The organism is Proteus sp. LHD240705 (assembly GCF_047921555.1).
Taxonomy (GTDB): Bacteria; Pseudomonadota; Gammaproteobacteria; order Enterobacterales; family Enterobacteriaceae; genus Proteus.
In genome coordinates, this window is record NZ_JBLRMI010000001.1 from 1 (window position 1) to 230,686 (window position 230,686).

Sequence of the window (230,686 nt, forward strand, 5' to 3'; positions counted from 1 at the left end):
GCTATACGGGGCATGGCGGGAAATTCGAACCTAAAGGGATTGTACATGGTGGTGAGTTTGTTTTTACCAAAGAAGCGACGGCTAAATTGGGTGTCGGCAATCTCTATCGCTTAATGCATGCGGCGCAAGGTTATGCTTCAGGTGGCTTTGTGGGGGCGGTCGCAGGGCGAATGCTGGTTACACCACAACCGACGTTAGCCCGTGCAGGCGGTGTGCAAATGACGGTCGTTAATCATATTACGGTGACGGGAAATGGTGACGCTGTACTTGCGCAGGCAATGAAAGAAGCCGCACAACAAGGTACAGAAGCTGGTGCACAGAAAGCTCACGCGATGATGTTACAAGACTTTCAAAGTAATGGCGCAGCACGTAGAACATTAGGAGTTTAAATGTCTATTCTTGAATGGCCAAAAGAGGTGATCCCCACACAGGAAAACTGGCAATTATTGAGTAACAGCAAAACCTTTACCTCGCCGTTTAATGGAAGTAGTCAAACGGTGCGCTTTCCGGGAAGTCGTTGGCGTTGTGAGCTGACATTCAATAATTTAAATGAAGAGAAATCGCGCCAGTTAGAAGCGCTGGTGGCTTCATTGGATGGCATGTCGGGGCGAGTCAAGATAACCAGTTGGATAAGAAAAGGGCGTTATGGATATGGTTCGCCTCGTATTGCAATACCAAGCCAATTGGGACATCGGCTAGAAACAAAGGACTGGAAGCGTAATATGCGCGTGTTACAACAAGGGGATCGCTTAACTGTGGGCAATGAACTCAAAATGGTGGTGGCGGATGTGGTCAGTGATAATCAAGGCCGTGCCATTATTCTTATTTCGCCGATGTTAAGAACATCACCTACCGTCAATGAAATGCTCGAGGTTGAGCGTCCTTTTGGAGTATTTCGGCTCGTTGATAATGAACAGGGGAAATTTCAGCATCGTCGCTTGGGGTATACCCATATCACGTTATCTTTTGAGGAGGTGTTGTACTGATGCAATATCATCCATTTTCTGATGCCATGGTCAACGCGATTAATGAGGGGGCTTATATCGTTTTAGCTGCCAGACTCGATTTGAAATCAGGCGTGACCTGTGCGCATACCGGCGTTGGGCAACTGATTATTGCGGGTGAAACTTATTTGGGTGTGGGCAGTTTAGGCGAAATCAGTCAGCTAAAAGAAAATAAAACAACCAGCCCTCCACAACTACAGCTTAAATTAGCCGGTTTTGATAAATCACTGGTGGGGATGGTGATGAATGAGCAAAGTCGAGGGCGAGAAGTGCGGTTGATGATGGTCGCCATCGGCGAAGAGGGGAAACCGTTGCTTGCTGAAGTCTTGTTTGTCGGACAAATCACATCTATCAATGTGGTGTCTGGCGAAGAAAATGCCGTATGTGTTAATGTTTCTAATCGATTCGAGCGATGGTCAATCGGGTTACCCGATAGATTCACCGATGAGTCGTGGTCATCTCGAAGACAAGGTGATCGCATCTTTCGCTATGTTGCTCAAATGGCTGAGCGGGCTATTTATTGGGGCAGTAAGAAAGATGCACCTGCATTTATTTATAAATAATCTTATTGCTTTGTTAAACCCACTTTTGTGGGTTTTTTGCTATTTAAGGTCAGTACATGAAACAACCCAACTGGACACTTAAATTACCTGAAACCATAAGGGCGGCCATGAGTCGCCCTTTTTCATGGGGTGAATTTGATTGTTGTATTTTTGCCTCTGAATGTATTGACGCACAATGCGGTTTCTCGCCAATAAAGCCTTATCTCAATCACTATAAAACCAAAGCCGAAGCCTTCAACCTGCTCAAATCCAAATTTGGCTCCTTAGAGAAAGCCGTATCACGCTATTTCAAATCCATTGAGATTGAGCGCGTTCAGCGTGGCGACCTCGTACTGTTTAAAGGTGAGGATGGTGACAGTCTAGCCGTGGTCTGGGCGGGGCATTATTGGGGCGTAACCCCACAAGGCGTGAAGCCAGTGCAGATTAAGCCAATCAAAGCGTGGAGAGTGGAATAATGGGTGGGAGTGGTGGATTAATTTCAAAAGTCGTGGGTGCGGGCTTAATGATTGCGGGGCTGTTTACCGGAGGTGTCACCTCTGCGATGGGCATGGCACTGATGGCAGCAGGCGTTGCGGTTCAAGTCGCGGGTTCGCTTATCTTTAAGCCTAAACTTCCTTCCATGAATTATCGAGATACCAGTGAACGCAAACAGATGTTACGTTCATCGTCTGCGCCTGAAACCGTAATTGTCGGAAAAACAGTGATATCGGGTTTGCTTTTCTTCGCCGAAGAAGAAGCGGGTGAACAAGATGAAAATGAAAAAATCACACTAGCATTAGCGCTGGCAGGGCACCCCATAGAGAAAATCGGGAAGATTTGGTTAGGGGACGATTTAATTGAGACGTTTGGTGAATATACCGTTCATGAAGTTAAACACCTTTGGTTGAAGAGTTTAAAAATCACGGCACCTGTTGTTGAAGTGGAGTTGCATAATGACAGGGAAGATGTCGATCCCTTTATGCTTAAAAATTGCCCTTCATGGAAAGAGGATATGATTGGTCGAGGTCTGGCGTGGTTACGTGTGACACTAACGTTTGACCAAGAAAAATTCCCTTATGGATTACCCAATGTGAAATGTGAAGTCTGGGGAAAACATCTGTTTGATCCTCGCTCTGGGCAAACTGTGTGGAGTAACAATGGGGCCTTAGTGATTTTGGACTATTACCGCCATTATTTAAAAGTGCCTGATACGGATATTGATTTTGACAGCTTTAAACAGGCAGCCGATTTATGTGATGAAAAAGTGAGTCTACCAGAAGGCGGATTTGAGTCGCGATATACCCTTAATGGTGCTTATGATTTAAATGAGAGTCCATCCAGTGTTTTGGACGCGATGCACAAATGCATCAACGCGGAACCGACATTCACCGCAGGAAAACACGGTATTCAAATTGGCGCTTATTATGGGCCTGCAATAAAAACCATCACTGAATCACAATTGATTGGCACAGTCACATGTACCCCTGAAACAGGATTAAAAGATGCCACAAATGCAGTGTATGGCACGTTTATTGATGCCGAACAGTTATACACAAAAACGGATTTCACGCCTGTGATTGTGGACGAATGGGTGAAAGAGGATGGCTTAGAAATTCGAGAGAATATCGACTATCGTTTTGTCACCAGCCCTTATCAAGCCCAACGATTAGCTCGCCAATATCTCCGTAAAAAGAAAGCAGGAAGACGGGTTCAACTCACTATGAACTTAGACGGCTATGCTTATCGTCCGGGGGAAGTTGTGCTTTTAGAATTACCGGTTTTGGGGATTAGTGGGCTGGAATTTCGTATTGCCGAATGGTCTTTTCATGCTTTAGACGGGGTAGCTTTAACGTTGGAAGAGGATGGTGCCTATTTATATGAAGATGTGATTGGCAAACCGTTTGAGCGTCCGCCATTTGTGAGTTTACCCGCTGGTGGCGTTGCTTCCCCTATTAATCTTACCTTTGTTCCACTTGCAGTCAGTGACATCGTGCAAGGTACGCTTTCTTGGCAGAATGTGGCTACTGATGTGCGCTATAACACCGTCACTATTCTTCAAGAAGGCAACGTTATTCAATCTATTCAGGTACCAGCTGAACGTGTTGATATTAACGGATTAGCGCGAGGGACTTATCGTGTTGAAGTTAGAGCAATAAATGTGGCCGGTGCAATGTCGGCACCCGCTATCAGTGACTTTGCCATTCAAGCACCACCACCTCCTGAGCATATTGATGTTACTTCTGGCTTATTTAATCTGACCATTGCACCGAAACAAGGCGATAGTGCTGTCTTTGGTTATACCTTTGAGTTTTGGTTTAGTGAGGAAAAGCTCGCTAATTTTTCTGAAAATGAAGTGATCACCAAAACAAATAAAGTTGGCCAAGGGAATTTCTGGACGCAAGAGAATTTACAAGCAGGGCATACGTATTATTTTTATGTTCGAACAATCAACAGCTATGGTAAATCACCTTTTGTGGAAGCTTCTGGTGTTTGCTCTTCTCAAACCGATTTAATTCTTGAAGAATTAGCTGGGCAAATTAGTCGAGATCAACTCGCACAAGACCTATTGGGTGAAATTAACAGCAAAGCTAACCAAATCGATATTACAGAATTACATGAGTTAATGAGGATAAATCACGACAAGCTTTTAGAGGAGTCAATGAGGCAAGGCGCGACGATTGAAGAAAGTGAAAAAAAACGGGAGGAATCAGAAAAATTACTGGCTGAGCGGATGAATAAAGTTTCAACGGCAACAGAAGTACAGGCCGCCGCAATTAAACAAGAGCAACAAGCGCGTATTGAGTCTGATCAAACCGAAGCGCAACAACGCCAATCTTTAGCGACACAACTTCGTGGTGATTATACCGGCAATGATTTATCGAAAGTCACCGCAGGACTTATCTCCGCCGAGAAGCAAGCGCGAGTTACAGGCGATCAAGCGGAAGCGAAAGCCCGCCAATCACTGGAAACACGGATGAATGGGAATGTTTCCGCGATTAATAAATCATTAGAAACCCTCACCTCGAAACAGCAAGCACAAGCGCAAGAGATTTCAACGCTCAATTCAAATCTTAAGGGGAAAGCTGATAGTAGTGCAGTAAATGCATTAAATACGCGAGTATCTAATATCGATGGCAAAGTGACATCGGCAACCTCTCAGGTACAAGCGTTATCCAGCAAATTAGAGACGGTAAAAGTCGATTTAACCGAATCTGTGGTGGTGGATTTAGATTTATCGAAACTCAATGAAAACACCTACTATCCGGTTATTTTGCCTTTAGTGACCTCTCGACGTTATGCCTTTAAGGTTTTTAGAACCTTAGGGCAATATTCAGACAATAAACCCAGTTATGCAACCCACAGCACCAAAGGTTTTGCCGTGATTGTGGAATGGCAAGTGAGTGCATCAGGATGGGGAACCCAGTCTGAAAACCGCATCATTGATAATTTTGATTGGCGATGGACAAATCAATCTCCTGTGATGGGACCCGCTCAATTAATAAATGGTTCTGTGGAATATATTTATTTGCGAGGAGGCGCTAAATACCAACTCACTAAGCATAAAAGTGTTAACCATCAAATTATCACCATCACTTATACCAACAACAAGCAATCGTTGGCACCAAAAGGATTTGTGGCGAATGACGTACCTAAATCGAGTGAACAGAAAGCCAATGCAACGGCGAATGCGGTAAACCAACTTGAAACTAAGGTAACTGAGGTTTCAGGCAAAGTTATCTCTACCGCCCAACAAGTGACTCGCTTAGAAAGCCAAGTGGGTACAAGTTCAGCCAAAATCGAACAAACTTCGAAAGTGGTCACAGACATAAATGGCAAAATTTCGGCATCATGGACAATGAAAGTTCAGCAAGATAGCAAAGGGAATAAAGTCATTACTGGCATTGGTTTAGGGTTTAATGCGCAAGGAAATAGCCAGTTTCTGGTCAATGCCCAAAACTTTGCAGTGATATCGTCATTAAACGGTAAAGTGGTGACGCCTTTTGTGATCCAAAATGGACAAGCTTTTTTCAATGATGCGTTATTTAGTAAGGCAACCATTGATAAATTATCGATAGGTAAAAAAATCACATCCACTAATTATTCAGCTGGCAAGAAAGGATTTAATATTGATGCCACAACAGGGAATGTTGAATTAAATGATGCAGTATTTCGTGGACGGTTAGATATTAACTCAGGAGGAACAAAAGGGCGGTTAGTGATCACAAATAATACTATTTATGTTTACGATGAAAATAATCAGTTAGCGGCAAAAATAGGTTATTTAGGGTAGCGTATGAAGTTTATTGTTTTAATTACAGCATTATTATTGTCAGGGTGTACCTCTGGATATAAGAAAGTCGATTGCCAAGGTGTTTACCAAATAAAAACTTTTCACTATCAACAACCTGTATTAGTAAAGTTTGATAAAAAGAGAGAAACCATTAAAGGGCCTCTTTATCATGCTGTACCTCAATTAGGATTTAAATTCTTGGGAGGATGGGTATCTCCTGATGCCGTAGAGGATTTTTCATGCCGTGGGGAATAGAGATATATGAAAAAGGAAAGCCAATAAAAATCACAGGGCGTTCGTTTATTTTTGACCAAATAGCTGTCACTCAAAATGGCAGTAAAACTTATAATAATATTCCTAAAGGGCGGTCATTGGCCGCCTATATTGTAGCGAGAAATCGAGGATCTTATTTCACTGTTAGAGTCGAGAATAATAAAATTTCGTGGAATTCTCTACGTGGTAGTCAATCGATTAATGGAATTATTATGGTACTAATTAAATGAGTAAATATGGTGCATTATTTTTTAATCAAGGTATTACCGAAGAATTAACACCTTATGAATCAGCCGTATTTTTAAAAAAGATAAAAACAAAACCCGGAATAATTAAAGTTATCGAAGGTAATAATAATGCAGTGCCACTTATTTTTATTCGAGTTCTTAATTCCTCTAATCCATCATTAGGTGGATTATCTGAAGTGATTTATGAGAATAATGCGTGGTGTGTGAATTTAATCGATACTATTCAAGGTAATTCAGCAGAATATGAGCTTTATGTATTTGTGAAGTCTTCTTATCATATTTCACTTCATCCCCAAAAATGGGGGATTCAAATCTATCATAAAGGTGTTATTACACACGCTTCAAGCCAAAGACCACTTAATTTATTAGAAGGAAATAACTTTGTACTTACAGGAAATAATTGGAGTGGTGTAGATGTAGGTTTTCCCTGTGCGGTATTAATCACAACAATTGGGCAGATTGGTATGATGGATTCGATGGGAGGAAAAACGATTAGAGTAACTCTTTGTGGACGAGGTAACCGTATTATTCCTCATTCCATGATAGTGGCCGGACAAATGTCAACAACCTCACTAGGAAAGCAGTATTTTTATATTGATGTGAGGGAGTATGGTGGGTGATAAAAGAGTTTAGATAGGTAAAGCTGGATAGTTAATTGGCTTGTGGCGAAATGGTAAAACTATGGGGGTGAATTCAGTAGATTGATGAGAATGCTATAGGTAAGGAATAGTTACACAATGAAATTTATATTTATGACTGAGGTTATTGAATAATTATTCTAATAATAGTTATTATGAATATATGCCATTAATCAAGAGTATTAGAGAAAATATTATTGTGCACTTTAAATGTATTGATTTAGTTTTTATTTTGATTGGCATGTAGACCCATGGTTATATCTTAAGTATTATATAATTTGAATTTATATTGGGTAATGTTAAATGATTGAAAAAATAAGGATTTCTCTTTGGGATATTTTCACTTTTTTTATGACGGGAGTATTTTTTGTTATCGTTATTTTGGGATTTATAACTATAAATAACCAATTACCCCAAAAAGAAGTGATTTTTGATTTTTTGATTAAGTTACCAGCAACTTATATCCTTGTTGTTATGCCTATCATATTAATATTGTTAGGATTGTTAATAGAGCCAATAGCTAATTTTTTTGAACGTTATATTGGTAAATATTTGTTTTTTTGGATTAAAATAAATGAAGATAAGAGAAAAATAGACAAAGAAACGATGGAAAAATATATAAAAGAAAATAGCTTTGGAGATCTAAATAACAAGATTGAAAATCCTTTCATGATTTGTAAAGAATATGTTGAAACTAAACAGTTAAGTACTACTTTTATGGTTTTTTTATCTAGATATGGCTTTTACCGAAATTGTAGTTTTATTATTTTATTGTTTGGTGTTGCTTGTTTTTTAATTAGCAATTTTTCATGTATTTCTTTTTTGGGGTTAATTGTAAGCTATTTTAGTAGTGGATTATTAAAAAAAAGAGCAGATGAATTCTATAGTTATCAGGCGACTACAGTTTATAGCGCATTTTTGATTGATAATTTAAATTGGCCATCAAAGAAGTTATCAGAAAATAAATAATTACTTAAAATCTCATTAATAACTAGTAGGACGATAAAAAATGGAATTAAAAGGTCTCTTGGAGCGTGGCTATTTTCCCAAAGAGTTACCAAAGCCGTTTATGACAAGATCATTTGCATCACTGATGGATAAATTGTCAGATTACAAGGAACCAGATAAAATTCCAGGTGTTTTTGGTAAGGAAATTGTTAAAAGCTCTAATATACCCGTAGCAAAGGAGGTTTTTTACTCTCTGGCTAGAGTTGGGTTGAAGCGCAGACAGTTGAGTATTTGTAATCCAGTTCTATTTTATTTGCTGGCAAGAGAAATAGTAAATAATTGGCAAGAAATTAAACCAGCTGTTTCTGGTTCAAATTTTGCAGCGACTGAGCCTGAATTTAAGAGTGATGGACGAGCAATTAATGGTAAGTATTCCCAAAGTCAGAGAGTTGAGTTAGCTAAAAAAAACCGTATTGGCGCAAGATATATTTTAACTACAGATATTAGTCGCTTTTATCATAGTATATATACACACTCTATACCATGGGCATTGCATGGTAAAAATTTGGCTAAAGCTAATCGCCGATTGGACAGCTTAGGCAATAAACTAGATTATCTCGTACGACAAGGGCAGGATGGACAAACGGTAGGGATTCCTATTGGTCCTGATACTTCACTAGTAATTGCTGAATTATTAATGCACAGTGTAGATAAAGAAGTAGCTAAAAAATTCCCACATATTAAAGGCCATCGCTTTATTGATGATTATGAACTTAGTTTTGCTAATCGAGATGAAGCGGAGCGAGCATATCATATTTTAGATGCAAATCTTGCTGAGTTTGAGTTGGCTCTTAACACAAAAAAAACTTATATATCAAAGTTACCTGTTAGATTAGAATCTAATTGGCTTTCTGAGTTAAGACAGTTTCAAATTCGTTCAGATAAAAATACTCAACTAAGCGATCTTGAGTCATATTTTTCATTAGCGTTTGATTTATATAATAAATATACTGATGAATCAGTTCTCCAGTGGGCTATCTCATGTCTTCGTTCTGTGCCAATTAATGAAGAAAATTGGGATTCATTCCAACGATTGCTTATGCTCTGTGTTGCTCCTGAGCCGTCTTGTTTACCTTTTGTGCTTGAACAAATTCTTTTACACAAAAAAAATTTATCTAATGTCAATGTGTTAAAAGATGAACTCACTTTTCTTCTTAATAATATAATTATTAAACATGCTGAATTACGCCATTCTAGCGAAGTTGCAAATGCTCTTTGGGGATGTTTAGCATTCCGTTTAAATGTTAATTCAAATGCTGTAAATAAAATTTCAACATGTAGGGATTCGTGTGTTGCCCTTCTGGCATTAGATTGTGAACAGGAGAATCTATTGGAATCGTCTTTAGATAAAACTCTCTGGGATAATTATTTAAATGTCGATGCCTTATATGGTGATCAATGGCTGTTATCATATGAAATGAGTTTAAAAGGATGGATGAAGCCTAAAAAAAATCAAGATTATGTTGAAAAAGATCCAAACTTTTCATTTTTAAAAGAGAACAATGTGTATTTTTATTTAGAACGTAATAAATGGGATGATGATGAATTACCAATAACTCCATCGCTTATGCCTTATGATAATTATCATCATGATAGTTATCACCCTTTGTTTCGTGGTGCTGATTATTCTATTAGTAAAGAATAGTCTGTAAAATCAATTATTGTGTATGAAAATGGTTTCCCCAAAACCACCCCAAACCAAACTAAAAATCAACCTGTTACATACAAATCAAGATCACATAAAAAAAGATTATCACCCATAATAATTATAATTTATTTAATAAGTTACTTAATTATTATGGGTATAATGCTACGCCATATGGGTTGGACAGAAGCGGCTGACTTAATCATTAAAGGTATGGAAGGCGCGATTGCCGCTAAGACTGTAACTTATGATTTTGAACGTCAGCTAGAAGGCGCTAAATTGCTGAAATGTAGTGAGTTTGGTGACGCAATTATCAAACATATGTAATTGTTGATTTGATAAATAGTTAACGGAAGCTTATTAGTTCCCGTTTATTTTTTGTACTATAAAATTCTTCCCCAAAATATCCCCAAAACTCTTCAATTAAACAGCAATAATTACCACACTTTGCCTCTATTATCGTGATATTTAGCGGTCATATTTTGTGTTTTATGCCTCAATATTTTTTGTGTATTAATTCCTTGCTCACGATAAAGTCGCCCGGATAAAGATCGTTGTTCATGGAAAGTAGGGGCTGTGCTTTTTCCCCAAGTTAACCCACATTTATCTCTCGCTTTTTTAAACGTTGTGGTTAACGTATTTAGGGTGACTTGTTCGCCTTATTTTACTGTCCAAGCTTCTGAGAAATTGTGTTTTGAAAATAATTCTGCTAACCCACAGATTTGTTTTAAGCGTAATACTTCATCTTGTGACATACCTAGTTCATCACCAATTTGTTTATCGCTCCATCCCAATCTGGATAGATCTCTAACTATATCTGACATAGCTGCGACTTGATGTTGTCCTCTTGCTCGATTATGACGAATAGTGGTTGCTATTTGATCTGATATTGTGTTGTTTTTAACATCAAGGATGGTGACTGGTAAATAATTATTAATTCGTTTTTTTAAGGCGTTTTCTTTACTTAATAAATAACGATGATAGCCATCAACGATTTGCCACTGCAATTGTTTAGTTTTATTTTGTTGTGCAGATAATACTACAACGGGTTGAGTATAACCGTCTTTTATCAATGAGGTTTTGAGTAATCTCTTTTCTGTGGGAGACATAACATTAGGGTTGTAGTCATTTGCTACGACTTGATTTTGTTTTATCCAAAGAACACAATCTATGGGTTCATTTTTGAACGGACTAATTTGATGAAGAAATAATTTGATTTTGTTGATAGCTTCGATTTTTTGCTCATCATTTAGTTTTAGCAGATAATCTTTTAGCGAAGAAAACACTGTTTCAATAGTCATATTCACCTCTTATTAAATCAACTGCCAATTTTTACGTTTTTCCTGTATCCGCTTGCAATATCGGTCATAACAGTGTGATTTGGTAGGACTAAATGCTAATGTTCTACACCAAAAATCATTACGTAAAATAGTTTTACAGATCCGTCGCCAAGACGGAATTTGTTTACTGCTAGTATCACCCTCTTGTTCATCTGGTATTCCATTTGGATAATCTCGCTCAGTATACCAATGGAGATAAACTGCGATTTTATTTCGGTAATGTTCGGCTGTTTGTTCTGGTACGCTCGCTAGCAAAAAGTGGGCGTAAGATTTCCATGTATGATGGGCGGGTTTACTGATTTTACGTTGTCCAAAAAAACCTGATTTATTACGAGGCTGGGTGTATAACATACCCGCATCAGCACCACTCACTCGTTCACAGGCTAGACTCCACGTCTCAGGTTCTAAAACATGGTATAACCATAGCCCTTTGCGTTGTTCTGGGCCAAATGGCTCACAAATGCGCATTTGACTTAAACTAACCCCAGCTTGGTGCATTAGACTATAAATAGAATTATAGGGTAGGTTAAAACGTGAAATGTATGTCCAAATATCTTTTACATGCCAGTCATAAATAGGATAGGCCATATAATAAAAACCTTCGGGTGATGCCGTTGTCCATGGGATATCGTCGGCATAACGTAGTTTTTGGTTGTTATTGATAGCAATAAAGCGATTTAATGATTCATCCGTCCTGATCCCTAATAAAATAACTGAACTACGATGATTTCCTGTGATCCACTGATTAAATGCAGGTGTGAAGTCTTCAAAAATCATATTCGGATGATAAAAAGGGAAAAAGTCTGGATCAGTGATTGCGTATTCTGGAGGTTGCCTTACCCATTTTTTTTCTGGTTCCCAAGCCGTCCAAGTTGGTTCATATTGTGAGATCCCGCTTTCCGTCGTTATAGGTAATGCAATCCAGTAAAATCGCTCCGTACAGTCTTCATACAAAGATTTCATTTTTGCAACATGGCTAATGGTTGCGGAGTATTGCACTTCCCAGTCAAGAAACATGACATTGAATTTTCGATGTCGTTTTCTTGCTTCAGCAGCAACAAGATGAAAAAGAACAGTAGAATCTTTACCTCCAGAAAAGGAGAGAGAGATTTGTTCAAAAGTATCAAATAACCATTCAATTCGCGTTTGAGTAGCATCTAACACATTTATTCCAAGAGGAATTTTGTGTTTGCAAGACATAACTATCACCAGAATAAGTTAGTTAATAGTATTATTACTTAATCATATTTAGATTATAAAGGTAAGTTATGGTTGCTAGTTGTTACTGAGATTTACTTGAAAAAATAGGATAATAAATCATATCTCATTGTTATTATTGATAGTCTCTAGTAATGAAAAAAATTTTTATAATTAAGAGAAATAAAGTAAGTGACTTAGTGAGTAGATAATGTTTTAAAAATATTTCCTGATTTATTATTCGGTATTTTCAACTATTCATACAATAAATAAAAAATAAAATAGTCATTTTATGATAGGGTATTGTATGACATTAAGTACACATGATGGAGTCAAAGTATATACACCAGTGTCATTGAAGCTATATGATTGGTGGGTGCTTAATATTTCTAATAGCTATGCATGGCACTGTGATACGAATAAATATCTAATTCCACATTTTAAAAATCATCTCAGTGAGCGCCATATGGATATTGGTGTTGGAACGGGCTTTTATTTAAAAAAATCATTAAATTATATAAAAGAAATCTCATTGACTGATCTTAATTTGCACAGTCTGGAACATACTAAAAAGTATATACCTGATGATAAATTAATAAATTGCCTTCAGCATGATGTTTTTCAGCCTTTTTCTAATAAATTAAATGCATCTTATAATTCTATCTCATTGTTTTATTTACTACATTGTTTACCAGGAACGATGGATGATAAGAAAAAAGCGATAGAAAATATAAGTTATTTACTGACAGAAAAAGGGGTTTTATATGGCACAACGATTTTAGGGCAGGGAGTCAAACATAATTTTTTTGGTAAAAAATTAATGTCTATTTACAATAAAAAAGGTATTTTTTGCAATTATTCTGATTCGGTGGACTCTTTGGAAGAAATGCTTTCCTCTTTATTTCATGACATCTCTATTCATGTACAAGGTACTGTCGCTTTGTTCACCGCGAAGAATAAAAAATAATAAGAAATATTATTCTGGATTAGAGACCTTTTATCTTTATTTTCTTAAGGAATGGTATGTTAATGCGTAGCCTATTTTTTACCTTTTTATTATTAACACCAGCGGCATTTGCCACAGATACATTAAGTCATAATATTGAATATTATTCTAATGTTACGTTAACGGATTTTAATTCGGGAAAAATTGAAGATGGTCGGTATTTTTGTGTTAAGGCCATGAATCATGGCGGTGAATTTATCGCCTGTGCAGTATCTAACAAGTCAGATTGGGCCTCTTCTTATGATCACTTTTTTCAGCAAGCACATTATTACTACACAACAGGTAAAAGCTTTAGGTTATATGTTCAACCTAATGTTTGGACTCATCCCAAATTTACTCGAGTATATTCAAATAAAGCGATAGCAGGGTTCGCTAGTTGTCATAATAGTCGTTGTATGGGGCCAACAAAAGATAACTAATTGATTAATAGTAAATTTTATAAATTGGATAAATCCCATTAGAGTTTCAGATAGATTTTTTTAAATTAGTGAAGAGTAAAAGAATACTCTATAAACGCTAACTTAATGATATTTAGGAGACTATATGAAATTTTTATTTAAAAGTGTTTTTCTTGCAGTAGGTATTTTGTCTTCTAGTTTTGTTATGGCAGATAATACTGATGAGATAACCAAAATTTCTTATGTGTGCGAAAATAATAAAGTGATGGAAGTTATCTATGTAAATACAGCAAAAGATAGCTATGCGATCATTAATCAAATGGATGAAATGATCCCAATGAAAATCATGAAAATGGCTTCTGGTGCAAACTATGAGGCGATGAATAAAAATTATACTTATAAGCTTTATACTAAAGGTGATAATGCCGATTTAGTCGAAGGAAAAGATAAACCAGTGTTGAGTGGTTGCAAAGCTAGTTAATTACCACTATTTTTATTGAAAATCATTTAGCGCTCTTACTAGAGGTCACTTCGGTGACCTTTTTTGTATATTTAGTTGATAAATTTGAAATTTGATACAAATAACAATTTTTAAGGAGGAAGAAGAAAATTATAATGGATTATAAAATAATCAAATAGCAATTTAAAATTATTATATATGATTAATGAAATATGATAAAAAAACCATTATACAGAAAGAAGAATACAACAACACGAATTTATCCTTGCGATCACCATATGGATATAATTCACTATATGAAAATATAATTATTTTCTTACAACAAATAGGTTAGAGGTGGTATGAAAAAATACTCATATTCTCAGTTATTTAGTTATGTAATTTCAATTTTATTTATTATAGCTGTATTTTTCTATTGGAAAATTGAAATTAAAGAGTATGTTATAGTTTCAAATGTATCGATTAAAATAGCATTAGGGTTCTCTTTTATTGCCTCGTTAGTATGCTTTTTCTTTATATATAAAAAACCAACTTTTAATAAGGAAATAAAAAATTTATTAATTTTTCCTTTAGCATTAATTATGATTATATTTATTATTGTATATTTCATACTTTCTAATATTGTTTATTTTACTAGCGGAGAAATAAGTAGCTATAAGTCTAGTTACTCATACGTAGAAGGAAGAAGATCATGTTCTGGTATAAAAATAAATGATGAAAGTGAAGGTGAAGTAAAGATTTGTGCTAAAATTGTTCACGGTAATATTTATGAAACGGGAAATGCAGAAGTTTTTAAGAAAACAAATGCAATAGGTTTTGAACTGATATCAGCAAAAACATACTAATATGAAACTGAAATAGAAAACCTCATAAGTTATGAGGTTTTTTATGTGTTAATTTTATAAAATGAAAAATAAAATAGTTAAAAACTCATTCTAAATCCTGCTGTTACATATATCGGAGTTTCTATTTTATTACCATTTTGATAGTTTATTTCAGTATAGAAAAGAGCATCATTACCTATATTAGTTGTTAAACCAACGCCGTACTTACCAGTATTCCCAGAATAACGACTATCAAATGATACGTTATTAATTTCTATTTCGTTATTTTTAATGAATTCACGAGATATTGCTGCTTTTATGTAAGGCTTAACATTGTGGTTTGCAATCAGTAAATTACTTTCTAATGTGGTTCCTAATTCACCTTTTAAGCTATCCGCATTGTGGATGTTTGCTTTCATACCATTATCTAATAAATAATGCGACTTACCAATATGAGAATAAAAGATCTGGCTGTATGGTGTCAGTGTTAATGCGTTTGAGAACGCAATAGGATAGCCTATTTCTGTTGACGTTGTAACCGCATTTTGATTGTAATTTCCTTTAACTCTTCTACCTTCATTCATATTAGTATTGATTTCATTATGAAGATGATTCATCTTAAATAAAGAGTCTACATAAAAACCAGAATGATTAATCCAAGTTAAATAAATACCACCACTATAGCTATTAATATCACCATTATTAATATTGTCAGATTTGATCTTACTCTTAGTGTAAGAAGTTATTAAACCAAATAGTAATTGGTTATTATTTATGGCTATCTTCTTATCTATACCAACTTGCATTCCATTTAAGTTTGAATTGAATTGACTATAACCTTTATCATTCAAATGAGAATTATCATTTAAATAGCGAACCCACACTCCGAGATCATTATTATTTTCACGCAAGAAGCCCATTCTTTGGCGTAAAGTACTCGTCTCAATACTCAATATATGCTGTGGTGCTGAGGCCATATTAATAACGGCTTGAGCACTATTGCTTAATATAGGTTGAGTAACATTAGGCTGTTTAGATGTATCAGGTTGTTTGGAGGTATCAGGTTGTTTAGAGGTATCAGGCTGTTTAGAGGTATCAGGCTGTTTAGAAGTATCCGGCTCGCCTGATTTTCCACCTACAAGATACCACTCTGTATGACCATCATTAGTTTTGCTATTTAGTTTATATTTCCAAACACCAACTTCAACATGACCCTCTTTATTTAATAAATTAAAATTAGCATCACCTCTATTTACATAAACTAATTGAGTATTTTTAGGATCAGAAATTTCTTCTCCGCTATCATTTATTTTTAATCCAAAATGCCCAGTAGCATGATCTGAAATATAAATATTATCGCTTAAACCATTGGCTAACCTGCTACTTAAAATAAAAGTACCTTCACCGGTGAGCGTTTTCAATTCAAGCCGATTAAATTGCATGCCAGAAATATAATGTTCCATTTCAAGTTGGCTACCAGATTGCATCTCTAGATTGTTAATATGAGTAATTAATTCTGGGCCTGGTTTTTCTGGTCTAGGAGCATCGCCATCATCACCATAATCTTCGTTCCATGAGGGTAAAATATATGTTTTACCTGCTAGTGTTAAGTTTTCTATAAAGATTTTAGTTGAAGGGACAGGATCATTTTTAGATACATCAGTAGATTCAGCATCAATGTTATCAATATATAATTCAGCATTTTTATCTATAAATAATTTGCCTATAGATGATGAACCTGCGCTCATATCAATATTACTTGTGCCTGTTACTATAGTATCTTTAATAGTAGGAATACCTATTTTTTTTGCATCATGAGTATACATGCTAATAGTAGCATCGTCTTTAACGATAGTACCTATCGCGAGACTATCACCATTCATTCTTAATATTGCCTCGTTTGAAAGAGTAATATTTTGTATTTCGTGGTTTTTATCTATATAAAGATTTGTTGTATCACTGTAAGTAGAATTAGAAGTAATTTCATTATTGGAGAGAATAACACCTTGTACATTATTTTCTTTTGCATAAACAGAACTGGCTAAGAAAGATAATACACTTATAGTAATAATATTCTTACTAAAATGTTTATTCAATAGCATAAAAAATGACCTTTTTATTTTTTATTGTGTGAAAAATAATTAATTTATGCTTAATGATTATGTTATTTGTTTTTTTTATCAATTTAAATAACCGTAAAAAAATTTATTTAGAATATAATCTTTCTTAAGGTGAATTCTATTAAAGAAAAATATAATTATTTGCTATATAGAATAATATATCTTAGATGGGTTATTTAGCTTATGGTGTTTTTTATTTAAAAAAACACCATAAGCTAAATAAGAGAATATCATAATAGCCTAGCTATTATTCTTTGGGGTTTCTGTATACTAAAATAGCAAAAAATAGAGCCCATAAGAAACTGATAACTTTAAACCATTTAGGATATTTTTTTTGTAGAGAAAACCAGCAAAAAATAAAGGGAGCAAAAAAAGTGGCAATTGCTAGGATAGCAAATTTTGTTTTATAAAATCTTTTTGCTTTAAATTCTTTTTTAACTCTTTTCTCAATTTCTTTGCCGTTTCTTTCTACTTTAGCTCTTTCATTATTCCATAATGGGTATTTATTATCTAACCAACGCGTTATCCCAAATAATGAGCTGGTAATTCTATTTTTTGCGTATTGACTTGTATCGCCAGAATATTTGATTTCTTGAATAATTTGAAAGAATGATACAGTAAGCTTAAGAAACTCATTGTCTAATTTCTCATAAGGCAGAGGCTTATCAGAGTTAGGGCTTTTACTTTTTTTCTCCGATCGTTCAAAACAACCAATCATTGTAGATACTTTATCAACGGTTTTATCTGCAAATTTATTAAATTCTCTTTTTTGAATTTCTTGCGGTGACTGTCCATCATCAGAAAGACTAATTTATCATAAATATATTAATGTTTTTTCTAAACTTAAACAACGAACTATATCGTAAATATCCTATCGATAATGTACTGCTAATCATCTTTAAATGATGATTTTGTAAAACAGTGTAAGTCAGACCGTTCTGTTACTGTTTTGTGCCAATATTTTCTCTTTTACAAATGGGGAATTATTATGTCTACAATGAAAACAGAAGTTATTGTTATTCGTTTAACAAAAAAAGAGCGTGCATTATTGGATTCAATAAAAACAGCACCACTACTTGCAGATTGGATGAAAGAATTAGCACTTTCTAAATTACAAGAGCAAGATATTTCATCTAATAAATAGTTACAAATGCCGGCAAAAATGGAATTGAGTCGGCATCCTTATTTTATTACTTATACAATAAAATTGAGTCGTAACAGTAATAATGGATTATAGTTTATGTCCATTAATTTTAAGATATAGGTATGGATATTAATAAAACTAAAAAAATATTTGAGTAAAGTTAAAGAGATGTAAAGCTAATTGTAATGAGAAAATGATATCAACAACCATTGCCAATAAAAAAGCCCAATGTGGCGGCATTGGGCTTAGTGACTCGAATAGATGGGTATAAAAAACTATTAGAGACCGATATAAATGTAGTGAATTTTCATTTTATAAATTAACAATAAATGCTTTTTTTTAAGTAAAAAGTGCTGTTATGCTTTACGTCGTCTAGTTTTAAAGCAAATTGATGTTTTTTCATTCTATTTAATTGTGTGGAGTTTCGTAGATCTACTCATTTTTATACTTTTGGCTATGTGAATAGAGGGAGCGATGTGCTCTTTTATCAATACTTGGTAGATAACGATAAGTTAATTATAATCAAAAACTTATAAACTCTTTTCTCGAGTGTTTTCTGTAAAATTAAAGATGTAATATGAATAAAAACAATGGGTTATTAATTTCAGAACAACAGAACATAATGTGTGAAAGATATGGTGTTTTACCTCAAAAGCCAGAAGACATGGTAGCGATTGCTTTGGATAACCTAAATGGTAATCCTATTTACGGTACACGCATAAAACACTTAGAAGGTGGTACTATAAGTTGGTTTTTCTATTGTGAGGAATATTGTGCAAAGGACGACTTTTATCAACCATTGCATACAGAACATTTGAAAGAACTGCTACCTGAAGTAATAAATTATCTTTATCTACCAGAAGGATATAATTTTATTATTGATAGAGATGGATATGAAGATGTTTGGTTTGAAGAGATAAATTAATAAGTATTTATCATTATTTTATAATTTTTAGATTAAGTAGATTTACATTTTTATATGCTCTTACGTATTGAATTTTATAACTATGCAGAGAGTATATAATATAAAAATATTGAGCTATTTTAAGAATTAAAAATATTAATTGATGTTGGTCTTATTTTTAACATAAAGACAATGACAGATTAATCAGTTTGAGTAAATATTATAAGAGCATTTAATTCACTATTAATAAGGAAGGTAGCTATTTATGTTTCCAGAATATCGTGATTTAATTTCAAAACTTCGTCAGACTGACCCCCATTTTCGTGCTCTTTTTGAACAACATAACGAACTTGACCATAAAATTGTTAGATTAGAACATAAAGATAGAAGAGGATATGGTGAAGAAGTTGTTGAGCTCAAAAAACAAAAACTAAAACTGAAAGAGGAAATTCATCAGATCCTCAAAAAACCACCGGAAGAAGCGTGAGTAATAAAAAATAATTACTCTATAAATACATAAAGATGCAGAAACCATCCAACTAAAAAGGGATGGTTTTTCGTTTTTAGAAAGATAATTTATTTTTAATTAAAAAATTATATAAACCATATAGTTATATATATAAAGAAAAGGCTACTATTGTAGCCTTTTAACTGTCTAGGTTCTAAATATAATAACTTAGTTATGTACTATGCTAAAACTCATCTTTCCAAAGTACATCAAAATGGTTTGAATCTATTTTATAAACAGCTCTAACGTTATCATTAATATACTGTTTATAAATTTCATCGCCAGAAAAATAAATGGATATGGCTAACTCACATTCTGACGATATTTTTCGTGGAGCATCAATAATTTTTGCGGAAAAATTATCTTGTTGGAGTTGTTGCTGAAGTTTTTTTACAGCGTATTGCTCATGAAAAAGGAATAAATAGTTATGCGCCATTTTTACTAATTCCATTATCTTTTGCTTTATTTGCGACATAGGTATAAATAGCAGCAACAATGACAGCAAACAATAAACCAATAATAACAACTAGCTTACCATTATCGGTAACTCCAGCAGGGCTTGAGGCATAAGTGAAGTTATGAGCAAATGCTGCCCCCACTAACATACCCATGACGCTTACAGCTGCATCTGAGTTACCTTGACCTGCATTAGCTAGTTGTCGTAATGGGCAACCTGTAATGAGTACACCACATAAGCCTACAAGCGCCATAGAGAGCAAATTCCATAGACCATCGCTGTGGGCTATTGGTTGATTTTCAAAACCAAGATTAAACTTGCCTAAATAGAGATTACCCAAAAAAACAACGAGTGTTAATGCGATTACACCAAACGCCATATTGTAATTGCGCGATAAAAATACATGTTTGGCCATTCCAATAAAGCAGAATCTTGTGCGTTGAATAATAAAACCAATAATAAGCCCTGCGATGATAGACATCCACACTGGCGCATGACTTGCTCCAGGGCCTTTCACACTGGCATTAAATATATCACTATTCCATAAGAATAGAGCAAATAGGAATATACATATAATAGGTAAAATAAAACCTTCTATAGGAGATTGGTTATAATTTCTTGGTAGAGAAAATCCTTTTTTGACAAATAAACTACCTATGCCAATTCCTATTATTAATCCAACTAATCCTATAACAGCATTTAAATCACCAGCGCCGATACGAAGTACCATTCTTAATGGACAACCTAAAAAAACTAAGCAGCCTACCATCATTAGAAAACCCAGTGTAAAACGAATAATAGGCGCAGAACCTGCCTTTGATTGAAATTCTTTGAAGATAAGTGCGGCAATAAAAGAACCAAGAATAAAACCAAATATTTCTGGGCGAAGATATTGTACCGTTTCGGTGTGATGCAAGCCCATGCTTCCTGCGCTATCACGAATAAAGCACGCTACACAAACCCCCATATTAGGTGGATTTCCGTTAATGCCAAGAAGTAACGCAAGAGTACCAATAATAAATCCAGATAGGATTAAAACCCATTTTATAGACATCAAATGCCTCCGTTGATGGGGGAAGCCCCCCTGACTAATAGAACCTATTAAGTACGGAGCAACTATATATAAGAATAACGTATGATTCTTTTATATAGATCACGTCAAAATTAATAAACTAGATAAGATAATTTTTAGAATCTAAGAATGTTAATTTAATGAGCAATAAGTTAATTATTGTTTAAATAACTTATTTCCAATAATGAAGAGTATAAAATGATGTTTAGAAAAGGATTAATTTAACTATTTACTTCTTTTTCCACTTTGTATATGCATCTGTAATTACAGATGCAATTTTTTCATAATTATCCCATGTATTTTCAACATAATATGAAGAAGATAACCCTTGGGCTAAAACACGCTCGAAATCTTCAAAATAGCTATTATTTTCTGATTCATAATAATATTGTGTAAATGCATATCCTTCATCACTCAAGTCATCACTAATAAACTTCTCGTCACAAACTTGGATAAGAAATGCAAGACCATCCATGTGTTAGCTGATACGGAAAATAATAAACTAAATTCAATTATCATATTTTGATTCCACTTATAATAATAATCATTATTAGATTAGGCTTTATTTTTTAATTAAGATAATACTTATCCCCATTTTATTATTCTTTGAGATAATACTGACTTAAAAGATAATGGAAGTAACTCTCTAACTGTTAACAATACTTAAAGGATATTTATGAAAATTTTTATTTTAGCTTTGGGTTTATTATCAATTTCTTCTATCGCTGTTTCTGCTGATTTATCTAAAACATGTGAAGACTATTTTAAAGAAACTGACTCTTATGTCGAATTAATGGCAAAAAATGATGCAACTAAAGCTCAAGCAGAAGCGATGAAAGCGCAATATACTCAAGCTAAAGAACAATTTGCAGCATTACCTAAAGATGTACAGGAAAGTACTTGTAAGCAAGCTTTAGATTCTTTAGAGCAAATGAAAAAAATGTCAGCAGGTCAATAAATTTTATTTTATTTCGATAAGCCTTATAATAATTAAAGTTATAAGGCTTTTTTTATGACTAAAAGATAAAAATACTTTTTATATCGCAATATCTTATTATTAAATCTAATTTAAAATTAAAAAATAATTTATTTTCATTACTTCTATGTTTGTTTTCAATTTTATTTATTTAATGTTAATATCAAATGCCTTCTCTAAGAATGAGTATTGAAAATGAACATTGTGGTTTATATTGCAACAAGTTTAGATGGTTATATTGCTGATAAGCAAGGTAATATTGATTGGCTTACCAGTATTGAAAACCCTGAAAATTTAGACTTTGGTTTTTCTGACTTTCTTAGTGAAATAGATGTAATTATTATGGGAAGAACAACGTTTGAAACAATAATGGGTTTTGATATTGAGTGGCCCTATGTTCAGCCTGTTTTTGTATTAAGTAATACCATTAAAGAATTACCAAGCTCATTACCTAGTAATGTAAATATCTTATCAGGAAATGTTAATGAAATAATAAAAAGACTTAAAGATGATGGATATAATAGAGTGTATGTTGACGGTGGAAAAACAGTTCAAGGATTTATTAATGAAGATTTTGTTGATGAACTTATAATAACTAGAATACCTATTTTATTGGGTGAGGGCATACCGTTATTTATTCCAAATGATAAAAAAATAGAATTTACTCATCATAAAACAGAAGTGTATTTAGATTCTTTTGTTAAATCACATTATAAAAAACATAATTAAATATCAATTATTAAATTTGGAGGGCACCTTATTGGTGTCCTTTCTTATTTCTATATGATAATAATTTAATATAGTTAGTTACCATACATTTCTGTTGGATATATTTTTGTTTATTCTTATTATTTTAGTTAAGTTATTTGTTTGCTCTGTATTTTTTATCAAGTTATAGCTTAAATAATTTTCTATCGTCGATTTATGAGCAGATTTCTTTATTTTTATATAAATGGGAAAATTTATTTTGTTGGTGAATCGATTTTATGGAATAATTATTTACTCCTATTTCTTATTGATATTCAATTTATGCATTATTTTTTATTGTTATTACTTTCTGTATTTGTAAGTTCTGGATGTACCAATAATAAAGTAACTCAGACTAAATTAATTGAAACACACACCGATAATTCCATTCCTGATAGTCACGCAGTTAATAATAACTTGGTTTTTATGTTAGGAAAGCAATCTCGTTTTGAAATGGAAGTTCAAGAAGAAAAACAAAGACTTGGACAAGTTTTTAAAGTTGGTTTAAATGAGAAAAAACCATCAATCAACGATCAGTATTTAAATAATAATTCAACATTAAAGCCTATTCAAAAAATAAGTTTTACTATGCCAGTTGCTGAGCCTATTTGGAATGAAAAAAAACAAACTGTTGAATTCAAATGGAAACAAAAGCCACATTATACTTTTGATGCCTATTAATATTTTAATATCAATTTAAAATTTAATTTTATATGGATAAATTATGCGCATAGCAATCACCTTATTATTATCTTTTCTATTATTGGGTTGTACTACTGATAACGTTACTTTTAGTACGGGTAATTCAGGAAGCCATAGAATAGGCAGCCCAGTATGTTCTACATTAGTTTGTGGTAAAAATACTCGAACACCAGGAGAGCAAAAATCAATTAATGAGGCTGTTCATGAACAACAGCGGGCTATTATGCGAGGAGAAAAACCTGATTTGCAGATCATGGCTTCTTATTAGAATTTAACACGATTGAAATAGAGCTAGAAAAAGTGCACTAGCATTAAATGCTAATATAAATCTTAAGCCGCTTTATTTCATAGTTGCTCAAAAAAATAGCGTAATAATTTACGCTATTTTTAGCAGAAGAAATTTAATGGATAAAGATTAAGGGATACAAGGCTCTGGTGCATAGTTACTATTTGGAAAAGGATTTGGTAAATAGCTACATTTCTTCATCATTTGTTGTGAGCCTTCTTCTGATTCAAAAAGTGCAACACCAATTACCCCCATATTTCTTTTATCACCTTGAGCACTATAATTTACATATCCTTCATCAGGAGCGCCAAAGCGAAAAGCGGCAACTTGTTGCTGATTTTTTCTAAAACCTTCAACAAATAAAGTATCTCCAGGTCTTAATAAATAACCTCTATTTTGATAAGAGCCTGCTGTTCCACTAATGACATCTAATCCATCAACAGTAATAACAGCTTCATATATTATTTTATGGCTAGTGTTATGTAAGAAAATAATATAGCGCTCATTCTGTTTTCCATACAGTAAATATTGATTATTCTGTGTGTGATATAATGGCATTATCTTTCTGTATTCAGTCAAGATTGATATCTGTACTGGACTTTTACTAATACGCACAATTTTTGAATAAGAATTGGAAGGCGCTCCACTTTGATAAAATATAGATGTTGTTTGTGAAGGTGTTTGTGATAATCGATACGCCTCAACACTTTCAGTAACAGAAGATAAACTTTCTCCCCATTTTGTTGAAAGGGCTCTATTTTCAGTTTGCTCATTGGAAACACTTAAGCTAGTGGGATAGTTTCTCTCAATTGTTGTACAACCAGAGGTTAGTATTAAAATACTACTCAATAACGAAAGTGATGCGATTGTTTTGAATAGATTCATATTCTTGCTTTCCTTAGTATTTATGCGAGATTTGTTTCTAATTTTTATTAATATCAAATTAGCGTTTACTTTCTAATTTGTCTCTCAGCTAATTCTTAGGATAATCGTATTTAAGATAAACAGCTGTAATTTAGGATAATTTGAGACCAAATATTATTCATTTATGGGTTGGTGTAATAAAGTAGATGAAAATAAAAAAATGATCTCATTATTTTGAGTTTTTATTTTCTCCTATTTCTCCTTATTTTTTTATTTAGGCATTTTATGCCTATGGCGGTATTGAATAGCAATTGAAAGAAGAAGAGTTTGATTCTATTATAGAACGTATATGTTTTATTATGATCTGTATATAAGGATTAGCGTGGGTATTGTAAAAATTTCTGATGAATTACATGAGTACTTGCGAAAAGCAAGTAATGTGATGTCACGCTCTGTTAATGCTCAGGCAGAGTTTTGGATAAAAATTGGCATTCAAGCAGAATTAAACCCAGATAAGACATTTCCAATGATTATCAATGAAATGCTGGAAAAAGAAGCCATCAAGCAAGACGTAGAATAAGAGGAAAGAAGAGTGGATAAAATAACGATTAAAACGGCTGATGAAATTGAATTAATGCGTGAGTCAGGGCGTTTATTGGCGAAAGTTTTTACAATGCTTGATGATTTTATTGTACCCGGTGTTTCTACACTAGAGATTAACGATAAAGTTGATGATTTTATTGTCAATGAACTTCAATCAAGACCAGCAAGTAAAGGTCAATATGGTTATGAGTATGTGCTAAATACATCTATCAATGAAGTTGTTTGTCATGGTGTACCAAAAGCAGATGAGCGCCTTAAAAGCAAAGATATTGTTAATGTTGATATCACACTAGAAAAAAATGGATTTATCGCTGACTCTAGTAAAATGTATATTATGCCAGAGGCATCTCCTATTGCGCGTAAATTAGCAAAAACAACGTATCAAGCAATGTGGGAAGGTATTAAGGAAGTAAAACCAGGTGCGACATTAGGCGATATTGGTCATGCTATTCAAAGCTTTGCACAAAGTCATGGATATAGTGTAGTGAGAGAATACTGTGGGCATGGAATAGGAAGAGAAATGCATGAAGCGCCACAGGTACTACATTATGGTATAAAAGGACAGGGCGTTGAATTAAAAGAAGGCATGACTTTTACGATTGAGCCAATGATAAATCAAGGCGGCGCTAAAATAAAAACTAAGAAAGATGGTTGGACTGTTGTAACAAGAGATAAAAAGTTATCTGCTCAATCAGAACATACTATTTTGGTAACAGCAACAGGGTATGAAGTGCTCACTTTACGTCCAGAAGAAGTATTACCATAATTGCTACTCTTTTATATTTATAGCCATTTTAAGAGAAAATATTTTTATAATTTAAAAATAATTTAATTTTTAATTAAAGTGGCTAGTTGCATCTATTTTATTTTTCATTCCTATCAATAAATTAAGTTAAAAACTCAATATCTTTATAAACCAGAGTTGTAAATTACACGTTGTTCACTATATTAATATCAATATTCATTAAGTGTTAATGGATCATTGTCAAATGATTGCAGGATGCGATTATTACTTTATGGAAAATAAGGATGTTAATATGGAAAATATTTCAAAAACTTTAGAAGCGTGGGGATCATGGGTGGCTAATGATCAAAATGCCATTAATTCATTGAATAATAAAGAAATTATCCCAAGGCGTATAAAGTTAAGAAAAAAATGTACTCATCATAATGCTAATATTATTAATGACTTAATGAAAAGATTGATGGCGCACAATAAAGAGGACTATCAGTTGCTTATTAATTATTATGTTTTTGGTAAAACGTTTATTCAGCTTGCAAAATATGATCAATGTTCGGATACATATATTGGAAAAAAACTGAAAAAAGCAGAAGGTATGATTGAAGGTATGCTGATTTTCTCGGGTGCTAATTAAGACTATAAATAAAAAATTAAAATAATGCTTTACGATCGTAAAATAAAGATTAAGCTAAAAACACTTAGAACAATTAAGGTATAAAAATACGATGCTTACTATAATTTTTGTACTTCAAAGTTGTATTTTAAACTTTGTATTCTAAGTGTTGTTTTAAGTATTGCTAATAGGATGTTTAGCAAATTAAATAGATTAATTTAAACCCAAGGAGTGGAAAATATGTCAACTACATATCCAATTATTTTAGTTCATGGTTTATCTGGTTTTGATGATATCGTCGGTTATCCTTATTTTTATGGTATCGCCGATGCCTTAGAAAAAGATGGCCATAAAGTTTTCACCGCATCTCTTTCTGCATTTAACTCTAACGAAGTTCGTGGTGAACAACTTTGGGAATTTGTGCAAAAAATTCTCAAAGAAACGAAAGCCAAAAAAGTAAATTTAATCGGTCATAGCCAAGGCCCATTAGCTTGCCGTTATGTTGCTGCAAAACATGCGAAGAGCATTGCTTCTGTTACTTCTGTTAATGGTGTAAACCACGGTTCAGAAATTGCAGATTTAGTACGACGTATTATGCGCAAGGATAGTGTGCCAGAATATATTGCTGATGCAGTAATGAAAGCTATTGGTACTATTATTTCTGCATTTTCAGGTAATCGTGGCAATCCACAAGATGCTGTCGCTGCATTAGAAGCGTTAACAACTGAAAATGTAACTGAATTTAATAAAAAGTACCCACAAGGGTTGCCAGCTGTTCGTGGTGGTGAAGGTAAAGAAATCGTAAATGGCGTTCATTACTATTCATTTGGTAGCTATATCCAAGGTTTGATTGCTGGTGAAAGAGGCAATTTACTGGATCCTACTCATGCCGCAATGCGTGTATTAAGTGCATTCTTTACTGAGCGTGAAAATGATGGCTTGGTAGGTCGTACAAGTATGCGATTAGGTAAACTGATCAAAGATAATTATGCTGAAGATCATCTGGATATGGTAAATCAGGTTGCTGGGTTAGTAGGGCGTGGTGAAGATATCATCGCTATTTATACAAACCATGCGAATTTCTTAGCAAGTAAAAAGCTTTAATTATCCTGTATGCTTGTTGTGAAATAATCTAGTACGAATGGCTCTAATCAATTTAGAGCCATTTTTATTATTGTTGGTTAATATCTTTATTAACGCTGACAGAAATAGCATAGCCTAATAAATAAAGTGCTTGCTCTAGACTATCTACTTTTGAGGTTTGATTAATTTCAAGTAAACGCTCTATTTGCGCACTCGTTAAATTCATCTTTCTTGCAAGATCGGATTTTTTTGTCTTTGTTTCTAACATCGCATTATGTAATGCAATTTTTAAACAGCTAATAAGAGGTAAGTAGACAATAAAATCACCATCTTGGGCTTTGGATGGAGCAGGAATAGGCTGTTTACTCGCAATAAACTCCTCAAGACCCACATGTAAAATATCAGAGGCTTCTAGTTCAATATCATCTTCTGTATAAGCAACAGCGTGTATATTATCAAAATCACGGTAGGTAATTTCGTAAGTTTCACTTTCTTTATCAAAATGAGCGACTGCTGGATAGTTGAACATAAATAGCCTTTTATAAAGTTGAAAACTAGGTTTAACATGAAATTACACAATATAATGTGTTTTCAAAATCCCTGTGTATAGTACTAAAGTGAAACTCTATTTATCTATTTGATATTAAATAGTATGTTAAAGATTAAAGCATATTTATTAAAATTTATCTTCATTTCTTGCTAATGTGAGAAAAAGTGCAGTAGATAGTACATTGCTTGTTGGTTATTACGTATTTTTACTGGAATTGATAATTAATTCTAGATAGATCTTATATTCAATAAAAGCCATCTTATCGATGTTCATAAGGTGTTTTTAGAAAGGAGTTGTTTATGTATCCCGTTGATTTACATGCTCATACTATTGCTAGTACACATGCTTACAGTACAGTTAGTGAATATTTCCAGCAAGCTAAAAAGCAGGGAATTCAGTTGTTTGCAATTACTGATCATGGCCCAGATATGGATGATGCACCTCATGAATGGCATTTTTCTAACTTACCTGTGATCCCTCGTATTATTGATGGTGTTGGTATTCTTTATGGTATAGAAGCGAATATTAAAAATATTAAAGGTGAAACAGATTGTAGTGAGAAAATGAGCAAGAAATTAGATATTGTACTTGCTGGTTTTCATGATCCAGTAATGAGTTCATTAGGCCTTGTTGATAATACAAAAGCGTTAATTGCAACAATAGCAAGTGGCTGTGTCCAAATGATTACGCATCCAGGGAATCCGAAATATCCAATAGATATTGCTGAAGTTGCAAAAGCAGCTGCTACTTACAACGTTGCTTTAGAAATGAATAACTCATCATTTATTCATTCTAGAGTAGGAAGTGAGAAGAATTGCATAGAAATAGCGAAAGCAGTACGTGATGCAGGAGGATTAATTGCACTAGGCTCTGACTCACACATTGCTTCTTCACTAGGAAATTTTGATCGAGTATTAGAAGTATTAGCTCAAATAGATTTTCCACAAGAGCGTATATTAAATGTAACTCCAAGAAGGGTATTAGATTTTCTAGAGTCACATGGTAAAAAAGAGATCCCTGAATTTAGCCATTTTTAATATTGGGTTAAATCAGTAATAAGAAAGCTATCCTAAGATTAAGATAGCTTTTATGCTGTGAGTAGACTTAACATTTACTGATGAAAAACAGTTAATTCTTGTTTTAGTCTATCTGATTGTGTTTGCAAAGAATCTAATGAACTGACTAATTCTCGTGTCATTGTTGAGTTAGCTTGTGTGGTTTGATCTAATTGATTTATTGCATCTTCAATTTGGGCAATACCATTACTTTGTTCATTTGTAGAAATAGAAATATCGTGGATCATTTCATTAATATTTTCAGTATGTTTAGAAATATCTACCATATTATCGTTTGCGTCAGCGGCTAGCTGAAAACACTGATTTATTTTTTTACTTGAATTAGCGACAAGTACTTTTATCTCTTTTGATGCCAAATTACAGCTAATAGATAATTCTCTTACTTCTTTAGCAACAACAGCAAAACCTTTTCCATGTTCACCGACTCTTGCCGCTTCTACGGCAGCATTTAAAGCCAATAGGTTTGTTTGGAAGGCGATATTATCGATTGTAGAGGTAATGTCGTTTATTTGTTCAGAGAACGTGACAACTTCATGCATATTTTCAACAACGTTAGCGAGCATTTCATTGCTTTGATGGATCATCGTATCTGTTTTTGTTACTAGCTCACATGATGCTTGTGTATTTTCTGCATGTTGTTTTGATGTAACGCTTAATTGTCGTATTCCTGCGGAGGTTTCGAGTACAGCTGCTGACTGTTGTTCAACACGAATAGCAAGATTATTGTTCATAACAGCAATATCACTTAATTCTGAATTAATAAGACCTGAGCTGTGATTGATGTTATTGACGATCCGTTTTATCTGATCTCGCATTTTTTGAATATTGGCAGTGAGAATATTTATTTCATATAGACCTTTTGTGGTGACATCGGTCGCTAATTCTCCATTACTAATATCTTCGATATTTTTCATTATAGCGTTTAAAGGTGAAATAAAGTTTTTTCGTAGTACAACTTGAACTAAGAAAGAAAAAATAACAATTAATATTGAAATAGCGATTAAGCTATAAATAATTTTATCGTACAGTAATTCTCCTTCACCCAATGAAGCCGTGTAATAATTTTCTAGCTGTTGATGATAGTTAGTATAGGCTTGCTCAAAATTGTCTTGATAGGTTTGTGTTGGTTGATTTAAATACTCGTATGTTTTGCCTTGTTCTAGAAAGGCTAAAAATTCAATGAGCGCGGCATTAAGCTCAGTATATTTCTGCTCTAATTGTTGTATATAACTTTGATCTTCAACATTATGAGGAAAATTCTTGAAACTTTCCCATCCATTTTCAACGTGCTGAAGTTTTTCTTTAGTTTGTTGTAATAATGAGGAGATGTCAGTATTTGCGGTAGCCATTTTATTAATGATTAATAAGTGGCGAGAACTAGCCCTATTTAAGGTATTACGTGTTTGTAGTAGATTTTCCCAAGTATTGCTTAGTAGTGATTGTTCATGGTAGATATTATTTAGTGTGTTTAAGTTTCTCTTGTAATCATTAACTGAAGAGAGAAATAAAACACAAGCTAGCCCAAGAAGTAAGATTAAAGAGCCTGTAATAAGCCAAACTAGGGTGGTTGTTTTTAAACTCGACATATTAAAAGAGACGTTTGGCAAATAACGTTGTTTGAAGTTCTTAAACATGTAATGTTATTTCCTTTTTCATAAAAATATAACTGTGTAATTTATTGATTTTTAAGTTTTATTTTTACTTCCTGTAACTGGTATAGACAAAGAATTAAAAAACAAATGAAAATATGTTTTTAGGTCACTCTTTGATTTAATGCCATATATCCTTTTGATTTTTTCAAATACTAAAAAATAGTATCGGCATTTTATAAATATTCTTTATGCTTATTTATTGTTCTGATTAATAAATTTATTAAATGTATTTATTTGTTTTGTAACACTTTGATTTTTAATTAATTTTTCTTAAATATTAAAAGTTAAAGATAAATAATAAAAATGATATAAAAGAGATCACCTTCGTGGAATATAGTTAACCTGTTGATTTATTATTAACTTTATGTGATTGACTAGTTGATTTTTGAACAATTAGATTTAAATAATGCCAGTATTTCTATTTATAAAATAAAAAATTAATAATGATTAAAACAGCAATAAATTAAATTATTTTTTGTTTATTTAATAGAACAAATAAGAGAACTTAACGTTATAAATGAGAGAGAAATAAAAAGATTGCAATAGATAAAAAATAAGAAATCAGACGAAATCGCTATAAGCGGAAGGGCTATAATCCCTCCGCCTATAAATAAAGATCACATCGGGAATGATCCTAATGATGTATGAAAATTTCACATAATATTAAAGATAAAAACAAGTTATTAAAGTGAAATGCCAGAGAATGACATAAAACCAAGTGACATTAATCCTACTGTGATAAATGTGATCCCTAATCCTCTCAATCCTTTCGGAATGTCTGAATATTTCATTTTTTCACGTAAACCTGAGAGAGCTATAATTGCAAGTAACCAACCTATGCCACATCCTGCACCATATATCACTGATTCAGTAAAGGTGTAATCACGTTCAACCATAAAAATGGTGGCACCAAAGATAGCACAATGAATAGTCAATAAAGGCAAAAAGATCCCTAATGAATGATAAAGTGAAGGGATAAATTTATCTAAAAACATTTCTAAAATTTGAACTAGTGCCGCTAAAACGCCAATAAAAGTAATATATCTAAGAAAGCTAAGATCAATACCTTCAACTATCGCGTCTTTCTTTAGGATAAAATGATAGATTAAGTTGTTGATAGGTGTAGCAATAATAAGTAAGACAGTAACAGTAAGACCTAGTTTTAATGAGGTTTTTACTTCTTTAGAAACAGCAAGAAAAGTACACATTCCTAAAAAGAAACTTAATGCCATATTCTCAACAAAAGTTGCCTTAATAAAGATATTAAGGTAATTTTCAAGCATAAACCCTCCTGTTAATATATTTTTTTACTAATTCTAGTAAAAACAGTGTATTAATATAAGTGGTATTGCAAAAATATCTTTAAAATTAGATCTAAATGACATTTTTTGACTAAGAGTGAGGTTTATTTAAGATAAGGAAAATAAAATTATTGGATAAATGTAATAAATATAGGATTCAAATAAATCTTCTATTTAAACCCCATTTTTTATTGTTAGTGAGTAAGATAAAAAGCATTAGAAATGACAAAGCATCAATATCTGTTGATAGCATATCGATGCTTAGATGAGAAAGTTTTTAATTATTTTTATAGAGATGTTTACTGAATAAAATTGTTTATGATTTGAGGTTGTTTAACATGAGTGTTTTATAGTTATCTTTCTCAAGATCTTTTTCTGTAAAACCAAATTTTGCGGCTAAATGTCTTAATTGATCCGTGTAGAGTGATAGTTTGCTTTGGTCGTCCGTCATGATAGCAAACTCGGCAAATGAGCCTAATTTATCTAGTTTATCAATAGTGATATGAAACTCATCTAGAAAATAGATTTCTCTTGATTTTGTATAATTGAGAATACAATGGTAGCCAAGTGTCGTAAACATAGAGACTGTTTTTTCTGCATCTTCGATGCGAACGGCTTCACATTGTGATAAATCAGGGCCTTTAACGATAAGAAGATTTATTCTTGAGGGTAGCATTTTTCTTACGCATAAACTGATGGTTGCAGTTGAAAATTCAGTATTATCATGTTCCATGTACCAATCTGTTTCTTTATTCTCAGATGTAAATAATGTGGCTCCTGATTTTTTTAATTCATTAATAAAATTTTGTGGATTTTGAAGGTGATATTTTAGTTCAGCTTCAAATTTACCTTGAAAGTGTTCAGACATACGTTTTCCCCAATTTAGCGTTAATGAATTATAGCGCATTAACAAGGTGCTCTTCTGAGATAAAAACGAACTTTTAGTGTTATTTCATTATTTTCTATTTTAGTAAATTAGATGAAAATATTTAAATAGAGTAATGGATAAAATTACTATGAAATAAGGATAAGAGGATATAGTGTTATTAAAAAAAAAGATATAAGGGAAAATAAAGGGGCGTTGCCCCTTTATTATTACAGAACACCTTCGAACGGGTTCCAACTTTGATCATTTTTGGTTTCTTTTAAGTAGTATGCATAGTTGGCTGTTATCGCCCATAAAATGTTAACTGCGATACCCACAGCATTGATAACACCATTGTTTACAGGTAAAAAACCAATAATAGTAAAAATGGCAATATTAATAGCAAATAATGTTAATGCCTTGCGCCATAAACCTAAAATAAGAAAGTAAATAAAACCAAAGAAAAATGCCCAGATATTCATTCCAATAAGAATACGTTTACCAAAGGAGAGTTCTTTATAAGCAGCTTTAAATTCTGGCGTTTTAGGTGAGCCATATTTATCAAAAAATGAAAAACGCTCTTGCCATTTTTCAGAAAGTTCTTTATTCATTTTAATTCCTTTTACTCTGTTGATTAAATTTAGCCTTAATAGAAAAGTATCTTTACATAATTTAACATCATGAACAATATAAATTTATTAAGAGATTATTAATATAAGAGTTTATATAAAAAGCATTAAAGTGACTGTATTTCTAGCCATTTTTTAATAATTATCTTATTGCTTCAGAATATATTTTTAATAATTACTCTTAAAAATAAACAGGATAAAATAAAATATCATTTTGAATGGATTTTATGGTGAAAAGAATAAGAAATCTGGCTTATGACGAATACCAGATTTCTTATGGAAGCAGGAAGTGGGTGATTAACGCACGACTAATACAGATGATTCTGCGTAACTAACCACTGAAGATGCGGTAGAACCTAGAAGATAAGTTTTCATACCAGGATTACGAGAACCAATGACAATCAGCTCTGCTTGAATTTTTTTTGCGGTTTCTAAAATTTTATCGCGAGGATTGCCTATAGACACGTAAAATTGAGTTGTACTATTGGGAATATCAATGTGCGATAAATTTTCTTTTAGTGTGGATAATGCAATTTCAATACGTTGTTTGTCACTTGCTAGTCTATCTTGGCCTGCGAATGCAAATCCGACAAAAGACTCATAACTTGGAATGACTGATAAAAAATGAATATTCAATTTGTCAGCGACAGACAATGCTTTTAGATGAGACACAACCTTGTCTAATAAACCAAGCTCTGTAAAATCAACGGGTACTAACACTGTTTTTGTCATAGTGGCTCCTAATTAACCTTTTATTATGATTAGGGCTTTTATATTAACTTTTTGTGCATACAAATATGAGTTACCTACTAATCTTATCAGTCAAAATGAAAAACTGCACAAAAATTGGAATTATTTTTATTTTTTGAGAGTTATGTATTTTTTTACGTGAAAAGAGTGAAAAAAACTGCTGTCTGAAAAATAAATATGTAGCAATATCAAATAGAAATCATAAAAAAATAGGGAATGATAACAAGTAATAGAAGGATATTTTATTTTTCTAATGATGATTATTGTAGATATTACGTTGTATATATTTATTGATATAGGGTAAAGCTTATTTTTGAATATTTTTTAATGATTGGAATATGATTTTTATTTAATGCTAATTTTAATTTCTTGGATTATAAAGAAAAAGTTAATAAATATAAAAGCTAAAATTAAAAGTCAAAAGTTAAATATTATATTTATATATTTCAATGCGTTAGGTTGTTTTATGCAATGATTAAATACATGTTTTGTCTTAATGATAATAAATACTATTTAGCTTTTTAATAGTATTAAAAACATATTACAAATGAGATTGGTTTTTATTTTTATTACGGCTAGTTAATTGAAAAAAATAAATAAAAGCACACTTAAATAGCTATATTTTTATTTTTAACTGTGCATAATATCCATAATGTTAATTTTCATCGCAAGGGACGTAAAATATGTTACATCAAGATATGATCAACAAATTGAATGAACAGCTAAATCTAGAGTTTTATTCGGCAAATCTGTATTTGCAAATGAGTGCTTGGTGCGACGATAAAGGATTTGATGGGGCTGCTAAATTTTTAAAAGCTCACTCTCGTGAAGAAATGGAACATATGCACCGCTTATTTGATTACTTAAGTGATACAGGTGCAATGCCTTTACTTGGGGCGATTGAAGCTCCACCTGCTGAGTTTTCATCATTATCTGAGTTATTCGATAAAACTTACGAACATGAAAAACATATTACATCTGAGATTAATAAATTAGCGCATGTTGCAATGACAACTCAGGATTATTCAACATTTAACTTCTTACAATGGTATGTTGCAGAGCAGCATGAAGAAGAAAAATTATTCAAATCAATCCTTGATAAATTAGCAATGGTTGGTGACAGTGGAAAAGCTTTATTCTTGTTAGATAAAGATCTGAACACATTATCAACATCTGCACATGTCTAATTATTAATAAAGCTTTAAATAGCCTAAATTAATAAATGAATTATTGCGCTCTGCTGTGAATGAATAGCAGGGCGTTTTTTATTCTTCTATATTACCTCCCTTTCTATTGTTGCTATTCTTATCTCTTCTCTTACTTACATTGTCTGTTTTTTACCCTAAAAAATACCTACCCCATGTTATTTATACAGAGTGGTTATTTTACTTTTAGTTGTATTTGGTTATGTATTGAACTGTTTAGACTGTCAATATGGGTATTATATTTTCTCAAATTGTAAAAATGGGTGATATTTGAAACAGAAACTGGTCTAAATAACATATATTTTGAGTGCTAGTTCACAACCTTTTATTTCTAATATCAAGAAGCGAAGATCTTGACGTAAATTTGCTATAAAATATTTTCATAAATAAAAAAATCACCTGTAATTTAAGAGGTTATTATGTCATTAAATACACTTAAGACATCTTGGGGTAAATTATCGGCTATTGCTGTTTTATTCCTTGGTATGTCATACCAACAAGCATTAGCACACGCACACTTAAAATCACAGTTACCTGCTGAAGGTGCTGCTATTGAACAAGCGCAAGCGCCTAAAGTTATCACACTAGACTTTTCTGAAGGTATTGAATTAGCCTTTAGCAAAATTAAAGTCACTAATAGCGACGGTAAAGAAATTACCGTAGGAAAACTGAGTTTAGATCCTGTTAACAACACTAAATTATTATTGCCTTTAGAAAGTGATTTAGCAGAAGGTAATTATTTAGTTAATTGGAACGTTGTTTCTGTTGATGGGCACAAGACAAAAGGTTCTTATCAATTTAGTGTAAAATAATGACACCTGAAGACGTTTATATTTTATGCCGTTTTTTCCATTTCGTGGCAGTCATGTTTCTGTTCGGACTGAGCTTCTCGGCTGCCATTCTTGCAAAAGATAAGTTCATTCCTCTTATTCAAGTCCGTTTGCGCCCTGCATTAGCCATTAGTACTGTCACTGTCTTTATTACGACTTATTTATGGATGGTTGTGCAATCTGGTATTATGGGAAATGGATGGGAAGACGCTTGGTCATTCGAAATATGGAAAGCGGTATTAGGTACTTCATTTGGTCAAGTTTGGCAATGGCAATTGGTATTAGCAACCGTTGCATTAGCCGTTTTATTTATACACCAACGTTATATACGTAACTTCTCTTTATTAATTGTTGCTTCAATTATGTTGATCTTACATGCATCAATTGGTCATGGTGCCATGTTTGCAGGATCAGAAGCGATATTTTACAAAGTTAACCAAAGTATTCATCTTATTAGTGCTGCCTATTGGTTTGGTGGTTTATGGCCATTTGTCGCTTGTTTGCAATTTTTACGGAATAAAGACGAGCTTGCAGATGGAATGATCAAACCTATCATTAGTACAATGAAGCGGTTTTCACTTTTTGGTCATATTGCTGTTTTATTGGTTATTATTACTGGTGTTATCAGTGCCGTTATGTTAATTCCAGAATGGCCAGCAGTACAATTATCATCTGAATATCAAAGTATGTTATGGCTTAAAATTAGCTTAGTGGTGTTAATGCTTGGCCTAGCTGTAATCAATCGTTATGTCTTAGTTCCTCATATCCGTAAGAAAAATAACTTTCAATGGTTGCTAGTAAATAGTTGGTTTGAACTATTACTTGGAACAATGGTTATTTTTACTGTAGCCATCTTTGCGATTAACTCACCCGTATAGATTGTTATATAATCGAAAAAACCTAATTTCTTAAGTGAGACATCCACATGAAACGTTTTTTATTAGCGGGAATGTTAATGCTTTTCTCTTTTCAAGCATTCTCGGCGGCACCTATTTCAACGGTCAGTAAACTTCAATTTGGTGACGATTGGCCATTTACTCGAGAAGAAGTGATGCTCAATTGCCGTGCTGATGGTGCTTGGTTTGTGATTAATCCAGCAACACTGATGCAGTATCCACTTAATGAAATTGCAATGAAACAAATGGAAAGTGGGAAAGTAAAAGCACAGTTAATTGATGTTATTTTACTGCCAGATCCTAATGCACCTGAAAAGAAAAAATCAGTAGAAGTGATACAGAATGCGATTAAGTTGCTCTGTGAGAGTAATTAATCAAGTGATTGATAATATGACTAAGATTTTTTATTTTTATCGTATTGATTTAAATGATAAAAATTAAAAGCAAAGATTTTTTGAATAGAAAATGGTGTGCTACTAGGGTGTTTACTGGATCTTTACATATTGTTAGCTAATATTTAACAGTAGGTTGTGAGATAGAAAAGTCTGAGTTAGTCCTCGATTTTTGTTTATGCAGTAATCAACAATTACTTTTTAGCGCACGGCTCGCAATGAGCCATTTCCCTAAGCCAGATAAATGATTTATCTGGCTTTTTTTATGTTATTTCGCTTTAGCATCTCGTTATGCCACTTTTAAGATCCAGTGGTGATTATCTTTATCATAAGCATGACGATAAAGCAGAATATTTTTATCTTTTAATTGGGCTGGAATACTTGTGTTTTCATCCCATCCATCTAATTGCATGCAAAACTCTTTGTCATAATCACATGGAATATGAATATAAGTTAATTGGTTATCAGAAGAGTGTTTCAAAGTAATATCTTCAATTTCATAGCAAGCAATTTTCAACGTTGTCTTTTTCATAATAAAACTCCGGATTAATCGATGTCGTGTTGTGTTCTGTTGTGTTTTGTTGGTGGCATTTATTTTAAAGAATGCTTTTTGACCGAACAAAATTAAGCATAGTATAAATGGAATCTATTTCCAAAATATTTTTTGGAAATAAAAAAAGCGGATCATTTTTTGTGATCCGCTTTAAATAAATTATCTGAAATAGGGCAGAATTGTCTAATTTTTAAGGTTTAGGTATTGCTGTTCCCCATTCATCCCAATCTTTGGGTTCTTTATCATTTAAAATGAAATTCTGTTCCTGTTTTGCTTTCGCTTGTAATGGTGTGGAAGGGGGGGTTGCAAAAGTGATCCCCCCGCGTATAAATTGCTTGAATGTACCACTACGAATAACGCCGCCAGTTAAACCAAACGAGAAGTTATATCCCGATGAGAGCCAAAACTCAGTATTATTTCGAACTAGGTATTGGTATTTTTTACTAATACGGATGTGAATTAATACTCTGTCAGACATGTTTCCTAGTTCAAGACCTGTTACGGCGCCAACTTCAAGACCACGGTAGTAAATTGGTGTACCAATTTGTACCGAACCCGCTTCAGTGGCATTTAACACAAGGTTTAATCCATCGAGATAGCGTGAGTCTGTAATGTTAGATGTTTGCAATTCAAATTGACGATATACGCCACCATTGCCTGGTTCTGCTTTAATATAAGGTTGTATAAGTGAATCTAAGTTATCTAATCCTGATGCTGTTAATTCGGGAGTAACAACAGCGAAGCGACTGCCTGATCTCGCAAAGGTTTTGACATAATCAGGGTAGAGAACAGCAGATACAGTCACTGCTTTTCTATCTGGTGAAAGGATTAATGATTCGACTTGTCCAATATCAATGCCTAAATAACGAATAGGCATTCCTTCAGAGAGTTTGCTTGCGTCATATGTTTTTAAAGTAATTTGAGCACCGATAGCTCGTGCGCTAGTTTCTGATGGATAGAGTTTGTAACGTGAAACGTTATTATTGATATTTTCGAAATTATCAAAACTGATTGCGCCTTTTAATGCGCGATTTAGTGGTGTTGCTTCAACAGTTAATCCTGAGCCATTAACAGAGACTTTAGCTGCCCCTTCAGTCCAAAATACACTCTTTTCTGTAAGCAGATGGCGGTATTGCTTTGAAATATAAACATCAATATCAAATTCATCCATTAAAGGTCGAACATCAGTAATTTCACCGACTTGGAATTGATGATAAAGAACCACTGAACCTTTTTGTATCCCAGGAAGGCTTGATGCTTTTAAAGTGAGTGTCACGGGTAATTCATTACCATCAACACTGGCTTTAGCAAAAAAGTCGTTACGATAAAGGCGATACTGTTCTTTAGGTGTTCCTTTAGTACCTTGAATAAGATGAATGCCTCCTTCAAGCCATTCTTGAGGTGTCGCACCTTGAACTTCAATGCCATTTAGACCCATATTGACGTTAATTCGGCTATTGGCAACAAATTTACTATTTTCATAAATATAATGTTTATATTCAGGGGCAATAATTGCATCAAAAATAACCCCATCATCACTCATATTACGCTGAATGATTTGTCCAATAGTAATTCCTCTAAAAAGAATAGGTTGTCCTGCATCGACGCCCCAACTTTCTTCACTGGTTAGAGAAATGATTAATCCATCTTCGCCATATATTGCTTTACCCGCATCTACGGAGGTTGCTGATTGTAAAACAAATTGCTGGTTTTCTTGTGCTGGAGGGCTGTTTTCTGGGGAATCAAACGCAATTGCGCCATTGATTAAAGCAGAAACACTTTCCATTTTCACTGATACGCCACTTTTTAAATTGAAATTACCTTGAAAGCCCGAGACGTTCCAAAAATGACTATCTTGGCGAATTAAGTGGGCGTATTGTTTATCAATACTAAGTTCAATAAAAATGCCTTGATTATCAGGGCGAATCGCATAGCTATATACTTTACCAACAGGAACTTGGCGATAATAAACTTGAGAGTCAACATTGAGTGATCCCAGTTTCTCTGTCGTTAGCGTTATTAACTGCTGATTTTTATCAATATTAGCTTGAGGACGAACTTCCTGAGCAATAAATTTAAACTGCTTTTCACCGTCACCCGGTAACATGCTGATATAGTTACCACCAACTAAAGCATCGAGCCCAGATACGCCAGAAAGGCTGGCTTTAGGTGTAACTAACCAAAACTGTGTGTTTTTGCGCAGTGTAGTCGTGAGATCTTTGCGGATATCAGCTGTAACAATAACTCGACGTAAGTCATCGCTTAAAGTGACATCTTTAACAAGACCCACATCAACGCCTTGATAACGAATAGGTGTTCTGCCAGAGACAATTCCTGATGCGGATTGAAAATCAATCGTGATTTGTACGCCTTTATCTTGCCAATGTTGGAAAAGCAACCAACTAGCAATAAAAATGGCGATAACAGGGAGTAGCCAAAATGTCGAAATTTTACGCTTACGGCGTATTTGGGCTTGTGTGTCCTGAACGTCGTTTTCTTCTTGTTGCATAAGTATCCCATAGTAAACGACTATCCAACCATTCAACGGCAAGGATAGTAAGAATAACCGCAGTACCAAAATAAAAAGCCGCTGGTCCCATTGTGAAAGTCATCAATTGATCTCGATTAATCAATGACATCATCAGCCCAATCACAAAGAGATCAAGCATTGACCATCGACCTATCCAAGAGACAAAACGGTATAGTTTCATTCGAAGTAGGGGGTCAATACGAGAATTAAAATGAATGCTTAATAATAAGCCCAGCATAATTATAATTTTGAAAAAAGGCACAAAAACACTGGCAATAAAAACAATAACTGCGATCGGAGTATTGCCTGAATTCACTAAGGAAAGCACACCTGAAAAAATAGTGTCTTCACTACGTCGACCATTTAAATAGAAAATAGAAATAGGTAATAAATTTGCAGGTATGAGTAAAATTATTGCTGAAATTAATGCCGCCCATGTTTTTTGTAAACTCATTGGTTGTCTTGGGGTATAGCAAGATTTACAACGTGGGCAGTGTGTTGATGGTGTTCTTTTAAAATGATAATGACAAGCATGGCAAGTCGCAGGGCTTTTTTCTATTTCTTTTTGTGGATAAAAGCGTTGCCAAAGTTGGTCCATATTAATGTTAATTAGCATTAATAAGCTGAGTATCATTAAAGAAACAAAAGCAATTAAGCCATTGCCAATATAGACGGTTGCATAATCACCTAATTTTATTGTTGCAACACCAAGACCAATCAAATAGACATCTAACATTACCCATTCTTTTAATTTCCCTAACATTAATAAGACTGGGCGAAGATTAAGGCGTAAGCGAGATCCTAAATGAAGATATAAAATAGCGATGGGGAGGCTAAGTGGTGCAGCAATAGCACAAAAAGCTACCATCGTTGCTGTAAGAGGAGAGCCTTGCTCTGACATCATGCGAATACCGTCAAGCACATTCGCCGTTATCATCGTGCCTAATAGATGAATTTTAATTAGTGGCTGAGTAAATGCTATTGATGCCAAAATAAGCATTGTAATAGAGAGAATAAGTAGACGAGTTAATGACCAATATCGATAAGATGCGAGTTTGGCTTGGCAACGTGGGCAATAGGCATCCTCTCCACGCTTCAATGTGAGAGGTAGTGTCACGAGGTGATCACACTCCTGACAGCGTATTGATTTTTTTTCCTTTGTTGCGATATTGTTCACTATGTTGCTCGTTAATTCGCCTAAGTTGGTTTTCTCAAGAGTTATCGTTTGATTAAGCTAAAAAAAAGTACCTATACTCAATGGTTCACAAGTTATCATTTTTATTATATTTATGCCTTTCATTTTACAATACAAAGTGTCTGATTTTTTTTGTGGGTGTTAAGTGAATATTATCGTTTTTTTACCCAATTCTTGAAAATGGAGTATTCAACCTCAAGATAAAATAGGCTAAATTACGAGTATGTTATCTATTTTAGTTACGCAAATAGGGTTTAATGATGCCAAAATCGCTTTTTTATCAGGAACTCACTGATAATTTGTCAGCCTTGTTGTCTGGTGAAAATGATCTTATCGCATCACTTGCTAATACCAGCGCGCTTCTTTACGAGAAGTTAGATACGATAAATTGGGTTGGGTTTTATCTTAATGATGGTGATTCATTAGTCCTTGGCCCATTTCAAGGCAAAATTGCTTGTGTCAGAATAGGTTTTGGGAAAGGAGTTTGCGGAACTGCATACTCTGAAAACAGAATTTTAAGAGTAAGCGACGTTCACCAATTTAGTGGTCATATTGCTTGTGACAGTGCAAGTCAGTCTGAAATTGTTCTCCCGTTAGAAGTAAATGGACAAATTATCGGCGTTCTCGATATTGATAGTCCTATTTTTGATCGTTTTGATAAAAAAGATGAAAATGGGCTTAAAGCGTTGTGTGACGTGCTCTGCGAGCATTTAAAAACTTGTCATACAGCAAAATATTGTGAATTTTGTGTAAGTTAACAGGCGTTTGCCATAGAAATTGTTGGCAACACTATTATAATGTCGCTTGTTCATGCCTGCGCTGGTTGGCAAAACCGTTGTAATCAGGAAATTTCATGGAAAATCAACCTAAGTTGAATAGTAGTAAAGAAATCATCGCTTTTTTAGCTGAACGTTTCCCTAAGTGTTTTATCGCTGAGGGCGAAGCTCGCCCTTTGAAAGTTGGCATTTTTCAAGATCTTGTTGAAGATCTAAAAGATGAAACTCAACTGAGTAAAACACAGTTACGTTCGGCATTACGCTTATATACCTCAAGTTGGCGCTACCTTTATGGAGTTAAAGAAGGAGCAAAACGTGTCGATTTGAATGGTAATGACTGCGGCGAACTGGAAGCTGAGCATATTGAACATGCTCGTACACAATTAGCAGAAGCTAAGGCGCGCGTTCAAGCTCAGAGAGCAGAACAACGTGCTAAGAAGCGCGAAGCTGAAGGTGATAAGGAGACCAGCAAACGTCCGGCAGCGAAAAAGCCAAATAATACGCGTCGTCAGCCACCTAAAGAGGGTGAAAAACGGCAGCCTCGTCCTCAAAAAGCGACTCAAGCACCTCGTAAAGCACCACCACGCCAAAATACTGAAAAGTTAATTCCAGTGAAAGACACATCAGTTCTTACTGTTGGTCAATCGCTGAAAGTTAACGTTGGTAGCAGCGTGATGGACGCGACAGTGCTAGAGATAGCGAAAGAGGGTGTACGTGTACAATTGCCTAACGGTTTGGCAATGAATGTACGCACGGAACATTTAAAGTTCTGATACGGAGGCCAACCAGAGCATGAACAAACTTTTAAATGTGGCTTTTGCAATCGGATTAACGTTAACAGGCACTTCTGTTGTGATGGCTGAAAAACCAGCCACTCCAGCAATGGTAACTATTGATCAGTTACCCGACTTAAAGCAAGAGCCACAGCATTCTACCGTGAGCGAGCGAGTAACCTCTCGTTTTGAACGCTCTCATTACCGTCAGTTCTCGCTAGATGCGAGCTTTTCTGAAAAGATTTTTAATCGCTATCTTAATTTATTAGATTATAGCCACAATGTGTTGCTAGCATCAGATATTGCCCAATTTGATAAAGAAAAAACCAAAGTAGGTGAATATCTGAAAAAAGGTGAGCTTCAGCCCCTTTATGATCTTTTTAATTTAGCGCAAAAAAGACGTTTTGAACGTTTTCAATATGCTTTAAACCGCCTAGATAAACCCATAGATTTAACTGGTCAAGATAAGTTTGAGTTAGATAGAACAAAAGCGCCGTGGCCGCAAACTCAAGCTGAGCTAGATAAACTTTGGGATGAAAAAGTAAAATATGATTGGCTAACGCTGAAACTATCTGAAAAAACAGATAGCGAAGTTAAAGAGACACTCACTAAGCGTTATAAAGCTGCATTACGTCGTCAAACGCAAAGCCAAAGCGAAGATGTTTTCCAAATCATTATGTCGGCATTCGCCCGCGAAATTGATCCTCATACAAGTTATCTATCACCAAGAAATACCGAAGCCTTTGATTCTGAAATGAGTCTATCCTTAGAAGGCATTGGCGCTGTATTACAGATGGATGATGATTATCCTATGATCAACTCTATGGTAACGGGTGGTCCCGCTGCAAAAAGCAAAGAGTTGAAAGTTGGCGATAAAATTATTGCTGTAGGGCAACAAAATAAAACGATGGTTGATGTTGTCGGCTGGCGACTTGATGATATCGTTGCTTTGATTAAAGGGCCGAAAGGTAGCCAAGTAAAATTAGAAGTTATTTCTGATGAGAAAGGCGCTAAACCAAGAACAATCACTTTAGTCAGAGAGCAAATCCGTTTAGAAGACAGAGCTGTTAAGCTAACTGAAAAAGTAATTAACGGTGATAAAGTTGCAATTTTGGATATTCCAAGCTTCTATGTTGGCTTAACCAATGACGTAAAAACACAGTTACAAAAAGTGGCGAAAGATAATGTTTCATCTTTAGTCATTGATTTGCGTGGCAATGGTGGTGGAGCATTAACCGAGGCGATTTCACTTTCAGGATTATTTATTCCAAGTGGTCCTGTTGTGCAAGTCAGAGATAATAATGGTCGTGTACGACAAGATTTCGATAAAGATGATGTCGTGTATTATAAAGGGCCACTGGTTGTTATCGTGAATCGCTTTAGTGCTTCTGCCTCTGAAATTTTTGCTGCTGCAATGCAAGACTACGGACGAGCATTAATTGTCGGTGAGCAAACGTTCGGTAAAGGAACAGTTCAGCAATATCGCCCATTAACCCGTGTTTACGATCAAATGCTAAGCCCTGATTGGCCTGGTTTAGGTTCAGTGCAATACACTATTCAAAAATTCTATCGAATTAATGGTGGTAGTACTCAACTTAAAGGGGTAACACCTGATTTGCTGTTACCAAGCTTTGATAGTGCTGAAATGGGTGAAAGTTTTGAAGATAACGCATTGCCTTGGGATAGTATCTCTCCAGCAAGCTATCAGCTATCTGAGTATTCAGACAAGCTGAAAGCGGCGTTAGCACCATTAACTGAACAGCATACTAAGCGTATTGCAAATGACAGAGAGTTTTCATACATCTTTACTGATATTCAGCGTTATAACGATGCTAAAGCAAAAGGTGAAGATAAATTTGTTATCTTAAACTTCGCTGAAAGAGAGAAAGAAAACAAAGAGCTGGAAGCCATTAAATTAAACCGCATTAATGAGCGTTTTAAATTAGAGGGTAAGCCTGCGTTGAAATCACTCGATGATTTGCCTAAGGATTATGAGGGGCCAGATCCTTATTTAGATGAAACTGCTGCAATCGCGGTTGATCTCTCAAAAGTGCTTAAGCCTAAGAAATTATTAAATTAAGTTATCAGTTATAACAACGGATACTTAAAGTAACCCCCCAATAGTTGGATAACCAATTGCTGGGGGGTTTTGTATTTATATTGATCAAGATATAAGATTATCATTGCCAATCAATGCTCATCAGGCTTTTCATCAAAAATCGTCTTAACAAAACCAATAATATCTTCTTGGATAGGACCCTTCATATTTTTAGTTATTCACTATATTAAGTTACCAGTAATATAAATAATTATTAATAAATGGATATTTAAATTTTACTTTATGTCACTTAATTTTTAATTCGAAATATATCTTGAATAAGTTTTGTAAGCTATAGAGAGAATACTAGGTTAATTTTTAGATAAGAAGTGAGTTTCTTATCTAATAAGTGGAATGAAAAGATAAAGGGATTATTTATTGTGATTAAGATCTCATTTGAAGGCATATCTATTGTAATAAATGTAACATGTTGTGACAATGATCTCTAAAATTGACATAAGATTACTATAGTATACAGATTATGAAATATTTGCGTCATTTTTGGATATTGACGCGTTAGCTAAAATCTTACCTAAATGATGAGTTATCTTTATTCTATAAGTTCAAAAATATATTTTTAGAGCAACATATCATAACTAAAATAATATATTTTCAGAGTAAGGTTCTCTACGTAAGGGATAATGACTAAAGGCAAATAATCTATAATTTGCTTATAGGATTTTATTGCAAAAAAATAAGTGAATATAAATATGGTGAGATATCCATATTGGATTTTTTACGCCAAAAAATGACTCTATTGCTTGAAAATGGTGCAACTATAAATTTAATCAAAGGTTATTTTTTAGCTAAATAAAGAAATGGTGTTTTATTAAACTTGCTGAATATAAGTCAGTATAACTTAATTCAAATATTTATTAACCAGGTTGCATTTAAATGAAAGTAAAAAAAATAGTATTGTTTATGTTGTCACCTTGCTTCTTAGCGGTAAGCGCTGCTAATGCTGCGAATTGGGAAGACTCAATTAAAGAAAGCGCGTTTATTTCAGATTCAGAACTTGAACTTTCTACAATCAATATGTGGAAATACTTGAAAACTGAAAACCGTTTTGATAAAGAAGAGCAACGCTACAGAAAGCAAGTTGCTAATGCTTGGGGGCAAAACTTCCAAGCTGATTTCAGATCAGGTTATTTAGGTGGCATTCTAGGATTTGATGTCTCTTATTATGGTGGTATCAAATTAGGTGCAAGTAAAGACTTCGCCTCTCGTGCAATTTTATATAATGATGATGGCGATGCAAAAGGCTATAACAAAATTGGTCAACGTTTTGCAAAAGTTAAATTCGATTTAGATCCTGTATTAATTAACGGTAAAGCAGGGTGGTTTACACTGAAAAATACCGGTATTTTTACAAACTCACAGCGTTTATCATTAAACAGCTACAATGGTTATGCAACTAATACAGCAATGGGCGACTGGAGCTTAGATTTACTATTCCTTGACGGAAAAGTAATGCGTCGTGATAGCCCAAATATCGACAGAATGTATTTCAGTGATGGTAATGGTGTTAGACATAATATCGATCATGTTCTTACGGGTGGCATTAACTACAACTCCAAACCGTTAAAAGTATTTTATTTCTATGGTCAAGCGGATGATGTATTCCGTCAACATGGTTTAGAAGCAAAATATAAATTAACCTCAGATGTTACTGTTGGTGGTGTTGTTTATTATCATGATTACGGCAGTGATGGTAAACGTACATTAAGTGATGCCAATAAGGGTAAACGTAACTTTGATAATGACGCATGGCACTTTGCAGGTACTATGGAATGGCGTATTCCTGAGTCACCATGGACATTACGTACAGGCGTGACGTATACCGATGCAGAAAAAGCTAATGGTGTTGGTCAATTTGCTCGTAACCCAATTGGTAATACCCGTGGACGCTTTAACTCACCAGCTTACGCAGATATCGACTATGTACGTGATGGTGAGGTTATGGGTGCATTGGAAGCTGAATACAGAGTTAGCAAAGAGCTGTCTATTGGCGCGCGTACCAACTATAGTGAATTCAGCTATTCTGGCGAAAGATTAAAACAAGGACAGTTTGGTTTATTTAGCTACTGGAAACCAACCGCAAATCTTTCTGTTTCTTTAAGCGGTGGTATTGGCTGGCACCACCAGCAAGAAAACGACTATACCACACCAAAACTTTATGATGGTCACTCACAACGAGCTCACTCATTGTCTGGCTCTATGACAACAACATATCGTTTTAAAATGTAATCTATAGCGTTAATTGAGTTTATTGCTCGTATCAGATGCACGACTTGCATACATTGTGAGTCGTGCATAAAAATACAGAGATAGCTGCTCTATCGATTATCGTAAAAGATGGCGTCTATATGCCAACTTGCGCTGTTTTTTTATGGTAAACCCATTGTTATGATATTAAACAATACAAGCCTTTCTTAAATAAATTCCTTCCGTTCGACAAAACAGAAAATTCATATCATCTATTATCAATCACACTTTATATTTAAGTTTTAAATGATGCCTAATATTAGGTGTTCACTGGCTATTTTTTTATCAAAATGTAAAGTTATATCGTTTTTAATATTAAATAAGTTAAAAGGCTTGATAAAATCTGAAAAAGCCTTATTTATAAGACAGCTTTAGCAATGTGATAATTAGATAAAATAGGAACAGTATCAATATGATGAGAATTGCTTTATTCCTGTTAACAAACTTAGCCGTTATGTTTGTTTTTGGGATCATCTTATCTTTAACAGGTATACAAGGTCGTAGTGTTCAAGGCTTGATGATCATGGCGGGCTTATTTGGCTTTGGTGGTGCATTCATTTCACTATTAATGTCAAAATGGATGGCATTACGTTCAGTGGGTGGTCAAGTTATTGAAAACCCAACTTCAGAAGTAGAGCGTTGGTTATTAGATACGGTAAGACGACAATCTGAACAAGTCGGTATTAAAATGCCACAAGTAGCAATTTATGACGCACCTGATATTAATGCGTTCGCGACAGGTGCTCGTCGTGATGCTTCGCTGGTGGCCGTGAGTACTGGTTTGTTAGCTAGTATGAGCCGTGATGAAGCAGAAGCGGTTATTGCCCACGAAATTAGCCATGTTGCTAATGGTGATATGATAACCATGACCTTGCTGCAAGGTGTTGTGAATACCTTCGTTATCTTTATTTCTCGTATCATCGCTCAATTTGTTGCTAACTTTATTTCTAATGATGAAGAGAGTGAAAATAGCAATGGAAACCCATGGGTCTATATGGGAGTTTCAATGGTTCTGGAAATTGTATTCGGTATTCTTGCCAGCATTATTACAATGTGGTTCTCTCGTTATCGTGAATTCCATGCGGATGCTGGTTCTGCAAAGCTTGTTGGCCCTGAGAAAATGATAGCTGCATTACAACGTTTGAAAACGAGTTACGAGCCGCAAGAAGAAAGTAGCATGATGGCTTTCTGTATTAATGGCCGTAATAAGTCATTCAGCGAGTTATTTTTATCTCACCCGCCATTAGATAAGCGTATTGAAGCACTGCGCAATGGTGAGTATCTGAAATAAGATTGAGAGTTTAATCGCCAACTCTCAAAAAATTAAAGCGCTCAATATGAAAATATTGGGCGCTTTCTATTTGTGAAGAATAGGGCTTTAATCTAAATACTCGCCAAAGTATGTCACCATTTTTTCCTCATCAATTTTAAGACTGCCTTTCCAGCCCGCCCACGGCATTTCCATATCAGAGCGACCTTTTGTGTTATTAAGTTGATTTTCTGCAATGGTAATATCGCCGAAATTAGCCCAATGATCCAAAGATAATGGAATATAGGCATTGGGAATAACACCAACTAAGGCAAGTGAGTGCAAAATACCTCGTTTGGTATATTTATCACCAGAAATTAATTTAGCTTCATTTAACCGCTTTTCAAACTTACCCGGAGTTTCATCTTCAGGAGCTTGGCGTAATAAATGGAGTAATTGCTTAAAGATCTCTTTATCTGCGAGTGTTGGACTGACTGGAGCGACGGTCAGTAGATGTTTTAAATTCAAGTAAGCATAGGAAGGATTGCCCGTATAAGAATTACCGTAATAGAGGCAATATTGAAAATAGCTGTCATTAATATGTTTTTGCTGATCCCCATCACTACAAACCCAACAGCAGGCATATTGAGGTTTTTCTTCATAATTATGTAATGGCAGATTTTGTAATTTATGAAAAGCCCCTAGAACAGAACGACCTCTAAGATAACTGCCTCCAACACCCGAAACAAAAGCATCTAAGCAACGCTTTTGGGTGAGTAATGGATCATTCTTTAAGCTATTTAATTTCGAAATAACATCAGTGTGATCAGCAAATTTTTCTATGATATTAGGTTGCCAATTGGCCTCAGATAACAAGGTTTGTTCTTTGTCTGAAAGAACATCAAGGGGATACAGTGAAACTTGGCGTTCTGGATCATATTGGCTATTTTCATATTTATAGAGTTTACGTAAAACTCGCATAATTTTTTGCACGATTTTACCTTGTTATATTTATAGGTTTTTTATTGATATTGGTGAATTGCATAGATAGAAGATAGGTAACTTAATATAGATACAAAAAAAAGCCAGTTCAAATGAACTGGCTTTATCAATAGAGGTAGATAACGTTTATTTTACGGTAAGTTCAGTTTCTTCATCTTGGTTGAAGACTGCTTTGTCCGTTTGTCCCATAATTTGACTGGTGATTGTACCCGCTGTCATTGAGCCACTAACGTTTAATGCTGTACGTCCCATATCAATTAACGGCTCTACTGAGATTAACAGAGCAACTAATGTCACTGGTAAGCCCATTGCAGGTAAAACGATAAGGGCTGCAAATGTTGCACCACCACCCACGCCAGCAACACCAGCAGAACTAACAGTCACGATAGCCACTAAAGTTGCGATCCACATTGGATCTAATGGGTTAATTCCCACGGTAGGCGCAACCATGACAGCTAACATCGCAGGGTAAATACCCGCACAACCATTTTGACCAATGGTTGTACCAAAAGACGATGAGAAGCTTGCGATAGATTCAGGTACACCAACACGTTTAATTTGAGTTTCAATATTTAACGGAATACTTGCAGCACTTGAGCGGCTTGTAAATGCAAATGCTAATAAAGGTCCCGCTTTTTTGAAGAATTTAATAGGGTTTAAACCCGTGAAGCTGACCAGTAATCCATGAACAACAAACATTAAGCCAATAGCAACATAAGAGGCAACAACAAAGCTTCCTAATTGAATGATATCGTGCATATTTGAGCTTGCAACAACCTTAGTCATCAGAGCCATTACACCATAAGGTGTTAGCATCATAACAATGCGAACCAGCTTCATGATCCATGATTGTAGGCAATCAATCGCGGCTAAAACTTTCTCACCACGAGGCTGGTCTTCTTTGAGTAATTTCAATGCAGCCATGCCTAAGAAAGTTGCAAAGATAACAACGCTAATAATCGATGTTGAGCTTGCACCTGTTAAATCAGCAAATGGATTTTTAGGAATAAATGACAAAATAAGCTGTGGCATCGTTAAGTCAGAAACTTTGCCCATGTAATTTTGTTCAAGCGCAATTAAGCGCTGTGATTCTTGTTCACCTTGTACTAAGCCTTCTGCTGTTAAGCCAAATAGGTTAGCAATAACAATACCGATTAAGGCAGAAATAGCGGTGGTAAATAACAGTGTACCAATAGTTAGGCCACTGATTTTTCCTAGTGATGATGCTTGATGCAAACGAGCTACAGCACTAAGAATAGAGGCAAATACTAATGGCATAATGATCATTTGTAACAGCTGTACATAGCCATTGCCCACGATATTAAACCAAAGAATAGATTCTTTAATAATAGGATCGTGTGAGTCATAAAATGCGTGTAGTGCTAGTCCAAAAGCGACACCAAAAACTAAACCAACAAGAACTTTCTTTGAAAGGCTCCACTGACGTTGACTTAATTTAGCCAAGATGAGTAATAGCACAACAAAGACGAGTACGTTAATGATTAACGGAAAATTCATCTTAACTCTCCAACGAGATCTTTATTTATATAATTTCAACGATTGGATGCGATATGAGTTCTTAGGTAATAAGAAAGGATATAACAGCATCAATTCGTTATATGGTAACAGGATTGTTAATAACTTTTTATAATTAATTATTATTTTATATAATCGTTTGGTTATAAAAACAAGGAAAGTAGGCATAAAAAGATGTAAGAATTTATAAATAAATAGAAAAATGTAGGGTTTTGTCAGGGGGTGTTAAAAATTAGTGCGCTTATCGTGGTACATCTGTAACCAGTTGTTGACTTGCGAAGGCAGTGTAACAGTAAGGTGTGGAGGTAAAAAAAGTGCGCCAACAAGGATCAAAACAGAGATAAATCTCTCGCCTTTTTTATTATTCTTTTTACCTAAAATAGGTAATGCAAAACGTATTTTCAAAGGCCACAAGAAAGGAACGCCAGCGGGAGTTAACATATCTGCAATGAGATGACTAAGATAACCCAATAAAAGGGCATGGAAGATATCGGCAGAAATATCCCAACGTGGTGAAACTTGGGTTTCCCACAAAATAGCTAAACCACAAAACGCAAGTAAACTATGCGTAAAACCTCGATGACCACAGAGCTTTGATAGCGGCAGAGAAATAATACGGAATAATCGTCCGAGAATAGAGCCAGGATGATCTAAATCAGGTAGAAGTGAGCCTAATAAGACAGCAGGGATCATGTGAAACCAATCACCATCAGCAAGAGCTGGCGTTATTTCAAGCTTCTGTGCTAACACAAGTGTTGCCACAGAAAAAAGTAGATGTCCTTCTGCTGTCATTCCATATCTGTTCGTTTGCTGTTCATTTATACAGTAATGAAGTATAAAAGGTTTTGACGATAACTAACAGACAAAAAAGATAAAAATTGTCTTAAATATTAAGGAATAACGGGGATATTTTATTTGATTGATTTAAAAATGATCGAATTTAGGATAAGAAACTAAAAAGTGAGATAACAGCGAATGGCAGTAAGCAAAATATATAAAAGGAATACTTAAAAGTAGAAAATGGCTCGCGAGGCGATAAACATTAAAAATAGAACAAAAAGGATATCTGACAAGGCAAGATATCCTTTTTATTTATGGAAATTAGCCTAATAAATGCAGTTGTGTTAGCTCATTGAGTGATGCAATTTTTACATCAGCTAAGCCCCATTGTTTATCATTAAATTGTTCTGTTGCTGGTACAACGATAGAGCGCATTCTTGCGCCTTTACAAGCAATCATACCATTGCGAGAATCTTCTAATGAGACACAGTGGATAGGATCAAGATTAAGTGCTTTAGCTGCGTTTAGATAAACCTCAGGGTGTGGTTTGCTGTGTGGTAATTCATCAGCAGACACGACGGCTGAGAAGTAATGACGAATATTAAACAACTCAAGTACACGCTCAAGCATAAAATCAGGAGATGCTGAAGCAAGTGCAATTTTTAACCCCGATGATTTGCAAAGCTCTAAGGCATATTCAACACCCGGTAATAGTGGCTTTGTTTCTTCAACCAATTTGACAACACGAGAAACCATTTTTTGTTTTGCTTCTTGTTTTGAAACGTCTTGCCAAGGTGATGCTCTATACCATAAATCAATGACTTCATTTATTCTTAACCCAACCATATCGGGCATTGCCGATGCAAGGGATAAATCGACGCCTAATTCAGCAAAGACCTCATGTTCTGCTTGCTGCCAAAATGGTTCAGAGTCGATTAATAAACCATCCATATCAAATATTGCAGCTTCAATAGGGAATTTAAAAGACATGTTACTCTCCATAAATAAGGTCTATGTTGTCGAGTGGCGATTGTAGCAAGAGTTACAAGGAAAATCTTTTTAATCAGTTTCTTATTTATTTTGTAAAATAAATAGAGAGAATAGCTACTATTAATTTATTGTCGTATTAGCCGTTAATTAGACTACGATAAACAAAACAGATAAATATTGACGAATTCTACTAGTGAGGATGTGATGAGTTATCAATATGCAGGATTGTATGCCATTTTAAAGCGTGTACTTGGCTGGCTTATTTTTATTCCTGCCTTTATTTCGACAGCCGTATCATTGACAGGGTTGGCTGCAATACAACGCCCAAGTGGTGATGGTGTAAATGCCGTAATTAATGACTTTTTTCGTGTATTAGCGGAAATGGTGCAATTTAACACACCTTTTTTAGGTTTTTTCTGGAGAAATTCACCTATCCCTAATACTCAAATGGGGTTTAGCCAAGAAAATATCACTTTTTTTGTCATTTTTCTTTTTATGTTTATTGGCTTAGCATTCAGCGCATCAGGATTACGAATTTATCGCCAAGTGAAATATTTGAAAGAAAATATACAAGATCAGCTTATTATCGAACGCGCAATGAAAAGTGGTGTGACGGCTGAGGAGTTGCAACAAAATATCAAATTACCGCGACATACTATCTTTACTCAAATTATGGTGCTTTATCTGTCACCTTTAGTTGTTATTGCAATAGGTTATTTCTTGATGAAATTTTTAGGATGGTAATACTGCTTTAAAGTGAACGAGGACGGTTCATTGATATTAACTGAAGGGAAAAATAAACCTCGCACAACTGAATCTGGCGAGGTTATATTTTTTAGTTTACGTATCTTAATCTCAGAGCTATTTCACTCTTTTCCTATTAAGGTGTTGCTAATAGGTCATCAATTATTTTTCTGACTTCTAAATAATTTTCTTCGCCCCCAAATAAATTACAACGGTTGAGGAAGAAATAGAGTTGGTAAATAGGCTGACGTGATAAAAACTTATCTGATAATGGCCAAACGCTTTGATAACCATCGAAAATATTTGCAGGCACTGCTGTGCAAAGTGGTAACATCGCGATATCACACTCTCGATCACCCCAATAACAAGCAGGATCGAATACTGTACCTTCTGATTGACCAATCGCAGCACAGTTTTTAGGCCATAAGTTGCCGTGAAGCAGAGAGGGTTGTGGATTATGATCAGCAAGGCGATGATTGATGATTTGAATTATCTCGTCGATATCCCCAAAAATCATGCCTTTCTCGGAAGCTAGTTGTAGCTGAAAACCAATACGTTTTTCAGAATAAAAGTGATTCCAGCGTTTTTCCCAGCTATTGAGTTGAGGTGTTGTATCGATTTGGGTGTCGAAATCAAAGCCATAGCTAGGTTGATCTTCCCACTGATGTAGTCTTGCTAGTTGTTGTCCAAAACAGTAGGCGCTATGAGGTGTAAATGGTTGAACAGGTAAAAATTCAAGGAGTAGAAAACTGGCATCTTTACTATTACCGATACCAAGAACCCGAGGTGTTCGAATGGTTTGACTTTTTGCCAACATTTCGAGTTGTTCTGCTTCATTTTTAAAATTAGGCAGAAATTCACGCAAATTAGATTTCACAAAAACTGGCGTTTCACCATAATAAATTTTCCATGTATGATGAATATCGCCACTAGAAAGGTGGATTTTTTCGTTTATCTTTGCTGAAAATCCCAAGTTTGATTCCAGTAAACGACCTATATTCTGCCACATACTTACACCTCGCAAAGTTGTTTACTTAGTAGACCCAAATAAAATAATAACGAGCGATGTTTATACTATGACAATAACACTTTAATTAAACCAATAAAGTATAAAGCTAAAAAACGGGATGATTATCCCGTTTTTGCTAAGATAAAGAATATTATCAGGCGTTAGCGGGTTTTGTTTGTCGCTTTATTTTTGCCAATTTTATCTGATTACAGAGTAACGCAATAATAAAGAATACAGCTTGCGTTAGCACAATACATGGGCCTGTTGCTCCATCAATATGGAAACTAATAAATGTTCCTATAACGCTAGATGCGACAGAAAATACAATTGCTAACATAATCATGCGTGAAAAACTGCGTGTTAATAAATACGCGGTGATCCCCGGTGAAATAAGCATGGCGACCACTAAAATAATCCCAACAGCCTGCATTGAAGCAACAATAGTTAATGCCAAAATAGACAACAATCCATAGTGCAATAATGTGACAGGTAAACCAATAATCCTTGCTTGGTTAGGATCAAAGCAATAAAGCATAAAATCTTTTTGCTTAACAAGCATGATAGTGATGGTGATTACACAGATAATACTAATTTGAGTTAATACATCAGGTGTAATGCCTAAAATATTACCAAATAAAATATGCATTAAATGTTGGTCTGTATCGACACTGGCAAAAATGACCAAACCCACTGCAAACATACCTGAGAACACAATTCCCATCACAGTATCTTCTTTAATGCGACTGTGATCTTTTAAATAACCCGTGGCAAAAGAGCAAAATAGACCTGAAAGAAAGGCGCCTACTGTTAACGGGATTGCGGTGACATAAGCAAGAACAACTCCGGGTAAAACAGCGTGAGAGATTGCATCTCCCATCAAAGACCAGCCTTTTAATACCATATAGCAAGATAAAATAGCACAGGCGATACCTATGATAATGGCTGCAATAATAGCGCGTTGCATAAACGGGTATTGAAAAGGCTCAATGAAAAACGCCAACAACTCATTCATAGTTTCACCTCTTCTGGTTTTGTTGATCCTTTATGCTGATGAGATTGTGTAATCAACTGTTGTGAACTCTGACGAGCACGACGGCGAGCGGCTAACATACCGTGTTTAGGAGCAAATAAGAAAGCCAACAAAAAGAGTGATGTTTGCATTGTGACAATCACACCACCTGTTGCACCATTAAAGAAGTAGCTAAGATAAGCACCTACTGCACTTGTGATTGTGCCGATACAGATAGCAATAATGGCAAGTCGTTTGAATTGGTCTGTGAGTAAATAAGCCGTTGCACCAGGAGTCACTACCATAGCAATGACAAGAATGGCGCCAACAGTTTGAAGAGCCGCAACAGTACATGCGCTCAAAAGAGTAAAAAAGATAATTTTTAATTTTAGTGGCGATAAACCGATTGATTTTGCATGAACTTCATCAAAAAAAACCACCAGCAAGTCTTTCCAAATACAAAATAAAACTAAGAAAGAGACACCTGTAATAATCACAACTTGCCATACATCTTCATCAGCAATACCTAAAATATTTCCGAGGATAATGGTCTGAACGTTGACGGCTGTCGGTTTAAGCGAAACCAGCAACAGACCAAAGGCAAAAAAAGTGGAGAAAATAAAACCAATAACGGCATCTTCACGAAGGCGTGTGATATGACGAATAAATGTCATTGATAATGCGGCAAGCAAACCCGTAAAAAAAGCACCAACTGCATAAGGCAAACCTAATATATAAGCCCCTGCAACACCGGGAACAACTGAGTGGGAAAGGGCATCCCCCATTAACGACCAACCTTTCAAAATAAGATAGGATGAAAGAAAAGCGCAGACAGCACCGACTAAGGCACTCACCCAAATCGCTTTCACCATATAGTTATATTCAAAAGGCTGTAGGAGTAAATCTAGCATGGCTAATCTCCTTGTTTGCGCTGGCTTTGGTGCGCTGGAGTGTGTTCTTCTTGATGACCATAAAAGACAGCAGCACGTTCATCATCGGTAATGACAGTGAGTGAACGAGGATCGTCATCATCATGAAGATCAGAACCCGATAGGCTAATGTGACGTAACACACCACCAAATGCGTGCTCTAAGTTTTTCTGTGTAAATGTCGTTTCAGTTGGACCACTGTCTAACACTGTTCTATTGATTAAAATAACGTGGTCACAAAATTCAGGTACACTTCCCAAGTTATGAGTTGAAACTAAAACTAAGTGGCCTTCTTCGCGCAAATTGCGTAGCAGCTCGATAATGGCATTTTCTGTTTTAACATCGACACCAGTAAAAGGTTCATCGAGTAATAAAACAGTACCTTCTTGAGCCATTGCTCGAGCTAAGAAAACACGTTTTTTTTGACCGCCAGAAAGTTCACCAATTTGGCGATGCCCTAAGCCTGACAAGCCAACGCGTTCTAATGATGCTTCAACAACTTCATGGTCACGTTTTGAAGGAATACGAAAAAATCCCATTTTTCCATAACGCCCCATCATTACAACATCAGAAACGAGGACGGGAAAATTCCAGTCAACTTCTTCTGTTTGTGGAACATAGGCGATCATATTTTGTTTTAACGCCTGCTGGATTGGGCTACCGTTTAACGTCACTTTTCCTTTAGAGGGCTTTACCAGCCCCATAATGGTTTTAAATAGTGTGGATTTACCACTGCCATTGATACCCACTAGGGCACAAATAGTGCCACCAGTGATAGAGAAACTTGCATCGAAAATAGCCGTATGACCGTTGTTGTAAGTCACTGTGGCATTATCAACAGTCAACGTAGGATTAGCTTTTATATTGCTCATTGCCCAAATCCTTTCGCAATTGTATCTACTGTAATAGTAATCAAATCAATATAAGTAGGAACTTCGCCACCTTCAGCGGAAAGTGAGTCAACATAAAGAACACCACCGTATTTTGCGCCAGTTTCTTTACTTACTTGTTTAGCTGGCTTATCTGAAATTGTACTTTCACTAAAGACAACAGGGATCTTGTGTTTTCTAACGGTATCAATCACATATTTAACCTGTTGTGGTGTGCCTTGTTCTTCTGCATTGATGGGCCATAAATAAACTTCTTTAAAGCCATAGTCATTAGTTAAATAGCTGAATGCACCTTCACTGGTCACTAACCAACGCGCTTCTTGTGGAATACGGGATAGTCTTTCTCTTAATGGTGCGTCAAGCTGTTTAATTTTTTCTGCGTAGCGTGCCGCATTTTGATTATAAATAGCCGCATTATCGGGATCGTGTTCAACAAGTGCCTTGCGAATATTTTCAATATAAATTAATGCATTATTCGGTGACATCCACGCATGTGGGTTAGGATTGTTTTTGTAAGCACCTTCACTAATTGCCATTGGTGTGATGCCTTCAGTGACAACAACAGCAGGTACGTTACGTAACTCATTAAAAAAGCGTTCAAACCAACGTTCAAGGTTTAAGCCATTCCATAAGATAAGATCAGCCTTTTGAGCTTTTACAATATCTTTAGGAGTAGGTTGGTAATCGTGAATTTCAGCACCAGGTTTTGTGATTGATTCGACAATAGCTGCATCTCCAGCTACATTTTGAGCGATATCTTGAATGATAGTAAATGTGGTGACGACTTTTAGTTTATCTTTTGCTTGTGTAGGTGCTGTTAAAAATACGGATGCCATAAGGCATAAAGCCGTAAGTGAAAGTTTGTTTACAGAGCGAAATATATCCATATTATTATTGCCTTATAGTTGCAGAGTTATTTTCTCAATTGATAATGATTATCAATATCATCTCAAAAAAGTCAAGTTATCTCTGTGTAAAAAGCTTCATTTGATAACGACCAGAAATAAGATAACAACATGTATTCCAATAAATGTTAAGTAGATTGTCGAGTTTTGTCACAAAAATTAACAATAGTTCGTAACTATTTGTGTAAAAGGTTATTTAAATATTCATCACTGAATATCAATAAGTTACTTTTACACACTCACAAAAGCTCACTATTAGCTCACAATTCAGTATAGCCGGTACCTCTATCATCTAAATATCTATCAGTCATTTGCATGGATTTATGGCCTAATATTTTTTTAGCGAACTCAGCGCTTTTTTCTTCTTCATAAAGTCTTGCAGATAAGCTTCTTATTTCATGAAAAGTAGGTTTGTTTTCTCTCTCTGGTAAAGCTGACGAAAATCGATTACGTAAAGAAGCTTTGCTTACATCACAGATAGTGTTTTAGTGACTAAAAAAGTCCCTGTATATGAAGTTAATGACGCTGCTAATAGTTATCATGTAGATATTAAGAATATGGGGATTGAATATTTGCTTAGACCCACTAGCTCCTCTAGCGGCCCTGGTTTACAAGGAAATGTTATTCAAAATTACTCAAATGAAAATAAAAAATTCTCATATCCAGAAAAAGTAGAATTACCTAATAAGGTAGAAAACAAAAGAATAGAAGCACCATATCCACACCAATTTAATGACGCAATTATTGTGTTTCCTAGAAATTCAAACTTACCGCCTTTATATGCTTATTCGGGCTTCCCTGCAATTGAACTTAAGGATAAAGATCCGCGTCCTCAGAAGGAAAAAGAGTTTAATAATATTAAAAATTGGGTGAAATCTACAATTTCATTTTACGAGAAAGTGATACAGGAATTTGGTAAAAAAGCAGCACAATTATCTAGAGAGTTAGCAGAGCAATCTAAAGGGAAAACAATCAGAAGTGTAGAAGATGCTTTACGTACATATGAAAAATATGGGCAGAATATTAATAATAAAATTAATACCAAAGATCGAGCTGCTATTATAAAAACATTAGAATCTATTGATGCAAAACAGTTAGCTTCAAACTTAGGTAAATTTAGTAAAGGGCTTGGATATACCAATCACGCGATTAATGCCGTGGAATTACTTGTTGAATTTAAAAAAGCGGTTAAAACGGGAAATTGGCGTCCATTTTTTGTTAAAGCCACTGCAATTACTGCTGGTATGGCAGCAGTGGCATTGACAGCCTTTGCCTTTAGTTTAATTATTGGTGGACCTGTTGGAATTTTAGGGTATGCCCTCATAATTGCAACAGTTGGTGCCTTGATTGACGACGCTTTGGTTGAAAAAATCAGCGGTGCGATTGGTATTTAATATGTAGGGTAATAGGATAATCTATTTTAATTTACCCTATTTTTTGTGAAATATAAAGCTAGATATATCATGCTAAATGGAATTGAAAATATAAAACAAAATAAGTGGTATAGAGCTACTCCACCATGCTTAGCTGGTGTATTTATAAATAATCCAGTATTCCAGAATTTTTTTGTTGTATATTTTAATGCGAATTTTTCGATAAGCATTTTGGAGAAAGGAAAAAAAATTGCACTAGGTATGCTTAAAGTTAGCATTAATAAACCTTCAATAGTGTGATCGTTATAATTAAGATAAACCATCACCAACATCATAAAATAGCCCCAGAACATATTATTAATATAATATTTTTTAGTCATATCCAGCTCCTAATGAAAAATTATCTCTACACCATTTTAATGGTAATGCTTCTTATTTTTAATAATTTGGCTGTTTTTATTTTAGTCAATTTACCTTTTTATGCTGAGCGATTTTAATTTTAGTGCTACTTATTGTGAGTGAGATAGAAGAAGCACAGAAAGAGGAAGAAGAACTCAGACAAAAAGGAAAGGAAGAAAATCATGATACCAATAAGACACCAGAAATTGATAACTGATTAAATCTACTTAGCTTAAGGATGAGTTAGTTTTTAATGATGATTATTCCGAACATAACCGAAATAAGATTATTGCCTCATAATTTATACTGTATTTAAATACAGGTGTTATGTGTTTCTAATATAAAAAGGAGTTTATATGAGTGACTATGATGATAATGATATTCGTATTGAAATCACTGATGGTATTAGTAGTTCAAATGATAATTCTGAATATACTGATAATGACCGTGATGATAGAGAAGATAATGAAACTGGAAATCACGAGAAAGAGAGCGGAGGTTATAGCGAATATTATGACGATAATATAAATTTAAGTGAGAGCCCTGAAGCCGCCTCAGTTATTCCCGTAGGTAGTACCGTATTTCTATTCCCACTAAAAAATGGGGTACTTAATTTTACTATTGCTAGTGGTAATTTAAGTGCAACTCAAACAGCTATTACAACGGCGTTTAATTTTGCTAAAAATAATGTCGCACAATTAGTGAGTAAAGCATCATTATTAAATCGTTTTACGCCATGGGGAATTGCAATTGAAGGTTTAATGCCAAATAACAATATAATGACTACTAAGGAGGAAATGGCATTATTAAATAAGCATGGTTTTTTACATATTTATGATGAAAAGAAGACCTATCAGGTATCGACATTACCAGCATCAGTGATTGCTACTGAAATAGGGAGATTTATCAAAGAAAAGCAAGTTGTGGTTGATACCTATATTACTTCTGCTTTTGATGAAATTAAACAAAAACAGAAAACAGTTATTTCTGTTAACGGATCACTCTCAGTACCCATTGTTCAAGCTAAACCAACAGGAATGCAAGGTATTTATACAGCAGAAATTATTCCTAATATGAAGCCTGTAAAAATTAAGCTTGAACAAGAAAAAGAATGGAAGAAGCAACGAACTGTAGTGAATACTCAGCCTCCAGTATCACAGTATCTTCCTTCTATTGAGCTAAAAAATTATCATGCTATTGTTGATTTTGGTAATGATAATGAACCTCTATATGTTTCAATTAGTGAGCAACTTTCTCAAGAAGATGAAAAAAAACTGATAGAGCAAGCGAAAAAAGATTGGATTGCGCTTTATCCTCTTGAAGCGGCAAAACAAGCTTTAAATGAAGCTATTATTGAGTTAGACGTTGCGAAGAAGAAAGAGGATACATTAAAGGTAAATGTTGCCTCATTACAAAAAACATATGAAGCTAAAAAAGCGGAATATGATGAGTGGTTAAAAAAATATTCTTCATTACCTGCCAATGCAATCAAATTAGTTTATAACGCGAAGGTTAAAGAGCCTGAAATAGCGCTAAATGAAGCGAGAAAAGCGCTAGCGATAGCAGTTGAGAGTCGCAAAAAAGCTGAGAGCAAGAAAAAAGCAGCTGAAGATAAGGTCAATGAGGCTAAGGATAAAAAACGCCAAGGTGTCAGAGAAAAAGGTCATGATTATCACCCAGCACCGAAGACTGAAGAAATTAAAGGGTTGGGTGAGCTAAAAGAAGGAAAGTGGAAAACGCCTAAACAAGGCGGAGGTGGTAAACGTGCGCGCTGGTTCGGAGACAAAGGCCGTAAAATCTACGAGTGGGACTCTCAGCATGGTGAACTGGAGGGGTATCGAGCCAGTGACGGACAGCATATCGGCGCCTTTGATCCGAAAACCGGTAATCAGATAAAACCGGCTGATCCAAAACGTAATATCAAAAAATATTTGTAAGGAGAATAAATATCATGGGATTGAAAGTACATTTACAATGGTTTGATAAAAAAACGGAAGACTTTATTGGAAAAGAATATTCAACAGATCTGGGTGATGATGATACGGTTATTGAACAAACCGTTAAGCCGACAGAAAACATCATCAATAACGGCGGTTTTGATGTTATTTCTGCGTGGGTTCCTTATCTGCAGAAGCACCTTAAACATAAAATTGAGCTAAATAAATACGATTACCAGGTAGCATTTGATTACCGTGATAAGTGGTAATGAACAAACGTATATAATATTAACTAGTATCGTTTTGAAAGCCTCTTAACGGAGGCTTTTTGTTCTAAGTGAATACTAAAAAAAGTCAGTTATTTAATTAATCTTAACACATTCGCCTTCAATAAAATCTCCTCCGCTATTTTCATATTTCACAACATGGCATTCCCCCTGCAATCCATAACGACTAATGACATAATGAACATCAGGATGAATTACTTAGTCTCGGTATTTGTTTTGTCGCCTCTCGTAACGGGATATCTTTTCTAATAAGCCATCCTTAACAACACCATCTAGTGTTTTGTAAGTAGATTCGAGAATCTTTTTCTTGTTAAAAGAATCCTATCCTTTAAGCATTAAGCTACATCAGAAACCTCAAAAGGAGGGGAGCCTATTTCACCAGCTACTCATGCAAGATTCTCAGGCTTAAATAATTCCATTATCTTTTTTTCTTTCTGGGTTCGCTTCATGAGGTTCATCTCGGATCTAGTTAGTTTTTGGATAGTATGGAGAGTATAATAGAAGAGCTAATTTGAGATAAAACGCACACACTAGAAGTCGTAATAGATTGATTTATTTCTCATGTTTTGCCATATTTTAGCATGCATTTTTGAATGAAAATAGAATAATATATCTATAAATTATTGATATATAAATATATCTTCGTACAACCCTTTATGCAAAAGGATAAAACGTGAAAGTAAACATCATCTTTTCTTTGGCAATTTTGCTTCTTGCTGGTTGTGCTGATCATGTTCGTCAACCTGTTCAAAAAGAAACATCACGATTCTTAAGCCAAAAACCAGTAGAGAACCGCGTTAATAATGCTTCAATTTCAACGGCACAATGGAAATCAACACCTTTTGATAACCATATACAGCAAGCATCAAGCCGTTACGATGTTGATGAAACATTAATTAAGGCGATTATCCAAGTTGAATCAAACTTTAGACCTGAAGTTATTAGCAAATCAAATGCAGTTGGGTTAATGCAAATTAAAGCATCAACTGCGGGAAGAGATGTTTACCAAAATAGAGGTAAGGCAGGGCAACCAACAACGGCTCAACTAAAAGATCCCGCCATTAATATCGATTTGGGTACAGCTTATATTCAATTATTAAGAGAGCGTCACCTTGTTGGTATTGCCGATCCTGAAACTCTTTATTACGCCACTATCCTTGCTTATGTAAATGGCGCAGGCGCTTTATTAAGAACATTTGATAAAGATAGAGATAATGCCATCGCTAAAATTAATTCAATGAGTGCGGATGATTTTTATCGTTATGTCGAAAAAAATCATCCAGCTTCTCAAGCGCCGCGTTATTTAGCAAAAGTGAGAGCGGCTTACCATGCAGGTGATAATTAATCTGGCAAATTAGCAGCGGCTTGAGCCTGTTTTAATAAAGCAGGCAAATCAGCAATAATTTCAAGAACGCCATTGATCATAAACTGAACGCCCATACAGATTAATAAAAATCCCATTACGCGAGAAATAGCGTCAATACCGCTGTGGCCTAAATACTTCATAATGCTGGTGGAGCCACGAAGTGATACCCAAACAATAACGCTAATTAAAAAGAAGCTTGTCACAGGGGCGATATACAATACCCATTGTGCAATATCAGTACGTGAGGGAATTGAAGCCGCCGTACTGATTATCATTGCAATTGTTCCGGGACCCGCTGTACTTGGCATTGCTAAAGGAACAAAGGCAATATTAGGTTCTTTGGGATTACGATGTGGATTGTTATCGTCTGAAATAGGATCATCGACATTAGGTGTATTTGGAAACAGCATACTAAAGCCAATAAAGGCAACTATCATTCCGCCTGCAATACGAAGACCGGGGATCGAAATACCAAAGGTTGTCATTATGATCCGTCCCGCATAGAACGCGATGGTCATAATAAGGAAAATATACACACATGCCATTAAGGATTGTTGATTACGTTGTTCCTTTGTCATATTGCCTGAAAGGCCAAGCCAAAGAGCAACAGTCGTTAATGGATTAGTTAAAGGCAAAAGCAAAATAAGACCAAGACCGATAGCCTGAAAAAACTGGTAAACAGAGTGCATGGAATATAAAAGCTCCCAATAACAGGTAATTAAGGAGTAATTATGATAACAAATTAAACGAGATAAAAGTTATTTTCCTCGTAATATTCTTAATGTTTATTAGTATTTTTTCATAAGCCATTCTAAATGCATTTTTACCGATCCCCAGTCATAATCAGTAATGCTATAAACGCAAGTATCTCTTTTTTGTCCCGTCGTCGTTAATCTATGATTACGTAAAATACCATCCAGTTTTGCACCAAGTCGTTCAATCGCTCTACGGCTAGTTTGATTTAATATATGAGTACGAAATTCAACAGCAATGCATTGCAAGTCTTCTAAGGCATATTTAAGTAAGAGATATTTAGCTTCAGTGTTTATTCCTGTTCTTTGTACTTCTTTGGTATACCACGTTGAACCAATTTCTAATCTTGGAGTTTGGCTATCAATATTCATAAAGGTTGTTATGCCAACCACACGGCTATTAGCTTTAGAAATAATGGTAAAAGGCAACATTAATCCTTTTTGTTGTAACTGAAGTTTATGCTCAATATCGCGTTGTAATTCTGTTACTGAAGGAACGGTGGTATACCAAAGCTCATCGGGTCTATCTTTTTCAATTAGTTCATAGAGTTCTGAGTAGTGTTCCATACTTAGGGGCACTAAACGCACAAGTTTTCCTTCTAATGTTGTCCACTCTGTTATTTTTTTCATCATAAATATTCTCTGGGGGGAATAAAAACACATTTCTTAAGAATACTTTTTATACATAACAAATTTATGAATTGATATGGTTATTTAAAAGGTTATTAAAAAGTAGATAAATTTCAGAATGATGAAAATAGAGAAAAAAGAGTGTGAGTGACTCTTTCTCAATAGAGAATGATTGTCTCACCACAGGTGAGCCAGCATCATGCGTGTTAATCTATAATTCAGTAATAGTGATATAACCATAAACACAATAGATTGGTAAAAAAATGACAGATTTAATTGAATGGGATGATTTTTTACGAGTAGAAATGAGAGTAGGAACGATTATTAGCGCAGAAATAAATAAAAAAGCGAATAAACCTGCTTATGTTATGGAAGTTGATTTGGGCGAATTAGGTATAAAGCGTTCAAGTGCTCAAATTACGGTAAACTATACACCTGAAGAGCTTGTGGGACGTCGTATTTTATGTGTATGTAATTTTCCAGTTAAACGCATTGCAGGTATAAAATCTGAAGTTTTAATTACAGGGGCACCTGATGAAACAGGAGCAATTGTATTGGCTGAGTTTAACTTACCTTTACCAAATGGCTCGCGTTTAGCGTAAATAAGTATCTTGATAAGACACTCTTAAATAGTGATGTTCGGCTGAGTTTTGATATAGTAATTATTCAATAGCAGGATGGATATAAAGGAGTGTCTTTTGTTATTACCTCAATTGCATTTGCGATGTTATACACAAGAGACGGTATCTCATCAGCATGATAATTTATGGCAGATTATTTTCGGGCTTTCGGGTTCGATGGAAGTTAATTTCAATCGAGAAGATTTTCTGATTTCCAATCAAAACTGTTTGATTATCCCTCCAACTATTCATCATGCCTTTTCAGGCAATATAGATAATAAAAATCTTATTCTAGAACTCCCTGCAACGTCTCAATGGCAATTAAGTGAGAAAGGTGGACAATTTGTGTTATCACCAGCAGCCATTGGTTTATTAGAGTGGCTACATCAATATCCTCAACCTCCAGATCAATATTCAACGATCACACGTTTATTACTCGCTCAAATGAAAATACAAAAAGGTTGGCGCGATAGTTTGGATGCTTGGTTAGTGAATAAATTACATACACCATTAACCACATATGATATTGCTTGCGCTTTTAATACGTCAGTGAGTACGTTACAACGAAAAATGAAAGCAGAGGTGGGAGTATCTGTGATGCAATATGTCACTCAACAGCGACTTAGCAAAGCCGCTGAATTATTAAAATACACATCAGTAAATATTGAAAATATTGCTTTAGTTGTAGGATATGACTCGCATTCTGCATTTAGTCAGGCATTTCGCCAATACTTTAATAAAAGTCCTACTGAGTATCGACAAGATTAAGCCATTACACCACTTTATTTCCTGTTGAATAAACTCGAGGGCATAATTTATCGAAGGCGAGTGTAAATAAATAAGTATAGACAAAGAAGAACACTAATATCGTGATTTCCATACTAATTGCTTTGATAAAATCCACGTTATACCACCACATATAAAGTGGAATGGTAAAGAAGAACAGACCTAATTCAAAACTTATTGCATGAGTAAGCCGTACCATAACGGTACGCTTTTTGATTTTTAGTTTTGATTCAATTAATTCAAAGAAAAAATTAAAAATATAATTCCAAATCAAGGCAATAACAGAAACAGCGATTGCAACGGGTAGTGAATTATGTGATTGGCTTTGGCTTAATATCGCTAGTAAAACAGTGCTTAATAAAATCGCAAGAGTTTCAAAGGTAATAGCATAGACTAATTTACGAGAGCGGGGCTTTAGATAAAACACGTTACATACCTTATATATTAACAATGAAGATTCTGGTCCGCCCTAGAGAATGTTATTTTAAAAGCCACGGTTTCCGCTTGCTCGTTATGGTAGTCAAATTAAAGAAAAAATTCTATCTATCTCCCTGTATTAAAAAAAGAGATGTTAAAATTACCGATGAGATAAATGTATAAATCTTTATAGTCTGTGATAATATCCCCCCTGAGTTACGATAAGGCTCAGTGATGCTATGGATATTTATAAAATAAATATGTGTACATAACTGTGTACAAACCTCGCGAGGTAAAGTGAGAAATTGTCGTAACGTACTGAATATATATGAAATAAAAAGCTTACAAGTGATCTTGCGTATGGGTCACCACTGTAAATAAGGATTTTAAATGCCAATTATTACTCTTCCTGACGGAAGCCAACGTCAATTTGAAAATGCAGTTTCTGTCATGGATGTCGCTGCAGATATCGGCCCTGGACTTGCGAAAGCATGTATTGCAGGCCGTGTTAATGGTGAGCTGGTAGATGCTTGTGAATTAATCGAACATGATGCAAATCTGGCGATTATCACCGCAAAAGATGATGAAGGTCTTGAAATTATTCGTCACTCTTGTGCCCACTTATTGGGACATGCAATTAAACAATTATGGCCACACACCAAAATGGCGATTGGTCCTGTTATTGAAAATGGATTCTACTACGATGTCGATTTAGACCATTCGCTAACACAGGAAGATTTAGACACTCTAGAAAAACGCATGCTAGAGTTGGCGAAAACAGATTATGACGTTATTAAAAAACGCGTAAGCTGGGCTGAAGCTCGTGAAACATTTGTTTCTCGTGGTGAAGACTATAAAGTTGCTATTCTTGACGAAAATATTAGCCAAGATTCTCAACCAGGTCTTTATCATCACCAAGAATATGTTGATATGTGCCGTGGACCACACGTTCCAAACATGCGTTTCTGTCATAACTTCAAATTACAGAAAATCGCAGGTGCATATTGGCGCGGTAACAGCGATAATAAAATGCTACAACGCATTTATGGTACAGCTTGGGCTGATAAGAAACAGTTAAAAGCTTACTTAGATCGCTTAGAAGAAGCGGCCAAACGTGACCACCGCAAAATTGGTAAACAGCTTGATTTATATCATATGCAAGAAGAAGCGCCGGGTATGGCTTTCTGGCATAATGATGGCTGGACTATTTTCCGTGAGTTAGAAACATTTGTACGTTGTAAATTAAAAGAATATGATTACCAAGAAGTAAAAGGTCCATTTATGATGGATCGTGTTCTTTGGGAAAAAACAGGTCACTGGGAAAACTACAAAGAAAACATGTTCACAACATCTTCAGAGAACCGTGAATATTGTATCAAACCAATGAACTGCCCAGGTCACGTACAAATCTTCAAACAAGGTTTACGTTCTTACCGTGATTTGCCATTACGTATGGCTGAATTCGGTAGTTGCCATCGTAATGAACCATCAGGTGCATTGCATGGTTTAATGCGTGTTCGTGGCTTTACACAAGACGATGCGCATATCTTCTGTACTGAAGAACAGATTTTAAGTGAAGTAAATGACTGCATCAAATTGATTTATGATGTATATTCTACTTTTGGATTTGAAAAAATCGTTGTTAAGCTGTCTACTCGCCCAGAAAAACGTATCGGTGAAGATGCATTATGGGATATTGCTGAAGCAGACTTAGCAAAAGCCTTAACTGATAACAATATTGAATTTGAATATCAGCCAGGCGAAGGGGCGTTTTATGGCCCTAAAATAGAATTTACACTTTACGATTGTTTAGATCGTGCATGGCAGTGTGGTACAGTTCAATTAGACTTCTCACTACCAGGTCGTTTAGGCGCATCTTATGTTGCCGAAAACAACGAGCGTAAAGTACCTGTTATGTTACACCGAGCAGTGCTGGGATCCTTAGAACGTTTTATTGGTATTCTGACAGAAGAATACGCAGGATTCTTCCCAACTTGGTTAGCACCACAGCAGGTTGTCGTGATGAATATCACGGATGGACAGGCTGATTATGTACAAAAACTCGTCAAAGAATTGCAAGATGCCGGAATTCGTGCAAAAGCAGACTTGAGAAATGAGAAGATTGGCTTTAAAATTCGTGAACATACTTTACGTCGTGTTCCGTACATGCTTGTCTGTGGAGATAAAGAAGTTGAATCAGGCAAAGTGGCGGTTCGTACTCGTCGAGGAAAAGACCTTGGCAGTATCGACGTTAACGAATTTAAAGAAAAGCTTCTGCAAGAAATTAGAAGCAGAAGTCTTCATCAGTTGGAGGAATAAGGTATTAAAGGCGGAAAAAGAATTCAATCAACGCGTCAGAATCGCATCAATGGTGAGATTCGCGCTCATGAAGTTCGTTTAACAGGTTTAGATGGCGAACAGATTGGAGTTGTTAGTCTGAAAGAGGCTCTTGAGAAAGCCGAGGAAGCAGGTGCTGATTTAGTTGAAATTAGTCCTAATGCCGAGCCGCCGGTTTGTCGTATTATGGACTACGGCAAATTCCTCTATGAGAAAAGTAAGACTCTCAAAGAACAGAAAAAGAAACAAAAAGTTATTCAGGTTAAGGAAGTTAAATTCCGTCCTGGTACAGATGAAGGCGACTATCAGGTCAAACTACGCAACCTGATTCGTTTTCTTGAAGATGGCGATAAAGCCAAAGTCACACTGCGTTTCCGTGGTCGTGAAATGGCACACCAACAAATCGGTATGGAAATGCTTAACCGTATCCGTGAAGATTTGGATGAACTGGCTGCTGTTGAATCTTTCCCTAATAAGATTGAAGGGCGTCAGATGATCATGGTGTTAGCGCCGAAGAAGAAATAGTCGGGCAATTCAAGTAATAGCGTCAGCCTTTAAAGGCTGATTGCTATTCGCCTTATTATTTTATGTTATTAACAATGCGAAGTGGATTATAGAAATGCCAAAGATTAAAACAGTACGCGGCGCAGCTAAGCGCTTTAAAAAAACTGCTGGTGGTGGCTTCAAGCGCAAGCATGCTAACCTCCGTCACATTCTGACTAAAAAGTCAACTAAGCGTAAACGTCATTTACGTCCAAAAGGCATGGTCTCTAAAGGAGATTTAGGTCTGGTCGTAGCTTGCTTACCATACGCATAAGTATCACTTTTTTAACAGAATATAGACATTTAGGAGTTTAATATGGCTCGTGCTAAACGTGGTGTTATCGCCCGTGCTCGTCACAAGAAAATTTTAAAGCAAGCTAAAGGTTATTACGGTGCACGTTCTCGTGTATATCGTGTAGCTTTCCAGGCTGTTATCAAAGCTGGTCAATATGCGTACCGTGACCGTCGTCAGAAAAAACGTCAGTTCCGTCAGCTGTGGATCGCGCGTATCAACGCAGCAGCTCGTCAGAACGGTATGTCTTATAGCCGTTTCATCAATGGTCTGAAAAAAGCATCCATTGAAATCGACCGTAAGATTCTGGCTGACATCGCTGTATTCGACAAAGTAGCATTCGCTGCTTTAGTTGAAAAAGCGAAAGGTGCTCTGGCTTAATTATTTATTAAGCAATGGAAGAGGGAGTTTTCTCCCTCTTTTATTTTGTCTAAATCTGTGGCTTAATGATATAAATTCAATAAGTTAATATTTTAAGAGACATTACCAATGTTAAATATCGCTTTTTTCCGTTTCTTTTTTTACTTTAGCGCCTAATTCAAGGGGGCTTTTGCGCGTAAGAAAAGAAACGAAAAGTAGCGCCTGAGCCTCCAATATGGAGGCTTTTTTGTTTTCAGATCCCAATACTGGGTTAGAAACCAAAAAGGCAATTTTATTCGTCATCATTGATAACAACTAATAGACCTCATCAGGTCAAAGGAAGAGGAAACGATGCCACATCTCGCTGAACTCGTTGCTCAAGCTAAAGCAGCTATCGAAGAGGCACAGGATGTTGCTGCGCTGGATTCGGTTCGTGTTGAATACTTGGGGAAAAAAGGTCATTTAACGCTTCAGATGTCCACGCTGCGCGACTTACCCGCGGAAGATCGTCCAGCTGCAGGGGCTGTCATTAATCAGGCTAAACAAGAGGTTCAGCAAGCGCTGAATACTCGTAAAGATTATCTTGAATCAGCATTATTAAACGAACGTTTATCTGCTGAGAAAATCGATGTATCTTTGCCTGGTCGCCGTATTGAAAACGGTGGTCTACACCCAGTAACTCGTACAATTGAACGTATTGAAACTTTCTTTGGCGAATTAGGGTTTTCTGTAGAATCTGGCCCTGAAATCGAAGATGATTATCATAACTTTGATGCGTTGAATATTCCTGCACATCACCCAGCAAGAGCCGACCACGATACTTTCTGGTTTGATGCGAAGCGTTTACTGCGTACACAAACATCGGGTGTACAAATTCGTACTATGCAAGATAAACAGCCACCTATTCGCATCATTGCACCAGGTCGCGTATATCGCAATGACTACGATCAGACTCACACACCAATGTTCCACCAAATTGAAGGCTTAATTGTTGATAAAGACATTAGCTTTACCAATTTAAAAGGAACACTACATGATTTCCTAAAAAACTTTTTTGAAGAAGATATGGAAATTCGTTTCCGTCCTTCTTATTTCCCATTCACTGAGCCTTCAGCAGAGGTCGATGTAATGGGTAAGAATGGTAAATGGTTAGAAGTGTTGGGTTGCGGTATGGTTCACCCAAATGTATTACGTAATGTAGGTATCGATCCTGAAGTTTATTCAGGTTTTGCGTTCGGTATGGGTATGGAACGTCTGACTATGTTACGTTACGGTGTCACCGATTTGCGTTCATTCTTCGAAAATGATCTTCGTTTCCTCAAACAGTTTAAATAAGGTGGGATTATCTCATGAAATTCAGTGAACTTTGGTTACGTGAGTGGGTAAACCCAGCGATTAGTAGCGAAGCGCTTTCTGAACAACTGACAATGGCTGGCCTTGAAGTTGACGGCGTTGAAGCTGTTGCCGGTGATTTTCACGGTGTGTTTGTAGGTGAAGTTGTTGAATGTGGACAACACCCTAATGCCGATAAATTGCGTGTAACGAAAGTTAACGTAGGCGGTGACAGATTACTCGATATCGTTTGTGGCGCACCTAATTGCCGCCAAGGCCTAAAAGTTGCAGTTGCAACTGTTGGCGCTGTATTACCAGGCGACTTCAAAATTAAAGCAGCAAAACTTCGTGGTGAACCCTCTGAAGGTATGCTGTGCTCATTTTCTGAATTAGCTATTTCAGAAAATCATGAAGGTATTATTGAATTACCTGCTGATGCACCTATTGGCATGGATATTCGTGAATACTTAAAATTAAATGATAATGCGATTGAAATTAGCATTACACCAAATCGTGCGGATTGCTTAGGTATTTTAGGTGTTGCTCGTGACATCGCTGTTATCAACAAAATGGAATGCCAAGTACCTGATATGTCGCCTGTTGCGGCAACTTCTTCAGCAATATTCCCTGTGCGTGTTGAAGCGCCAGAAGCGTGTCCACGTTATTTAGGTCGTGTTTTCACTAATATGAATGTGAAAGCAAAAACACCTTTATGGATGCAAGAAAAGTTACGTCGTGGAGGCATTCGCTCTATTGACCCAATTGTTGATATCACCAACTTAATCCTACTTGAAATGGGGCAACCGCTACATGCGTTCGATCTTGATCGCGTTGAAGGTGCTGTTGTTGTTCGTATGGGTAAAGAAGGTGAAAAACTGACTTTACTTGATGGCAATGAAATTACATTAAAAGAAGATGTATTAGTTATTGCTGACGAAAAACAAGCATTAGGTATGGCTGGTATTTTCGGTGGTGAATCATCAGGTGTTAATGAAGAAACGAAAAATGTTTTCTTAGAGTGTGCATTCTTCTCTCCATTATCCATCACAGGCCGTGCACGTCGTTATGGCTTGCATACTGATGCCTCTCATCGTTTTGAGCGTGGTGTTGATTTTGAGCTGCAATACAACGCAATTGAGCGCGCAACTAAGTTACTGTTAGAAATTTGCGGTGGTGAAGTTGGTGAAGTGATTGATGTAACCAATAAAGCACATTTACCAAATATTGCACCAGTTAAATTAACACGTAAAAAATTAGACCGTTTATTAGGTCACGTAATTGATGATGCACAAGTTCTGGATTCATTAACTCGCTTAGGTTTCAACGTTTCTGTTGAAAATGATGGCTGGTTAGCAACAGTTCCTTCTTGGCGTTTTGATGTTCAAATCGAAGAAGATTTGATTGAAGAAGTTGCTCGTATTTATGGTTACAACAATATTCCAGATGTACCATTACGCGCTGATTTGGTAATGACTAATCATCGCGAAGCGAACTTGTCATTAAAACGCGTTAAAACAATGCTAGTAGACAACGGCTTCCAAGAAGCAATTACTTATAGTTTTGTTGATCCTAAGATCCAATCTTTACTACATCCAAATGAAGAAGCATTAATTCTGCCTAATCCAATTTCAGCGGATATGTCAGCAATGAGACTGTCTTTATTAACCGGATTATTGACTACGACTGTATATAATCAGAACCGTCAACAATCTAGAGTTAGGTTATTTGAAGCAGGTCTGCGTTTTGTTCCTGATAATCAAGCAGAATATGGAATACGTCAGGAACTTATGTTAGCTGGTGTGATCGCGGGCAACCGTAATGAAGAACATTGGGGTTTAGAGAAGCAAACTGTTGATTTCTTTGATTTGAAAGGTAATATTGAATCAATTCTGGAATTGACAGGCCAGCTAGATGAAATTACATTTAAACCAGCTAATCATTCAGCACTTCATCCGGGACAAAGTGCTGGGATTTATCTGAGAAATGAATATATTGGCTGTATTGGCGTTGTTCATCCAGAGCTTGAACGTAAACTTGACTTAAACGGTCGTACGGTAGTATTCGAAATACGTTGGAATGCAATTGCAAATCGCAGTTTACCACAAGCAAAAGCAATTTCTCGTTACCCTTCGAATCGTAGAGATATCGCTGTAGTTGTTCCGAATGATGTTGCTGCAGAGGATATTTTAGCCGAATGTAAGAAAGTTGGCGGAAATCAAATAGTTGGCATAAACTTATTTGACGTGTATTGTGGTAAGGGAGTAGCAGAGGGCTATAAAAGCCTCGCTATTAGCATAATCTTGCAGGATATCGAGCATACACTGGAAGAAGATGAGATTGCTGCAACAGTGAGTAACTGTGTAGCAGCATTGAAACAGCGATTCCAAGCATCCTTGAGGGACTAGACCTATGGCGCTTACAAAAGCTGAAATGGCAGAAAATCTGTTTGAAAAACTTGGTGTTAGCAAACGCGATGCAAAAGACCTTGTAGAATCCTTTTTTGAGGAAGTGCGTCGTTCTCTTGAAAATGGAGAACAGGTGAAGCTGTCTGGATTCGGAAACTTTGACCTGCGTGATAAAAATCAGCGCCCAGGTCGTAATCCGAAAACTGGGGAAGACATTCCTATTACAGCTCGCCGTGTTGTTACTTTCCGCCCAGGACAAAAGTTAAAAAGCCGGGTTGAGAGCGCAACACCAAAAGAATAAGATTTAAAAAACATCCAAAACGGCTTTCTTTGAAAGCCGTTTTTTTATCATTATTGTCTGTATTTAATTTTGATGATAAACGCATTAGGATGTTTATATTTATCGATATAGTCTGAATGGATATTTCTATTTGGATGGAAGGTTTTTATTTTTTCGTTATCTTTCTTTTTATTCTCATTTCTTATTTTGACTCTTTCTTTTCATCTCTTGCCTATATCAACACTGTGATAGTTAATTCCAGTTTTTTCTCCATTATTAGAGACTGGCTTACATGTTCTAAATTTAGTTTTTCATCATTGAATACGAACATGTTATGTTGCTAAAAAATTATTTTATAAATAAAAACAGTAAGAGCCGTTGTTGCATGGATAGGGAATGAAATGAATAAAGAAAAAGAAATAAATCCTCTGATTAAATTTACTAAAAGACAACGCATTGACGACAGAAAAAAGCTGTTTCTAATGACATTAGTATTATGTTTCTTGTTTGTTTTTTCCCTCTCTGTTGGTGAGATTACGTTATTTCCACATCAATGGTTAACAGATGAAGCCCATTTATTTGTTTGGCAGATCCGTTTACCAAGAATACTTGCAGTAGTGACTGTTGGTGCCAGCCTAGCAATTGCAGGCGCTATTATGCAGGCACTATTCCAAAATCCACTCGCAGAGCCAGGATTACTAGGAGTAAGCAGTGGTGCGGGAGTGTGTGTTGTATTAATCATTGTTTTACAAATTGGTTTAAGTCCTTGGTTAATAAGTAGTGCGGCGATACTCGGTGCATTAGGGATCACTCTCTTATTAATGTTTTTTACTCGCATAAGAAAACTGTCTAATGCTCAGTTACTATTAATTGGTGTGGCATTAGGTGTTATGGCAAGCGCGATAATGACTTGGCTGGTTTATTTCAGTTCAGCTTTGGATTTAAGACAATTAATGTATTGGTTGATGGGGAGTTTTAGTGGCATTGATTGGCGTCATCAAATCTTATTTTGGACTCTTATCCCTATTGTCTTAATTCTTATTCTACAAGCTGATGTTCTTAATTATTTATCTTTGGGTTCATTCAGAGCAAAGCAATTAGGTATATCCGTTAATCAATGGCGAAATTGGTTTATTTTAGCCGTTGGGTTATTGATAGGGCTGAGCGTTGCTTTAGCGGGCGCTATAAGCTTTGTAGGGCTTGTTGTACCGCATTTATTAAGACTATGTGGAATAACCCATTATAAAACGTTATTACCCGCGTGCGCGCTTGCTGGTGGCGGATTATTATTGCTTGCTGATCTGCTATCTCGCTTGATTTTAAATGGTGCAGAAGTTCCGATAGGAGTGATTACAGCAACGCTTGGTGCGCCTTTATTTATCTGGTTATTGGCAACAAAAGAGATGGGGCGTTTGTAATATGGCGTTACTTAAACTTGAGAATTTAAGTGTTAATAATCGACTTAACGCATTTACAGAACAAGTAAATTATGGTGAACGTGTTCACTTAATTGGCGCAAATGGCGCGGGAAAGAGCACACTTTTAATGGCAATCGCAGGAGAGCTTCCATTTAATGGTGAAATCATTCTAAACGAAACTTCAATAAGACATTATAAATATGATGATCTTTCTAGAATGCAGAGCATTGTTATACAACAATTGGAAGCTTTGTCATTTATGCCTGTTTTTCATTATCTCTCGCTATATCATAAATTGTCGAAAATGGATGTTCAGCAATTAAATATGCTGTTAAATGATTTTAAAATTGACAAATTATTGTCAAAAAACATTCATCATTTATCAGGAGGCGAATGGCAAAGGGTTAGAATTGTTGGTGCATTTATCCAATTATGGTCAAGTTATGATTTAAAAGGAAAATTAATATTACTTGATGAACCAACGAATAATTTAGATGTCGTACAGTTGGCAATTTTGGATAAATGGGTTGATAAATTTTGCCAACAAGGTGGTGCCGTTATTATGAGTACACATAATTTGAATCATTCTTATCAAAAAGCAGGCAGAGTTTGGCTCATAAAAAATGGATATTTGGTTAATTCTGGCGCATCTGCACTCTTATTGGACGAAAAATTATTATCAACTACATTTAATTCAAATATCAAGTGCATCAATGATGTTGATCATATTGATTGGCGGGTTTTGCAATAATATGACTATTGTTAAGCTTATCCCCAAGTAATTATTAAGGATTTTTTAATGTTTTCTTAATAAGACGGATGTCGGTGAACAATAGTTTGTATATAATTGTTTTTTATTCATTCATTAACTAGGCTACATTTTTATGAGTCACTTCCTTCCTTTCTCTCGCCCTGCGATTGGCGATGAAGAAATCAAAGCCGTTGAGGATGTACTGCGTTCAGGTTGGATTACAACAGGCCCTCAAAATCATCAATTAGAGCAAGATTTTTGTGAAAAATTTGGTAGCAAACATGCTATCGCAATTTGCTCTGCCACTGCGGGTATGCATGTTGTTTTAATGGCGATGGGAATTGGCGCTGGTGATGAAGTTATCACACCATCACAAACTTGGGTTTCGACGATGAACATCATCACATTACTTGGTGCAGAGCCAGTGATGATTGATGTTGACCGTGATACTTTGATGGTGAGTGCAGAAGACGTCAAAAAAGCAATTACACCTAGAACGAAAGCAATTATTCCGGTTCATTATGCGGGTGCACCTTGCGATCTTGATGCATTAAGAAAAGTTGCACAAGATGCAGGCATTCCTCTTATTGAAGATGCAGCGCATGCTATTGGTACTCGCTATAAAAATGAATGGATTGGTGAAAAAGGAACCTCTATTTTCTCTTTTCACGCGATTAAAAATGTAACTTGTGCAGAAGGCGGATTAGTTGTTACTGATAATGACGAATTAGCCAATAGAGTACGTTGCTTAAAATTCCACGGTTTAGGGGTAGATGCCTTTGATAGACAAATTCAAGGTCGTAAACCTCAAGCAGAAGTTGTTGAACCTGGCTATAAATACAACTTATCTGATATTCATGCAGCGATTGCTGTGGTGCAATTAGGGCGTTTAGATGAAATGAATGCTAAACGTGCTGAGTTGGTTGCACTGTATCGTGAAAAACTCAAAGATTCTCCATTAGAAATGTTGAGTGTCCCTGAATATTCACATTTACATGCAAATCACCTGTTTATGGTGAGAGTTGATAAAAATGCCTGTGGTATCGATCGTGATGCTTTTATGGAGAAATTGAAGCAAAAAGATATTGGTACAGGGCTTCATTTCCGCGCAGCGCACACCCAAAAATATTATCGTGAGCGCTATCCTTCTTTATCCCTTCCTCAATCAGAATGGAACTCTGCAACGTTATGCTCGCTGCCGCTGTTTCCTGATATGAGTAATGAAGATGTTATTCGCGTTGTAGATGCGATCAATGAAATTCTTTCGGAGCATATTTAAGTGTCAACATTTGATGAAATCAAGAAAGTATCGGTTGTAATCCCCGTTTATAACGAGGAAGAGAGCCTTCCTCAGCTTTTAGAACGTACAATTAAAAGCTGTAAACAATTAGAACAAGAATATGAACTGATCCTTGTTGATGATGGTAGTAGCGACAATTCAGCTAAGATGTTAGAAGAAGCGGCTGCCATTGAAGAAAATCACGTTATTGCAATTATTTTAAACCGTAATTACGGCCAACACTCCGCAATTATGGCTGGTTTTAATCAGGCTGATGGTGATTTAGTGATCACATTGGATGCTGATTTACAAAATCCACCTGAAGAGATCCCAAGACTTGTCGCGACTGCTGAAGAAGGGTATGACGTTGTCGGAACTCGTCGTCGTAACCGCCAAGATTCATGGTTTCGTAAAACCGCTTCAAAAATGATCAACTCAATGATCACTAAAGCAACGGGTCGCTCTATGGGAGACTACGGTTGTATGTTGCGTGCTTATCGTCGCCATATTGTTGAAGCGATGTTACAGTGTCACGAAAGAAGTACATTTATTCCAATTCTGGCGAACACATTCGCTCGTCGTACTATTGAAATTGATGTTGCACACGCAGAGCGTGAATATGGCGATTCAAAATACAGTTTTTTAAAGCTGATTAATTTAATGTACGACCTATTAACTTGTTTAACCACGGCACCATTACGTTTATTAAGCATTGTCGGCAGTGTGATCGCTGTATCTGGCTTTGTCTTAGCCTTACTGTTGATTATTTTACGTATTATTTTCGGTGCAATGTGGGCTGCTGAAGGTGTATTCACACTTTTTGCAATCTTATTTATGTTTATCGGTGCGCAGTTCGTTGCAATGGGCTTATTAGGTGAGTATATAGGCCGAATTTATAATGATGTAAGAGCGCGTCCTCGGTATTTTATCCAAAAAGTGGTTGGTATTAATAAACCCAACGAAGATCAGGAAAAAGACTAATGAAAGCAATAGTATTTGCCTATCACGATATTGGCTGTGTTGGTTTGAAAGCACTTGAAAAAGCAGGTTATGATATTCAGGCTGTATTTACCCACACTGACGATCCTAATGAAAATCATTTCTTCTCATCTGTTGCTCGTGTGAGTGCAGAAATGGGATTGACAGTATTTGCACCTGAAAATGTCAATCACCCATTGTGGATTGAACGTATTCGTGAAATGAAACCTGATGTCATTTTTTCTTTCTATTATCGTCACATGTTAAGTGATGAGATCCTGAATTTGGCACCAAAAGGCGCGTTTAATTTACACGGTTCTTTATTACCAAAATATCGTGGCCGCGCACCAATTAATTGGGCGATTGTGAACGGTGAAACAGAAACGGGTGTTACTCTGCATAAAATGACAGCGAAAGCTGATGCAGGTGATATCGTTGCTCAAGAAAAAGTCACTATTGCAGATAATGATACTTCTCTGATTTTACATGAAAAAGTAAGAGAAGCCGCTGATAAGTTACTTTCTAGCGCGTTGCCACATATTGCATCAGGTGATTATTCAACAACTGCACAAGATGAAAGCCAAGCAACTTATTTTGGCCGTCGTTGCGCTGATGATGGTTTAATCGACTGGAATGCAGATGCAAAAACAGTCCACAACTTAGTACGTGCTGTTACAGAACCATACCCAGGTGCATTCACTTTCTTAGGTGAACGCAAAATGATTATCTGGCGTTCACGCGCTATTGCTGATAATCAAGGCAAACGTCCTGGTACTGTCATTTCAACAGAACCTTTAGTGATTGCGTGTGCGAAAGGTGCAATCGAAGTTGTTACTGGTCAAAGTGAAAATGGTCTTTATGTTCAAGGAAGTCGTTTAGCGGCAGAAATGGGCATTGTGACTGATGTTCGCGTTGGACCCAAAGCAACGGCACAAGTAAAACGTCGTAAACGTGTTCTGATTTTAGGTGTGAATGGCTTTATTGGTAACCATTTAACAGAGCGTCTATTGAAAGATGATAACTATGATATTTATGGTATGGATATCGGTTCTTCTGCAATTGAGCGCTTTATTGGTAATCCACGTTTCCACTTTATTGAAGGTGATGTGAGCATTCATACAGAATGGATTGAATACCACATTAAAAAATGTGACGTTATTCTGCCATTAGTGGCTATAGCAACACCAATTGAATATACCCGTAATCCATTACGTGTATTTGAATTAGACTTTGAAGAAAACTTAAAAATTGTACGTTATTGTGTTAAATATAATAAGCGTATTATTTTCCCATCCACATCAGAAGTTTATGGTATGTGTGATGATAAAGAGTTTGACGAAGATAATTCACGTCTGATTGTTGGTCCAATTAATAAACAACGTTGGATTTACTCTGTATCTAAACAGTTATTAGACCGAGTTATTTGGGCTTATGGTGCCAAAGAAGGTCTTAAATTTACGTTATTCCGTCCATTTAACTGGATGGGACCTCGTTTAGATAACTTAAATTCAGCACGTATTGGTAGCTCTCGTGCAATCACACAATTAATTCTGAACTTGGTTGAAGGTTCTCCAATTAAATTGGTTGATGGTGGTGAGCAAAAACGTTGTTTCACTGATATTAATGATGGTATTGAAGCTTTATTCCGTATTATTGAAAACCGTGATAACAAATGTGACGGCCAAATTATCAATATCGGTAATCCAACTAACGAAGCAAGTATTCGCGAATTAGCAGAAATGCTGTTAGATTGCTTTGAAAAACATGAGTTACGTGGTCACTTCCCTCCATTTGCAGGCTTCAAGAAAATTGAAAGTAGCAGTTACTATGGTAAAGGCTACCAAGATGTTGAACACCGTAAGCCAAGCATTAAAAACGCAGAGCGTTTATTGGATTGGAAACCAAGTATTGAAACTCGCCAAACAGTAGAAGAAACGTTAGATTTCTTCTTACGTGGTGCAGTTGAAGAATTAGGCACTAAATAGGAATAAATAATGAAGAAAGTTGGTTTGAGAGTTGATGTGGATACTTATCAAGGAACGAAACAAGGTATTCCACAACTGCTGGATGTATTTGCCAGACATAACATTCATGCCAGCTTCTTCTTTAGTGTGGGTCCAGATAATATGGGGCGCCATTTATGGCGCCTTTTAAAGCCTAAATTTTTATGGAAAATGCTGAGATCTAATGCTGCATCACTGTACGGCTTAGATATTTTATTAGCAGGAACAGCATGGCCGGGTAAAAAAATTGCTAAAAATTTAGGTTATTTGATGAAAGAAACCCAAGATGCGGGGCATGAAGTTGGATTGCATTCATGGGATCATCAAGGCTGGCAAGCAAAAGTCGGGCGCTGGTCAACAGAAGAATTAATGCAACAAGTTCGTTTAGGTGTTGAAGCACTGGAAAAAGCACTTGAAAACCCTGTAAAATGTTCGGCAGTTGCTGGATGGCGAGCAGATGAACGCGTATTAACAGTGAAAGAAACTTTTCAATTCGATTACAATAGCGATTGTCGAGGAACGCATCCTTTTAGGCCCATTTTAGAAAATGGTTCTATCGGTACGGTGCAAATTCCAGTAACATTACCAACTTATGATGAAGTTGTTGGTACAAAGGTAAAGGATGAAGATTTTAATCAATTTATTATTGATGAAATCAAAAAAGACAGTGGAATACCTGTTTATACTATCCATACCGAAGTTGAAGGAATGTCAAAAGCCGCTCAATTTGAGCAGTTACTGGCAATGATTGCAAATGAAGGCATCGAATTCTGTCCGTTAAGCGATTTATTACCACTAGATAAAGAAACGCTTCCGATGGGTAAAGTTGTTCGATCTGACTTTCCAGGTCGAGAAGGCTGGTTAGGGTGCCAACAAGAGGTCTAACGAAACTATGTTGAATAACCGGGCGAGTAAAATCGGGGCCATCCTCTTGGCTCTTTTTTTTGTTCTTACCTACTTATTTCCATTGAACAGCCGGTTATTATGGCAACCAGATGAAACCCGTTATGCGGAAATTAGTCGTGAAATGGTGGTGAGCGGGAACTGGATTGTTCCTCATATGCTCGATATTCGCTATTTTGAGAAGCCCGTAGCAGGTTATTGGATCAATAATGTTAGCCAATTAATTTTTGGCCACACCAATTTTGCTGTACGTTTTGGCTCAGTTATTTCTATTCTCTTAAGCACATTACTTGTCTATTTATTGGCAAGAATGATGTGGCGTAACCGCCAAGTTGCCTTTGTTTCTAGTTTAATCTATTTATCCATGTTCTTAGTGTTTAGCGTAGGTACTTACAGTGTATTAGATCCTATGTTGGCACTTTGGGTTACCGCAAGTATGGTTTGCTGTTTTTGGGCGCTTAAAGCTACCACAGTAAAAACACGAATATTGGCGTGGATAACATTAGGGCTTGCATGTGGTATGGCATTTATGACCAAAGGATTTTTAGCGTTAGCTATTCCGGTCATTGTTATGATACCTATCACGCTGTATCAAAAACAATTTACGCAAATGTTGCTCTATGGCTTACTTGCCGTATTTAGTGCAGCATTAATTAGTTTGCCGTGGGCATTGGCTATTGCTAAGGCAGAGCCAGATTATTGGCACTACTTCTTCTGGGTTGAACATATTCAGCGTTTTTCGGGTGAAGATGCTCAACATAGTTCTCCATTTTGGTACTACATTCCTGTTGTATTACTCGGCGTTATACCGTGGCTTGGTCTATTGCCTGGAGCATTAACTAGCGCATGGAAGAAAAGACGTAAGCGTCCTGAATTATTTTTCTTATTATGCTGGTTTGTCGTTCCATTCTTATTTTTTAGTATTGCGAAAGGTAAGCTACCGACGTATATGCTGCCGTTTATGGCGCCGCTAGCAATGCTAATGGCGAAATATGGCGTAGATTGTGCACGCAAATTTAGAATGAAAGCGCTGCGTATAAATGGTTATATCAATATCTTTATTGGTGTTGCTGTTGTTATCGCTATTTTAATTATCCAACTCGCTTCTTCAAAACCTATATATATGCCATATGAATGGTCTAAATGGGTATTAGCTATAGTGGCATTTTCATTATGGGGCATTATTGGTTATCTTTGCTCTACACTTAATGGAAAACACTGGTTATGGGCGGCGTCTTGTTCGCTAGGCGTTAGCTTATGTATCGGTCAGGCAATACCAAATAGCAGCGTAGATGGAAAGTTACCTCAAGAATTTATTCGCCAAAATATAGAGACATTAAACGCAAGCAAATACATTGTGAGCAATAGTGTTGGTATCGGCGCGGGATTAGCGTGGGAATTACAGCGTAGCGATATTTACCTTTATGAAAGAACAGGCGAATTAACTTACGGTGTTGAAGAGTACCCTGATTCTCAGCATAAATTAATTAAGCCTGATAATTTTGCTCAGTGGTTAGAAGAAGCAAGAAAAGAAGGGAATGTTTCAGTTGTTATTACCTTTAAAGATCCTAAGAAACTAGCACAATTACCAAGACCTGAAGAGCTGGTGACAAACCATCGAGTTGCTATTTTAACTTATGAGAAGCGTAATTAATGTCATTTGTTTTATTGCTGATCGTGAGCTTTTTGACCTGCATAGGGCAAGTTTGTCAAAAGCAAGCGGTGGTTAGCTGGCAAAGTGACTCATTAACAAAAGCCAGAAAAACGATTTTCTGGCTTTTTATTGCCATCGCAATGCTTGGTTTGGGGATGTTGTTTTGGTTACGATTATTACAAATTCTGCCTCTTAGTATTGCTTATCCTATGTTAAGTATTAACTTTATTGTGGTGACATTAATTGGCCAGTTTGTTTATAAAGAGCCCGTTAATGTAAAACATTGGATTGGTATCGCGTCAATTATGATTGGTATTATATTGATGAGTATACAAGCATGAAAGGCTATCTATGGGCAATTGGAAGCGCATTATTAGTGACGGCGGCTCAATTGTTGCTAAAGTTTGGTATGTCTGAATTACCAGCTTTACAGCTAGAAAAACAGTGGGTTGATTTTTCATGGTTGTGGGCCAATGTAACGCCACTCGCTATCGTGTTTGCTGGCCTTGTCGGTTATGTTCTTTCTATGGTTTGCTGGCTATTCACTTTACGTACCATTCCTTTAAATAAAGCCTATCCGCTGATCAGCTTGAGTTATGTGTTTGTTTATATTCTTGCAGTGATATTGCCTTGGTTTCAAGAAACACCATCATGGACAAAAACAGCGGGTGTAGCATTTATCATGGTCGGAGTGTGGTTAATAAGCCAAAAAACGAAAGAAGCACAATCACATTAACTTAATGATTGCAGAATTTATTTTCTGATCCCTGTTGTTAATTGTGCGATTTATTCTACCAATCATCACTCATTCATCTTCAATAACTTGTTTTTGCTTAAAAAAGCAGATAGATTTTAAAATCTATGGTAATAACAATGGTGGATGCAATGAGAAAGTCCGTTTTTTATCCTTTCTTACTCTGTATTATTCTGCTGGCTGGGTGTTCATCTAGTCCGTCTAAGCGTATTCCACCAGCGCCTCCCTTAAAAACACAACTTTCCGATCCCATCATGGTGATAGTGCAATTAAAATCGCAACTTGAGCAATGGTATGGTACGCCTTACAGCTATGGTGGAATGACGCCTTCTGGTATTGATTGTTCAGGCTTCGTGTATAAAACTTACAGTGATCGTTTTGATATAAAACTTCCTCGAATGACCATTGATCAAACCAAATATGGTACACAAATCAGTAAAAGTGATTTAATGCCTGGTGATTTGGTTTTCTTCAAAACGGGCGGTGGTGAAAATGGGCTTCATGTCGGTATTTATGATACTGATAATACATTTATTCATGCATCAACTAGCAAAGGGGTAACTCGTTCATCCCTTGATAATGTCTATTGGAAAAAGACATTTTGGCAGGCTCGCCGATTGTAGTTTCGTGCCATTTAACAGCCTAATATATTGAGAGTTATGGTATCTTATACCTTATTTTCTTCATATAGGTATTCCTTATGTCAGGCAAATTGCGTCTGTTAATTTCCGAGTCTTATGATCCTTGGTTTAACCTTGCTGTTGAAGAGTGTATTTTTAGACAAATGCCCGCTGATCAACGAGTACTTTTTCTTTGGCGTAACGATAATACGGTAGTTATTGGTCGAGCACAGAATCCATGGAAAGAGTGTAATACCCGTAAAATGGATGAAGATGGTGTGAAATTAGCTCGCCGTTCAAGTGGTGGTGGGGCTGTTTTCCATGATCTTGGCAATACCTGTTTTACCTTTATGGCAGGAAAGCCAGAATATAATAAAACAATTTCAACTCAAATTATTCTTGATGGATTGTTAAAAGCAGGCATTAATGCTACGGCATCAGGACGTAACGATTTGGTGGTTCCTCAAGATGATGGTGAAAGAAAGGTTTCTGGATCAGCCTATAAAGAGACTAAAGATCGTGGTTTTCATCATGGTACATTATTAATAAATGCTAACTTATCTAGACTAGCTAATTACCTCAATCCAGATCCGAAAAAACTTCAAGCTAAAGGTATCACTTCTGTTCGCTCTCGAGTGGCTAATTTGATCGAGCTTAAACCTAATATTACCCATGAAAAACTTTGTGAAACTATCACTGAAAGCTTTTTTGAATACTATGGTGAACGAGTAGAAGCAGAGATTATTTCACCGCAAAAATTACCTGATTTACCCGGTTTTGAAGAAACTTTCACTAAACAAAGTAGTTGGGAATGGAATTTTGGACAAGCACCTGCATTTTCACATCTTTTAGATAATCGTTTTAAATGGGGGGGCGTTGAGCTGCATTTTGATATTGAGCGTGGCAACGTTATTAGAAGTCAAATATATACAGACAGTTTAGATCCTGCGCCATTAGAAGCATTATCAGAGATGTTGGTAGGGCAACGTTACACACCTGAGTCTCTAAAAGCGCTTATTGAGCAACTCATTCAGCGATATCCTAATAATAAAATAGAGCTTAACGAGCTTCAAGAATGGCTTGTGACAGCGATAGCGTAATTTTTATCAACGTTAGAAAACGATAAACAATAAGCATAAAAACCAGCTAAAAAGCTGGTTTTTTCATGAAGAATAATGTGATGTGAAATTGATTAGTGATTTTCACATGACATAAAGCAATGAGTGTCTGGCATTTTGCCATTTTCTCTAAATTTAGCGGGTGTAGTATTGAAATGCTTTTTAAAGATACGTGTAAATGTTGCTTGAGAGCTAAAACCATACATTAAAGCGATATCTAAAATAGACATATCTTTTTCTTGTAATGATTTAGCAGCTTCTAATAAGCGACGTTTACGAACATATTCGCCTAATGTGCAGCCTTTAAAATCTTTAAAAATGCGTTGCAAGTGCCACTTAGAGTAGCCACTTTTATTTGCAATCGTATCGATTTTTATACCTTCGTTACGTTGTAACTGGGTTTCTAACCATTTCAGAATATCATTAACGACATTTTCAGCCATAAAACCTCCCACAAAAATGGTGGGGACACAGTGCCCAAGTAAATAGAATAGTAACGTATGTTATTTATAACCTATTTTAAGCATGGGGAAAATAACAGGTAGGCAAAAAGTGCTTTTCGTGATTGATAATCATTATCACAACGATAGGTGTGACTTATGTAGTTTAAGTAAAGTTCAGTTTACTGAATATTTCTGATTAAAAATGATATTTTGTATGACTTTTACTTTGTTGAATTTATTGATTTATTTTTTTAACTTAATAGTTCTGTTATACCTTTTATTTGTCGCTCTGTTATGCTTTTTGGTGTGAAACGCAAGCTAATCATTGATTAAGGTGTATTTGAAATTCAATTTATTTGACTGAGTATCGAAAAATTAAAATAAGATTTATTAATCAATTAATGTGATATTACCTTCACCATTTTATTTTCAATTGATAAGTTTATTGATAATAAATTAACTAAGCCACCTATTAGAAAGTAATGCTAAAAGGTGGCTTGGTAATAAAAATTCAGGTAGTGCTCTTTTTAGGGGCGTAGAAAAACTTGAGGATATAAATGTTCTGGATGAGTATTAACACTCACATCTGCGCCATACCATTTTTGTATATTTTCTGTTGTGAGTACGCTGTGTGGTGTACCTTCACAAACTAACTTTCCTTGATGCAGTAATAAAATTCTATCAGCATAAAGAGACGCTAAATTAAGATCATGCAAAACACAACACACCATAAGATTTTGTGTTTTTGCCAATTTTTTTAATAAACGTAAGCTGTGTTGCTGGTGGTAAAGATCAAGTGCGGAGGTTGGTTCATCAAGGAACAATACGGCTTCTTGTGGTGTAGGGTGCCATAATTGCGCTAACACTCTAGCAAGTTGTACTCGCTGTTGTTCTCCTCCCGATAATTGACGATAGTCTCTATCTTTAAATTTTAAACAGTCTGTTTGGAGTAGTGCGGTTTCAATTGCCATTTTTTTATGTTGCTGCCCATGAGGTGTTCTTCCCATAGCAACCACTTCTTCGACTGAAAATGAAAATGAAAGCTGACTATTTTGTCGCATAACAGCACGGTTTTGCGCTAATTGCTGGCTATTCCATTGTGAATAGTTTTTTTGTTTAAAATAACATTGACCTTGTGTTGGTGTTGTATAGCCTGTTAATAAGCGTAATAGCGATGATTTTCCTGCGCCATTAGGGCCAATAATGGTAACTAATTCCCCAGCATTAAACGAAAGCGACACATCATCAATAATGGTCTTATTGCCGATTCGGTAAGTTAAATTATTTCCATAAAGTAATGGCGTGTTTTGTTTTTCAATCATGACATTCTTCCTGCGGGTTGTCGTAAGATCAGCCAAAGGAAATAAGGACCACCAATTAATCCTGTAATGAGCCCCACAGGGATTTCTGCTGGAGATACCAATGTTCGTGATAATGTGTCAGCAGCGAGTAATAGTGTCGCACCACCTAAAATAGTGGCAGGTAATAGCCATACATGATTACTCCCAATGCGCATACGAATAAGGTGCGGAACAACAAGTCCAATAAATCCAATAACACCACTCAGTGCGACAGCACAGCCAATTAAAATGGCGCTAAGAAGTAACAAAATAAACTTGGTTCTTCTCACATTTAGCCCTAAGTAATGCGCTTCTTCATCACCAAGTTGTAATAGGTTTAATTTATGGCTTTGCCAACATGCCAAAATGCTGACAGGAATGATCACAATGGTTGCAATAGATAAAGTTTTCCAGTCAATCTGGCTTAATGAACCCATCATCCAAAGTGAGAATTGACGTAACTGTTGGTCGGTACTGATGTAACTTAATACACCAATAAAAGACATACATAGCGCATTGATAGCAATACCGGCAAGCAATAACCGCGCTAAATTACCATCACTTAATTGATGCAATGAGAAGATAATCATTGCCACAATTAAACCGCCAATAAAGGCGGCAACAATATGACTGTAAAATGCAAAGGCTGGCGAAAAAGAGAACGGTAGAATAATCACAATGGCAACCATTAGTGCTGCACCGCTACTAATACCAAGTAAACCAGGATCAGCTAATGAGTTTCTAAATAATCCCTGCATTATTGCGCCCGATATTGCTAAAGCTCCTCCAACAAGAATGGCTAATAATACGCGAGGTAGACGGATATCTAGCCAAATTTGCCATTCCATATCATCAAAAGAGCTATTCCATAATGTATGAAACGAAAGGGCTAATGCACCGCTATTCACAGAAATTAATGTAACCGTAGTGAGTAAAAAGAGTAAAACTAAAATACTCATCCACGGTGAACGAAAACGAGACATTATTGCTCCAACGCTTGACGAATTTGATGCATGACTTCTGGTGTTGAAAGGGTAAAGCCTAATAATCCCATGTCATCAACAACAACATAATGCTTGTTTTTACCCGCTGGTGTGTATTTTATGCCAGGTAACTCCCATAGTTTTTCAATTCCGCCAATACCTTTAATACCTTCTTTGGTTACTAGCAAAATATCAGGTTGGCTTGCAATAACACCTTCTTGAGAAAGTGGGCGATAGCTTGTAAACCCTTGCATGGCGTTTTTACCGCCAACCAGTGAAATAATGGTATCCGCAGCTGTATTTTGACCCGCAGCCATTGGAACAACACCACCATGACTCATGATATAAATGACTTTCTTATTGATAGGAGTGGTTGAAATTTGCTTAATAGAGAGGGCGAGTTTCTCTTTTAGTTGATTGCCTTCTTGTTCTTTATTTAAAACCGTCGCAATGGTGTCTATTTTTTCATTAATGGCTTCTAATGAATGTGTACCTGTAATCGTTTTAACAGCAACTCCAGCCTCTTTAATACGACGTAATGCTAAAGAAGGGCGAGCGAGTTCACTGGTAATGATCAACGTTGGTTTGACAGATAAAATTCCTTCTGGGTTTAGCATTCGCATATAACCCACATCAGGAAGTGTTTTCACTTGTTCAGGAACTAAACTGGTGCTGTCTCTTGCAATAATCTGCTCGCCTGCACCTAATGCGAAAACAATCTCTGTGATATCACCACCAATGGTTACGATACGTTCATTGGCAGAGCTAATGAACGACATGACGCTACACAGGATCAAAAGAAGCCATTTTTTCATTAAATCATTCTCCGATTAGGCGATTTTAGTGAGGGTATTCACTTGTTCACGCCACTGTAGTTGCTCAGCAGTACCTTCAGTGCGTTGTCCGTAGAGTTGAGCAATTTGCTGTCCCTTGTTATCAAAGATTTCAAGGCTGGTAACAAACCCATCTTGAGTTGGTTTACGTGTTACCCAACTCTCTGCAATTTCACTTTCAATTAAATGAAGTGTAAAAGCAGGATTGAAAACGTTGATCCAAACTTGCTCACTATTTTCAAATTGATGCGGTACTAGACGATCAATTTGGCCTGTAAAAATTTGTACACAGCCACGGCTACCGACAAATATCATGATCTCGTTTTGCGCTTCTTTAGCGAGCTCTAATAAGGTTTTCAGCGCGTTGTTATCAACTTGATAAGCAAGGTCATCAGGAACCGCTTTGAATGCTTGTTGACGACTTAAGTTATTTTCTTTTAGTAATTTGAAGAATTGGTGAACGTCAGTCATTGAACGCCATTGTTGTTCAAGTTGTTCCGCTAATTCATTACTAACAGGCGTGTTTGAGTATGGTTCAACAGGAGTGATATTTAGAACGGGGTTTTCTTCAGATAAAAATGCTTGAATAAGTGCATTCCATTCATCCATATTCGTGTTATCTGTTGCATAGACTTTATGCAATGCATCACCATGCATATCAAAGAATTGAATGCTATAACGCGTTCCTTTTGATGTTTCTTCGGTAAGTGCAAAAATACTTGACCAATAAGCGAAGAAAAAGCGTAAATCCATTGCACGCGGATTTAAGATTAACCCTGCGTGATCATTAAAACGGGCATTTGTGTATTCGCCAAGGTGTTCATGAACGGCAATATCATTACGAGTAATCGCTTTGACTTCACCTACTTTACTCAATGCTTTTAATAATTCTTGTACATCATTGCGTAGACGCTTTGCATCGTGTCCTACACGGGCATGAGTGAGTTCGGCTTCACTGACATTTAAGTAAGTAGCGAGATCTCGTGCATATGAAGCTTTTTTGTCCGCTTTAGCTTGCAGGTAGCTCTCATAAAGAGGTTTATTCACAGAAACTCCTATTATATCGTTGATTTTATTGTTAATTACCACTGATAACTTACAAGTACTTTTGCATTTCGACCTTCTTGAGGAATACCTGCAGAAGAGTAATAAGTTTTATCAAATGCGTTACTCAGTACAAATGAGGTTGTTAATCCTTTTAATGAGGCATTACCTTCATAACGAAGGTAGAAATCATTAACGCCATAACCTGCTTGTTGGCGATTGGTTGGGCGATTAAAACGGTCATGCTTGGTAAAGTCCGTTTTTTTGGTAAATTGACCGACCCAACCCACAGAAAAATCGGTACTTGGTACAGGAACATCAAAGCGACTGGTTAATGTATCTGGCTCAATTGAGGTAATTGAGGCATTTGTCGCATTATCTTTTCCTTTGGTATGGTTATAAGCTAAATCCCAATTAAAGAATTTTGATTGATAGCTCATCGAAACATCCCATCCCCAGATAGTTGCTCTTGGAATATTTGTTGACTGTGTATATCCCTGAAAAATAGCAACATCTGCATCAATATAATCTTTTGCGCGAGTATTGAAATGGGCAGCTTTAATTTTCAGATTATCATTATTAGATAATAAGTCGTCGAATTGAAAACCGAATCCATATTCAGTGGTTGAATTGGTTTCAGGCTTTAAATTAGGATTTGGGCGCCAATAGTTTGTTGGTGCTCCAGGGAAAGGTGCATCAAAATGTTTCGCATCGTTATACATCTCACCTAAAGTTGGTGCTCTAAATGCTTGTGAGTAAGAGGTATAAAGCATTGACCAGTCGGTAGGTGTAATACTTATTGCACCTTTTGATGACCATTTGTCTGCGGTAATATCATCATAACGATCGTTTTGGCTCTTATATTTGTCAAAACGTGTTCCTAAAATTAGGGAGACAGGTAAATCACGTAAAGTGACTTCATCTTGTACCCAACCGGACATAAAACGGATATCGGCTTGTGGGAAGCTTTCTGCATTTTGGCTTGGTGATTGTTTTTGTTTATAAACCTCGCCACCATAAGTAAAGCCATGTGATGCAAAGCTGTACGTACCCACTTGTGAGCGGTTTTCCAGTTTTACGCCATAGGTTTTTTGCTCTCGACCTTCAAATCCTTTTTGTATCGTTTTGGCATTGATATCAACTTCACTGTAATAAGCCTGTGTTTTCAAATTAATCCATTGTGAATCTGAAGGATCAAATTGATAGGTTAACTGAACATCTTTTTGTGTCGTGGTGCGATCAGTTTCTACGTTTGCAGATGTTGGGTCACTGGCAACTTGAGGATTTTTAGGTTGATTTGTATTGTTATGGTAATAGCGGAATTGCCCACTTAATGTGTTGCTATCATCAATTAACCAGCGTCCTTTAGAAAGGAGATTAATAATGGTTTCGTCATTTTGAGCGCGATAACCCCCACCGTAACGAGTATCACCTTTATCACGGGCTGATAATGCAACGAGTCCATCAAGGTTATCATGTCGGCCAAAAGCTGTTACACCAAGACCTTGGCTATGTTGTGCTGTATTACCAAGACCTGTAACACGTACGCCGCCTTGTTCGTTTTTTGAAAGTAGATCGCTTGCATCAACCGTATCGTAAGCGATAACACCGCCAAGGGCACCGCTACCGTATAAAAGAGCAGAAGGACCACGAATAACTTCAACTTGTTTTATAAGCAGAGGATCAACAAAAATACTGTCGATATGACCGGTGTCTGTTCCTTGGCGAACGCCATCTACAAGTGTCAGTATTCCATTTTTACTGTATCCACGCATACTGATGGTTTCACCATTAGTACGACCTGCGCCTGAAATTGAAATGCCAGGCACATGGCGAAGTAATTCAGAAGCACTTCCTGCTGTTTCTGACAACGCATTGTTATTTTTTATAACTGTTGACATCATAGGTAATGTAAAGCTATCACGCTCATTACCCGTCGCATAAACTGTAAGCACTTCTGTTTTTTTCTTCTCATTAGTTTGCGTCTTCTCTTGTGCAGATACACAAGCAGAAGAAACTGCAATTGCCAGCAAACTGAATTTAATCAATAGGGATGACTGAGACATGTAGATGGATCTCCGTTATTTAATGGGCTGTTAAATACAGCCCTTTGTTATGTAGATTATTGCTCCTCATCTACCAGCGATAACTGATGGACATTTTGATATTTCGACCTTCTTGTGGCACACCTAATGCTGAGAAATATTCTCGATTAAACGCATTGGCGAGCACTAACGCGGCTTGAATATCTTTATTGTTTTGAGATTGATAACTAATTGAAAAATCGTGAATACCATAGCCCGGATATTGGGTAATAAGTTCTTGCATTCGATTTGTGGTTTTGCCTTTTACATGAGGCGCTTGTCCTCGATGTGTACCTTTATTGGCAGTAGCACTAGCGAATTTTCCTGACCACCCTAATGAGAATGGGGTTTTAGTAACAGGAAGTTGAATAAAGGTCGTCAGTATTTCAGGGCGAACAGGCGAAATGGTTTCATGTGTGGTTAACTCAAGGGTATGAGTACGGTTATAACTTAAACCTAGAGAAATTAATGGGTGTGAATAACGCAGACTAAGATCAATACCTTCAATCATTGCTTCGGGAATATTAAATGCTTGGAGATTTAATTTACCCGCAAATGAACTTGAATGCCAAGGACCATAAGTAATGTAATCCTTTGATTTAGTATCAAAATAAGCTGCTTTTAAAATGAGTTTATCTTGTTGTGATAAAAGCTGTTTAAATGAGAAATCAGCGCCATATTCCCAAGTGCTATTTCTTTCAGGTTTTAAGTTTGGATTAGGCACCCAATGCGCATTAAAAAAACCCGCTTTAAAATGGAATGAATCATTAAACATTTCATTTAAAGTTGGCGCGCGAAACGCAGTTGAATAGGTAGAATAAAGTTGTAACCAACGTGTTGGTGTGAATGCTAACGTGATATTTTCAGTTGTTCCTCGATAACTCGATGTATGTTTTTCTGCTTGTAATGTTTTAGCCGAAAATTTACTGAAGAAAGGATCAAGTCCTTCACCAGGTATATTTTTGTAATAGTGATAACGTATACCCGTTGTGAGTGTGAGAGGGAGTGATGGTGTACTGAGAGAACTTTGCAACCAACCTGCGATATAATTCATTTTCGCTAAAGGAAAGTTTTTTGCTTCTTCATTTGATTGCATTTTCTGCTGATAAGCTTCTGTACCAATAATCACAGATTGATTGAATGTGTCAAACCAATTGATACTGGCATTATCTTCAAATTTAAGCCCGTAAGTTGATTGTGTACGTGCTTCGTATTTACCTATTTTACCTTGGATATTTTTTTTTAAATCTGACGTTGTTAATTTAGTATCCGTTAAAAAAGTTTGGTTAATATCAAACTGTGAATAGTAAAGATAAGTGGTTAAATCTAACCATGAGTTTGTATCAGAAGCATAGTGGTGAGTGAGCGCATAATTTTTTTGCTGAGTATCGCGCTGCATCTGGTTACTTTCATTCTTGCCAAATCCACCCATTCGATGCAAAACTTCTCGTTGTTCACCTGAATTATCATAATGGCGAGCTGAAATAATAAGCGTTTGATTTTCAGTTGGATAAAAATAGGCTTTTGCAAAGAAATTTTTAATATGCTCGTGATTTTCTAATTTATCACCATTAGCAAGACGAATAGGACCACGTTGACGTTGGCTATACGCAAATAAGCCTTCTGCAATATCGTGTCTTGCTGCAATAATGCCACCATAAGAAAAATGGCGATCTGCTGATGAAACTGAGCTAAATAGTTTTGCGCCTAATTTTTTATCCGTACTTAATATAGATTGAGGATCAAGAGTATTAAACGCGACAACTCCCCCCATAGCACCAGCACCATGCAAAGTGGATGCAGAGCCGTGTTTTACATCAACACGTTTAATTAAAGCAGGATCAAGAAAGACACCACCTAAATTATTTATGGTGTTTTCTAGTGGTTGATAAATACCATCAACGAGGATCTTGACGCCTTTTTGATCGTATCCTCGCATCAGAATATTTGCGCCATTCGTGATACCTGTTCCTGATAACGTTACACCAGCAACATCTTTTAATATTTCTCCCGCAGTTGAAGCGGTTTGTGTTTTAGCTGAAGAAGCATCAATAACAGAGTGAAAATCTGAGGATCGATCGTCGTTATAGCCAATAACAGTAAGAGCGTCCGTTCCTGTATTTTCAAGGTGTGCAGAGGTAATAGGGGAATACAGCAGACAAAGTGCTGTTGCTATACCTGAATATTTGAAATGTTTTTTCAGCATACACATACCATAAATATCCATAAAAAGTCCTTGTATATGGAGTTATTTAGCTGGCTGCCTAGCTGAGTCGATAGGTGGCTTGCACGTTATTGTCAAAAAAGATTATTTAGTCAGGATCAGTTTTCCTGCTTTTGTTTGACGTAGTTGATACAACTCTCCGTTATGTTGAATGTAAACCACGCCATCTTTGCCTAATAATTCAACGCTATTAATAGATTGAATTATTGAAGAATGAGAGTTCTGTCTGATTAAAGAACTCTCCAAATTATTAGCTTTTTTATTCATAATACACTAAGAGTAATAAGCGTTATCATTCTGATAATCATTATCGTTAACAAAAGTGTTTAGACAAGCTTTTTTTAACGTGAAAACGTAAATTTAAGTCATATTGTGAATCATTTGGGCGATGTGAAAGAGAAACTGAAGAAAAATCACACAAAGGATTAATAACCTGAATGACAAAAGGTATTTTTTTATAATGCTATCGTGATTAAGCGTTAAATATGCGATAGGGAAGAGGGAATATGTCTCACCAAAATGATGAGACATAATAATTAAAATAAATTAAATTTATATTCGATGATAACTTCTGACGAGAGCGTATTGGCGTGATGATATTTACCCTCAGTTAGAACAGGGGTTTTACCTTTCATTTGATAAGACCAACCAGGCCCAAACATTGCCCAAACAGTGAGATTTTTGAGTTTTGAATTAGTCGGAACCCAACGGCTGAATGTATTAATTTCACCTGTGCGAATATGATTACCTCGATAGTTAAATTGAGCAATATTACTTGCAATCCCAATGGCTAGCTCAGGAGTTAGGTTATAATCAGTCATCGTTGAAAGTACAATTTCACCATCACGCATATAATCATTTCCAGCAAACGCCATTGAAGTAAACGTACCTCGTGAGTTTTTACTCATTGCTCGAGGATAAAAACCCACTTCATTGGATTTATCTGCATTGGTATAACCTAATCCCCATTTAGTGCTCCAATTATCCGCCTGCCATTTACCATCTATGGCAAAATGCCAAGCATTATTATCAAAGTCACGTTTATTCGCAGGCATTATTTTATATTTATCTAAGGCCTGAGTTGCATAAATTTGTGTACCTATATTTAGCTCTTTTATAGGCTTTATATTTAAAAATAAGATATTTCGGCGTAGGTAATTATCGCTTTCACCATATCCATATTGTATATTTAGATTGTTACTTTTCCACAATAAATCACCACTAGCGATATGATTAATATATTTGCCACTATTGGTTTGAAATTGTTTTTTATCAGGTGAATTACGATCCATAGAGTTTTCAATATAAGCACCTCGTAATGTTAGTGCACCATAATTGATCGCTCCAGTCCAACCTGAATAAGTAGTTGGTGATAAACGTGTTGAATTAGAAATTACACCAAAATTTTTTATTGTCTGCCAACCCCAACGGGTACTAAAATTAATATCAGCAAGTTGATATTGTAATTTTATATTACGTTGACCAAATTTAGAGTAACCTTCGGCATTGTTTTTATTATTCCCTTCACCGCGATTATACAAAACGCCACGAGAATTAAAATAATCACTCGCACCCAATTTAACCGCCCCGTAATAAGCAACGTCAAAGCCGATAATATCAGCGAAATAACCAGATTTAAAATCAAGCCCAACGCCTTGTCCCCATGCATTATGGACACGGGTTTTACCTGTATCCTCTTCTTTTAAGTATTTCCAATAATTTTTTAATGATAGCGACATAGTAGATTGGCTAAATAAAGGATCTTCAAATACATTATTAATAAAAGTAGTTTCTTTGATATTATTTTCTGCTGTTTCAGCTAATGCTTTTATTGGATTAATTAATAAAAGTATGATGATACTTATCATCTTTATTTTCATAATATTCCCCGAGGTATAGGCGTAGTTACTCAAGCGAAAATATTTCGCCTGAATAACCATATTGAATAACTATATTTAATAACTACATTGAATGATTAGATATTAATTTTATTTTTTATCTAAAGACTGTTTTCCTAACTCGACATATTTTAATGTGCCAATTTCAGTTACAGTATATTGGCCATCTTTATAAATAATTTTAACAATAGCGGCATTAGAGAGTGGTTTATTTTTTGCAATATCATTAGTTAAATCAGAGATCATAATTTGCATTGCAATGCCCGATGAAATTGCCAGAATATTTTTATCACCGCGTTCTTGGGCATTTTTAACAATGGTCTGAAGTGCAGCTTGAGTCCGTTCCTTTACTTGCTGATAATTCTCTGTCATTTTTTTAGGATCAGTTGCGGCTAACGCGTTTTGGTTTTTCTCTGCAGTGATGGTGCCAGCTTTCATTTGAGCAAATAAAGCCGCGCCATCTTTAAGGCCTAATTGTTTTGCACCTGCATCCGCCATATCTTTATTATATCCGCCTTCAAATCCACCAAAGAAAGCTTCGCGTAATCCATTAAGTTCATTTAATTTATAATTCTCGATACCCGCTTGTTTTAATATTACGCTCATTGTTTCACGTTGACGTCCAGCGTCGCTAGAATAAAAATTATCAAAAGGGATCCCTTTTAAACCCTCACCTAAATAACGAGCAACACGAATACCATCTTCTGTTAATGGCGAATCTACCCAACCTTGAACTCTATCAAAAGTATTTAGCAACGTTTTGCCATGACGAGCAAAATAGATAGTGATACCGTCATCTTCTTTAACATCCATAGCTGTTTCTGCAGCAAAACTGGTTGTTGTACTTATTGCTAAAATTAATGCTATAAGCCATTTTTTCATAATAATCCCCATAGAATGGTCTTTTTAATAAGCAAAAAAAAACCTACGCTAGAGAAATGAGACAAGACATAAATGGCATTATGCTTGTTCTATTTATCTTACGTAGGTTTCGCCTGTTTTTAACAGTAACAATCCAACATCGATAACGTTAGCACCAAATATAATAAAAAAATACACTATTTATGATTAGTATTAATAAGTGTGATCAAGTTCATATGATAATAATAAATTGGACATATTTTATTATTTATAAATAATAGATTGAATGTGGTGTTAGATTAAAATTTTTACTCTTATAGATAAGAAATAAAATTAAAAAATGAATAAATTAATCAATAATAAATAAAATGGTTTAATTGAGAAATAAATCTAATGAAAAAAACTTTTTGAGGCATAAAAATGATGTGAAACTCACACTTTTAAAATTTGTGATTTGAATAACGGTTCGGATTTGTTTACAGTAAAAGCGAGTTTACTGGATTGTTACTGCCAATGATATTGGTAGGCAAAACCTGATAAGACCATGAATTGTCATGGGACTATCGGGTTTTTTCATTTTTGGGGAAATAAAATGAAGATCGCAAAAATATTAAATAACAATGTGGTCATTGCCTTAAGTGAAAATAACCAAGAGCTCGTTGTTATGGGAAGGGGATTGGCGTTTCAAAAGAAAGTAAATGAAGACGTTGAACAAGATAAAATTGAGAAAATATTTGAGTTACGTAGCAACGAACTTATTTCTCGGTTAAGTGAGTTATTAAGCCACATTCCAATTTCTGTCATGAAAGTCTGCGATAGTATTATTTCTGTTGCTCGCTGCCAATTAGGAGAGCTTAATGAAAATATTTATATCGCGTTAACAGATCACTGCAATTATGCTATTGAAAGACAGAAAAAAGGCTTGGCTATTTCAAATACTATGATGTGGGAAATTCAGCGTTTATATCCTAAAGAGTATCGACTTGGATTAGAAGGATTAAAGCTGATTGAACAAGAGTTACAAGTAACATTACCGGTTGATGAAGCGGGATTTATCGCTCTTCACTTTGTTAATGCGCAATTAACGGGTGATATGCCAGCTGTGATGGAAACCATGACTATCATGCATGAAGTCATGAATATTGTTAAGTATCATTTTAATATTGAATATCAAGAAGATACTTTAGATTACCAAAGATTTGTTACGCATTTGAAGTTTTTTACCCACAGAATGATGAGTCGAGACACAGTGCCTAATGATGATATTTCTATGCATATTGTTATCAAAGAAAATTATCCGCTTTCTTGGTGCTGTGCAGAAAAAATAAGTCAGTTTTTACTGAATAAATATCAGCGCGAGTTAACGGATGAAGAGCGTATGTTTTTAGTGATCCATATTGAACGGATAAGAAAGAAACGACACGATTAATTGTTAAGGTATATTGTGTTGATATAAAAATATTAAATTAAAATGTGATGGATTGTTACTACCGATATTCGGTAGGCAAAACCTGATTTACTCTCATTTATTAATGGGGGTAGTCAGGTTTTTTTTTACATATTCATTGGTGGTTAAGCATTTCATTATTTAAGTCATAAAGGAATTGAGTATGGAATACCGAACATTAGCAGAACAGATCATTGATAATGTAGGTGGAAAAGGCAATATCGCCAGTGTTATACATTGTGCAACACGTTTGCGTTTTAAACTGGAAGATGACACTAAAGCCAATGCTGAAGTGTTAAAGCAGAACACAGGCATTATTACAGTCGTTGAAAGTGGAGGGCAATTTCAGGTTGTTATTGGTAATCATGTTAGTGAGGTTTATAAAGCGATTATTGCTCTTATCGGTGAAGTACAAAATAGAAATACTCAAAGTGAAAATAGCAGTAATAACAAAAAGAAAAAACGTAAGGATAATATCTTTAGCCATTTTATAGATATTGTTTCCAGTATTTTCACCCCAGTATTAGGGATCATGGCTGCGTCGGGGATTTTAAAAGGGCTATTATCATTAGTCGTCACTTTAAATTGGTTGTCAGCCTCAAGTGGAACTTATCAGATCCTATTTGCTGCAAGTGATTCACTATTCTATTTTTTCCCGCTTGTTTTAGGCTATACCGCGGGAAATAAATTTGGAGGAAATCCATTTTTAACTATGGCGATTGGTGGTGCATTAGTGCATCCGTTAATGCTTGCGGCATTTCAACAACAAACCACGGAATACTTTTTAGGTATTCCAGTCACATTTATTAATTACAGTGCGTCGGTTATTCCTATTATTTTTGCTGCGTGGGTGAGCTGTTTATTAGAAAAAAAATTAAACACTATTTTGCCTTCATCCATGAAAAATTTTATTTCTCCGTTATTGTGTCTATTAATTATTGTTCCGCTGACTTTTTTAGTTATAGGGCCTTTAGCAACATGGATAAGTTTGCTGATTGCAGACGGTTTCCAAGCTGTTTATAACGTAACACCTGTTGTGGCCGGTGCGATTATGGGGGCAATTTGGCAAGTGTGCGTTATTTTTGGTCTACATTGGGGCATTATACCGATTAGTATTAATAATCTGAGTGTATTGGGTCAAGATGCGCTTGTACCTCTATTATTACCCGCAATTGCAGGACAAGTGGGCGCAACACTTGGGGTTTTCTGGGCAACTCGTGATACTAAATTACGTATTATGGCTGGTTCATCGGTAACAGCGGGTATCTTTGGCATTACTGAGCCCGCGGTGTATGGAGTGACTTTACCTCTGCGTCGACCTTTTATTTTTGCTTGTATTGGGGGCGGAATTGGTGGGGCGATTGTCGGTTATAGCAACACACTTACGTTTTCGTTTGGTCTGGTAAATATTTTCACTTTCACACAAATTATTCCTGCAACGGGAATTGATAGCACCGTCTGGGGTGCCATTATTGGCTCGTTAATTTCATTTGTTTTTGCGTGTATAGCAACGTGCTTATTTGGGTTGAAAAAGGAAAATAACGCAGAGTCTAGATCTTCTATTCAATTACCAGCAACGCCATTTAATAGCGCTGGGAAAAATCCAACGCAAGAAACTATTTTTTCACCGTTATCAGGTGTGGTGATCTTATTAAAAAACACACCAGATGAAACCTTTGCTAGTGGTTTATTAGGCGATGGCGTCGCCATTATTCCAAGTATTGGTGAGGTTTATGCGCCTTTTGATGGTGAAGTTGCGTCATTTTTTAAAACGGGTCATGCCTTGGGCTTATTAAGTGAGAAGGGTATCGAGTTATTTATTCATGTTGGAATTGATACCGTTAAGTTAGATGGAATGTATTTTTCACCGAAAGTTAAAGTAGGGGATAAATTTAAAACTGGCGACTTATTACTCACCTTTGATCGTAAAAAAATTCTTGAGGCTGGTTACGATTTAACAACCCCCGTTATTGTGAGTAATACCGATGATTACAGTTCAATTACTGGATTGGAATTAAATAAATCGATGAGTTCAGGTTCAGCGCTTATCAGCGTTAATTACAAATAAGGAGTTAACAATGAAAAAATTTCCTAATACATTTTTATGGGGTGGTGCTGTCGCCGCTAATCAAGTTGAAGGCGCTTATTTAACTGCGGGTAAAGGATTAAGTACTTCAGATGTTCAACCACAAGGTATTTTTGGTTCTGTGGTTGAAAGAACAAGAAATGGTTTTTGTATCAAAGATATTGCCATCGATTTTTATCATCAATATGAAAAAGATATCTCACTTTTTGCCGAAATGGGATTTACCTGTTTAAGAACCTCTATTGCGTGGAGTCGTATATTTCCATTGGGAAATGAATCTGAGCCTAATGAAGAGGGGCTGGCATTTTATGATCGTGTATTTGATGAAATGGCTAAATACAATATTCAGCCAATTATAACTTTATCTCATTATGAAATGCCTTATCATCTGGTAACAGAATATGGTGGTTGGGGAAATCGTAAAACTATCGAATTCTTTGAGCATTATGCCCGTAGTGTTTTTCAGCGTTATAAAAATAAAGTCAAACTTTGGCTCACCTTTAATGAAATTAACATGTCATTACATGCGCCAATGACGGGAGTTGGATTAGCGGGTGAAAGAACGCAATCAGAAATTTATCAAGCCATACATCATCAGTTAGTTGCCAGTGCCAGGGTTGTTAAAGCGTGTCATCAAATTATTCCAGATGCAAAAATCGGCAATATGTTATTGGGAGGCTTAGTTTATCCATTAACGTGCAAGCCAGATGATGTTTGGGAAGCTATGAACGAAAATCGTAAATGGCTATTTTTTGGTGATGTGCAATGTCGTGGTCAATATCCTTCTTATATGCTGCGTTATTTTAAAGATAATCATATTGATGTTGTGATAACGGATGAAGACCGTCAGGATCTCAAGCAAACTGTAGACTTTGTGTCATTTAGTTATTACATGACGGGTTGTATTACAGCAGATAAAGAAGAATATGAGATGAAGCGAGGGAATATTCTCAGTATGGTGCCAAATCCTTATTTAGAAAGCTCTGAATGGGGATGGCAAATCGATCCTAAAGGTATTCGCATCGTGCTTAATCTATTGTGGGATCGCTATCAAAGACCTTTATTTGTTGTGGAAAATGGGCTTGGTGCGATTGATAAAGTTACGCCAGAAGGTGAAATCAATGATGATTACCGTATTCAATACATCAATGACCATCTGGTGCAAATTGGTGAAGCGATTGAAGATGGTATTGATGTAATGGGATACACCAGTTGGGGACCGATTGATTTAGTGAGTGCGTCAAAAGCCGAGATGTCTAAACGTTATGGTTTTATTTATGTGGATAGAGATGATCAAGGAAAAGGCTCATTAGAAAGAAAACGTAAAAAAAGTTTTTATTGGTATCAAAGTATTATTCAATCTCAAGGTGAATTATTGCGTTAACACAATTTTTTTGTGTGAATGACACAATAAAAAAGGAGAGCAGAGGCTCTCCTTTTTGCTATTTATTAGTATTTAGCTTATTGAAATCGACTTTCAACGGCTTGTGCTAATAATTCAAGAAGTTGTTCTGTGTCATTCCAGCTTAAACAAGGATCGGTGATAGATTGTCCGTAATTAAGCGGTTTATCTTGTATCACTTTTTGTGAACCTTCTTGTAAAAAACTTTCAGCCATCACGCCAACAATCGCTTGTGAGCCATCTTTAATTTGTTGACCAACATTTCTGGCTACTTCTAATTGACGACGATGAATTTTTTCACAGTTACCATGGCTAAAATCGATAATAAGATGCTCTGGTAAATCCACTTGTTTTAGTGCATCAACCGCATCAGCGATATCGCTTGCGTGATAATTCGGTTTTTTACCTCCACGCAGAATAATATGACCATAAGGATTACCACTGGTTTGGTAAATTGTCATACGGCCATTTTTATCTGGCGATAAGAAGGTGTGACCAACACGAGAGGCACGGATAGCATCAATCGCAATACGGGTATTACCATCAGTGCCATTTTTAAAGCCAACAGGGCAAGAAAGCGCAGAAGCCATTTCGCGATGAACTTGGCTTTCAGTCGTTCTAGCACCAATGGCGCCCCAACTAATTAAATCTGCAATATATTGGCCTGTGACCATATCGAGAAATTCAGTTGCAGTGGGTAAACCTAACGCATTTATTTCAATTAATAGCTTTCTTGCAAGGCGAATACCTTCGTTGACGTTGCAAGAGTTATCGAGGTAAGGATCAGAGATTAAACCTTTCCAGCCAATGACCGTACGTGGCTTTTCAAAGTAGGTTCTCATGACGATTTCTAAGCGGTCATGATAGCGTTCTTTTAGCTGATTAAGCTTAGTGGCGTACTCTTTGGCAGCTTTAGGATCATGAATAGAGCAAGGCCCTACAATCACTAATAGTCGCTTGTCTTCTCCGGTAAGGATCGCTTCAATGCGTTTACGTGCTGATGTGATATTTTGGATTATCTCATCAGAAATGGGGAACTCTTTTGCTAAGGTTTCTGGTGTTACCAGACTGTCTAAAGCCTTAGTCCGTAGTTCGTCTGTCTTTAACATAATTCATCTCAATAAATATACAGGGTAAGTCTACCCAGTGATTAAGATCACAATAAACGAAATTCAGCTAATTTCAACAGCGTTCACAGAGAAAAACGAATAAAAAAGTCGCCATAAAGGGTTAAAACATTCTTCTTGCTAATCCCATAGAATCAATTACCTTGGTTGAAATTTCTTCAACAGAATAATTCGTGGTGTTGAGATAAGGGATATTGTTTTTTCTAAAAAGTGCTTCTACTTCGGACAATTCAATTCTGCATTGACGAATAGAGGCATAACGGCTATTTTCGCGGCGTTCACCACGAATAGCGGCAAGACGTTCTGGCGCAATGGTTAAGCCAAATAATTTATGCTGATATTCTTTTAGTTCTGCGGGGAGTTTTAAGAAATCCATATCATCCGCAGTAAATGGATAGTTAGCTGCTTGAATACCAAATTGCATTGCTAAATAGAGGCTGGTGGGGGTTTTCCCGCAACGAGAAACACCAATTAAGATCACTTGTGCTTGATCGAGATTACGTAATGATATGCCATCATCATGGGAAAGAGTGTATTCGATGGCGGCAATACGAGCATCGTATTTACTAAGATTTTTTTCAGTCAGTCCATGAGTTTTATTTAATTTTGGCGATGCCTGGATCCCTACTTCTTTTTCAAGTGGTATTACGAGAGATTGCACAATATCCTGACAAAAACCTTCACTGCTATTTATTATCTGTTTAACTTCAGGACTGATAATAGAATAAAAAACAAGGGGCTTAACGCCACTCTTTTTATAAATTTCAGAGATTTTCTGTTTTATTTCTTCAGCTCTTTCCACAGTAGAAACAAAAGGTAATGTATAACTTTTCATTTTTAATGGAAATTGAGAAAGTACCGCATGGCCTAATACCTCTGCCGTAATCGCTGTACCATCAGAGATAAAAAAGACTGTTCTATCAATGGGTTCATTATTATCACAATTAATAGAATTCAAGCTTAATATCATAACGCTCACCTTTTTTTAGCTGAATTAGCAAATCAAACAATATTATCTAAAGCATTTTTAGTGATTATAAAGGATAAAAAAATAAAGTTTTCTGGTTGATCGATTCACCTTTCTATATTCAGCATCACATTGTGATACGCTTATTTCAGTTGTCGTTTTGACAGCGGGTTTTTCTTTTTTTCTCTCTCTCATAATTGTTTAAAAAAGGATTGTTCTCAATGTCCAGCAATAGCCTCACCCCGTGCAATGTGCTTTGGTATAACCAATTAGGTATGAATGACGTTGATCGTGTTGGTGGGAAAAATGCTTCCCTCGGTGAAATGATCACAAACCTAGCGGAACTGGGTGTTTCTGTTCCTAATGGGTTTGCTACCACAGCGCAAGCGTTTAATGATTTTCTGGAACAGAGCGGTATCAATCAGCGTATTTATGAATTGCTTGATAGCGTTGATGTTGATGATGTTAATCAACTGGCTCAAGCAGGTAATCAAATTCGCCAGTGGGTAATTGATACACCTTTTACGCCTCAGTTTGAAAAAGATATTCGCGATGCTTATCTCACATTAAGTGAAGGTGAATCTGAAGCTTCATTTGCCGTTCGTTCATCTGCGACTGCAGAAGATATGCCTGATGCTTCTTTTGCAGGTCAACAAGAGACGTTTTTAAACGTTCAAGGTATTGATGCCATACTCGTTGCAATCAAACATGTATTTGCCTCGTTATTTAACGATCGAGCAATCTCTTATCGTGTTCACCAAGGTTATGATCATCGTGGTGTTGCATTATCTGCGGGTGTTCAACGTATGGTGCGTTCTGATCTTGCTTCTTCGGGTGTGATGTTTACTATCGATACTGAATCTGGCTTTGATCAAGTTGTCTTTATTACATCAGCTTATGGTTTAGGTGAAATGGTAGTACAGGGGGCTGTTAACCCGGATGAGTTCTATGTACACAAGCCAACTTTAGCAAAAGGTTTACCTTCTATTGTTCGTCGTAATCTTGGCTCTAAAAAGATCCAAATGGTTTACGCGGATAGCGTTGAACATGGTAAACAAGTTCGTATCGAAGATACACCAGAGTCACTGCGCAATCGTTTCTCTTTGACTGATCATGAAGTTCAAGAGCTGGCTAAACAAGCTGTATTGATTGAACGTCACTATGGTCGTCCAATGGATATCGAATGGGCTAAAGATGGACATAATGGCCGTTTATACATTGTTCAGGCACGTCCAGAAACAGTTCGTTCTAACCAACAAGTTATGGAGCGCTATCAGTTAAATGAAAGTGGCTCTGTTATTATTGAAGGTCGTGCTATTGGTCATCGTATTGGTACAGGTGCCGTTAAAGTTATTCATAACTTAAGTGAGATGGATAGAATTGAAGCGGGTGATGTGCTGGTTACTGACATGACAGACCCAGATTGGGAACCTATCATGAAAAAAGCCTCTGCGATTGTAACTAACCGTGGTGGTAGAACATGTCACGCTGCAATTATTGCCCGTGAATTGGGTATTCCAGCTGTTGTAGGTTGTGGTGATGCAACAGAATGTATTGCTGAAGGAGAAGTTGTAACCGTTTCTTGTGCTGAAGGTGATACAGGATTTGTTTACGATGGCAAACTGGATTTTTCTATTCAAAGCTCCGCAATCGATAATATGCCTGAATTAGGGCTCAAAATTATGATGAACGTCGGCAATCCTGATCGTGCATTCGATTTTGCTGGCCTACCAAATGATGGTGTCGGTCTTGCACGTTTAGAATTTATTATTAACCGCATGATTGGTGTGCATCCTCGTGCATTATTAGAGTATGACGACCAAACTGAAGCACTGAAAGCCGAAATCAATGAAATGATGGCGGGCTATGAATCTCCAGTTGAGTATTACATCAGTAAACTAACGGAAGGGATTGCAACATTAGCAGCGGCATTCTGGCCTAAACGCGTTATTGTTCGTTTATCTGACTTTAAATCTAACGAATATGCCAACTTAGTAGGGGGCGATCGTTATGAGCCAGATGAAGAGAACCCAATGCTAGGATTCCGTGGTGCGGGTCGTTATGTTTCTGACGATTTCCGTCGCTGCTTCTCCCTTGAGTGTGAAGCAGTCAAACGTGTTCGTAATGATATGGGTTTAGAAAATGTTGAAGTCATGATCCCATTTGTTCGTACTGTACGCCAAGCTGAAGAAGTGATTGACGAATTAGCGGCAAACGGTCTGAAACGAGGTGAGAACGGCTTAAAAGTCATTATGATGTGTGAAATTCCATCAAATGCCTTATTAGCGGATAAATTCTTAGAACACTTTGATGGTTTTTCTATCGGCTCTAACGACATGACCCAATTAACATTAGGTCTTGACCGAGATTCAGGTGTGGTTTCTGCACTGTTTGATGAACGCAATGATGCAGTGAAAGCCTTATTATCAATGGCAATCCAAGCCGCAAAACGTAATGGAAAATATGTGGGTATTTGTGGTCAAGGACCTTCTGATCATGAAGATTTCGCACAATGGCTAATGGAAGAGGGAATTGATAGTTTATCGTTAAACCCAGATACCGTAATTAAAACTTGGGTAAAATTAGCACAATAGAATTAATATCATCGTTATAAATAAAAAGCTCACAATATTATGTGAGCTTTTTTTATACAATTATTAAATAATAGGCAAAAAAAAAGCCTATCATCGGCTGACAGGCAAAGACTACACACAGCAATATTTTATATTCTTTAATCCCGCCAATTAATCTATTAATATGAACGGCGAAATTATTAATTCGATGAAACATTTGTTTCGTTGATATTTATATTAAGAGAAATGCGTTAATTATGCTCTAAGAATTATCTCAATAAAAAGAATATTGGTTTATTTAAAATTGAATATAACTTGCTGGTAACAAACAGGTTTAAAAAAATGTAATTTGTTTCAAGATGTAAGTTTTAATATAGAAATATAATGATTTATTCCTAAATTGATAATCTTTATTAAACTTTGCTCTGTTATTTTTAGAGCATGTAAGTAGCTACACTTACATGCTCCATTATTATTTATTCTTTTTCGATAAAGTTTTTATTCATAAATTCTACTGTTTCAGTTAAATCAGGATTAGGTTTTGGTACTTCATTAATCCATGCATTTAATAAACTATGTGCAACAGCGAGAACAACAGGGCCAATAAATAAACCAATCATACCTAATGTTAAAATCCCACCAATAACGCCTGTGAGAATTAATACCATAGGCAAATCAGCACCCATCTTGATTAAATAAGGTCGTAATACGCCATCCATTGTTGCAACAACCCCCCCCCAAATCACCATGACAATGCCCCAAGTGGTATCACCCGTCCAAAATAGCCATAAAATTGAAGGGATCAATACTAATAAAGGACCTAATTGAGCAAGGCAGCAAATAAACATAAGGACGGTTAATACCGTAGCATAAGGTACGCCAGATACAGCAAGGCCGATACCACCAACAATAGCCTGAATTAAGGCAGTTAAAACCACACCTAATGCAACGGCGCGAATAGACATAGAAGCAAGTAAGATTGCGGCATCCCCGCGTTGGCCTGCTAAGCGAATAGCAAAATGACGCAACCAAGAAACGACATTTTCACCTTGTAAAAACAGTAAGCCAGAAAATAACAACATCACCCCCAAATGTAGGGCAAATCGACCAATATTTAAGGCTTGAGCAAAAAACCAGTTTGCAGCTTGCCCAACATAAGGTTGGATTTTTGAGATTAGCGCATTACCCCCTGAGACAAGAATAGAGTGCCATGTATCATAAAGCTTACTCCCTATCATAGGGACATCGTTAAGCCATAATAATTGCGGTGGTTGAATATTCGATGGTGATTTCGCTAATTCAATTAAGGGGGCACTATTATCAATGACGCTACTAATTAATAAGATAATAGGGATAACGAAGATCAGTAATATCAAAATCATCATTATCATGGTTGATAGCCAACGATATTTTACCCGTTTTTCAATAATAAGAAGTAAAGGCCACGTTGCTACAACAATCATTCCAGCCCAAATGAAACCCACAATAAAGGGGTTTAGGATCCAAAAACTGGCGATAATAAAAAAAGAAATAAAAAGAACAGTGAATAAAACTTTGGGTATATCTGTATGGATCTGCGGTTTTTCCATGGTTTTAAATCCCTACACGAATAAAAATGCTAGAAGCAGATGAATAAACATTGCAAATATCACGTTGTTTATATCACTACGCAATTTGCCAGAATTGTATGATAAGGTGAACAGGTATCGGTCTGAAAGTACAAAATGAGGCAAAGTACCTCTTAGCATACATTTCAACATCTAAAATTAAGCAATGTGGACTATTAGATTAAAGAGCTATAACAAATGATCCCACGTATATCGCAAGCACCGCAAGTCAGTGAACTCACAACAGAATTTCTTGATACCCTTCGAAAAAACGGTTTTACCGGTGATATCTCGAGCAGTTACGCTGACAGACTCACTATGGCAACAGATAATAGTATTTACCAGTTATTGCCACAGGCGGTTGTTTTTCCTCGCTCAACAGCCGATGTAACTATTATTGCTCGCTTAGTTGATGAACCTCGATTTCATTCTCTTTCTCTGACTCCAAGAGGAGGAGGAACAGGGACTAATGGACAGGCTTTAACAGATGGCATTGTCGTCGATTTATCTCGCTATATGAAACGTATTATCGAGATAAACCCAGAAGAACGTTGGGTAAAAGTGGAAGCTGGTGTCATTAAAGATGAATTAAACCTCTTTTTAAAACCGTATGGCTTCTTTTTTGCACCTGAGCTATCTACCAGTAACCGCGCCACATTAGGTGGAATGATCAATACCGATGCATCAGGGCAAGGTTCAATGGTTTATGGTAAAACCTCTGATCACGTTCTCGGTGTTAGAGCAGTTTTATTAGGTGGTGAACTGCTTGAAACGCGGGCTATGGATACCGCGTTAGCAGAAAATATTGCCCAAGAGAGCTCTGCAATCGGTAAAGTTTATCGTACCGTTTTATCTCGTTGCAAAGAGCAGCGAAAGCTTATTCTTGAAAAATTTCCTAAATTAAATCGCTTTTTAACTGGGTATGATTTACGTCATGTCTTTAGTGATGACATGAAACGATTTGATTTAACAAGAATTTTAACAGGCTCCGAAGGAACACTTGCGTTTATTACTGAGGCAACGCTGGATATCACGCCAATTCCTAAACAGCGCAGTCTAGTCAATGTAAAATACGATTCTTTTGACTCAGCATTACGTAATGCACCTTTCTTAGTTAAAGCGAATGCACTTTCTGTTGAAACTGTTGATTCCAAAGTCTTAAATCTTGCTCGTGAAGATATTGTGTGGCACTCCGTCAAAGAGTTGATCACTGATATACCTGATAAAGATATGCAAGGCCTTAATATTGTTGAATTTGCAGGTGATGATGAAAATCTTATCGCATCACAAGTCGTATCATTATGCCAACGCTTAGATTTATTAATGAAAGAAGGTCAGAGTGGTGTTATCGGTTATCAAGTCTGTGAAGATCTGGCAGATATAAACCGTATTTATGCCATGCGTAAAAAAGCGGTTGGTTTATTAGGTAATGCAAAAGGGCAAGCAAAGCCAATTCCTTTTGTAGAAGATACCTGTGTGCCACCAGAGCATCTTGCTGATTATATTACAGAATTTAGAGCATTACTTGACAGCCATCAGCTCAATTATGGCATGTTTGGACATGTTGACGCAGGCGTATTGCACGTAAGACCTGCGCTTGATATGTGTGATCCACAACAAGAATTATTGATGAAATCCATCTCAGATGACATTGTCACGTTAACAGCCAAATATGGTGGGTTACTCTGGGGGGAACATGGAAAAGGCTTTAGAGCGCAATACAGCCCCGAATTTTTCGGTGAAACGCTCTATCATGAACTGCGTCAAATCAAAACGGTGTTCGATCCTCGAAATAGACTGAATCCTGGGAAAATATGCCCTCCATTAGAGGTCGATGAACCTATGAAGCAGGTTGATACTATCAAACGAGGTACTTTTGATCGCACAATTCCTTTATCTGTGCGTCAAGATTTTAAGGGTGCATTAGATTGTAATGGTAATGGACTTTGCTTTAACTTTGATGCCAAAAGCCCAATGTGTCCTTCAATGAAAATCAGTGGGCAACGCATTCATTCGCCGAAAGGACGAGCGGCACTTGTAAGAGAGTGGCTACGCTTATTAACAGAGCAAGGCGTTAGCCCAAAACAACTTGAATCTAGCCTAGAAAATAACAAACCTAGCTTAAGAGGTTTAATCGAGAAAACACGTAATACTTGGAAAGCCAAACGTGGCGAATATGACTTTTCTCATGAAGTTAAAGCTGCAATGAACGGTTGTTTGGCTTGTAAAGCTTGTTCAACGCAATGTCCGATTAAAATTGATGTACCATCGTTTCGTTCTAAGTTTACTGAACTTTATCACCAGCGTTATTTACGTCCGTTAAAAGACCATATTGTTGCTAATGTTGAATTAACAACGCCGATTATGGCAAAAGCACCGGGATTCTTTAACTTTTTTATGAAGCAACCGTTGGTGCAATCGTTAAGTAAACACGCTATTGGTATGGTCGATTTACCTTTATTGTCATCACCGACATTAAAACAGCAATTGGCTGGGCATAAAGCGTTAGATATGACGTTAGAAGACTTAGAGCGGTTATCTGAAAAGCAACGTAGTCATCATGTGCTGGTGGTTCAAGATCCTTTCACCAGCTATTACGATGCGAAAGTCGTCGCAGATTTTATCAAACTGATTGAAAAAATTGGATTTAAGCCCGTTTTATTGCCATTCTCACCTAACGGTAAAGCACAGCATATTAAAGGTTTTTTACAGCAATTTAGTAAAACGGCGCAAAAAACCTCAACCATGCTTAATCGTGTTGCAAAATTAGGTATCCCTATGGTGGGAGTCGATCCTGCATTAGTGCTTTGTTATCGTGATGAATATCGTGAAATACTGGGTGATAAACGTGGGGATTTTAATGTTCAACTTGTTCATGAATGGCTAAGTAAATTGGTATCTGAGCCAATAGCAGTTCGCGATGATGCTGAAAAATGGTATCTTTTCGGGCACTGTACAGAAGTGACGGCGCTACCACAAAGTATGAAACAGTGGCAGGCTATTTTCCAACGTTATGGGCAGCAACTCGAATTTGTGAGCACGGGATGTTGTGGAATGGCAGGTACTTATGGACATGAACTAAATAATTATGAAAACTCGTTGGGCATTTATCAACTCTCATGGGGTAATGTATTAAAAACATTACCAACAATGCGTTGTTTAAGCACCGGTTACTCTTGTCGTAGTCAAGTGAAACGTATTGATAATATTGAGCTAAAACACCCACTACAGGCACTTTTGGAGATTATGCCATGATATGGAAACGTGAAACGACACTCGAGCATCTTAATCATATTGGGCAAAATAATATGATGAGTCATCTAGGTATTAAATTGACCTGCCTTGGTGATGATTATCTTGAAGGAACAATGCCGGTTGATCATCGTACTAAGCAGCCTTTGGGGCTTTTGCATGGTGGTGCTTCTGTTGTTTTAGCTGAAACATTGGGCTCTGTTGCGGGTTATCTTTGTACTGAAGGCGAACAGAAAATTGTGGGCTTAGAAATTAACGCTAACCACATTCGTTCTGCTAGAGACGGCAAGGTAAGAGGTGTATGCAAACCTATTCATTTAGGGCGCTCACACCAAGTCTGGTCAATAGAAATATTTGATGATGAAGGTCGTCAAGTGTGTATTTCTAGATTAACAACATCTGTTATTTCTTAAAGAATAAAAAAGACATATGCACAAAGTGAAATACTCGCTTTGTGCGTTTTTTTATGTTTATAGATAATGTCAAAAAGAATAAAAATAGAGAGAAAATAGAATTATTTCTTTATTTAGATTTTATTTTTAATGATAATCATTATCTTCATAATAAAAGATAAGACGATCAATAATGTTAACTATTTCTAAATTCAACACTACAGTATTATTAATTGCAGGTTTATTAATCAGCGGATGCGATAATAATTCTACCTCTGAAACGAGTAATGATATAAGTAATATTCCAGTACAAACTATTTCTGGCTTTAATATGGCTTATCCCACTTCATTTACAATGAGCAGAGAAGATACTGAAAATTATTTTAAATCATTACCAGATAATATTCAGGACGTCACAACAGAAATGATGGTTTATAAATCAGAACCTATTTGTGATTTGACAGAAGTTCGTCTGGTTTATTTTAAAATGATTGATGCAATGAGTTACGATGTGGATGCAGGAGCACAAGGCATAGTTGATAATATTGCGATAATAGATGGTATGAATGAAACATCCACATCGATAAAACCATTAACTATCCCAAATGTGGAAAGCCGACATGTCTTTTTTGAAGGGGAATACGCAAAAGAGAATGTGAGCTATGAAGGTGTTTTAGCGGCTGATCTTAAAACGAACCGAGTATGGCAACTACAATTGATTAGCAACTTCAATAGCCAATCGAACAAACAAAAAAACAGTCAAATCCTTGAATGTACAAACAAATATATTCAAACCATCACTATCAGTAAATAAGTTCAAAGAGCACACAATCCAATAAGAGGTCATCACATAAGTGGTGCTATCTTATCCTTCATAATAAGCATAAAAGTGAATGTGAACAGAGCTAATAGGCTGTAATGTAAAAACACATTTTTATGCTTTTTTCTCTAAATTTCAGTGATAACATATAAAGTGTATTTATATTGCAACTTATATGCGTATTGTGCGAAATATAAGAAAAATTAAAAGTTTTATTTTTTGTAATGAAAGAGCAGAAAAGTGTTATATTACATTATGTTAACATTAATTGTTAACAAGGTAATCTCAAAAATAGAACAAAAAATACACATTTATAGAATATCCTTTCAAAAGACATGGTTGAAGTGATAAGGGTTATCATTACCATTAGTGTCAGGAAAGATATCAATCTCCTTTCGAAATGAGGTCAGAAATGACAAACAACGTTGAAACTTTTTCTCTTAATGACACAGCTTGGCAAGGCATTGTATTAACGGATAATGCAGCAAAGCATATCTGCCATTTAGTTGAGAAAAACCCAGAAAAACAAGGGCTTTCCTTAAGTATTAAACCCTCTGGTTGTACAGGGTATGGTTATGTTATTGAACTCGCTACTGCCCCAAATGATGATGATCTTGTTTATGAACATAATGGAGCAAAACTCTTTGTCTCATTAAAAGCAATGCCATTTATCGATGGGTTGGTTGTTGATTATGTTCGTGAAGGACTTAATCAAATGTTTAAATTTAATAATCCTAAAGCTCAAAACGTCTGCGGATGTGGTGAGAGCTTCGGGGTATAACATAGTGAAGTCAGATTATGTCTCAGAGCAATGTTGAAATTGGTGATGAAGTTCAGGGATGGCTAAGCGATCACCACTATAAAGAAGGTTTTTATACCGATATCTCAACCGATACCTTAGAAAAAGGATTAAACGAAGCGGTTGTACGTGCAATATCGGCAAAAAGAAACGAACCAGAGTGGATGCTGGAATTTCGTTTAGATGCTTATCGCCATTGGTTAGAAATGGAAGAGCCTCATTGGCTAAAAGCAGATTATCCATCGCTTAATTATCAAGATTATAGCTATTATTCAGCGCCATCTTGTAGTTCATGTTGCGCTAATGGCAGTTGTGCTGGTGGCGCGAATGAAGCGGTTACGAGTGATAAACAAGCCACGCAAGATTATTTAACCAAAGAAGTTGAAGATGCTTTTAACCAACTCGGTGTGCCTGTAAGAGAAGGGCAAGCCGTTGCTGTTGATGCTATTTTTGATTCTGTTTCCGTTTCAACAACATATCGTGAAGAGCTTGCTGAACATGGCATTATTTTCTGTTCATTTAGCGAAGCTATTCAAGAATATCCTGATTTAGTGCGCCAATATTTAGGCACCGTTGTATCAAGCCATGATAACTACTTTGCTGCATTAAACGCTGCGGTCGCATCTGATGGTACTTTTGTTTATATTCCAAAAGGGGTTCGTTGCCCAATGGAATTATCGACTTATTTTCGTATTAATGCGGCTCAAACAGGTCAATTTGAACGAACTATTTTGGTTGCTGATGAAGGTAGTTACGTTAGTTATATCGAAGGTTGTTCAGCACCTGTTCGTGATAGCTATCAGCTTCATGCCGCTGTGGTTGAAGTTATTATCCATAAAGATGCCGAAGTAAAATACTCTACTGTGCAAAACTGGTTCTCTGGTGGCGATAGTGAAGGCGGCATTCTTAATTTTGTGACTAAACGTGCTATTTGCGAAGGCGAAAACGCCAAAATGTCATGGACGCAATCAGAAACCGGTTCTGCGATCACATGGAAATATCCAAGTGTGATTTTAAAAGGGGATAATTCAAGCGCTGAATTTTTCTCTGTTGCCTTAACCAATGGCAATCAACAAGCAGATACGGGCACTAAGATGATCCATATCGGCAAAAATACCAAATCAACCATTATCTCTAAAGGTATTTCTGCAGGTAAAAGCCAAAACAGTTACCGTGGACTCGTAAAAGTACTCCCTAGTGCGCAAAATGCCCGTAACTTTACCCAATGTGATTCCATGTTAATTGGTACGCAGTGCGGTGCGCATACTTTCCCTTATGTTGAAGTAATGAACAACTCAGCACAGCTTGAACACGAAGCGACAACGTCACGTATTGGTGAGGATCAGTTGTTCTATTGTCGTCAGCGTGGATTAAGCGAAGATGATGCAATCTCAATGATTGTAAACGGATTTTGTAAAGATGTGTTCTCAGAATTACCGCTGGAATTTGCTGTGGAAGCACAAAAATTATTAGCTATCAGCTTAGAACATAGCGTCGGTTAACTATTAACCAAATTCTGAGTATAAAGATACCGAAGGCATATATTATGTTAGAGATTAAAAATTTACATGTCAGTGTTGAAGGCAACGAGATCCTAAAAGGATTAGATTTGCAGGTTCGTGCAGGTGAAGTTCACGCGATTATGGGGCCAAATGGCTCGGGTAAAAGTACCTTATCAGCAACACTTGCTGGTCGTGATGAATATGAAGTCGATGAAGGTTCAATCACCTTTAAAAATAAAGATTTATTGGAATTAGAACCAGAAGATCGCGCAGGTGAAGGCATCTTTATGGCATTTCAATATCCTGTTGAAATACCCGGTGTCAGCAATCAATTTTTCTTACAATCTTCTGTAAATGCAGTGAGAGAATATCGTGGTCAAGAGCCATTAGATCGCTTTGATTTTGAAGACTTTATTGAAGATAAAATTAAATTGCTAGATATGCCACAAGATTTGTTAACACGCTCAGTTAACGTGGGATTTTCTGGTGGTGAAAAAAAACGTAACGATATTTTGCAAATGGCTGCGTTAGAGCCGGAATTATGTATTTTAGATGAAACAGACTCAGGACTTGATATCGACGCATTAAAAATCGTTTCTAATGGTGTTAATAGCTTACGTGATGGTAAACGTGCTTTTATTGTTGTAACACATTACCAACGCATTCTTGACTATATTAAACCTGATTTTGTACATGTGCTTTATCAGGGAAAAATCATTAAATCTGGTGATTTTTCATTGGCGCAAAAATTGGAGGAACAAGGTTATGGCTGGCTTATTGACCCTCAATGAAAAGCGTGAAAAACAGCGCCAAGTTGAACTGCGTAATCAACAAGCATTAAAAACGTTTTCAACGTTATATCATCAACGTAAAGGTGACGAAAATCTGAATGCACGTAATCACTGGTTGCAAGTTGAAAAAATGGGCTTTCCCGCTTATCGTCATGAAGATTGGCACTATACGCCATTAGACGAAACGTTAAGCCAAAGTTATCAACAATTGCCACCTTTTGATGTGCAAAGCTTAATAGCTAAACAAGCTTTATCTTTTGATTGCTATCGTATTGTAATGGTGAATGGCACATTCTCACCGACAGAAAGCAGTAAAGATTTTGGTCCTTATCAAGTGACGTTACTTGATAATCAAAGTGAATTACCTACAGCGGTAAATGGTGAAATTTTCCTGCATTTAGTTGAAAGCTTAGCGCCACATCCTTTGTTGATTACCCTGAAAGCGGGTGTTATTGCGGATAAACCACTTTATATCCTCAATATTACTCAAGGTGATCAAAGCGCAGAGGTAAATAGTGCAAATTATCGTTTTCACCTTGATGTTGGTGCAAATACTCAGATGCAAGTGGTAGAGCATTATATCAGCAGTGACAACGAAAACCGTCACTTTACAGGGGCAAGATTAACCGCAACGATTGGTGATAATGCCTCTTTTAACCATATCAAATTAAGTTTTGAGAATAGCGTAAGTCAGCATTTTGCTCATAACGATCTGACAATAGGGCGTGATGCTCGTGTCAATAGTTATGCTTTCTTATTAGGCGCTAAACTTAGTCGTCATCACACGAGTTCGGCACTAAAAGGTGAAAATACAGAGCTTTCAATGAATAGCGTTGTATTACCTAAAGCAGGCGAAATAGCGGATACCCGTACATGGCTGGTTCATAGTGAGAAAAATTGCCAGAGTCGTCAACTGCATAAAAGTATTGCGATGGATGCAGGGAAAGCTGTATTTAACGGTATGATCACGGTGACACCTCAAGCCTTAAAAACAGATGGTCAAATGACTAATAATAATCTGTTGCTGGGTGAGAAAGCGCAAATCGATACTAAACCACAGCTTGAAATCTATGCTGATGATGTGAAATGTAGTCATGGAGCCACTGTGGGGCGAATTGATGATGAGCAACTATTTTATTTGCGTTCACGCGGTATTTCTTTAAGTAACGCACGTAAAATGATCATCCATGCATTTGCGGCTGAATTAACTGAATCGCTAGAAAATAGTGTGATCAAGGCGCATGTATTAGACAGAATTAATCAGCGCTTATTAGAGGTATAAAATAGGGCATTATGACGCATTCCATTGAAAAAGCGCGAGATGATTTTCCAATTCTTTCACAGCAAGTGAAAGAAAAACCACTGGTTTATCTCGACAGTGCCGCAAGTGCTCAAAAACCGGCTTGCGTCATTGAACATGAAAAACAATTTGCCTTAACACAATATGCCGCGGTTCACCGCGGCATTCATACCTTGAGTGCAAATGCGACTACCTTAGTTGAAAATGTCCGTAAAAAAGCCAGTGATTTTTTAGGTGCCAATAGCGAAGACGAGATTATTTTTGTTAAAGGAACAACCGAAGGCATCAACTTAATTGCGAATGTTTATAGCCAACGATTTTTGAATGATGGTGACAATATCATCATCACAGAAATGGAACATCATGCAAATATTGTTCCTTGGTATATGTTGGCAAAACAGTATGGTTTTAATGTTCGTGTGTTACCGCTATTGCAAGACGGCACGCTCGATTTAGCTCAATTACCTCGCTTAATCGACGAACGAACTAAATTATTCAGCCTTACGCACCAATCAAATGTATTGGGCACAGTGAATCCTATCGCTCAAATTATTCGTGATGCTCGCCAATATGCTATTGATCAAGGAGGGGAGCTACATATATTGGTTGATGGGGCGCAAAGTGCTATGCATCAATCGATTAATGTTTCACAACTTGATTGTGACTTTTTTGTTTGTAGCGGCCATAAACTTTATGGGCCTACTGGCATTGGTTTGCTGTATGGTAAAAAAGCGATACTGGATGAATTACCGCCTTGGGAAGGCGGTGGCGCAATGATAAAACATGTTCATATTAATGGTGATATTACCTACGCAGATGCACCTTGGCGCTTTGAAGCGGGAACACCTAATATAATGGGAATGATTGGCTTAGGTGCTGCATTAGATTATCTTTCACAGTTAGGTATGAATAATATTGCTGAGTATGAAAATAGTATAATGAAGTATGCCCAAGAGCAGTTGCAAAAAGTAAAATCTTTAACGCTTTATGGCAATGATTCTCGACAAGGTGTGATAGCGTTTAATTTAGGTAAACACCATGCTTATGATGTTGGGGCATTTCTTGATAATTATGGTATTGCGATTCGTACAGGGCATCATTGTGCGATGCCAATTATGGATTATTACCAAGTTCCTGCAATGTGTCGTGCATCTCTTGGTTTATATACCAATAAAAATGATATCGATGCGTTGGTTAATGCGTTATTACGTGTTGAAATGTTATTAGGTTAAAGATTAAAAAAGAGGTTATTCATGGCAGTGGCCAATTTGCCAGATGAAGCAAAATTATTACGCAATTTCTCTCGTTGTCAGGATTGGGAACAACGTTATCTCTATATGATGGAGTTAGGCGAGCGCCTTCCACCATTAACAGATGAACAACGCACTTCAGCTAATTTTATTGAGGGTTGCCAAAGTCAAGTGTGGATCGCTGTTGCTCTTAATGAGAATAAGCAACTGATTCTCGCGGGTGATAGCGATGCAGGCATTGTCAAAGGGCTTGTTGCCTTGGTAATTATCTTATTTCAGGGGAAGACGCTCGAACAAGCATTATCCACAGATGTAAAACAGTATTTTTCATCACTAGCGCTAGAAAGCCACTTAACACCTTCTCGAACTCAAGGCTTGCATGCGATGGTCACGACACTGATTAAGCGTTTTTCAGAATACGCTGTAGCATAAATGTTACCTAATCCCACATTAATGTTCTAAACTGACTTATTATATGAATAGCATAACAATGATAATGTTATCATCATAATAGTCAGTTTATTTTATTTCTAACACACGGGATAAACGATGAATAAATGGTTAACCCTATTGGGAGTATCGCTGTTAGGGATGAACAGCCACTTATCTTATGCGACAGAATACCTGTTACCCACTGATGGTCAGCGTATTATCGGCGAGAATGTTTCGTATATCGTGCCAGATGATAAGCGTTCATTAGAAGCTATTGCGTCTGAATATCAAGTGGGATTGCTTAATATGATGGAAGCAAATCCTGGTATTGATCCGCTTTTACCTGATGCAGGTAAAACATTAAATATTCCATTGCAGATGATTTTGCCTGATACGGTACATAAAGGTATTGTCATCAATCTTGCCGAATTACGTCTTTATTATTACCCGAAAGAGGGTAGCACCGTTGATGTTTATCCTATCGGCATTGGTCAATTAGGACGAGAAACGCCTGAAATGGTGACGTCTATTTCTCAGTTGATTAAAGATCCTACATGGACTCCAACGGCCAATATTCGTAAAAACTATGCAGCAAAAGGGATCTCGCTCCCTGCGGTCGTTCCTGCTGGCCCTGAAAATCCAATGGGAGCTTATGCATTAAGATTAGCTCATAGTCGTGGCGAATATTTAATTCACGGTACAAATGCAGATTTTGGTATTGGATTAAGAGTGAGTTCAGGTTGTATTCGTTTAAGACCAAATGATATTGAAACCTTGTTTAATGTGGTTCCTAAAGGCAGTCGTGTTCAAATTATCAATAAACCGATTAAATTTACTGAAACTGCTGATGGCAGACAGTTTATTGAAGTCCATCAGCCATTATCACGTAATGAAAATGATGATCCACAAACCATGCCTCTTACATTCACGAAACAATTCAATACTTGGTATGAAAGTGGCAAAGTCGATAAAAATAAAGTCGATGCAGAGCTTATTCGACGTTCAGGTATTCCTGTAGAGGTTACAGCCTACTAAGATTGGATGATATTGTAAAAAAACAGATGCTTTAAGCATCTGTTTTTTTTTACAATAATAATTTATATAAAACAGTTTAATCTAATAAAGGTATATTTTTAACATTAAATTGACGTTTTATTCTTTAATATAAGTAACTTCTTTTTGTAAAATAAGTGAGTTATAGATATGGAAATTAATTCAATAAATGTTACTCGTGGTATTTATGAACGTATTACTTCCAGTATTGAAAATAAATTTAGTCAATTGGCAAATATAGTCGTTTCAATAAAAAATAGTGCAGAAACTCTTTTTGTTGGAAGTGAAGCGAAAAGACAACAGAATATTAATAAAACATGCGGTGAGTTTATTCAGCGGATCTCAACAAAAACAAAAAAGGATGAATATGAAAAATTAGACGCAAAAAAATTGAATAATAGTGGATGTATTAGTACTAAGCTAACCCATAAAACATTGACTAATGATGTGACTAAATTATTCTCTTCCATCAAAAATGAACTATTAAATCAAACAAAAAAATCTTTATCAGTCAATAAAGGTCACTCCGATAAATCAGTCAATATAATGCTGGCGACACTGTATCAGGTTTATCAACAGGCGAATGAACATTTTCAGAAGAATATTAATCCTGGTCATAACGACTTATTAAAATCACAGATATTTGAATTAATTAATAATAATTTTACTATTAAAAGTGATTGCGAAACTACTCAAAACGATAACATTATTGCATTACTTAAAAATATAAATGAAAAATATCAAGGAGAGATTGAACTATTAAAAAGAAATGTGGCCGATAAAATTAATCATAAATTAGAGAAAAATAGGATAATACAGCAGAATTTAGAGGAGCTTAATTTATAGTTTATTTTTTGAAAAAATAAAGCCCCAATCATTGTAGATTGGGGCTTTGCTATTTGCTATTAGTACTGTTCTAAAGCTGTTTTCAGCCTATCAGTGAGTCAAATTACTTTTTATAAGTAGTGACTTGGTTATCTAAACGCTGATTTGCGCGAGCTGCTTCGTCGTAAGCTGATTTAGCTTCAGCGCGAGCAGATTGTACATCACCACTTAGTTGCTGAACTTGAGTATTCAGACGGCTTACATCAGAAGAGATTTGATCCAATTGTGCATTATTACTAGAAGAACAACCCGCTAATAAGCCTGAAGCCAGAATCACTGCACCTAGTACAAGTTTCGCTTTCATAGTTACAACCTCTATTATTAGTTTGTGTAAAGGAACAAGTAGCATTTATATGAAACCATTAATAAGTATGGCACATATATAGGAAAATGCTGGATTTATTTATCACATTCTACTGAACCATTAGTTGAACAATAGAAAAAATAACACCTAAAACGCAAATATTCAGTACAAAAAATGCGTGTTATTTCACAAAAGATTTTTATTCATAAAAGTCTGATAGAAAAACATTTTTATCTACATTGTTCTATTGTTACTTATATTTATAGCTATAAAGCACCACCTAAATTTACTTTTATGAAAATGGGTTCTACTTCATTTCTAAACGATTCAAGTGTAAATTTTTGGAAGTTGAGATCGTTGTATCCCCTAAAGAAAAGTATTCCGCGTTCTAAATCCGTTAGTGTTGTCCATACTGAAAATTCACTAGTATGAAGTGCTTTTAACGTATCGTGACCTAATAGGGGATCAATAGTGGCGTTTTTAGGTCGATCGAACCTATTCATAATATGTGCTAATTCAACTAACTGTGTATCTGGATCAGACACTTTGTGATAGTAGGTTGTGTAGTAAACAGCACGAATAAATCTATCTACAGAAGTATCAGAATTGGGCAACGAGGCTAAAGCAATTCCACTGTCAGGTTGTTTTATTTTTATATTTCCTAATGTGCTGCTGGAAATATTAACATTCGAAAGATGGGTGTAATTATTTAAATTGGTTAAATGCCATGGAAATAACGGACCATTGGTCATGCAATAAGTAGGATTATCATAAATATGTAATTTTCCATCAGAAACTTCAATAACAATACAAGCTCCTGTTTTGTCATAAAATGCATAATGGAAAGGGCTGGGTAAGTTACGTAAAAGGAGTAGTTTTTGTGACCAAAATACCGTTTTAGGGATCGCGAGTTTTAATTCTTCAACGGTTTTATATTGTGCTAACGCCCATTCACCAATTGCCGCGATAGGCACTGACGTTGCGTAATCTTGTGGGCTAATATCATCGAGATTTGAATCGGGTAGCATATTTAAGCTAAAAGAGAGTCCCTGAGAATTAACACCTTCAAGTACGTCTTTTGTGCCTTCTAAATTGATTGGCGCAACGATCGCCATAAAAGGATATTTGACAGTATATTTTAATCCTAGGGTACCATCAGGGGCTTTTTGCTGGAAAGTATGTTCTTTAGGATAATATGCAAATATTGAAGCAGGCTTGTCTACTGAAAATTCCATTGTTCTACCATGATAAATACGATTTTTCTTATCTTTAATTGCGAGGGTAGTACAAGCGAATACTCTACTATCAATGTTATTTTCTGGCATAGTTTATTCCTAATAGAATTAATTCAGTATTTGTAATACATAGTATTGGATACAACCATTTACATAAGATATTTTTTATATTTGTTTAATATAGCGTTACTTTTGTATTAGACCAAACATAAATCTCATAGGGTAAAAAAATATTAATAAGTACTAGATGAGGCCATTTTACTCAGTAAAATGGCGCTTGTTTTTTTATAATGTTAATGTTGTTTTTATGATAATGAAATGTTTTTATGATAGGTGTTTACACTTATAATTTTTATTATTTCAATGTATTACATTGAAGTTTGATTTTTTTTCAAAACAAAATCTCGCGTTAATTGTAAAATCTAAAAATTAAATTTGAATTTAATTTCTCACTTTTTATATTGTTGACTATCTTTAATAAATAAGCATTAAGCTTATTCCATGTCTTATAATATTTATTATTGTAGGGTAATAATATGAAAAACAAATCATCAAATTATAATGACCTAGATGATGTATATGCATCTCTCGATCTCTCTCAATCCTTACCTAAAACAAAAATTCCACAGAAAGAAAATAATCCACGTAATGTTTTTGATGCTGTTCGTGATGAATTAATGTTAGATGGAAACTCAAGACAAAATTTAGCGACATTTTGTCAAACTTGGGTTGATGATGAAATACGCGATTTAATGGATCTTTCTATCGATAAGAACATGATAGATAAAGATGAATATCCGCAAACAGCTGAAATTGAAAATCGTTGTGTTCATATGTTGGCTGATTTGTGGGGTTCGCCTGATGCATTAAATACATTAGGTTGTTCTACTATCGGTTCATCCGAAGCCGCAATGTTAGGCGGGTTAGCATTAAAATGGCAATGGCGTAAAAAACGTATTGCACAGGGAAAACCGACTGATAAACCAAACTTGATTTGTGGTCCTGTTCAAATCTGTTGGCATAAATTCGCTCGTTATTTTGATGTGGAATTAAGAGAGATCCCTTTAGAAGGTGATCGTTTAATGATGAGCCCAGAAGAAGTCATTAAACGTGTGGATGAAAATACCATTGGGGTTGTTCCAACATTAGGCGTTACTTTTACCTGTACCTATGAGCCTGTTAAAGCGGTTCATGACGCATTAGATAAACTTCAAAAAGAAACGGGATTAGATATTCCAATTCACGTTGATGGTGCAAGTGGGGGCTTTTTAGCACCATTTTGCGCACCTGATATTGAATGGGATTTCCGTTTACCACGAGTAAAATCTATTAATGCCTCGGGGCATAAATTTGGTTTAGCACCATTAGGTGCGGGTTGGGTTATTTGGCGTGAAGCAAAAGATCTTCCTGAAGAGCTTATTTTTAATGTGAACTATTTAGGCGGCAATATGCCTACTTTTGCGCTGAATTTCTCACGCCCTGGTGGTCAAATTATCGCTCAATATTATAACTTCTTACGCTTAGGCCGAGAAGGATATGCAAAAATTCATAATGCTTGCTACTCAACAGCACAATATTTAGCAAGGGAAATTGAAAAGTTAGGCCCTTTTGAAATGATATTTAGTGGTGACTGTAAAGAAGGTATCCCAGCATTAGCATGGAAACTAAAAAAAGGGGCTAAAGTCACTTACTCTTTATACGATGTTGCAGATAAATTACGTAGTCGTGGTTGGCAGGTTCCCGCTTACTCTATGCCAGCTAATCGGGAGGATTTAGTGATCCAGCGTATTTTAGTTCGTCATGGTGTAAGTCTAGATCTTGCTTCATTATTAGTTGATGATTTCAAACGTACGCTAGAATATTTTGATAAGCACCCTGTCTGCAATCCTCTATCAGCAGAAGATGGTAGAGGTTTTAACCATAGCTAAATTCTGTTCGTTTTGAGGTTGAGGATCTTTATCTATTCTCAACCTCTTTCTAGATAATAACTCGACCGTAATTATTTTTCTGAATAAAGTTCAGGAGGATTGTATGACTACATCATCAACAAATTCAGCACCAAAACAACTTACATTAGTCGGTTTTTTTGCTATTACCGCTTCGATGGTGATGGCGGTATATGAATATCCGACGTTTGCCACATCTGGTTTTAGCCTTGTTTTCTTCTTACTTTTAGGTGGATTATTGTGGTTTATTCCTGTTGCATTATGTGCAGCTGAAATGGCTACCGTAGAAGGCTGGCAAGAAGGGGGAATATTTGCTTGGGTATCGAATACATTAGGAGAACGCTGGGGGTTTGCCGCCATCTCTTTTGGTTATCTACAAATTGCTATTGGTTTTATTCCTATGCTTTACTTCGTCTTAGGCGCGCTTTCTTATATTCTCAATTGGCCTGAGTTAAATACCGATCCAGTAATTAAAACAGTCGCAGCTTTAATTATTCTTTGGGTATTAGCATTTACGCAATTTGGCGGTACAAAATATACGGCATCTATTGCCAAACTTGGTTTTTTTGCAGGTATTTTATTACCGGCTTTAATTTTAATTATTTTAGCTGTTAGCTATTTAATGAGTGGTGCACCATTAGCGATTGAAATAAGCGCAAAAACCTTTTTCCCTGACTTTACCCAAATTGGGACATTAGTGGTTTTTGTTGCATTCATTTTAAGTTATATGGGCGTAGAAGCTTCAGCAACTCATGTTAATGAGATGAAAAACCCTGGACGAGATTACCCCATCGCCATGTTTTTACTCATGATAGTGGCAATTTGTTTAAGCTCTATTGGGGGATTATCTGTTGCAGCAGTGATACCTAATAATGAAATTAATTTATCAGCAGGCGTGGTACAAACGTTCAGTGTTTTAGTCTCCCATTTCAGTAGTACACTTGATTGGACGGTTAGGATTATTGCTACGTTATTATTGCTAGGAGTTTTAGCCGAGATAGCTTCTTGGATTGTAGGACCTTCTCGTGGCATGTATGTTGCCGCTGAAAAAGGAATTTTACCGAAAGCGTTGGCGAAGGTGAATAAAAACGGAGTACCTGTTGCTTTAGTGATTTCTCAATTATTGATAACAAGTATTGCGATCATTATTCTGACTAACACTGGTGGCGGCGGTAATATGTCATTCTTGATTGCTTTAGCCTTAACGGTCGTTATTTATCTTTGTAGTTATTTCATGCTTTTCTTAGGGTATATGCAACTTACTTGTAAGCAAGTAGATAAAAAACGTGCATTTAGTATTCCTGGTGGTAAAAATGTTAAACTTATTGTTGCAATGGCTGGTTTATTACTCTCTATTATTGCGTTTGTGGTTTCTTTTTTCCCACCAAGCTCTTTGCCAAACGCAAGTAGTGATAAAACGTATGTGACCTTACTGATAGTCGGCTTCTTTGTTATCTTTGCTTTACCCTTTATTGTTTACGTGTGTCGTTCTAAACAAGGTAAAACACTCAGCAACGTCTCCTTAATTCACATTAAAAGCCATAATGCGCCAGCAGGGCACTTTTTTATTCATCCTCGTGCTCGTGCAACACATTATCTGTTATTAGAAAATAAAGAAGAGACAAATAAGAATAACGTGTAATAAAAAGACGAACAGGTAAAGGAAATTGTCACTAATAAATAAAGCATTAAAAAAACACCACTTCAAATATTGAAGTGGTGTTTTAAATTGTAAAGCGACTAAATGAATAAAGAATTACAGAACGTGAACAGATGAAGTATTTGTTGTACCGCTATCAACTAATGCGCCAGTTACCATAACAACACGGTCACCTGAGTGAGCTAAACCACTTGCTAATGCCGCTTCTTTACCAATACGGTAGAAGTCATCAGTAGAAGAGATTTCGTTAACTAATTGTGTTGTTACACCTTTAACTAACAGTAACTGACGAGCTGTTTCTTCGTTGTTTGTTAATGCTAAGATTGGTGCAGTTGGGAAGTATTTACGGATAGAACGAGCTGATTTACCACCGAAAGTTGCAACAACAATCAGAGGTGCATCTAAGTTTTCAGCCATTTCTACCGCACCGCGACAAACTGCTTCAGTTACGCGTAATTTCGCAGCTGTTTGTTTGTAATCAAGGCGAGATTGCATGATACGGTCTGTACGCTCACAGATAGTTGCCATGATAGTCACAGCTTCTACTGGGTATTTACCTTTAGCACTTTCACCTGACAACATAACCGCATCAGTACCATCTAAGATAGCATTCGCAACGTCACCCGCTTCAGCACGAGTAGGGCGTGGGTTTTTGATCATTGAATCTAACATTTGCGTTGCAGTGATAACCACTTTACGCGCAGCGTTACATTTTTCGATCATCATTTTTTGTGCAAAGATAACTTCTTCAACTGGGATTTCAACACCTAAGTCACCACGAGCAACCATGATGCCGTCAGAGGCTTCTAAGATCTCATCAAAATTGTTTAAACCTTCTTGGTTTTCAATTTTTGAGATGATCATAATGTTTTCGCCACCGTGTGCATTTAAGTGAGCACGCATTTCTTCAACGTCAGAACGTTTACGAATAAATGATGCAGCAACGAAATCAACGCCTTGCTCGCAACCAAAGATAAGATCTTGTTTATCTTTTTCAGCTAATGCAGGTAAACCGATAGAAACGCCAGGTAAGTTAACACCTTTATTTTCACCTAAGTCACCGTTGTTTAAAACTTCACAAACAACTTCTGTATCAGTTACAGCCGTTACTTTCATGCCGATAAGACCATCATCAACTAAAACGGTGTTACCAACAGTTAAGTCTTTAGCGAAACCTTCGTAAGTCACCGCAACGCGGTCTTTGTTACCCACAACAGTTTTGTCTGTGGTGAAAGTGAAAGTTTGACCCGCAACTAAAGTAACATCATTACCACCTTCTAATTTGATGGTACGGATTTCTGGGCCTTTAGTATCTAATAAGATAGCGGCCTTTTTGCCTGTTTTAGCGCAAACGTTACGTAGGTTTTTGATACGGTTGCCATGCTCTTCATAGTCACCGTGAGAGAAGTTTAGACGCATAACGTTCATGCCTGCGTCTAGTAATTGATTCAGTTTTTCTTCAGATTCGGTTTTTGGCCCGATGGTGCAAACAATTTTTGTCTTTTTCATGGCAGTCTATTTAATGGTTGTATTGTAATGGATGAATAAGGATTAATGTCGCCGTTTTCTATTAACTGTATCAACGGTGCAAAACAGGATGTACAAACTCACCTCTAATGGATAAGTTGCGCAACATGTTAATGGTTCAGCAACATCATAAAAATCTTGTCACTATTTTGTTTCAAGGGTTGGTAGACATCTTACATTATAGTCTATCACGATTCATTTGTTCTGTTTTCTAAAGATGCCCGTAAATCAATACGCTGAAACCTTTCAACAAAATTATGTTTCGTATTATAGAGGTTAATTTCTATGAAGAAAATCGAAAAAAGGTAAATTTAAGTGATGTGATCAAAATACAGCGCTGACTGCTTGTTTTTTAAACAATTTGTTGCGCAATAAAATATTGCAAGCTAGATTAATTATTTTGTAGGGTAGGTAAGATGAACAACAATAAGAAAATATAGAGAAAGAGAAATGGTGCGTCCAAGTGGACTCGAACCACCGACCCCCACCATGTCAAGGTGGTGCTCTAACCAACTGAGCTATGGACGCACTGTATTGAGATGTTGCCGAAAAATAAATGGTGCGTCCAAGTGGACTCGAACCACCGACCCCCACCATGTCAAGGTGGTGCTCTAACCAACTGAGCTATGGACGCATTATCTATTGGGTGACAACGGGGACGAATATTAACGAGATGATTCGATTCTGGCAAGAGGAAAAACACAAATTTATATTCAACTGCTCGTATTTAAAGCTATTTGTTGATATTTGTGTCATTCCCTTGCCTAAATAACTGTTTATCTTTAACGCTCTGAGCGTAATAACACCACTTCATCAGATTGGCGTTGGATCCACCAAATACGGGAACCCATCATAATTGCTGAGGCAGTTAAACCTAGAATAAAGCCAATCCAGAAACCAGCAGGTCCCATCGCTTCAACAACGTAATTAGTACGCCCTAAGATATAACCAGAAGGCAATCCAATTACCCAGTAGGCAATAAAGGTAATAAAGAAGATAGAGCGGGTATCTTTATAACCTCTTAATACACCTGAGCCAATAACTTGCACAGAATCTGATAACTGATAAAGCGCAGCGAATAACATAAGATGAGATGCTAATGTCACCACTTCAATATCATCGTTATACATTAATGCGATTTTTTCTCTAAAGATGATAGAGAAAATCGCAGTACAACTTGCCAACATTAGCCCAACAGCAAGTGCTGTAATGGCTGAAGTGCGGGCTTGTTCTGTGGAGCGTTGTCCTAAGTTATGACCAACACGGATTGTTGCCGCTATTCCCAATGACAGAGGGAACATAAACATCAGGGAACTAAAGTTAAGTGCTATTTGATGACTAGCAACCGCAGTAACGCCTAAAGGTGAAACTAATAATGCAACAACAGCAAAGAGTGTTACTTCAAAGAATAAGGCTAAACCAACGGGTAATCCTAAAAATGTAATACGTTTTATCGTGTGGAAATCAGGACTTACTAAACGTTTCTTTGGCATAACATCACGTTGTGTCGGTGCTCGACGCACGTAATAACGCATCATTAAGAACATTGCCCAGAAAACAGAGGCCGTTGCAACACCGCAACCAATACCCCCTAATTGTGGTGCGCCAAATTTACCGTAAATAAACGCATAGTTAACAGGGATATTAATTAATAAGCCAATAAAACCAATTATCATGCCGGGTTTTGTTTTAGATAATCCCTCACATTGGCTTCTTAGTACCTGATAGTAAAGGCAACCTGGCGCACCCCACATAATGGCGTGAATAAATCCAATGGCCTTTTCGGCTAATTCCGGTTCGATATCATGTTGCGCTTCAATAATAAAACGGCTGTTATAAAGAATAGCAATTACCATGATTGATAAGAAAGTGGCGAGCCAAAAACCTTGCTGTGTACGATTAGCAATGTGTTTTCGTTGTCCTGAACCATTTAATTGTGCAACGATTGGGGTTAATGCCATTAATATGCCTTGGCCTAATAAAATCGTTGGTAACCAAATAGACGTACCTACTGCCACTGCCGACATTTCTGTGGCATTTACAGCACCCGCCATGACAGTATCAACCACACCCATTGCTGTCTGGGAAAATTGCGCGATGATAACGGGGATACCGAGAGCAAGTAAGCTACGCGCTTCTCTTATGTACTTCTGCACGCATACACCTTTATTTATTATAAGAAAACGAAAGGAAAGGAAGAGAACAAACGTCGTATTGTTAAAATGACGTAAAGAGATCCTCAAGACCGCTTATTCTAATGATAAAAGTTTAATTAGCAACGAAAGAAGTTTAGCTTTTCAAGCACAGAATTTTGATAATTTATTAGGTGTTTTTACGATATATTTAACGGCAATAATCGATAAGGAATAAATGCGATAATTGTTCCTTTGTATTAATACGAGCTATGTTATCCTTAATAGCATAAACCTAAATTGAGTTTACCAGTTTATCGATCCAAGGAGATGTAAGATGTTTACAGGTATTGTTCAGGGAAAAGGGCGGGTTATTGCTATCGAAGATAAAGGCGATTTTCGTACCCATATCATTGAATTACCCAGCGAGTTAGTCGGCAATTTAGAAACAGGTGCTTCTGTTGCAAATAATGGTTGCTGTTTAACGGTCACTAAAATTGAAGGTACACATATTAGCTTTGATTTGGTGAAAGAGACATTACGTTTAACTAACCTTGGTGAATTAAAAGTCGGCTCCGAAGTAAATATTGAACGTGCGGCTAAGTATGGTGATGAAATTGGCGGGCATGTGATGTCTGGTCATATTGTAACAACGGCTGAAGTTGCCAAAATTATTACCTCAGAAAATAATCTACAAATATGGTTTCGTATTTTTGATAAAGCATTAATGAAGTATATTTTACACAAAGGTTTTATTGGTATTGATGGAATAAGCTTAACTGTGGGCGATGTGGTTAATAACCGTTTTTGTGTCCATTTAATTCCAGAAACTCGAGATAGAACGACATTAGGTCGTAAGCGCCTTGGTGATAAAGTCAATATTGAGCTTGATCCTCAAACTCAAGCGATTGTCGATACAGTAGAGCGCGTTATGGCACAACAAGCACAGCAACAAGCTTTATTCGCAACACAACAAATTGAAAATGAAGAACAAGCTTCACACAATTAATGATTAATGTTGTTGTTCTTAAAAGAGAACCAAAGAAAAAGCCAGTTTATCAATCAAACTGGCTTTTCTCTTGTTAGAAAAAAATAATTAACGAGGGATCTGTAAACCGCCAATATGGCCTTTAGGGCTTAGCACTATTTGCCATAACTGAATATCTCTGGCACGAAATGCGCCAGCACAGGCATTAAGATAATAGCTAAACATACGTTTAAAACGCGGTGTGTAGTTAGATTCAATACTTGGCCAACACGCTAAAAAACGCTGATACCATGCCATTAATGTTTTATCGTAATCAGCGCCAAAGTTATGCCAATCTTCCATCACAAATTTATTGTCCATTGCATGAGCAATTTTTTGAATAGACGGTAAACACCCATTAGGAAAGATATATTTGCTTATCCAGCTATCTACATTCACTTTATCGCGGTTAGAACCAATGGTGTGCAATAAAAACAGACCATCTTCTTTTAAATTATGACGAACTACATCAAAATAAGTTGCATAATTTTTAGGCCCAACGTGTTCGAACATCCCCACTGAAACTATGCGATCAAATTTTTCATGTAAATCACGATAGTCTTCTAGAATAATATTAACATCAAGTCCTTGGCATCGAGCTTGTGCCAGTTTTTGTTGCTCAACAGAAATAGTGACACCCGTAACAGATACGCCAAAGTATTTGGCTGCGTAGCCTGCTAGTCCACCCCAGCCACAACCAATATCTAATAAGGTCATACCTGGCTTTAAATCTAATTTTCGGCAAATTAAATCTAATTTATGCTCTTGGGCTTGGGCTAAATTATCTGCATGTTTCCAGTAACCACAGGAATATTGCATATTAGGATCAAGCATGGCGGTAAATAGATCATTACCAAGATCGTAATGCTCTTTACCTACCATCCATGCGCGTTTTTGTGTTTGCAGATTAAAAAGGCGGGCTGTTGCAATCTTGAAAAGATCACGTAGATTTTGTGGAAGCTTATTTTCAAGACCAGCACGTAAAACTTTATGAAAGAATATATCTAGTCGCTCACAATCCCACCAACCATCCATATAACTTTCGCCGAGACCTAATGAGCCTTGCTGTAATACTCTTTTATAAAAATTTTGATTATGAACCTGAATATCATAAGGTTCTGAGCCATTAACTCGAATATCAGCGTGAGCTAACAGTTCTGTTGCGATCTTTTTATAAGGATCGTTGGAGGTCTTTCGGCCTTCTTCTACACAAGATGTACTCATATACTCTCCGCGTAAACTAAGCGGGTTTTGAAACATAAAGCTAAGAAAGGATGTGTACAGATTGATAGTATTAAAATGGTATTGTGTTCAGTATGAATTGAACGAATAGAATTAATAAAACAACTAATCTGACATAATCAGCAAATAATCTGTTTAATGTCTCAAAATCCGAAAGAAAAATAAATAAAACGCTATTACAGCGTATGAGTAAGTATAGAGACGTAGAATGTTTTTCTCTAGAAAAGAAAAAGGCCATTTTTATAAAATGGCCTTTTTAAGATGATTCTTAAAATAAGGGGGCGATTATTCTGCGGTTTGAACCGTGTGCTTGGTAACAGATTTATTGCGCTGAATAAAGTAGCCAACCGCCATTGGAATTGCTGTTAACGCCATAATTGCCGTGGTGTTAATCAGCGGTTGTTGGCTGATAAATGCGGACACAATAAAACTCGCTAAGCTACAAAGACCCAGTTGAAGTGCATTTTGTAACGCAGCTGCTTTACCACTAATTTCAGGGTAAGCGGATAAAGCATTAGATACTGCGATTGGATAAGATGCACCATTCATTGCAGCCATAATACAGAATGGAATTAAAATAGTCGTTAATGTTGGCTCAGTAAATTTAGCAACAAGGTATAATGCAGTCATACTGACAGCATAACCAATTAACAACAGTGGCAGTAGCGTTTTACCTGCCATTTTTGACAGTAAAATACGACAGCCATAACCACCCACCATAAATGCAACAGTTTGTGGAATATAACTTAAACCGATATCCTGTGGAGAGTAGCCCATCTTTTCAAGAATGATTGGTGAGCCAGCTAACCAAGCAAAGAAACCTGCACTACAAGAAGCGTAAACCAATACGTTACCTGTGTAGAGAGGGGATTTTAGTAAAGTCGTAAATGAAGCGGTAGATTGGTTTTCATCAGTGACTGATTTTTGTTTAATGTTTTTTAGCATTAATGTCGGTAACATTAGAACTAATGTTACAGCCATTAACACCATGAAAATCATACGCCAGCCACCGTGATCTAATAATGATGCACCGATTAAAGGCGCAAGTGCTGGTGATAATGCAACCAGTGGCATAATTAAAGCAAAAACGTGCTGAGCGCGAGATTCATCAAAACGGTCGATGACAAGAGCTTGCCAAATAACAGCCGCAGAGCAGACGCCGAAAGCTTGTAGGAAGCGCATAGCAAGTAAGCCAGTTGCACTCTCAACCCACAGCATACCAAGACAGCCTAAAGAGAAAAGGCTTAAACCAATAAGTAGAATAGGTTTACGACCGACTTTGTCAGAAAGTGGTCCCCAAAGTAATTGAGCAACAGCAAAGCCAAATAAAAAGATACTTAAGCTATTACTAATAGCACCTTCGCTGATAGAGAGCTCACGCTGCATCATACCAAATGCAGGTAAGTACATATCAATAGCTAAGTAACCTAGCATACTCAAACCCGCTAGGTACACCATAAAGCTCATAGGTGTTTTTGATTGTGTGGAAGTTTTAGAATTCATTTTATTTTCTATGCTATGTGATGTAGAACATTTTATGTATTGTAACTAAGACTTATTTTACTTGTGAAACGGGAATATTTGGTTAATGCTGTGAAAAATTTTCAAAGGAATAAACTCTATGTGGTCAGAATACTCTTTAGAAGTTGTTGATGCAGTTGCAAGAACAGGAAGTTTTAGCTCCGCTGCTCAAGAATTGCACAGAGTGCCATCCGCCGTTAGTTACACTGTTCGGCAATTAGAGGAATGGCTTGCCGTTCCTTTGTTTGAGCGCCGTCACCGTGATGTAGAATTAACCGATGCAGGTAAAATTTTCATCAAAGAAGCACGATCTGTTATCAAAAAAATGAATGACACTAGACATCTTTGTCAACAAGTTTCTAATGGGTGGCGTGGTCAATTTAGTATAGCAGTTGATGGCATTGTTAAACCTGAAAGAACACAACAACTTATTCTCGATTTCTACCGCCATTTTCCTGATATTGAGCTGTATGTCTACCCTGAAGTGTTCAATGGCGTATGGGACTCCTTAGTTAATGGTCGTGTTGATTTAGCGATTGGTGCAACAAGAGCCTCACCAATTGGTGAACGTTATAGTTTTAGAGATATGGGATTTATGCCTTGGCGCTGTGTTTGTCATGTTGATCACCCTTTAGCGAAAGCACAACATCCATTAATGGATGATGAGATGCGACCTTATCCAAGTTTATGCTTAGAAGATACTTCACGCAGTTTACCAAAGCGTGACACTTGGGCGCTAAATAATCAGCGTAGAATGGTTGTTCCGACATGGGATATGGGGCTTGAATGTTTGTTAGCGGGATTATGCGTAGGAATGGTGCCTTGGCATCGTGCTGAACCTTTAATTGAACAAGGTAAGCTGGTTACTTTACAACTGGCACAACCATTGCCAGACAGCCCATGCTGCCTGACGTGGGTCGATAAAAGTGAATCACCCGCTTTGACATGGTTGTTAGATTATCTTGGAGATAGCCAAACCTTAAATGAGGAATGGCTTCGCTAGAAATCAGATAGCCGAATAAATCTGAATTAACGACGGTAGTCAATAAAAGGACCGTCAGCAACTGAACGGCGCTCAACTAATCGTGGATGAACTTCGATTGTTTGGGCGTCTTCGCGTTTATTGACGATGCGATCAAGCAACATTGACAAAGCCATTTGACCTAAACGCTCTTTTGGCTGGTGGACTGTGGTTAATGCTGGCGTAAAATAACGCGCATTACGAATATTGTCGTAACCCACAATGGAAATATCGAAAGGAACACGTAAACCTAGCTCATCAGCGGCACAAATTGCGCCCATTGCCATCACATCACCACCACAAAAAACAGCAGTAGGGCGATGTTTTTGATTTAACATCTGATACATGGCTTTATAACCAGATTCTGGCTCAAAGTCGCCTTGTACAATCCACTCATCTTTTACTGTGATTTTTGCTTCTTCCATGGCTTTTAAGAAACCTTGTAAGCGACCACCACCGGTATTACGTTCTAATGGACCAGGGATAATACCAATATCACGATGACCTCGTTCAATAAGGTAACGACCTGCAATATAACCACCATGAAAAGCATTATCGATAATCGTATCGGTAAAGTCACCACGCGCCTTACCCCAATCCATGACAACCATTGGAATATTACGATAGCCTTCTAACAGTGACAGAAGGTGATCGGGGTATTCAGAACACATGACTAATAACCCATCAACACGTTTTTGTGCCAGCATCGCTAAATAGGCTTTTTGTTTATCGAGGTTATTATGTGAATTACATAAAATCAGTGTGTAGCCTTTGCTATAACAACTATTTTCAACAGCTTCAATCACTTCAGCAAAGTAAGGAGCTTCACTGGACGTGGCTAACAGGCCAATAGATTTGGTGTGATTGACTTTTAAACTACGCGCAACGGCACTAGGCGAATAATTTAATTCTTTTATAGCGGCCCAAACTGCTGCCCGTGTGTTCTCAGCAACAAAACGTGTTTTGTTGATCACATGAGAAACAGTCGTGGTTGATACGCCTGCGCGTTTTGCCACGTCTTTTATTGTTGCCATGGTGTGGAAAACTCCTGACCTTCATTGGTCTCTTTTATCTAATTTTATGGTTTAACTGCCAGTATAGTCATACATAGGGCAAACACTGGCAATAATTTAGCGATTAGCTGTGAATTTTGTATGATCTAGCTCAAAAGTGAAAGTATTAATCAATGTTATAAATTGTGCACTAGTCGCTATTTTAGCAAATTTTGATATGTGATAATAATTAACCATGACAAGGTTATGGTTAAAAAAGTGTATTATAATCATTTTGAGGGAGAAATAGATGGATACGGATCTGAAATTTGGTTTGAGTACAGCAGTAGCAGCGCTTGTTATGATTGTTTTATTTTCGACTATGTTGTTCTAATCACTGCTTTATAGAATATCCGATCAATTTAAATAATAAATTATCGAATATCTGAATATAACAAAGGGCTCAAGGCCCTTTGTTATTTTGTCACCAAAAATGAATCTCAATCACTCACCTTTGATTATCAAGCTCAATTAAGCAAGGTTAGCTTCAACAAATGACCAGTTAACCAGTGCCCAGAACTCTTCTAAATATTTAACGCGCGCATTACGGTAGTCGATGTAGTAAGCATGTTCCCATACGTCTACTGTTAACAGAGGTTTGTCTGCGCCTGAAACTGGAGTAGCAGCATTAGACGTGTTAACAATTGCAACTGAACCGTCTGCTTTTTTAACTAACCAAGTCCAACCTGAACCGAAGTTTTTAGCTGCCGCATCATTAAATTGCTTTTTGAACTCTTCAAAAGAGCCGAATGCTTTGTTGATAGCATCAGCAACTTTACCTGTTGGTGCGCCACCTGCGTTTGGTGCTAAGCAGTTCCAGTAGAAAGTGTGGTTCCATACTTGAGCTGCATTGTTAAAGATACCACCATCAGTAGATTTGATGATTTCTTCTAAGGATTTGCTTTCTAAATCAGTACCTTTAACCAGGTTATTTAAATTGGTTACGTAGGTTTGGTGGTGTTTGCCGTAGTGATATTCTAAAGTTTCTTTAGAGATGTGTGGCTCAAGAGCATCTAACGCATAAGGTAATTTTGGTAATTCGAAAGACATTGCGTACTCCTTTAAACTATCTATTTCGGGTTTTGTGCCTGAAATCACTCCATCAAAATCATTTGAATTGATAGAATGAGGCAAATGAATCACTAAGTTGTTACTATTTTGCTAATTATTTTAACAAAAATCTGCTGAAATAACAGCTAAATATCTTTTATCTATAGTTATAAGCCATATAGATTAATTATACTCATAAGAGTATATCCCACAGAGCAACTCGTAAAGCAGTAAAATATTGACTGTGTTCAGAGCCTATATCCTCTGATTGTTGCATTTTTTGCTTACTCTATCATCAGTGTATACATCATTTTCACTACGACTAAGAATAGGAATAATGCAAATATTTGGCGAACTCTTGGAATAGGTAGGCGATAAGCAACTTTTACACCGACAGGGGCGAAGAGAATGCTGGTAATGCTTATTCCAATAAAGGCAGGTAAGTAAACAAAGCCTAAATAATAGTCATCAATATTTGTTTGATTCCAACCATAGATAATACCCATGATTGTGCCTATGGAAGCGATGATGACACCAATCATTGAAGAGGTTGCAATACATTTGCGTGTATTAAATCCCCAATGACTTAAAAGAGGAATGGTGATAGTCCCACCAGCAATACCGATAAAGCTGGATATAAAGCCAATTAAAGAGCCACCACTGGTTAACGCTGGTTTTGAAACAACAGGATCTTTCACGTTTTCTATGCGTTCTGCTTCTTTCTTTTTAGTTAATAATCCATAGATGGTATATACCATGAAAATACAGAACACGATTTGCAATATCGTGTTTGACATTTTTTGTACCAAAAATGTCCCAACAAGCATACCAATGATAGTGCCGATGGATAATAGAGGAAATTGCTGCCATAAAATGGCTTTATGTTTGTTATGGGAATACGCTGAAGATGCTGTGGAAAATATAATGACAGAGAACGAGGTAGATAAGGCAATTTTCATCACCATATCTGTTGGGATAGCTTGTTGACTCACTACATACATAACTACCGGAACAATGATTGCACCGCCTCCTATGCCAAGTAGTCCAGCAAAAAAGCCAGTGATACATCCCACTAAAAGAAACAGCAAAATCATATCCATAGTTAATACTCATCAAGGTTTATAACAAATTTATTTATATACATTATATCCTTTTAATAAAGTAGCGTTTTATCTTAATGTATAGATTATGAAATTTAATATATTGATTTTGATGTAAAACTAAAGCCGTTGTTATTTCATTTAATAATAAAGCAGTGCTTCATATACTTTAAAATCAAGTGAAGAAAAAATGCTCTTAAAATTAAGAAAGGAAAAACTGCAAAAATAAAAGGGGAGCTAATAGGATAAAACACACTCATAACCATCGGTAACGTATTGATTTATTTTTTATGCTTTATTGTGTTTTTTCTCATCAATAATCTCATAGATTAATACCAACTTATTGTTTTATATCGAGAACTAAACTTATATAGAGGTTTCTAATATAAAGTGGTATTCTTCTTTCATGTTTTCCCCTATAAAGCATATCGAATATAAAAGGCTGTAAGGACTTACAAATGACGACTATTGAAAAAATTGAACGCCAGATCAATGAAAACCCAATTATTTTATACATGAAAGGTTCACCAAAATTACCAAGTTGTGGTTTTTCTGCTCAGGCAGTTCAAGCTATTTCTGCTTGTGGTGAGCGTTTTGCGTATGTTGATATCTTGCAAAACCCAGATATTCGTGCAGAGCTACCAAAATATGCACACTGGCCAACCTTCCCACAATTATGGGTAGATGGTGAATTAGTCGGTGGATGTGACATTATTTTAGAAATGTATCAGCGCGGTGAATTACAGAAGTTATTAAAAGAGACTGCTGATAAATACCGTGGTGAAGAAGAAGCACAGTAATTAATTTTTATTGTGTCGGTATTGAAACGCATAAAATAATGAGATCTTCGATAAAAAAGCCCGTTCAATGATGAACGGGCTTTTTTCTGTTATTCATAAATGTATCAGCGAAATCATAGTTTCAAGGTGTAGGCAATGGCCATCCACCAAGCTTTTTCCAACGGTTAACTAATTCACAAAAAAGTAATGATGTGCGATTAGTATCGTATAATGCACCGTGCGCTAATTTGCTATCAAAGGGAATGCCAGCAGTGATGCAGGCTTTAGCCAAAATTGTCTGCCCTAATACCAATCCACTTAAAGCCGCTGTATCAAAGGTGGCAAAAGGGTGAAAAGGATTACGTTTTAATCCAGCACGCTCAGCAGCAGCCATCACAAAGCTGTGATCAAAATTTGCATTATGAGCGACAATAATAGCGCGATTACAATCTGCATCCTTCATTCCTTTACGTACCATTTTAAAAATGGCATGAAAGGCTTCATATTCACTGACTGCGCCACGTAAAGGATTAGTTGGATCAATACCTGTAAACTCTAAGGCTGCTGGCTCTAAATTAGCCCCTTCAAAGGGTTCAACATGAAAATGTAATGTGTTATCAGGTTTTAGCCAACCTTGCTCATCCATTTTTAGTGTAATGGCGGCGATTTCAAGTAAACCGTCTGTTTTCGCATTAAATCCACCTGTTTCAACATCAATGACAACAGGGTAGTAACCCCGAAAACGGTTACAAAGCTTATTGGGATTATTTATATCAGGCATTAAGTTGTACTTATCCGATAAAAATAGAATATCGGAAATTGATAATCAGTAAGGCCAGAAAGATACACATGTTATCTTTCTGGTTTTAATAAATATTAGTTACCTAGAGCGTGACTTGCACTTTTGTTTTCGATGAGCTCGATTTTATATCCATCAGGATCTTCAACAAAAGCAATAATTGTTGAGCCACCTTTTACTGGACCCGCATCACGGGTAACATTACCGCCAGCTTGGCGAATGGCTTCACAGGTTGCGGAAACATCATCAACACCTAATGCCACATGCCCAAAAGCGGTTCCCATTTCGTAGCTGTTTACACCCCAGTTATAGGTTAATTCGATAACCGCACCAGTGCTTTCATCACCATAACCAACAAAAGCTAACGAGTATTTATATTCCTCATTCTCGCTAGTGCGTAGAAGTTGCATACCTAAAACCTTGGTATAAAAGTCGATAGAACGTTGTAAATCGCCCACACGGATCATGGTATGAAGTACTCGCATATAAACCTCTTGTGTTTTTCTAATGATTAAACCCTACAGTTAAACTGATGGCGGAGTACTATAACGCGTTAAAGCCCTAAAGTTCAATTTTACTACGCCTTTAACAGTTCAATAAATCATGTTGTGCAGATAATATCTCTATTAACTATACTCTATTGTAACAAACAATAGGGAGGGAAAATCAAATGCAAGAACAATTAGAATTTTTTGATATTCCTAGTCCTTGTATTGGGCGTTGTGAAATGAATGCGCAAGGATATTGCGTTGGGTGCTATCGCAGTCGCCAAGAGCGGTTTAATTGGTCAATAATGAGTCAACAAGAGAAAAGAAATATATTACGACTTTGTCAGCAACGTTATTTAAGAACATTAAAAAAACTGGGTTCTTCAATTGAAAGAGAAAATGATCAACTCAATTTATTTTAAATGTGCTACTTATTTTTTAATATTAAAATAATAATTAACTATCTTTTTAATTCATTATTGTTATTTATTGTAGTTATGTGGTTTATTATTTTTTCTTTATTAATATAAAGTTATAACTTTAAAGTGTTGTTGCTCTATTTTTATTTGCAATCAATTGATAAGAATGGTTTTTTTCTTGGTTTTAGTGTTGGATTTAAAATAATAATAATTATTATGTAAAAAAATATAGATTAGTTTTTATAACAAGGTTATTCTTTATGAACTTTCTTTGCTAGAAAGAAAAGCTTTAATTATATCTGGAAAATAATTACTTATCTAATAAATAGGGTTATAACTATATTAGTTATTAAAGGTAATGTTTTAATTAAAAAGAATAGGTAAATATTGTATTAAAAATGAATATCTAAACTTTGTAATAAGTTGACTGAAAATGCTAATTAAGGAGAGATAAGTGGAATCAACATTAGGAGCTGATTTAGCGCGTTTAGTTCGATTGTGGCGTGCTTTAATTGATCATCGTCTCAAACCATTAAAATTAACCCAAACCCACTGGGTTACTTTGTACAATATCAGCCAATTACCTCCAGAGCAGTCACAAATCCAATTGGCAAAAGCAATAGGGATCGAGCAACCGTCTTTAGTGAGAACCTTAGATCAACTGGAAGAAAAAAAGCTGATATGTCGGCATACATGTGCAAATGATCGTAGAGCAAAACGTATAAAATTAACAAAAGAATCTGAGCCTTTTATTAATGAGGTTTATACTGTTATAGAAAAAACGAGACGAGAAATATTAGGTGGTATCCAACTAGACGAAATCGAAAGGCTAATAGGTACAATCCAAAAATTAGAAAAAAATATAAATAGATTAAATGACTAATAATTTCAAATTTAATATATATTCTATTTAAATAAGATTAATGACATGATGATAACTATACTCTAAATAATTTGATGTTCAGCTAGATAACAAGTGAATGAGTCACTAGGGATATATAAAATATGTCACTGGTGCGAGTAAACGATGTCAACAATACTGAAATTTGAAATATGACGAGTATATAACAAAAATCATTATATAATCCTAATTGTCATAACTAGATTATATATTCGTTCTCTCTTTAGGTTACTTATTATTGAGTCATAAAATAAAACAGGCAACTTTAATGTTGCCTGTTTTTTGTTGTTCATTAGCGAGGAGAAACAGTTAAGTTATTTCCGTTGCCAATAACTGCAACACGTTGACCTTGGCTATAAACAGTATTATCTGCTTTTTGAACGATAGCGACAGTTCTACCACTATCTAAACGAACTTCAATTTGAACACCCTTAGTTGTATTTAAAGCGCCTTGTGCTTGTTGTCCTGCCATACCACCTGCTATTGCACCCGCGGCTGTTGCAAGATTACGACCTGTACCACCCCCCACAGTGTTACCTAGCATACCACCAAGAACGGCACCACCGATAGCGCCTAAAATATTCTCATCGCTACCCGCTTGAATATTTACTGCACGCACAGAAACCACTGTACCATAAGTAATATTTTGAGCTTGTTTTGCTTGGCTTGCGGTATAAGTGTCACCAGATAGTGAATTTGTATTCACACAACCAGTAAGTACAGTCATTGTAAAAAGACCAATAAGTAAATGCTTAAACATAGTCACTCCTAAAGAAAATCTGAGGTAAATTATTCAGATTATACCAATGTTATCTAGTATCAGTTATAGCTCGTTTTTTGCGTATGTCGACACTGATTTTAATAATATATAGCTTACTATATAGTAAAGGCCGATCGTAAAAACAGAAGAGATTTCTGAAAAGAGAGAATATAACATTATATGTTAAAAATTTGCATCATCTTGATTATAAGGAAAAGAACATGATAGCAGGGCGGTACATTGGCGTGATGTCTGGCACAAGCTTAGATGGTGTTGATGTTGTATTAGCTGCAATCAATAATAAGTTCGTAGCACAACAAGAAAATCACTTTCTGCCTTATCCACAAAAACTACGCCAACGAATTTTAGCTGTTTGCCAAGGGCAACCTACTACCTTGCATGAAATCGGCCTATTAGATGCCCAACTGGGCGAACTTTATGCGCAAGCAATTATAGAGTTACTCGCAAAAGTAAAACTTAGCGCGAGTGATATTACGGCGATAGGATGTCATGGACAAACCGTTTGGCATGAGCCAGAAAGTGATATGCCATTTACTATGCAAATTGGTGACAACAACCGTGTTGCTGCACTAACAGGAATTACGACAGTTGGTGATTTTCGTCGCAGAGATATTGCTTATGGCGGACAAGGTGCACCTTTAGTACCCGCTTTTCATCTTGCCGTGTTAGGACACTCTGTTGAAAAACGTGTTATTTTAAATATTGGTGGTATTGCCAATATCTCATTGTTATTACCTGGTATTGCAGTCAAAGGCTACGATACAGGACCCGGAAATATGCTATTAGATAGCTGGAATTGGATCCATAACCAAACACCCTATGATGATAATGGTAAATGGGCTGCTACTGGCACTGTAAACGCAACTTTATTGAAAGATATGCTTTCAGATCCTTATTTTTCGCGTTCAGCACCTAAAAGTACAGGGCGAGAATATTTTAATACACAATGGCTAAATTACCATTTAGCAAGAGTACCTAATGTTTTTCCTGAAGATGTACAAGCCACTTTAGTTGAATTAACCGCGATAAGTATTGTGCAACAGATCCAATTAAACGGTGGATGTGAACGTTTACTCGTTTGTGGTGGTGGGGCGAGAAATGGGCAAATTATGCATCGTTTAGCTTCATTATTACCAGGTACAGAAGTCGCAACAACGGATAAATATGGTTTAAGTGGCGATGATATGGAAGCGTTGGCATTTGCTTGGTTAGCCGCTCGAACTATCGCAAATGAATCAGGGAATTTGCCTTCTGTAACAGGGGCATCAAGAGAAACCGTTTTAGGGGCGATTTACCCTACAAATCCTCGTTAAGCGTGATATGCTGAACGCAGTTTCTCAAAAGAGAGAGTGAAAAATGACAGAACTTGATTTTATTGATGTTGCAGATTTACGCCGTGAATATATGAAAGGCGGATTACGACGTCATGAATTAACAGAAGAGCCATTAGTCTTGTTCGAAAAGTGGCTAAAACAGGCTTGTGAAGCACGTTTAAGCGATCCTACTGCCATGTGTGTCGCCACAGTTGATGAAAATGGACAACCCTATCAACGTATCGTGTTATTAAAACACTTTGATGAAAAAGGGCTCGTGTTCTATACCAATTTGGGTAGCCGCAAAGCCAGTCATTTAGAGCATAATCAAAAAATCAGTCTGTTGTTTCCTTGGTATCCCTTGGAAAGACAAGTTTGCTTTTTAGGTAAAGCAGAGAGGCTCTCTTCACTCGAAGTGATTAAATATTTTCATAGTCGTCCTAAAGATAGTCAAATTGCAGCGTGGGCTTCTCAACAGTCTTCTCGCATTTCCGCAAGAGGCGTATTAGAAAGTAAATTTCTGGAATTAAAACAGAAATTCCAAAATGGAGAAGTGCCATTACCGAGTTTCTGGGGTGGATATCGTGTGACATTTGATTCTGTTGAATTTTGGCAAGGACGAGAAAATCGTCTACACGATCGCTTTATCTACCAAAAATCACCACAAGGATGGGACATTGAGCGATTAGCACCTTAATGCTGTGTTAATAAATTTGCCTCAAAAAGTCTTTTTCTACTGGTACTTAATGTAGTGGCGCTTTATGCTATACCACTTGTGTTTCACTTATATTTTAATAGACAAAAAACAATAAACCGATGGAGTCATTGATGTCTAGCAAGAACCTAATCACACAATTGCAGGAGCGTGGGCTAATCGCTCAGGTCACGGATGAGGCAGCTTTAGTAGAGCGTTTGGAGCAAGGTCCTATCGCTCTCTATTGTGGCTTCGATCCTACCGCTGATAGCCTGCACTTGGGGCATTTGGTTCCTTTGCTGTGTTTAAAACGATTCCAACTAGCCGGGCATAAGCCTGTGGCGTTGGTGGGTGGTGCAACGGGTCTAATTGGTGATCCTAGTTTTAAAGCCACTGAGCGCAAACTGAATACCCAAGATACTGTTCACGAATGGGTAGAAAAAATTCGTAAACAAGTGTCACCTTTCTTAGATTTCAACAGTGGTGAAAACAGTGCGGAATTAGCAAACAACTATGACTGGTTTGGTCAAATGGATGTGCTGACATTCCTGCGTGATATCGGTAAACACTTCTCTGTGAACCAAATGATCAACAAAGAAGCGGTTAAACAACGTTTAAACCGTGACGACGTGGGTATCTCTTTTACTGAATTCGCCTATAACCTATTACAAGCTTATGACTTTGCGTCATTAAATACGCATTTAGGTGTTGAATTACAAATCGGTGGCTCTGATCAGTGGGGTAATATCACTTCAGGTATCGATTTAACCCGTCGTTTCAATCAGAAACAAGTATTTGGTATGACTGTACCATTAATTACTAAATCTGATGGAACTAAATTCGGTAAGACAGAAGGCGGTGCGGTTTGGTTAGATCCTAAGAAAACAAGCCCATACAAATTCTACCAGTTCTGGATCAATACAGCAGATGCTGACGTTTATCGCTTCTTAAAATTCTTCACATTTATGAGCATTGAAGAAATTAATGCACTTGAAGAAGAAGATAAAAATAGCGGTCAAGCGCCTCGTGCTCAACGTGTATTAGCAGAACTAGTCACTGGTTTAGTTCATGGTGAAGAAGGTTTAATCGCTGCTAAACGTATTACAGAAAGCTTATTCTCTGGTGCAATTGCAGACTTAACACAAGCTGACCTTGAACAATTAGCACAAGATGGTATGCCAACAATTGAGTTAGAAAAAGGCAGTGATTTGCAACAAGCACTGGTTAACGCAGAATTAGTTCCTTCTCGCGGTCAGGCTCGTACAATGATTGGCTCTAACGCAGTTTCAATTAATGGTGAAAAACAAGACAATCCTGAATACGTCTTTGAAGAAAAAGATTTCTTATTTGGTCATTATTCTATTTTGCGTCGCGGTAAAAAACATTACTGCCTCGTTATCTGGAAATAATTGACAGTAAAGGGCAGCCGATGAGTTGCCCTTTTTCTTAATAACAATAAATAAACGTATATACCTCGCCTATGATGATAAAGCTTGGGTGTTGTGTGTATTCACAATAATCGGTTTATGTCATGAAAAATATACTCTCTATTCAGTCACATGTTGTTTTCGGTCATGCAGGTAACAGCGCCTCTGAGTTTCCAATGCGTCGTATGGGGGTAAATGTTTGGCCTCTAAATACAGTGCAATTTTCAAATCACACACAATATCCAGAAAAATGGACTGGCTGCGTCATGTCAGCAGAACATATTACTGAGATTGTTGATGGTATTGCCGCAATTGGTAAACTTTCACAATGTGATGCAGTACTAAGTGGTTATTTGGGATCGGCTGAACAAGGTTTGCGCATTGTTGATATCGTTAAAAAAGTAAAACAAGCGAATCCTAACGCATGGTATTTTTGTGATCCTGTAATGGGACATCCTGAAAAAGGGTGTATCGTGCCGCCAGAAGTATCTGGTGTACTGTGTGAAGAAGCGTTACCTATCAGCGATATCATTGCGCCTAATTTGTTAGAACTTGAAACATTAAGTGGTGGCAAAGCCCTTCATAATGTTGATGAGTGTGTCAATGCTGCCCGTGAATTGTGTAAACAAGGTCCAAAGGTTGTATTAGTAAAACACTTATCACGCGCTGGATATCGTCATGATCGTTTTGAAATGCTGCTAGTTACCGCAGAACATAGTTGGCATGTGAGCCGTCCATTAGTTGATTTTGGTGAGCGTCAACCTGTGGGTGTCGGTGATTTAACCAGTGGTTTAATGCTAGTGGATTTACTTAAAGGTGTTGAATTACAAACTGCATTAGAACACGTTGCCGCGGCAGTTTATGAAGTGATGCTAAAAACGAAAGAGATGAATGAGTACGAACTGCAACTCGTTGCTGCTCAAGATCAAATGGTGCATCCAACACACAGATTCTGCGCAACACAGATAGATTAAACCACACAAAATCCTAAGAAAAGAAAAAGCGGATATGAATATTACGTCCGCTTTTTTATTGTATTAAGTTTATTTTTTATTACGTTTTAACTCACTCTTTAATTAACCCTTCAGTGACCAGTGCGCTATGCACATTAGGTCGTTGTGCAATGCGTTTTAGGTAATCTTGCAGATGTGTTAAGTCAGTTAAATCTAAACCCACATGCGGTGCCCATTGGCTTAATGTAAATAAATAGGCATCAATAACCGTAAAATGCTCACCACATGCACATTTTTGCTTGCTTAATACATCATTAATATAAGCAAATTTACTTTTTAATTTAGTTTTAATAACAGGTACATAGCTTTCAGGTGTATCTGGTGAAAATAGAGGGCTATAGCCTTTATGTACTTCACTGGCAAGAAAGTTTAACCACTCAATTTGATGGTAACGTTCTAGCGATTTTGGCGGTGCAATTAAATTCCTATCTGGTTTTAAGTCTGCAAGGTATTGAACAATTGCAACACCTTCAGTCAAAATATCACCATTATCTAATTGAAGAACAGGGACTTGGCCTTTTGGGTTGATGGTTAGAAAATCTTTCCCCGATTCTGTTTTCTTAGCACGTAAGTCGATGCGCTCTATTGAAAAGTCTAAACCGGTTTCACGTAAAACGATATGAGGGGAAAGCGAGCAACTACCTGGCGTGTAGTACAATTTCATATTGAATAGCTCCCTATCAATGAGGTGGTGAATTAACTTACAGATATCAGAATATCTTCACTAATATAAGATGATAAGAGGTTCTAAGAAATTAGCAAACTCAAATGATGCGAATAAAAAAGGCTTTTGTAAATCTGTGAACAAGGCAGTTAATTGATGAAAATACACGAAAACAAATGCCCTTATATTAATAGGATATAAGACGTCTTCAATTATGACTCTTCAAAGGAGGGTAAAAAAGAAATATCAAGGTAATAGATTTTTGGATTTCGTTTATCAACATAGACTGTAACAAGCTCTTTATTAATATAAGGTGTGGGATCAAAAAAGATATAACCACTTTTATAACGAATTAATCGATTGTTTAATGTATCATGATAATCAGCAATAATTTGATAGGGAGAACGGTGATTAAAACGAATATGACTATTAATAATAATTTCGGATATTTTTACATTGATAGGCATCCCATCACGTTTTAGTCGTTGATCCCTTGTTGCTCTTCTTCTGATAAAATACAAAGGGATAAGCCCTGTTGATGCAAATACCAATCCAAAAATACTTAATATAGTACCCGCGCCATATAAGCCTAAAAAATTGTTTATTGTTGCTCTTTGTGGATCACTTGGAAGATAAATAACGTTAATCTTTTCACCAAGATAAAAGCGGGATTGATTGCCACCTTCTGGTGAGCGAAACGTTATTTCTCTATTATCTTCCGTATTAAATCTAATAATAGGGTGATAAATACTTCTATCATCCGAAGATTTACTCACACTTTGGTCAATAACAACACCTGTTGTCTCTATTCCATTTCTTACTACATTTAATTCAGATTTAATAACAAACAACGCCACAACAAAAATAATTGCACCAATAAGAGCAAAAATATAAAACAGAAATCTAAATTTCTTCATACATTAAGTCCTTTTATTAATAGGTGATTATTTTATCGCTAGTATAAAAAAGATTATAGGAATAAGCTAAAAAATAGAAGAAAAAAATCAATTAAAAAGTAAGGATAAATAGCAGCATTGTTATAATAAAAAGCCAGCCTTAACAGTAAGACTGGCTTCTATTTATTTATAGAATAGAATTATTTTAATTCTAATTCATTCATTGCAGCGATGCTGAAACCACCATCTACGTGAATGATTTCACCTGTGATACCACCAGATAAGTCAGAGCATAAGAATGCGGCTGTATTACCCACATCTTCCGTTGTTACAGTACGACGCAGAGGAGTTACTGACTCGCAATGGCTTAACATTTTTCGGAAATCTTTGATACCAGATGCCGCTAATGTACGGATCGGACCTGCTGAGATACCGTTAACACGAATACCTTCAGGACCCATAGCATTTGCCATATAACGAACGTTAGCTTCTAAAGAGGCTTTTGCCAGACCCATAACGTTATAGTTAGGGATTGCACGTTCAGCGCCTAAATAAGTCAGAGTTAATAGAGCTGAATTTGGATTTAGCATTTCACGGCTTGCTTTCGCCATAGCAACGAAGCTGTATGCACTGATGTCGTGAGCAATTTTAAAGCCTTCACGAGTTACGGCATTAACGTAGTCGCCATCTAATTGGTCAGCAGGAGCAAAACCGATAGAGTGAACAAAACCATCGTATTTTGGCCAAACTTTTGCAAGTTCTGCGTACATGGTATCGATGCTTTCGTCTTTTGACACATCACACTCTAATACGATATTTGAGTCTAATGATGCTGCAAATTCTTCAACGCGTGGTTTCAGTTTTTCATTTTGGTAAGTAAATGCAAGTTCTGCACCTTGGTCACGCATAGCTTTGGCAATACCATAAGCAATTGATAATTTACTAGCAACACCAGTAATAAGAATGCGTTTGCCGGTCATAAAGCCCATAGCTGTATCCTTGTTTTTTCGTAAATCGCGATAATAACATCATTCACAGTTTTATTTATCTGTTAGGTTATCACGCTTATTGTTAATAAACGTGGCTGATTCTACCACGACATTTGTAAATTTGTTTAATTTCCCTAGCACCTCCGAGGAGTTAAAGGAAAAGGGTGAAATAATGTACAATCAACATTATGCTTATATTGTTTACACTTAAGTCAAATCTTGACGCCAAGCTTCTGCTGTTAAGGCTTCACCAAAGTGACTTGCTACCAATCTTCGAGTAACTTCATGTAATGGTGACGCAAGGACTTCTGCTGTATTACCACGTTCAACGACTTCGCCATTATCCATCACTATGATTTTATCGCTAATATGTTTTGTCATGCCTAAGTTTTGTGTCACATAAATATAGGCAATATCATGGGTTTCTTGCAGTTCTAACATCAAGTTTATTATTTGTGAGCGTAAAGACATATCCAGCGAAGCTATTGCCTCATCGGCAATAATGACTTGAGGTTGTAATATCAATGCTCGTGCAAGCGCAATTCGTTGACGCTGACCTGATGCAAACATATGAGGATAATAGTTTGCATGTTCAGGTAAAAGACCCACTTGGCGTAATGTTTGATAAATTCGTTTTTCACGCTCAATCGCACTTAAGTCTGTATTCAGGCGTAAAGGGATCTCTAATGTTTGACCAATACGCTGGCGCGGGTTTAATGAGTTGGTGGGATCTTGAAATATCATTCTAATTCGCTGACTACGATAAGGGTAATCACCAAAAGTCAGTTGATGCCCATTAATAAAAATATCGCCACCCGTAGGCTCTGTCACACCTGATAACATTCTCGCTAGTGTAGATTTTCCCGAACCATTAGCACCAATAATAGCTAAAGTTTGCTTGGGTTCTAGCGTAAAACTCACAGGTTTTACGGCTTCTAACTGCTGACGCCGAAATAATCCGGTACGATAGCGAAATGTTTTTGATAGATTTTTCACCTCAAGCAGCTTATCGAACATCAGTTGGCTCCACATTTAACGGAAAATGACAAGCCACGGCATGGTTTTTAAATAAACGTAACCGAGGTGCTTCAATACATTGTCGCTGCGCATAAGGGCAGCGAGGCCCTAAGCGACATCCCACAGGTAAATGCTCAAGAGAGGGGATTGCACCGGGTAATGTATTTAAACGGCTCTTATGTGCCAATGAGTTGGTAAAATCGGGAATAGAGCGGATCAAAGCCTGAGTATAAGGATGATAAGGTGTCACTAATAACTCGTCAGGGGATGCCGTTTCAACGGTTTGACCACAATACATAACCGTAATTTTATTCGCCAATTTGCTCATCCATTGCAAATCATGGCTAATCAACAAAATGGTCATATTGTTATTTTGATTAAGTCGAGTCAGTAAACGAAAGATTTGGGTTTGTGTTGCCGGCTCCATAGCGTTAGTCGGTTCATCCGCAATCAGCAATCGAGGCTGATTTGCAATAGCAATGGCAATCATCACCTTTTGGCATTCACCCTCAGTTAATTCATAAGGATAACTGCGCATAATGTCTTTGTGATCTTTAATACCTACACGGTGTAATAGTTCAATTGCGCGACGTTTTCGCCAATGAAAGCGTTGCCACCAATGGCCTTTAAAAGTCCAACCAGGAATTGCCTGTATAAGTTGCTGTTCAATTTTTGTAGCAGGATCAAGACAAGATTGTGGCTCTTGGAAAATCATTGAAACATTATGACCAATGACACGGCGTCTAGCTCTTGGTGATAATTTAAGTAAGTCGATATCATCAAAACGAAAGCGATCGGCTGTCACACTGATATTATCTTTTGTAACGCCACAAATCGCTTTTGCAATTAAGCTTTTACCCGACCCTGATTCACCAACAAGACCTCTCACTTCACCTTCATTTAAGGTTATAGAAACACGATCTACCGCTTTTACTGGGCCATCGGGTGTCATAAATTCAATGGTTAAATTGCGTATATCTAATAAAGGCATTATTCAACTCCCTCATTTATTGCACGCTGTAAACCATCACCTAAAAGGTTCACCAGTAAAACGCTTATCATAATTGTGGCGCCCGGAATTAAGACTGTCCAAGGAGCAACATATATTAACTCTAACGAATCACCTAACATCGCTCCCCATTCTGGTGAAGGAAGTTGGGCACCTAAATTGAGAAAACCTAATGCTGTAATATCAAGAATAGCAATTGAGAAAGCGCGTGTTAATTCAGAAACTAATACAGGCGTAATATTAGGCAGTACGGTATACCATAAAATGGAAATGTTCGATGCACCATCAAGTCGAGAAGCAATAACATACTCTTTGTTTAATTCATCATTAACCGCAGAGTAAATCATTCTGACTAAACGAGGTAACAGCGCTAGCCAAATCGCTATCATCGCATGACCAAGGCTTGTTCCAACAAAAGCTACAACAATAATAGCAAGCAGTAGGGATGGAATTGATAACAGGGTATCTAATATATGATTGAGAATAGCGGATTTTAAGCCATGAGTCATACCTGCAAAACAACCGATAATTAATCCCATCAGTGTCGCTGCAAAAGTAACAATAAATGCACCACCAAAGGTCATGCTTGTACCAATTAAAATTCGGCTGAATACATCACGTCCTAAATCATCTGTACCAAAGAAATAAGAGACATTGCCGTTTTGATACCAAGATGGCGGAGTGAGTTGATGGCCAAAAAATTGTTGGTCAAGTGCATAAGGCGCAATATAAGGGCCTATAATACTGAGCACTAAGAGAAAAAGAACGCCATAAAACCCAACCATTGAGATAACGTCTTTAGAAAAACATTGCCAAATCACCGCAGCGGGTGTGGGTGTTTTTTTCTCTTTATAAAATTGGCTATCTAAAGGCATATCCCACCTTATGTTTCATTGGGTTGCTCATTGCGCCCACAATATCCGATAAAACGTTGACAATAATGACCATTGAACCCACCAACATTACGCCAGCTGAAATAGCAGAGTAATCTTGTTGACGGATTGCTGTAACCAACCAACGACCAAGCCCCGGCCAGTTAAATACAATTTCTGTTACCATAGTTAGCGTAAGCATGGTGGAGAACTGTAAGCCTAATTTAGGGATGATTGGGGGTAAAGCATTATGAAGAATATGGCGACGAATAATTGTAAAACGTGAAAGACCTCGAGTTGCGGCTGCTTTCACGTAGTTCTCTGACATAATTTCTTCCGTACTGTTTCGCATTAATCGAATAACTTCGGTTGTTGGTGCAATAGCCAGAGTTATTACAGGTAAAATTAAATGCTGTAATACATTAATGATCATTTGTTGACGATAAGGTGAATCAGATAACCACGCATCCACTAATGCAATGCCTGTAATAGGTTGTAAGTTATAAAGCAAATCAATACGGCCTGAAACAGGTAGCCAACCCAATTTTAGTGAGAAGAAAAGCGTTAGCAGCAATGCAAGTCCAAATACTGGCACAGAAAAACCTAAAAGCGCGAAGTTACTGATAATAATATCGGCGGATTTATTACGCCAAACTCCCGCAATAATACCAGCAGGAATACCTACAATAAGGGCAAAAAGAAAAGCTAATGTACAAAGCTCCATGGTCGCTGGAAGTGCCTCTACCAATTGCGCTTTGATAGGTTCACCATTGATAGAGGAAATACCAAAATCAAAATGGATCATATTATGGGCATAAAAAAAGTAGGCATCGGTGAGTGATGCACCACTTAACGGGGCATTTGGTGTGTAATAACTTAGGCTAAAGCTCACTAGCGACAAAAAGAACAGTGTCACAAGCAATAAAAGCAATCGACGTATTGAATAAATAATCATGGATTATTTTACAGCCTCTTTCTTGTGATTTTGTTCGTCTACTTCTGCCTCTCGATAAACACCAGCAAAAGACGCATTACCAAAAGTACTCAATACCAATCCTTTAATATCATAACGATATGCTTGCATACGTAAAGAGTTTGCTAAAGGCAACACTGGTAACTCTTGAGCAAGAATATCTTGAGCTTCATGATAATAATCCATTCTTGAAGCAAGTTGCTGACTATAAAGCGCTTTTTTCAAAATATCATCAAAGTTAGGTAAACACCAATGACTTAAGTTAGTTTGTGAGCCAATGGCTGCACAGCTAAAGAGAGGACGGAAAAAACTATCAGGATCGTTACTGTCAGTTGACCAACCAGATAAGGTCATATCATGGGTGCGATCCATCATACTCGTTTCTTGATATCGTCCTTCAATAGGACGAATGCTCATTTGAATACCCACTTGCGCTAAGTCTGCTTGAATAAGTTCCGCCATTTTTAATGGGCTTGGATTATAAGATTGTGAGGCGCTAGGTACCCAAAGATTTAATTTCAGCCCATCAAGGCCTAGCTCTTTAAGAATTTGTTTCGATTTCTCAGGATTATATTCTGTAATTTTTGCTCGGTTATCATAAGCCCAAGATGCGCGAGGAAGCACTGATGCTGCCGTTTCTGCCGTACCATAATAAATAGATTCCATTAAACGTTCGTTATTAATGGCATAAGCAATAGCTTGACGAACTTTAAGATCATTTAGGGGTGGTTTGCTGGTGTTAAAGGCTAAATAAGCGATATTCATACCAGAACGCAACGTTAATCTTAGTCGTGGATCGTCACGTAAGACTTTTAATTGGCTTGCGGCAGGATAGGCTAAAACATCACATTCACCAGTGAGTAATTTAGATATACGGCCTGTACCACCTGCACCCATATCAATAACAATCTGTTGCATTTTGGGTTGGCCTTTCCAGTAATCTTTATTTCTAAATAAACGAACAAATTGCCCTGGTTGATATTCATCTAAAAAGAAAGGGCCTGTTCCTACTGGTTTCCAATCAAGCTGTGTTTGATCGCCTGATTTTTCTAAATTTTGGGCGTATTCGGCAGAAAGAATAGGGGCGTAATGTGTTGCTAAATGCCATAGAAAGGAGGCGTCAGGCTCTTTTAAGCTAAATTCTACCGTGTATTGACCTAGTCTTTTTATCGATTGGATATTATTGGCAAAACTTAAGCTGTCAAAATAGGGGTATTTCCCGCCATTAATTTGATTGAAAGGATTTTGTGGATTGATCATCCTTTCAAAACTAAAAATAACATCATCAGCGGTAAGTTTACGTGTTGGTGTGAACCAAGATGTTTGTTGAAAGGAGACATTTTTACGTAAATAAAAGCGGTATGTCGCGCCGTTATCTAATGTTTCCCATCGAGCTGCAATTTCAGGGATCAGGCGATAAGTGTATGGGTCGACATCTAAAAGACGGTCATAAAGCTGTGCAGCTAGAGGATCAATAATTAATCCACTACTTGATAGTTGTGGATTAAAGGTATTTACACTGCCATCAACACAGTAAACAAAGCCATTTTGATTAATTGGAGTTGGCTCAAGCGTTATAGATGGTGCTTGTGTTTTTGGTGCTACATCCGCAATACAAGTTACGCTTGTAAAGGTGAGTAGCAAAGTACCAATAAATAAAATAGGGCGCATAAATAATGTCTTTTAGAGAAACGATTTTGCTATTGTAACTTAAAAAACTTTCTATCCCCAAATAGTCAAAAAAACAAAGTGAGAAAAATTCTCAATAAAATGCTTTACAAATGCTAATGATAAAGATTATCATCCGTATTGTCCTTCGGCGGTAAGAGGTTTTCCGCAGAGGGCACGACATTGCTCACATTGCTTCCAGTATTTTTTACTAGCCAGCTCGGGTGCTGGCTTTTTTTTTACCTATTGTTTACGCCTCCCCTTTGGTAATTAAAAAACTATATTTATCAATAAATTAAGTTATTATTTGATGTTTTTTAATTAGCCCTCTAAATTGATCGTAACTTAGTGATAATTTTTCAGCCGCCTCTTTCTGGTTATATAAGCTCTCTTTTAATGCACTATTTACTAATTTTTTTTCTACATCATTTTGCCATTGGCGTAAATCCAACGGTAATATAGGTAGTGAAAAATTTTCTTTAGGTGATTTTTTTAATGTGGGTGTTTTTGACGTCTGAAGATCGGCAAAGGGATCAATAATAATATTGGTGAGTACGTTATCGCAGGTTCCATGACGATAAACCGAGCGTTCAACAACATTTTTTAGCTCACGAATATTACCTGGCCATGAATAATCTAAAAGTACTTGGCGCGCACTATCACTAAAACCAGGAAAAAAAGGTAAACCTAACTCTTGGCACATTGAGATAGCGAAATTTTCAGCAAGCAACATAATATCTGCACGTCGCTCTCTTAATGGCGGGAGTCTAATAACATCAAACGCCAATCTATCGAGTAAATCGGCACGAAATTTACCTTCTTCTGCCATTGCGGGTAAATCTGCATTTGTCGCGCAAATAAGCCTAACATCAACATGCAGAGATTGACTGCCCCCAACGCGCTCTAAATGACCATACTCAATGACGCGCAGAAGCTTTTCTTGCACAAGCATGGGAGCAGTCGCCAGTTCATCAAGAAAAAGAGAACCTCCATCCGCACGTTCAAAACGCCCTTGATGACGATTTCTAGCACCAGTAAAAGCGCCTGCTTCATGACCAAAAAGCTCAGAATCAAGTAAATTGTCATTGAGCGCAGAACAGTTGATTGAAATAAAAGGTCCTTGCCACCAAGGAGCAAGATAGTGTAAGCGATGAGCGATCAACTCTTTGCCTGTACCTCGTTCACCAATAATTAATACAGGCTTTTTTAATTGAGCGAGTGCTGAGGTTTGTTCTAATACATCAATAAATTGACTATCAACGCCGATTATTGTCTCTAAATTCTCATTCATTGGTTAAATTCACCATATTGAGGTATTTTTTACCAGTCTATCAGGTGTTCGAAAAATAGGCGAACAATATAAATTACCTATTATTAATAGCTTAAGTGAATTTTAAAAGTTGGCACGCAAATTGTATTAACTAAAGTATGCCGGCGTTACGACAGTGCGCCATTACTGAAATAATTTAACGTCACTAATTAGCATAGCTATTAAGGATAACATCATGGGTATATTTTCACGTTTTGCTGACATTATTAATGCCAATATCGCTTCTTTATTAGATAAAGCGGAAGATCCTGAAAAAATGATCCGCCTAATGATCCAAGAAATGGAAGATATGTTAGTTGAGATCCGTACAACTTCTGCACGCACTTTAGCTGAAAAGAAAGGATTAGAGCGCCGTATCGAACAAGCTGAAAAACAGATGAAAGATTGGCAGGATAAAGCAGAGTTAGCTCTTATCAAGGAAAAGGAAGATTTAGCTCGTGCAGCATTAATCGAAAAACAACGTGTAGCATCAGTTAATGACACATTGAAACACGAACTGATTATTATTGATGAAACGCTAACTCGTTTAAAAGGCGAAATTAGCGAATTAGAAAACAAGCTAACTGAAACACGCGCAAAACAGCAGTCTTTAGTTGTGCGTCATCAAGCAGCAAATTCATCTCGCCAAGTTCGTCGCCAATTAGACAGTGGTAAAATGGATGCAGCAATGGCGCGTTTTGAACAATTTGAACGCCGTATTGACCATATGGAAGGTGAAGCTCAAAGTTATGGTTTAGGAAAGGAAAAATCTTTAGACCAACAGTTTGCTGAATTAAAAGCTGATGATGAAATTAGCGCGCAATTAGCGGCATTAAAAGCTAAAATCAATATCAATAAAGAGTAACAGCAAGCGTAATAACCATCTTATAAAGGATATGTAATGGGCTATATATTTCTGGGAATACCACTGACAATTTTCGTTTTATTTATTCTCCCTATTTGGTTGTGGTTGCACTACAACAGTCAGAAAGGTGGAGGTAATGTTCAGTTAACCCATCAAGAAATGCAGCGACTGAGCGCGCTGGTGGATAAAGCTCAGCAAATGCAGGAACGCATTAAGACGTTAGAACAAATACTTGATGCAGAACATCCTAACTGGAGGCAATCACAATGACGATGCAAAGCAAGCAATTGTATCGCTTGCCACAAGAGGGCATGATCCGTGGTGTATGTGCTGGGCTTGCCCATTATTTTAATATTCCTGTTTTACTTATCAGGGTTATTGCGGTGATTGCGCTGTTTGCTGGTTTTTTCGGTTTAACTATTGTTGCTTATTTTGTTTTAAGTTTCTTTATGGAGCCAGCTCCTGCTAATTACCAGCAAGGTGAAAATCAGCAAGAGAGCTTAAAAGACATTTTAAGCGGGGTAGATAATCAATTGATGCAAGGTGAAAAACGTTTACAACAAATGGAACGTTATATTACCTCTTCTACTTATCAGTTAAATAAACGTTTTCGAGATTTGTAATATTTTTGCCATTTAATCTGATAAGACGCTCCATTTTAGGAGCGTCTTTCTTTCAGTCCGTTTATCTTTTTCAACGCTTGTATTGTGAGAGAATAAAAATTCTGATTGAGGAGCCTATTGTGAATTCCAATCAAGTATTCGTTTCTTTAAAAACAAATAAACTCGCCCAATTAGCCAAAAAAGGGTTAACATTTGGGTTAATGTTATTCACTTTATTTGGGCCAGCTGCAATCACAGGCGGTATATTAAAACGAGTAAGTAGCAAACCGTTACGTTGGCTGGTTCTATTGATAGCTGAACCTATTATCAAAGCAGGTTTTAATAAGCTATCGCGTCAAATGTCTTGGGAGAAACATGAAACGCCTACAAAATGAACTTACCGCTTTTATTAATCGTGGTGTTGATAGACATCTTCGTTTGGCCGTAACTGGATTAAGTCGAAGTGGTAAAACAGCATTTATTACCTCTTTAGTTAATCAACTTATTAATGTGCATACAGGCGCGCGTTTACCACTATTTTCGGCTGCACGAAATAAACAACTACTAGGTGTAAAACGCATTCCTCAACATAATTTAAATATTCCTCGTTTTACTTATGATGAGGGAATGGAATCTCTTTATCATACACCGCCAAGTTGGCCCGTTCCTACAAAAGGGGTCAGCGAAATTCGTTTACAACTACGTTATCGCTCGAATGAATCTTTAACACGTTTTATAAAAGAAACATCTTCTCTTTATTTAGAAATTGTTGATTACCCCGGCGAATGGCTATTAGATTTACCTATGCTTGAGCAAGACTATTTTGAATGGTCAGAGCAAATGAATAAGGTCAATCGCCAAAGAACATCACCAGAACAGCATTGGCAATTACTCCTTAAAAAATGTGATCCTTTTGCGCCAGCTGATGAAACGTTATTAGCTGATATTGCCTCCGCTTACACTGACTATTTATTATCGTGCAAGGAAGAAGGGCTTCACTTTATTCAACCTGGACGTTTTGTATTACCCGGTGAATTAGCGGGAGCACCTGTTTTACAGTTTTTCCCTTGGGCTGATTTGCAACAATATGATATTGCTAAATTAAAGAATGCAGATAAACGCACTAATATTGGTATGCTAAAACAGCGTTATGAATATTATGGACAGCATGTTGTAAAAGGTTTTTATCGTGATCATTTCCAAGGATTTGATAGACAAATTGTTTTGGTTGATTGCCTGCAACCTTTAAATCAAGGTGCAGATGTTTTTAATGATATGCGCCAAGCATTAACACAATTAATGCACAGTTTTCATTATGGAAAAAGAACTTTACTTAGACGCTTATTTTCACCTTGTATCGATAAACTTCTGTTTGCAGCCACAAAAGCCGACCATATCACGGTTGATCAACACGAAAACTTAGTGTCATTGCTTCAACAGCTTATTCAAGATGCTAAACAAAATGCTATTTTTGAGGGGATCAGTATAGATTGCATGGGACTAGCTTCTATTGCGGCAACTGAAAGTGGGATTGTTGATCATCATGGCGAAAAAATACCAGCTTTAAAAGGTTTTCGTTTAAGCGATAACACACCATTAGTATATTTTCCCGGTGAGGTTCCTAAGCGATTACCTGAAAAAACATTTTGGGAAAAACAAGGGTTTAGTTTCGAATCTTTTAGGCCGCAACAAATATCAAGAGATAGTGCGGTTCCTCATATTCGTATGGATAGTGCAATGGAGTTTTTGTTAGGGGATAAATTAAAATGAATGAGCCATTAAAATCGCGAATTGATTTTAAAGAGCCCATACTTCACGAAGAAGTCATCTTGAAAAAAGGTGTTGGCTTTAATGAAAATGAGCAATTTTTGCCTATTGATCCACAATTGGATGAAGAGAATGAAGGGCAATTAGAAGGTGATGTTCAATCAATTTTAAAACCGAAAAAAAATATCTGGAAACGTTTATTAACGATTGCGAGTACCATTTTAGGGATTAGTGTTATTGCCCAAACGGGACAATGGATTTATGACTCATGGGTAAATTCTGACTGGATTGCGTTGGGTGCAGCCAGTGCGGGTGGATTAATTGTTGTCGCTGGGATTGGATCAGTTATAACAGAGTGGCGCCGTATTTATCGTTTACGTCAACGGGCAGATGAAAGAGATAAAGCAAAAGAGTTACTTTATAGCCATGCGATGGGGAATGGTCGACCATTTTGTGAAAAACTTGCTAAACAAGCGGGTATTAGCTCACAACACCCTGCATTAATTCGTTGGCAAAGTGCATTACATGACACCCATAACGACAAAGAAGTATTAGAACTTTATAGTCAACTTGTTCAACCTATTTTGGATAAACAAGCTAGAGCTGAAATTAGTCGTTCTGCAGCAGAGTCAACCTTAATGATCGCTGTTAGTCCGCTGGCAATGGTTGATATGGCCTTTATTGGTTGGCGTAATATTCGTTTAATTAATCGTATTGCAGAAATTTACGGTATCGAATTAGGCTACTATAGTCGTCTAAAACTCTTTCGCCTTGTTCTAGTCAATATTGCATTTGCGGGTGCGACAGAACTGGTTAGAGAAGTTGGAATGGACTGGCTTTCACAAGATCTTGCAGCACGATTATCAACAAGAGCCGCTCAAGGTATTGGAGCAGGCTTATTAACGGCACGCTTAGGAATAAAAGCAATGGAATTATGCCGTCCTTTACCTTGGATTGATGATAATAAACCTAAGCTAGGCGATTTTAGAAAAGAGCTAATTGGAAAATTAAAAAATACCATTGGTAGTAAGAAAAAAGAATAACTTATTATTTTCACCTTTTAATAATTTTAAATAAAAACCGCAGAAGCCATTCTGCGGTTTTTTTGTATAAAGATTGGCAAGGTGTTATTTATATAAAATAGCCATAATAATAAAGATGATAAAATATTATTTTAAAATAAGTCACTGAATGCTATAAAGTGTTTTTATAGTTTTACTACCAATAATGTTATTGTTTTAAATGGAAACTATCGTGATAAAAAATTTTAAAAAGAGTCAATTTTTACAAAATTTGAGATGGTTATAACTATTTGTATATAAAGATTAATGTGCATCCCTCTAGTGAAATATTTGTAATTTCAGTCAAAATATTCCTTTTTTGAAAGAAAAATAGTCTTGAGTTTGGTTTAATAAATAGCGTTAAATGTTACCGCAAAAATGTATCGCAAGACCTATTCTATCAATATATTTTCAAACATCTAATTTGTAAGTTATTCGTTATTTAGTAAACAGAGGCGGTTTTTTATTTGTAAAAAATAGAAAATAGTTAATAAATAATTATTCTAAGAAGGGTAAAAAATGAAAGAAATACAAATTTCAGTAATAAAAAAACTCTCTAAAGCAAGACGTCAACTCTACCTAAGTTCAGAATTTAATGTTTCAAACATTGACAACCAATTAAGTATTTTAATCCCTATTCTTGATGAGACGATCAGTGAGATTAAAAAAAGACAATATCAAAAGCAACCTAAGTCATTTCAAATAAAAGAGATATCCCAATTTTTTGAATATCTGACTGAGTCGGATAAGAAAGAAAAGGCAATAAACGCATTAGAGTATCTCCTCTTTTGTTTTGATAATGGATGTAAAACTATCAAAAAGGTGATCCGTCGAGAATTAAGCCCTTTGGTAAAGGATGTCGAATATCTTATCGATTTTGAACTAAAAAAAATAATAAAAACCTCTTCATTTTCGTTATTCGGTTTTTTTAAAGCATAAATAATCTTGCTTAAAAATTAGGAGATTGATTTAGTTGTGTAAAAATAAATGCTAGTGGTGTCAACCTTTGCTGACAATCCTCTTTATTTCGTTGATATTTATGTATAATATCTAGAATTAGTTCAGGGTCATTCAGTATTAAGAAGGTTTATAATGCGTTTAGAGGTCACTTGTGAAGATCGCATCGGGTTAACCCGTGAATTATTAGATCTGCTCGTATTAAAAAATATCGATTTGCGTGGAATTGAAATATTCCCAATTGGTCTTATTTACCTGAATTTCTCACAGATAGATTTTAATATATTTCAACCTCTTATGGCGGAGATACGTCGAATAAATGGTGTTATTGATGTACGTACTGTTGCATTTATGCCGTCAGAGCAAGAACATCGTGCAATTTGGACATTATTAGAATCTGTTCCTGTTCCTGTTTTTTCTATTGATACCAAGGGTAAGGTAAAATTACTTAACCCTGCAACAAGACAGCTTTTTGGTTTATCTCCAGATGATCATGCTGAGAAAACATTTAACCAATTTATCCCAAATTTTAATATTCATCGTTTTTTAGAACAAAAAGAGCACTTTATTCAAAAGGTGCCTATTACTGTGAAAAAACAGAATTTTGAAATGGAAATAGTCCCAATTAAACTGACAGACGATAACCAATATAATCATTGCGTTGGGGCTTTTGTTTTACTGAAATATAATGAAGTTATTTATAATTACCCTAGATTAGTGACTAACGATCAAAGTGGGTTTGACCAAATTATTGCCGTAACACCTAAAATGAAGCAGCTTATTACTCGTGCAAAGAAAATGGCAATAATGAATGATCCATTGTTATTAGTGGGTGAAACAGGTACAGGAAAAGATTTATTAGCAAAAGCCTGCCATTTACTAAGTAGCCGTTTAAGATATCCATTTCTTGGCTTAAATTGCGCTTCAATGCCTGATGATGTTGTTGAAAGTGAGTTATTTGGCTATGCAGCGGGTGCTTATCCTAATGCCATTGAAGGAAAAAAGGGCTTTTTTGAGCAAGCCAATGGCGGTACTGTTTTACTTGATGAAATCGGTGAAATGTCCCCGCAAATGCAGATCAAACTTCTACGCTTTTTAAATGATGGAACGTTCCGCCGAGTGGGTGAAGAAGAAGAAGTGAATGTAGATGTGCGCATTATTTGTGCTACTCAGAAAAATTTGTGGGAATTAGTACAAAAGGGATTGTTTAGAGAAGATCTCTATTATCGCTTGAACGTATTAACATTAACATTACCGCCATTAAGGGAAAGAAAGGACGATATCATTCCGTTGGCAACTCATTTTATTAATCAGTACTGTCAAGAACAAAAAGTGGGTGTACCGTCCATTTCTACTGATTTCTCAAATTATTTAATGCAATATTCTTGGCCGGGTAATATTCGCCAATTACGGAATACTGTTTATCAAGCAATGGCACAGTTAGTCGGAAATACATTGCGTGTTCAAGATATTACGTTACCTGAGCACACGGATGAAACATTATTTGATGAGAATCTATTAGAAGGCTCGTTAGATGAAATGACAAAACGCTTTGAAGCTTCGATTTTAACGCGTTTATACCGTGATTATCCAAGTACACGTAAATTAGCGAAACGCTTAGGTATTTCTCATACCGCTATTGCGAATAAGCTAAGAGAATATAATCTTACGAATAAAAAGAGTGATAAGTCTGAAGAATAATTGAGTAGTAAGATTTTGTGCATAATAAAAATAGACGAGCATAATACTCGTCTATTTTTTTATCAGTATTATTTCAGTGCTTTTAACGCATCATCATAATTGGGTTCAGTTGTAATTTCGTCAACCAACTGGGTGTAGATAACCATGTTATTTTCATCTAAAACAATCACTGCTCGGCTTGTTAAGCCAGCTAATGGACCTGATGTAATTGCAACACCGTAGTTTTCTTTAAATTCAGCACCACGCATTGTAGATAATGTCACAACGTTATCTAAGCCTTCCGCGCCACAAAAACGCGCTTGAGCAAAAGGTAAATCAGCTGAAATACATAAAACAACTGTGTTATTTAATTCATTTGCAACTTTGTTAAATTGGCGAACACTTGCAGCACAAACACCAGTATCTACACTTGGAAAAATGTTTAGAACTTTACGTTTACCTGCAAAATTCGCTAAAGAAACATCATTAAGATCTTTACCAACAAGAGAAAAATCAGCTGCTTTTTGACCGACTGTTGGGAAATTACCCGATAGTGCCACTGCATTTCCTTGTAAAGTAACTTGATGTGCCATTGTTGTTCTCCTTTATTAGTTGTCAGACTAACTGTTATTAATACTCAGTATTAACGATAATTTTCGTTAATGCTTAACCATTATTAAAATTTGCCACTATTGGCGTAGTCATCACTAAAAACATAAAAATTTATAAAATATTTGTAATCAGTGATTGTGCCTTTTTATCAGGCTCTTATAATTGTGCAGTTTATTCTCATACAGATTACAGGACGAAACAGACATGCGCAAAATATTCGTCATCTCATGTGCACTTGTCGTTCAAGGATTACTCACATCGCAGATAAATGCGGCAGTAGTCCCCGCAGGAACGATACTCGATAAAAAGCAAGAAGTAGTTCGACATTTAAAAGATGAGCCTGTATCACTTGATCCCATTAATGCAGTAGGATTAACAGAAGCTCAAGTGCAACGTGATTTATTTGAAGGGTTGACGATAGAAGATGAGCATGGACGTCCCATTCCAGGTGTTGCTCAAAGTTGGCGTACAGAAGATAATCGTGTGTGGATCTTCACTTTACGCGATAATGCCAAATGGTCTAATGGTGAAAAAGTAACCGCAACAGATTTTGTCTATAGCTGGCAAAGGTTAGTTGACCCTAAGAATCTTTCACCTTTTGCATGGTATGCATCACTTGCATCTATTGAAAATGCACAAAAGATTATTGATGGAAAATTAAAACCAACATCATTAGGCGTGGAAGCACTTGATGAAAAAACGCTAAAAGTGACATTAGAGCGACCAGTCTCGTATTTTCCAAGTTTAACGACTAATTTTTCGTTATATCCTGTACCTCATCATAGCATTGAAAAATATGGCACTGAATGGGTTAAGGTTGGCAATTTAGTCGGAAATGGAGCTTTTGTTTTAAAAGATAGAGTCGTTAATGAGAAGATCGTATTAACGCCAAATCCTTATTATTGGGATCATAAAAATACAGTATTAACCAAAGTCACTTTTGTGCCGATTAATCATGAATCACATGCGACTAAGCGTTATTTAGCGGGTGATATTGATATTACAGAGTCGTTCCCGAAAAATTTATATCATAAATTAATGAAAGATATTCCTAATGAGGTTTATATTCCTGACCAGTTAGGAACTTATTATTATGCTTTTAATACCCAATCAGGGCCAACAAAAGATATTCGTGTACGTAAAGCGTTAGCGATGGCAATAGATAGAAAAATTATCACTGATAAAGTATTAGGAACAGGGGAGAAATCAGCAAACCGTTTTACACCTGATGTAACGGCAGGCTTTACCCCAGAACCTACAATTTATGATGAATACAATCAAGATGAATTAGATAGTCAAGCTAAGATCTTATTAGCGGCTGCTGGATATGGCCCTCATAATCCATTAACACTCTCATTGCTATACAATAATTCAGAGAATCATCAGAAAATTGCTATTGCAGTTGCTTCTATGTGGAAGAAAAAGTTAGGCGTGAAAGTCGAATTACGTAATCAGGAATGGAAAACATATATTGATAGCCGAAATTCTGGGGATTTTGATGTTATAAGAGCATCATGGGTTGGCGATTATAACGAGCCTTCTACTTTTTTAAGCTTATTAGGCTCTAAACACGCTGGTAATATCCCTAAATATCAGAATAAGCAATATGATGAAATATTAACATTGTCTGGTATGACTATTGATACAAACGAAAGAAATAGTCTGTATAACCGCGCTGAGCAAATAATTGCTGAAGATGCACCAATCGCACCTATTTATCAATACACAAATGGACGCTTGATAAAGCCGTGGTTAAAAGGTTATCCCATTGAGAACCCAGAAGATGTTGCTTATAGCCATACACTTTATATATTGAAACATTGATTCAATTCTTTATTTTAACATAAACAGAAAACACTCAATTTAATTGAGTGTTTTTTATAGAAAAAATAAAAAAGAACCCCTTTTAGAAAGGGGCGTAGCAAAATAAAGCAGGGTAACTTATTATCTAGATATAAATTATATTGTTAATACTTTCTTTGCACGCCTTTTATTGTATCTAACTGTTACAGTGATTAATAAAATATTTATAACAAAAAAAATCCCTCTGTTATGAAAACAGAAGGAGACTCAAAAGGAATAAACATTGCAAGTAGGATGTTAATACATTTTTGCGACATTGTTTTGACTAATCGTGCAATGTGCGTGATGTTAAATATTGTATTTTTGTTTATTTATAGTTGTAAACTCTTAATTATAACAATAATTAATTCTTTTGTTATGGTGTTTGATGGTTTTATAAATGAATCTATCTGTTTTTCTTTTTGTAAGTGTTAAATGACACTACAGATTGTCAACACGATTTAAAAACGATATCCCAAAGAGAGTTGTAAGGCATTTAATTCAATATGACGTTTATTGGCTGTGGTATCAGAATAAAGATAGCCCAAGCTAAATGAGATATCCTTAACAGGATTATAATCGATGCCAATTTGACCAATTACACTTGTTGTATTAATTATATGGGAATCTGTTGTATTTATTTTAGGGTGATATTTATCTTCCTGATGCTTTAATTTATTAGGCCCCATTTGAGCATAAACAGAAATTTCAGGTGTTATTCTATAAGTTGGGCCGATTAATAGTCCTGTGGTTTTAGTTCGGTATTTTATTGTTGAAGGTATGGTAAAACGAGGATCAATAAAATGTTCTTTATGGTTGGCATTTAAACGTAGTAGAGAAATTAATATTCCCCAAGCATTTTCTGTTTCATAACGATAACTGATTATTTCACCTTTTGCTGTGTCACCTTTTATTTTGCCATAAATATAGCCACCAGAGAGGGTATGCGTCTTATCATAGGCATGTAATGTAGAGGAATAAGATAAAGCTAAACTAATTAAAATAAGGACTAATTTATTCATTATGGAGTTTCTATGTTGATGTGTAGAACACCATTTTTAGTAAAATAAATGTCGATTTCAATATTAATTGATTGAAATTACTCTTAAAAAAAGTTTGAATGCTTATTTTTAAACTCAATAAAAAATCAAACTATTATAAATAGCTAATTATTAAACAGCATAAGATTTATTAATTATCTTAATGATAGTGCAATGAAATGATAAGAAATTACTTAAATAGAAGGGAGTAGTAATTGAGCGTAATAGGTAAAATACTCACAATAAGCTTTAATACCTATTGTGAGCCAGATTTTAGTGCGATGTTCTATTTTTTATCTACAACTTCAATCAGTGTATATTTTACACTTGATGCATCTGCTGGTGGGTTAGGAATATCTGTAACATTAACTTTTAATGTATATTCAGTGCCTGCTTTATATTCAAAACCATCAATATTTTGATAGAACAGGGACCATTCTCCAGAAGGCAGCTCTTTCACCTTCATACACTTCATTGGCGCGACACCCACACAATCATACAGTTGTGAGTCCACTAGAAGCGTTTTTGTCGTTCCCGTAGATGATGTTGTATTTGCACTTTCAGTTGAAGTTGCGTCATTGCATCCAGCCAAAAGCAAAAATAAAGGAATAGCGATAAATTTTTTCATATTGATGACCTTATTTTTAGGGTGCAACAAATGCATTAAAGAATATTTAGTATACACCAGTTAGATAGTTATTATAAATTACAGTAGGTAACTTTTCTCCTGAAAATAAAATAAGTTACCTGCGGTTGTTCTAAGTATTAATATACTAACGCAACTATCAGTATTTGATTTAGTGTAATAATCCTAAAGTAATAAAGATAATTAGATATTTTAGATGAATGAAACAAAAATAGTGCTGATATACAGTTAACTAGAAAAAAAGTATAGAATAACGGTTCAAAACATAGCGTTATAAAATGAAGGTAGATTAATCATATTTGACAGTTGAGTATTTAATTCAAATATTACTTTTAAAGCAAAAGTTATGGAGGAAGTTAAGTGAAAACAATTAATGACTCTGTTATACAAGATTCAGATGCTATTTATACAGCACAACTTAATGGGCATGGAGGAGCAGCAGAAATCACTGCCGAAACTGTTGCAACAAATGAAAATCCATATTGGGTGCACTTAGATTACCGCAAGCCACAAAGTGCTCAATGGATACAAGAGACAGAATTACTTCCACCTATTGCTAAAGATATATTACTTGCAGAGAACGTCAGACCAAAAGCACAACGCATTGGTGAAGGTATCGTCATCAATTTGCAAACAATTAATAATAATCCTAATGATCGGCCCGATGAGCTTGTCGCTTTTAGAATTTATATTAACAGCCAAATAATTGTTTCAAGTCGCCATCGCCGAGTCAATTCTGTAGATTCTGTTATTCATACATTAGAACTTGGTAATGGCCCTGAAAATAGCGGTGATTGGCTAATTACAATGGCTGATGCAGTGACTGATGAAATAGGCGAATTTGTTGAGACGCTTCATGACCAATTAATTGAATTGGAAGATATGATCCTCGATCAACAAATACCAGCAAGAGGTGAACTTGCATTATTAAGAAAGCAGTTAATTGTTTTACGTCGTTATATGGCACCTCAACGAGATGTATTTTCAAGACTCTCTATTGAAAAATTACCGTGGATGAGTGATAGCGATAGAGTCACGATGTTAGAAATCTCAGAAAGACTTTCTCGACGTTTAGAAGATTTGGACAGTAGTATTTCTCGTACGGCGGTAATTGCAGATGAAATAACATCAATGATGGCTGATGCGATGAATAGACGTACTTATACTATGTCTCTAATGGCGATGTTATTTTTACCAACAACGTTTCTAACAGGGCTATTTGGTGTCAATTTAGGTGGCATACCTGGAAATGAATTTCCTTATGGTTTTACCATTTTTTGTTTATCTCTCTTTGTTTTGATTGTGATTGTTACTTGGTGGTTAAAGCGTAGTAGATGGTTGTAAAATTTCAGCAAATTAATCGTAACTAAATGGATTTAAAAAAGAATTCTCTAACCCTGTTTGAGATATATCAATTTTTTAAAATAGAACATCTGGCATTATAACTCTCGCAGGTGAATACAACGTTGAGCGATGAACGTTGTGCTCCATAATTGTAGTTTTTCTCATATTGAGTTCTTAATACAGAATAATTGACCATTATTACACCGATGTTTATTAACATCGGTTTTTTTTTGCTTAAATTTATTATTGGCGATTATTTAGCCATAAAAATCCTAAGCCCTGAATGCAAGGCTTAGGAGATAGTGCATTATTTCACTTCAACAATATCGAGTTTGTTTTGGCTAAAGTCAGGGCGTTCATCATCTTCTTCTTGGAACATGACTGGAACGGCTGGAATATCGTCTTTATCAAAAGCTAAGTCGCCACCATTAATGACTTCATCACCATGCTTGATATTCACAAAATCAAATAATTGAGTATCACATAAGTGTGATGGGACAATATTTTGTGTTGCTCTAAACATGGTTTCAATACGACCAGGGTAACGCTTATCCCAATCTCTTAGCATCTCTTTAATAACCTGACGTTGGAGATTCGGTTGTGAGCCACAAAGATTGCAAGGGATAATTGGAAACTGTTTTGCTTGTGCAAAACGCTCAATATCTTTTTCACGAGCGTAAGCAAGAGGGCGAATAACGATTTGTTTGCCATCGTCACTCATTAATTTAGGTGGCATACCTTTAAGTTTTCCACCATAAAACATATTTAAGAATAATGTTTCTAAAATATCATCACGATGGTGGCCTAAAGCAATTTTAGTTGCACCAAGTTCTGCCGCTGTGCGATATAAAATACCACGACGTAAACGTGAGCATAAAGAGCAGGTTGTTTTACCTTCAGGAATAATATCTTTAACGATCCCATAGGTATTCTCTTCAACAATTTTATATTCCACACCAAGTTCATTTAAATACTCAGGTAAAATATGCTCAGGGAATCCGGGTTGTTTTTGGTCTAAATTGACTGCAACAAGTGAAAAATTAATTGGCGCACTTTTTTGCAGATTCATTAAGATAGAAAGTAGCGTGTAGCTATCTTTACCACCAGAGAGGCAGACCATGATTTTGTCGCCGTCTTCAATCATATTAAAGTCAGCGATAGCTTGCCCAACATCACGGCGTAAGCGTTTTTGTAGTTTGTTGAAATTATACTGTTCTTTTGGGATGCTCATTTTTTACGGTTCTATATCGTTGCTGATTATTCTGTAACTTGCTAACCAAAGCTTTGTTCTTCGCTGTTTTGATGCCTTAACAATATGATAAATATATAAAATATCTTATAGGCTCAAGTAATAAGTTGTGTGAAAAACAAAGTTATTTATGGCAAGAAAATTGATAAGTCGCCAATGATACCAGATGGTAGGGTGGTTTCGATATAGATAACTATAGTTAAGCGATTTCAAGGCGGTAAAAAGTAAGAAGTAATAGCCTTATATAAACTGAATAAGGCTATAAACTTTTTGTATCACGTGGTGATTATTAAATAAGCATAGACTTTAATAAGGTATCGTTGGTAGTTCTCGTAAAATAGAGTTTTTTCTACGTTCAGCAGTCAATTGTGACAATTCATTATCAGAGACAAAAATTAAGGCATCTTGAGGACAAAACTCAACACAAGCAGGGCCTTGTTCTCTATGATTACATAAATCACATTTAACGATATCAATTTGAAATTGTTGACCAAGATCTAAACAATAAGTAGGTGCCGAATGCGCCTTTTTCTCAAGTTCAATGGCGCCAAATGGGCAAGCTAAAAGACAAGCTCTACATCCAATGCAATTTTCAGGGTGTGTTTCGACAAAATTTTCACCACGCACTAATGCTTTTGTCTGACAAGCTTGGGCACAGGGTGCATCTTCACATTGATGGCAAACAGAAGCTGTAAATTGATGCATTAATTTAATAATGCGGATCCTTGGATGAAAATTCTTTTTATTGAGAAAATCATTTCCATCCTTTTCTGATGTATGACCGACTGAACAAACAACTTCACATGTTTTACAGCCAATACATTTTTTAGAGTCAATAACAATTTGGCTATTCATCTCAATACCTATTTATAGGGTTATATAACTTATAATATAATGTTTGATGATTTATTTTAGTAATATTAATCAATATTATCTCTAATAAATAAGGTCAAATAATAACAACTAAATAAAAAAGGGTTTTTTAAACTTAAAATCAAATGAGAATGAATAGTATTTAATAAAATAATAGGAATAAGACTTTATAATATACGTAAATAATCGTAGATGAAAAAACGGCAATCTTATTTCGATTGCCGTTTCTTTAATGGATATCTGTTATTAAAAACTATGATGATAATGTTGCTAATTTAGTTGCGAATCCCATAAAGAAAAGCCCGATAACACCATTACCCAGTTTAGCGATATTTTTACGTGAGCCAAAGAAACGAGCAAGGGCTACACCACCAAATATTAGAAAAGAGAGATAGATAAAACTAAACGCTTCAAGCATGGAAGCGAGAATTAAATAAGATAATCCGGTATGTGCATAATTAAAATCGATAAACTGAACAAAAAATGAAATATAAAATAGGATCGCCTTAGGATTGGTCATACTTAATGTAAGCGCTTTTCTGAAAATGTGTTTCTGTACCGTTGTTGTTTGTTCTGAATGTACTTTTTTGGAGAAAAAAGTCGCATGGATAATCTTTATTCCTAAATACAGGAGATAAAAAGCACCTAAAAAACGGACAATAGTAAAGAGTACTGGAGAGGCTTTTATAACAGATGCGACACCAATAAAGGCGAGAAAAATCAAAATGGCATCACCTAAAAAGACACCAAATGCAGCACGATAACCATCACTGACGCCACCTGATGCGCTTGTTTTTAGCACATAGAGTGTATTAGGGCCAGGAACGAGGATAATAAAAAACATGCCTGCGAGGTATGTCCAGATATTGAGTACACCAAATTGTTCAAGCCACACGTTAACCCCCAATCCTACTTTCTCTGTATTACTTAATGAATTGCTATTATATAAAGAGAATCCACCTTATTTAAATGCATATTTTTACTCATATAGAAGATAAATGTTTGATGCTTACTGCTTTCTGTTTGAAACAGCACCTGTTATCACTTCAATGGATTACACTCTATTGTTAGCATTTAAAAAAGATGCAATTTTCTTATGTAAAGAGAGTAGATCTCTTAAGTTAACTCGATTATATTTATCTGTGTTTTTATACAGTATTCTGTATTGATCAATTACGCTAAGGGAAATGTGATGTTAAAAGTAATTGCTGAAGATTTTATTAAAACAGAAGCGATAGAAATTGTTTTACCTCTTTATCGAGAACTTGTTGAGGCGACTAAGAAAGAGCCTCTGTGTATTAGCTACAATTTATATGTTGATGAGAAAGATCCTGGTCACTTTGTCTTTATTGAACAATGGCCAGATCATGTTGCGCTTGATGTGCATTGTGCTAGTGAACATTTTCAGCGATTAGTCCCTATGATTAATGCATATAAAAAAGCTGAGCCTAAATTTTTACTTATGGCGGATGCTTTTGATGAAAAATAAAGTAATAAAACTAGACTCATTTATAATGGGTACACTAAATAATAAGAAGTAAGGCAAGAGAGAAGGTGATGTTAGCGAAGTATATATCTCAAATTGTAAACCAAGAAGATAGCTATCAAATTTTAAGTACTCAGAATTTTTTGGATAACTTAACAGAAATAACCAGGGCAACTCATACTTGGTTATTTTCTGATGGTGTCATCTTGAAATGCACAGAAGAGATAGAAACAGAACACTATGATAATGATGCTCAATGTCCTGAACATTGGATAACTTGGGAAATTGTAGAGTCGAATAACAAACCGATTTCTCCTTGTAGAAAAGAATTTTTTAATTTATGCCAGCAAAGTTTTTGGTTAAAAATGCAACTTGCTAATAATGTATGATTAGTCGTATAAAAAAGCTACTTTATAAGTGGCTTTTTTATACCTATTAAAATTAATAAAATAATTTATTTTAAATACCACTTTAAGCTTTTAATTAAATATTAATCAATGCTCCAGAGGTTAAAGTAAATTAATTTCACTTAGCGAGTGTTTTTTATTTTTTTATCTCTAAAAATAGATTATCAATCGTGGTTTAAATCATATTTAAACTGCGATTGAAGTTAATGATAAATCAAAATTAGTCTTTTTTCATAACGTTATGATCTTAATATTCTATTAATAATAGCAAAAAATAAGGTAAGTTTATTGTTGAGGCGAATGGTGTTTTAATTGTAGCTCTAATCATAAGATTTTCTTTATAAAATATTATAAATAACGTATTATTTATCAATAATTTTTATTGAGTATTGCACTCAATTTAATAAGAGAGCTAAATTTTAATTTAGTTCCATTTGTCTATCCTTTTTTATATAGAGAATAAAGATGAGTCGTAATTTATTTCTTTCTACTTCACTGTTAGCTATTTCTACACTTTCTTTTAATGCACAAGCAGCGTTAGATAATACTTTATCCGTAGGTTATGCTCAGAGCTCAATTAAATTGGGTGATTATAAAATCGATGATAAACCTAAAGGAATTAACTTTAAATACAATCACGAGTTTGATAATGATTGGGGTTTTATTGGATCACTGACGTACACAAAATTAACTTATAATTATTATAGCCGCTGGGGAAAAATTGGTTCAACTGAAATTGATTATGTTTCATTAACGGCTGGGCCTAGCTATCGTTTTAATGATCACTTTAGTGCATATGGTTTAATTGGGCTTGGTCACGTTAGCCAAGAAGATAAATATTATTATGTTAATGACGAATACAGTAAAACGTCTATGGCTTATGGGGTAGGCTTACAAATTAATCCAATCCCAAACGTAGCAATTGATGCATCTTATGAATATTCTAAATTAGATAATGCAAAATTTGGTACTTGGGTATTAGGTGTTGGTTACCGTTTCTAATTTTAAGCTAATAAATAATTTTTTTAAAAGGTCACGTTATGTGGCCTTTTTGTGAATACAAGTGTAAATGCATCACTATATGTAGGATATTCACTTATCAAAGCACATTAAATATACATTAAATGTGTGTTTTTTATTCGGGGTGCTTGACTGTCAATAAAGGAGCTTTAAGATGCCATATTTTATGGAGAGAGAATTATGTTAACTGTAATAAAAGCAGAACCTTCACACTATGATGAAATGATAGCAGTTTGGGAATCTTCAGTTAGAGCTACGCATGCATTTCTATCTGAAGATATTATCTTTTCGCTTAAAAAAGATATTGTAGAACAGTATTTTCCTATGCTTAATACCTATATCGCGATAGACAATAATAATGTTATTCATGGGATCTTAGGCACAGCAGAAAATAAGTTAGAAATGCTTTTTGTCGATGCGAATTCTAGAGGGCATGGTTGTGGTAAATTACTTACAACTTTCGCGATAAATACACTGCATATTGATGAGTTAGATGTAAATGAGCAAAATCCTCAAGCAATTGGCTTTTATCTTTATATTGGATTTGAGCAAATAGGGCGTTCAGAATTAGATGGACAAGGCAATCCTTTTCCATTGTTACATTTAAGATTAAATAAAAATAAGTATAAATACTAAATAAAGGAATATTAAAGATAAAAAATAAGGAGAAAAGTGAAAGTTCTCTCTTTTTATCTTGTTCAAATAATAATTATCCACCCAAGTTTGATTTATATCGTGATAAACCTTCTGCTTTAATGAAATAATTTTTTCATAATTAAATAGATCTAACACAACATTGGAATAGTTATGAAAAAAGCCTTAATTGTTATTTTATCTTTATTTTTACTACCCGCTTGCTCTGAATCAAGAGAAAATAAATTTATTGAATATTGTATGGATACATTAAGTGTCTATAGTAATGTGAGTAAAGATCAATGTTTGTGTTTTTATAATGAAGCAAGTAATAAATTTTCTTCAACTGAAATAGATAGAATGGTCAAATCACCACCAATAAAACAAGACAGTACACTTACAAGAGAGGGCACAATGTTTTTAACTATTGCTCATTCATCTAAATGCTTTGAGTAACAGATATTACGCGTAATAACTAATAAAGAATAGGTCGTAAATTAAGTTACTTATACTGAAGATCATCGCCTCTAAACGCAAATACCACAAAATTGATAAACCCATCGCTATAAATTGAATATATTATCACTGTTTTTATATACAGTTGGTTGTGGGTTTATCTTTATTGTGAATCGAGAGGAAATTATGTCAAAGCTTCGCTTATCTTACCCAAAACTCAGTCCTAAAGCTTATGCTGGTTTAATTCAATGTAAAACTGCACTAGAAGGTAGTTCACTGGATATAACGTTAATCGAGCTTGTTTATTTAAGAGTGTCTCAAATCAATGGCTGTGCTTTTTGTTTAGAGATGCACAATAATTCGTTGCGTAATCATGGTGTTGCTCAAAATAAGTTAGATGCACTAAATGGTTGGCAAGTGAGTGAACGATTTACTGATAAAGAGCGAGCTGCATTGCTATGGGCAGAGGTGGTCAGTAATATTTCAGCAAAAAGTACTGAGGATAATATTTATCAGCAGGTTAAAGCGTATTTTACAGATACAGAAATGAGTGATCTGACATTGGCAATTGGATTAATGAATGCCTTTAATCGTATCGCTGTGAGTTTGCGTCAGTAATTAGTATTATCTACGCAAATCATATGCCCCAAATAATGATCAAGAGAAAAGCGCTGATAGGGCGCTTTTGATTTTATTTGCTTAATTTTTACCAGAGGTATTGCATGAAAGGTAAATAAGCAAAAAATAAAGCAATGAGTATAAATAAGATACGAAATAACGTTTTTTTTGTTTTTATTGTGGCATAGAGCATGACGATAATAATAGCTACGCAGATATACCAGTAAAAGGCACCAAAGAAAGCTAAGGTAAAAATAGTATCAATAATAAAGTGACTTTCACTCATTTTATTTCTCTCTGAAATAAAAAATCACCTGCTAAAATATAAGCAGGTGAAGATAAAGTGATTATGATTTCCAAATAATATGGAACATAGGCTGTAATGGATCGCGACTAATCAGGACTCGACCAAAAATATCATCAATATCGGAATCATCGTCTGGAGCAAGGCCAATAATCACTTCGCTAAAACGGGCTGATGTGACAGGCTGGCCAACAATAAATTGCCAATCATTACCTAATGGAACCACTTCAGCTGCGCCTCTTTCTTCAAATTGCAGGTTAAAGAGTAATTGGTCTGCAACATCTAAATTATCAGCTGCTTGAGCTAAAAATAGATCATAAGCTTGTTCTAAAGCATCGTCTTCACTGATTAAGGTTGGTTCATTCATGGTAATGCCTGTCTATTATTCCAATAATTATCGCGTTGTTTGTATAGCATTTTTGCTCATTTAGCAAAATATTCTATTGCCTATTTTTATTACCTTCTTGATTATAACAGAGGGCTAAAGAAATAGCAGATGCGCTCTAATACACGATTTAAGAAAGGGCGCTTTTCCCATTCGTCTAGTGTCAATTCTGTAGAGCGAGCAATATAATCATATTGCACAATGCTTAAATCACTTCCGAAGCCTTCATCATCAATGACAACAGTGATTTCAAAGTTTAACCATAAGCTACGCATATCAAGGTTAACTGAACCTACCATACTAAGTTGTCCATCAACCATCACGCTTTTTGTATGTAATAAACCATCTTCAAATTGGAATATTTTTACACCAGATTCCAGCATTTCTGTAAAGAATGAACGGCTTGCCCAACGCACTAGGAAAGAGTCATTACTGCGAGGAACAATAATACTCACATTAACACCTCGCATCGCCGCGGTTGAGATTGCATGGGCAAGATCATCGCTAGGTACAAAATAAGGTGTTGTGAGCACTAATTCTTTTCTTGCGGAATAAATGGCTGTAATTAAGGATTGCTGAATAAGCTCGTCAGGAAAGCCAGGGCCTGATGCGATAACTTGTGTTGTATGACCACTTTCTTGCTCACAAGGCATAATATTGTCATCAGGAGGAGGTGGTAAATGGCGTTCACCTGTTTCCATTTCCCAGTCAAAGGCATAAATCATCCCTAATGTGGTAGAAACTGGACCTTCCATTCTTACCATAATATCAATCCATTGACCGACACCGGAATCTTGTTTGAAATAACGAGGATCGACCATATTCATACTCCCTGTGTAGGAAATATAATTATCAATCAATACGATTTTTCGATGTTGACGCAAATCCATGCGGCGCAAGAAGAAACGGAATAAATTAACATGCAGTGATTCAACAAATTCAATACCAGCGGCTCTCATTGCGTCTGGGCCTTTGGTACGAAAGAAGTTCCAGCTTCCAGCTGAGTCAACCATAACTCGACATTTTACACCGCGTTTAGCGGCTCTGATTAAGGCGTCGGTTACTTCATCGACTAAACCACCTGATTGCCAAATATAGAAGACCATTTCAATGTTATCACGAGCGTTATTAATATCGCGTGTAATTGAATTTAGTGAATCTTCACAGGTGGTTAAAAGTTCAATTTTGTTACCTTTAACACCTTTAATACCTTGGCGTTTAGCGGTTAATTGGAAAAGAGGAGTCGCAATATCGCTCGTACTTGTAGCAAAAATATGCTTACATTTCCTCAAGTCTTCAAGCCACGCAACAACAGAAGGCCACATCTGTTTAGCATGTTCAACGCGTCGTTTTCCTAGGTGTAATTCACCAAAAGCAAAATACGCAATAACTCCGACTAATGGCAGAATATAGATGATCAATAACCATGTCATTGTTGATGTAACTGGTCGTCGATGCATTAGGACACGAAATGTGACCCCCGCAATTAATAGCCAATAGAAGAAAAAGGTTAGCCAACTTAATACAGTATAAAATGTTGTCATAGTAGAGCTATTTTCCGTTGAAAATGAATTGCATGGATAAGCTGAAGGCAATTTACTAAAAATAGTTCATTATTTTTGTTATTTGCCGAATGTTGCTATTAAATCAGGATTATTATCTCTGTCAAATCTCTTTCTTAAGAGATAAGCATCAAATAAGCAATAAGATACAACTCTTTATTCATTTTTTCTTTGTGAGAAATGCTTAAATAATGGATGAAATTCAAGCAAATCATAAATCCCCCCTTGGATCACAAAATGAACGTCTTATAATAGTCCACTTATTCGAAAAAATAGGTGCTGATAGCATGAGACACAGTAGGACTGAAGTAGCTCGTTGGCGGATGATGAGACAAGCTATACGTAAACGTCGTCGATGGTTAGAAGGGCAATCTCGTCGTAATTTCCGAATTTATAAACTGCGTAAACTTGATACTTCTAGAAAACATAGAGCACTTTTATTTGTACAACACATAGAATGGAACTCATAATTTCACTTTTTAACAGTTAATATCAATCATTTTGTTAAACGTTATTGAATATGATTGCTATTTGCATTTAAACTAGGGGCATATTTTTTCTTTAGGTGAAATAAGATCAGTTATGCGTTGGAAGCTTTGGGTACTCATATCACTTTGTCTACATGCCTCACTTGTTGCGGCTGCGATGTTATATGTTGTAGAAGATAAGCCAGTTACACCTGAGCCTATCTCTATACAGATGTTGGCATTTGCGGCAGATGAGCCAGCAGGCGAACCAGAGCCTGTGGTTGAAGAAGTCACTCCTCCAGAACCTGAGCCAGTTGTTGAGCCAGAACCCGAGCCAGAACCTATTCCTGATGTAAAACCTATTATCGAAAAACCAATAGAGAAAAAACCAGAACCAAAACCTAAGCCTAAACCAAAACCTGTGGATAAACCGAAACCGCCTGTTGAGCGACCACAACCTTTAGTTGTTAATAAAGGTAATGATCTCAAAAATCTTAACCCGACGGCAAAGCCAAGTGATAAAGGCGATGAAAAACCGGTTGCCGTGGCAAGCAGTGGTGAAGGCAAAGTACCCAATGCAGTACGCCAAGGTTTACCTGAATATCCTCAGAGAGCAAAAGCCGTGGGTATTGAAGGATCTATAAAAGTACGTTTTGATGTTAATGCTGATGGGCGAGTAGATAATGTAGAAATACTTTCTGCTGATCCTAAGAATGTATTTGAAAGAGATGTTAAAAGAGCGATGCGTCAATGGCGTTATGAAAAAATTCCTTATAAAGGAAAAGTGGTTCTCATTGAGTTCAAAATGACAGGGGTGTCAGCAAGCTAATTTTTATAAAGTTAGCCGTTAAACAAAGCGATATCCCTATTTGATACCAGATAAATAAAAGGCACTTTAATAAGTGCCTTTTTTAGTATTCAATTTTTAATGCTTTCACGCTATTAGCGTCGTAATCGAATTGTCGTAATGGCGTTTTATTCCATAGTACTTGTTAGCGTGAAGTGAGCTTTACCCTCAGGTAAGCGACGAGCAGAATTGTTCTCGTCAACGGCAACGTAGGTAAACACAGCCTCTGTTGCACGATAGCGTTGGCCGACAGGTTCTGTGGCGACTTTTTTAACCCATACTTCAATATTAACAGTAATTGAAGAGTTACCCGTTTTTAAGCAACGCGCATAGCAACAAACGACATCACCAACAGCAACAGGTTTAAGAAAGGTAATGCCTGTTACACTCACAGTAACGACACGACCTAACGCAATTTCTTTTGCTAAAATTGCACCACCGATGTCCATTTGAGACATTAACCAGCCACCGAAAATATCACCATTAGCGTTAGTATCAGCAGGCATGGCAAGGGTGCGTAAAACGAGCTCACCATTAGGCAAAGATTGTTGTTCAGTCATGGAAATAAAGTATCTGTAAAATAATGTTGAAACCAAGGAGATATTTACTCGTATACATCAAGTTTACTCGTCATACTTCAAGTTGTAGCGTTGTTGACTTCGTTCATTCGCACTAGTCACATACTAATGTATGCTCCTAGCGTCTCATTCACTTGCCGCCTAGCTACACCTCGAATTATCTAGAGTAAGAGTCTCGTCATACTTCAAGTTGTAGCGTTGTTGACTTCGTTCATTCGCACTAGTCACATACTAATGTATGCTCCTAGCGTCTCATTCACTTGTCGCCTAGCTACATCTTAAATTATTTAGAGTATCAGCAGGCTATACTCTAATAGCTACAACTTAAATTATTTAGAGTATCTACAGGCTATACTCTAATAGCTACAACTTAAATTATTTAGAGCACATATCTCCCAATAAAATAAAAATAATTATTCAGATTTTGAATGGGCATCGTGTGATGTCGGTTTAGATGCTTGCTTTGTCATATTATCTGATAATTTGTGTTCACTATTTTCTGTAGCTTCATTTTCAGTTTGTTCTTCTGGTAAACGGTTATTCCAGATATAAACCACACTGGCGATAGTAAAGATAAAGGTTAAAATAGTTAAGCCAAAGACTTTAAAATTAACCCAAGTCTCTTCCGCCAAAGAAAATGCCACATAAATATTACCAAGTGCACAAGCAAAAAAGAAAACCACCCATGCAATATTGAGTTTCTTCCAATTTGCAGGCGGCATAGCGAGTTCTTTGCCTAACATTCTTTCCATTAACGTTTTTGGCGTAAATAACTGCATACCAATTAAAACGATAGCAAAAATGGCATAAATAGCCGTCACTTTCCATTTAATAAAATCAGCAGAATGGAAAAATAGGGTTAATGAACCAAAAATAGTGACAACCACAGCGGTAATGAGCGGCGCTTTCTCTACTTTATGGAAAATAAGCCATGTTAAACCGACTGAGATCCACGTCGCGATAATTAATGCACCTGAAGCATAGAAAATATCTTGCCATTTATAGAAGATAAAAAAAACTAATAGTGGAGCAAAATCAAGTAATTGCTTAAGCCAGCCATTTTTCATAACAGATAGGAACCTATGGTAATTAAATTCATAAACTTGGCTATTCTAATGCAAAGCGACAGAAAATGGGTAAACAATTGCATATCTTTAACGACAGAGTGTTAATTTGTACAAAAAAACTAGTTTTATCTGAAATAACTCAATGAAAAATCAACGCAATTGCATTTATGTAAAATTAAAACTCAAGCTTGAATTATGAAGGAGGATTTAAATATTACACTAGTATATGATTCATATACTCATCATTTTCATCCGCTACTTTTTGATGAATGCATAAATAAAAAAGTATTTCTGATAAGAGGAAATCAATGATCGGAAAAAGACTAATAAAATGGATGCCAGGATTAGGCTTATTGTTTAACTATAAGCGTGAATATTTTGGCTATGATTTAAAAGCGGGCCTTTCTGTTGCTGCCGTGGCATTACCTGTCGCCATTGCTTATACCGAATTATTGGGTATTAACGCTATTGTTGGGTTATATGCCTGTATTTTCCCCATGATTATTTATGCGTTATTTGGTACTTCCCGCCAGTTAATTACGGGGCCAGATGCTGCAACTTGTGCCGTTATTGCTGCGGTCGTCATTCCACTATCTGCTGGTGATGAAAATACTCGATGGCAACTTGCGATTATCATGACAGCGATGACGGGGTTTTGGTGTATTTTAGCCAGCCATTTTAGATTAGGGGCTTTTACTGATTTTCTTTCTCGTCCCATTCTTCAAGGGCTTTTAAATGGTGTTGCGATCACCATTATGGTCGGGCAAATTAGCAAAGTCTTTGGCTTTGATACTTCCCCAGATCACTTAATCGAAAAACTCATTGAAGTTCCTTTTCGATTAATGGATGCTCATTTGCCCACAGTATTAATGTCAGCTGTAACATTAGCCTTATTATTAGGGATTCGTTATTTTCGTAGCCGATGGCCTGCACCGTTAATTGCCATGGTTATGATGACATATTTGAGTTGGCAATTTGATTTGGCAAGCTTTGGTATTGCTATCGTGAATAAAGAGGCTGGGAATGCTGATCTATTTCTGCCAGTAGTCTCGATGAGTGGATTTCATCCTGGTGTATTACGAGAATTATTAGTTCCATCCATAAACTTGGCTGTCATTAGCTTTGTGAGTTTTATGATGACAGCCCGCAGTTTTGCCAGCAAAAATGGTTATGATGTCGATGCAGACCAAGAATTAAAAGCATTAGGTATTGCCAATATTGCCGCCGCATTGTCTCAAGGGTTCGCTGTAAGTGCGGCAAGTAGTCGTACAGCGGTCAATGACTCCGTTGGGGGGAAAACGCAGTTAGTTTCTATTATTGCCGCATTGATGATTTTGCTCGTGTTGCTATTTATGACCGATTTTCTTGCTTATATTCCACTGTCTTCGTTAGGGATAGTGTTGATAGTTTCTTCTTGGTCACTGCTTAGTATTCGTCATATTTGGTCTTATCGTAAGCGTAATAAACAAGCATTTACATTGGCATCATTTACATTATTAGCTGTGTTATTGGCAGGTCTTATTAATGGTATTGGTTTTGCGGTTTTATTAGGCCTATTACAATTCTTACGTATTGTTTTTCGACCTAGCGATCAGTTATTGGGTGTTGATGAACAAGGAATGGTCCATTCAATGAATAAGGATAATGGTATTGAGCCTATTGATGGTTTAATGATGTACCGTTTTAATTCACCCCTGACTTATTTTAATGTGGGTTATTTTAAAAAACGAGTACTACAACTGGTTGATAACGCACCTCAAAGACCAGCATGGTTAGCGGTAGATGCTGCTGTAAGCTTTACTTATGATGATGTTAGCGTATTTGCTGCCATTGATGAGTTAATAAGAGAATTACGAATAAAAGGCGTTAAATTGGTTCTAGCGGGGCGCAGAACGGAATTAAATCGTTGGATAGAACGAAATAAAATTTCGCTCAATGAAGATGATTTGATTATTGCCCCAGATCTCTATTTTGTGATCCGCCTGTATCAAAGCCGACAGCAGATCAAAGAAAAACAGAAAGAAGCAAGAAAAGAGGCGCTAAAACAAGACTCTGAAAATAATGATGAGAATACAGTAGATGCGCCAACAACGAGTCATACATCTACTCTCTAAGTGTATTGGCTAAACTTCATTGGTGCATAATAAATAACAAAATCCCGTGATAAGTGATTAGCTTATACACGGGATTTTTTATAGGTAATGATAATGCTTTGAATCTTTGAATAGATTAACGCTGTTGCGTTGTGTATTTGTTTTCAACCAACATAAACAAACGGAGCAGATAAATAATCATCCAAGCCGAAGCCATATTTTTTAGGAAGTAGAATAAGAAGTTATGGATAACATCAGGTAGTTGAATTGTAAGATTACTCACAAAACCAATGCCGAACTGCAATAAGATCCAAATACCTAAAGCAGGAATAAGCGCAGCCGATTCACTAAATCCAACTTTCCAACCCAAACGTATTGCACTTCCCATATTTTGTTGACGTACTAAAACAACGGGCGCTAATGCAAAACCAATTAATAAAATGATGCCAGGAATAATCATCACCATAAAACCAGCGCTAATCAAAATAGAGCACAGCACAATCAATAGGAACATTTTAGGTAAGCGAGGTAGAGCCGCATTAAATGTTTGACCTAAGGTGACGTTATGACCTGTGGAAATCGCCGTAGCGAACATCAATAAGGTTAGAACCAAGATGCTTTGCTGTAATGTTTCAAATGCATACAGTGATAACACTTTTTTGGCAATACCCACGACACTGTTTGACATTGCTTCTAACTCAGCAGGAGAGGCTGAAGAAAGCTGTGTATTTTTAAAATTAGCCACAAATTCAATCATCAATTGGTACTCTTGAGGATTAGGGCCAATGAAGACATGAATGATCGCTAAAATAATGGCAAGAATAGCGGAAAGAGTAACAATGCTACGTCGTTCATTCTTATAAAAATTAAGACTGTCTCGGTAGATTGTGCGTGCCGTGGTAGGCATGAAACTGCTCCTATAAAAATAGACTGTGTCAATGCGCGCTATTGTACCTTTTACAACAGCAAAAAGGGATATTTTATCTCGATCCTCTTATTTCACGTTTTTCTAGATGCGAATAATCGAATTACACTTATCATTTAAATTAAATAAAACATATTTTTAACACAAAGATAACTTTATTTTCAAATAAGGCTTATTAGGGTATTTTTTATTCAAAAAATAATAGTAATAATAAATTTAATTATAAGAAAAAATGGTATTAATGGGAAATTTGATGTGGATCAATTATAAATAATAGTATTGATAAATAATAAAAAGAGAAATAACACTTTCTGCAAAAATAATTCCAAAGTTGTGATCGGCATTAGATCATAATTACCAATAAATGGTTATATTTTTAGCGGAGATTTTACTTATTACAGGAATGGGTTAAATAATGAAAAAACTTTCTGCGCTTATTTTAGCGGCTGCAACTCTTGCGCCTTCTATTTCTTTTGCTCACCAAGCAGGTGATTTTTTATTCCGTGCAGGTACTGCAACAGTTCGTCCTAATGCGGGTTCTGATGCAATATTAGGTGGCGACCATTTTGAAGTAAATAATAATACCCAATTAGGTTTAACTTTCGGGTATATGATCACTGATAATATCGGTGTTGAGTTATTAGCAGCTACGCCTTTTGAACATAAAATTTCATTGACAGGTGTAGGTGAGATTGCAAAAGTTAAACATTTGCCACCAACATTAATGGCACAATATTACTTCGGTAATGGCGAAGATAAATTACGTCCTTATTTAGGTGCAGGTCTTAACTTTACCACTTTCTTTGATGAGAAATTTAATAATAACCCTGCTGTAGATGGTTTAGGCTTAAATGGTCTTGATCTTAAGGATTCATGGGGCTTTGCGGCACAAGCAGGTTTAGATTATAACCTTGATAAAAACTGGATGCTGAATGCTTCTGTTTGGTGGATGAACATCGAAACAAAAGCAAGATTTAATAGCACTGTTGCTGATAAAGATTTTGACGTTAAAACACGTTTAGACCCATTCGTATTTATGTTTGGTGTGGGTTACCGTTTCTAATTATTCTTTCTTTAAAAGAATATCTCATAATGAAAAAGCGAAGTTTCTCTTCGCTTTTTTTATCTTTTTAATTTGCTAAAAATCTTTCATTTCTAGATTATATACAGCTTCTTTTTTATTCTTAATACCTAAATTATGAGTTATTAAAAGCAGAGTTAAATAGGTAAATAGACATCTGAAATAAGACATTTAGCATTTTGATATCCACTAAAATGTATTCAATATGCATCTTTTGTTTATTGATATTATCAAAATAAAAAAAGTGTGATTTTATTTATTAAAAATTGCTGACATTTTAATAAGTAAAAGGGTGCATTCTATAGGTGTATTTAAAATGCATCTTTATATTTAAATTGAGTAAAACGGCTTTATCTATCAATAGATAGAAGAAAATAGAAAAAGAATAAAATGATATCAACATAGGAGATATTCAGAGTAATAAGGTGGGTAATTTATAATCTCAAAATGATTAGTAATATTTCTGATTTGTTCTTTTTGTGAGCTAATTCTGGCGTGGAATAAAAATAGACACTTTTTAGCTTATTTGTTTTTTTTGCAAAAATTGATCTACTTTATGAAAGATTAAATGATTAAGACAAAAGTCTTGGACAAAAAAAGACCACCGAAGTGGTCTAGAAAATTAGGACTAAAGGAAGACGAGAATAAAAGCGGATCAGCGAATAACCATTGAGTTTATAACCCCTTTTACACCTGTTACTTTACGTGTTGTTTCAATGGCACGATTGGCATCTGCTTGAGAAGAGACGAAACCACTTAGTTGAACTTTACCTTTAAATGTTTCAACGCTGATTTGTGTTGAATTAAGATTTTTTTCACCAATTAGCGCTGTTTTCACTTTAGTGGTGATCACGGAGTCATCAAAATATCCCCCAGTACCCTCTGATGTTGCAGTTGGAGAACATGCAGATAAAGTTAATGCCATCAGTAATGCTGCCATAACAGCGGAGATTTTTGCCCATAGTTTCATCATCAAACTCCTTGTAATTACATTATTGGTTGAGTATTTCCGAAAAGAAAATATAAAGTACCTTATAAAGTATGACCAAAAAATAAAATTTCGCCCAACTTTAGATAAAAAGATTATTTGATTCAGAATATGAACGAGGGAATGAGAACGCGGTTTATCGCGGTTTCAGCAGTCAATGAGTGGGATTGAATAGACAATAAATTAAGAGTAATCCGCTTAGAAAAATAGCAAATTATTTCTCTAAAGCGGATCTCACTAAGCGTATTTAAAGCAATTAGGCGAGGGTAGCTGCCTTCATCTCTTTCACAAATGTCGTCAGTGCTTTTAACATCACATCGGGTTGATGAAGATTTTTCTCAATAATTTGAACCACTGCCGAGCCTGAAATTGCGCCTGTGGCACCATTGGCAATCGCTTCTTTAACTTGCTTAGGCTCAGAAATGCCAAAACCTTGCAATGCGGGAGGGGCATTATAGGTTTTTAGTTTGTCAGTAAGATGTGTTAGTGATTGTTCTGCACGTTTATCTGTACCCGTTACACCTGCTCTTGATAATAAATAGGTATAGCCTTTACCTGATGCTGCCAACTCTTGTAAAAGTTCATCATCAGCATTAGGTGGACAAATAAAAATAGGACTGATATTTGCACGTTGTGCTGCTTCACGGAATTCTTTTGATTCACGTAAAGGTACATCACCAATCAAGACAGAATCCACGCCTGCTTGCTCACATTTACTATAAAAATTATCAATGCCATTACTAAAAACAAGGTTGGCATAAACTAATAGGCCAATAGGAATATTAGGATGTTTTGCACGAATTTTAGTTAAGAGCGCAAAGCAATCTGTTGGCGTTACACCGACATTAAGCGCACGTAAATTAGCCCCTTGGATTGTAGGACCATCTGCAAGAGGATCGGAGAAGGGAATACCAATCTCTAATGCATCTGCGCCACCTTCAATTAACGCATCAATAATTTGTAATGACAGCTCAGGAGAAGGATCACCTAATGTGACAAAAGGAACGAATGCGCCTTGCTGTTTTTGTGCCAATGCTTCAAAGCATACTTGATAACGGCTCATTAGATTTCTCCTCTTGCTGCTAAAATATCGTTTACAGTAAAAATATCTTTATCACCACGGCCTGATAAGTTCACAATTAATAGCTGCTCTTTGTCAGGATTTTGTGCAATTAATTTCAATGCATAAGCCAATGCATGAGAAGATTCTAAGGCTGGAATAATCCCTTCACGGCGAGAAAGTGCTTTAAATGCTTCTATGGCTTCATCATCGGTAACAGAAACATAATCAGCACGACCAATGCTATTTAAGTGTGCGTGTTGAGGCCCGACAGATGGGAAATCAAGACCTGCTGAAATTGAATATGACTCTTCAATTTGTCCTTCATCAGTCTGCATAATTGGGGACTTCATACCAAAATAGATCCCTAATTTTCCATGCTTCAGTGGTGCACCGTGTTCACCCGTTTCAATACCTTTACCCGCAGGTTCAACACCAATTAGTTGCACCGAAGTTTCTGGGATAAAGGATGCAAATAAACCGATAGCATTAGAACCACCGCCAATACAAGCGATAGCAGCATCAGGTAGACGACCTTCACGCTCTAGAATTTGTGCTTTGGCTTCATCACCAATCATGCGTTGAAATTCACGGACAATGGTTGGATAAGGATGAGGGCCTGCCGCCGTTCCTAATAAGTAATGTGCGCGGTCGTAACAACCAGACCAGTCACGTAATGCCTCATTACACGCATCTTTTAAGGTAGATGAACCACTGTGAACGGGGATCACTTCGGCACCCATTAAGCGCATACGAAATACGTTAGGCGATTGGCGTTCGACGTCTTTAGCACCCATATAGATACGACATTTCATATTAAGCAGTGCGCAGGCTAAAGCAGTTGCAACACCATGTTGACCCGCACCTGTTTCTGCAATAATTTCGGTTTTACCCATACGTTTTGCTAACAAGGCTTGACCCAATACTTGGTTAGTTTTATGGGCGCCACCATGCAGTAAATCTTCACGTTTTAGATATAAACGAGTTCGCGTGCCTTCTGTTAAATTACGACAAAGGGTTAGTGCCGTTGGTCTGCCTGCATAATTTTTTAATAAATCTTGGAATTCTTGCTGAAAAGAGGGATCGTTTTGCGCATCAATAAAAGCTTGTTCGAGTTGATCCAATGCAGGAATTAAGATTTCAGGTACATATTGGCCACCAAATTCGCCAAAGTAGGGGTTAAGTTTTCTCATTGTGATGTCATCCTGTTTGAAATTTTATTTTTGTGAAATTTAGTTTAGCTGTAATTGTGCAAATACTTGGTTCAGACGTTGCGCATCTTTTATGCCGGGAGCCGACTCTACTCCAGAGTTAAAATCAAGCCCGATACAGCCTGTTTTAACTGCATCCAAACAGTTTTCACTGTTAAGACCACCTGCAAGTAACGCTTTTTCACGCAATGTATTAGGAATTTTTTGCCAATTAAACGTTGTTCCTGTGCCACCAGTGCCGTTATCAAGTACATATTTATTAACGTGTGAAACAGGAGAAATATCTGCGTGAATTGCCATATTTATTGCTTGCCAAATCTCACAGCTAGGTTGAATTCTTTGTCTAAGTTGCTCAATAAACTGAGCATCTTCTTGTCCGTGTAATTGAATGGCAGATAAATTAAGTTTTTCAGCATAGTCACAAATAAGCGTAATGGGTTGGTTTTGAAAAACTCCCACAAAGGCTAAGGGAGCTTGCGCTATCAACTCTTGTGCTTGTGACAATGTCACTTTTCGAGGGGATTTTTCTGCGAAAATCAACCCTGCATAATAAGCACCAGCTTGATAAACCGCTTTTACATCTTGTGTGCGAGTTAACCCGCACACTTTATGCTTTCCCAAAACGAGCGCTCTCACTGCTTGGTCAATATTTTCTTGTGACATTAAGGCGCTACCAACTAGAAACCCATTAGCATATTGGCTTAACGCTTGAACTTGCTGGTGGGTGTGAATACCTGACTCACTGATCACGATTGCATCTTTAGGCAATCCTTGGCTTAACTGCTGGGTACGCGCTAAATCGATAGAGAGATCACGCAAATCACGATTGTTAATACCGATAACTTTGGCATTGAGATTAATGGCACGTTGACGTTCTTCTTCAGTGCTTACTTCCGTTAATACACCCATGTTTAATTGATGAGCAACGGCTGATAGTGCACGATATTGCTCATCATCTAAGACAGAGAGCATTAATAAAATGGCATCTGCTTGATAAAAACGAGCTAAATAGATTTGGTATTCATCAATAATAAAATCTTTGCACAAAACGGGTTGATGCACGGCTTGGCTAACTTGACGTAAATAATCAAAGCTCCCTTGAAAATATTTCTCATCCGTTAATACCGAAATTACAGCAGCATAAGGCTGATAAATTTTTGCAATCGTAGCGGGATCAAAATCAGCACGAATTAGACCTTTTGAGGGTGATGCTTTTTTACACTCTAAAATAAAAACAGTATTGGGCTGAGTTAATGCCTGATAAAACGAGCGTGTTGATGGCTCTATTTGGTGCACAAATTCTGATAATGGTTGGCTTGCTTTACGTGCAATTAGATATTCAGCTTTATCTTTTACAATGGCGTTTAATACAGTCATGCTCTTATCCTCTCGCTGCTAATGCAGTTACACGATTTATTGCTTTACCGCTATAAATGGCGTGCATAGCAACTTCAGTATTCATTTTTAAATCTTCTTGCCCATGTAAACGCATTAATAAAGCGACATTAGCTGCAACAGATTCGGTATGTGCTCTTTTTCCTTCTCCTTGTAATAAATCTGCTAATAATTGACGGTTTATTTCAGGTGTACCACCTTCTAAATCAGTAATGGCACAAGGGCGAAGACCAAAATCACTAGGTGTCAGTTGATAACGTGTAATTTCACCATTGCGTAATTCAGCGACTTGAGTAGGTGCATGTAGTGAAACTTCATCCATTCCACCACTATGAACAACAGCAGCACGCTCATAACCTAAAACTTTTAATGTATCTGCGATAGGCATCAATAACTCTGGGCTATACACACCAATTAATGCTAATGGCGGACGCGCTGGGTTGATCAATGGACCTAATACATTAAATAACGTGCGTGTTTTCAATTGTTGGCGAACGGGTGCTGCAAAACGAAAACCACTGTGATATTGAGGTGCAAATAAAAAGCATAAACCCACTTCATCCAGTAATTGGCGCGCATCATCAGCACTTCTGTCTAAAGGGATACCAAATGCTGCTAATAAGTCGGAAGATCCAGAGCGGCTGGATACGCTACGATTACCGTGTTTCGCAACTTTGATACCTACTTCAGCTGCAACAAAGGCGCTTGCTGTTGAAATATTGATACTATTTGCACCATCACCGCCAGTGCCTACGATATCGCAAAAGGTATAATCAGGACGAGGAAATGGCAGTGCATTTTCGAGTAATGCGCGTGCTGCTCCTGCGATTTCTTGAGGATGTTCACCGCGCATTTTCATGCTGATTAATACTGCCGCTAATTGTGATTCTGTTAACTCACCGCGAATAATGGCGCTAAACAGTGTTTGGCTTTCTTCTAACGTCAATTGTTGTGCGCTAAATAATTTGTTGAAGATAGTTTCCATTTTATGCGTCTCCTTTAGGAGTTAATGCCCATGCGATTGTTTGCTCTAAAAGTTGTGCGCCTTTTGTGGTTAAAATTGATTCTGGGTGAAACTGAAAACCACAGGTTTTATGTTGACGGTGACGCACCGCCATAACAGTGTTATCGCACCAAGCATTAATAATGAGTTGTTCTGGAACTTGTTCTCCTGAAAGCGAATGATAACGAGCTACGGGTAAAGGGTTAGGTAAATTCACAAACATTTCGCTGTTATCGTGTTCAGCTAATGTCGCTTTGCCATGTAAGATCTCTCCACATGAAGAAACTTTGCCACCGTAAGCCTCAATAATGGCTTGATGACCTAAGCAAATACCAATTACAGGCAATGTGCCTAATACACGTTTTAACAGTTCAGGCATGCAACCTGCTTGTGAAGGTGCTCCTGGCCCCGGCGATAACAGTAAAATCGGGTTATCGAGCTCATGTAATTTTTGTTCAATAACATCGACTGCGACGCTATTGCGATAAATCACAATATTATTGCCAAGGCTACGTAATTGATCGACAAGGTTATAAGTAAATGAGTCGATATTATCGAGCAGTAAGATAGTCGCCATTAGCAAGCCTCCTGCATTTGAGTATTGGTGTGAGCTTGCAAAATGGCATTGATAACAGCTTGTGATTTATTGCGTGTCTCTTCTGCTTCCATTTTTGGATCTGAATCGAGCACAATTCCAGCACCAACTTGAATAGTTGCAATATTATTTTCAACATAAGCGGAGCGAATAACTATGCAAGTATCAAAATCTCCTGCGCCAGTAAAATAGCCGATAGCACCACCATAACTGCCACGTTTCGTTTTTTCATAACGAGCAATCAATTGCATTGCACTGACTTTCGGCGCTCCAGATAGTGTTCCCATATTCATACAGGCTTGATACGCATGGAAAATATCTAAATCATCACGCAATTTACCGACTACTCTTGAGACTAAGTGCATGACAAAAGCATAACGATCAACTTTTGTTAATTCAGCGACATAACGGCTACCTGCTTGGCAAATACGCGCTAAATCATTACGTGCCAAATCAACTAACATTAAATGTTCAGAAAGCTCTTTCGTATCAGTGCGCATTTCAAGTTCAATTCGACTGTCTAAATCTGCATTGATTGAACCATCTGTGTTGCGTCCTCTTGGGCGAGTTCCTGCAATTGGATAGATTTCAATTTGGCGATCACTTGTTTGATATTTCAATGCACTTTCTGGTGATGCTCCAAATACCGTGAACAAAGCATCTTGCATATAGAATAAATAAGGGCTTGGATTTTTCTCTTTCAACACTTGATAAGCGGCAAGTGGTGAAGGGCAAGCAACTTGAAAGCGACGTGATGGAACAACTTGGAAAATGTCACCTCGACGAATATAGGTTTTCATTGCCTCAACAATATCGCCATAACCTTTATCATCCATATTGCCTTGTATTGTTGATTCTGCTGCTGTTAAAGCGCGGCGGATAGGATGTTTTAAAGGTTGTTTAGCCAGTGAAATTAACTCAGATTGGCGTAAAGTGAGGCGCTGACACTCTGTTTTATCATCAGTAAAAGCAATGGAAATTAACTGACTATCTTTATTCTGATGGTCGATCACAATTAACTGTTCTGCTAAATAAAAGCAGTAGTCAGGGCATGAAAAAACGGTGTCTAATTCAGGAATGGGTTCAAATCCACTGACTAAATCATAAGCAAATAAACCGCCGACAAAAATAGCATTAGCATCTTTAGTGTCTTTATTAGCAAGAAAGAAACGTAAAGCATCAAATACGCTGGCTGATTTTAATTTGCTCTCTTCATCAATATCTTGTGCAGGTGAAGAAAAAGTAAAAACACACTGTTTATCGCTCTCTTGCATTAAGACCGCTTTTTCTTTTAGTGCGATTTTTAATGCAGGTAATAAACCTTGTCCATTAACGCTTAATGCATCAATAGTGACTTGATTTTTTACTGCGCTGATACGTAATGCGCTATCAACAATTAACAAACTTTTTAAGTTTGCTTTAGTGTCAACTTGTGCAGATTCTAATAATAATGTGTGATGTTTGTTTTCACATAATGTATTGAAAAGTAAAGCAGGTTCGCTGTGGTAAGGCAGTGGCGTTGCCTTGGTATTAAATGAGAATGCAAGTGATGTATTCATTATTATCGCTCTATATTATTTTTTACTAACTGTTTTTAATGCATAAAAAAACCCGCGTAGGCGGGTTTTAGATATCACTGACGTGAAGCAGGAGATCAAACCGCCCATAAAAGAGTATTGCGCCACCAAAGAGCGATAAGACGTTGATTAATATTCATAAGATCTCCTTACAGCTAACGACAGACAATAAGTTAATAGACTAGCTCGTGTTGTGTACTAGTAAACTGGATTGCGTTGGGTTCGTCAAGTACTTTATGGCATACTCTTTAAAAATTATTACCTTGCTAAGATGAAAAGGGAGAAGCGATGACAGAAGTGCTATCTGATTTAAGAGTGATTTATGATTTGCACAGCCACACTACCGCGTCAGATGGCGAGCTTTCACCAAAAGAATTGGTTGAGAGAGCGATAGAGCGTCAAATTAATGTCTTAGCGATTACAGATCACGATACAACAGCGGCGATTACTCCTGCTAATGATTATATTGCAGAAAAAAATCTGCCTCTTACCCTGATATCAGGTGTCGAAATATCGACTTTATGGGAGAATATAGAAATCCATATTGTTGGATTGAATATTGATATCAACCATAATGCAATGAAAGCACTCCTTTCGTCACAAAGCCAATGTCGTGAAACACGCGCGATAATGATAGGTGAGCGATTAGAAAAAGCGGGTATTGCAAATGCATTTGAAGGAGCAAAAGCCTTAGCACATGGTGGACAAGTTACAAGAGGACACTTTGCCCGTTTTCTCGTGAATGAAGGGCATGTTGCCTCGGTTAATAAAGTGTTTAAGCGTTATTTAGCGAAAGGTAAAACGGGTTATGTCCCCCCACAGTGGTGCTCAATAGGTGACGCTGTCACAGCGATTCATGAGGCTGGTGGCGTTGCAGTATTAGCGCATCCGGGACGATATGGTCTATCCTCTAAGTGGTTAAAACGCTTAACGCTTTATTTTAAACAACTTGGTGGTGATGCAATCGAAGTGGCACAATGCCAACAACCACCACAAGAACGAGAACAGCACGCAGCATTAGCGCAACTTTATGGGCTAAAAGCTTCGTTAGGTTCTGATTTTCATCGCCCTTGCTCGTGGATAGAATTGGGGCGTAATTTATGGTTACCCAGTGGTGTAGAACCAGTTTGGTCGCTATGGCAAGAGTAACATTAGAAATTCATTGAGGGATGTATGAGCCAACTTTTTTATATTCACCCTGATAATCCGCAGGCTCGTTTAATTGAACAAAGTGCTGATATTTTACGCAAAGGCGGTGTGGTGATTTATCCAACAGACTCTGGCTATGCTATTGGCTGTTGTTTAGAAAACAAAGATGCAATGACGCGAATTTGTCGTATTCGCCAATTAGATAAAAACCACAATTTCACACTGATGTGCCGTGATTTATCAGAAATCGCCAATTACGCTTATGTTGATAATGTGGTGTTTCGTTTAATAAAAAATAACACTCCAGGTAATTACACCTTTATCTTAAAAGCAACTAAAGATGTACCAAAACGTTTGATGAATGATAAACGTAAAACCATAGGTTTGCGTGTTCCTTCTAACCCTATTGCATTGGCATTGTTAGAAAATATTGGTGAGCCATTAATGTCAACAAGCCTGATTTTACCAGGCAACGATTTTGCTGAATCTGATCCGGAAGAAATCGAAGATTTATTAAGCAAACAAGTTGATTTGGTGATCCACGGTGGTTATTTAGGACAAAAACCGACAACGGTAATTGATTTAACAGAAGATACCCCAGTTATCGTGCGTGAAGGTACGGGTGATATTACGCCATTTCAGTAAGTCATTTAGCTGATTAAACTGAATTGGGAGTTAATGACTCGATAGTAATGACTCGATAGTGAAGAAATTTATCACGAGATAAAGAGATAAAAGGTGAAGGGATTTATCGCTTGTGTTAAATTTATACATTGCGATAAAAATCACGGTGTCTGTTTTTGAAATCGGTTATATCAACGCGTATTTTAAACGTTAAACACTATAACTTGATCTGCGAACAAACGGCTAAGCTATCGTTAAGGTTTTGCCAACGTCATTTTATCGCCACTATTTATCACAATGTTGATGTGAAAAATCATCAACATTGTTCACTATTGAATCAATAAACCTGTGTTTATTTCTTATTTTAATAAACATGGGTTATTTTTATTTAATTGATTTTTAAAAATTAATTCTATTTTTATGACGCCTGTGAAGGCGACACATGAGGTTGTTTCATGAGCGATAAATCGCAACGCACTGAAAAATTACAAAAAATCCTTGCTCGTTCTGGTCACGGTTCTCGCCGTGAAATTGAAGGCTATCTTCAAGAAGGGCGTATCAGCATTGATGGTACAAAAGCGAAATTAGGTGATCGTATTGATGTCACCACTACAGCAAAAATCCGCTTAGATGGCCGTATTCTAAATATTCGTGAAGCACAAAAAGATGTTTGCCGTGTGCTTGCTTATTACAAACCTGAAGGTGAACTGTGTACTCGCAGTGATCCGCAAGGTCGTCCAACCGTTTTCCAACGTCTTCCTCGCCTTAACAGTGCTCGCTGGATCGCCGTAGGTCGTCTTGATGTGAATACCAGTGGATTACTGTTATTTACAACTGATGGTGAATTAGCCAACCGTTTAATGCATCCTAGCCGTGAAGTTGAGCGTGAATACGCTGTCCGTGTTTTTGGTGAAATTGATGATGCGAAAATTCGTCAATTAACGCGTGGTGTACAATTAGAAGATGGTCCTGCTTCATTCCGCTCTGTTTCTTATCGTGGTGGTGAAGGGATTAACCAATGGTACAACGTTTCACTTACTGAAGGGCGTAATCGTGAAGTTCGCCGTATGTGGGAAGCTGTTGGTGTCCAAGTCAGCCGCCTTATTCGTGTTCGTTACGGTGACATCGATTTACCAAAAGGTTTACCGCGTGGTGGTTGGGTTGAACTTGGATTAGATCAAATCAACTATTTACGTCAATTAGTTGAATTAAACGACGAAACAGTAACAAAAGTTGCAGTAGAAAAAGATCAACGTCGTATCAAAGCGAATCAGATCCGTCGTGCAGTTAAGCGTCATACGAAAGTATCTGCTCGCACTTCAACATCACCAGCTAAAAGAGCGTCAAGTCGTCGCCAATCAGCAGGAAATAAAAAGTAATTAGCGAATAATTATTTATTATTTCAAATTAAATTTTCATTTTTAAAAAGAAGCACTCATGTTTTTATGAGTGCTTCTTTTTTTGATGGCTTTATTTTTATAATAAATATATCTATGATAATTACATTATTACGGTAGAAATATTAATAATTTTTTATTTAACGATAAGGTATTCAAAATAATATGTATCGTTATTTTTATTTAACAACAGTGTTATATATGACTTTTCTGATAGTAGGGTGCGACAACCCCGCAAAACGAGAAAAGCAGAACGGTATTTTTTATATCAGCAATAACCGATTAGAACCTTTAGAGTTTAAAGTTGATAATTCTTATTTCGTAATGGGTAAAGGTGAAGTTAAAAAAATAAAACTTAATAACGGAAAACATCTGTTAGTTGATAGTCATGGTGAACAGAGTGAATTTATGATTTATCCAGGCAATCGAGGCGGGATAATTAATCCAAATAGAGAAATATATTATAGTTTCACTTCGGTATTTAAACCAGATGATACACTTGATGATCTTCATATAGATGAGCGCACTGTATGGATTAACGGCATACTTGTACGCGGCGCCATTAATAGCTCTGACTCTCTTTTTATTGATAATAATATTTTTAATTGCGATATTCCATTAGATGAATCATTACCTACTTACTTATCTGATTGGGACGATAATGAAAAAGTGAATGTATTGACAAAATGTTTTTCAAGAGAGGATTTTTATCAATATATCGCTAAATATCCTTATGGTATTCACTTTTATTCTGAACGTGATTTGTTAACTGAATATTTAGCAACAGATAAGTTTAATTGGATAGATGGAGGGAACACACGAACAGATAATTTAACTCCACTAGAATATAATGTTAAATTTAGTAATGAAAAATTAACCAAAGAAGCAAATAGTATTTATGAAATAATGAAGAAATATTTAGCGTCAAGAGATCCTAAAGAAAAACAAATATTTTATGATGAATATCATAAATATTTAGTAAGAATGGCAATGATTTACAATCAACAAATACAAAATAATATTTTTGTAGATAGAGATGCCTATTTTGAATTTATGAAAAAAAATGGGAGAATATTTGGTGCTGGCATTTTAGGCGAGCCAATTCTTATTTAAGAAAAATATTCATTTTATAATAATCATTATAGGTCACCAATCTATACCTTTTTGCGCTTTTATTCCGCTGTCAAAAGCATGTTTTATAGGACGCATTTCTGTCACCGTATCGGCTAACTCAATTAATTTTCGATGGCAGCCTCTTCCTGTAATAATGACATTTTGGTGAGGTGGGCGAGAGCTAATAGCTGAAATAACTTCATCTAATGGTAAATAGTTAAAGCTAATCATATAGGTAATTTCATCAAGAATGACCAGATCGTACTCTGGATCGTTAAGTAGTTTCAGTGCATATTGCCAAGTATTCAAACAGGCAGCGGTATCTGCCGTTTTATCTTGTGTTTCCCAAGTAAAGCCCGTTTCCATTACATAAAATGGTACACCGAATTGTTCTAATAGGTTTCGTTCACCGTTTTCCCATGTACCTTTTATAAACTGCACAACACCGACTTTTTTTTGATGACCAACAGCACGCGTTGCGGTTCCCATCGCCGCTGTTGTTTTGCCTTTACCATTGCCAGTAAAAATTATCAAAATACCTTGCTCGTGTTGAGCTTGCTCAATTCGAGTATCTACTTTCTCTTTTAAACGTTGTTGGCGTTTTTGGTGTTGTGCATCATTCATTTTGTTACCTTAAATTATGTTATTCAGCGGGACCTGCTTTACGGCCAGGTTGTGCATCTAAAGATTGTCCTTTCACATCAATACTGTCATCACTCATAAGGTAGAGATATAACGGCATCAAATCTTTAGGTGTTTTTAATTTCTGTGCATCTTCATCTGGAAATGCACTTGCTCGCATTGCGGTACGAGTGCCACCAGGATTAATGCAGTTAATACGCAAAGTACTTTCGTTATATTCTTCATTAAGTACTTGCATAAAGCCTTCTGTTGCGAATTTAGAGACAGAATAAGCTCCCCAACCATAACGACCTTGGCGACCTACACTAGATGTGGTGAGGATAAGGCTTGCATGAGGCGCTTTGAGCATCAATGGTAGTAGTGCTTTTGTGAGCATAAATGTCGCATTAACGTTGACTTGCATAACGTCATGCCAAAGATTACTCGGTTGATTAATGATAGGTTCAACAACACCTAATAAACCAGCATTTTGTAATACACCATCAAGATGAGGGAAGCGTTTAACGAGAGTATCAGCAAATTGCTGAAAATCGTTCTCTGTCGCTGTAAGTAGATCAAGTGGATATAACATGGGCTGTTGGCCACCTGATGTGATTATTTTTTCTTGAACATCTTCAAGTTTTGATAAAGTACGGCCTAATAAGATAAGTGTTGCGCCATATTGCGCATAAGTTAGTGCGGCTTCTTTTCCTATGCCATCACCAGCACCCGTTACTAGAATAATTTTATCTTTTAGCACGCTATGATCGGGTTGATATTGCAACATATTGATATCCTGTCTAGTAAAAAGTAAATAAAGTGTAACGTCTTATTTGTCTAGCGACCAGTTTAGTCTGACTTTTTGTTTACAATTTATGGCTATTTTCTTTATGGTATTAAACATAATCATGCCTTTGTTGCTGGCGCTAAAGCAGAATTTCGTTAAACTAGGCATATTGGTTTTAGTCAGTGTTATTAACCTTAAAAAGAGGTCTTTGTGGAGTATATTTTGCAATATGGGCTGTTTTTAGCAGAAATTGTCACTGTTGTTGTGGCGATTATCGCTATCGTGTTGTTTTTCGTTGTAATTGGAAATAAAAAGCAAAATCGTAAAGGGACGTTAAGAGTCACAGATCTTGCTGAAGCTTACGAAGAAAAACAGCGCGTTATGCAACAAGCAAAAATGGACGATGCTGAATTAAAAGTCTGGTATAAAGCGTTTAAAAAGCAGCAAAAAAAAGAGAATAAACAGAGTAAAAACAATGCAAAAGAAGGTAAAAAAGGCGTTGTAAAACCTTGTTTATATGTGCTTGATTTTAACGGTAGTATGGATGCACATGAAGTGGGTGCATTACGTGAAGAAATCAGCGCCATTCTTTCTGTTGCACAAGCAGGTGATGAAGTATTACTGCGCTTAGAAAGCCCAGGCGGTATGGTTCACGGATATGGATTAGCCGCAGCTCAATTAACACGCTTAAAAGAAAAGGGTATTAAACTGACGGCGGTTGTCGATAAAGTGGCTGCTAGCGGGGGATATATGATGGCATGTGTGGCAGATAAAATTGTTGCTGCACCATTTGCGATTATTGGCTCGATTGGTGTTGTGGCTCAGATCCCTAACATTCACCGTTTGCTCAAGAAAAACGATATTGATGTTGAGTTGCATACTGCTGGCGAATATAAACGTACATTGACCTTGTTAGGCGAAAATACTGAAGAAGGTCGTGAGAAATTTAAACAAGATTTAAATGAAACGCATCTATTGTTTAAATCATTTGTGCATAAATATCGCCCTCAACTTGATATCGATAGCGTTGCAACGGGTGAGTATTGGTACGGTTCAGAAGCACTAAACAGAGGCTTAATTGATGAAGTTGGTGTCAGTGATGATTGGCTGATCAATCATATTAATGACTTTGAAGTTCTTTCTGTCCAATATGTTACCAAAAAGAAAATGGTTGAGCGAGTTACAGGTGGCGCAATGGAAAGTATTGATAAACTGATGATGCGTTGGGTACAAAGAAGTAAAAAACCGCTGCTATAAGCCAATAAGTACGCAATAAATGATATCAGTGATATGGATTATCGCTGATATCATCCTTCCTTACTCAGTCACTTTTCCTAAATCTTCTCAAAAAATATTCTAACTCTCTATTTTAAAAGCTTTTATTTCCATAAAATAAAAAAAGCCAGTGAAAATTTCACTGGCAATCAAAGAAATAATTGATATTGCTTATAACAACAGGGTAAATATTTCCTCTTTCTAGGAGGTTTCAATATAGCTGTAAATAGAAAATAAAAATAATTGATATTACTGATTGTATTGATAGGTAAGTGTAATCTTGAGTTGAGATGTGACAGAAAATCTGCATTATAATCAAACTGAATTATTATTCTTTATTTTTGTTTGATTATGCCAGTTATTGGCATCTGAATGAATGCAATAACTGGCAAGCAAAGTCTCTTTTTTGTTATCGATAAAGAGTAAATTAATTTACTTCAGTGATTAAATAAAAATAATCACGAAGATGACTTATTCTAAATGGTATTTATCAGATAACACATGAGCTAAATGCTTAAACATATTGAATGCTGCTGTGCTTTTTGCAGTAGGTAAACCTTGTTCATCTAAAAAAAATTCGCCTTTAAATACGAGGACATTACCTTTCTGTTCAACCGAATCTGCACGCATACCTTGTAAATAATCTTCATGTTCACATATGATTTTATTCGCTTTTTCAAGTAGCATCTCTGTTGTAATCGGTGTAGTTTGTGTTGACATAATATGTGCTCCTTAGAAAAATAATTTGTTGCGCCTCACTTTTTATCAGGTAGAGTGTGGCATTTTTAAAAGCTTAGCTACTCTATATGTAGCAAACAATGATTTGCCTGTACTCGGTCAAAGTAGTGAGGTGATTAAAATACCTCAAAAAAAGTGATGAGTTTTGAGCTTAAACAAAAGCTTTGAATAAAAACAGGTTGATATATTGCAAAACTAACGCAATATAAAAAAGAGATTTTAAACATTTTTTTAGTTGAGGGTATTAAACGATACCGTCATAACAAAGTTTAATTAGGTAAAGGTAATTATGGGTAAAGCTCTTGTTATCGTGGAGTCCCCGGCTAAAGCCAAAACGATCAATAAATATCTTGGCAATGACTACGTAGTTAAATCTAGCGTGGGTCACATTCGTGATTTGCCAAAGAGTGGTTCTGGCAGCCAGAAGAGCGAAAACTCATCCGCCACGAAAGGCGTGAAAAAAGTTAAAAAGGATGAGAAATCAGCCTTAGTCAGCCGTATGGGAATTGATCCCTATAATGGATGGAATGCGAACTATCAAATTCTACCCGGCAAAGAGAAAGTCGTGGCTGAACTAAAAGCATTGGCTGAGAAAGCTGATCATGTCTATCTCGCAACGGACCTTGACCGCGAAGGAGAAGCTATCGCGTGGCATTTACGCGAAGTTATCGGCGGTGATGATGAACGATTTAGTCGAGTGGTTTTTAACGAAATCACTAAAAATGCCATTACACAAGCTTTCCAAACTCCGGGTGAGTTAAATATAGATCGCGTTAACGCACAACAAGCTCGTCGCTTTATGGATCGTGTTGTGGGTTATATGGTTTCACCTTTACTTTGGAAAAAAGTTGCTCGTGGATTATCTGCGGGTCGAGTGCAATCTGTTGCTGTGCGTCTTTTAGTTGAACGTGAGCGTGAAATTAAAGCCTTTGTTCCTGAAGAATATTGGCAATTGCACGCGTCATTATTAACGCCTGACGAGCAACCGTTGCGTATGGAAGTCACGCATTATAATGATAAAGCCTTCAACCCTGTTTCATCCGATGAAACACAGGTGGCGGTTAAAGCATTACAAAATGCAACCTTCACGGTAAAAGATCGTGAAGATAGACCAACATCAAGCAAACCAAGTGCACCACTTATCACATCAACCTTACAGCAAGCGGCAAGTACGCGTTTAAGCTTTGGTGTGAAAAAGACGATGATGCTAGCTCAGCGCCTTTATGAAGCTGGTTATATAACCTATATGCGTACTGACTCAACTAACTTAAGTCAGGATGCAATTCAAATGGCGCGTGATTATATCAATGAGAATTTTGGTGCTAAATATTTGCCGAAAGAGCCAAATGTTTATTCGAGCAAAGAAAATTCTCAAGAAGCGCACGAAGCTATTCGTCCTTCAGATATCAACGTTATCGCAGAATCTTTAAAAGATATGGATAACGATGCCAAACGTTTATATCAACTGATTTGGAATCAATTTGTTGCTTGTCAAATGACACCAGCAAAATACGATTCAACCACATTAACAGTTGAATCAGGTGATTATAAACTACGAGCTAAAGGCCGTACTTTACGTTTTGCCGGTTGGACGAAAGTCATGCCAGCGATGCGTAACAAAGATGAAGACAAAACCTTACCTGCAGTTGATGTAGGGGCTAAACTGGCTTTAGCTGAATTAGAACCTACTCAGCACTTTACTAAGCCACCAGCACGTTTTAGCGAAGCGACTTTAGTTAAAGAGTTAGAAAAGCGCGGTATTGGTCGCCCTTCAACGTATGCTTCTATCATTTCCACTATTCAAGATCGTGGTTATGTGAAAGTTGAAAACCGTCGTTTTTATGCAGAAAAAATGGGTGAGATTGTAACGGATCGTTTAGAAGAGAATTTTAGCGATTTAATGAATTACGATTTTACTGCGCAAATGGAAGATCACCTCGACCATGTTGCTAATAATGAAGAAAACTGGAAAGCGGTATTAGATGCATTCTTCACCGATTTTAGTCAGCAATTAGAAGTTGCTGAAAAAGATCCTGAAGAAGGTGGAATGCGACCAAATCCAATGGTGATCACGTCGATTGAATGTCCAACTTGTTCTCGTCATATGGGAATTAGAACGGCGACAACAGGCGTATTTTTAGGATGTTCGGGCTATGCTTTACCGCCTAAAGAGCGTTGTAAGCAAACCATCAACCTTATCCCTGAAGATGAATTATTAAATATTCTTGAAGGGGAAGATGCAGAAACTAACGCATTACGTGCACGTCGCCGTTGCCCGAAATGTGGTACTGCAATGGACAGTTACTTGATTGATACTCATCGTAAATTACATGTTTGTGGTAATAACCCTGCATGTGATGGTTATGAAGTTGAAGAAGGTGAATTCCGCTTAAAAGGTTATGAAGGCCCAGTTATTGAGTGCGATAAATGTGGTTCTGAAATGCACCTAAAAATGGGGCGTTTTGGTAAATACATGGGTTGTACTAATGATGATTGTAAAAATACCCGTAAAATCTTAAAAAGCGGTGAAATTGCACCACCGAAGGAAGATCCTGTTCCACTTCCTGAATTGCTATGCGAAAAATCAGATGCTTACTTTGTCTTACGAGACGGTGCTGCTGGTGTCTTCTTGGCCGCAAACACGTTCCCTAAATCAAGAGAAACACGTGCACCAAAAGTAGAAGAACTGGTTCGCTTTAAAGACCGTTTAGCAGAGAAAATGCGCTATTTAGCAGAAGCTCCGGTGGCTGATCCTGAAGGAAATCCAACTATTGTGCGTTTTAGTCGTAAAACAAAACAGCAGTATGTTTCTTCAGAGAAAGATGGCAAAGCAACAGGTTGGTCTGCGTTTTATGTCGATGGCAAATGGGTTGAAAAAACCAAATAACATTGGCATTACGTGATAAATAAAAAAGCGACTAATGAGAGTTAGTCGCTTTTTTGTATTAAGACTGATGATCCAAGCTCTTAGTGACGACGATGCAAGAATGGTATGTAGTGTGATTAAATAATTTAGTGGCACTAATATTATGAAATAGAAGCTGACAGATAAGGTTGGCTTTTTTTATGCTTATTTATAGCTTATAACTATTCGATATAACAAAACCTAAATAACACTATTAATTACGTTAGACCGAAATGAAATAAGTGATATAGTGGTTATATATTACATCTTTATTATTCTTTTTAGTTATATGAATATAAATAGAATAACGGAATAATAAGTCTTTTGTTGAAGGGATAGCCTCTCCATGAAATTACAACAGTTGCGTTATATCGTTGAAGTGGTGAATAACGATTTAAATGTTTCGACCACGGCAGAGCGTTTGTATACATCTCAACCGGGAATAAGTAAACAAATTCGCATGTTAGAAGATGAGCTAGGTATACAAATATTTTCTCGCAGTGGCAAGCATCTAACGCATGTGACACCAGCAGGTGAAGAAATTGTAAGGCTGTCTAGAGAGATTTTGTCAAAAACAGAAGCTATTCGATCAGCTGCGGGTGAACACACTTATCCAGATAGAGGCTCACTATCGATTGCAACAACGCATACGCAAGCTCGTTATGTATTACCTCCAGTAATAAAAGGTTTTATTGAGCGTTATCCAGATGTTTCATTACATATGAACCAAGGTTCACCAACGCAAATTGCTGAAGATGTATGCAGAGGTAAAAGTGATTTTGCAATAGCGACAGAATCACTGCATCTTTATAACGATTTAGTGATGCTACCTTGTTATCGTTGGAACCGCATTGTGGTGGTTTCTAAAGATCATCCACTGGCACAAAAACGAGAAGTGACGCTTAAAGAGCTCGCAAACTACGATATTGTCACTTATACCCAGGGGTTCACTGGGCGTTCAGATCTTGATGATGCCTTCGGTAAAGTAGGGTTGAAACCTAAAATTGTTTTCACTGCAACCGATGCGGATGTTATTAAAACTTATGTGAGACTGCATTTAGGCATTGGTGTGATTGCCAGCATGGCATTTGATCCTGTACTCGATAGCGATTTAGTTGCCATTGATATGCGTGATAAGTTTAGTTATAGCACCACTAAAATTGCGTTTCGCCGTAGTGGTTTCTTACGTGGCTATATGTATGATTTCATGTGGCGTTTTGCTCCCCATCTTACGCGTAATTTGATTGAGCAAGCTGTTGCGTTGCGAACTAACGAAGAGATTGAAGAGTTATTTAAAGATATTGAATTACCATTAGTGTAATACTGAAAGGCGGGTCATTCCCGCCTTCAAGCGTGTTCATAAATCTAATTTCTGTTATTACTCATTTCAAATAAAAATCCCCACTAAAAAAAGCATCTGATTTTGCAATGCTTAGCTGACGATACTTGTTTAAAAAATCATAAAACTGCTGATTAATCAGTGGATCATCAAGTGCACTAGCATCAAATACAGAGGTAATGGTGGTGTACTCTAAAGAGAGGGTAAATTTACGACCGATACAACTGGCGAGTAGCATTTTTGCTGATTGATAAGAAAAACGTAGGCTCAAAATTTTCAGCTTTGGAACAAAAATAAGATGATTATTATGATTGAGTATCTCCGTGATCCCCGCAATAGTTATCGTTTGATAGCTGTCTAATGAGTTTCGTAAGCCGATTTCTATTTTTTGTCCTTGGGTACGTAAAAAATCAATAAATTCTCCAAGTGCAGGAGAGGTGGCATTGATTGCAGCTCCTAGTAATAATTGAATAAACGCTTGAGCAACAGAAAAATCAAAGGTTTGCTTATGAAGTTTTTTTGTTTCTATTTTATTGTGTCCTAGAAGGGGTAAATGGTTGAGCGTATCTAACCAATGTTCGGGGCGATAATAGGCTTCATTATCCTCTTTTTTTAATGCGGCAAGATGGTTTGCCATAATAGAAATGAGTCCAATTTGGATATTTTTAAGTTGTGACATTTTTTCTATTTCGGAAGGCTCAAAAGGTTTTGGTGACGCGATGATAAATTGCACTAAGCCTTCGGTATCTTTTATATTTTGAGAATGTAATGCATTCATCGATAAGGTTTGCGGAAAAGGAGGTGTAATAGGTTCTGCAAAATAGCGATCCGCATTCATAATATTTTTAAGTAAATCAGATTGTTTATTACTCATAAAAGTTATCCTTACGTAGTCATACCTCCACCATTAAATCCTAATTAAGCGAAAATCCTGAGATTAAAATTTATTAACACTATGACACCCATAACATTACGTTAACAAATTGTGTGGTCTTTAAGCGAAATTCGGCGTTATATGATATGTTTAATAAATAACCTTACCTATTTTGATGGTTTAAACATGCTGTCAGTATAAAAATAAGAAGGAGGAGCTATGTCGTTACGTTTGAAAAAAGAGAGCCATTCCACGCTCTTAGTCGGATCTCAAGAATATGAGTACTACCGTCTTTCAGAAGTTGCCCGCCAATTAGGCGATATTACCCGTCTTCCTAAGTCTCTGAAGGTGTTACTAGAAAACTTAGTGCGTTATCTCGACAATGATACTGTTGTTGACGAGGATATTAAGGCACTCGTTGAGTGGCAAAAAACAGCACATGCATCGCGAGAAATTGCATATCGACCTACAAGGGTACTTATGCAAGATTTTACAGGTGTGCCTGCGGTTGTTGATTTAGCGGCTATGCGTGAAGCTGTGAAATCTTTGGGCGGGCAAGTGGATAAAGTTAATCCATTATCACCCGTAGATTTGGTTATTGACCACTCTGTTATGGTTGATGAATATGCCAGTAAAAATGCGTTTGCTGAAAACGTGGAAATTGAAATGGAGCGTAACTATGAACGCTACCTTTTTTTACGTTGGGGGCAGCAATCCTTTGAACGCTTTCGTGTCGTGCCGCTAGGGACAGGAATTTGCCATCAGGTAAACTTGGAGTATTTAGGTAAAGCTATTTGGTCTGAGGTGCAAAATGGGCGTCATGTGGCTTATCCTGATACCTTAGTCGGCACAGATTCTCACACCACAATGATAAATGGTCTTGGTGTTTTAGGTTGGGGTGTAGGAGGCATTGAAGCAGAAGCTGCAATGTTAGGACAACCTATCTCCATGCTAATTCCAGATGTTGTTGGCTTTAAATTGACAGGAAAATTACGTGAAGGGATCACGGCAACTGATCTGGTATTAACCGTCACACAGATGTTACGTGCTCATGGTGTTGTGGGTAAATTTGTGGAGTTCTATGGTGATGGTTTAGCGTCATTACCTTTAGCTGATCGTGCAACAATAGCGAATATGTCGCCAGAGTATGGCGCGACCTGTGGATTCTTCCCAATAGATGAGATCACCCTTGATTATTTGCGTTTAACAGGGCGTGAAGAACAAGAAATTGCACTTGTTGAAGCTTATAGCAAAGAGCAAGGTTTATGGCGACATACAGGTGATGAACCTATCTTTACGTCAACATTATCGTTAGATATGGGAACCGTTGAAGCGAGTCTTGCAGGGCCTAAACGCCCTCAAGATAGAGTTAATCTGCCGAGTGTACCTAAGGCATTTAAAGCAGCTGTAGATCTTGAAACCAATAAGAAACCACTGGCGCAGTTTCCTCAAGTAAAAATTGATGATTATCCTGCATTTGAGTTAACCGATGGTGCCGTCGTTATTGCGGCGATCACATCATGTACCAACACATCAAACCCTAATGTCTTAATGGCAGCAGGATTACTCGCTAAAAATGCGGTAGAAAAAGGATTGCAGCGTAAACCTTGGGTTAAGTCTTCTTTGGCTCCTGGCTCTAAAGTCGTCACGGATTATCTTAATCTGGCAGGATTAACGCCTTATCTGGATAAGTTAGGGTTTAATCTTGTGGGATATGGTTGCACAACATGTATTGGCAACTCTGGGCCTTTATTAGCACCGATTGAAAGTGCGATTAAAGATAATGACTTAACTATTGCGGCTGTATTATCTGGTAACCGTAACTTTGAAGGTCGAATTCATCCCTTAGTGAAAACCAACTGGTTAGCATCGCCGCCTTTAGTGGTTGCTTATGCTTTATCAGGAAATATGAATATCGATCTTACTAAAGAGCCATTAGGTAAAGATAAACAGGGTGCTCCCGTTTATTTAAAAGATATTTGGCCTGACAGTAAAGCTATTGCAGATGCTGTTGAGAAAGTTAAAACAGAGATGTTCCATAAAGAGTACTCTGCCGTGTTTGAAGGCGATGAAACATGGAAATCACTGCAAACACAAGATACACCCGTCTATGATTGGCAACCAGACTCTACCTATATTCGACATCCTCCTTTCTTTGAAGGTATGTCAAAAACGCCGGCTCCGATTAAAGATATTCATCAAGCCAGTATTTTGGCTATTTTAGGTGATTCGGTGACAACGGATCATATTTCACCTGCAGGTAATATTAAGGCGGATAGTCCCGCAGGGCGTTATCTGCGTGAACATGGTGTCGAGCCGAAAGATTTTAACTCTTATGGTTCAAGACGTGGCAATCATGAAGTCATGATGCGAGGCACATTTGCCAATATTCGTATTCGTAACGAAATGGTGCCGGGAATCGAAGGTGGTTTTACCAAGCATATTCCAACTGGTGAAATATTGGCTATTTATGATGCTTCAATGCGTTATCAGCAAGAAAATACGCCGTTGGCAATTATTGCTGGTAGTGAATATGGTTCAGGCTCTAGCCGTGACTGGGCGGCAAAAGGAACACGTCTATTAGGTGTACGTGTGGTGATTGCAGGCTCTTTTGAGCGTATTCACCGTTCTAACTTAATCGGTATGGGAGTTTTACCTTTAGAGTTTCCTAAAGGGGTATCTCGTCAAACATTGGGCTTAAAAGGTGATGAGAAAATTGAGATCACAGGGCTTAATGCATTAATACCGAGCCAAGATGTCGCGGTTAATATTACTTTTGCAGATAATCGTACTGAAACTATTATGGCGCGTTGCCGTATTGATACTCAAACTGAATTAGCCTATTTCCAACATGGTGGCATATTGCATTATGTTATTCGTAATATGCTTTAATTAGTTTTGTAACGTAGTTAATAACAATGCCCCATTATAAAAATAATGGGGCATTTTTTTATCTTTTCTTTTTGTAATAACAATCACCAGCCTTGAATTGCACCACCGTTAAAAATGGTTTCGGCAGCGGTGGCAACTTCGGGAGATTGATATGCTTTGATAAAATCACGTACATTATCAGCGTCTTTGTTCTCTTCTCTTGTCACAATAATATTGGTGTAAGGAGAGTTTTTATCTTCAATAAAAATACTGTCTTTGGTCGGTGATAAATTAATTTGCTGGATATAAGTTGTACTGATAATAGCGACAGTTACTTTGGGATCGTTTAAAACCCGTGGTAATTGCGCACCTTCTAGCTCCATAATTTTAAGCCTAAGTGGATTATCAATAATGTCGATAGCCGTAGGCAATAAACCACTGTTTGGTTTTAGCGTAATAAGCTTTTCTTTATCTAGTAACAGTAATGCTCGACCTAAATTGGTGGGATCGTTAGGAACTGCAATGGTATCGCCTGATTTTAACTCCGAAGGGTGTTTGATTTTAGTTGAATAGCCCGCCATAGGAAAAACAAAGGTATTACCGACAGCCACTAAATTGTAACCACGAGATTGATTATCTTGGGCAAGAAAAGGGCGATGTTGAAAAACATTGGCATCAAGTTCTTTATTTGCAGTGGGATCATTAGGCAATAAAGAACCGCTGAAACTTACCAATTCAACCTCTAAGCCATATTTTTCTTTTGCGACTTTTTTGGCAATTTCAGCCACATCTTGTTCAGCACCATTAATCACACCAACCTTGATTGAATAGCTGTTTTTATCGCTATTATCACAACCAGTCAATAATGCTCCTGCTAATAAAAGCGCGCCGAAAACCCTACCAGAAAAATGTAATGGCATAATGCATTCCTATCAAAATTTATTTATTAATAAATAACTTAGAATCAGATAGATAGTCAATGAAATCGCATATGACAAATTTTCACATGATATAATTTAATGATAATAAAGACATAAAAATAAGATGTAAGAGAAGAAAAATAGATAAAGAATAAATTTACAAGGTAATAAAATAAAAGGAATAAATAAAAAATCCGAGCAACTCAGGCTCGGATTTGAAAATAATTAATGTTGTGTTGTTACTTTATTATTGCGCTTTCTTAAATAAAAGATGTCCCATTTTATCGGCTTTAGTATCAAGATAATGTGCATTACTTGGATTACGCCCGACAATCAAAGGAACTCGCTCGATAACATTAATTCCTGCGGCTTTCATGATTTCAATTTTCTTCGGATTATTGGTTAATAACCGAACTTCATGAACACCTAAGAGGTTATACATGTCAGCACAAAGGGTAAAATCGCGTTCGTCAGCTTTAAAACCTAACTCAAGGTTCGCTTCAACGGTATCTAAACCTTTATCTTGTAACGCATAGGCTCGTATTTTATTTAGCAATCCGATATTTCTGCCTTCTTGGCGATGATAAAGTAATACGCCACGACCTACTTTACTTATTTGTGAAAGTGCTGCTTCAAGTTGGAAACCACAATCACAACGTAAACTAAATAGGGCATCGCCCGTTAGGCACTCTGAATGAATACGAGATAATACGGGCTCTGAGCCTGAAATATCGCCATAAACTAGAGCGACATGATCTTTTCCTGTTGCGATTTCTTCAAAACCGACCATTAAAAACTCGCCAAAAGGAGTCGGTAGTTTTGCTTCTGCGATACGTCTTAATTTCATTATTTTTGACTCATAATTTCAGGTGATACTCTCGTCCAAGATTATACACTTTATAACGAGAACAAAGAGAAATAATACACTGAAATATTTCCAGGCCTCATAGGTAAGGAAATGAATAACACACACTTATTAAATCACACTTCAACAAATTATCAGATTTTGATGCCGAGTGCATAATGATTTATTGCTAAACTTGCATCGTTTATACTGATAATCTTTAGCTGTAAATGGATGAGAACATTTGTATTTAAGAAGAGGCAATATATTGAATAAGCAAGTAACAAAGTTGATTCTGTTAGGTAGTATGTTGCTCTTAATCATACCAAGTGCTGTGTTGATATTGGGTTGGAAGTGGCAACCTACTGATCACCCTTTAGGCGGGATAAGCACATTATGGATAGCTGATAGTGCAGCAAAACCTTGGGGCGCTGTGACTATTATTGTTTTGTTAGCATTGCTTTTTATGGTGTTGAAATTAAAACGTAATCATTTTATTCAATTAGCCGTGATAATTATTGCAACATTATTTATTGGGCAATTAATTAAGGTTGCGGTTAAAAATACAGTAAAAGAGCCTCGCCCTTATGTTGTTTGGGTTAGTGAAAATTTGCACATTAGCTCTGAAGCTTTTTATCAAGTATCAAGACCTGAGCGAGAACAATTACTCCAAAATGGATTAGCCAACTCACCTGTGGTCCCTGAATGGCAACTTAAATATTGGAAAACTGAAACAGGTTATGCTTTTCCGTCTGGTCATAGTTTATTTTCAGCGACACTCGCATTATTTGTTTTTGTCCTTTTTATGTTGCGCCGTCATTATTTTTTAGCGTCACTCGGGTTATTATGGGGAATTGATGTCACGGTAGGGCGTATTGTATTAGGAATGCACTGGGCATCTGATGTGATTGTCGGTATTCTTATCAGCACCGTGCTGGTTTGGTGTGCATTTAAGGTGATTGAGCGGCGTTTATTACTCAAACCCTGACAATAGCCCTTATTTTTGAGAGAATGTCTTTTTCAGTATTTATATGAAAAAATATACGAAAATCAGATGATTCTAAGAAATGACTTTCTTTGTGCGCAGTGAAAATGCTACCTTTATCTGTCTACTAAAGAAAAGAGAATAAAAAAGGAAATAATGTGAAAAAAGTCCTACTTTTTATTTTGGTTATTCTTGTTCTTGCCATCGTGGTGATTGCCATGACTTTAGGCACAAATAACGATCAGGTAGTCACATTCAATTATCTTATCGCTCAAGGTGAATATCGTATTTCTACCTTGTTAGCTACCCTGTTTGGTATGGGTTTTGTACTTGGCTGGATTGTAAGTGGTGTTTTTTATCTACGTGTACGCTTATCACTAGGTCGAGCAAAACGTAAAATTAAACGTCTTGAAAGCGCCCAAACAAAACAAGAAAACCAAGAAAGTCGCCCAACGGTTGCTTCTGCTACGAAATAAGGACGATAGCTGATGCTAGAATTGCTGTTTCTGTTATTACCTGTCGCTGCGGCTTACGGCTGGTATATGGGGCGTCGTGGCGCCCAACAGGACAAACAGCAGAACGCCGATCGCCTGTCACGTGAGTATGTGGCGGGTGTTAACTTTTTACTTTCTGATCAACAAGATAAAGCAGTTGATCTTTTCCTCGAAATGCTTAAAGAAGATAGCTCTGCTTTTGAAGCTCATCTTACTTTAGGTAATCTTTTCCGCTCTCGTGGCGAAGTCGAACGCGCTATTCGTATCCACCAATCGCTAATGGAAAGTGCTGCGCTTTCCTTTGAGCAACGCCTACTTGCTGTTCAACAGTTAGGTCGTGACTATGTGGCGGCGGGTGTTTACGATCGCGCTGAAAATATGTTTCAGCAACTTATTGATGAGCATGAATTTCGCCAAAGTGCGTTGCAATCGCTGTTAGCTATTTACCAATTAACCAGTGATTGGGGAAAAGCCATTGAAACGGCTGAAAAATTAGTAAAATTGGGACAACGCGAGCTTAAAGAGCAAATCGCCCATTTCTATTGTGAATTGGCGTTACAAGAAATGAGTAGCGATAATCTTGAGAGCGCGCTCAATTTCTTACAAAAAGCAGGGCAAACAGACCCGCTTTGCGCTCGTGTTTCAATTATGTATGGTCGTATCTATATTGCTCGTGATGATAAACAAAAAGCTATCGATGTTTTAATGAAAGTTATTGAGCAAGATAAAGAGATGGTCAGTGAAACCTTACCTATGCTTTTTGAATGTTTCCAAGCTCAAGGCGACGATAATGCTCGTTGGGAAACTTATTTACGTCAATGTGTGGATAGTAATTGTGGTGCGATTGCGGAGCTTTACCTTGCTGACATTATTGAAGCTAAAGAAGGTATTGAAGCGGCTCAGTTATACATTAATCGTCAATTAGAGCGTCATCCAACCATGCGCTTGTTCTATCGTTTAATGCGTTACCATTTAGCAGAAGCAGAAGAAGGACGCGCTAAAGAGAGCCTTATCTTATTGCGCTATATGGTTGGTGAACAAATTCGCACGAAACCAGATTATCGTTGCCATAAATGTGGTTTTACCTCTCATGCATTATATTGGCATTGTCCATCCTGTCGTTCATGGGATACCGTTAAACCTATTCGCGGTTTAGATGGTCAGTGACGATGTCACTTTTTTAATAGTCTCTCTATAAATAAAGGCCCTAAAATGTCATTTCATTGTGATAAGAAATCGCCCGAGCTTACCTGCGCGCCCGTTATTGTGGCACTAGACTATGAAGACCAAAAAAGTGCATTAGACTTTGCACAGCGTATCGATCCCTTATCTTGTCGTTTAAAAATTGGTAAGGAGATGTTTACCCGTTTTGGACCTCAGTTTGTGACTCAATTACAAAAAGAAGGGTTTGATATTTTCCTCGATTTAAAATTCCATGATATTCCCAATACTGTTGCAAGAGCCGTTGCAGCCGCTGCTGATTTAGGTGTATGGATGGTTAATGTACACGCGAGTGGTGGCGGTCGTATGATGCGTGCGGCTAAAGAGAGCCTTGCTGCTTTTGGTAAAGACGCGCCACTTTTAACGGCAGTGACTGTACTTACCAGTATGGATCAATCTGATTTAATTGAATTGGGAATAACATTGACGCCCGCAGAACAAGCAGAACGTTTAGCGTTACTGACAAAATCTTGTGGTCTTGATGGTGTCGTCTGCTCTGCACATGAAGCAACACGTTTTAAACAAGTTTGTGGTGATGATTTCTTATTAGTCACTCCGGGTATTCGTCCAGCAGGAAGTGATGTTGGCGATCAGCGTCGTGTAATGACACCAGAGCAAGCCATTGCGGCAGGCGTTGATTATATGGTGATTGGTCGTCCTATTACTCGTAGCGATAACCCTCATGAAACATTGCAACAAATTAATCGTTCTATACAAGGTATGTAAATGGATAATAACTCTCGTTTGGTTTATTCCACAGATACGGGGCGCATAAAAGAAGAAGAACAAAAGCCAGTACGTCCTGCTGGTGATGGTATTGTGCGTATTCAGCGCCAAACTAGTGGACGTAAAGGCAAAGGTGTATGCGTTGTTTCAGGTATTGATCTGGATGATGCAGAGTTAGCTAAACTTGCGGCTGAACTGAAGAAAAAATGTGGCTGCGGAGGGAGTGTCAAAGACGGTTTAATTGAGATCCAAGGTGATAAACGTGATTTAATTAAATCGCTATTAGAAGCTAAAGGAATGAAGGTTAAACTTGCTGGTGGCTGATTTAACTAGCTAGATAGCAATGAAATGAATGATAATGCGCTGATTTTCTATTGAGATTAGCGCATTTTTTTATTGTCACTAATAGATGTCTTTTAAAAGGTATTTTATGAAAGCGTACTTGATGATTGTTGCACTATTATATTCTTCTGCGCTTTTTGCAGAAACGACTGCGGATAAAATAATTGTTCATAACAAATATTGTTCTTCACCAAAACAGACCATGGATGAAGTTTATGAGAATGGCGCAATAACACATTGTGTTTATGCTGGGCTTTCAATTGCAGATGCATATAAAAAATATGTCAATGAACACGATGAAGATTATCTTGTAAAAACCATTAAAGTGAACAATAACATCCAAAAAGAATATACAAAAGACGGTGTTTCTGTTGATTATAAATGGGAAAATCCGAAGAAATTAATGATAGAGCAACAGTTTTCAGGTGGTTTTACGGAGTTTGTGTTAGAAGAAGATAAGAAAGGCACTAAAATCACGATCACTGGTCACCCTGATTAATTATTAAGAAAACAGCGAAATCCATAAGTACGATTATAGGTGACAATGTCACCTATTTTTTTGCATTTCATTATCACTAACAAAAATAAGAGATATAAAAAAAGCCGATAGCTCTAAGTGAACTATCAGCCTCATTGTATACCGATTTAAGTCCTATTAGATAGGGCGAGCAACGATATTGCGTGTTTCCAGCTTCACATCTTCAATGCGTACAGGAATGATATCATTGAGTTTATAAGCAGTTTCACCTTTCACAATGACGGTGCCTGTTTCTTGGCTACATTGAATTTCATCACGTACAGCATGTAAGAATGGCGCAGGAATAAAGGCAACAGCACCATTTTCAACTAGACGAACACGAACACCACCACGAGTAATATCGATAATTTCTGCATTAAATGGTGTTTCAGTGCCAGCAAAAGGTTTTAAGAAACGCGCATATAACCAATCACCCACATCGCGTTCGGCCATACGATTAGCGCGACGACGCTCTGCAATACGAATACCATCTTCTTCTTGTGGTTTTTCAGCACTTTCTTTGCTGATAATCGCTTTAAGCAAACGGTGATTTAAAATATCACTGTACTTACGAATTGGTGAAGTCCATGTTGCGTAAGCTTCTAATCCTAAACCAAAGTGAGGACCTGGCTCAGCTTTGATTTCAGCAAAGTTTTGGAAGCGGCGAATACGGCTATCAAGGAATTGATTTGGCTGATTATCAAGCTCACGACGCAATTGGCAGAAACCTTCAAGCGTTAATAAACTTTCAGATGTAGTTTCAATACCGTTATCTTTTAATGTCTGCACAACTTGATCGATATAAAGTGGATCAAAGCCTGTATGAACGTTGTAAACGCCAAAACCTAAGTTTTTCGCCAGTACTTTTGCCGCACAGATATTGGCGGTGATCATCGCTTCTTCAACAATACGGTTTGCGATACGGCGTTTTTCTGCAACGATATCTAAAACATTGCCACCTTCATCAAGAATAAAACGGTAATCAGGGCGTTCTTTAAAGACCAGAGCATGTTTTTCACGCCATTCATGACGTTTTTCACACATCTCTTTTAATAACATCACTTGCTCATGAACAATCTCATTTTCAGGTTGCCATTGGGTATTTTCACCTTCTAACCAATCTGAAATATGGTCATAAACTAGCTTGGCTTTTGATTCTACCCACGCAGAATAGAAGTGAATATCTTCAAGCAATGAGCCATCTTCGGCAATACTCACTTGGCAAACTAATGCAGGACGTTTCTCATTAGGACGTAATGAGCAAATATTGTCTGACAGTTCGCGAGGCAACATTGGGATATTAAAGCCTGGCAGATAGTTAGTTAGCGCACGTTGTGCGGCAATTTTATCTAATTCACTATTAGGCAGAATATAAGCGGTTGGATCTGCAATAGCGATAAAGAGTGTGAGTTGACCGTTCTCTTCTTTACGAATAAAGAGGGCGTCATCCATATCTTCTGTTGATGCACTATCAATAGTGACAAAGGAGAGAGAAGTCAGATCTTCACGAGGTAAAGTGTCATGTAATGTGAGCGCTTCGTCACCCATTTCAGGCGCATCACGTTCAAGCTGATGACGCATTAAGGTTACCCACCAAGGCGCAAAGTGATCGTCTTTATCGGTAATATAGTCTGTAATTTCAGCCTGAAAACCTTTATCACCTTTATTAAGTGGGTGACGACGCATTACGGCAACAGCCCAATCTTGATCAACAAAGCTATGTGTTAAGCCTTGAGCAGGACGGCAAGGAATAGCATCTTTTAAGAGAGGGTGATCAGGTACTATCCACAGACGGTTATCACCTTCTTTTTTCTGAATACGACCAACAAAACGCGTTAAGAAAGGTTCGACCAATTCTTCGGGTTCAACCGACTCTTTATCGCCGTTTGTATGAACGGCAGCAATAACTCTGTCGCCGTGCATCACTTTTTTCATTTGCGGAGGGGGAATAAAATAGCTTTTCTGACCATCAACTTCAAGGAAGCCAAAGCCTTTATCTGTTCCCTTTACAAGGCCTTCCACGCGCGGTGTTTGGGCATGGAGTTGCTGTTTTAGCTGTGCAAGCAGCGGATTGTCTTGAAACATATTTTTCCGGAAAGTCGGCAGTTTTAATAATAAAAGTGGGCAATAGTTTTATTCGATTGTGTGTAGTGACGCAAGTAATATCGCATCATAAAAACAGACAAATCGACAAATTTTCACTCGGGATCTGTTTTTTCTTTAAATTCACAAAGATCTTCGATAATACAAGAGCCACACCGTGGTTTTCGTGCAATGCAGGTATAACGACCATGAAGAATAAGCCAATGGTGACAATCAACCTTAAATTCTGCCGGAACAACCTTTAACAGTTTTTGTTCGACTTCATTGACATTTTTACCTGGGGCAAAACCTGTCCGATTACTCACTCTAAAGATATGTGTATCGACAGCGATTGTTGGCCAGCCAAATGCCGTGTTTAAAACGACATTGGCAGTTTTACGACCGACACCGGGTAAGGCTTCTAGGGCTTCTCTGTTTTCAGGTACTTCACTGTTATGTTTATCAACTAAGATTTGACACGTCTTAATCACATTTTCAGCTTTAGTATTATAGAGGCCGATAGTTTTAATGTATTTCTTAAGACCATCAACGCCTAAATTCAGTATTGCCTGTGGTGTATTGGCAACGGGGTAAAGCTTGGCTGTTGCTTTATTTACACTCACATCGGTTGCTTGTGCAGAGAGTAACACGGAGATCAATAGTTCAAACGGAGAGTCAAATTTTAGCTCTGTCGTAGGTTGCGGATTGTCATCACGCAACCGAGTTAGAATTTCAATACGTTTTGCTTGATTCATTATGCTCACAAATTAATTTTTGACGATATGACTACCACAGCCTTGTTCTTTTTCGTAAGTTTTCGTTGTCAAAGTGCTGCGCTTTTTCTGTCTTTCATCGATCAGGTATTTTGCTGCTAACATAAAGCCTAAGCCGATAAAAGCACCCGGTGGCAAAATGGCAAGTAAGAAGGGTGAGTCTAAATGTACTATCTCAATTCTTAATACTTGCGCCCATTCACCTAATAGTAAATCTGCACCATCAAATAATGTGCCGTTACCTAAAATTTCACGTATTGCACCTAAAACAAAGAGTGCCGCGGTTGCGCCTAATCCCATTGCTAAACCATCAATAGCGGAAGGAAAGACTTCATTTTTAGCGGCAAACGCTTCAGCACGACCAATAACAATACAGTTAGTGACGATCAATGGAATAAAGATCCCTAAAGATTGATATAAGCCGTAAGCATACGCATTGATTAGTAATTGCACAGCACTGACGACAGACGCAATTATCATAACATAAATTGGGATTCGAATTTCAGAAGGAACCCAACGACGTAAACTTGAAACTGCCACATTAGTACAAAAGAGCACTAATGTTGTTGCAAGCCCTAAGCCTAATGCGTTAGTGGCAGTAGAAGAAACAGCAAGTAAAGGACATAAACCCAGTAGTTGAACTAAAGCTGAGTTATTGGTCCATAACCCTTGTGAAAATAGCGTTTTGATAGAGTTCATCTTAATTCGCCTCACAGACAGGAAGTGTATCCAACTTCTCTGGTAAAGATTGTATTAGCCAAGCAGTGCGCTTTGATGAGTTAACAACAGCGCGAGGGGTGATCGTCGCGCCCGTGAATTGATCAAAATCGCCACCATCTTTTTTTACTGCCCAGTGCGGATCGTTTTCACTGGAAATGAATCTATTGCTCAATGTTGTGATCCAATCAGAAATACGTGTTTCAATTTTATCCCCTAACCCTGGTGTTTCATTATGAGCAGTAACACGTACACCAAGAACATTTGCTTTAAAGTCGGCGCCCACAAGAAGCTCAATTGCGCCTGAATATCCATCAGGAGCGGTAGATTCTAATGCGGCTGCAACAGGTTTACCGTCTAAACGGGCAACATAAAGCTTATGTGGTTTTGTATTCCCTAATTCAGATGCCGTGAGTAGATAACAATCTTTAGAGAGATCGTTGTTATACATTGATTGTGGGATCACCTGATCTAATAATTTTTGTTTCTCTAAAGCGACTTGTTCTGCAATGGTGTCTGCGGTTAAGTGATAAACCACCGCAGTTAAGCCTGTCGTACAGGCAGCAAAGATAGCTAATGTTAACCCATGACGTTTTAATATTTCGATCATCATTTTCTCCTTGGATTAATGTCCGTAAACACGAGGGCGTGTATAGCTATCAATGAGCGGTACGGCAATATTGGCAAGCAATACAGAGAAGGCGACTGCATCTGGATATCCGCCATAGACACGGATAATCCAAACTAATAAACCAATCATGCCCGCATAAATTAAACGCCCCTTAGGGGTTGTTGAGGCGCTAACTGGATCAGTCGCAATAAAGAAGGCTCCTAACATTGTTGCACCAGAGAAGAGCTGTAATAGCGGTTGTGAATAACGCGTAGGATCAATACCCCAGCTAATAACCGAACATAGTGCTAATACAGAAATCATCGCAACAGGGATATGCCAGCTAATAATGCGTTTATAAAGCAGGATTAATCCGCCAACTAAATAAGCGACATTCACCCATTGCCAGCCAATGCCTGCAAATTCACCTTGTAAAATAGGTGTCGCTAAGACTTCATTAATAGGGTGAGTTAATAAACCCGTTTTAAAGCTATCAAGAGGTGTTGCTTGTGTAATGCCATCGACAGAACGTCTTAAATCTTCAAGCGTTAAGCCAGAAGAGGTATGCCCTGTAAAGAAGATGCTTAAACTATCCATGACATTGTAAGAGACAGCCTGTAATTCAACGGGAGGCATCCAAGATGTCATTTGTACTGGGAATGAGATCAGCAAAACCACATAACCCACCATTGCGGGATTAAATGGATTTTGTCCTAAGCCACCATAAATATGTTTTGCGATAACAATAGCAACAAAAGTACCTAAAACAATGATCCACCATGGCGCTAAAGGCGGAATACTAATGGCGAGCAATACACCAGTCAACAGCGCTGAATTGTCTTTCAGATAAAGTAAGGGATCTTCTTTTTTGAGCTTTACGCAAAGTGTTTCAGTAACAAGCGCCACGATAATAGCTAACACAATTTGGTAAATGGTTCCTAAGCCAAAGAAATAGATCTGGCTTAAGATCCCCGGAAGTGCCGCTAATGTTACCCATAGCATAACTTGGCTGGTGGACTGTTGATTATGCGTAAAAGGTGAACTCGCAATTTTTAATTTACTATTGTTATTTTGTATTGGTCTGAATTTCATCTGTGATTAATCCAAGGTAACTTCTTCTTTATTAGCTCGACGTTGTTCGGCTTCTTTTTTGGCTTTTACTCTGGCAATTGCGGCAGCGACAGCGGCTTTGCGCGGATCGACATCTTCCGCTTCAGCACTTTGAACAGGGGCTTCTACGGTTGATGATTGAGAAGCTTGTTGAGCTTTCTTAGCTTTAACACGAGCCAATGCGGCAGCGACAGCGGCTTTGCGCGGATCGACATCTTCCGTTTCAGCACTTTGAACAGGGGCTTCTATGGTTGATGATTGAGAAGCTTGTTGAGCTTTCTTAGCTTTAACACGAGCCAATGCGGCAGCGACAGCGGCTTTGCGCGGATCGACATCTTCCGCTTCAGCACTTTGAACAGGTGCTTCTACGGTTGATATGGCTTCAGTAGCTTGTTGAGCTTTCTTAGCTTTAACACGAGCCAGTGCGGCAGCGACAGCGGCTTTACGTGGGTCAGCATCTTCGCTCTCACTCGCTGTATTCTCACTTGACGCTTCTAGTGCTTTTTGCTGTGCTAATTTAGCAGCCTGTTTTGCTCTGACTTCTTCTTTACGTTTTTTACGTGCGGCAATAGCGGCTGCATTATCTGGCTCTTCACCTGCTTTAACAGAAATAATTTTGCCGATACTTTGTTTCGCTTTTACGCGAGAAAGTGCGGATTGAACTTCACTGTGCTCTTCATCGTCAAGTTTAACTGCGGCACGTTGATGTCTTGCTTCACGTTCAAGTTTTTCTCGCTCCATACGTATTTTTTTCGCTTCAAAACGTGCTTTGGCTTCAGTCGCGCGTTTTGCTTCCGCATCAATTTCACGTATTTCTGCTTTTTCTTGGCGGTAGTATTGAACTAGTGGAATATTACTTGGGCAAACAAACGCACATGCACCACACTCAATACAATCAAATAAATTATGTTGTTGCGCTTTCTCATGCTCTTTACCTTTACTAAACCAGTAAAGTTGTTGAGGTAATAAACCACTAGGGCAAGCATCAACACAATGGCCACAACGGATACAGGCTTCTTCAAGGTTATCTGTATCCATCTCTTCAGCTGAAGGGATAAGTAGGCAGTTCGTTATCTTAACAACAGGGGCATTTAAGTCTGGTAAGGTAAAGCCCATTAATGGCCCACCCATAATCACCATTTGTTCAGAGCCTGCTACAAAGCCCGCTTGTTTTAATAACGAGTAAATCGGTGTACCTAAACGTGCCCAGAAGTTACCCGGTGTTTTGGCGCCATTACCTGTAACGGTGACGACACGCTCAATTAAAGGTTCATCATCGATAATTGCGCGTTTGATCGCGACAACAGTACCTACGTTTTGCATCAAAACGCCAATGTCAGATGAACGACCTCCCGATGGAACTTCTTTACCCGTTAAGATCTTGGTAAGTTGTTTAGCGCCACCTGATGGGTATTTTGTTGGGATAACACGAATGAAAATACGTTTTTCATCGGGCATCGCGTTTAATGCCTGTTTTAATGCCTCAATGGCTTCAGGCTTGTTATCTTCAATACCAATTAATACTTCATCAGGGGAGAGAAGGTGAATTAATACCTGACATCCGGCAATTACTTCATCAGCGTGTTCTTGCATTAAGCGATCGTCAGCGGTGATATAAGGTTCACATTCTGCTGCATTGATGATCAGTGTTTTAACGAGATCGCCACCACCTTTTAATTTTGATGCCGTTGGGAATCCTGCACCGCCTAATCCTGCAATACCAGCTTCATGAATACGGCTAAGTAATGTTTCTCTGCTTTCTAACTGGTAATTAATGATAGGTGATTTCTCTCTCCATTCATCTTTACCATCAGATTGGATCCTTACTGCAATTTCAGGTAAGCCAGAAGGGTGAGCACTTGGAAAAGGTTCTATTGCCGTAACGGTACCAGAGATAGATGCATGTACAGGTAATGTTCTGCCAACTCCTTTTGTTAAGGGTTGGCCTTTTAATACATGCTCACCTACGCTGACACAAAGTTGACCCGGTACACCTAAGTGCTGATGAATAGGAATAATGACTTCATTAGGTAATTGCGCTATACGCATGGGTGTACGACTTGACTGTAATTTCATTTCAGGAGGATGAATACCGCCTTTAAAATCCCAGATTTTATCTTTTTTAAATAACGAAAAGAGATTAAACATGAGCGCTATCCTCCGCCTTTAATGACGGTTCATCTTCAGGTGTTTCTTCAGGCTCTGCTGGAATGTTTTTAACAGGGATTGTGTTTAAATCCCATTTCCAGTTCGAGGTTGTGACTTTGACAGGAATCAAGGTTATACAATCAGTAGGGCAAGGAGGAACACATAAGTCACAGCCCGTACATAAGTCTTCAATAACGGTGTGCATAGCTCGTGTTGCGCCCACAATGGCATCAACAGGGCATGCTTGAATACACTTAGTACATCCTATGCAGTTATCTTCATCGATTAAGGCGACTTTTCTAATTGGATTTAATGCTTCTTCGTCACCATCAAGCGGTTGAGGATCAACACCCATCAACTCAGCGATTTTTAACATCACTTGTTCGCCACCCGGCGCACAACGGTTAATCATTTCACCATTGTTTGCGACTGCATCGGCATAAGGACGACAACCAGGATGACCACATTGTCCGCATTGGCTTTGTGGTAATATCGCGTCAATTTTTTCGACAATAGGATCTTCTTCCACTTTAAAACGACGTGCGGAATAGCCCAAAATTAGTCCAAAGATAAGACCTAGCGCACCCAGTACGCCAATTGCTATCCATAAAGAATTCATTACAGTTTCACCAAACCACTAAAACCCATAAAGGCAAGAGACATTAAACCTGCGGTAATTAAACCGATTGAAGCACCTTTAAATGGCGCGGGTACATTGGCGACCGCTAATCGTTCTCTAATGGCGGCAAATAATACCATTACAAGAGAGAAACCGACGGCTGCACCAAAACCATAAACGGCAGATTGCATAAAGGTGTGGGCTTGATTGATATTTAATAACGCAACACCTAAGACGGCACAGTTTGTGGTAATTAAAGGTAAGAAGATCCCTAACAAACGATAGAGTGTCGGGCTTGTTTTTCTTACGACCATTTCAGTGAATTGTACAACTACTGCAATAACTAAGATAAAGCTCAGTGTGCGTAAATAAAGTAAGTCCAAAGGGACTAAAATAAAATTATCCATCAGCCAAGAACTAATCGAGGCGAGCGTCATAACAAAGGTCGTCGCAAATCCCATACCAATCGCGGTTTCTAATTTTTTTGATACACCCATAAATGGGCATAAACCCAGGAATTTGACGAGTACAAAGTTATTCACCAATACGGTGCCGACGAATAGAAGCAAGTAATCAGTCATTGTTATGCCAAAATTGTTAAACAGAGAAACAAAAAGCCTCCAGAAATAAAGAGGCTAAACAAGCGTATATAATATCAAGGGTAAAGGTGTGAAGTTATCGAAGTTGTGTGAAAGTTTCACGAACACGCTTAGCATACTTGATATAAGGCACAAAACAGACTGTCGAGAAGACCGACCATAGAAGGGATTTTAACGCTGTTTGATCGTCAACAGGAGCAAAACCAAAGCTTTTAATGGCTAAGAGTAAGTTAATCAATAACCACAAAATAAATAGTCGTGGAAAATTTTGAGCGCGATAAAAAAATTGTCTTAACAGATATAACGTAAAGGCAAACATCACCCATGTTGTTAATGCAGAAAGATACCAACTAGAGAGCAAATGAAAAGGAAGCTGGTGGAGGATCGAAAAATCTGAAAAATATTTAATAACATAGAGAACTGACATCAATCCAGAGCCAATAATCGACAAAATCATATACGCCAATGGCGCAAGCAACCATCCTGTAATCGGCGCTTTGCCTGAATGGTTATTCGACGTGTTTGCTTTGAGATCAAATTTCATTAATTAATTATTCCTACCTGTGTACAGAACTAAACGAGATATTATCACAAACTTTGTTATTATTTATTTAGCTACAAAAGTGAAAGTGATTTTTGTTAATAAAAAAACATATAAAAATAGGATAGGGTGATGACAATTAAACTCAATGTTGGAATTATCGGATATGGCTATGCAAGTAAAACCTTTCATGCTCCGCTAATAACAACAACCGAAGGCTTAAATCTTAGTGCAATTTCAAGCTCTGATGAAAATAAAGTTAAACAAGATTTTCCTCACATTACGGTTTATGCAGATCCTCAAACACTTATTAATGATCCCTCAATAGACTTAATCATTATTCCAACGCCAAATAATACTCACTATTCACTGGCTTCACAGGCTCTGGCAAAAGGTAAACATGTTATTGTTGATAAACCGTTTACACTGACACTGGAAGAAGCTGAAAAATTAACTCAGCAAGCAACAGATGCTGGTAAACTTCTTTCCGTCTTTCATAATCGTCGTTGGGATTCAGGCTTTTTAACCGTTAAAAAGCTTTTAGCTGATAAAACACTCGGTGAAGTTAGTGCATACGAAGCCCATTTTGATCGTTTTCGCCCAACTGTACGTCAACGTTGGCGAGAAGATGCCGGAATTGGAGGCGGGCTTTGGTACGATCTCGCTCCTCATGTTCTTGACCAAGCGATTTGTTTATTTGGTGAACCTAAAGCGATTACTGCTGATATTGCTCAGTTACGCCCTAATGCAAAAAATGCTGATTACTTTCATGCATTACTAGAATATGAAAATCTTAGAGTTGTTCTTCATGCTTCTATGTTAGTTGCGTCTCCAACACCTATTTTTGCTATTCATGGGACAAAAGGAAGTTATGTTAAGTATGGTTTAGATACCCAAGAAGATGCCTTAAAAGCAGGTTATCTTCCTAACCAAACATATAATTGGGGAATGGATAATAGTGATGGTGAATTAACAACATTGTCAGATTCTGGAGAGTTAGAGACAACAACACTGGCAACACTCTCTGGTGATTACCCCGCTTATTACCAACAAATTTATCGTGCAATTACATTGGGTGAAGAAAACCCTGTTACGCCAATACAAGCAACAGCCATTATGCGTTTGATTGAAGCTGGCGAAATTTCTAATCGTTTAAAACAAACTATTACGCTGTAAGCCAAAGGGAGCGCTAAATCTAATGTCTTGGTGGCAAAAACTAAAACTCGATCCTTTTCTCATGATAATGATTTGTGTGGTGACGCTAGCAACGCTACTACCCGCACAAGGTGATATTAAAGTCTTGTTCCAATATCTTACGACCGGTGCGATAGCATTGCTGTTCTTCTTGCATGGTGCGAAGCTTTCTAGAGAGGCGATATTAGCAGGACTTGGACATTGGCGTTTACATCTTACTGTATTTACCAGTACCTTTATTCTTTTCCCTATTTTGGGGCTCGGATTACAAGTTATTGTGCCCGAATGGATGTCACCCACTGTCTATATGGGTTTTTTATATCTTTGTGCGTTACCAGCGACGGTTCAATCTGCCATTGCCTTTACTTCTGTGGCAGGGGGAAATGTCGCAGCTGCTATTTGTAGTGCATCTGCATCTAGTATTCTGGGTGTTTTTCTTTCACCCGTATTAGTCGGTTTTTTAATGCAAACGCAAGGCTCTGCGAATGATTTTGATACTGCTGGGGCGATTCAATCGATCTTACTGCAATTGATGGTGCCTTTTATTATTGGTCACTTATCACGCCCTTTAATTGGTCGTTGGGTTGATAAGCATAAGAAATTAGTTAATAGAACGGATCGTTCTTCTATTTTGCTGGTGGTTTATGTGGCGTTTAGTGAGGCGGTTGTTGAAGGGATCTGGCATAAAATTGACGGTTGGTCACTATTAACGATTGCAGGAGTGAGTTGTATTCTGTTAGCGATTGTTATTTTTGTGAACGTGTACAGTGCAAGATTGCTTGGTTTTAATAAAGAAGATGAAATCACTATTGTTTTTTGTGGATCTAAAAAGAGCTTAGCAAATGGTGTGCCTATGGCGAATGTGTTATTTCCAGCAGCAACTGTTGGGGTAATGTTATTGCCATTAATGATCTTCCATCAGATCCAATTAATGGTTTGTGCTGTGTTAGCGCAGCGCTATGCCAATCAAGGTAAAAGAGCAGAGAAAAAATAATGAATTTAAGCTGGTGGATACAATAACGTTAAGTGAATATTGATTATTGGGTTCATTAGGAAAAACGGCATCGATTTAACAATTAATCGGTGCTTTTTTATTTATTGAGCTTTTTCTTTATTCTCTTTTTTGTCTGATAGCGATTGATATTTTGATTTAAACGGAAGGGCTAAACCCAGTGTAAAAAAGACTAAAAATACAAGCCCCATATTTAAATAGTCAGATTTATTATTTTTCACATCAACCTTTAATTCACAATCGATGGGTTCTAACTGATCGTTGATATTATATTTGCCTTGGTAAAGTTCATTAAGCATTGTCTGTGCTTGCTCAAATTCTTTATAGTTAACGAGTAATTTTACCCCCCCAGTCGCTTGAGCATACACTTGGTTATTCCAAACAATATTTTCATCTAAAAGGATCGCATCAATGCCTTCTGATTGAAGAAAACCTGCTTCAATAGAAGCATCAATTGGTGATAGATATTGTGCTAATAATTTATATTGACCTCTTGTCGGATGAATATTCCACATAGCTTTTCCTTAATGATTAATAGCCCCTTGAAAATTAATTCTAGCCTAAGAGCCATTAATCATTCCATCCATTTTCAATAAATATAAAAAACCACCTGATAAACAGGTGGTTTTAATCAAAAAGCGATCAAATATTAACGTGAGCTTACTTTCTTAATTAATGCGTCACGTTCTGCTTGGCTAATAAATGCCATTCTTAAGCCATTAATCTGTGTTTGGCGGATTTGCTCTGGCGTTAATCCAGCAGCAGGCGCCGCAACGGTATATTCGTGTTTTAGCTCAATACCCTCAACCGCAGGATCATCGGTATTAAGAGAGGCAATAATGCCATGCTCTAAAAATGTTTTTAAAGGATGCTCTGCTAACGAATTGATAGTACTAGTTTGAATATTTGACGTTAAGCAAGACTCAATACTAATTTGATGCTCGGCAAGGTAATCCATTAAGCGTGGATCTTCAATCGCTTTAACACCATGACCAATACGACTTGCACCCAATTCTTTAATGGCATGCCAGATACTTTCTGCACCCGCCGCTTCACCAGCATGAACCGTAATATTCCAGCCAGTATCACGAGCACGATTAAAATGAGGTTGGAATAAATGACCAGGAAAACCTAATTCATCACCGGCTAAATCAAGCGCTGTAATTTTATCTTGATGTTTTAGTAAGCCATTTAATTCTTGTTGGCAGGCGTTTTCACCAAAGGTACGGCTTAAAATACCGATTAAACGAATATCTACATCGTGTGATTGTCGTGCGCTTTGTACACCATCAACAATGGCTTCCACGACACCTTCAACCGGTAATTGATGTTTCATTGCCATATAATAAGGTGAGAATCGCAGCTCAGCGTAATCGATACCAGCATTAACCACATCTACTACGTTTTCATAAGCAACACGATGACATGCGTCTAAATCAGCTAAAACCGCCACACCCCAATCTAATTTTTGTAAAAAGCTAACAAGGCTTGGCTCATTTTTTGTAATTTGTACATGAGGGCGCAATGCTTCTAATTCATAAGCTGGTAGCGCAATATTATGTTGTTTTGCTAACTCTAAAATAGTTTGAGGGCGGATATTACCATCTAAATGGCGATGTAAATCGGTTAAAGGCAACTGTGTGTCAATCACGCGTTATTTTCCTTTTAATAGAAATAATGAAAATCTATCGTTTATAGTGATTTTCTTATAATCGGGTAAATATAAATGAGTTGCAGATAATTATGACTGATTTTTATTTTATTCACTAATAAATAAACTTAAATTGGCTATTTTTAAAACTGAAAATGCAGTTTTTTCTCAATTTTAAGTTAAAAAATAAAAAATGGTAAAAAGACGTGTTTATTTATTAGCTACAATATTCAATATAATTGACGTGTATTATCAGGTTAATTGATACATTAAAAATTAAGTTTAAAAATATTTATCATTATAATTGAAATGTCTTATCAGTTATTTTGATAGGTTTGAAAGGGGGAAGTGAGTAAAAAATAACTGAAATATCATTTTGTTATGGTTTGCTTTAATAGGTGGCTTGTTTGTCACGGGTTAAAGCAATTGAATAAAGAATGAAAAGATTATTTTTATAAAAATAACAAAGTTTGTTTTTTCTTGAATTTATTTATATACATAAAATAGAACTAAAAAATAAAATATCTCTTTTATTAAATAAGGGATAAAGAATAGGGAATTAACGCCATAATAGATTGCTGTTAAATAAATATATTCAACTGAATGTAATTATTTCCACAATGATTTTTTAATAGAAACCTAATTATTTTAAATTAAGGCATATAAATATGAATGAGAATTCTGATTTCAGTTTTGAAAAGAAAAATGATAATATACAACACCAATTAATGTCCAAAATACTTCCGCCTTCATCCGCAAATAATCTTAGTTATGGCTCACAAGTCGTTACGGGTGATGGCACGATTGCGTTAGATTTAGTTGTCGTGATTGATACCAGTGGTTCTATGTCTGATGAGTCGTCAGATTTAAGTAAAGATATTGATATTGCAATACAAAAAGCACTGGAAAATTGCCCATCAAAACTTCGGGTGACTTTTTTAGGTATTGAAGGTACATGGGATGATACTAAATTTGATCAATCAGCTAGTGACTATTTAAAAGCGCTAGGCGTACCTGAAAGTCGCTTACAGGCAAGAAAGCCTTTTAAAGAGGCTGATGGGCGTGATCATGCGGGTAATAAAGAAGATTTATGTCGTGCAGTGATTGATTTAAGTAAGCATTTTGATTGGCGTGATGGTGCTCGTCGTGCTGTTTTTGTTTTGGGTGATGAAGGTATGGAAGGTGGCGGAGGTATATTGACCAACGCGGCAAAGATAAAAAATGACGAAGCGATTGCTGTTGCCCAACAAGAAAAAGTCAAAGTATATACCTACCAAGGAACGCCAGACGATAGTGCAACGAACCTCGATCGTTTCCCAAGTGTGGCTGATAGAGATCGCGTAACAAAAGAGTATATACGTTTAGCGGAGCAAACAGGGGGACGCTCGTATATTTACACCACAGGCATTGCGAATTTCTCTTTAGTATTACAAGAAATTCTCTGTGATAGTTTGACACTACCGAACATTCCTAAGCCGAATGAAAAAACATCTAGCTGTAGTCAGGTCTGCGCACAATTCACGTCTATTATGTCAACAGTAAATACGCTTGCTGGAATAGTTAATAAAGCCATTGATTCTTGTTGCAAAGAGGAATGGAATAATCACCATGTTCTGGTTAAAGATCGCGATTGTTAATTAAAATACGATGCTAAAAAAACACCCCATTATGTTATTCACAAATGGGGTGTTTATTTATTTTTTACCAGCTTATTGTTTTAACAGATGATTGTTTTAACAACGTACCGTTCTAACAAAAAGTTAATTATTGAGCTTGTGCTGGTTGCTCAGGAATTAAGATTTCTTGTTCTTCGATAATAGCTGGATCTTCAGTGATTTCTTCTTGATAACCTTCTTCTGAATAATCAGAATCATCGTAATCATAAGATGATGCACCCATACCGAATAACATTGCTGCTAAACCTAACATTTGAGGAGCTTGGGTCACTTCCATAAATTCATCAAAAGTATAAGTTTTACCATTCATGGTAAATTTATCAGCAGCATAGTTCAGTTTCATGTTTAATGCGTTACCATCTTGAGCCAGTAACATCAGAGGTAATGCATCTTTCTCGTCTTGAGAAATTTGGTTGATATTTTGCTGTAGCTCAGTTTTTAACTGTTCAATATCAGCCGCTGTTGTTGCTTCGATCTCTTTTTTATCTTCATCTGTTAATGCGGTTTCTTGGTAACGAGCCGCATCAAGATATTGAGTGGTGTTACGGAATTCAGCTAACATTGGAAGAGATAAATCAACATTGAAATCAATGTTTTTAAACAGATAGTTAAATAACTCTGCTGGTGATTTCTCTTGGCTTTCTAATACTTTAACGTTAAAAGCATTTAAGTCTAAGTTAAAGGCTAACTTACTTGCACCGCTTTTATTTGTTAAAGAGGCTTCATCGATACGGAAAACTAAGCCTTTTTCCAGAACATCACGAACGGCTTGTTCAACCATTTCTGAACTATCGAAATGATTTTTATTCCACGGTAACAATGAGTTGTTATAAACTTTGGTTAATAACAACATAGCATCTGGATCAGCTTTATCAATTGAATAGCCAAATTTACCTGCACCAAATTCGAATCCTGCAACATTTAGTGACTTAAAGTAATAAGTTTGAGAGATGTTAAAGAGCTTATCTTTGATATCACTTTTGGTTGTCAGAGAAAAATCTTTCAGCGAGAAATCAGACGCTTTG

The 230,686-nt window shown here is 36.6% G+C and carries 224 protein-coding genes, 2 tRNA genes, 4 pseudogenes and 1 other annotated feature (1 of these 231 cut by a window edge); of the genes and pseudogenes, 126 read left to right on the top strand and 104 right to left on the bottom strand.

Annotated features, from left to right (window positions below):
• From ACNART_RS00005 to ACNART_RS00055, 11 genes and pseudogenes are all read left to right on the top strand, one after another.
• Window positions 1–389 (top strand): annotated as a pseudogene (locus ACNART_RS00005) (phage tail tape measure protein); the annotation flags it as partial.
• Window positions 390–986: a hypothetical protein gene (locus ACNART_RS00010; protein WP_416303401.1), complete on the top strand. Its 597-nt coding sequence runs from the start codon at window positions 390–392 to the stop codon at window positions 984–986.
• The gene (locus ACNART_RS00015; protein ID WP_012367795.1) at window positions 986–1,567 is read left to right on the top strand and encodes a hypothetical protein; all 582 of its coding nucleotides are present in this window, start codon (window positions 986–988) and stop codon (window positions 1,565–1,567) included. The genes ACNART_RS00010 and ACNART_RS00015 overlap by 1 nt, the downstream gene beginning before the upstream one ends.
• 56 nt (window positions 1,568–1,623) lie before the next feature.
• The gene (locus tag ACNART_RS00020) at window positions 1,624–2,022 is read left to right on the top strand and encodes a DUF6950 family protein (RefSeq protein WP_287236847.1); all 399 of its coding nucleotides are present in this window, start codon (window positions 1,624–1,626) and stop codon (window positions 2,020–2,022) included.
• Complete coding sequence (locus tag ACNART_RS00025; protein WP_416303402.1) at window positions 2,022–5,837, top strand: phage tail tip fiber protein; 3,816 nt, start codon at window positions 2,022–2,024, stop codon at window positions 5,835–5,837. The genes ACNART_RS00020 and ACNART_RS00025 overlap by 1 nt, the downstream gene beginning before the upstream one ends.
• A 3-nt stretch (window positions 5,838–5,840) precedes the next feature.
• The gene (locus ACNART_RS00030; RefSeq protein WP_004242498.1) at window positions 5,841–6,092 is read left to right on the top strand and encodes a hypothetical protein; all 252 of its coding nucleotides are present in this window, start codon (window positions 5,841–5,843) and stop codon (window positions 6,090–6,092) included.
• Complete coding sequence (locus ACNART_RS00035; RefSeq protein ID WP_161738346.1) at window positions 6,077–6,340, top strand: hypothetical protein; 264 nt, start codon at window positions 6,077–6,079, stop codon at window positions 6,338–6,340. The genes ACNART_RS00030 and ACNART_RS00035 overlap by 16 nt, the downstream gene beginning before the upstream one ends.
• Complete coding sequence (locus tag ACNART_RS00040; RefSeq protein WP_198801164.1) at window positions 6,337–6,978, top strand: hypothetical protein; 642 nt, start codon at window positions 6,337–6,339, stop codon at window positions 6,976–6,978. Before ACNART_RS00035 ends, ACNART_RS00040 begins: the two co-directional genes overlap by 4 nt.
• Window positions 6,979–7,299: 321 nt before the next feature.
• The gene (locus ACNART_RS00045; protein ID WP_198801165.1) at window positions 7,300–7,965 is read left to right on the top strand and encodes a hypothetical protein; all 666 of its coding nucleotides are present in this window, start codon (window positions 7,300–7,302) and stop codon (window positions 7,963–7,965) included.
• 40 nt (window positions 7,966–8,005) lie between these two features.
• Complete coding sequence (locus ACNART_RS00050) at window positions 8,006–9,649, top strand: RNA-directed DNA polymerase (protein ID WP_416303403.1); 1,644 nt, start codon at window positions 8,006–8,008, stop codon at window positions 9,647–9,649.
• Between the two features lie 18 nt (window positions 9,650–9,667).
• Window positions 9,668–9,976 carry an isocitrate/isopropylmalate family dehydrogenase gene (locus tag ACNART_RS00055; protein ID WP_416303404.1) on the top strand — a complete coding sequence of 103 codons (309 nt, stop codon included), beginning with the start codon at window positions 9,668–9,670 and terminating at the stop codon, window positions 9,974–9,976.
• Window positions 9,977–10,086: 110 nt separating this feature from the next.
• Here the strand turns inward: ACNART_RS00055 and ACNART_RS00060 are convergent.
• The 3 genes and pseudogenes from ACNART_RS00060 to ACNART_RS00070 form a co-directional block, all read right to left on the bottom strand.
• A pseudogene (locus ACNART_RS00060) lies at window positions 10,087–10,308 on the bottom strand (integrase); the annotation flags it as partial.
• Window positions 10,309–10,950 (bottom strand): IbrB-like domain-containing protein, encoded by a 642-nt coding sequence (locus ACNART_RS00065; RefSeq protein WP_198629797.1) that lies wholly within the window; start codon window positions 10,948–10,950, stop codon window positions 10,309–10,311. It abuts the pseudogene before it with no gap.
• A gap of 12 nt (window positions 10,951–10,962) precedes the next feature.
• Entirely contained in the window at window positions 10,963–12,189 is a 1,227-nt protein-coding gene (locus ACNART_RS00070; RefSeq protein WP_198619665.1) for a phosphoadenosine phosphosulfate reductase, read from the bottom strand.
• A 304-nt stretch (window positions 12,190–12,493) separates the two neighbouring features.
• On the opposite strand from ACNART_RS00070, the gene ACNART_RS00075 reads away from it, so the two are divergent.
• The 4 genes from ACNART_RS00075 to ACNART_RS00090 all read left to right on the top strand — a co-directional run bounded on the left by ACNART_RS00075 (window position 12,494) and on the right by ACNART_RS00090 (window position 14,895).
• A complete protein-coding gene (locus ACNART_RS00075) occupies window positions 12,494–13,153 on the top strand; it encodes a class I SAM-dependent methyltransferase (RefSeq protein WP_198629798.1) in 660 nt (219 codons plus the stop codon).
• Between the two features lie 62 nt (window positions 13,154–13,215).
• Window positions 13,216–13,611 carry a subtilase family AB5 toxin binding subunit gene (locus ACNART_RS00080; RefSeq protein ID WP_198619664.1) on the top strand — a complete coding sequence of 132 codons (396 nt, stop codon included), beginning with the start codon at window positions 13,216–13,218 and terminating at the stop codon, window positions 13,609–13,611.
• 124 nt (window positions 13,612–13,735) lie between these two features.
• The gene (locus ACNART_RS00085; RefSeq protein ID WP_198625535.1) at window positions 13,736–14,071 is read left to right on the top strand and encodes a c-type lysozyme inhibitor; all 336 of its coding nucleotides are present in this window, start codon (window positions 13,736–13,738) and stop codon (window positions 14,069–14,071) included.
• Between the two features lie 320 nt (window positions 14,072–14,391).
• On the top strand, window positions 14,392–14,895 hold the full coding sequence (locus ACNART_RS00090; protein ID WP_349443046.1) for a hypothetical protein: 504 nt from the start codon (window positions 14,392–14,394) through the stop codon (window positions 14,893–14,895).
• A 77-nt stretch (window positions 14,896–14,972) separates the two neighbouring features.
• On the opposite strand, the gene ACNART_RS00095 is transcribed toward ACNART_RS00090, so the two are convergent.
• Window positions 14,973–16,976 (bottom strand): autotransporter outer membrane beta-barrel domain-containing protein, encoded by a 2,004-nt coding sequence (locus ACNART_RS00095; RefSeq protein WP_349443045.1) that lies wholly within the window; start codon window positions 16,974–16,976, stop codon window positions 14,973–14,975.
• Between the two features lie 265 nt (window positions 16,977–17,241).
• A complete protein-coding gene (locus ACNART_RS00100; protein ID WP_349443044.1) occupies window positions 17,242–17,712 on the bottom strand; it encodes a hypothetical protein in 471 nt (156 codons plus the stop codon).
• A 270-nt stretch (window positions 17,713–17,982) separates the two neighbouring features.
• Between ACNART_RS00100 and ACNART_RS00105 the strand changes: the two genes are divergently transcribed.
• The 3 genes from ACNART_RS00105 (at window position 17,983) to ACNART_RS00115 (ending at window position 19,529) form a co-directional block, all read left to right on the top strand.
• A complete protein-coding gene (locus ACNART_RS00105; protein ID WP_194952313.1) occupies window positions 17,983–18,138 on the top strand; it encodes a hypothetical protein in 156 nt (51 codons plus the stop codon).
• A gap of 577 nt (window positions 18,139–18,715) precedes the next feature.
• Window positions 18,716–19,063 (top strand): hypothetical protein, encoded by a 348-nt coding sequence (locus tag ACNART_RS00110; protein ID WP_198625539.1) that lies wholly within the window; start codon window positions 18,716–18,718, stop codon window positions 19,061–19,063.
• Between the two features lie 244 nt (window positions 19,064–19,307).
• Window positions 19,308–19,529: a DUF465 domain-containing protein gene (locus ACNART_RS00115; RefSeq protein ID WP_416303405.1), complete on the top strand. Its 222-nt coding sequence runs from the start codon at window positions 19,308–19,310 to the stop codon at window positions 19,527–19,529.
• Between the two features lie 205 nt (window positions 19,530–19,734).
• Here ACNART_RS00115 and ACNART_RS00120 read toward each other — a convergent pair whose 3' ends face one another.
• From ACNART_RS00120 to ACNART_RS00130, 3 genes are all read right to left on the bottom strand, one after another.
• Window positions 19,735–20,001: a putative Se/S carrier-like protein gene (locus ACNART_RS00120; protein WP_198625540.1), complete on the bottom strand. Its 267-nt coding sequence runs from the start codon at window positions 19,999–20,001 to the stop codon at window positions 19,735–19,737.
• Window positions 19,976–21,061, bottom strand: a complete 1,086-nt coding sequence (yedE, locus tag ACNART_RS00125) for a YedE family putative selenium transporter (RefSeq protein WP_232805388.1) — start codon at window positions 21,059–21,061, stop codon at window positions 19,976–19,978. The genes ACNART_RS00120 and yedE overlap by 26 nt, the downstream gene beginning before the upstream one ends.
• 247 nt (window positions 21,062–21,308) lie before the next feature.
• The gene (locus tag ACNART_RS00130) at window positions 21,309–21,554 is read right to left on the bottom strand and encodes a hypothetical protein (protein WP_232797436.1); all 246 of its coding nucleotides are present in this window, start codon (window positions 21,552–21,554) and stop codon (window positions 21,309–21,311) included.
• A gap of 201 nt (window positions 21,555–21,755) precedes the next feature.
• On the opposite strand from ACNART_RS00130, the gene ACNART_RS00135 reads away from it, so the two are divergent.
• The 4 genes from ACNART_RS00135 to ACNART_RS00150 all read left to right on the top strand — a co-directional run bounded on the left by ACNART_RS00135 (window position 21,756) and on the right by ACNART_RS00150 (window position 23,772).
• Window positions 21,756–22,037: a DUF5339 domain-containing protein gene (locus tag ACNART_RS00135; RefSeq protein ID WP_368926842.1), complete on the top strand. Its 282-nt coding sequence runs from the start codon at window positions 21,756–21,758 to the stop codon at window positions 22,035–22,037.
• A 213-nt stretch (window positions 22,038–22,250) separates the two neighbouring features.
• Window positions 22,251–22,784 carry a dihydrofolate reductase family protein gene (locus ACNART_RS00140; RefSeq protein ID WP_198619658.1) on the top strand — a complete coding sequence of 178 codons (534 nt, stop codon included), beginning with the start codon at window positions 22,251–22,253 and terminating at the stop codon, window positions 22,782–22,784.
• Between the two features lie 195 nt (window positions 22,785–22,979).
• On the top strand, window positions 22,980–23,483 hold the full coding sequence (locus ACNART_RS00145; RefSeq protein ID WP_368926841.1) for a hypothetical protein: 504 nt from the start codon (window positions 22,980–22,982) through the stop codon (window positions 23,481–23,483).
• A 43-nt stretch (window positions 23,484–23,526) separates the two neighbouring features.
• Complete coding sequence (locus ACNART_RS00150) at window positions 23,527–23,772, top strand: hypothetical protein (RefSeq protein ID WP_109372541.1); 246 nt, start codon at window positions 23,527–23,529, stop codon at window positions 23,770–23,772.
• A gap of 147 nt (window positions 23,773–23,919) precedes the next feature.
• Here the strand turns inward: ACNART_RS00150 and ACNART_RS00155 are convergent, their stop codons facing one another.
• On the bottom strand, window positions 23,920–24,675 hold the full coding sequence (locus ACNART_RS00155; RefSeq protein WP_368926840.1) for a hypothetical protein: 756 nt from the start codon (window positions 24,673–24,675) through the stop codon (window positions 23,920–23,922).
• A gap of 361 nt (window positions 24,676–25,036) precedes the next feature.
• On the opposite strand from ACNART_RS00155, the gene ACNART_RS00160 reads away from it, so the two are divergent.
• The 4 genes from ACNART_RS00160 (at window position 25,037) to ACNART_RS00175 (ending at window position 27,716) form a co-directional block, all read left to right on the top strand.
• Window positions 25,037–25,234, top strand: coding sequence for a ParD-like family protein (locus ACNART_RS00160; protein WP_109372589.1), 198 nt, complete (start codon window positions 25,037–25,039; stop codon window positions 25,232–25,234).
• Between the two features lie 12 nt (window positions 25,235–25,246).
• Window positions 25,247–26,023, top strand: a complete 777-nt coding sequence (gene map, locus ACNART_RS00165) for a type I methionyl aminopeptidase (protein WP_100158067.1) — start codon at window positions 25,247–25,249, stop codon at window positions 26,021–26,023.
• A 271-nt stretch (window positions 26,024–26,294) separates the two neighbouring features.
• The gene (locus tag ACNART_RS00170) at window positions 26,295–26,633 is read left to right on the top strand and encodes an antiterminator Q family protein (protein ID WP_368887740.1); all 339 of its coding nucleotides are present in this window, start codon (window positions 26,295–26,297) and stop codon (window positions 26,631–26,633) included.
• 219 nt (window positions 26,634–26,852) lie between these two features.
• Window positions 26,853–27,716, top strand: coding sequence for a lipase family alpha/beta hydrolase (locus ACNART_RS00175; protein WP_109372539.1), 864 nt, complete (start codon window positions 26,853–26,855; stop codon window positions 27,714–27,716).
• Window positions 27,717–27,783: 67 nt separating this feature from the next.
• Here ACNART_RS00175 and ACNART_RS00180 read toward each other — a convergent pair whose 3' ends face one another.
• On the bottom strand, window positions 27,784–28,224 hold the full coding sequence (locus tag ACNART_RS00180) for a hypothetical protein (RefSeq protein ID WP_109372538.1): 441 nt from the start codon (window positions 28,222–28,224) through the stop codon (window positions 27,784–27,786).
• Window positions 28,225–28,544: 320 nt separating this feature from the next.
• Here ACNART_RS00180 and ACNART_RS00185 point away from each other — a divergent pair, with 320 nt between their 5' ends.
• Window positions 28,545–29,282 carry a phosphatase gene (locus ACNART_RS00185; RefSeq protein ID WP_109372537.1) on the top strand — a complete coding sequence of 246 codons (738 nt, stop codon included), beginning with the start codon at window positions 28,545–28,547 and terminating at the stop codon, window positions 29,280–29,282.
• A gap of 74 nt (window positions 29,283–29,356) precedes the next feature.
• Here the strand turns inward: ACNART_RS00185 and ACNART_RS00190 are convergent, their stop codons facing one another.
• The 5 genes from ACNART_RS00190 to ACNART_RS00210 all read right to left on the bottom strand — a co-directional run bounded on the left by ACNART_RS00190 (window position 29,357) and on the right by ACNART_RS00210 (window position 34,500).
• The gene (locus ACNART_RS00190) at window positions 29,357–30,955 is read right to left on the bottom strand and encodes a methyl-accepting chemotaxis protein (protein WP_198619653.1); all 1,599 of its coding nucleotides are present in this window, start codon (window positions 30,953–30,955) and stop codon (window positions 29,357–29,359) included.
• A 701-nt stretch (window positions 30,956–31,656) separates the two neighbouring features.
• Entirely contained in the window at window positions 31,657–32,256 is a 600-nt protein-coding gene (nqrE, locus tag ACNART_RS00195; RefSeq protein WP_109372536.1) for an NADH:ubiquinone reductase (Na(+)-transporting) subunit E, read from the bottom strand.
• Between the two features lie 334 nt (window positions 32,257–32,590).
• Window positions 32,591–33,181 carry a class IV adenylate cyclase gene (cyaB, locus tag ACNART_RS00200; protein ID WP_368926838.1) on the bottom strand — a complete coding sequence of 197 codons (591 nt, stop codon included), beginning with the start codon at window positions 33,179–33,181 and terminating at the stop codon, window positions 32,591–32,593.
• Between the two features lie 188 nt (window positions 33,182–33,369).
• The gene (locus ACNART_RS00205) at window positions 33,370–33,750 is read right to left on the bottom strand and encodes a DUF2628 domain-containing protein (protein WP_023582416.1); all 381 of its coding nucleotides are present in this window, start codon (window positions 33,748–33,750) and stop codon (window positions 33,370–33,372) included.
• Window positions 33,751–34,065: 315 nt separating this feature from the next.
• The gene (locus tag ACNART_RS00210; RefSeq protein ID WP_072062602.1) at window positions 34,066–34,500 is read right to left on the bottom strand and encodes a universal stress protein; all 435 of its coding nucleotides are present in this window, start codon (window positions 34,498–34,500) and stop codon (window positions 34,066–34,068) included.
• 701 nt (window positions 34,501–35,201) lie between these two features.
• Between ACNART_RS00210 and ftnA the strand changes: the two genes are divergently transcribed.
• From ftnA to ACNART_RS00230, 4 genes are all read left to right on the top strand, one after another.
• Window positions 35,202–35,705 (top strand): non-heme ferritin, encoded by a 504-nt coding sequence (gene ftnA / locus ACNART_RS00215; RefSeq protein ID WP_075673382.1) that lies wholly within the window; start codon window positions 35,202–35,204, stop codon window positions 35,703–35,705.
• 437 nt (window positions 35,706–36,142) lie between these two features.
• The gene (gene copC / locus ACNART_RS00220; RefSeq protein ID WP_023582413.1) at window positions 36,143–36,535 is read left to right on the top strand and encodes a copper homeostasis periplasmic binding protein CopC; all 393 of its coding nucleotides are present in this window, start codon (window positions 36,143–36,145) and stop codon (window positions 36,533–36,535) included.
• Entirely contained in the window at window positions 36,535–37,431 is an 897-nt protein-coding gene (gene copD / locus ACNART_RS00225; protein WP_349443039.1) for a copper homeostasis membrane protein CopD, read from the top strand. The genes copC and copD overlap by 1 nt, the downstream gene beginning before the upstream one ends.
• A 47-nt stretch (window positions 37,432–37,478) precedes the next feature.
• Entirely contained in the window at window positions 37,479–37,823 is a 345-nt protein-coding gene (locus ACNART_RS00230; RefSeq protein WP_109372534.1) for a YebY family protein, read from the top strand.
• Window positions 37,824–38,130: 307 nt separating this feature from the next.
• On the opposite strand, the gene ACNART_RS00235 is transcribed toward ACNART_RS00230, so the two are convergent.
• From ACNART_RS00235 to yebS, 3 genes are all read right to left on the bottom strand, one after another.
• Window positions 38,131–38,373, bottom strand: coding sequence for a DUF1480 family protein (locus tag ACNART_RS00235; RefSeq protein ID WP_023582410.1), 243 nt, complete (start codon window positions 38,371–38,373; stop codon window positions 38,131–38,133).
• 211 nt (window positions 38,374–38,584) lie between these two features.
• Complete coding sequence (locus ACNART_RS00240; protein ID WP_368926835.1) at window positions 38,585–40,903, bottom strand: MlaD family protein; 2,319 nt, start codon at window positions 40,901–40,903, stop codon at window positions 38,585–38,587.
• Entirely contained in the window at window positions 40,851–42,101 is a 1,251-nt protein-coding gene (gene yebS, locus ACNART_RS00245) for a membrane integrity lipid transport subunit YebS (protein WP_198619650.1), read from the bottom strand. Before yebS ends, ACNART_RS00240 begins: the two co-directional genes overlap by 53 nt.
• A gap of 278 nt (window positions 42,102–42,379) precedes the next feature.
• On the opposite strand from yebS, the gene ACNART_RS00250 reads away from it, so the two are divergent.
• The 5 genes from ACNART_RS00250 (at window position 42,380) to htpX (ending at window position 49,322) form a co-directional block, all read left to right on the top strand.
• Window positions 42,380–42,877: a GAF domain-containing protein gene (locus tag ACNART_RS00250; protein WP_088495806.1), complete on the top strand. Its 498-nt coding sequence runs from the start codon at window positions 42,380–42,382 to the stop codon at window positions 42,875–42,877.
• Window positions 42,878–42,972: 95 nt separating this feature from the next.
• The gene (gene proQ, locus ACNART_RS00255; protein ID WP_023582406.1) at window positions 42,973–43,668 is read left to right on the top strand and encodes an RNA chaperone ProQ; all 696 of its coding nucleotides are present in this window, start codon (window positions 42,973–42,975) and stop codon (window positions 43,666–43,668) included.
• A 19-nt stretch (window positions 43,669–43,687) separates the two neighbouring features.
• Complete coding sequence (prc, locus tag ACNART_RS00260; protein ID WP_109372531.1) at window positions 43,688–45,748, top strand: carboxy terminal-processing peptidase; 2,061 nt, start codon at window positions 43,688–43,690, stop codon at window positions 45,746–45,748.
• A 912-nt stretch (window positions 45,749–46,660) separates the two neighbouring features.
• Window positions 46,661–48,013 carry an OprD family outer membrane porin gene (locus ACNART_RS00265; protein WP_198619649.1) on the top strand — a complete coding sequence of 451 codons (1,353 nt, stop codon included), beginning with the start codon at window positions 46,661–46,663 and terminating at the stop codon, window positions 48,011–48,013.
• A gap of 430 nt (window positions 48,014–48,443) precedes the next feature.
• Window positions 48,444–49,322: a protease HtpX gene (gene htpX, locus ACNART_RS00270; RefSeq protein ID WP_368926834.1), complete on the top strand. Its 879-nt coding sequence runs from the start codon at window positions 48,444–48,446 to the stop codon at window positions 49,320–49,322.
• Window positions 49,323–49,409: 87 nt separating this feature from the next.
• On the opposite strand, the gene ACNART_RS00275 is transcribed toward htpX, so the two are convergent.
• The 4 genes from ACNART_RS00275 to hxpB all read right to left on the bottom strand — a co-directional run bounded on the left by ACNART_RS00275 (window position 49,410) and on the right by hxpB (window position 53,588).
• A complete protein-coding gene (locus ACNART_RS00275) occupies window positions 49,410–50,273 on the bottom strand; it encodes a hypothetical protein (protein WP_368926832.1) in 864 nt (287 codons plus the stop codon).
• 135 nt (window positions 50,274–50,408) lie between these two features.
• Complete coding sequence (locus tag ACNART_RS00280; RefSeq protein ID WP_198619648.1) at window positions 50,409–51,800, bottom strand: L-cystine transporter; 1,392 nt, start codon at window positions 51,798–51,800, stop codon at window positions 50,409–50,411.
• 243 nt (window positions 51,801–52,043) lie between these two features.
• The gene (locus ACNART_RS00285) at window positions 52,044–52,610 is read right to left on the bottom strand and encodes a metal-dependent hydrolase (RefSeq protein ID WP_198619647.1); all 567 of its coding nucleotides are present in this window, start codon (window positions 52,608–52,610) and stop codon (window positions 52,044–52,046) included.
• A gap of 309 nt (window positions 52,611–52,919) precedes the next feature.
• Window positions 52,920–53,588 carry a hexitol phosphatase HxpB gene (hxpB, locus tag ACNART_RS00290; RefSeq protein ID WP_198625548.1) on the bottom strand — a complete coding sequence of 223 codons (669 nt, stop codon included), beginning with the start codon at window positions 53,586–53,588 and terminating at the stop codon, window positions 52,920–52,922.
• A 204-nt stretch (window positions 53,589–53,792) separates the two neighbouring features.
• On the opposite strand from hxpB, the gene ACNART_RS00295 reads away from it, so the two are divergent.
• Entirely contained in the window at window positions 53,793–54,332 is a 540-nt protein-coding gene (locus tag ACNART_RS00295; RefSeq protein ID WP_109372526.1) for a YniB family protein, read from the top strand.
• A gap of 136 nt (window positions 54,333–54,468) precedes the next feature.
• Here ACNART_RS00295 and ACNART_RS00300 read toward each other — a convergent pair whose 3' ends face one another.
• The 6 genes from ACNART_RS00300 to ACNART_RS00325 form a co-directional block, all read right to left on the bottom strand.
• Window positions 54,469–55,341: a fructosamine kinase family protein gene (locus ACNART_RS00300; protein ID WP_109372525.1), complete on the bottom strand. Its 873-nt coding sequence runs from the start codon at window positions 55,339–55,341 to the stop codon at window positions 54,469–54,471.
• A gap of 154 nt (window positions 55,342–55,495) precedes the next feature.
• Complete coding sequence (locus ACNART_RS00305; RefSeq protein ID WP_198619644.1) at window positions 55,496–56,353, bottom strand: metal ABC transporter permease; 858 nt, start codon at window positions 56,351–56,353, stop codon at window positions 55,496–55,498.
• The gene (locus ACNART_RS00310; RefSeq protein ID WP_099073583.1) at window positions 56,350–57,261 is read right to left on the bottom strand and encodes a metal ABC transporter permease; all 912 of its coding nucleotides are present in this window, start codon (window positions 57,259–57,261) and stop codon (window positions 56,350–56,352) included. The genes ACNART_RS00305 and ACNART_RS00310 overlap by 4 nt, the downstream gene beginning before the upstream one ends.
• Before the next feature lie 2 nt (window positions 57,262–57,263).
• Window positions 57,264–58,151, bottom strand: a complete 888-nt coding sequence (locus tag ACNART_RS00315) for a manganese/iron ABC transporter ATP-binding protein (protein ID WP_006537128.1) — start codon at window positions 58,149–58,151, stop codon at window positions 57,264–57,266.
• Complete coding sequence (locus ACNART_RS00320) at window positions 58,148–59,005, bottom strand: metal ABC transporter substrate-binding protein (protein WP_232806254.1); 858 nt, start codon at window positions 59,003–59,005, stop codon at window positions 58,148–58,150. Before ACNART_RS00320 ends, ACNART_RS00315 begins: the two co-directional genes overlap by 4 nt.
• Before the next feature lie 329 nt (window positions 59,006–59,334).
• Window positions 59,335–59,553 (bottom strand): tyrosine-type recombinase/integrase, encoded by a 219-nt coding sequence (locus tag ACNART_RS00325; RefSeq protein WP_311747406.1) that lies wholly within the window; start codon window positions 59,551–59,553, stop codon window positions 59,335–59,337.
• Here ACNART_RS00325 and ACNART_RS00330 point away from each other — a divergent pair.
• Window positions 59,545–60,468, top strand: a complete 924-nt coding sequence (locus ACNART_RS00330) for a colicin-like pore-forming protein (protein WP_311748540.1) — start codon at window positions 59,545–59,547, stop codon at window positions 60,466–60,468. The genes ACNART_RS00325 and ACNART_RS00330 overlap by 9 nt on opposite strands.
• 26 nt (window positions 60,469–60,494) lie before the next feature.
• On the opposite strand, the gene ACNART_RS00335 is transcribed toward ACNART_RS00330, so the two are convergent.
• Window positions 60,495–60,827 carry a colicin E1 immunity protein gene (locus ACNART_RS00335; RefSeq protein ID WP_232805390.1) on the bottom strand — a complete coding sequence of 111 codons (333 nt, stop codon included), beginning with the start codon at window positions 60,825–60,827 and terminating at the stop codon, window positions 60,495–60,497.
• A 375-nt stretch (window positions 60,828–61,202) separates the two neighbouring features.
• Between ACNART_RS00335 and ACNART_RS00340 the strand changes: the two genes are divergently transcribed.
• From ACNART_RS00340 to ACNART_RS00350, 3 genes are all read left to right on the top strand, one after another.
• Window positions 61,203–62,783 (top strand): colicin E3/pyocin S6 family cytotoxin, encoded by a 1,581-nt coding sequence (locus ACNART_RS00340; protein WP_349443036.1) that lies wholly within the window; start codon window positions 61,203–61,205, stop codon window positions 62,781–62,783.
• Window positions 62,784–62,797: 14 nt separating this feature from the next.
• Window positions 62,798–63,052, top strand: a complete 255-nt coding sequence (locus ACNART_RS00345; RefSeq protein WP_198625553.1) for a colicin E3-like toxin immunity protein — start codon at window positions 62,798–62,800, stop codon at window positions 63,050–63,052.
• 691 nt (window positions 63,053–63,743) lie between these two features.
• Window positions 63,744–64,415: a transglycosylase SLT domain-containing protein gene (locus tag ACNART_RS00350; RefSeq protein WP_349443035.1), complete on the top strand. Its 672-nt coding sequence runs from the start codon at window positions 63,744–63,746 to the stop codon at window positions 64,413–64,415.
• Here the strand turns inward: ACNART_RS00350 and ACNART_RS00355 are convergent.
• Both ACNART_RS00355 and ACNART_RS00360 read right to left on the bottom strand, forming a co-directional pair.
• Complete coding sequence (locus ACNART_RS00355) at window positions 64,412–65,125, bottom strand: MarC family NAAT transporter (protein WP_099075216.1); 714 nt, start codon at window positions 65,123–65,125, stop codon at window positions 64,412–64,414. The two genes, ACNART_RS00350 and ACNART_RS00355, sit on opposite strands and share 4 nt — an antisense overlap.
• 99 nt (window positions 65,126–65,224) lie before the next feature.
• A complete protein-coding gene (locus ACNART_RS00360; RefSeq protein WP_198619692.1) occupies window positions 65,225–65,818 on the bottom strand; it encodes a GNAT family N-acetyltransferase in 594 nt (197 codons plus the stop codon).
• Between the two features lie 263 nt (window positions 65,819–66,081).
• Here ACNART_RS00360 and ACNART_RS00365 point away from each other — a divergent pair, with 263 nt between their 5' ends.
• Together ACNART_RS00365 and ACNART_RS00370 are read left to right on the top strand one after the other, a co-directional pair.
• Window positions 66,082–66,420 (top strand): tRNA-binding protein, encoded by a 339-nt coding sequence (locus ACNART_RS00365; RefSeq protein ID WP_088495790.1) that lies wholly within the window; start codon window positions 66,082–66,084, stop codon window positions 66,418–66,420.
• A 96-nt stretch (window positions 66,421–66,516) separates the two neighbouring features.
• A complete protein-coding gene (locus ACNART_RS00370; protein WP_109372519.1) occupies window positions 66,517–67,206 on the top strand; it encodes an AraC family transcriptional regulator in 690 nt (229 codons plus the stop codon).
• A gap of 4 nt (window positions 67,207–67,210) precedes the next feature.
• Here ACNART_RS00370 and ACNART_RS00375 read toward each other — a convergent pair whose 3' ends face one another.
• Complete coding sequence (locus ACNART_RS00375) at window positions 67,211–67,651, bottom strand: PACE efflux transporter (RefSeq protein WP_349443034.1); 441 nt, start codon at window positions 67,649–67,651, stop codon at window positions 67,211–67,213.
• A 380-nt stretch (window positions 67,652–68,031) separates the two neighbouring features.
• On the opposite strand from ACNART_RS00375, the gene thrS reads away from it, so the two are divergent.
• The 19 genes from thrS to ACNART_RS00470 all read left to right on the top strand — a co-directional run bounded on the left by thrS (window position 68,032) and on the right by ACNART_RS00470 (window position 86,650).
• Window positions 68,032–69,960, top strand: coding sequence for a threonine--tRNA ligase (gene thrS, locus ACNART_RS00380; RefSeq protein WP_349473355.1), 1,929 nt, complete (start codon window positions 68,032–68,034; stop codon window positions 69,958–69,960).
• Window positions 69,961–69,963: 3 nt separating this feature from the next.
• A complete protein-coding gene (gene infC / locus ACNART_RS00385; protein WP_036937410.1) occupies window positions 69,964–70,503 on the top strand; it encodes a translation initiation factor IF-3 in 540 nt (179 codons plus the stop codon).
• 94 nt (window positions 70,504–70,597) lie between these two features.
• A complete protein-coding gene (gene rpmI, locus ACNART_RS00390) occupies window positions 70,598–70,795 on the top strand; it encodes a 50S ribosomal protein L35 (protein ID WP_004263702.1) in 198 nt (65 codons plus the stop codon).
• A 42-nt stretch (window positions 70,796–70,837) separates the two neighbouring features.
• On the top strand, window positions 70,838–71,194 hold the full coding sequence (gene rplT / locus ACNART_RS00395; protein WP_006537111.1) for a 50S ribosomal protein L20: 357 nt from the start codon (window positions 70,838–70,840) through the stop codon (window positions 71,192–71,194).
• Window positions 71,195–71,301: 107 nt separating this feature from the next.
• Window positions 71,302–71,425: a sequence feature (Phe leader region), on the top strand.
• Window positions 71,303–71,350, top strand: coding sequence for a pheST operon leader peptide PheM (gene pheM, locus ACNART_RS00400; protein ID WP_120655563.1), 48 nt, complete (start codon window positions 71,303–71,305; stop codon window positions 71,348–71,350). Its footprint overlaps the feature before it by 48 nt.
• 99 nt (window positions 71,426–71,524) lie before the next feature.
• Window positions 71,525–72,508: a phenylalanine--tRNA ligase subunit alpha gene (gene pheS / locus ACNART_RS00405; RefSeq protein WP_023582383.1), complete on the top strand. Its 984-nt coding sequence runs from the start codon at window positions 71,525–71,527 to the stop codon at window positions 72,506–72,508.
• A gap of 14 nt (window positions 72,509–72,522) precedes the next feature.
• Entirely contained in the window at window positions 72,523–74,910 is a 2,388-nt protein-coding gene (gene pheT, locus ACNART_RS00410; RefSeq protein WP_416303406.1) for a phenylalanine--tRNA ligase subunit beta, read from the top strand.
• A 4-nt stretch (window positions 74,911–74,914) separates the two neighbouring features.
• The gene (gene ihfA, locus ACNART_RS00415) at window positions 74,915–75,211 is read left to right on the top strand and encodes an integration host factor subunit alpha (protein WP_023582381.1); all 297 of its coding nucleotides are present in this window, start codon (window positions 74,915–74,917) and stop codon (window positions 75,209–75,211) included.
• Between the two features lie 380 nt (window positions 75,212–75,591).
• Window positions 75,592–76,608 carry a vitamin B12 ABC transporter permease BtuC gene (gene btuC / locus ACNART_RS00420; protein WP_349443031.1) on the top strand — a complete coding sequence of 339 codons (1,017 nt, stop codon included), beginning with the start codon at window positions 75,592–75,594 and terminating at the stop codon, window positions 76,606–76,608.
• A gap of 1 nt (window position 76,609) precedes the next feature.
• On the top strand, window positions 76,610–77,359 hold the full coding sequence (locus ACNART_RS00425) for an ATP-binding cassette domain-containing protein (protein ID WP_198619634.1): 750 nt from the start codon (window positions 76,610–76,612) through the stop codon (window positions 77,357–77,359).
• A gap of 133 nt (window positions 77,360–77,492) precedes the next feature.
• Window positions 77,493–78,638 carry a UDP-4-amino-4-deoxy-L-arabinose aminotransferase gene (gene arnB, locus ACNART_RS00430; protein ID WP_109372452.1) on the top strand — a complete coding sequence of 382 codons (1,146 nt, stop codon included), beginning with the start codon at window positions 77,493–77,495 and terminating at the stop codon, window positions 78,636–78,638.
• Complete coding sequence (gene arnC / locus ACNART_RS00435) at window positions 78,639–79,619, top strand: undecaprenyl-phosphate 4-deoxy-4-formamido-L-arabinose transferase (protein ID WP_196533292.1); 981 nt, start codon at window positions 78,639–78,641, stop codon at window positions 79,617–79,619.
• Entirely contained in the window at window positions 79,619–81,601 is a 1,983-nt protein-coding gene (gene arnA, locus ACNART_RS00440; RefSeq protein ID WP_109372450.1) for a bifunctional UDP-4-amino-4-deoxy-L-arabinose formyltransferase/UDP-glucuronic acid oxidase ArnA, read from the top strand. The genes arnC and arnA overlap by 1 nt, the downstream gene beginning before the upstream one ends.
• Before the next feature lie 9 nt (window positions 81,602–81,610).
• A complete protein-coding gene (gene arnD, locus ACNART_RS00445; RefSeq protein ID WP_109372449.1) occupies window positions 81,611–82,504 on the top strand; it encodes a 4-deoxy-4-formamido-L-arabinose-phosphoundecaprenol deformylase in 894 nt (297 codons plus the stop codon).
• Window positions 82,505–82,511: 7 nt separating this feature from the next.
• Window positions 82,512–84,176, top strand: coding sequence for a lipid IV(A) 4-amino-4-deoxy-L-arabinosyltransferase (arnT, locus tag ACNART_RS00450; protein ID WP_160230314.1), 1,665 nt, complete (start codon window positions 82,512–82,514; stop codon window positions 84,174–84,176).
• The gene (arnE, locus tag ACNART_RS00455) at window positions 84,176–84,517 is read left to right on the top strand and encodes a 4-amino-4-deoxy-L-arabinose-phosphoundecaprenol flippase subunit ArnE (protein WP_349443030.1); all 342 of its coding nucleotides are present in this window, start codon (window positions 84,176–84,178) and stop codon (window positions 84,515–84,517) included. The genes arnT and arnE overlap by 1 nt, the downstream gene beginning before the upstream one ends.
• Complete coding sequence (gene arnF / locus ACNART_RS00460; protein ID WP_198619629.1) at window positions 84,514–84,912, top strand: 4-amino-4-deoxy-L-arabinose-phosphoundecaprenol flippase subunit ArnF; 399 nt, start codon at window positions 84,514–84,516, stop codon at window positions 84,910–84,912. Before arnE ends, arnF begins: the two co-directional genes overlap by 4 nt.
• 149 nt (window positions 84,913–85,061) lie before the next feature.
• The gene (locus ACNART_RS00465; RefSeq protein WP_036937364.1) at window positions 85,062–85,553 is read left to right on the top strand and encodes a C40 family peptidase; all 492 of its coding nucleotides are present in this window, start codon (window positions 85,062–85,064) and stop codon (window positions 85,551–85,553) included.
• Between the two features lie 77 nt (window positions 85,554–85,630).
• On the top strand, window positions 85,631–86,650 hold the full coding sequence (locus tag ACNART_RS00470) for a lipoate--protein ligase A (RefSeq protein ID WP_198625559.1): 1,020 nt from the start codon (window positions 85,631–85,633) through the stop codon (window positions 86,648–86,650).
• 92 nt (window positions 86,651–86,742) lie between these two features.
• Here ACNART_RS00470 and ACNART_RS00475 read toward each other — a convergent pair whose 3' ends face one another.
• From ACNART_RS00475 to ACNART_RS00520, 10 genes are all read right to left on the bottom strand, one after another.
• Entirely contained in the window at window positions 86,743–87,111 is a 369-nt protein-coding gene (locus tag ACNART_RS00475) for a helix-turn-helix domain-containing protein (RefSeq protein WP_069369334.1), read from the bottom strand.
• Between the two features lie 527 nt (window positions 87,112–87,638).
• Window positions 87,639–88,433 carry a heme ABC transporter ATP-binding protein gene (locus ACNART_RS00480; RefSeq protein WP_198619627.1) on the bottom strand — a complete coding sequence of 265 codons (795 nt, stop codon included), beginning with the start codon at window positions 88,431–88,433 and terminating at the stop codon, window positions 87,639–87,641.
• Window positions 88,430–89,434, bottom strand: a complete 1,005-nt coding sequence (locus ACNART_RS00485) for a FecCD family ABC transporter permease (protein WP_198619626.1) — start codon at window positions 89,432–89,434, stop codon at window positions 88,430–88,432. Before ACNART_RS00485 ends, ACNART_RS00480 begins: the two co-directional genes overlap by 4 nt.
• Window positions 89,434–90,249, bottom strand: coding sequence for a heme/hemin ABC transporter substrate-binding protein (locus ACNART_RS00490; protein ID WP_198619625.1), 816 nt, complete (start codon window positions 90,247–90,249; stop codon window positions 89,434–89,436). Before ACNART_RS00490 ends, ACNART_RS00485 begins: the two co-directional genes overlap by 1 nt.
• 15 nt (window positions 90,250–90,264) lie before the next feature.
• On the bottom strand, window positions 90,265–91,314 hold the full coding sequence (locus tag ACNART_RS00495) for a hemin-degrading factor (protein WP_198619624.1): 1,050 nt from the start codon (window positions 91,312–91,314) through the stop codon (window positions 90,265–90,267).
• Between the two features lie 35 nt (window positions 91,315–91,349).
• The gene (locus ACNART_RS00500) at window positions 91,350–93,377 is read right to left on the bottom strand and encodes a TonB-dependent hemoglobin/transferrin/lactoferrin family receptor (RefSeq protein ID WP_198619623.1); all 2,028 of its coding nucleotides are present in this window, start codon (window positions 93,375–93,377) and stop codon (window positions 91,350–91,352) included.
• A gap of 70 nt (window positions 93,378–93,447) precedes the next feature.
• On the bottom strand, window positions 93,448–95,622 hold the full coding sequence (locus ACNART_RS00505; RefSeq protein WP_198632651.1) for a TonB-dependent receptor domain-containing protein: 2,175 nt from the start codon (window positions 95,620–95,622) through the stop codon (window positions 93,448–93,450).
• A gap of 81 nt (window positions 95,623–95,703) precedes the next feature.
• Entirely contained in the window at window positions 95,704–95,886 is a 183-nt protein-coding gene (gene hemP / locus ACNART_RS00510; RefSeq protein ID WP_198619621.1) for a hemin uptake protein HemP, read from the bottom strand.
• 269 nt (window positions 95,887–96,155) lie between these two features.
• Entirely contained in the window at window positions 96,156–97,499 is a 1,344-nt protein-coding gene (locus ACNART_RS00515; RefSeq protein WP_198619620.1) for an OprD family outer membrane porin, read from the bottom strand.
• A gap of 108 nt (window positions 97,500–97,607) precedes the next feature.
• Window positions 97,608–98,399, bottom strand: coding sequence for a histidine phosphatase family protein (locus ACNART_RS00520; protein ID WP_368926818.1), 792 nt, complete (start codon window positions 98,397–98,399; stop codon window positions 97,608–97,610).
• A gap of 571 nt (window positions 98,400–98,970) precedes the next feature.
• Here ACNART_RS00520 and licT point away from each other — a divergent pair.
• The 3 genes from licT to ACNART_RS00535 all read left to right on the top strand — a co-directional run bounded on the left by licT (window position 98,971) and on the right by ACNART_RS00535 (window position 103,295).
• Entirely contained in the window at window positions 98,971–99,807 is an 837-nt protein-coding gene (licT, locus tag ACNART_RS00525; protein WP_198619618.1) for a BglG family transcription antiterminator LicT, read from the top strand.
• Window positions 99,808–99,988: 181 nt separating this feature from the next.
• Window positions 99,989–101,893 carry a PTS beta-glucoside transporter subunit IIABC gene (gene bglF, locus ACNART_RS00530; RefSeq protein ID WP_198629816.1) on the top strand — a complete coding sequence of 635 codons (1,905 nt, stop codon included), beginning with the start codon at window positions 99,989–99,991 and terminating at the stop codon, window positions 101,891–101,893.
• Window positions 101,894–101,903: 10 nt separating this feature from the next.
• Window positions 101,904–103,295 (top strand): glycoside hydrolase family 1 protein, encoded by a 1,392-nt coding sequence (locus ACNART_RS00535; protein ID WP_198619616.1) that lies wholly within the window; start codon window positions 101,904–101,906, stop codon window positions 103,293–103,295.
• Window positions 103,296–103,372: 77 nt separating this feature from the next.
• Here ACNART_RS00535 and ACNART_RS00540 read toward each other — a convergent pair whose 3' ends face one another.
• Together ACNART_RS00540 and ACNART_RS00545 are read right to left on the bottom strand one after the other, a co-directional pair.
• The gene (locus tag ACNART_RS00540) at window positions 103,373–104,422 is read right to left on the bottom strand and encodes a 3-deoxy-7-phosphoheptulonate synthase (RefSeq protein ID WP_198619615.1); all 1,050 of its coding nucleotides are present in this window, start codon (window positions 104,420–104,422) and stop codon (window positions 103,373–103,375) included.
• A gap of 121 nt (window positions 104,423–104,543) precedes the next feature.
• Window positions 104,544–105,410 (bottom strand): pyruvate, water dikinase regulatory protein, encoded by an 867-nt coding sequence (locus ACNART_RS00545; protein WP_198619614.1) that lies wholly within the window; start codon window positions 105,408–105,410, stop codon window positions 104,544–104,546.
• A 218-nt stretch (window positions 105,411–105,628) separates the two neighbouring features.
• On the opposite strand from ACNART_RS00545, the gene ppsA reads away from it, so the two are divergent.
• Window positions 105,629–108,001, top strand: a complete 2,373-nt coding sequence (gene ppsA, locus ACNART_RS00550) for a phosphoenolpyruvate synthase (RefSeq protein ID WP_198619613.1) — start codon at window positions 105,629–105,631, stop codon at window positions 107,999–108,001.
• A gap of 455 nt (window positions 108,002–108,456) precedes the next feature.
• Here ppsA and ydiK read toward each other — a convergent pair whose 3' ends face one another.
• Entirely contained in the window at window positions 108,457–109,569 is a 1,113-nt protein-coding gene (ydiK, locus tag ACNART_RS00555) for an AI-2E family transporter YdiK (protein WP_198619612.1), read from the bottom strand.
• Window positions 109,570–109,785: 216 nt separating this feature from the next.
• Between ydiK and ACNART_RS00560 the strand changes: the two genes are divergently transcribed.
• From ACNART_RS00560 to ACNART_RS00610, 11 genes are all read left to right on the top strand, one after another.
• The gene (locus ACNART_RS00560; protein WP_198632650.1) at window positions 109,786–112,842 is read left to right on the top strand and encodes an FAD-binding and (Fe-S)-binding domain-containing protein; all 3,057 of its coding nucleotides are present in this window, start codon (window positions 109,786–109,788) and stop codon (window positions 112,840–112,842) included.
• Complete coding sequence (menI, locus tag ACNART_RS00565; protein WP_198632649.1) at window positions 112,839–113,252, top strand: 1,4-dihydroxy-2-naphthoyl-CoA hydrolase; 414 nt, start codon at window positions 112,839–112,841, stop codon at window positions 113,250–113,252. Before ACNART_RS00560 ends, menI begins: the two co-directional genes overlap by 4 nt.
• 172 nt (window positions 113,253–113,424) lie before the next feature.
• On the top strand, window positions 113,425–114,045 hold the full coding sequence (locus ACNART_RS00570) for a hypothetical protein (RefSeq protein WP_198619610.1): 621 nt from the start codon (window positions 113,425–113,427) through the stop codon (window positions 114,043–114,045).
• A gap of 418 nt (window positions 114,046–114,463) precedes the next feature.
• Entirely contained in the window at window positions 114,464–114,832 is a 369-nt protein-coding gene (gene sufA / locus ACNART_RS00575) for a Fe-S cluster assembly scaffold SufA (RefSeq protein WP_036913225.1), read from the top strand.
• Window positions 114,833–114,849: 17 nt separating this feature from the next.
• Window positions 114,850–116,352 carry a Fe-S cluster assembly protein SufB gene (gene sufB, locus ACNART_RS00580; protein WP_198619609.1) on the top strand — a complete coding sequence of 501 codons (1,503 nt, stop codon included), beginning with the start codon at window positions 114,850–114,852 and terminating at the stop codon, window positions 116,350–116,352.
• A 44-nt stretch (window positions 116,353–116,396) separates the two neighbouring features.
• Window positions 116,397–117,143, top strand: a complete 747-nt coding sequence (gene sufC / locus ACNART_RS00585; protein ID WP_023582353.1) for a Fe-S cluster assembly ATPase SufC — start codon at window positions 116,397–116,399, stop codon at window positions 117,141–117,143.
• The gene (gene sufD / locus ACNART_RS00590) at window positions 117,118–118,425 is read left to right on the top strand and encodes a Fe-S cluster assembly protein SufD (protein WP_368926814.1); all 1,308 of its coding nucleotides are present in this window, start codon (window positions 117,118–117,120) and stop codon (window positions 118,423–118,425) included. Before sufC ends, sufD begins: the two co-directional genes overlap by 26 nt.
• A gap of 11 nt (window positions 118,426–118,436) precedes the next feature.
• Window positions 118,437–119,675, top strand: coding sequence for a cysteine desulfurase SufS (gene sufS, locus ACNART_RS00595; protein WP_198619607.1), 1,239 nt, complete (start codon window positions 118,437–118,439; stop codon window positions 119,673–119,675).
• A 21-nt stretch (window positions 119,676–119,696) separates the two neighbouring features.
• Window positions 119,697–120,125: a cysteine desulfuration protein SufE gene (gene sufE, locus ACNART_RS00600; RefSeq protein ID WP_198619606.1), complete on the top strand. Its 429-nt coding sequence runs from the start codon at window positions 119,697–119,699 to the stop codon at window positions 120,123–120,125.
• Between the two features lie 117 nt (window positions 120,126–120,242).
• A complete protein-coding gene (locus ACNART_RS00605) occupies window positions 120,243–121,160 on the top strand; it encodes a L,D-transpeptidase family protein (protein ID WP_198625573.1) in 918 nt (305 codons plus the stop codon).
• 168 nt (window positions 121,161–121,328) lie between these two features.
• Window positions 121,329–122,024, top strand: coding sequence for a hypothetical protein (locus ACNART_RS00610; RefSeq protein WP_368926812.1), 696 nt, complete (start codon window positions 121,329–121,331; stop codon window positions 122,022–122,024).
• A gap of 103 nt (window positions 122,025–122,127) precedes the next feature.
• On the opposite strand, the gene ACNART_RS00615 is transcribed toward ACNART_RS00610, so the two are convergent.
• On the bottom strand, window positions 122,128–122,367 hold the full coding sequence (locus tag ACNART_RS00615) for an Lpp/OprI family alanine-zipper lipoprotein (RefSeq protein ID WP_036913221.1): 240 nt from the start codon (window positions 122,365–122,367) through the stop codon (window positions 122,128–122,130).
• Between the two features lie 266 nt (window positions 122,368–122,633).
• Window positions 122,634–123,692: a linear amide C-N hydrolase gene (locus tag ACNART_RS00620; protein ID WP_198629823.1), complete on the bottom strand. Its 1,059-nt coding sequence runs from the start codon at window positions 123,690–123,692 to the stop codon at window positions 122,634–122,636.
• Between the two features lie 446 nt (window positions 123,693–124,138).
• Between ACNART_RS00620 and ACNART_RS00625 the strand changes: the two genes are divergently transcribed.
• Entirely contained in the window at window positions 124,139–125,530 is a 1,392-nt protein-coding gene (locus tag ACNART_RS00625) for a glutamate decarboxylase (protein WP_198619602.1), read from the top strand.
• Between the two features lie 103 nt (window positions 125,531–125,633).
• The gene (gene gadC, locus ACNART_RS00630; RefSeq protein WP_198625575.1) at window positions 125,634–127,190 is read left to right on the top strand and encodes a glutamate:gamma-aminobutyrate antiporter; all 1,557 of its coding nucleotides are present in this window, start codon (window positions 125,634–125,636) and stop codon (window positions 127,188–127,190) included.
• 114 nt (window positions 127,191–127,304) lie between these two features.
• On the opposite strand, the gene pykF is transcribed toward gadC, so the two are convergent.
• The 4 genes from pykF to ACNART_RS00650 all read right to left on the bottom strand — a co-directional run bounded on the left by pykF (window position 127,305) and on the right by ACNART_RS00650 (window position 130,891).
• Window positions 127,305–128,717 (bottom strand): pyruvate kinase PykF, encoded by a 1,413-nt coding sequence (pykF, locus tag ACNART_RS00635; RefSeq protein ID WP_109372420.1) that lies wholly within the window; start codon window positions 128,715–128,717, stop codon window positions 127,305–127,307.
• A gap of 469 nt (window positions 128,718–129,186) precedes the next feature.
• A tRNA-Val gene (locus tag ACNART_RS00640) sits at window positions 129,187–129,263 on the bottom strand.
• Window positions 129,264–129,292: 29 nt separating this feature from the next.
• Window positions 129,293–129,369, bottom strand: a tRNA-Val gene (locus ACNART_RS00645).
• Between the two features lie 148 nt (window positions 129,370–129,517).
• The gene (locus ACNART_RS00650) at window positions 129,518–130,891 is read right to left on the bottom strand and encodes an MATE family efflux transporter (RefSeq protein WP_160230322.1); all 1,374 of its coding nucleotides are present in this window, start codon (window positions 130,889–130,891) and stop codon (window positions 129,518–129,520) included.
• 313 nt (window positions 130,892–131,204) lie between these two features.
• On the opposite strand from ACNART_RS00650, the gene ACNART_RS00655 reads away from it, so the two are divergent.
• Complete coding sequence (locus ACNART_RS00655) at window positions 131,205–131,876, top strand: riboflavin synthase subunit alpha (protein WP_196533266.1); 672 nt, start codon at window positions 131,205–131,207, stop codon at window positions 131,874–131,876.
• A gap of 87 nt (window positions 131,877–131,963) precedes the next feature.
• On the opposite strand, the gene cfa is transcribed toward ACNART_RS00655, so the two are convergent.
• Window positions 131,964–133,118, bottom strand: a complete 1,155-nt coding sequence (gene cfa, locus ACNART_RS00660) for a cyclopropane fatty acyl phospholipid synthase (RefSeq protein WP_198619599.1) — start codon at window positions 133,116–133,118, stop codon at window positions 131,964–131,966.
• A gap of 303 nt (window positions 133,119–133,421) precedes the next feature.
• Window positions 133,422–134,639: a purine nucleoside transporter PunC gene (gene punC, locus ACNART_RS00665; protein WP_198619598.1), complete on the bottom strand. Its 1,218-nt coding sequence runs from the start codon at window positions 134,637–134,639 to the stop codon at window positions 133,422–133,424.
• A 118-nt stretch (window positions 134,640–134,757) separates the two neighbouring features.
• Here punC and punR point away from each other — a divergent pair, with 118 nt between their 5' ends.
• Window positions 134,758–135,660 carry a DNA-binding transcriptional activator PunR gene (punR, locus tag ACNART_RS00670; RefSeq protein WP_198619597.1) on the top strand — a complete coding sequence of 301 codons (903 nt, stop codon included), beginning with the start codon at window positions 134,758–134,760 and terminating at the stop codon, window positions 135,658–135,660.
• Between the two features lie 26 nt (window positions 135,661–135,686).
• Here punR and purR read toward each other — a convergent pair whose 3' ends face one another.
• Window positions 135,687–136,712 (bottom strand): HTH-type transcriptional repressor PurR, encoded by a 1,026-nt coding sequence (gene purR, locus ACNART_RS00675; RefSeq protein ID WP_198619596.1) that lies wholly within the window; start codon window positions 136,710–136,712, stop codon window positions 135,687–135,689.
• A 268-nt stretch (window positions 136,713–136,980) separates the two neighbouring features.
• Here purR and ACNART_RS00680 point away from each other — a divergent pair, with 268 nt between their 5' ends.
• Window positions 136,981–137,064, top strand: coding sequence for a YnhF family membrane protein (locus ACNART_RS00680; RefSeq protein WP_103004765.1), 84 nt, complete (start codon window positions 136,981–136,983; stop codon window positions 137,062–137,064).
• Window positions 137,065–137,201: 137 nt separating this feature from the next.
• On the opposite strand, the gene sodB is transcribed toward ACNART_RS00680, so the two are convergent.
• On the bottom strand, window positions 137,202–137,780 hold the full coding sequence (gene sodB / locus ACNART_RS00685) for a superoxide dismutase [Fe] (RefSeq protein WP_109372414.1): 579 nt from the start codon (window positions 137,778–137,780) through the stop codon (window positions 137,202–137,204).
• Between the two features lie 284 nt (window positions 137,781–138,064).
• Complete coding sequence (locus ACNART_RS00690) at window positions 138,065–138,880, bottom strand: sulfite exporter TauE/SafE family protein (protein WP_109372413.1); 816 nt, start codon at window positions 138,878–138,880, stop codon at window positions 138,065–138,067.
• Between the two features lie 458 nt (window positions 138,881–139,338).
• Between ACNART_RS00690 and ACNART_RS00695 the strand changes: the two genes are divergently transcribed.
• Window positions 139,339–139,680 carry a Grx4 family monothiol glutaredoxin gene (locus ACNART_RS00695; protein WP_006537039.1) on the top strand — a complete coding sequence of 114 codons (342 nt, stop codon included), beginning with the start codon at window positions 139,339–139,341 and terminating at the stop codon, window positions 139,678–139,680.
• Between the two features lie 121 nt (window positions 139,681–139,801).
• On the opposite strand, the gene rnt is transcribed toward ACNART_RS00695, so the two are convergent.
• Together rnt and gloA are read right to left on the bottom strand one after the other, a co-directional pair.
• Window positions 139,802–140,440: a ribonuclease T gene (gene rnt, locus ACNART_RS00700; RefSeq protein WP_075673239.1), complete on the bottom strand. Its 639-nt coding sequence runs from the start codon at window positions 140,438–140,440 to the stop codon at window positions 139,802–139,804.
• Between the two features lie 95 nt (window positions 140,441–140,535).
• Complete coding sequence (gene gloA, locus ACNART_RS00705) at window positions 140,536–140,943, bottom strand: lactoylglutathione lyase (RefSeq protein WP_198619595.1); 408 nt, start codon at window positions 140,941–140,943, stop codon at window positions 140,536–140,538.
• A gap of 185 nt (window positions 140,944–141,128) precedes the next feature.
• Here gloA and ACNART_RS00710 point away from each other — a divergent pair, with 185 nt between their 5' ends.
• Together ACNART_RS00710 and slyA are read left to right on the top strand one after the other, a co-directional pair.
• Window positions 141,129–141,368: a DUF1289 domain-containing protein gene (locus ACNART_RS00710; protein WP_198619594.1), complete on the top strand. Its 240-nt coding sequence runs from the start codon at window positions 141,129–141,131 to the stop codon at window positions 141,366–141,368.
• 451 nt (window positions 141,369–141,819) lie between these two features.
• On the top strand, window positions 141,820–142,248 hold the full coding sequence (gene slyA / locus ACNART_RS00715; protein WP_196533262.1) for a transcriptional regulator SlyA: 429 nt from the start codon (window positions 141,820–141,822) through the stop codon (window positions 142,246–142,248).
• 310 nt (window positions 142,249–142,558) lie between these two features.
• Here slyA and ACNART_RS00720 read toward each other — a convergent pair whose 3' ends face one another.
• Window positions 142,559–143,026, bottom strand: coding sequence for a glycine zipper 2TM domain-containing protein (locus ACNART_RS00720; RefSeq protein ID WP_075672187.1), 468 nt, complete (start codon window positions 143,024–143,026; stop codon window positions 142,559–142,561).
• Between the two features lie 221 nt (window positions 143,027–143,247).
• Between ACNART_RS00720 and anmK the strand changes: the two genes are divergently transcribed.
• The 4 genes from anmK to pdxY all read left to right on the top strand — a co-directional run bounded on the left by anmK (window position 143,248) and on the right by pdxY (window position 147,455).
• On the top strand, window positions 143,248–144,360 hold the full coding sequence (gene anmK / locus ACNART_RS00725) for an anhydro-N-acetylmuramic acid kinase (protein ID WP_198619593.1): 1,113 nt from the start codon (window positions 143,248–143,250) through the stop codon (window positions 144,358–144,360).
• Window positions 144,361–144,403: 43 nt separating this feature from the next.
• On the top strand, window positions 144,404–145,057 hold the full coding sequence (pdxH, locus tag ACNART_RS00730) for a pyridoxamine 5'-phosphate oxidase (protein WP_109372409.1): 654 nt from the start codon (window positions 144,404–144,406) through the stop codon (window positions 145,055–145,057).
• Between the two features lie 131 nt (window positions 145,058–145,188).
• Window positions 145,189–146,463: a tyrosine--tRNA ligase gene (gene tyrS, locus ACNART_RS00735; protein ID WP_036913193.1), complete on the top strand. Its 1,275-nt coding sequence runs from the start codon at window positions 145,189–145,191 to the stop codon at window positions 146,461–146,463.
• Window positions 146,464–146,585: 122 nt separating this feature from the next.
• Window positions 146,586–147,455, top strand: coding sequence for a pyridoxal kinase PdxY (pdxY, locus tag ACNART_RS00740; protein WP_198619592.1), 870 nt, complete (start codon window positions 146,586–146,588; stop codon window positions 147,453–147,455).
• Between the two features lie 91 nt (window positions 147,456–147,546).
• Here the strand turns inward: pdxY and gstA are convergent, their stop codons facing one another.
• From gstA to pspF, 9 genes are all read right to left on the bottom strand, one after another.
• Window positions 147,547–148,158, bottom strand: a complete 612-nt coding sequence (gene gstA, locus ACNART_RS00745; protein WP_198619591.1) for a glutathione transferase GstA — start codon at window positions 148,156–148,158, stop codon at window positions 147,547–147,549.
• A gap of 212 nt (window positions 148,159–148,370) precedes the next feature.
• On the bottom strand, window positions 148,371–149,075 hold the full coding sequence (locus tag ACNART_RS00750) for a DUF3592 domain-containing protein (protein WP_109372406.1): 705 nt from the start codon (window positions 149,073–149,075) through the stop codon (window positions 148,371–148,373).
• A 179-nt stretch (window positions 149,076–149,254) separates the two neighbouring features.
• The gene (gene fabI / locus ACNART_RS00755) at window positions 149,255–150,043 is read right to left on the bottom strand and encodes an enoyl-ACP reductase FabI (RefSeq protein WP_072067955.1); all 789 of its coding nucleotides are present in this window, start codon (window positions 150,041–150,043) and stop codon (window positions 149,255–149,257) included.
• A 207-nt stretch (window positions 150,044–150,250) separates the two neighbouring features.
• Entirely contained in the window at window positions 150,251–151,060 is an 810-nt protein-coding gene (gene sapF / locus ACNART_RS00760) for a putrescine export ABC transporter ATP-binding protein SapF (RefSeq protein WP_023582326.1), read from the bottom strand.
• Window positions 151,050–152,051 (bottom strand): putrescine export ABC transporter ATP-binding protein SapD, encoded by a 1,002-nt coding sequence (gene sapD / locus ACNART_RS00765; RefSeq protein WP_088495738.1) that lies wholly within the window; start codon window positions 152,049–152,051, stop codon window positions 151,050–151,052. The genes sapF and sapD overlap by 11 nt, the downstream gene beginning before the upstream one ends.
• The gene (gene sapC / locus ACNART_RS00770) at window positions 152,051–152,944 is read right to left on the bottom strand and encodes a putrescine export ABC transporter permease SapC (protein WP_023582324.1); all 894 of its coding nucleotides are present in this window, start codon (window positions 152,942–152,944) and stop codon (window positions 152,051–152,053) included. The genes sapD and sapC overlap by 1 nt, the downstream gene beginning before the upstream one ends.
• Window positions 152,931–153,896 carry a putrescine export ABC transporter permease SapB gene (gene sapB, locus ACNART_RS00775; protein ID WP_088496042.1) on the bottom strand — a complete coding sequence of 322 codons (966 nt, stop codon included), beginning with the start codon at window positions 153,894–153,896 and terminating at the stop codon, window positions 152,931–152,933. The genes sapC and sapB overlap by 14 nt, the downstream gene beginning before the upstream one ends.
• A gap of 3 nt (window positions 153,897–153,899) precedes the next feature.
• Window positions 153,900–155,585: an ABC transporter substrate-binding protein SapA gene (gene sapA / locus ACNART_RS00780; RefSeq protein ID WP_196533258.1), complete on the bottom strand. Its 1,686-nt coding sequence runs from the start codon at window positions 155,583–155,585 to the stop codon at window positions 153,900–153,902.
• A 292-nt stretch (window positions 155,586–155,877) separates the two neighbouring features.
• The gene (gene pspF, locus ACNART_RS00785; RefSeq protein WP_368926806.1) at window positions 155,878–156,873 is read right to left on the bottom strand and encodes a phage shock protein operon transcriptional activator; all 996 of its coding nucleotides are present in this window, start codon (window positions 156,871–156,873) and stop codon (window positions 155,878–155,880) included.
• A 214-nt stretch (window positions 156,874–157,087) separates the two neighbouring features.
• Here pspF and pspA point away from each other — a divergent pair, with 214 nt between their 5' ends.
• From pspA to tyrR, 8 genes are all read left to right on the top strand, one after another.
• Window positions 157,088–157,756 carry a phage shock protein PspA gene (gene pspA, locus ACNART_RS00790; RefSeq protein ID WP_072062534.1) on the top strand — a complete coding sequence of 223 codons (669 nt, stop codon included), beginning with the start codon at window positions 157,088–157,090 and terminating at the stop codon, window positions 157,754–157,756.
• A gap of 36 nt (window positions 157,757–157,792) precedes the next feature.
• Complete coding sequence (pspB, locus tag ACNART_RS00795; RefSeq protein WP_023582319.1) at window positions 157,793–158,026, top strand: envelope stress response membrane protein PspB; 234 nt, start codon at window positions 157,793–157,795, stop codon at window positions 158,024–158,026.
• Window positions 158,023–158,379 (top strand): envelope stress response membrane protein PspC, encoded by a 357-nt coding sequence (pspC, locus tag ACNART_RS00800; RefSeq protein WP_109372402.1) that lies wholly within the window; start codon window positions 158,023–158,025, stop codon window positions 158,377–158,379. Before pspB ends, pspC begins: the two co-directional genes overlap by 4 nt.
• Window positions 158,380–158,498: 119 nt before the next feature.
• On the top strand, window positions 158,499–158,753 hold the full coding sequence (locus ACNART_RS00805; protein WP_265576286.1) for a phage shock protein PspD: 255 nt from the start codon (window positions 158,499–158,501) through the stop codon (window positions 158,751–158,753).
• On the top strand, window positions 158,734–160,128 hold the full coding sequence (locus tag ACNART_RS00810; protein ID WP_416303407.1) for a YcjX family protein: 1,395 nt from the start codon (window positions 158,734–158,736) through the stop codon (window positions 160,126–160,128). The genes ACNART_RS00805 and ACNART_RS00810 overlap by 20 nt, the downstream gene beginning before the upstream one ends.
• Window positions 160,125–161,168, top strand: a complete 1,044-nt coding sequence (locus ACNART_RS00815) for a YcjF family protein (protein ID WP_198625582.1) — start codon at window positions 160,125–160,127, stop codon at window positions 161,166–161,168. The genes ACNART_RS00810 and ACNART_RS00815 overlap by 4 nt, the downstream gene beginning before the upstream one ends.
• Window positions 161,169–161,705: 537 nt before the next feature.
• Complete coding sequence (locus ACNART_RS00820; protein WP_232797443.1) at window positions 161,706–162,125, top strand: hypothetical protein; 420 nt, start codon at window positions 161,706–161,708, stop codon at window positions 162,123–162,125.
• Window positions 162,126–162,278: 153 nt separating this feature from the next.
• Entirely contained in the window at window positions 162,279–163,844 is a 1,566-nt protein-coding gene (tyrR, locus tag ACNART_RS00825) for a transcriptional regulator TyrR (protein ID WP_368926804.1), read from the top strand.
• A 68-nt stretch (window positions 163,845–163,912) separates the two neighbouring features.
• On the opposite strand, the gene tpx is transcribed toward tyrR, so the two are convergent.
• Window positions 163,913–164,416 carry a thiol peroxidase gene (gene tpx / locus ACNART_RS00830; protein WP_198619585.1) on the bottom strand — a complete coding sequence of 168 codons (504 nt, stop codon included), beginning with the start codon at window positions 164,414–164,416 and terminating at the stop codon, window positions 163,913–163,915.
• 223 nt (window positions 164,417–164,639) lie between these two features.
• Between tpx and ACNART_RS00835 the strand changes: the two genes are divergently transcribed.
• On the top strand, window positions 164,640–166,259 hold the full coding sequence (locus ACNART_RS00835; RefSeq protein WP_368926802.1) for an ABC transporter substrate-binding protein: 1,620 nt from the start codon (window positions 164,640–164,642) through the stop codon (window positions 166,257–166,259).
• Between the two features lie 479 nt (window positions 166,260–166,738).
• On the opposite strand, the gene ACNART_RS00840 is transcribed toward ACNART_RS00835, so the two are convergent.
• Window positions 166,739–167,299, bottom strand: a complete 561-nt coding sequence (locus ACNART_RS00840) for an Ail/Lom family outer membrane beta-barrel protein (protein ID WP_198619584.1) — start codon at window positions 167,297–167,299, stop codon at window positions 166,739–166,741.
• A gap of 304 nt (window positions 167,300–167,603) precedes the next feature.
• Window positions 167,604–167,945 carry a DUF4377 domain-containing protein gene (locus ACNART_RS00845; protein WP_109372394.1) on the bottom strand — a complete coding sequence of 114 codons (342 nt, stop codon included), beginning with the start codon at window positions 167,943–167,945 and terminating at the stop codon, window positions 167,604–167,606.
• Between the two features lie 378 nt (window positions 167,946–168,323).
• Between ACNART_RS00845 and zntB the strand changes: the two genes are divergently transcribed.
• Window positions 168,324–169,307 carry a zinc transporter ZntB gene (zntB, locus tag ACNART_RS00850; protein WP_198619583.1) on the top strand — a complete coding sequence of 328 codons (984 nt, stop codon included), beginning with the start codon at window positions 168,324–168,326 and terminating at the stop codon, window positions 169,305–169,307.
• Window positions 169,308–169,614: 307 nt separating this feature from the next.
• Here the strand turns inward: zntB and ttcA are convergent, their stop codons facing one another.
• From ttcA to leuE, 3 genes are all read right to left on the bottom strand, one after another.
• Entirely contained in the window at window positions 169,615–170,538 is a 924-nt protein-coding gene (gene ttcA / locus ACNART_RS00855; RefSeq protein ID WP_198619582.1) for a tRNA 2-thiocytidine(32) synthetase TtcA, read from the bottom strand.
• 324 nt (window positions 170,539–170,862) lie between these two features.
• Window positions 170,863–171,411, bottom strand: a complete 549-nt coding sequence (locus tag ACNART_RS00860; protein WP_198619581.1) for a 4Fe-4S dicluster domain-containing protein — start codon at window positions 171,409–171,411, stop codon at window positions 170,863–170,865.
• A gap of 271 nt (window positions 171,412–171,682) precedes the next feature.
• Window positions 171,683–172,324 (bottom strand): leucine efflux protein LeuE, encoded by a 642-nt coding sequence (gene leuE / locus ACNART_RS00865; protein ID WP_198625583.1) that lies wholly within the window; start codon window positions 172,322–172,324, stop codon window positions 171,683–171,685.
• A gap of 297 nt (window positions 172,325–172,621) precedes the next feature.
• Here leuE and ACNART_RS00870 point away from each other — a divergent pair, with 297 nt between their 5' ends.
• The 6 genes from ACNART_RS00870 (at window position 172,622) to ACNART_RS00895 (ending at window position 176,049) form a co-directional block, all read left to right on the top strand.
• Window positions 172,622–172,918 carry a putative quinol monooxygenase gene (locus tag ACNART_RS00870; RefSeq protein ID WP_198619580.1) on the top strand — a complete coding sequence of 99 codons (297 nt, stop codon included), beginning with the start codon at window positions 172,622–172,624 and terminating at the stop codon, window positions 172,916–172,918.
• Between the two features lie 68 nt (window positions 172,919–172,986).
• Entirely contained in the window at window positions 172,987–173,304 is a 318-nt protein-coding gene (locus ACNART_RS00875; protein WP_109372388.1) for a hypothetical protein, read from the top strand.
• 483 nt (window positions 173,305–173,787) lie between these two features.
• Window positions 173,788–174,324, top strand: coding sequence for an Ail/Lom family outer membrane beta-barrel protein (locus ACNART_RS00880; RefSeq protein WP_198619579.1), 537 nt, complete (start codon window positions 173,788–173,790; stop codon window positions 174,322–174,324).
• A gap of 198 nt (window positions 174,325–174,522) precedes the next feature.
• On the top strand, window positions 174,523–174,978 hold the full coding sequence (locus ACNART_RS00885) for a GNAT family N-acetyltransferase (RefSeq protein ID WP_198629878.1): 456 nt from the start codon (window positions 174,523–174,525) through the stop codon (window positions 174,976–174,978).
• Window positions 174,979–175,149: 171 nt separating this feature from the next.
• The gene (locus tag ACNART_RS00890) at window positions 175,150–175,431 is read left to right on the top strand and encodes a hypothetical protein (RefSeq protein ID WP_198619577.1); all 282 of its coding nucleotides are present in this window, start codon (window positions 175,150–175,152) and stop codon (window positions 175,429–175,431) included.
• A 186-nt stretch (window positions 175,432–175,617) separates the two neighbouring features.
• Window positions 175,618–176,049, top strand: coding sequence for a carboxymuconolactone decarboxylase family protein (locus tag ACNART_RS00895; protein WP_198629879.1), 432 nt, complete (start codon window positions 175,618–175,620; stop codon window positions 176,047–176,049).
• 88 nt (window positions 176,050–176,137) lie between these two features.
• On the opposite strand, the gene ACNART_RS00900 is transcribed toward ACNART_RS00895, so the two are convergent.
• The 3 genes from ACNART_RS00900 to cls form a co-directional block, all read right to left on the bottom strand.
• Window positions 176,138–176,335, bottom strand: a complete 198-nt coding sequence (locus ACNART_RS00900; protein WP_198619575.1) for a hypothetical protein — start codon at window positions 176,333–176,335, stop codon at window positions 176,138–176,140.
• A 61-nt stretch (window positions 176,336–176,396) separates the two neighbouring features.
• Complete coding sequence (locus ACNART_RS00905; protein WP_375165166.1) at window positions 176,397–176,726, bottom strand: HI1450 family dsDNA-mimic protein; 330 nt, start codon at window positions 176,724–176,726, stop codon at window positions 176,397–176,399.
• Between the two features lie 95 nt (window positions 176,727–176,821).
• Window positions 176,822–178,282, bottom strand: coding sequence for a cardiolipin synthase (gene cls, locus ACNART_RS00910; protein WP_109372382.1), 1,461 nt, complete (start codon window positions 178,280–178,282; stop codon window positions 176,822–176,824).
• A gap of 305 nt (window positions 178,283–178,587) precedes the next feature.
• On the opposite strand from cls, the gene ACNART_RS00915 reads away from it, so the two are divergent.
• On the top strand, window positions 178,588–178,770 hold the full coding sequence (locus ACNART_RS00915; protein WP_036913581.1) for a YciY family protein: 183 nt from the start codon (window positions 178,588–178,590) through the stop codon (window positions 178,768–178,770).
• A 112-nt stretch (window positions 178,771–178,882) separates the two neighbouring features.
• The gene (gene tonB, locus ACNART_RS00920) at window positions 178,883–179,596 is read left to right on the top strand and encodes a TonB system transport protein TonB (RefSeq protein ID WP_368926795.1); all 714 of its coding nucleotides are present in this window, start codon (window positions 178,883–178,885) and stop codon (window positions 179,594–179,596) included.
• 146 nt (window positions 179,597–179,742) lie between these two features.
• On the opposite strand, the gene yciA is transcribed toward tonB, so the two are convergent.
• The gene (gene yciA / locus ACNART_RS00925; RefSeq protein ID WP_006536988.1) at window positions 179,743–180,174 is read right to left on the bottom strand and encodes an acyl-CoA thioester hydrolase YciA; all 432 of its coding nucleotides are present in this window, start codon (window positions 180,172–180,174) and stop codon (window positions 179,743–179,745) included.
• Between the two features lie 536 nt (window positions 180,175–180,710).
• Window positions 180,711–181,259 (bottom strand): annotated as a pseudogene (locus ACNART_RS00930) (septation protein A); the annotation flags it as partial.
• Between the two features lie 308 nt (window positions 181,260–181,567).
• Here ACNART_RS00930 and ACNART_RS00935 point away from each other — a divergent pair.
• Window positions 181,568–183,373 carry a SulP family inorganic anion transporter gene (locus tag ACNART_RS00935; RefSeq protein WP_198619573.1) on the top strand — a complete coding sequence of 602 codons (1,806 nt, stop codon included), beginning with the start codon at window positions 181,568–181,570 and terminating at the stop codon, window positions 183,371–183,373.
• A 115-nt stretch (window positions 183,374–183,488) separates the two neighbouring features.
• Here ACNART_RS00935 and ACNART_RS00940 read toward each other — a convergent pair whose 3' ends face one another.
• Window positions 183,489–184,259, bottom strand: a complete 771-nt coding sequence (locus ACNART_RS00940) for a YciC family protein (protein WP_198619572.1) — start codon at window positions 184,257–184,259, stop codon at window positions 183,489–183,491.
• Between the two features lie 433 nt (window positions 184,260–184,692).
• Between ACNART_RS00940 and ompW the strand changes: the two genes are divergently transcribed.
• Entirely contained in the window at window positions 184,693–185,340 is a 648-nt protein-coding gene (gene ompW, locus ACNART_RS00945) for an outer membrane protein OmpW (protein ID WP_196571173.1), read from the top strand.
• 673 nt (window positions 185,341–186,013) lie between these two features.
• Here the strand turns inward: ompW and ACNART_RS00950 are convergent.
• The 6 genes and pseudogenes from ACNART_RS00950 to ACNART_RS00975 form a co-directional block, all read right to left on the bottom strand.
• Entirely contained in the window at window positions 186,014–186,328 is a 315-nt protein-coding gene (locus ACNART_RS00950) for a BON domain-containing protein (protein WP_109372376.1), read from the bottom strand.
• Between the two features lie 274 nt (window positions 186,329–186,602).
• Window positions 186,603–187,409 (bottom strand): tryptophan synthase subunit alpha, encoded by an 807-nt coding sequence (gene trpA, locus ACNART_RS00955; protein WP_198619571.1) that lies wholly within the window; start codon window positions 187,407–187,409, stop codon window positions 186,603–186,605.
• Window positions 187,409–188,599: a tryptophan synthase subunit beta gene (gene trpB, locus ACNART_RS00960; protein WP_036937130.1), complete on the bottom strand. Its 1,191-nt coding sequence runs from the start codon at window positions 188,597–188,599 to the stop codon at window positions 187,409–187,411. The genes trpA and trpB overlap by 1 nt, the downstream gene beginning before the upstream one ends.
• A 39-nt stretch (window positions 188,600–188,638) precedes the next feature.
• A complete protein-coding gene (gene trpCF / locus ACNART_RS00965; protein WP_368926793.1) occupies window positions 188,639–189,994 on the bottom strand; it encodes a bifunctional indole-3-glycerol-phosphate synthase TrpC/phosphoribosylanthranilate isomerase TrpF in 1,356 nt (451 codons plus the stop codon).
• Window positions 189,995–189,998: 4 nt separating this feature from the next.
• A pseudogene (gene trpD / locus ACNART_RS00970) lies at window positions 189,999–191,592 on the bottom strand (bifunctional anthranilate synthase glutamate amidotransferase component TrpG/anthranilate phosphoribosyltransferase TrpD).
• Window positions 191,592–193,169: an anthranilate synthase component 1 gene (locus ACNART_RS00975; protein ID WP_198625589.1), complete on the bottom strand. Its 1,578-nt coding sequence runs from the start codon at window positions 193,167–193,169 to the stop codon at window positions 191,592–191,594. Before ACNART_RS00975 ends, trpD begins: the two are co-directional and overlap by 1 nt.
• A 306-nt stretch (window positions 193,170–193,475) precedes the next feature.
• On the opposite strand from ACNART_RS00975, the gene rnm reads away from it, so the two are divergent.
• The 4 genes from rnm (at window position 193,476) to ACNART_RS00995 (ending at window position 197,470) form a co-directional block, all read left to right on the top strand.
• Window positions 193,476–194,336, top strand: coding sequence for an RNase RNM (gene rnm, locus ACNART_RS00980; protein ID WP_198619566.1), 861 nt, complete (start codon window positions 193,476–193,478; stop codon window positions 194,334–194,336).
• Between the two features lie 24 nt (window positions 194,337–194,360).
• A complete protein-coding gene (locus tag ACNART_RS00985; protein WP_023582284.1) occupies window positions 194,361–194,981 on the top strand; it encodes an L-threonylcarbamoyladenylate synthase in 621 nt (206 codons plus the stop codon).
• 434 nt (window positions 194,982–195,415) lie between these two features.
• On the top strand, window positions 195,416–196,339 hold the full coding sequence (gene rluB / locus ACNART_RS00990) for a 23S rRNA pseudouridine(2605) synthase RluB (protein WP_088495702.1): 924 nt from the start codon (window positions 195,416–195,418) through the stop codon (window positions 196,337–196,339).
• A gap of 219 nt (window positions 196,340–196,558) precedes the next feature.
• Window positions 196,559–197,470, top strand: a complete 912-nt coding sequence (locus tag ACNART_RS00995) for a hypothetical protein (RefSeq protein WP_232799477.1) — start codon at window positions 196,559–196,561, stop codon at window positions 197,468–197,470.
• 33 nt (window positions 197,471–197,503) lie between these two features.
• Here the strand turns inward: ACNART_RS00995 and cobO are convergent, their stop codons facing one another.
• Together cobO and ACNART_RS01005 are read right to left on the bottom strand one after the other, a co-directional pair.
• The gene (gene cobO / locus ACNART_RS01000; protein WP_109372368.1) at window positions 197,504–198,094 is read right to left on the bottom strand and encodes a cob(I)yrinic acid a,c-diamide adenosyltransferase; all 591 of its coding nucleotides are present in this window, start codon (window positions 198,092–198,094) and stop codon (window positions 197,504–197,506) included.
• 19 nt (window positions 198,095–198,113) lie between these two features.
• On the bottom strand, window positions 198,114–198,875 hold the full coding sequence (locus tag ACNART_RS01005) for a YciK family oxidoreductase (protein WP_196533331.1): 762 nt from the start codon (window positions 198,873–198,875) through the stop codon (window positions 198,114–198,116).
• Between the two features lie 213 nt (window positions 198,876–199,088).
• Here ACNART_RS01005 and sohB point away from each other — a divergent pair, with 213 nt between their 5' ends.
• Complete coding sequence (gene sohB / locus ACNART_RS01010) at window positions 199,089–200,135, top strand: protease SohB (protein WP_100158176.1); 1,047 nt, start codon at window positions 199,089–199,091, stop codon at window positions 200,133–200,135.
• 489 nt (window positions 200,136–200,624) lie between these two features.
• Here sohB and ACNART_RS01015 read toward each other — a convergent pair whose 3' ends face one another.
• Window positions 200,625–200,873 carry a YciN family protein gene (locus ACNART_RS01015; RefSeq protein ID WP_069369238.1) on the bottom strand — a complete coding sequence of 83 codons (249 nt, stop codon included), beginning with the start codon at window positions 200,871–200,873 and terminating at the stop codon, window positions 200,625–200,627.
• Window positions 200,874–201,180: 307 nt separating this feature from the next.
• Here ACNART_RS01015 and topA point away from each other — a divergent pair, with 307 nt between their 5' ends.
• Together topA and cysB are read left to right on the top strand one after the other, a co-directional pair.
• A complete protein-coding gene (topA, locus tag ACNART_RS01020) occupies window positions 201,181–203,778 on the top strand; it encodes a type I DNA topoisomerase (RefSeq protein ID WP_198619564.1) in 2,598 nt (865 codons plus the stop codon).
• Between the two features lie 364 nt (window positions 203,779–204,142).
• A complete protein-coding gene (cysB, locus tag ACNART_RS01025) occupies window positions 204,143–205,117 on the top strand; it encodes an HTH-type transcriptional regulator CysB (RefSeq protein ID WP_109372364.1) in 975 nt (324 codons plus the stop codon).
• Between the two features lie 61 nt (window positions 205,118–205,178).
• Here cysB and ACNART_RS01030 read toward each other — a convergent pair whose 3' ends face one another.
• Entirely contained in the window at window positions 205,179–206,009 is an 831-nt protein-coding gene (locus ACNART_RS01030) for a hypothetical protein (protein ID WP_198619563.1), read from the bottom strand.
• 219 nt (window positions 206,010–206,228) lie between these two features.
• Here ACNART_RS01030 and acnA point away from each other — a divergent pair, with 219 nt between their 5' ends.
• Window positions 206,229–208,901 carry an aconitate hydratase AcnA gene (gene acnA, locus ACNART_RS01035; protein WP_368926790.1) on the top strand — a complete coding sequence of 891 codons (2,673 nt, stop codon included), beginning with the start codon at window positions 206,229–206,231 and terminating at the stop codon, window positions 208,899–208,901.
• 83 nt (window positions 208,902–208,984) lie between these two features.
• Here the strand turns inward: acnA and ACNART_RS01040 are convergent, their stop codons facing one another.
• Both ACNART_RS01040 and ribA read right to left on the bottom strand, forming a co-directional pair.
• Entirely contained in the window at window positions 208,985–209,800 is an 816-nt protein-coding gene (locus tag ACNART_RS01040) for a MetQ/NlpA family lipoprotein (protein ID WP_198619561.1), read from the bottom strand.
• Between the two features lie 247 nt (window positions 209,801–210,047).
• Window positions 210,048–210,647: a GTP cyclohydrolase II gene (ribA, locus tag ACNART_RS01045; protein WP_109372360.1), complete on the bottom strand. Its 600-nt coding sequence runs from the start codon at window positions 210,645–210,647 to the stop codon at window positions 210,048–210,050.
• Between the two features lie 265 nt (window positions 210,648–210,912).
• Here ribA and pgpB point away from each other — a divergent pair, with 265 nt between their 5' ends.
• From pgpB to ACNART_RS01075, 6 genes are all read left to right on the top strand, one after another.
• Window positions 210,913–211,632 carry a phosphatidylglycerophosphatase B gene (pgpB, locus tag ACNART_RS01050; protein ID WP_198619560.1) on the top strand — a complete coding sequence of 240 codons (720 nt, stop codon included), beginning with the start codon at window positions 210,913–210,915 and terminating at the stop codon, window positions 211,630–211,632.
• 215 nt (window positions 211,633–211,847) lie between these two features.
• Window positions 211,848–212,105: a LapA family protein gene (locus tag ACNART_RS01055; protein ID WP_232797478.1), complete on the top strand. Its 258-nt coding sequence runs from the start codon at window positions 211,848–211,850 to the stop codon at window positions 212,103–212,105.
• 12 nt (window positions 212,106–212,117) lie between these two features.
• Window positions 212,118–213,290, top strand: coding sequence for a lipopolysaccharide assembly protein LapB (gene lapB, locus ACNART_RS01060; protein WP_109372357.1), 1,173 nt, complete (start codon window positions 212,118–212,120; stop codon window positions 213,288–213,290).
• A gap of 45 nt (window positions 213,291–213,335) precedes the next feature.
• Window positions 213,336–214,070, top strand: a complete 735-nt coding sequence (gene pyrF, locus ACNART_RS01065) for an orotidine-5'-phosphate decarboxylase (protein ID WP_198619558.1) — start codon at window positions 213,336–213,338, stop codon at window positions 214,068–214,070.
• The gene (gene yciH, locus ACNART_RS01070) at window positions 214,071–214,394 is read left to right on the top strand and encodes a stress response translation initiation inhibitor YciH (RefSeq protein ID WP_006536941.1); all 324 of its coding nucleotides are present in this window, start codon (window positions 214,071–214,073) and stop codon (window positions 214,392–214,394) included.
• A 106-nt stretch (window positions 214,395–214,500) separates the two neighbouring features.
• Complete coding sequence (locus tag ACNART_RS01075; RefSeq protein WP_198632631.1) at window positions 214,501–214,911, top strand: hypothetical protein; 411 nt, start codon at window positions 214,501–214,503, stop codon at window positions 214,909–214,911.
• Between the two features lie 156 nt (window positions 214,912–215,067).
• Here ACNART_RS01075 and ACNART_RS01080 read toward each other — a convergent pair whose 3' ends face one another.
• The 9 genes from ACNART_RS01080 to ACNART_RS01120 all read right to left on the bottom strand — a co-directional run bounded on the left by ACNART_RS01080 (window position 215,068) and on the right by ACNART_RS01120 (window position 224,131).
• Window positions 215,068–217,014 carry an exoribonuclease II gene (locus tag ACNART_RS01080; protein ID WP_368926787.1) on the bottom strand — a complete coding sequence of 649 codons (1,947 nt, stop codon included), beginning with the start codon at window positions 217,012–217,014 and terminating at the stop codon, window positions 215,068–215,070.
• 113 nt (window positions 217,015–217,127) lie between these two features.
• Entirely contained in the window at window positions 217,128–217,766 is a 639-nt protein-coding gene (nth, locus tag ACNART_RS01085) for an endonuclease III (protein ID WP_109372352.1), read from the bottom strand.
• Between the two features lie 12 nt (window positions 217,767–217,778).
• Window positions 217,779–218,483 (bottom strand): electron transport complex subunit E, encoded by a 705-nt coding sequence (locus ACNART_RS01090; RefSeq protein WP_198619555.1) that lies wholly within the window; start codon window positions 218,481–218,483, stop codon window positions 217,779–217,781.
• A 1-nt stretch (window position 218,484) separates the two neighbouring features.
• Window positions 218,485–219,111, bottom strand: a complete 627-nt coding sequence (gene rsxG / locus ACNART_RS01095; RefSeq protein ID WP_368926785.1) for an electron transport complex subunit RsxG — start codon at window positions 219,109–219,111, stop codon at window positions 218,485–218,487.
• A 15-nt stretch (window positions 219,112–219,126) separates the two neighbouring features.
• Entirely contained in the window at window positions 219,127–220,203 is a 1,077-nt protein-coding gene (gene rsxD / locus ACNART_RS01100; RefSeq protein WP_196533221.1) for an electron transport complex subunit RsxD, read from the bottom strand.
• Between the two features lie 6 nt (window positions 220,204–220,209).
• Entirely contained in the window at window positions 220,210–222,369 is a 2,160-nt protein-coding gene (gene rsxC / locus ACNART_RS01105; RefSeq protein WP_416303408.1) for an electron transport complex subunit RsxC, read from the bottom strand.
• Complete coding sequence (gene rsxB, locus ACNART_RS01110; RefSeq protein WP_198619553.1) at window positions 222,362–222,988, bottom strand: electron transport complex subunit RsxB; 627 nt, start codon at window positions 222,986–222,988, stop codon at window positions 222,362–222,364. Before rsxB ends, rsxC begins: the two co-directional genes overlap by 8 nt.
• Complete coding sequence (gene rsxA, locus ACNART_RS01115; protein WP_006536930.1) at window positions 222,988–223,569, bottom strand: electron transport complex subunit RsxA; 582 nt, start codon at window positions 223,567–223,569, stop codon at window positions 222,988–222,990. Before rsxA ends, rsxB begins: the two co-directional genes overlap by 1 nt.
• A gap of 94 nt (window positions 223,570–223,663) precedes the next feature.
• Complete coding sequence (locus ACNART_RS01120; RefSeq protein WP_198619552.1) at window positions 223,664–224,131, bottom strand: DUF2569 domain-containing protein; 468 nt, start codon at window positions 224,129–224,131, stop codon at window positions 223,664–223,666.
• Window positions 224,132–224,260: 129 nt separating this feature from the next.
• Between ACNART_RS01120 and ACNART_RS01125 the strand changes: the two genes are divergently transcribed.
• Together ACNART_RS01125 and ACNART_RS01130 are read left to right on the top strand one after the other, a co-directional pair.
• Complete coding sequence (locus ACNART_RS01125; protein ID WP_198619551.1) at window positions 224,261–225,304, top strand: oxidoreductase; 1,044 nt, start codon at window positions 224,261–224,263, stop codon at window positions 225,302–225,304.
• Between the two features lie 22 nt (window positions 225,305–225,326).
• Window positions 225,327–226,316, top strand: coding sequence for a bile acid:sodium symporter family protein (locus ACNART_RS01130; RefSeq protein ID WP_198619550.1), 990 nt, complete (start codon window positions 225,327–225,329; stop codon window positions 226,314–226,316).
• Between the two features lie 101 nt (window positions 226,317–226,417).
• Here ACNART_RS01130 and ACNART_RS01135 read toward each other — a convergent pair whose 3' ends face one another.
• Window positions 226,418–226,849: a hypothetical protein gene (locus tag ACNART_RS01135; RefSeq protein ID WP_198619549.1), complete on the bottom strand. Its 432-nt coding sequence runs from the start codon at window positions 226,847–226,849 to the stop codon at window positions 226,418–226,420.
• A 134-nt stretch (window positions 226,850–226,983) separates the two neighbouring features.
• Window positions 226,984–227,985, bottom strand: coding sequence for an adenosine deaminase (add, locus tag ACNART_RS01140; RefSeq protein WP_368926781.1), 1,002 nt, complete (start codon window positions 227,983–227,985; stop codon window positions 226,984–226,986).
• Between the two features lie 668 nt (window positions 227,986–228,653).
• Here add and ACNART_RS01145 point away from each other — a divergent pair.
• Complete coding sequence (locus ACNART_RS01145) at window positions 228,654–229,622, top strand: VWA domain-containing protein (protein ID WP_198632705.1); 969 nt, start codon at window positions 228,654–228,656, stop codon at window positions 229,620–229,622.
• Between the two features lie 127 nt (window positions 229,623–229,749).
• Here ACNART_RS01145 and ACNART_RS01150 read toward each other — a convergent pair whose 3' ends face one another.
• A protein-coding gene (locus tag ACNART_RS01150; RefSeq protein WP_198619546.1) for a YdgA family protein crosses the window boundary here: on the bottom strand, window positions 229,750–230,686 show its 3' portion. It continues 749 nt past the right edge of the window; 937 of the gene's 1,686 nt are visible here — the last part of the coding sequence; the start codon falls outside the window, past its right edge; it ends in the stop codon at window positions 229,750–229,752.

Bases quoted from the DNA above. Each gene is read 5' to 3' on its own strand.
- ACNART_RS00010 (WP_416303401.1), top strand. From the start codon at position 390: ATGTCTATTCTTGAATGGCCAAAAGAGGTGATCCCCACACAGGAAAAC.
- ACNART_RS00015 (WP_012367795.1), top strand. From the start codon at position 986: ATGCAATATCATCCATTTTCTGATGCCATGGTCAACGCGATTAATGAG.
- ACNART_RS00020 (WP_287236847.1), top strand. From the start codon at position 1,624: ATGAAACAACCCAACTGGACACTTAAATTACCTGAAACCATAAGGGCG.
- ACNART_RS00025 (WP_416303402.1), top strand. From the start codon at position 2,022: ATGGGTGGGAGTGGTGGATTAATTTCAAAAGTCGTGGGTGCGGGCTTA.
- ACNART_RS00030 (WP_004242498.1), top strand. From the start codon at position 5,841: ATGAAGTTTATTGTTTTAATTACAGCATTATTATTGTCAGGGTGTACC.
- ACNART_RS00035 (WP_161738346.1), top strand. From the start codon at position 6,077: ATGCCGTGGGGAATAGAGATATATGAAAAAGGAAAGCCAATAAAAATC.
- ACNART_RS00040 (WP_198801164.1), top strand. From the start codon at position 6,337: ATGAGTAAATATGGTGCATTATTTTTTAATCAAGGTATTACCGAAGAA.
- ACNART_RS00045 (WP_198801165.1), top strand. From the start codon at position 7,300: ATGATTGAAAAAATAAGGATTTCTCTTTGGGATATTTTCACTTTTTTT.
- ACNART_RS00050 (WP_416303403.1), top strand. From the start codon at position 8,006: ATGGAATTAAAAGGTCTCTTGGAGCGTGGCTATTTTCCCAAAGAGTTA.
- ACNART_RS00065 (WP_198629797.1), bottom strand. From the start codon at position 10,950: ATGACTATTGAAACAGTGTTTTCTTCGCTAAAAGATTATCTGCTAAAA.
- ACNART_RS00070 (WP_198619665.1), bottom strand. From the start codon at position 12,189: ATGTCTTGCAAACACAAAATTCCTCTTGGAATAAATGTGTTAGATGCT.
- ACNART_RS00075 (WP_198629798.1), top strand. From the start codon at position 12,494: ATGACATTAAGTACACATGATGGAGTCAAAGTATATACACCAGTGTCA.
- ACNART_RS00080 (WP_198619664.1), top strand. From the start codon at position 13,216: ATGCGTAGCCTATTTTTTACCTTTTTATTATTAACACCAGCGGCATTT.
- ACNART_RS00085 (WP_198625535.1), top strand. From the start codon at position 13,736: ATGAAATTTTTATTTAAAAGTGTTTTTCTTGCAGTAGGTATTTTGTCT.
- ACNART_RS00090 (WP_349443046.1), top strand. From the start codon at position 14,392: ATGAAAAAATACTCATATTCTCAGTTATTTAGTTATGTAATTTCAATT.
- ACNART_RS00095 (WP_349443045.1), bottom strand. From the start codon at position 16,976: ATGCTATTGAATAAACATTTTAGTAAGAATATTATTACTATAAGTGTA.
- ACNART_RS00100 (WP_349443044.1), bottom strand. From the start codon at position 17,712: ATGATTGGTTGTTTTGAACGATCGGAGAAAAAAAGTAAAAGCCCTAAC.
- ACNART_RS00105 (WP_194952313.1), top strand. From the start codon at position 17,983: ATGTCTACAATGAAAACAGAAGTTATTGTTATTCGTTTAACAAAAAAA.
- ACNART_RS00110 (WP_198625539.1), top strand. From the start codon at position 18,716: ATGAATAAAAACAATGGGTTATTAATTTCAGAACAACAGAACATAATG.
- ACNART_RS00115 (WP_416303405.1), top strand. From the start codon at position 19,308: ATGTTTCCAGAATATCGTGATTTAATTTCAAAACTTCGTCAGACTGAC.
- ACNART_RS00120 (WP_198625540.1), bottom strand. From the start codon at position 20,001: ATGGAATTAGTAAAAATGGCGCATAACTATTTATTCCTTTTTCATGAG.
- yedE (WP_232805388.1), bottom strand. From the start codon at position 21,061: ATGTCTATAAAATGGGTTTTAATCCTATCTGGATTTATTATTGGTACT.
- ACNART_RS00130 (WP_232797436.1), bottom strand. From the start codon at position 21,554: ATGGATGGTCTTGCATTTCTTATCCAAGTTTGTGACGAGAAGTTTATT.
- ACNART_RS00135 (WP_368926842.1), top strand. From the start codon at position 21,756: ATGAAAATTTTTATTTTAGCTTTGGGTTTATTATCAATTTCTTCTATC.
- ACNART_RS00140 (WP_198619658.1), top strand. From the start codon at position 22,251: ATGAACATTGTGGTTTATATTGCAACAAGTTTAGATGGTTATATTGCT.
- ACNART_RS00145 (WP_368926841.1), top strand. From the start codon at position 22,980: ATGAGCAGATTTCTTTATTTTTATATAAATGGGAAAATTTATTTTGTT.
- ACNART_RS00150 (WP_109372541.1), top strand. From the start codon at position 23,527: ATGCGCATAGCAATCACCTTATTATTATCTTTTCTATTATTGGGTTGT.
- ACNART_RS00155 (WP_368926840.1), bottom strand. From the start codon at position 24,675: ATGAATCTATTCAAAACAATCGCATCACTTTCGTTATTGAGTAGTATT.
- ACNART_RS00170 (WP_368887740.1), top strand. From the start codon at position 26,295: ATGGAAAATATTTCAAAAACTTTAGAAGCGTGGGGATCATGGGTGGCT.
- ACNART_RS00175 (WP_109372539.1), top strand. From the start codon at position 26,853: ATGTCAACTACATATCCAATTATTTTAGTTCATGGTTTATCTGGTTTT.
- ACNART_RS00180 (WP_109372538.1), bottom strand. From the start codon at position 28,224: ATGTTCAACTATCCAGCAGTCGCTCATTTTGATAAAGAAAGTGAAACT.
- ACNART_RS00185 (WP_109372537.1), top strand. From the start codon at position 28,545: ATGTATCCCGTTGATTTACATGCTCATACTATTGCTAGTACACATGCT.
- ACNART_RS00190 (WP_198619653.1), bottom strand. From the start codon at position 30,955: ATGTTTAAGAACTTCAAACAACGTTATTTGCCAAACGTCTCTTTTAAT.
- nqrE (WP_109372536.1), bottom strand. From the start codon at position 32,256: ATGCTTGAAAATTACCTTAATATCTTTATTAAGGCAACTTTTGTTGAG.
- cyaB (WP_368926838.1), bottom strand. From the start codon at position 33,181: ATGCGCTATAATTCATTAACGCTAAATTGGGGAAAACGTATGTCTGAA.
- ACNART_RS00205 (WP_023582416.1), bottom strand. From the start codon at position 33,750: ATGAATAAAGAACTTTCTGAAAAATGGCAAGAGCGTTTTTCATTTTTT.
- ACNART_RS00210 (WP_072062602.1), bottom strand. From the start codon at position 34,500: ATGACAAAAACAGTGTTAGTACCCGTTGATTTTACAGAGCTTGGTTTA.
- ftnA (WP_075673382.1), top strand. From the start codon at position 35,202: ATGTTACATCAAGATATGATCAACAAATTGAATGAACAGCTAAATCTA.
- copC (WP_023582413.1), top strand. From the start codon at position 36,143: ATGTCATTAAATACACTTAAGACATCTTGGGGTAAATTATCGGCTATT.
- copD (WP_349443039.1), top strand. From the start codon at position 36,535: ATGACACCTGAAGACGTTTATATTTTATGCCGTTTTTTCCATTTCGTG.
- ACNART_RS00230 (WP_109372534.1), top strand. From the start codon at position 37,479: ATGAAACGTTTTTTATTAGCGGGAATGTTAATGCTTTTCTCTTTTCAA.
- ACNART_RS00235 (WP_023582410.1), bottom strand. From the start codon at position 38,373: ATGAAAAAGACAACGTTGAAAATTGCTTGCTATGAAATTGAAGATATT.
- ACNART_RS00240 (WP_368926835.1), bottom strand. From the start codon at position 40,903: ATGCAACAAGAAGAAAACGACGTTCAGGACACACAAGCCCAAATACGC.
- ACNART_RS00250 (WP_088495806.1), top strand. From the start codon at position 42,380: ATGCCAAAATCGCTTTTTTATCAGGAACTCACTGATAATTTGTCAGCC.
- proQ (WP_023582406.1), top strand. From the start codon at position 42,973: ATGGAAAATCAACCTAAGTTGAATAGTAGTAAAGAAATCATCGCTTTT.
- prc (WP_109372531.1), top strand. From the start codon at position 43,688: ATGAACAAACTTTTAAATGTGGCTTTTGCAATCGGATTAACGTTAACA.
- ACNART_RS00265 (WP_198619649.1), top strand. From the start codon at position 46,661: ATGAAAGTAAAAAAAATAGTATTGTTTATGTTGTCACCTTGCTTCTTA.
- htpX (WP_368926834.1), top strand. From the start codon at position 48,444: ATGATGAGAATTGCTTTATTCCTGTTAACAAACTTAGCCGTTATGTTT.
- ACNART_RS00280 (WP_198619648.1), bottom strand. From the start codon at position 51,800: ATGAATTTTCCGTTAATCATTAACGTACTCGTCTTTGTTGTGCTATTA.
- ACNART_RS00285 (WP_198619647.1), bottom strand. From the start codon at position 52,610: ATGACAGCAGAAGGACATCTACTTTTTTCTGTGGCAACACTTGTGTTA.
- hxpB (WP_198625548.1), bottom strand. From the start codon at position 53,588: ATGTCTTTTAAATTCCCTATTGAAGCTGCAATATTTGATATGGATGGT.
- ACNART_RS00295 (WP_109372526.1), top strand. From the start codon at position 53,793: ATGAGTTATCAATATGCAGGATTGTATGCCATTTTAAAGCGTGTACTT.
- ACNART_RS00300 (WP_109372525.1), bottom strand. From the start codon at position 55,341: ATGTGGCAGAATATAGGTCGTTTACTGGAATCAAACTTGGGATTTTCA.
- ACNART_RS00305 (WP_198619644.1), bottom strand. From the start codon at position 56,353: ATGAATGAGTTGTTGGCGTTTTTCATTGAGCCTTTTCAATACCCGTTT.
- ACNART_RS00310 (WP_099073583.1), bottom strand. From the start codon at position 57,261: ATGCTAGATTTACTCCTACAGCCTTTTGAATATAACTATATGGTGAAA.
- ACNART_RS00315 (WP_006537128.1), bottom strand. From the start codon at position 58,151: ATGAGCAATATAAAAGCTAATCCTACGTTGACTGTTGATAATGCCACA.
- ACNART_RS00320 (WP_232806254.1), bottom strand. From the start codon at position 59,005: ATGGCATCCGTATTTTTAACAGCACCTACACAAGCAAAAGATAAACTA.
- ACNART_RS00335 (WP_232805390.1), bottom strand. From the start codon at position 60,827: ATGACTAAAAAATATTATATTAATAATATGTTCTGGGGCTATTTTATG.
- ACNART_RS00340 (WP_349443036.1), top strand. From the start codon at position 61,203: ATGAGTGACTATGATGATAATGATATTCGTATTGAAATCACTGATGGT.
- ACNART_RS00345 (WP_198625553.1), top strand. From the start codon at position 62,798: ATGGGATTGAAAGTACATTTACAATGGTTTGATAAAAAAACGGAAGAC.
- ACNART_RS00355 (WP_099075216.1), bottom strand. From the start codon at position 65,125: ATGCACTCTGTTTACCAGTTTTTTCAGGCTATCGGTCTTGGTCTTATT.
- ACNART_RS00360 (WP_198619692.1), bottom strand. From the start codon at position 65,818: ATGAAAAAAATAACAGAGTGGACAACATTAGAAGGAAAACTTGTGCGT.
- ACNART_RS00365 (WP_088495790.1), top strand. From the start codon at position 66,082: ATGACAGATTTAATTGAATGGGATGATTTTTTACGAGTAGAAATGAGA.
- thrS (WP_349473355.1), top strand. From the start codon at position 68,032: ATGCCAATTATTACTCTTCCTGACGGAAGCCAACGTCAATTTGAAAAT.
- rpmI (WP_004263702.1), top strand. From the start codon at position 70,598: ATGCCAAAGATTAAAACAGTACGCGGCGCAGCTAAGCGCTTTAAAAAA.
- rplT (WP_006537111.1), top strand. From the start codon at position 70,838: ATGGCTCGTGCTAAACGTGGTGTTATCGCCCGTGCTCGTCACAAGAAA.
- pheS (WP_023582383.1), top strand. From the start codon at position 71,525: ATGCCACATCTCGCTGAACTCGTTGCTCAAGCTAAAGCAGCTATCGAA.
- pheT (WP_416303406.1), top strand. From the start codon at position 72,523: ATGAAATTCAGTGAACTTTGGTTACGTGAGTGGGTAAACCCAGCGATT.
- ihfA (WP_023582381.1), top strand. From the start codon at position 74,915: ATGGCGCTTACAAAAGCTGAAATGGCAGAAAATCTGTTTGAAAAACTT.
- btuC (WP_349443031.1), top strand. From the start codon at position 75,592: ATGAATAAAGAAAAAGAAATAAATCCTCTGATTAAATTTACTAAAAGA.
- ACNART_RS00425 (WP_198619634.1), top strand. From the start codon at position 76,610: ATGGCGTTACTTAAACTTGAGAATTTAAGTGTTAATAATCGACTTAAC.
- arnB (WP_109372452.1), top strand. From the start codon at position 77,493: ATGAGTCACTTCCTTCCTTTCTCTCGCCCTGCGATTGGCGATGAAGAA.
- arnA (WP_109372450.1), top strand. From the start codon at position 79,619: ATGAAAGCAATAGTATTTGCCTATCACGATATTGGCTGTGTTGGTTTG.
- arnD (WP_109372449.1), top strand. From the start codon at position 81,611: ATGAAGAAAGTTGGTTTGAGAGTTGATGTGGATACTTATCAAGGAACG.
- arnT (WP_160230314.1), top strand. From the start codon at position 82,512: ATGTTGAATAACCGGGCGAGTAAAATCGGGGCCATCCTCTTGGCTCTT.
- arnE (WP_349443030.1), top strand. From the start codon at position 84,176: ATGTCATTTGTTTTATTGCTGATCGTGAGCTTTTTGACCTGCATAGGG.
- arnF (WP_198619629.1), top strand. From the start codon at position 84,514: ATGAAAGGCTATCTATGGGCAATTGGAAGCGCATTATTAGTGACGGCG.
- ACNART_RS00465 (WP_036937364.1), top strand. From the start codon at position 85,062: ATGAGAAAGTCCGTTTTTTATCCTTTCTTACTCTGTATTATTCTGCTG.
- ACNART_RS00470 (WP_198625559.1), top strand. From the start codon at position 85,631: ATGTCAGGCAAATTGCGTCTGTTAATTTCCGAGTCTTATGATCCTTGG.
- ACNART_RS00475 (WP_069369334.1), bottom strand. From the start codon at position 87,111: ATGGCTGAAAATGTCGTTAATGATATTCTGAAATGGTTAGAAACCCAG.
- ACNART_RS00480 (WP_198619627.1), bottom strand. From the start codon at position 88,433: ATGATTGAAAAACAAAACACGCCATTACTTTATGGAAATAATTTAACT.
- ACNART_RS00485 (WP_198619626.1), bottom strand. From the start codon at position 89,434: ATGTCTCGTTTTCGTTCACCGTGGATGAGTATTTTAGTTTTACTCTTT.
- ACNART_RS00490 (WP_198619625.1), bottom strand. From the start codon at position 90,249: ATGAAAAAATGGCTTCTTTTGATCCTGTGTAGCGTCATGTCGTTCATT.
- ACNART_RS00500 (WP_198619623.1), bottom strand. From the start codon at position 93,377: ATGTCTCAGTCATCCCTATTGATTAAATTCAGTTTGCTGGCAATTGCA.
- ACNART_RS00505 (WP_198632651.1), bottom strand. From the start codon at position 95,622: ATGGATATTTATGGTATGTGTATGCTGAAAAAACATTTCAAATATTCA.
- hemP (WP_198619621.1), bottom strand. From the start codon at position 95,886: ATGAATAAAAAAGCTAATAATTTGGAGAGTTCTTTAATCAGACAGAAC.
- ACNART_RS00515 (WP_198619620.1), bottom strand. From the start codon at position 97,499: ATGAAAATAAAGATGATAAGTATCATCATACTTTTATTAATTAATCCA.
- ACNART_RS00520 (WP_368926818.1), bottom strand. From the start codon at position 98,399: ATGAAAAAATGGCTTATAGCATTAATTTTAGCAATAAGTACAACAACC.
- licT (WP_198619618.1), top strand. From the start codon at position 98,971: ATGAAGATCGCAAAAATATTAAATAACAATGTGGTCATTGCCTTAAGT.
- bglF (WP_198629816.1), top strand. From the start codon at position 99,989: ATGGAATACCGAACATTAGCAGAACAGATCATTGATAATGTAGGTGGA.
- ACNART_RS00535 (WP_198619616.1), top strand. From the start codon at position 101,904: ATGAAAAAATTTCCTAATACATTTTTATGGGGTGGTGCTGTCGCCGCT.
- ACNART_RS00540 (WP_198619615.1), bottom strand. From the start codon at position 104,422: ATGTTAAAGACAGACGAACTACGGACTAAGGCTTTAGACAGTCTGGTA.
- ACNART_RS00545 (WP_198619614.1), bottom strand. From the start codon at position 105,410: ATGATATTAAGCTTGAATTCTATTAATTGTGATAATAATGAACCCATT.
- ppsA (WP_198619613.1), top strand. From the start codon at position 105,629: ATGTCCAGCAATAGCCTCACCCCGTGCAATGTGCTTTGGTATAACCAA.
- ydiK (WP_198619612.1), bottom strand. From the start codon at position 109,569: ATGGAAAAACCGCAGATCCATACAGATATACCCAAAGTTTTATTCACT.
- ACNART_RS00560 (WP_198632650.1), top strand. From the start codon at position 109,786: ATGATCCCACGTATATCGCAAGCACCGCAAGTCAGTGAACTCACAACA.
- menI (WP_198632649.1), top strand. From the start codon at position 112,839: ATGATATGGAAACGTGAAACGACACTCGAGCATCTTAATCATATTGGG.
- ACNART_RS00570 (WP_198619610.1), top strand. From the start codon at position 113,425: ATGTTAACTATTTCTAAATTCAACACTACAGTATTATTAATTGCAGGT.
- sufA (WP_036913225.1), top strand. From the start codon at position 114,464: ATGACAAACAACGTTGAAACTTTTTCTCTTAATGACACAGCTTGGCAA.
- sufB (WP_198619609.1), top strand. From the start codon at position 114,850: ATGTCTCAGAGCAATGTTGAAATTGGTGATGAAGTTCAGGGATGGCTA.
- sufC (WP_023582353.1), top strand. From the start codon at position 116,397: ATGTTAGAGATTAAAAATTTACATGTCAGTGTTGAAGGCAACGAGATC.
- sufD (WP_368926814.1), top strand. From the start codon at position 117,118: ATGGCTGGCTTATTGACCCTCAATGAAAAGCGTGAAAAACAGCGCCAA.
- sufS (WP_198619607.1), top strand. From the start codon at position 118,437: ATGACGCATTCCATTGAAAAAGCGCGAGATGATTTTCCAATTCTTTCA.
- sufE (WP_198619606.1), top strand. From the start codon at position 119,697: ATGGCAGTGGCCAATTTGCCAGATGAAGCAAAATTATTACGCAATTTC.
- ACNART_RS00605 (WP_198625573.1), top strand. From the start codon at position 120,243: ATGAATAAATGGTTAACCCTATTGGGAGTATCGCTGTTAGGGATGAAC.
- ACNART_RS00610 (WP_368926812.1), top strand. From the start codon at position 121,329: ATGGAAATTAATTCAATAAATGTTACTCGTGGTATTTATGAACGTATT.
- ACNART_RS00615 (WP_036913221.1), bottom strand. From the start codon at position 122,367: ATGAAAGCGAAACTTGTACTAGGTGCAGTGATTCTGGCTTCAGGCTTA.
- ACNART_RS00620 (WP_198629823.1), bottom strand. From the start codon at position 123,692: ATGCCAGAAAATAACATTGATAGTAGAGTATTCGCTTGTACTACCCTC.
- ACNART_RS00625 (WP_198619602.1), top strand. From the start codon at position 124,139: ATGAAAAACAAATCATCAAATTATAATGACCTAGATGATGTATATGCA.
- gadC (WP_198625575.1), top strand. From the start codon at position 125,634: ATGACTACATCATCAACAAATTCAGCACCAAAACAACTTACATTAGTC.
- pykF (WP_109372420.1), bottom strand. From the start codon at position 128,717: ATGAAAAAGACAAAAATTGTTTGCACCATCGGGCCAAAAACCGAATCT.
- ACNART_RS00655 (WP_196533266.1), top strand. From the start codon at position 131,205: ATGTTTACAGGTATTGTTCAGGGAAAAGGGCGGGTTATTGCTATCGAA.
- cfa (WP_198619599.1), bottom strand. From the start codon at position 133,118: ATGAGTACATCTTGTGTAGAAGAAGGCCGAAAGACCTCCAACGATCCT.
- punC (WP_198619598.1), bottom strand. From the start codon at position 134,639: ATGAATTCTAAAACTTCCACACAATCAAAAACACCTATGAGCTTTATG.
- punR (WP_198619597.1), top strand. From the start codon at position 134,758: ATGTGGTCAGAATACTCTTTAGAAGTTGTTGATGCAGTTGCAAGAACA.
- purR (WP_198619596.1), bottom strand. From the start codon at position 136,712: ATGGCAACAATAAAAGACGTGGCAAAACGCGCAGGCGTATCAACCACG.
- ACNART_RS00680 (WP_103004765.1), top strand. From the start codon at position 136,981: ATGGATACGGATCTGAAATTTGGTTTGAGTACAGCAGTAGCAGCGCTT.
- sodB (WP_109372414.1), bottom strand. From the start codon at position 137,780: ATGTCTTTCGAATTACCAAAATTACCTTATGCGTTAGATGCTCTTGAG.
- ACNART_RS00690 (WP_109372413.1), bottom strand. From the start codon at position 138,880: ATGGATATGATTTTGCTGTTTCTTTTAGTGGGATGTATCACTGGCTTT.
- ACNART_RS00695 (WP_006537039.1), top strand. From the start codon at position 139,339: ATGACGACTATTGAAAAAATTGAACGCCAGATCAATGAAAACCCAATT.
- rnt (WP_075673239.1), bottom strand. From the start codon at position 140,440: ATGCCTGATATAAATAATCCCAATAAGCTTTGTAACCGTTTTCGGGGT.
- gloA (WP_198619595.1), bottom strand. From the start codon at position 140,943: ATGCGAGTACTTCATACCATGATCCGTGTGGGCGATTTACAACGTTCT.
- ACNART_RS00710 (WP_198619594.1), top strand. From the start codon at position 141,129: ATGCAAGAACAATTAGAATTTTTTGATATTCCTAGTCCTTGTATTGGG.
- ACNART_RS00720 (WP_075672187.1), bottom strand. From the start codon at position 143,026: ATGTTTAAGCATTTACTTATTGGTCTTTTTACAATGACTGTACTTACT.
- anmK (WP_198619593.1), top strand. From the start codon at position 143,248: ATGATAGCAGGGCGGTACATTGGCGTGATGTCTGGCACAAGCTTAGAT.
- pdxH (WP_109372409.1), top strand. From the start codon at position 144,404: ATGACAGAACTTGATTTTATTGATGTTGCAGATTTACGCCGTGAATAT.
- tyrS (WP_036913193.1), top strand. From the start codon at position 145,189: ATGTCTAGCAAGAACCTAATCACACAATTGCAGGAGCGTGGGCTAATC.
- pdxY (WP_198619592.1), top strand. From the start codon at position 146,586: ATGAAAAATATACTCTCTATTCAGTCACATGTTGTTTTCGGTCATGCA.
- gstA (WP_198619591.1), bottom strand. From the start codon at position 148,158: ATGAAATTGTACTACACGCCAGGTAGTTGCTCGCTTTCCCCTCATATC.
- ACNART_RS00750 (WP_109372406.1), bottom strand. From the start codon at position 149,075: ATGAAGAAATTTAGATTTCTGTTTTATATTTTTGCTCTTATTGGTGCA.
- fabI (WP_072067955.1), bottom strand. From the start codon at position 150,043: ATGGGCTTTATGACCGGCAAACGCATTCTTATTACTGGTGTTGCTAGT.
- sapF (WP_023582326.1), bottom strand. From the start codon at position 151,060: ATGTTCGATAAGCTGCTTGAGGTGAAAAATCTATCAAAAACATTTCGC.
- sapD (WP_088495738.1), bottom strand. From the start codon at position 152,051: ATGCCTTTATTAGATATACGCAATTTAACCATTGAATTTATGACACCC.
- sapC (WP_023582324.1), bottom strand. From the start codon at position 152,944: ATGCCTTTAGATAGCCAATTTTATAAAGAGAAAAAAACACCCACACCC.
- sapB (WP_088496042.1), bottom strand. From the start codon at position 153,896: ATGATTATTTATTCAATACGTCGATTGCTTTTATTGCTTGTGACACTG.
- sapA (WP_196533258.1), bottom strand. From the start codon at position 155,585: ATGCGCCCTATTTTATTTATTGGTACTTTGCTACTCACCTTTACAAGC.
- pspF (WP_368926806.1), bottom strand. From the start codon at position 156,873: ATGAATGAGAATTTAGAGACAATAATCGGCGTTGATAGTCAATTTATT.
- pspA (WP_072062534.1), top strand. From the start codon at position 157,088: ATGGGTATATTTTCACGTTTTGCTGACATTATTAATGCCAATATCGCT.
- pspB (WP_023582319.1), top strand. From the start codon at position 157,793: ATGGGCTATATATTTCTGGGAATACCACTGACAATTTTCGTTTTATTT.
- pspC (WP_109372402.1), top strand. From the start codon at position 158,023: ATGACGATGCAAAGCAAGCAATTGTATCGCTTGCCACAAGAGGGCATG.
- ACNART_RS00810 (WP_416303407.1), top strand. From the start codon at position 158,734: ATGAAACGCCTACAAAATGAACTTACCGCTTTTATTAATCGTGGTGTT.
- ACNART_RS00815 (WP_198625582.1), top strand. From the start codon at position 160,125: ATGAATGAGCCATTAAAATCGCGAATTGATTTTAAAGAGCCCATACTT.
- ACNART_RS00820 (WP_232797443.1), top strand. From the start codon at position 161,706: ATGAAAGAAATACAAATTTCAGTAATAAAAAAACTCTCTAAAGCAAGA.
- tyrR (WP_368926804.1), top strand. From the start codon at position 162,279: ATGCGTTTAGAGGTCACTTGTGAAGATCGCATCGGGTTAACCCGTGAA.
- tpx (WP_198619585.1), bottom strand. From the start codon at position 164,416: ATGGCACATCAAGTTACTTTACAAGGAAATGCAGTGGCACTATCGGGT.
- ACNART_RS00835 (WP_368926802.1), top strand. From the start codon at position 164,640: ATGCGCAAAATATTCGTCATCTCATGTGCACTTGTCGTTCAAGGATTA.
- ACNART_RS00840 (WP_198619584.1), bottom strand. From the start codon at position 167,299: ATGAATAAATTAGTCCTTATTTTAATTAGTTTAGCTTTATCTTATTCC.
- ACNART_RS00845 (WP_109372394.1), bottom strand. From the start codon at position 167,945: ATGAAAAAATTTATCGCTATTCCTTTATTTTTGCTTTTGGCTGGATGC.
- ttcA (WP_198619582.1), bottom strand. From the start codon at position 170,538: ATGAGCATCCCAAAAGAACAGTATAATTTCAACAAACTACAAAAACGC.
- ACNART_RS00860 (WP_198619581.1), bottom strand. From the start codon at position 171,411: ATGAATAGCCAAATTGTTATTGACTCTAAAAAATGTATTGGCTGTAAA.
- ACNART_RS00870 (WP_198619580.1), top strand. From the start codon at position 172,622: ATGTTAAAAGTAATTGCTGAAGATTTTATTAAAACAGAAGCGATAGAA.
- ACNART_RS00875 (WP_109372388.1), top strand. From the start codon at position 172,987: ATGTTAGCGAAGTATATATCTCAAATTGTAAACCAAGAAGATAGCTAT.
- ACNART_RS00880 (WP_198619579.1), top strand. From the start codon at position 173,788: ATGAGTCGTAATTTATTTCTTTCTACTTCACTGTTAGCTATTTCTACA.
- ACNART_RS00885 (WP_198629878.1), top strand. From the start codon at position 174,523: ATGTTAACTGTAATAAAAGCAGAACCTTCACACTATGATGAAATGATA.
- ACNART_RS00890 (WP_198619577.1), top strand. From the start codon at position 175,150: ATGAAAAAAGCCTTAATTGTTATTTTATCTTTATTTTTACTACCCGCT.
- ACNART_RS00895 (WP_198629879.1), top strand. From the start codon at position 175,618: ATGTCAAAGCTTCGCTTATCTTACCCAAAACTCAGTCCTAAAGCTTAT.
- ACNART_RS00900 (WP_198619575.1), bottom strand. From the start codon at position 176,335: ATGAGTGAAAGTCACTTTATTATTGATACTATTTTTACCTTAGCTTTC.
- cls (WP_109372382.1), bottom strand. From the start codon at position 178,282: ATGACAACATTTTATACTGTATTAAGTTGGCTAACCTTTTTCTTCTAT.
- ACNART_RS00915 (WP_036913581.1), top strand. From the start codon at position 178,588: ATGAGACACAGTAGGACTGAAGTAGCTCGTTGGCGGATGATGAGACAA.
- tonB (WP_368926795.1), top strand. From the start codon at position 178,883: ATGCGTTGGAAGCTTTGGGTACTCATATCACTTTGTCTACATGCCTCA.
- yciA (WP_006536988.1), bottom strand. From the start codon at position 180,174: ATGACTGAACAACAATCTTTGCCTAATGGTGAGCTCGTTTTACGCACC.
- ACNART_RS00935 (WP_198619573.1), top strand. From the start codon at position 181,568: ATGATCGGAAAAAGACTAATAAAATGGATGCCAGGATTAGGCTTATTG.
- ACNART_RS00940 (WP_198619572.1), bottom strand. From the start codon at position 184,259: ATGCCTACCACGGCACGCACAATCTACCGAGACAGTCTTAATTTTTAT.
- ompW (WP_196571173.1), top strand. From the start codon at position 184,693: ATGAAAAAACTTTCTGCGCTTATTTTAGCGGCTGCAACTCTTGCGCCT.
- ACNART_RS00950 (WP_109372376.1), bottom strand. From the start codon at position 186,328: ATGAAACTATGGGCAAAAATCTCCGCTGTTATGGCAGCATTACTGATG.
- trpA (WP_198619571.1), bottom strand. From the start codon at position 187,409: ATGAGCCGTTATCAAGTATGCTTTGAAGCATTGGCACAAAAACAGCAA.
- trpB (WP_036937130.1), bottom strand. From the start codon at position 188,599: ATGAGAAAACTTAACCCCTACTTTGGCGAATTTGGTGGCCAATATGTA.
- trpCF (WP_368926793.1), bottom strand. From the start codon at position 189,994: ATGACTGTATTAAACGCCATTGTAAAAGATAAAGCTGAATATCTAATT.
- ACNART_RS00975 (WP_198625589.1), bottom strand. From the start codon at position 193,169: ATGAATACATCACTTGCATTCTCATTTAATACCAAGGCAACGCCACTG.
- rnm (WP_198619566.1), top strand. From the start codon at position 193,476: ATGACAGAAGTGCTATCTGATTTAAGAGTGATTTATGATTTGCACAGC.
- ACNART_RS00985 (WP_023582284.1), top strand. From the start codon at position 194,361: ATGAGCCAACTTTTTTATATTCACCCTGATAATCCGCAGGCTCGTTTA.
- rluB (WP_088495702.1), top strand. From the start codon at position 195,416: ATGAGCGATAAATCGCAACGCACTGAAAAATTACAAAAAATCCTTGCT.
- ACNART_RS00995 (WP_232799477.1), top strand. From the start codon at position 196,559: ATGACTTTTCTGATAGTAGGGTGCGACAACCCCGCAAAACGAGAAAAG.
- cobO (WP_109372368.1), bottom strand. From the start codon at position 198,094: ATGAATGATGCACAACACCAAAAACGCCAACAACGTTTAAAAGAGAAA.
- ACNART_RS01015 (WP_069369238.1), bottom strand. From the start codon at position 200,873: ATGTCAACACAAACTACACCGATTACAACAGAGATGCTACTTGAAAAA.
- topA (WP_198619564.1), top strand. From the start codon at position 201,181: ATGGGTAAAGCTCTTGTTATCGTGGAGTCCCCGGCTAAAGCCAAAACG.
- cysB (WP_109372364.1), top strand. From the start codon at position 204,143: ATGAAATTACAACAGTTGCGTTATATCGTTGAAGTGGTGAATAACGAT.
- ACNART_RS01030 (WP_198619563.1), bottom strand. From the start codon at position 206,009: ATGAGTAATAAACAATCTGATTTACTTAAAAATATTATGAATGCGGAT.
- acnA (WP_368926790.1), top strand. From the start codon at position 206,229: ATGTCGTTACGTTTGAAAAAAGAGAGCCATTCCACGCTCTTAGTCGGA.
- ACNART_RS01040 (WP_198619561.1), bottom strand. From the start codon at position 209,800: ATGCCATTACATTTTTCTGGTAGGGTTTTCGGCGCGCTTTTATTAGCA.
- ribA (WP_109372360.1), bottom strand. From the start codon at position 210,647: ATGAAATTAAGACGTATCGCAGAAGCAAAACTACCGACTCCTTTTGGC.
- ACNART_RS01055 (WP_232797478.1), top strand. From the start codon at position 211,848: ATGACTTTAGGCACAAATAACGATCAGGTAGTCACATTCAATTATCTT.
- lapB (WP_109372357.1), top strand. From the start codon at position 212,118: ATGCTAGAATTGCTGTTTCTGTTATTACCTGTCGCTGCGGCTTACGGC.
- pyrF (WP_198619558.1), top strand. From the start codon at position 213,336: ATGTCATTTCATTGTGATAAGAAATCGCCCGAGCTTACCTGCGCGCCC.
- yciH (WP_006536941.1), top strand. From the start codon at position 214,071: ATGGATAATAACTCTCGTTTGGTTTATTCCACAGATACGGGGCGCATA.
- ACNART_RS01075 (WP_198632631.1), top strand. From the start codon at position 214,501: ATGAAAGCGTACTTGATGATTGTTGCACTATTATATTCTTCTGCGCTT.
- ACNART_RS01080 (WP_368926787.1), bottom strand. From the start codon at position 217,014: ATGTTTCAAGACAATCCGCTGCTTGCACAGCTAAAACAGCAACTCCAT.
- nth (WP_109372352.1), bottom strand. From the start codon at position 217,766: ATGAATCAAGCAAAACGTATTGAAATTCTAACTCGGTTGCGTGATGAC.
- ACNART_RS01090 (WP_198619555.1), bottom strand. From the start codon at position 218,483: ATGAACTCTATCAAAACGCTATTTTCACAAGGGTTATGGACCAATAAC.
- rsxG (WP_368926785.1), bottom strand. From the start codon at position 219,111: ATGATCGAAATATTAAAACGTCATGGGTTAACATTAGCTATCTTTGCT.
- rsxD (WP_196533221.1), bottom strand. From the start codon at position 220,203: ATGAAATTCAGACCAATACAAAATAACAATAGTAAATTAAAAATTGCG.
- rsxC (WP_416303408.1), bottom strand. From the start codon at position 222,369: ATGTTTAATCTCTTTTCGTTATTTAAAAAAGATAAAATCTGGGATTTT.
- rsxB (WP_198619553.1), bottom strand. From the start codon at position 222,988: ATGAATTCTTTATGGATAGCAATTGGCGTACTGGGTGCGCTAGGTCTT.
- rsxA (WP_006536930.1), bottom strand. From the start codon at position 223,569: ATGACTGATTACTTGCTTCTATTCGTCGGCACCGTATTGGTGAATAAC.
- ACNART_RS01120 (WP_198619552.1), bottom strand. From the start codon at position 224,131: ATGAAATTTGATCTCAAAGCAAACACGTCGAATAACCATTCAGGCAAA.
- ACNART_RS01125 (WP_198619551.1), top strand. From the start codon at position 224,261: ATGACAATTAAACTCAATGTTGGAATTATCGGATATGGCTATGCAAGT.
- ACNART_RS01130 (WP_198619550.1), top strand. From the start codon at position 225,327: ATGTCTTGGTGGCAAAAACTAAAACTCGATCCTTTTCTCATGATAATG.
- ACNART_RS01135 (WP_198619549.1), bottom strand. From the start codon at position 226,849: ATGTGGAATATTCATCCGACAAGAGGTCAATATAAATTATTAGCACAA.
- ACNART_RS01145 (WP_198632705.1), top strand. From the start codon at position 228,654: ATGAATGAGAATTCTGATTTCAGTTTTGAAAAGAAAAATGATAATATA.